A 217,320-nucleotide genomic window follows, 5' to 3' on the forward strand; every position below is an offset into this window, starting at 1 on the left:
CACTCATACTACACTTTCACGCCCCACAGCGGACGCACCACAGCCACACCACACCGCGACCGCCACCCAGGGGCCATTACACCACACCCGAAGAGCAACCGCGCTCCATCGGGGCGTACCGCTATGCTTAAACGCCAGCAGTAACTACCTCGAGTCGCGCCAAGGTGGCAGAGTCCGGCCGAACGCAGCGGCCTGCAGAGCCGCCCACCGCCGGTTCAAATCCGGCCCTTGGCTTTTACCTACGATCTGTCCTCGCGAGCGATGGCTCTCGCCGGTCGACCGTTGCCCTTCGCCGGTTCGGACCACGCGATAACTTCTGAAACGTATTCGACTCCGTTTGTCGTTTCGAGTACCCGTTCTCCGGCTCGGACGAGCAGTACGAACGCTCGATTCTCGATACCGCGGGAAGACGGCGCTCGATGCTGGGCTCGAGAACTTAGTAACCGTTATACGACGCGCGGACTACGCCTCACACATGCAATTTCGAGCAGGGGCCATCTATACCGTCCTGTTCCTGGTCGTCGCTGCGGGCGCGTACGGCGTGATCGCGACCGCGGAGTCTCCAGAAGTGACGATCGACGAGGCGGACGCCGACCACCAACTCGAGGTCGGCGACGATTTTACGGTGAACGACCGCACGTACAACGTCTCCGAGCTGACCGCTGAGGGCGGCACGCTCGAGTTCGTCAACGACTCTGCGATCCTCGAGGCCGAGTGGAGCGATGGTGACACGGTCCAACTCGAGGAGGAAGGGACCGAGTACACGGTGATGATAAACCAGCCCGACGAGGCTGAAGACGAGGAGAACGAAACCGAAGAAAACGGCGAGGAAGCCGAGAACGGTGAGGAAGCCGAGAACGGTGAGGAAGCCGAGAACGGCGAGGAAGCCGAGAACGGCGAGGAAGCCGAGAACGGTGAGGAAGCCGAGAACGGCGAGGAAGCCGAGAACGGTGAGGAAGCCGAGAACGGCGAGGAAGCTGAGGACGACACCGAGTCCCCGGAGGACGAGGAAGCTCAGCCTGAATCGTTCACCCTCATCGAGGATTACGACGAGGACGAGTATCAGGTCGAGGAGTTCGAGGATGGCCAGTACGTCATCGTCGACGATGGCGACGACGAACTCACTGCGATCCCGATCCAGGACTTCGACGAGATCGACGGCCAGACCTACGAGGTCGGTGACTCGATCGAATTCTTCGATGCCGAAAGCGAGGAGGTCGTCGAAGGTGAAGTGACCGACCTCTCGGCTGAAACGGTCACCATCGAGTACGAGGGCGAGGAGATCACCGAGCACGACCTCGAGAGCGGCCAGACCGTGACGATCGACGGCGAGGAGTTCGGCGTCTACATCCCGTCGGAGGGACAAGCGTACCTGACCGAAGATGTCGACAGCTTCGAGCAGCAACATGCGGATGTCGAGGAGTACAACGAGCAGATCCACGGCCTCTGGTGGGTTGTCGTGCTGTCGCTGGTAACGGTGTCTCTGATCGCCGGACTGGCGTTCATGCCGGTTCGGGGCTAATCGCGGCCAGTAGTCGAATTTTATCGCTGGCGTCTCGGTTCGAGCGGACGCTCTCTGTCTCTCGAGCCGTCGCTTTTAGTGTCTGTGGGCCGGGCGTGACCGTGAACCCCGCTCAGAATCGCTTGCTTCGTTGCGCTTTCTGGTCCCTTTCAAATCGTTGGTCGCTTCGCTCGTCACGTTCGTTCCTCGCAGAGGCGGGCCGGGCGCGATTTGAACACACGGTCGGACGTGCTCACTCCGTTGCGCGCGACCTCCCTGCGTTCAAATCCCACCGGTTCCGATGCTCGCCGCTCGCGAATGTGCTCGCGGCGAGAAGCGGGCCGGGCGCGATTTGAACACGCGACCGTCTGGTTAAAAGCCAGACGCTCTGCCGGACTGAGCTACCGGCCCTGTACTACCATCTTTTGGGGAGTCGCGGTTAAACGTTTCTTTCTTCAGCGGTGTTTTAGTGGCGTCACTCGAGAGTACGCCTATGACACAGCCGAAACCGGGTGATTCCCTGGACGAGGAACTGCGCTTGTTCGTCGAGCAACTCTGTCGATTCGAAACGACGGCCGGTGCGGAGGCCGAGGCACAGGCGTGGATTCGTGAACGCCTCGAGTCGTTCGGCTTCGAGACCTACGAGTGGGAGGCCGATCCGGAGTTGCTGGCTGGCCATCCATCGTTTCCGGACGATCCGGCGGAAATCGATGCGGCCGACCGGCCGAGCGTGGGGGGTGTCCTCGAGTTCGGCGACCCCGCGGCCGGGCCGACGCTCGTGTTGAACGGTCACGTCGACGTGGTGCCGGCGGGCCGTGGCTGGAGCGGCGACCCGTTCGAGCCTCGCTGGGACGAGGCGAACGACCGCGTGACGGCTCGCGGCGTGGCAGACATGAAGTCGGGGCTGGCCGCGTGCGTGTTCGCGGCCCGGCAGGTCGCGGCGGGCGACCGCGACCTCGACGGACGGCTGGTCGTCGAGAGCGTTGCGGGTGAGGAAGAGGGCGGGATCGGTGCGGCCGCCGCGGCGCTGTCGAACCCGTACCCCTTCGAGCGAGACGCGGCGATCGTCGCCGAACCGACCTCGCTCCGACCCGTGACGGCGACGGAAGGCAGTGTGATGAAACGGCTTCGACTCGAGGGACGGGCGGCCCACGCGGCGACCCGCTGGCGCGGCGAGTCGGTTCTTCCGCACTTCGAGCGGATCCGACGGGCGTTTCTGGATCTCGAGGCCGAGCGCGCGAAGCGGGTCACCCACCCGCTGTACGAGGAGTTCCCGAACCCCTGGCCGGTAAATTTCGGCACCGTCGAGGCGGGACGGTGGGCCTCGTCGGTACCGGACGAACTCGTCGCGGAGATCCGGATCGGGGTTGCGCCCGGCGAATCCGTCGAGTCGGTCGAACGGGAGTTCCAACAGCGCCTCGAAACGGTCGTCGCAGCGGACGAGTGGCTCGAGGCCCATCCGCCGACGTTCGAGCGGTTTTCGATCCAGTTCGAGGCGGCCGAAACCGATCCCGACGCGCCGGTCGTCCGGGCGGTCCAGCGAGCGATGGCGGCGACGGGTCTCGAGAGAACGACACCGAAAGGAGCGACCTACGGTGCGGACAGCCGTCACTACGTGGCAGCGGGCATTCCAACAGTGGTGTTCGGCCCGGGCGATATCGAGCAGGCGCACTTCCCCGACGAGTCGATCGACTGGAAAGAGGTACGTACGGCTCGCGAGGGGCTGGCTCGAGCCGCAGAAACGTTCCTCTCCCGGCCGTAGTCGGCGTTACTCGAAGTACTCCGCGAGCGCGTCGGCGACGATTTCGCCAGGCTCGAGGCCTTCGAGCGAGGCTTCCCGTCGCAGGTCGCGGTAGGCCGCCTGTGGGAGGGTGATTTCGAACTGTCCGAGTCTGATACCTTGCTCAGCGAGTGCGTCCTCGATCGGAATGCCGTCGTTGACGGCGCTTGCGGTCCGCTGAACTTCCCGGACGGTGAGATCGTTGTCGATCGTTGCCCACGCGAGCAGGAGTCGCATCGTTCCGCCGACGCGAGCGATGTGCTTTGCGGCGGAGGGGGCGATGTGGCCGAGCGCGACCTGTCGGCGTACCGATCGCGGCAGATCGTGAACGCGCGCCCACTTTCGGATGAAAGAGACGGTGACCTCCTCGGCGGGTTCGCCGTCGGCGCTGTGACTCGCGCGCTCGGCTGCGGCTTTGTAGGAGCCCTCGCCGCGGACGAGCGCCGCACAGGCGGCCGCACCGCGGAGCATGTAGAGGTTGTCGTCGACGGTGCCGCCGGCGAACTGGCGGACGATCTCGGCCGCCTCGGCGAGACTCTCCGGGTCCGACGGATCGAACTGGACCGCATCCCTGGCGTGGCGCCCGGTAACCGACTCGTCACCCCGGATAACCGGTGCGCCGACGGGAGACTCGCGGTCCGTCGGGATCGGGCGATCCCGACCGGTTCCGTCTCGAGTACGGCCGTCGGGAGACTCCTCAGTCATTGTGCGTAATAGGGTGGTCGACGGCAAAAACCCTCTCGTGCGGTGCGGGCGCTTCGCGTCACCGCCGTCACTCCTCGCGATGCTCGGCCAGGTGTTCCCAGATTTCGGTACAGCCGGCGCCGGCCTCGACCTCTCTAAGGTGGGCGTCGTCGCGTTCGTCCTCGCCGCTGTGATCGGGGACGGACTCTGGAGTCTCCGTCATCGGTCGCGTTCCTCCGTGTACAGTTCGGGGGCGACGTCCGCCGAGACGTGCTGGCGTGCGCCGAGTCGGGTCCGTTTCGCGTCGGTCATGAATCTACTCTCCCTTTCGCTGAGAGCCGCATAAGCGACGCTACGGGAGCAAACCCTACCCGGGCTCGAGCCTCCCGGAATCGGTTGCCGCTACCTCCGATGCACCGCGTGGCTCGAATCAACTCCCGTCGTTCGATTTCTCCGGTCGGGGGCGTCTCGAGGCCGGTAACGATTGCACGGGCCGACGGAGGGAGGCCGTCCCAGGCCGAAGCGAGGCCATGGTAATCGCACTGCGAACGCTCGACGACGGGGCGTGGATCAGCGTCGACGACAGTCGAGAGGTAGGCGTCAGCGACGTCTGGACGCTCTCTCGGGGCGACTTCTGTGCGTGTGCGCCCGCACACGTTCTGCTCGAGGGTTTCACCGACGTCGGCGTCGACGGCTCGACGGTCGTCGCCGGAACGATCGGGCAGTGTCTCGACTGCGGGAAACGGGAGACGATCGACCGCTTACCGGTCGGCCGGATCGTCGACGGCGAGTTCAGCCCGTACGGGCCGTACAACGTCCAGTCGACGCTCGAGGGGTCGGTCTGATCGTTGCTCGATCCGGGCCGGCAAATACGGCCGGGAGGACCGAGAGGTGGGGAGAACTGACGCGACGCGCGGCGGTTTATGGGTGTCGTCCGTAGCGGCGGACAAGAATGCCAAGCGACGTCGAGCAGTGGAAGGACGAACTCTACGGCACCGATATCCGGGCCGAGATCGAACGCATCGCCGACGCCGGCTGGGAGTCGATCCCCGACGACGAGAAAGACGCCTGGTTCGAGCGGTTCAAGTGGTACGGACTGTACCACCAGCGCGCCGGCCAGGAGAGCTACTTCATGATGCGGATCGGCCCGCCGAACGGGGTCCTCGAGCCGGGACAGCTCCGCGAGATCGGCGAGATCGCGCGGGAGTTCTCGACCGGTCCCGCGGAAAACCCCGAGTTCGGCAACGGCTGGATCGACGTGACGACCAGGCAAGCGATCCAGCTGCACTGGATTCGTCTCGAGGAGGTCCCCGAGATCTTTGAGCGCCTCGAGTCCGTCGGCCTCTCGACGGTTCAGGCTTGCGGGGACTCCTGGCGCAACATCGTCGGCTGTCCGGTCGCCGGCAAGGACAGACACGAGCACGTCGACGCGCTCTCGCTGGCCCACGACCTTCACGATCGGTTCAAGCGAAACGACGCGCACTCGAACCTGCCCCGGAAGTGGAAGGTGTCGGTGACGGGCTGTGACGAGGGCTGCGGCCAGGGCGACATCAACGACCTGGCGTTCGAACCGGCCGAGAAGGAGGTAGACGGCGAGACGGTAACTGGCTACAACGTCCGCGTCGGCGGCGGCCTGGCTCGGAACGAGCCACGCTTCGCCCGGAACATCGACGTCTTCGTCACCCCCGAGCGAGCGGTCGACGTCGCCGCCGGCATCTCGGCGCTGTTCCGGGACCACGGCGACCGGGAGAACCGCTACAACGCCCGGATCAAGTTCCTCGTCGACGAGTGGGGTCCCGAGAAAGTTCGGCGGGTGCTTCAGGAGGAGTACGTCGAGTTCGAACTCGAGACCGCCGGTGAGGACCTCCGATCGGCGTACAGCTACAACGCGGGCGAGGCCGACGGCAAGCACGATCACGTCGGCGTCCACGAGCAGGCCGACGGGAACGACTACGTCGGGCTGAACGTCCTCGTCGGCCGGATCGGCGCCGAGGAAACCCTCGAGATCGCCGACCTGGCCGAGGAGTACGGCTCCGGCGAGGTGCGCCTCACCCAGCGCCAGAATATTATCCTGACCGACGTTCCCGAGGAGGCTGTCGATGACCTGCTCGCCCACGACGTTTTCGACCGGTACAGCCCCGACCCCCATCCGTTCCAGCGCGGTTCGATCGCCTGCACCGGCACCGAGTTCTGTTCACTCTCGATCGTGGAGACGAAGAACCGCCAGGTGCGCTTCTCGCGCTGGCTGGTCGAGAACGTCTCCCTCCCCGAGGGCGTCGAGGACTTCCACATCCACCTCTCGGGCTGTACCGCCTCCTGTGCCCAGCCTCAGATCGCCGACGTCTCGCTGCGCGGGATGAAGACGCGCAAGAACGGCGAGCCGGTCGAGGCGCTCGACATCGGCCTCGGCGGCGGCCTCGGCGAGAACCCGCAGTTCGCCTCCTGGGTGACAGAACGGGTCCCGGTCGACGAGGTTCCGGGAGCGATCAAGAATCTGCTCGAGAACTTCGTGGCCGAACGATCGGGCACAGAGAGCTTTCGAGAGTTCGTCGCCGCCCGCGACGACGAGGAACTGGCCGCGCTAATCGAACCCGAGGAGACGAGCTACGAGGACCCGTTCATGCACAACACGAAACGGACTTGGTACCCCTACGCCGAGGAGGACGACCTCGAGGCCAGTCCGGCACCCGCCCGGGCCGACGGCACCCGCCCGGGCCGACGGCACCCCGATCACGTCGGATGACTGAGCGCGATTCGAAGCCGCCGAAACGGCGCGTTCGGAAGCCGCGGCGCTCAAGTATCTCCGTGGCCTGCCTCGAGCAATGACAGACCGACTGTTGCGCGTCAACGCGTACACGACCCTCGATCTCGTCGACGCCGTCGCGACGGGTCACGAGTTCGAGGAGCGTGCCGAGGGTGTACTCAACGCGACCGCCGACCGAGAGGACCCCGATTGCGTTCGCCTCCAGTGCGAACTCGACAACATGACCGAAACGAACCTGCCCGCCCACATGGAGGAGTTCCAGCTCACGCCGACGCAGGCCCGGATGCTCGCGGCCGACCTGCAGAAACACGCGGACAGAGTCGACGACGAACTCGAGTAGCGACTCGCATCGCCGTCACGTCCCCCGATTACGCGAGTGCCTGCCGTCGCAGGCCAACCCTGTTTGTCGGTGTCTGGTGAAGCGGGCGACGGTGGAACCGATGAGCACAGACACGATTCAGGATCTGTTCGAGCACGGCGTCGAAGACATCTATCACGCGGAGCACGAACTCCTCGAAGCCCTCGAGACGCTCGAGGAACACACCGACCGCGAGGAGATCGCCCAGGCGTTCGCCGAGCACCGCGAGGAAACGCAGGGGCACATCGACCGACTCGAAGAGGTGTTCGACCTGTTCGGCGAGCCACCCGAGAAAGAGGAGTGCGAGGGGATCAAAGGGTTGATCGAAGAGTACGAAGGTTTCCTCGAGAGCGACCCCGACCAGGACGTCCTCGACTACCACAACATGGCTGCCGCCGAGAAGACCGAACACTACGAGATCGCCGCCTACGGCAACCTCATTCCGCTGGCGGATCAGTTGGGGCTGGACGAGGCGGCCGATCTGCTCGAGGAGAACCTGCGCGAAGAACAGGACGCCCTCGACGAGTTGAAGTCGCTCACCGAGGAGTTCGATATCGGCGCGATTCCGGCCGAGTAGGGGGTGTTGGGGCCGTTAGCGGTTCTCGTCCGCCGGCCGGAGTTCGAACTCGCGGCCGGTGACGTCGACCCGATGGCCGGCGTACTCGAAGGAGATCGAAACGGGGTGACCGTCGCCGCTCACGGCAATGCGGTCGAGTGCTTCCGGATTGATCGTATCGTACAGCGTCGGGAGATCGGTAACGGCTCTCCCGGACCGATCCGCGATCTCGAGAACGATCGCGGTGCTGAGCGAGGCGTGTTCGTAGCCGCCGTCCGTTCTTTTCAATCGTTGTCGTGTCACTGCTGGTCGTGCCTGGGCCATGATCGAGCTGTGTGCCGTCGGGCCCGTCCCGACGGGATACTGTCAGTATCCGTCTCGATCGCCTAAGCGCACTGCCTATACTCATTAGTCGCCCGCGGAGATGCACTCGCCCGCCGTCGCCTCGAACAGCGAGTCGACCAGTTTCTGTTCTGCGCGTCGCAGGTGCTGGCTGAAGGTCGGCTGGGAGATGCCGAGGGCCGTCGCACACTCCGCTGCCGTACTCTCGCGGGGCCAGTCGAAGTAGCCGCTCGCGCTGGCCGTCCGGAGCGCGCGTCGCTGTTTGTCGGTCAGCGAGTCCAGGAGCGCCGGCCCGTCGGCCGCGGCGATGCCGGGTAGCCGCCCGCTGGCAGTGCGCTTCGCTGAGAGCTCCGCAGCCGGGTGACGCTCGAGGAAGGTGTCGATCACGTCGCTCGCGTCGGCGTGGACCGGAACGTCGGCGAGGACGGTCGCGACGCCGTCGACCGCGACGGCGGACCGGATGGCGGCCTCCGTGTCGGCGAGCGTCGCTGCGACGCACGGGCCCGTAACGACGACCTGGTAGAAATCGCCCTGGGCCGTCGTCCTGAGCGGACGGACGCTCTCGACGTGGGGGTCGGCCCTGAACGCCTCGAGGACGGCGTCTTGCGGCGCACCGGTCGCCGTGAAGTACTCGAGGAGGGTGTCGTCCGATCGGTGGATGACCTCCTCGCCGCGGATCGTACACCCCGCAGCGTCGGAGGCGGTGATGAACGCACAGGGGCCGTCGCGAAGTTTGAACTCGAGTTCGACTGGAGAGGTCACTTCGAGGGGTAGGTTTCGAGCCCGTGAAGCCGTTCTCCCGTCACTATCAGGGTCGTTCCGTTCTCGAATCGAGCGGCGCGGTTCGGAGGGAACTGGCTCGTGGGTCAGTAACAGTCGATTAACTGGTCAACTCTCGTGGAGGAACGGTAACGTATACCACGCTGGCTGTTGACAGACTGAACTGATCGACGATGGCAGACGTAGAGGCGAAAACGGCTCGAGCCGAGTGGGGTTCCCGGTTCGGTTTCCTGATGGCAATGATCGGCGCCATGGTTGGCGCGGGGAACATCTGGCGGTTCCCGTACGTGATGGGCGACAACGGTGGCGGGGCGTTCATCGTTGCGTTTTTCGTCCTCCTGATGCTGCTCGCAGTTCCGGGACTGATGGCCGAGGTCGCACTCGGGCGCTACACGAACAAGGGCGTCATCGGCGCGTTCCGCGACGTCGTCGGACCCGGCGGGCTGGTCGGATTAGGTGTCGTCGTCTTGCTGGTGAACATCGCGCTGATGTCGTACTACTCCTCGGTGATCGGCTGGACCCTCTACTACGCGGTCCACTCGCTGCTGTTTACGTTCACTCAGCCCGGTTTCGAGGCCGAACCGTTCATGAGCGCCATGTTCGCGAACTCGGCGCTCGTCATCGGCCTGCACACGGTGGTGATGGGAAGTATTGCGGCGGTTCTCATCCTGGGTATCCGACGGGGTGTCGAACGCGTCGTCGTCTACGCGGTGCCCGCGCTGGTGATCGCGCTCGTCATCATGACGATACGCGGCCTCACCCTGCCGGGAGCGACCGACGGCCTCGCGTTCGCGTTCACGGTCGAGTGGGAGTTCCTCGGCTACAGCGACACCTGGATCGCCGCGCTCGGGCAGGCACTGTTCTCGACCGGCCTCGGCTGGGGGATCGCCCTTACCGTCGGGAGCTACCTCCGGGAGTACGACGACGTCCCCCTCGGTGGCGGCGTCTTCACCGCCATCGGCGAGTCGAGCATCGGCGTCCTCGCGGCGCTCGCGATCTTCCCGATCGTCTTCGCGGTCGGCGTCGCTCCTGACGAGGGGCCGGCGCTCACGTTCATCTCGCTCGTGCAGGTGTTCCCCGAGATCCCCCTCGGTGGAATCGTCGCGATCATGTTCTTCGGCGGCTTCTTCCTCGCGGCGTACACCTCGGGGCTGCTCATCACCGAGGTGAGCGTGACGACGGTCGCCGAGGAGACGCGACTCGATCGCACGCAGACGGTTCTCGCGGTCTGTGGCGGCATCTGGCTGCTCGGACTGCCCAGCGCCTACTCCGTCGATATCCTCGACTTCCTCGACGTCATCTTCGCCAACTGGGGGCTGCCGCTGGCGACGCTCGCGATCATCGGCATCATCGGCTGGGTGCTCGGCCCCGAGCGGCTTCGCCTGCTCGCGGTCAACCAGAACGCGGGGATCTACGTCGGGAAGTGGTGGAACCCCGTGATCAAGTTCGTCATCCCCGCCGTAATGATCTTCATCATGGCGTACTTCGCCGTCGAGAACTTCGGCAGCCCCGAGATGATCGGCGGTATGCTCGTCATCGTGCTGTTCCCGATCATCGGCTACGCGATCATGTCGATCGTCGAGGGCCGCGGCGGCCGCCCGGAGACGGCCGAAGTGCCGGGGGGTGACGACTGATGGCGCTCACCGGCGAAGTGATCGCCGTGCTCTCGTTCACGCTGCTCGCCTTCTGGGGCGTCGCAGGCTGGGCGCTCGTTCGAACGCTGCGCCAGGAAGGGCGCAAGGTCGAGATCCTCAGACACCAGGACCGGATGGACACCTACTCGCCGAAGGCGCTCGAGGATCTCCGCGAGTGGATCGAGGAGAACCCCGACGACCCGCTGGCCGACGAGGCGCGCGCTCGCTACAACGAGTGTGTGACCGTTCTCGAGACGACCGACCGCCACTACTACGACTGGTCCGACGAGGAGATCGCTCGACTCGAGCCCCTGTAGCGTCTGTGCCCCCTCTGTACTGTCGTCAGTTCCGGGGCTCGCGACCCGTTCTGTGGTCCGCCGGGAAACAGGGACAGCCGACAGTATCGGTATACGAACCGACGCATATCGCTTTTATATCTCAGCGTGCTAGTCGTGTACGTGACCTCGCCTGCAGCGGAGCCGGGTGACGAACTCACTATCCGGCGGACCGAACGTGCCGACCTGCTGGCGATCATGCGGATAGAGGACGCCTCGTTTCCCCAGCCCTGGCCCTACGAGGCGTTCGAACAGTTCCTCGCCGAGCCCGGATTTCTGGTCGCGACCGAACCGACGGGCCAGATTGCGGGCTACGTCGTCGCCGACCTGAACTCGAGCTACGGTCGAAACATCGGCCACATAAAGGACATCGCAGTCCACCCCGGGCGGCGAGGGCGCGGTATCGGGTCGGCGCTGCTCGGCCGCACCCTGGAGATTCTCGCCAGTCGCGGGGCACACTCGGTAAAACTCGAGGTCCGCCGGTCGAACGACGCCGCACAGCGGCTCTACCGCGAGTTCGGATTCGACTCGCTGCGGCGGATTCCGGGCTACTACGACGACGGTGAGGACGCCCTCGTCATGATTCGGGCGGTGCGGTGATCCGGGCTCACTCCTCGAGGATCTCGAGCGCCGCGCTAGCCGCCGTCGGCGCGACCGTTCCTGACTCCGGCTCCCACTCGACGAGCCTCTCGTCGGCGAGCGCGGGCAGGTGGACGTGCGTGAGGTCGACTCGAAGCTCCTCGCGGGACGCCCCGTTGTCGAGTCGCTTCGAGACGGCGTCGACGAACTCGTCGCGCTCGAGCGGGCCGCCGGTTTCGGTGAGCACTGTCAGCACGCGTCGACGTTCGGCGGCCGCGAGCGTGCGGAACAGCCGCGGCGGGACCGATCGACCGGCGATCGCCTCGTCTGGTGTGTCGCCCATAGGTGGGTAAGTGGCCTGTGCGGTGAACGGGCTCGGCCTGCGTCCGCAGCCGCTTTTTCCGTGGCCGGACGTGGCCGTTTTACCGCTGGCCTCCGTAACGGCGCCCATGGGATACGCCTGCCCGGTCTGTGACGCCGAACAGGCCGACGCGGTCCACCTCGCGAACCACCTCGCGATCACCGCCTCGCTCGGCCGCACGGATCACGAGGAGTGGCTCGCGGAGTACGCGCCGGAGTGGTCCGACCAGGGACCCGAGGAGCTCGCAGACACCGTCCGCGAGTACGCCCTCGAGACCGAGACACCGGAGTTCGCGACTGAGGGCGGCGGCGCCCCCTCGCTCGAGACCGAGATCGCCAGACAGAGCCGCCACGGCGGTCGCGGCTCGATGACCGAGGAGACCGCCCGCGTTCTCGAGGAAGCACAGGAACTCACCCGGAAGCGCCGGGAGGGCGACGCCGACGGGAACGAAAACGCGTAACTGCCCGCCGACCGAGGAGCCGAGTATGCACACGGTGGGAGCGTTCGCACCCGATTCGATCGACGACGCCCGCGAGCGGTACGATTCGGTCGCGACGGCGGCCAGTACTGTCGTCCGCGAGACGGCGCGCGCGATGGAGTTCGACCGCGCGGAGTACGGCGACCGGGTATCCGACGACGTCGTCGACACCGCACACGACGCCCTCTTTGCGAGCCTGCTCGAGGTCCACGTCGGCACGCGCGAGGAGTACGAACGCTGGCTCGAGGGCTACGACGGCGAGGTGACCGCGGTCGGCAACGAGAACGTCGACAGCGTCGTCTGGCACGCGGGTCCCGACGGCGAGGCAGTGGCCGCGACGTTTCACGAGAAGGAGGACGCCGCCGTCGCGACCCTCCGCCGACAGGCGTTCGGGCGGCTCTACCGAGAGTCGCTGTAGGACGACGGTGCGGCTTCGGCGGCCCCCGCTGCCCACACGAAACGCGTATGCGCCCCCGGTCCCGAGTTCTAGCCGATGCGAACGCGGTACCTGCTGATCCTGCTCGTCCCCCTCGTCGTCCTGCTCGCGTTAGGAGCGCTGCCCTCGCTGCTCGGCGGCGGCGACACCCACTACGTCGTCGCCCACGAGGTCGATGACGTAGACGGGGACACCGAAACGATCGCCGCGGAGAACATCTCGGAGAACCGGTTCCCGTACACGACTCAGGCGCTCGAGGAGGGCGCCTCCGACTCCTACGAGGAGGGCCGGTTCGGGTTCAAGGAGTCGTTCACGCACACGCCGTTCGACGAGTTCAGCGAGTTCCAGATCTGGAACGCCGACGCCGTCGAGAGCGACACGGTCTGGATCGAGAAAGACGGTAGCTACTACCGTCTCGAACTCACAGAGTCGTCCGAAACAGATGAGTGACGACGGCTCCGAGGGGTGGCCGATCCGCGACTCGGTCACCGAGTACGAAACCGACTGGTACGACGGCGGCTACGACCTGGTCGAACAACCCGATGGAAGCGAGAAGCGTTACTACTGGGCCGAACTGCCACCGGCGGTCGTGATCGTCGCCCGCACCGACGACGAGGTGATCTTCGTCGAGCAGTACCGGCCCGCGATCCGCGAAACCCACCTCGAACTCCCCGCGGGGATCGTCGAGGACGGCGAGTCCTACACCGAGGCCGCCGCGCGCGAACTCGAGGAGGAAACCGGCCTTATCCCCTCGAGCCTCGCCGTACTCCAGGAGTACTGGGTCGCGACCGGAGTGCTCCGTCACGAGCGGGCGATCGTCTACGCCGACGGCCTCGAACCGGGCGAGCGCGACCTCGACGGCAACGAGTTCATCGAGGTCCGGCCGGTGCCGGTCGAAGACGCACTCGAGCGCGCCCGGGAGGGGCCGGCCAACGACGCGACGATCGACGGCCTGTTGCTGGCGAAGGAGGACGGCCTGCTGTAAGGGGGCAGGCGTCGCGCAGTCCCGATGTTCTTATTCGCCTCGCGTCCCAACCTCGCGCCCATGGACGGCGAGATATCCACCGACGACGTCTCCGACCTCCTCGAGTCGGGCGCCGACGTCCGGATCGTCGATATTCGCGACTCGATGAGCTTCGAGCGGGGACACATTCCCGACAGTGAAAACGTCCCGTTCAACGAACTCCCCGCCCGGATCGAGGAGTTCGAGGACGCAGACCGGGTCGTCACGGTCTGTCCGCACGGAAAGGCGAGCGTCCAGGCCGCCCGTCTCATCGGCTCCTACGAGGGGGCGGCCGACGCCACCGTCGAGAGCATGGCCGGCGGGCTGGACGAGTGGGCGGAGACGTACGAACTGGCCTCGAGCGACGGCGAAACCGAGTCGACGGACGGGCCGGACGCGCCGTTCTGACGTCTGCGCTAGAGCACCGGTCCGTGGTCCGCACGCCGATCGCGAGTGCTGGGGCGGGTTTCGATCATAAAAATAGTCGGTGGCGAGAACTCGCCGTGTGGAGGCGATCTCAGATCATCGGATCAGGCGACGTTGAAGCCGCGGTCTCGGAGGAAATCCTCGATGCGGCCGGTGTGGTTGCCCTGGAGTTCGATGTGGCTGTCCTCGACGGTACCGCCACAGGCGAACTTCGATTTCAGGTCCGACGAAAGGCTGTCGAGATCGACGTCCTTCGGGTCGAATCCTTCGATGATCGTTACCTCCTTACCGTATCTGCGCTCGTCAATGCGGATGGTGAGTTGCTGCTGACCCTTTGCGACGTCTTCACAGACGCAGAGTTCTTGGGGCAGCCCGCACGTCGAGCAGACTTCCGACATTACGTCCGATGGTACGAAATGGGCATATTAAACACTATCGGGACCCTCAGGCTGGCCGTCGATTTATTTTAAGACAGGCTACTGCCACCGTCGACCGACGAGCGGGAGCCGTCGACGGACCATACTGTTGACCGCCTCGACCGCCTCCTCTGCCTCCTCGCGATCGACGCCAGCGCCGTACTCGGCGCGTTCGTACAGTTCGCCGACGCGAACCGCACGGTCGTCGAGCGATCGGTAGGCCGATAGCGCCGAGAGATACTGGCGAACCGACTCCGAGCGACGCCGCGGCCGGTACTCCCGGGCCAGCAGGATCTCGAGTCTGCGGTAGGCCCGTTCGGTGTCGGCCGCGGGCTCCCCGCGGAATCCGTGCCAGTAGAGCCGCCCCTCGCGTTTCGCGCGGGCGGTCAGCCCGGTTCGGTGGGCACCCGCGGCGAGTCCGACGAGCAGCGCGAGTCCGATCGCGACGTCGGCGGGCGTCACCGACTCCTCGTCGTCGCCGTCCTCGCCCTCGGTTTCGTTGTCAGGCGTGAAGTTGCCGACGGAGCCGGGATCCTCGATCCCGGGGATGTCCTGGGGCGTGTTGATCGGCGAGGTGTTCGCTCCGCCGTTGGGTTCACCGCCCACGCTGCCGTTCTCGGTCTCGTTGGTCTCACCGTTCTCCGTCTCGTTGCCGGGATCTTCTCCGGGGTCGCTCTCGCCGTCGTCCTCCTCGAGGCCGCTCGGCGGAACGTCCTCGCTGCCGTCTACGTCGACGTCCGCTTCGCCGTCCTCGCGGGCCTCTTCGAGGCGCTCTTCGTGGACGTTATCGCGGTCGCCGGAGGTCGGCTCGAAGGTGACCCAGCCGTGCTCGGGGAAGTACACCTCGACCCATGCGTGGGCGTTGAGTCCGCGGACGACCCACTCGTTGTCGTCGACCTGCTGGCCACTCGAGAAGCCGACGGCGTAGCGCGCGGGCACGTCTTCAGCCCGCAACATCTGGACCATCGTCGTCGCGAAGTAGACGCAGTAGCCCTCGTCCATCTCGAGGAGGAACCCTTCGGCGACGTTGCCACCCGGGTGTTCGACATCGAGCGAGTATCCCTTCGAGGAGCGCAGGTGGCTCTCGATGGCGTCGGCCTTGTCGTAGGGGTTGTCGGCGTCGGCGACGATCGCCGCCGTCTCGGCTTCGAACTCACTCGAGGTGCCCTCGGGCGTCTGGAGATAGTGATCGGTCACCTCCTCGGGGTAGTCGGTTCCCGCCTCGCGCAACGCCTCGGAATCGCGCTCGACGACGGCGCTCTCGACGTTGTAGACGTCACCCTCCATCAGCGGCGTACTCGGCCGGATCTGGCCGTGCATGCTCACCTCCGTGTGGTCTGCAGCGTCGCCCTCGACGGCGACCGGATGGGGTGCTGCGGGCATTACGTTCAGGTCATCCTGAACGTAGATCGTCTGGCGGTTGGTTTCGTACTCGCCCGGCGGCCGCTCGAGCCCGCCGTCGTACGGCGTATCGTGGCCGGACCGGATCCACTCGTCGCCGGTAAACCGGTCGTAAACGCCGGTTCGCCAGTAGGTCTCTTCCTCCGCGGTGGCGGTAAAGCGGACCTCCGGTGAGAGATCGACCTGGCCGCTGATCCCCGACTGATCGGGGGCGCTGGTGATCGTGCCCTCGAGCGTCCCGTCGGTCTCCTCACCCTCGATCAGGTGAGTCGGGTTGCTCGCCCCGCCGGGAACCAGCGTCACCGACATCGAGAGGACGATCATCAGCGCGAACAGGATCGCGAGCAGGTCGACCTGGACGATCGAGCCGCCGCGGCGCTCGAGCTCGCCGAAGCCGACGGCGGCGACGGCGCCGACGGTGCCCAGCAGCGTGATGCCGACGCTCGAATCGCCGGTGAGCACGAGAAAGAGCAGCGCACTGCCGCCGGCGACGACGCTCAGCGTGTACCGCCCTCGGAGGGCGAGATACCACGAGAGAAAGACCGGAGCCGGAGCGAAGCCGAGTGTCCAGACGCCGGCTTCGACCATCCGCAACAGCGGCAGGCCGGTCGCCAGGGCGATCGTATCCGACAGCAGTTTGTCGGCCGCCGAGAAGACGACGAGGGCTCCCGCACCGGTGGTGTTGAAGTAGTACGCGAAGCCGACCGCCCCCGCGGCGATTGCGAGCGCCGTCGCGGTTCGCGGCGTGATCGTGTGTGCGAGCACCGTCGCCGCGACGAGCATCGTGAGAACGATCAGAAGCAGCGACCGGGTGCCGCCGACGACGCTGGTCACGTCCTGGAGCACGCTCACGTACGCTGCCGTCAGGACGAGCACGCCCAGCAGCGCCAGCAGCCGGAACGTGTCGGTCCCGATGACGCCGTCGACGGTCGTCGACACCGTTCGGTCCCGGACGGGGGTGCTCACGCGCCCACCTCCGACCGCGGCGGCGATTTCTCCTCCCTGTCGGCCTCTTTCGAGCGACCGGCGGCCGCGGGCTTCGGCGAACTCGAGCCGTACAGCCGCTCGAACGGAATCTCGTACTCGTCGACGCAGACGACGACGCCGTTCGCGTCGGCCTGGACCAGGATGTCGGCCTGGCGTCGCGTCCGGTCGTCGACCTCGCCCGCACGGGCGACCGCAAGCAGCGCCAGCAGATCGTGGTGGTGGCGCTGTCCCGTATCGGGAGCCCTGGCGCCCTCGGAGACGCTCACACCGACGGCGATGTCGAGTTCGAGCAGATAGGTGGCGATGCTGGCGACGGCCGCGGCCATCTCGTCCGCCTTCCCCGGAATGCACTCGGCGGCGATCTCGGCGTTTCCGACGGCGTCGTCGGCGATGAACTCCTTGACGACGAGTTCGCCGTCGGCCCGTTTGGCCGCCGACTTCCAGTGGATGTCCCGCAGGGAGTCGCCGCGGGCGTACTCCCGGAGGTGATCGAACTCCTCGCGGTCGGCGTCGCGGACCGCGTCGGCCAGCAACTGGAGGTCGTGTCGTGCTCCTCCGTGGAGATCGTACACTCGCGGGTAGACGAGCACGGAACTGGTTCTGCCGTAGCTAAAGCGCGTCTCCGCGAGTCCGAGCAGGTCGCCGACGGCGACCGAGAGCGGGCCGACCTCGCGTTCGCCCCGGGACTCGAGGCGAACGTCGTACTCGTAGGGTTCGCCGTCGTGGAGCGTCGTTTCGCCGACGTTCCCGCCGTCGAGAGCGGAGAGGCCGTCGCCGACCGCGTCGCGAACGACCGCGGCGGTCGGACCGGCGACCCGCGGGCTGAGGCCGACGGTGCGGGTTTCGCCGATGAACCCGCCCTCGAGCGGGCGCCGATCGATCCGCGGCTTCTCGGCCCGGTAGACGGTGACGAACGCCGCGAGTAACACGACGATCAGCGGGGCGACCACGGCGTTCAACGACCGCGAACCGTACACCGCGCCCATCAGGAGACAGAACGCGACGACGCCGACGACGCCCCATCCCCGTCTGGTCAGTCGCATCTCAGTCCACTCCCACGCGTTCCAGAGCGTCCTCGACGACGGCGGCGCCGTCCTGGTCGCGGCCGCTCGAGGAGGTCTTGATCCGGTGGCTCAGGACGACCGGGGCCTCGGCCTGGACGTCGTCGGGGATGACGTACTCGCGGCCGTCGAGAACCGCCCGCGCCTGGGCCGCCCGCAGGAGGGCGATCGTGCCGCGGGGACTCGCGCCGATGGTCGCGTTCTCGCGGGTGTAGCCGACCAGTCTGGTGGCGTACTCGCGAACCGGCTCCTTGACCAACACCTGCGTGACCGTCTCTCGGGCGCAGACGAGCGTCTCGAGGTCCGTCACCGGCTCGAGATCCTCGATCGGGTGGTGGCCGACGGTTCGCTCGAGCATCTCGGACTCCTCGGCGGGCTCGGGGTAGCCGAGTTCGAGTTTCTTCATGAACCGGTCGACCTCGGCGAACGGAAGCTCGTAGGTGCGGTTCGGTTCGACCGCGTTCTGGGTCGCGATCACCGTAAAGGGGTTCGGCAGCGCTCTGGTCGTCCCGTCGACGGTGACCTGCTGTTCTTCCATCGCCTCGAGCAGCGCCGACTGGGTCTTCGGCGGCGCGCGGTTGATCTCGTCGCCGAGCACCATGTTGGCGAAGACGGGACCGGGCTGGAACTCGAACTCGCGGCTCTTCTGGTTGAAGACGTTCACGCCGGTGATGTCGGAGGGGAGCAGGTCGGGCGTGAACTGCACTCGCCGGAACGTGCAGTCGACCGAGGTGGCGATCGATCGGGCGAGCATCGTCTTGCCGACGCCCGGGACGTCGTCGAGCAGAACGTGTCCGCGCGCGAGAATCGCCGTCACGACGTGTTCGATCTCGTCGTCGTGACCGACGATCACCTCGCCGACGTTCCGTTCGACCTCCGCAGAGAGCGCTGCCACGTCGTCGACCGAAAGCGGCTCGACCGGCGGGGAACGGTCCTCTCGTCTCGTCTGTGATGTCGGATTGGCGTCGGTCATTGATGAAATTGCGTGACGCCAGTGCAGCGGAACGTTCTCAGCACACGTCTCATTAGTATGCCATCAGGGACTGATTGACATATGTTTTGTGTCGTCCCCGCCGAACATCGGCGCCTGTGTCCGGTCTCGCACTCGAGCGCCCGCAATAGAAATCCTGCAACGTCGAACCGGTTATATCTCACACTGCCGGCAATCAGCGATACGGGAACCAGCGGCGCCGCTCGACGGATGGCCATCGGAAAATCGGTGTCTGCAGTCGAACCTGCTATAGCCGTTCGACGTTCGTCGCGCGCGGGCCCTTGTCGGCCTGCTCGATGTCGAACTCCACCTCCTGGCCCTCCTCGAGGTCGGGACCGCCGACGTCTTCCATGTGGAAGAACACGTCGTCGTCCGCGTCGTCTGTCTCAATGAATCCGTAGCCGCCCGTGTCGTTGAAGAACGCAACCGTACCTTTCGCCATTGCATCCGTACAGAGTCCCGACTGGGCTATAAATGTTCGGGAGGGGTCGGTACAGCGAGCCGGTCGTTCGGCGAGTTTCGGCTCACCAGTCCACACAATCGGGACAGACGACGCCGCTCTCGCGCATCCAGACCCGTTCCGCGGCGTCGCCACACTCCGCGCAGACGTACTCGCCCCAGCCGTAGGTCGGGGACGCGGGGACGACCGCCTCGTCGGAGTCGGTCTCGTCGTGCTCTTCGCCGACTTCCGCCGCCGGTGGCTCCTCGGTCAGGAACTCCTCGAGCGTCGCGTCCTCGCTCACGCCCGGGGCTACGGTCGGCTCGCTGAAGACCGTTTTCCTCCCGCTCGACCGGCACGGCCAAGTACTCGGGGTGACAACCCCCGCGTATGGAACCCGTCCCGCTGAACGTCATCGTGGACAACATCATCGAGATGAACGAGTACTTCTCCGACATCGCGATGGGCGACGGCCTCGCGCCGCTGCTCGTCGCCGTCGGCACGATTCTCATCGTATTCTCCCTCGGCGTCTTCGGCTATCTCACGCTCGGTGCGGCGACGAGTCTCGTCTCCCTCGAGTAATCTTCCTTTCTCCCACGCGAACCGCCTACTCGAGCGCCGCGAGCGCCTCGCCCGCCCGCTCGATCGCGTCCTCGAGGTCCGGCCCCAGCGGCGAGCCGACGACGATGCCGTCGACGTGGTCGGCCATCGCCGCGAACCGCTCCGTAACCGTCTCGGTCGTGCCGGCGACGGCGAAGGCGTCGATCATCTCCGGTGTCACCCGGTCGAACGCCTCACCGAGCTCTCCCCCTTCGATCGCCTCGCTCACCGCCCCAGCGGCCTCGCGGTCGATGTCGTGACGCTCGAGCACCGGCTCTGCGGCCCCGCCGGCGATAAAGGCGACCGGCGGACGGGCGGCCTCGCGGGCGGCCGCTTCGTCGTCGGCGACGCTCACGCTCGCGAACGCCAGCGCGTCGAAGGGGCCGCGGTCATCGGGGCGCTCGCCCAGTCCCTCCGCCACTTGCTCGGCGGCCCACTCGAGGTCGTCGGGGTGGGCGGCGTTGACCAGCACCCCGTCGGCGTGTTTCGCGCTCATCCGGAGCATGTGCGGTCCCTGGGCGCCGACGTACACCGGGATCTCGGTCGGCTCCATGTTGAGCGAGGCGTCTCTTGCGCGGAACGTCCCGTCGTGATTGACAGTCTCGCCCGCCCAGAGCTCGCGGGCGACCGAGAAGGACTCGAGCACCCGGCGGAGCGGCCGATCGTGCTCGATCCCCAGGTTCGCGAGCGCGGAGCGGTCGCCCGCCCCGATTCCGAGAACGGCACGCCCGTCGCTCACCTCGTCGATTGTGGCGGTGCGACTCGCGAGCGTCACCGGGTGGCTCTCGTAGGGGTTGACGATCCCCGGTCCCAGTCGAATGTCGTCGGTCGCGTCGGCCATCCGCGAGAGGGTGACGAACGGGTCGCGGTTGAAGTAGTGGCTGCTGGCGAAGGCGACGTCGTAGCCGACGTGCTCGGCGCGGGCAGCCAGCGCCGCGAGTCGGTCGGGTGGGTGTTCGGGGGTGAGTTCGACCCCCCATGTGAACGAGTCCGACGCCGTCATGGCTCGTACTCCCACTCCCTGAGGGCGTGGCGGACGAAGTCGGTCTCGACCTCCCGGAACAGCTCCTCGCTGCCCTCGAGGTCGCCGAAGCGCCAGTCGCGGACGACCACTGCGGGCGTGCCGTCGGCCCCCTCGCCGGTCACGAGGTTCGCGGCGGAGGCGAGTTCGTCGACCACCGACTGGACGGTGACGCCGAGTTCGCGACCGTCGCGGTCGTGTTCGCCCCGCCAGTCCCGGCTCGCGGGCATCCCTCCCCAGCCGAGGGCGACTCCGCGCTGGCCGTGGCGAAACGGCCGCCCGCAGGTGTCGGTGACGATCACGGCGACGTCCTCGTAGCCGTGGGCGGCGAGCCCGCTCCGGATCCGTTCGGCGCTCTCGGTCGGCCGCGTCGGCAACAGCAGCAGGTCGTGGTCGGGGACGTTCGAGCGGTCGATCCCCGCGTTCACGCAGACGTGGCCGAACCGCGTCTCGGTGAGCAGGAACGGGGCGTCCATCAGGAGTTCGGTGCTCTCCTCGAGTACCGCCTGGGCGAACCGCGGGTCCTTCTCGTCGTCGGTGAGTTCCTCGAGCCGGGTTGCGATCTCTCGGGCGCGCGGACTCGCCGGGAAGTCGGCCAGATCGAACGCCCTGTCCTCCGCCTTCGAGACGACCGTGCTCGCGACGGTCAGGACGTCGCCGTCTTCGAGATCCGCCCGGGCCGCGATCAGCGCGGCGAGGTCGTCGCCGGGGCGGATCTCCGGGAGGTCCGCCACTGCGTGTAGCTCCATACTCGAGAGTCGGCCAGCGGGGTCAAAAGCGCACCGTCACCGGCGATCCCGCCGGTCCGAAAACGATTCCCGCCTCTCGGTCGTCGTCTCGAGCATGGACGAGTCGGGAGCGGACTCGAGTGCGACCGAGGCGGACGGGGACGATGAGACGCACGTCGTCACTGCCTTTCTCCGGAATCGCGGCGAGGTGCTCCTGTTGCGCCGGAGCGACGCCGTCGGAAGCTACGCCGGGCGGTGGGGCGGCGTCTCCGGCTTCGCCGAGGGGGAGCCGGACGAGCAGATCCGCCGGGAGATCGAAGAGGAGACGGGGCTCGCAAATGCGGTCTCGCTCGTCCGCTCGAGTCGAGCCGTCCGCGTGAGCGATCCCGACCTCGAGCGCGAGTGGGTCGTCCACCCATATCTGTTCGACTGCGACTCCCGCGAGGTCGACCTCAGCGAGGAACACGACACCCTCGAGTGGGTCCCGCCGTCGGCGATGCTCACGGAGTACGACACCGTCCCGAGGCTCTGGGAGGCCTACGAGCGCGTCGCGCCGACGGTGCGGTCGATCGCCGCCGATGACGAACACGGGGCCGCATATCTGTCGGTACGGGCGCTCGAGGTCATTCGCGACCGGGCGGGGCTGCTGGTTGCCGAACGAGAGAGCCACGACCCCGACGCCGAGGCGGGAGCGGTCGACGAGGAGTGGGACGAACTCACCGCCCTCGCGGGTCGGCTGCTCGAGGCTCGGCCGTCGATGGCGGTCCTCCGAAACCGGGTCAACCGGGCGATGGCAACCGCCGGAGGGGATGAAAGAGGCGATACGAATCCGGACGCGGCGGCCGTCATCGAGTCGACCGTCTCGGGAATCGAGCGAGCGCTCGAGGCCGACGAAACCGCGGCCAGCGAAGCAGCGAAGCGACTCTCGGGAACCGCCATGACGCTCTCGCGGTCGGGAACGGTGCTCGAGGCGCTCCGAGCGAGCGACCTCTCCCGGCTGTACGTCGCCGAATCTCGGCCCGGTCGCGAGGGCGTGGACGTGGCCGAGACGCTTGCCGACGGCCTTCCCGTCACGCTGCACACCGACGCGGCGGCGGCCCACTTGCTCGCCCGGGAAGAGATCGACCGGGTCGTCATCGGCGCGGATACCGTCCTCCCGGAGGGCTCGGTGGTGAACAAGGCCGGGAGCCGCGGGCTGGCGGTCGCGGCCGCCCGCGAGGGGATTCCGGTGTCGGTTGTCACCGCGACCGACAAAGTCTCCGCCCGCGAGGAGTACAGCCTCGAGTCGGGCTCGAGAACGGCGGTGTACGACGGCGACGCACCCGTCGACGTCGCGAACCCCACTTTCGACGTGACGCCCGCCGACTGCGTCTCGGCGGTCGTTACCGAGCGCGGCCCGCTCGAGTCGGCGGACGTCGAGGGGGTCGCCGACGAGTTGCGGGACCTCGAGCGCTGGCGGGAGCGCTGAAACGACAGACGGAAACCGCCCGCGGCCGTACCCCGGAGCGGGCGGCGGTGACGAGCAGTTACCCCCACTGAGCCCCTTGTGACGAGGCTTTTTCCCGAGCCGCCCTTCTGCCGGGGCGAAGGTTCAACACCGACTCCTGCGTAGCGCCAGCCATGAAGCAGACGATCCAGCGCCTCGGCGTTCACGACTCCGTCTCGGCGGTGTTCCCGCCGGCCGAACTCGCCGACTCGCTCACCGATCTGCCGGTCGGCGTGGACGTGATCTCCGACGACGAAATCGACGCCTGCGACGCCGTCGTCACCCTCGCACACCGCGATGCGTTCGCCGAGCTCGCGTGGGTTCACTCGATCCAGGCGGGGATCGACCGGTTCCCGCTCGAGACGTTCGACGAGCGGGGCGTCGTTCTGACCAACAGCACGGGGATCCACGACCGGACCGTCGGCGAGACGGTCGCGGGCTACCTGCTCGCCTTCTCCCGGCGCCTGCACCGCCACGGCGCGAACCAGCAGGAGCGCCGGTGGGAGCGGCCGGCCTGGGACGAGGCGTTCACGCTCCCCGGCACCACCGCCTGCGTTGTCGGCACCGGAACCCTCGGCCGGGGCGTCGCAGAGGTGGTCGGCGCTCTCGGCGTCCGGATGGTCGGCGTTCGCCGCTCGGCGGAGGCGGTGCCGGGTTTCGAGGACGTGTACGCGACCGAGGACCTCGAGACGGCTCTCGAAGACGCCGAGTTCGTCGTCTCGACGCTGCCGTTGACCGACGAGACCCACCACTTCTTCGACGCCGCGACGTTCGACGCCATGCGCGACGACGCCTCCTTCGTCAACGTCGGCCGTGGGGGACTCGTCGACGAAGCCGCGCTGATCGACGCCCTCGAGACCGGGCAACTCGCGGGGGCAGCGCTGGACGTCTTCGAGACCGAACCGCTGCCCGAGGAGTCGCCGCTGTGGGGGATGGACGAGGTGATCGTCACGCCCCACTGCGCGGCCTACACCCGCGACTACTACCGCGACGTGGGCGAGATCGTCCGCGAGAACGTGAGTCGGCTCGAGGTCGGCGACGAACTTCATAACCGGGTCGTCTGAGAACGGAACAGTCGGTAGCGCCGGTGCCGGGAGCTGATTCGGCGGTTCGACAGGTCGATCTGCACGACCGATACGTTCCTGAACGTCGCGGCCATCCCTTCGCTATGGTCACGATCCGGTCCGCTCGAGCCGACGACGGCGACGACCTCGTCTCCGTTCACGTCGCAGCGATCCGCGAACTGGGAGCGGCGGCCTACGACGCCGAGCAAGTCGACGCCTGGGCGGCGGGGATGAACCCCGAGGGCTACCCGACCGACGACCCCGACGCGCACTTCGTCGTCGCGACGCGAGACGACCGCATTGCCGGCTTCGGCCACCTCCAGCGTGACGAGCGCGAGGTGCAGGCCGTCTACGTCCACCCCGACCACGCCGGCCGGGGCGTCGGTCGCGCCCTTCTCAGGCACCTCGAGGAGACGGCCCGCGAGGCGAGCCTCGAGGGGCTCACCCTCGTCGCCTCGAAGAACGCCGTTGGCTTCTACGAGCACCACGGCTGGCGGCGGCTCGAGGCGGTCGACCACGAGTCGACCGGCGGGGTGGTACTCGAATGTGTGCGGATGGAGCGGACCCTCGAGTAGGGGATCGAGAAGCCTCCGCCACCGCTACCGGCGGGCTCTTCCGCTACCGGTTCCTTGTCCTCGGTCGGCGAAATACCGATGGTTATTCCCGATATGTCACCGAACCTTAGCTCGACGGACGCAGACCGACCTGGGCGGTCGACGGACGTCGCGCGCCGCCGGCTGCTCGACCGCCGCCGGTTTCTCATGGCCTCCGGTGCCCTCGCCGGCGTCGCCATCGCCGGCCGCGGCGTCTCCTCGAGCGGCGGCACCGACGGCTCACCGGAGCCATACGCGGCGGACGCGGAGGAGCCGTTCCAGGAACGCTATCCAGGGCTGCGAGTGCTCGAGTACGAGCCCGAAAACGCCGAGGCGGTCTCCCGCGAGACGTTCGCGACCGCCCGCACGCAACGCACCGAACACTACGTCCGCAACCACTACCCGACGCCGGCGATCGACGCCGAGGCGTGGTCGATCGAACTTCGGGGACTCGGCCTCGATGACCCCGTCACCTTCGAGATGGCGGCGCTCCGTGAGGCGTTCCCGACGGAGTCCGTCGCCCATACGATGCAGTGTGCGGGCAACGGCCGCGCGGCCTTCGAACCCGCGGTCGACGGTATACAGTGGACGACCGGGGCCGTCGGCACCACTGTCTGGACCGGCACCCCGCTGTCGGCGGTGCTCGAGGACGCCGGGGTGGACACCTCGGAGGGCACCTGGCTCATGGTCGCCGGGGGCGAACATCCCGACGGCGAGGACGTCTACGCTCGCTCGATCCCGATGGAGAAGGTCCTCGAGGACTGTCTCCTCGCCTACGAGATGAACGGCGAGCCGTTGACGCCGGATCACGGCTCCCCCGTTCGGCTCGTCGTCCCCGGCTGGTTCGGCAACAACTGCGTGAAGTGGGTCGCCGAGATGGCGGTGCTCGAGAAGATGCACGGCGGCGAGGCGTGGGCGGACTACGTCGAGTGGCAACACGATTCGTACCGGATGCTCGCGGCGGGCCAGGAACCCGACGAACGCGAGTCGATCACGGAGTTCGACACGCAGGCGCAGATGGACGCCGAAGCGGCCGGCGAACTCGAGTACGCGCCCTACCTCTACGACCAGTTCGTGAAGTCGCTCATCGGCTACCCTGGCGAGAACGCGACGGTCTCACCGCGGGAGGGTGACGGTCGGATCGAGGTCGTCGGCGTCGCCTGGGCGGGCGACGACCGGGTCGAGCGCGTCGAGGTGTCGACCGACGGCGGCGAGACGTGGGCCGACGCCGAGTTCTTCGGCGAGGATCTCGGCCCCTACGGCTGGCGGCAGTTCCGCTACTGCTGGGACCCGACATCGGGGGAGTACACGCTCGTCTCTCGGGCGACCGACGAACACGGCCGGAGCCAGCCACGCGAGGTCGCCCACGCCGAGGGCGGACTACTCACGCTCGAGGATGACCGGTTCCCGTGGAATCAGGACGGCTACGGCAACAACGCCTACCTGTACCACGGCGTCGACGTGACGGTCCTCGAGGACTGTTAGTGCGGGCGTTCCCCCCGGTCAATCGTCGGTGGAGGAGACGGGGACGGCGTCGGGGGCCGCCTCGGCTTCGAACAGCGCGAGGAAGATCACCCCCGCGAAGACCATGAACCCCGCGGCGAGCCAGAAGCCGCCGAGGAAGGAGACGTGGTCGAACATGAATCCGACCGCAAGCGGCCCGACGATCGCGCCGACCTGCCAGGAGACGGATCTGAGCGAGAGGCTCCCGGCGACGGAGTCGTAGTACTCTCCCTCCCTGACGAACAGCGACATGCTCGTCGGCAGCCGCAGACTGTCCGCGAGTCCCAGGATCCCGTACGCAACGAACAGGAGGAAGAACGCCGGGACGAGCGTGACCTCCCGCCCGCCCCCGGCGAGGGTGACCGGATCGAGCACCAGGGATGCGTACGCGGCGGCCGGAATCAGCGCGGTGCCGAGCGCGTAGCTGACCGTGCCGCCGAAGATGAACCACTCCTCGCCTCCCACGCGATCGGAGAACTCGCCGACGTACCCCTGGGCGATCCCCTTCGTTAGCTTCCCGCCGGCGAGGATGCCGCCGATGAGAAGCGCGTTCATGCCGAACTCGGTCCGGGCGTAGATCGGGAGGAAGATGATCACCGCCATCTTGCCGAAGCTAAAGGAGAACCGGAAGACGACGAGCGCCATGATCACTCGCCGTTTGAGCAACCGGAGGAGCGTCTCGACGCCCGTCGATTCGTCCGGGTCGGCGCGGGTACCGGGATCGTCTCGGACGAAGGTGTAGACCGCCACGGTCGACAGGAACGTGAGTCCGATCAACACCGCGTAGGTCGTCCCGAACCCGTAGACGAAGAGGAGGGCGCCGCCGACGATATCGCCGAGGAGGCTCGCGATCGACCGCACCTGGTTGTACGTGCCGATCCACATGCCGCGACCGTCGTCGGGCGCGATTTCGCCGACGACGGCGACGCCCGTCACCCAGAGCATGATCGAGCCGACGGCCTGGAACCCGCGAAGGAAGATCACCTGTTCGATGCTCTGGACGAAGGTGAGCCCGAGCAGCAACAGCATGTTGAGGACGAGTCCGAGCAACAGGTACCGTTTCGAGTTGCCGAGGTCGATCTTGCGGCCGAGCGGGAGCACCAGCACCAGCCGGACGGCGGCGTAGGCGGTGCCGAACAGGCCGGCGACGGTTCCCGACGCGTTAAAGAGGTCCGCGTAGAGGGCGAGCGCAATGATGATCGTCGCGAACGCCATGCCGCTGACGAACCGCACTGAGGCTAACGCGACGAACTCGAGGTTGCGAAAGAGTGCGAGCGGACTCCGCCCGCCGTCGGTCGTCGGATCCGAGTCGGTCATCGAGGCCGTACCAGGGGCTCCGTGAGTGAGGGTTGTTAAACGAGGGTTCGCGGTTCATTTAACCGGGAGTCCGGCGCTGCACGCGACGGGGAGAGAGCTCGACGCCGTGACGGGGGCACCCGGACACGTCACTCGCTCTTCGTCCGCTCCTCGCGCACCTCGAGCAGCCTCAACTCGATCTCGACCGGGATTCCGGCGAGTTCGTGGTTGAAGTCGACGGTCGCGGCGTCGCCGTCGACGGCGGTGATCCAGCCGGTTCGTCCGTCGTCGGTTTCGACCGGCGTCTCGGGCTCGAGCGGTCCGTCTGTCGTCTCGAACTCCGTGAGCGGAATCTCGACGACCAGCGACTCGTCGTGTTCGCCGAAGGCGTCTTCGGGCTCGAGTCGCGCCGTCGTCTCGACCGGTAACTCATCGGGGTCGGCCTCGAGATCCCGCAGCATTCGATCGACGCCGGGGACGACGTCGCTCTCGCCGACGCGGATCTGGACGGGTTTGTAGTCGCGGTTGTCGTGGTAGATCCCCGCCTCCATCGCGCGGTCGACGTCGGTCGTATCGAACGGCTCGCCCGTCTCGTCGCCGTCGACGAGTCGGCCGGTGTAGTGACAGATCGCGATCGTTCCGGGTTCGACCATACCCGAGACGACCACGGACGGATTCAAGAAGCCACTGCCGGCGGCGTGACGAGACGGGCGGGTAAACACGGAGAGGTTCGAGCGGCCGGGCGTACACGGAAGACTCGAGCGGCCGGGCGCACGGCTCGAGCACCGCGAGAGCCGTGTAACCCGGGGAAAGGCTGGCTTCTTTCTGAACCTTACCGTAAGCGACCGTAGGGAGCGAGCGGACCGACGACCGATGTGAGCGACCGAAGGGAGCGAACGGAAGGAGGAGTGCTTTTGGTCCAGCTTTTGCCGAGGGACGTCCGGTCGCGTGAGCGCGACCGCGACAGACCGCAGCGCAAAAGGTGGCTTAGAAAAATTTGAACAGATCGTCCCGCTGCTGATCGTGGAGGTGCGTCCGGACCGCTTCGTTCAGCGACCCGATCTGGCCGCGCTTGGCGGTGATCGGCGCGATGGTGTCCTGCCACTGCTTCCAGGGCGGGTAGAGCCCGAGTCGGTCACAGAGCTCGTCGAGTCGCTCGTCGCGGTCGTCGACCTTGTCCATCTTGTTGACCGCGACGACCGTCGGAATCTCGAGTTCCTGCAGGAAGTGGAACATCTCGACGTCGTAGGGAATCGAGTCGGGGCCGGAGTGGCGGTCGATGATGTCGACGACGCTCTTGCCGTCGACGACGACGACGCCGACGAGGATCTGTCCGGCGTGTTCCTCGAGATACTGGACGATGTCGGTCTTGATCTGCTCCTGGCGGTCGCGGTCGACGCCGCTCATGAAGCCGAAGCCGGGGAGGTCGGTGATGACGAAGTCCTCGGCGGCCCAGTCGTAGTGGTTCGGACTGCGGGTCACACCGGGTTTGCCGCCGGTGTCGAAGCTGTGACCGGTGAGCTCGCGCATGAGCGTCGACTTGCCGACGTTCGAGCGACCGACGAGGACGACCTCGCTCTCGCGATCCGGGCGGGTATCGAACATGGTCGAACAGTACGCGTGGGCGATGTAATAAGGTCGACGAGGTCCTCGAGCGACGACGGGACGAAAGCCGGCAAAAACGGTACTGTATGTTAATACCACACACTTTTCCGAACGTTCGTTCAGGAATGGGAACCAATCACACGGATCTGTACACGAACATATAAAGTCTTATTACCATTTTCCTCAACTAGTCGTGTATGGATCCGTCCTTAACCCGCCGGAAGTTCGGTGCTGGATTGCTGACAGTAGCCTCCATCGCGGTTGCAGGGTGTACTGGCGACGATGGCGATGACGATGACGCCACCGACGACGCCGGGAACGAGACCGACGACGACGCCGGGAACGAGACCGACGACGCCAACGGCGCCGACGATGCTAACGGTGCCGACGACGAGGAAGAAGACCAGCAGACGCTGACGATCCTCCTCGAGAACGAAGACGGCGAGTCGATCTCGACGGGCGTGATCATCTCGGTGTACAACGAAGACGAAAACCGGACCTGGGAGCTCAGCGGCCCCGACATTCAGGAGGGAGCAGCCGAGACGGATCTCCGTGGTTCGATCGAGGCAACCACCTACGAGGTCTCCGCGGAACCCCAGGCACCGAACGACTTCGAACCCGTCGAGGGCGAAGAGGTCACCGTCGACGAAGACGGCGGCGAGCTCACGCTCACCCTCGAGGGTGCCCAGACCGACGAAGAACTCGACGACGGCGACGACGAGTAAGCCGCTCGACCACGCATCCCGCTGCTGTCTTTTTGACCCGCCATCGTAACCACTGACAGTGTACACCTGCTCACGACCCAGGGGCCGGTACTGGCGGAAACTCGCCAGTGCTGGCCGCCTCGCTGTGAGCAGTGTGTAACCCGTTGCAGTTGTTGCTATCGTCGCGATGTCGTCTCGGTGTCGGCTTCCCTGCAGTTATAACGGTGGCCGTCTTCGGTTCCGTCAGTGCGGCTCGTACAGCTGATGATTCCGACGGGGGCTCGTGAGACGATCCTCGAGACGCTCGAGGATCAGGAAATCGACTACGTCGTTACCGACGAGACGAGCGGGCGGGAGTACACGGGGGTCGTCTACTTCCCCCTGCCAGCGGCGGCCGTCGAATCGGTTCTCGACTCGCTTCACGAGGGGGGGATCGAGGAGGACGCCTACACCGTCGTCGTCGACGCGGAGACGGTGATCTCGCGGAAGTTCGACGCGCTGAAAGAGCAGTACGACAACGGTGACGTCGAATCCGATCGGATCTCGAGACAGGAGCTTCAGGCGGAGGCGGAGTCGCTGACGCCGACGTTCGGCATCTACACGACGATGACGGTCGTCAGTGCGATCGTCGCGACCGCCGGTCTGTTGCTCGACTCGCCTGCGGTCGTCGTCGGCTCGATGGTGATCGCACCGCTGATCGGCCCGGCCCTGGGGGCGAGCGTCGGCTCGGTGATCGACGACGAGGAGCTGTTCGTCGAGAGCATGAAGTACCAGCTGTTCGGGGTGGTGATCGCGATCGCCGCAGCGGCGGTGTTCGCCTGGACCGTCAGGATGACGAACATCGTTCCACCCGGATTAAACATCGCCGAGGTCGACGAAATATCAGAACGCCTCGCACCGGACTTGCTCTCGCTCGCTGTCGCCCTCGGCGCGGGCGTCGCCGGGATCGTGAGCATCTCGACGGGAATCTCGGTCGCCCTGGTCGGCGTGATGATCGCCGCGGCGCTCATCCCGCCGGCTGCCGCGGCAGGGATCGCCATCGCCTGGGGCGCGCCGTCCGCTGCCATCGGCTCGACGGCGCTCGTCTTCGTCAACGTGCTCTCGGTGAACCTCGCCGGACTGTTGACGCTGTGGTACGCCGGCTACCGCCCCGAGAACCTGTTCGAACTCGGCCCGACCCAGGAGCGCGTTCGAAAGCGGGTCGTCGGTCTCGCCCTGATCGTGCTGCTCTTTTCGGTGTTGCTCGGCGGGATCACCTACAACTCCTACGTGAACGCCTCCTTCGAGGAGGACGCGCGGGAGGAGGCACAGCTCGTCCTCGAGGACGAGGCCTACGACGACTACGTCTTCCTCTCGCTCGAGACCCAGATGGACGACGACTATCCGCTGCGAGGGCCGGAGCGGGTGGTCGTCACCATCGGCGGCCCGCCCGGTGAGATCGATCAGGAGCTCGCCGACGCCTTACACGCGCGTATCGCGCAGGACGGCTACGAGGACGTCACGGTCGAGATTCGGTACGTCAACATGGTCGAACGTTAACGCCGGCTCCTGCCGGCCGTGTTACTCGATCGGCAGCCCGGGACGCTACCCCTCGAAGGGGAGTTCGGGCTCGTAATCGATCGCCTCGACCGCCGCCTCGAGCACTTTCTCGACGTTCTCGCCGGTTTCGACGCTCATCTCGTAGTCGGCGTCGACCTCGGCCGTCCAGCGCTCGCGGCGGTCGATCTTGTTCGCGACAGTGAACACGGGTTCGTCTTCGAACTGCGCCTCGATGGCGTCGCGAAGCTCGAGCTGTGACTCGAGCGGGTAGCCACACTCGCCGCTCGGATCGAGCAGGACGAGCACGCAGTCGCCCAGATGCTCGAGGGCGCTGACGGCCTGTGATTCGATCTCGTTTCGTTCCTCGGGCTTGCGGTCGAGCAGTCCCGGCGTGTCGACGATCTGGTAGCGGATGTGGTCGTGTTCGAAGTGGCCGAGGCCGATCCCCTTCGTCGTGAACGGGTAGGAGGCGGTCTCTCCGCGGGCGTTGGTGACGTCGTTGACGAACGACGACTTGCCGACGTTGGGGTAGCCGGCGACGACGATCGTCGGCTCCTCGGGGTCGATCTCCGGCAGGTCTCGCAGGTCGTTTCGGGACTGGTTGATGTACAGCAGTTCGTCGTCGATCTGTTCGACGATGTCCGCGAGTCGGGCGAACGCCTGCTTGCGGTGTTTGCGGGCGGTGTCGACGTCCGTCTTGCGCAGTCGCGGCTGGTACTCCTCGTGGATCTCGCGGGCCTTGCGGCTGGCCCACATCACCTCGGAGAGGCTCTGTCGGAGCCTGTCGACGTCGACGATCGCGTCCGCGAGCTCGTAGTAGAAGGGGTGGACGTCGTCCTCGTACTCGAAGTCGGGCCACGCCGTGACGACGTTCTCGAGATTATCGGAGATGATGTTCGCCGCCGTCTGCAGCATCGACTGCTGGGCGTCGAGGCCCCACTGGGCGTTGCCTGCCCGCGCCGCCCGCGAGAACGCCTTGTCGATCAGCTCTTCCGACGTGGGCGTGGTCGGAAGGTCTTCGAAAATCATGGCTGCGGGTAGGGTACCGGATCATAAAAGACCACGCTTTGTCACCGGGGGCGCCAACAGTTCTCGTGACGCCCCCGAGCACTCCGTCTCGAATCCGCGGGGCTCCGAACAGCCCCATAATAAGTGGTCGTCCCGTACGTGGAGTGTACTTTTAGCGATCCGTGTCGTTCGACTGCGTATGACAAACTGGCGCGCTGTCGGTATCGGCTTCGTGGCGGCGTTGGTGATCAGCATCTTCGGCATCGCCCTGCCGGGACTGGGCCAGCTCACCGCCGGTCTCGTCGGCGGCTTTCTGGCGGGCGCACTCGCGGGTGGAGGACTCATCAGCGGCGCCTGGCACGGCCTGCTCGCCGGGGCGCTCGGCGGGATCATCGGCGGTCTGATCCTCGCTGTCGCCGTCGGCATCGTCGGCCTTTCGCTCGGCCCCATCGGCCCGCTCGCCGGGCTCGGTGTGTTCGCGATCGCCGTCGTCATCGCGATGCTCATGGCCGTAGAGAGCGCGATCGCCGGCGCTGTCGGCGGGCTTATCAATCCCTGAGCGGTGCAGCTATCGGCGCGCCTCGAGCTCCTCGCGGAGGTCCTCGAGATCCAGCCCCTTCATCGAGAGCAGGACGAGCAGGTGATAGACGATGTCGGCGCTCTCGTGGGCGATCTCCTCGTGGTCGTCGTCTTTCGCGGCGAGGACGAGTTCGGTCGTCTCCTCGCCGAGTTTCTCGAGGACGGCGTTCTCCCCTTTTTCGTGGGTGAACAGCGAAGCGGTGTAGGAGTCCTCGGGCAGCATCTCTTTGCGGTCTTCGATCACGTCGAAGAGGGCGGCGAGCGTCTCATCGGCGTGTGGCTCGTGGGTCTGGTCGGTGTTCGTCATCTACAGTTCACTCGGGACGTCACGGATGTCTTCTAGCTCGTCGAACTTCTCGCTGTCGTCTCGGCCGCTCTCGAACACCGATTCGGTGACCTCGATCGGGGCGTTCGTCCGGGCCGCTAGCGCGAGCGAGTCGCTCGGGCGGGCGTCGATCACGACCGAATCCCGCGGCGTCTCGACGTGGAGGTCGGCGATGTAGGTGCCGCCCTCGGCGGTCTCTTCGATCTCGCTGACGACCACGCGGTCGATCCGGCCGCCGAGTTCCTCCATCACGTCGAGCAGGAGGTCGTGCGTCATCGGCCGTCCGATGTCCTCGGCCTCGAGGCCCTGGGCGATGCTCGTCGCCTCCTGAAAGCCGATGAAGATCGGCACGACGTCGTCCTCCCCGTCGACGGAGAGAACGAGTACCGGCACCGGTCCCTGTGGGGTGCCCGCCACGCGCACCGAATCGATGGCTGCGTTCATACGCCGACTCATGCGAGCGAGTGAGAAAAGTCTGTACACTGCGAGGTCATCGCACGCCGAATCCGGTTCCGTCACCGAACGCAGCCGGTCGCCCAGGCTCCGTTACTCGAGAGCGGCCGGTTCGGTTCCCGGTGTCTCCGGGGCGAACAAGGCCAGTTCGTGCAGGCGGCTGTCGTCGGTGAGTTCCGGGTGGAACGACGTCGCGACGATCGGCCCGTCGCGGACGGCGACCGGGCGGCCCTCGACTGACGCGAGGATTTCGGCGTCGCCGACCGAGTCGATCACCGGCGCACGGATGAACACCGCGGGGAACGGCTGCTCGAGACCGTCGATCTGGAGGAGCGCCTCGAAGCTATCCTTCTGGCGACCGAAGGCGTTGCGCTCGACGGTGACGTCGATCAGGTCCAGGGTGTCGACGCGGTCGTCTCCGGCGTCGCCGGCGGCGACGATCAGTCCTGCACAGGTCGCGAGGAGGGGTTTTCCCGCGTCCACGTGCTCGCGGATCTCCGGGGCGATACCGTCCTCGTGGAGCAGCCGCGAGATGGTCGTCGACTCGCCGCCGGGCACCGCGAGCAGATCGCAGTCCGGAACGATCCCCGACTCGCGTATCTCGCGCACCTCGAGCTCTCGGCCCTGGTCCGTTGCCGCGCGTTCGATCGCGGCGACGTGCTCCGCGACGTTCCCCTGGACGGCGATGACGCCCGCAACCAGTGTCATGTGTCGGGGTATGTAGGGCGACAGGAAAAAGTTCGCGACGCATCGCTGCGGGTGGCAGCCCGTTGAATTGCGCGAGAGAAACCCGTGGCTGTCGGTGCCCGATACCGAGACCGTTCGGCGGCGGGATTATGAGACGAACGTCAGTAACTGAACGAGCAGTCCCATCAGAACGCCGAACGCGATGACCGTCTTCGGGTCGATACGGATCGCATTCGAGTCCTCGGCGTCGAAGTACCGGACGAGTCCGGCACTGGACATCAGCCCGCCGGTGTTCTGTCCTTTGTCCATACCCGCCCTTGTGTTGCCCTCGAACTAAAGCTTTCGACGAAAGTCGATTCTCGAACCGCCCGCGCGTCGATCCCGACCGGCAGCCTCGGCTCCGGACTGGCGGCAAACGGACACGGGTGGGAAACCCTTATGCGCGACCGGCGGAAACTATCGATGAACGGCATGACTGTTACGCTCAAGGACTTCTATGCGGACTGGTGTGGCCCCTGTAAGACCCAGGATCCGATCCTCGAGGAACTCGAGGAGGACTGGGAGGGCAGGTTCAGCGTCGAGAAGGTAAACGTCGACGAACAGCAGGATATCGCCAACGAGTACCAGGTGCGGTCGCTGCCGACGCTGATTATCGAGAACGACGACGGCGTCGTCGAGCGCTTCGTCGGCGTCACCCAGCGGGAGGACTTAGAGGACGCCCTCGAGTCCGCCGGCGCGTAGCGGGATCGCCCGCTCACTGCAGACGCGAATCCGGCGCGGTCCCCCTCCGTTCTGCGAAGCGAACCCTTGGTCATTCAAGCCAGCAGCATCACATTCTGAAGGACTGGAATAACCGTTTTATTTCTCGATTCGGTAGATGGTGGTATCCGCATATGAGCGAACGACGCAATGACGCCGTTCGCGATAGTCCAGAACCCGAACACAGATCATCCCCGCAGGGATCCAGGCAAGCGTCGACGACGACCAGCCCGACCGGTGAAGCGAAGGCGACGGTCCTCGTCGTCGAGGACAGACGCTCGCTCGCCGACGCCTACATCTACTGGTTCGGCGACCGGTTCGTCGTCCGAACGGCGACGTCGGGTGCCGACGCCCTCGAGCAGTTCGACGACACCGTCGATGTCGTCCTCCTCGATCGGGGACTTCCCGACGTGAGCGGCGGCGAGGTGTTGTGCACGCTCAGAGAGAACGGGAGCGACTGCGCCGTCATCGTCGTCTCCGCTCACGAACAAAACGAGGCGTTCCGCTCCCTCGAGTACGACCACTACTTCGAGAAACCGATCTCCGATCCCGGTGCCGTGATCGACGCGGTGGAGTCGGCGGCCGAGAGCCACGCCGAGGGCGACTGAGTCGACGACCCGGTCGGGTCGTTGGCGGTCGGGTCGTTGATACAGAAAGGCCCGAATTTATGTATTTCCACTGAATAACGGAGAGGCATGGCCGACTCGCGTTTCGGTGAGCGTCCCCTCGAGGCGATCTACGAACGGACGCTCGACTCGTTACCGATCAACGTCGCGATTCTGGACACGTCCGGCGAGATCGTCCAGACGAATCGCTCCTGGCGTGAGTTCGGTCGCGACAACGATATCGCGATTCAGGCGAGCACCGTCGGGGTGAACTATCTCGAGGTCTGTGACGCCACCGACGACGAGTACGCAACGCAGGCGGCCGCTGGCATCCGTCGAGTGATCGCGGAGGACGAGGAACTGTTTACGTTCGAGTACCCGTGTCACGCGCCCGACGAGAAACGCTGGTTCCTCATGCGCAGTTCCTCCTTCGAGAGCATGGGCGACCGCTTCGTCGTCGTCGCCCACATCAACATCACCGAGCGAAAGCAGGCCGAACTCGACGCCCAGGCCCGGGCGGACGAACTCGAGGAGAAACGCCAGAACCTGATGACGCTCAACCGGGTCATCCGCCACGACATCAGAAACGAGATGGACGTCATCATCCGCTGGGGAGACATCTTAGAGATGGAACTCGAGGAGGAGAACCCCGGCCTCGACTACATGGTGACGGCAGCCGACGAGACGGTCCGACTGACCGAAACGATCGGCAACCTCGTTACGGAGGTCAACTCCTCGGACGATCTGCCGCTCGAGCCGATCCCGCTCCGGCCGATCCTCGAGAGCGAAGCCGAGAAGGCGCGGGCGAAAAACCCCGCACTCACCGTCACCGGGATCGAGGACGTGCCCGCCGAACTCGCCGTCGAAGCCGACGAGATGCTCTCGTCGGTATTCGTCAATCTGTTCAACAACGCCGTCTCTCACTCCGACCGTGACGAACCCACCGTCGAGGTGGCGTATACGCGAGATCGCGGGGAAGTGACGGTGACCATCGAAGACGACGGGCCGGGGATCTCCGACGAACGAAAAGAGCGCGTGTTCGGGCGCGGCGAGAAGGGGATCGAAAGCGACGGCACCGGACTCGGACTGTACCTCGTCGAGACGACGGTCCAGCGATACGACGGCACCATCTCAGTCGAAGACGCCGAGCCGCGAGGAGCGCGCTTTCGCGTGACGATTCCCGAAGCGTTCCAGTGAGTCAGGCTCCCGACGGCTCGCCACCGTCGACGACGCGGGTGAGCGTCTCGAGGACCTCGTCGTAGTTGTTTCCAGTTTTGAGCAGGTAGGCGTCGTACTCGATCGAGGGAGCGTCCTCGGCGGAACGACTGCCCGACACCAGCACGATTCGCGGATCGAATCCGTCGGCCCGGGCGCTCGTGACGAGGTCTTCGCCGTTGATATCGGGCATGTTCCGGTCGACGAGCAGAACGTCGACGTCCTCGTCGATCAGGGACAGTCCCTCGGACCCGGAGTAGGCGGTGATCGTCTCGTACTCCGTTTCCAGGTCGATAATAGTCGAGTACGCGTCCGCAAGCGCTTGCTTGTCGTCGATTACCAACACCGTGACACCGTCGCTCATCTACAACTGGTTGCGACCAGCCGACGCTAAATCTTCTGCTTTCGTGTTCAGTGGAACGTCACGCCGACGTCGTGCAGGTCGTCGTTGTATCGGGCGATGTTGATGACCAGCGGCGTGACGCTCTCGACCTCGGCAGCGTTCGCGATCGGGCCGGCATCGAGGGCGCGCAGCCCCTCGATCCCCTCCGCAAGCAGTCGGACGGTTTCTTTTGCGTCCGAGTCGTCGCCGACCAGGAGGGTGTCGAGTTCGAGGTCGACGTCGAGGTTCGCGAGTCGGTCGGCCGCGAGGTTCTGGAAGGCGCCGATCACGGGGACGCCGTCGGGGGCGCGCTGATCGACCAGCGCGGTGACGCTCCCCGCCGACGGCGGGTGGTAGTGGAGGCCGTCCTCGTCGCCTTTCATACCGACAGCGGGGGTGACGAGGATCGTTTCCTCGTCGAGTTTCTCGGAAATTGCCTCGACGGTGTCGCCGACGTGATACGGCGGGACGGCGAGGACGACGACGTCGGCCCGGTCCGCGGCCATCTCGTTGGTGAAGCCCTTGACCGTCCGCTCGAGGCCGCGGCTGTCGAGTTCCGTCTCGTACTCCTCGGCCATCGTCCGGGCCTTCTCGGGGTCCCGGGAGCCGATCAGGATCTCGTGGTTCGTATCGAACGCCCAGCGCAGCGCGAGTCCCTGCCCGATGTCGCCGGTGCCGCCGATTAGTGCAATTCGCATACCCGTACCTGCGGACGGGGGGAGAATAAATGGGGTGGAACGCGGTGGTATCGGCCGCCGGCTGCTGTCTCTTCCGTCGTCGCCGCGACCGTCAGTAGTCGCCCTGATTCGCGTAGATTCGCTCGTGGCTGTGCGTGTAGATCTCGAGGAGGTTCCCCCAGGGATCCTTGCAGTAGGTCATCCGGTACTCCTGATCCGGAAACAGCTTCCAGATCTCGGTGTGGTGCTCGCCGCCCGAATCGTCGATCTCCTCGGCCAGCGCCTCGATTTCGGGATCGATCACGCAGATATGGAAGTAGCCGGACTCTCTGGGATCGGGATCGTTCTCGCCGCGGTCCGCGTCGAACTCGAACAGTTCGAAGCCGAGCTGGTTGCCCGTCGCCATGTGACCGATTCTGACGGTGTCGAACTCGCCGAGGACGTCCGCACAGAGCCGCCCGATGTGCTCGTCGCCGTGGTCGATCTCGAGCGGCCCCATCACCGGCTCGAATCCGAGAACGTCCTCGTACCACTCCATCGCCGCGTCGATATCAGGGACCGTGATGCCGACGTGTGCCATTCCGCGCGGATAGTCGTGCATACGATCTCGTCCAACGGCTTCGGATAAGGGAGTTGAGCCTGCAGCGACACCAGCCCATTTATGCCTCCCGGGTGGGTAGCACCGGCGATGACCTCCCTGCGCGTCATCGCGAGAGTCGGCGCGTTCACGGTCGGCGTTCCGGTCGTCCTCGCCGCCGTCGTTCCGTTCGTGCTGGCGCAGATGACGCTCTCGCCGCTCGGCCTCGACGAGCTACTGTTCGGGAGCGCGTTTCCGGTGTCGGTCATCGGTGCACTCCTGATGGGACTCGGCGTGGTCTGGTATACGCTCGCGTTGACCGCGCTGGTCGCCGCCGGTGCGAGCGCGCCGATTCCGATCGTCGGCCGACGGCTGCTGGTCGTCGAGGGGGTTTTCGCCCACCTCCGGAACCCGATGCTCGTCGGCATCGTCTGCTACGTCCTCGGGGCGGGACTCTGGCTCGACTCGACGGCGGTCGTCGGCTACGCGGGCCTGCTCTGGACGGCCTTCTTCCTGCTCGTCAACGGCTTCGAGGAGAAACGACTCGAGCGAACGTACGGCGATCGCTACAGTCAGTACTGTGCGCACGTCCCGCGGTGGATTCCTCGGCTCCGGCCGTACGAGGAGGCGGCGGCCTCCTCGTCGACAGAGGGCTCGAACGCGGGCGAGTACTCCCGGTCGGACTGAGCCACCGATGTCACGGGGCGTCGTCGTCCTCCGGGTTCATCGCCGCCCCGAGATCGCCGCCGTAGGCGTCCCGTTCGCTCACCTCCCGGAGCCGCTGCTCGATCCGGTGGGACAGCTCCTCACGGCGACTCTCGTCGACGTCTTCGAGTCCGCGGAGTCGCTCGCGGGCGTCCCGGAGCACCTCGAGCGCCGCGTCGGTTTCGAGTTCACTCGCCCGCTCGAGGTCGGCCTCGATCGACTCGAGCGTCGGTTCGGTCATACACTCCCTTCGTCGCCCGGGCGTATTACCGTTGAGCCTGTGCTGTCAATGCGGCCGGGTAGCGCGGACGCGGAACGTGCGGACAGGAACACACAACTTGGCGCGATTCCTCTACCGACGTAATGTCCGAGCCGACCGTCATCGCCCACCGCGGCTACGCGGGTGTTGTTCCCGAGAACACCGTCGCCGCGGCCGAGTTCGCCGCCACCCGTGGCGAAACCGGGATGCTCGAGATCGACGTCCAGCCCGCCGCCTGCGGAACGCCGGTCGTCTTCCACGACGACCGCCTCGACGGCGACCGCGACGGCCGTCCCGTGACCGACGGCGAGGGACTGGTTCGAGAGACCGCTCTCGAGACGCTCTCGGAGCTGAGCGTCCTCGAGAGCGGGGAGCCGGTGCCGACGCTCGAGGCGTTCTTCGAGGCGCTCCCCGACTCCGTGGGCGTCAACGTCGAACTCAAGAGTCCGGGCGCGACCGGCCTCCGTCCCGGCGAGGCGCTTCCCGAGGCCGACCGCGCCGACCGGCGGACGGTGTGGGCACCGTTTCTCGAGCGCGTCGTCGCGACCTGCGACGCCTTCGGCGGCGAGATCCTCTTCTCGTCGTTCTGTGAGGGTGCAATCGCGGCCGCCCGCGAGGTCGCCCCCGAGTATCCCGCCGCGCCACTCTGCTACCACGATCTCGAGGCGGGTCTCGAGGTGGCCCGCCGCCACGACTGCGAGGCGATCCACCCGCCGCGAAACGCGATCACTGGAACGGCGCTCGTCGGCGATCCCTACGGCAACGTACCGGCCGGCCAGCCGGAGATCGACCTGCTCGAGATCGCCCACGGTGAGGGTCGCGCGGTGAACGTCTGGACGATCGACACCTGGGTGCAGTTCGACCAACTCGCGGCGGCGGGGGTCGACGGGATCGTCGTCGAGTACCCCGGATTGGGGCGAGTGTCTGGGTAGGTTCCCGAAACTACAATCGATCTTTTACCTGGCAACGGAGCTATACGTCGGGGTAGCTAACGCGTTGCCATGAACCGTCGCCAGTTTCTCCTCGGGGCTGCGGTCGGACTCGGCGGTGGCTACCTCGGGTGGAACCGGTATCGCTTCCCGTCGACGCCGGCCGGTGTCTCCGTCCGCACGCGCTATTTCGAGCGAGACGTGCTCGCTCCGGACGCCACAGACACGGGCGGACTCCCCTCGCAGGCGGTCTCTCACACCCGTTTCGCGGACGTGGAAACCGCGACCGGCGAACTCGCGGATCTCGAGGCGGTCGTCGAGTTCCTCGACGAAACCGAGTTCGACGACTCGTACGTCGTTCTCGTCCAGACCGGAATGCAGTCAGAACCCGACCTCGAACTGAAATCGATCGCGCGAATCGACGGTGGGATTCGACTCGAGGTCGGCGTCGATGCGCCGCTGCTCGGCGTCGACGACGATCTCGCGACGCACTCGCTGCTCGTCAGGATCACCGACGAGGAAGCCGGCGTCCCGAAAACTATCGACGTCGATATCGACGGCTACGTCTGATACGGTCTGCTGTAACGATTTACCGGCGCAATCGCAGGTCGGCTCACGGCCGCGCCGGAAATGACGTACAGTAGTCCGTATGACTCTGCTCACTCTCGTCGCGGGAGGTCCTCGGTCGCCGGCCCCTCGAGCAGCGTCCCGTCGGGGTCGAACCGCGAGCCGTGACAGGGACAGTCCCAGGTGCACTCGGCGTCGTTCCAGTCGACCAGACAGTAGGTGTGGGTACAGACCGCCGACACCGTGTGGAGGTCGCCGTCGTCGTCGCGGGCGGCCGCGATGGGGTGGGTGCCCTCGCGGAACACCCGCCCCTCGCCGGGGTCGAGCGACTCGAGGTCCGGTCCCAGCAGAGTCCGAAGCCAGTCTGTGGCGAACTGGCTCGCGGCGTCGGCGTTCTCGGTGACGGTCTTCGAGAACGAGGTCTTCGGCGTGAACCGCAGCGGGTCGAACAGCTCGAGTTCCGGGCGGTCGGTGCCGGCGATTTTATCGGCGAGCAGCCGGCCCGCTGCGGTGCCGTTGGTCATCCCCCAGCCCCGAAAGCCGGTGGCGACGTAGACGTTCTCGGCGCCGGGGCCGGCGCGGCCGACGAAGGGCACCCTGTCGGCCGTCCGGTAGTCCTGGGTCGACCACCGGTAGTCGATCGAGGCGACGGGAAAGCGCTCGCGCGCCCAGCGGGCGAGCCGGCGGTAGCGCTCCTTCGTCGAGCCGCCCTGTCCTGTCTTGTGGTTCTCGCCGCCGACCAGGAGGAGGGTACCGTTCTCGTCGCGGTGGGTTCGCACCGAGCGGTAGGGATCGCCCGGGCGGTAGTACATCCCCTCCGGCGGGTCGCCGTCGAGACGAACCCCCAGGACGTAGGAGCGTTTCGGGTACATCCGGGTGAAGTAACCCGCCCGATCGAGGATCGGAAAGCCGGTCGCGAGCACGACGTGATCCGCCTGCACCCCGCCGTCTTCGGTCCGCACGCGACAGGGTGTCCCGCCGGAAACGTCGGTGACTCGCGTGTGTTCGTAGATTCGCGCCCCCTCGTCCTCGTACAGTTCCTCCGCAACGGCGAGCAGGTACTTTCGGGGGTGAAACCAGGCCTGGTCGTCGAACCGGACGGCCGCGCTCGCTCGCTCGAACGGGGGGACGGAGCGAACGAGCGAGGCCTCGAGGCCCGCCCGCTGTGCCGCGTCGGCCTCGCGTTCGATCTCGTCGGGGCTGTCGCTGTAGAGGTAGGAGGGCTGGCGCTCGAACCCGCAATCGATCTCCAGATCCTCGATTCGCCGCTCGACTTCGTCGATCGAGGCCTCGTTCACCTCGGCGTACCACTGCGCTTCCCGGACGCCGAACTCCCGTCGCAGGTGGTCGTAACACAGCCCGTGCTGGCTCGTCAGCTTCGCCGTCGTCTTCCCGGTAACGCCTGCGGCGACCCGGTCGCGCTCGAGGACGGCCACCGTTTTTCCGCGCTCGCGCAACTGGATCGCCGTCGAGAGGCCGGCGATCCCCGCGCCCACGACGGCGACGTCGACGCCGAGCGTCTCCTCGAGTGCGGGGTAGCCCGCGTCGGGCGTCGTCGCGAGCCACGGCGACGTCGGCTCGCCCGGCAGGTCGTCACCGCTTCGGGTGAATTCGTCGCGCATGTGTCGTGATAGCGAGCTACACCGATGGCGACTAAAAAACGGGCGGGCGCACTCGCCGGGTGGCCGGTATCGCCCTCACCGTCGAAACCTCCGCTACTTCGCGAGCAGTGCCGGCAGGTCGTTCACCGACTCGAGGACCGCCGCGGCTCCTTCGGCGTCGTACTTTCGACGCCCCTCCTCGCCGGTTAGTCCGCCCGTCAGCACGCCGATCCCGCGGTACTCGCGGTCCGGGTCTGCTTCCGCCGCGTTGACCGCCGTTCGCACGTCGTCCAGCGTGTCGCCGACGAACGCGACGGTCTCCGCGCCGAACCGCTCGGCGAGGGTCGTGAGCGCCCGCGGGTGTGGCTTCCCCTCTTCCCAGTCGTCCATCGTGAAGCGGTGCTCGACGGCGATCGCGTCGCCGAGGCCGACCCGCTCGAGGGCGATCTCCGCCTCCGGCTCCGGGCGTCCGGTCAGCACGCCCACGTCGTAGTTCTCGGTGAGTCGCTCGACGGTTTCGGCCTCGAGGATCACCGGCTCGTCGTGGATGAATCCCCGCGTCTCGAGGTCGGGCTCGCCGCCCTCGAGCCCGCGGTAGAGGTCGGCGCCGAGGTACAACTGCTGGAAGACGTCCCGGAGCGCCTCGCGATCCCATCGGTTACGAATCCGCTGGAGCGCCTGGGCGCCGAGTTCCTCGCGGACGACGGCCTGGGCGGCCTCGAGCCCGCCGCCTTTCGCGGCGATCTCGTCCGTGAACAGCTCGATCGAGCCGCGGTAGCCCTCGCCCGTTGCGAGCACGTAGAGGGCGGCGGCGTAAGTGAGCTCCCAGTCGTTGTTGAACCCGCCTGCGTCTTTGAACCGCTGGATGTCTTCGCGGCGGATCGTCCGGTCGTGCAAGCGCTCGACGGACTCGAGGATCGCACGCCGGTAGGAGTCGGCGACGTCCACGAGCACTCCGTCGATGTCGAGAACTACGGCGTCGACGTTCATACGCGGGATACGGTACCACCGGGAGTAAAGTCCGCCGGGTTCTCTCGCGGGATGGTGACGGCGCGGCTCCCGGCCGGCGCTCACGGCGCGGCGACGTACAGCGTCTCCCCCGGAAGGGTTTCGCGGCGAACCGGCACCGCCGGTTGATCTCCGCCGAGGGTGGTAAACAGGAAGTCGGCGTCGACGCGTCCGGCGACCTCGAGCGCCGGCCGGTGAAGCTCCGGCGGAAGGTTCCGTGCGAAGAGGGCGTCGGCGCCCTCGTAGTGCTCGAGGGCCGGTTCGACAACGTCGTCGACGACGAACCGGACTCCATCGGGAACGTCGCGGGGGTGAACGTCTGTTGCGGTGACGGAAACCCCGCGTTTCGTCAGCGCCGCCGCGACCTCGGGCCGTCGTCCGATACCGATCTCGACGACCCGTTCGTACCCCTCCAGATAATCACAGATTGCCTCGAGTGTCCGACGAGAGTGCCCCACGGCGGGACGTTTATGCCGGGGGCCGGCATAGAGGTTGCTATGCTCGTCGATATCGTACCGGTCGGCAACGTCCCCGCAGAGGTCAAGCGGGCGGGCTCCGCCGCGTTGCGATCGGTGTACGACTGTGACGTCGTCGTCAACGACTCACAGTCGATCCCCAGCGGTGCGTACGATTCCGGGCGCAACCAGTACTGCGCCGAGACGTTCATCCAGCTCGCAGAGCGCGTCGGCCGAGGCGACAAGAACATCGCGATCACCCCTCACGATCTGTTCTACCGCCGGCGAAACTACGTGTTCGGACTCGCGTACCTCGACGGCAGCGGCAGCGTCGTTTCGACCTATCGGCTCCAGACCTCCTCCGATGGGGGGTTCTCGAACAAGAGCGCCGCGGACATCTTCGAGGACCGCGTGCGCAAGGAAATCGTCCACGAGATCGGCCACACCTACGGCCTAGAGCACTGCGACAACCAGCGCTGCGTGATGAACTTCTCGCCGACGGTTCGCGAGGTCGACATCAAAGAGGAGAACCTCTGTGGGAGCTGCCAGCGTCACGTGAGTTGAGCGCTCGAGACCGTTTCAGTGCGTCCCCCCGCCGTCGCCTTGTCCGCGGCGGCGGCAACCACTTAATGCCGGGACACCGTACCTCCAGACGACCGGACGTGACCCGGACAGCTACCAGTCGACCACGAGCAGTCGGCCAGCAGCGACGCCCTCGCTCGCGCCGGTGGCGCCCGGCGGTGGTTCCGTGACCGACCGGGACGACGACGCCGGCGATATCGAAATCGAGATCGAACGCGAGGAGTCGAGGCCCCGCCGCTGGCAACGAACCGACGAGCGCCGCGGCGACGCCGACCGGAGCGGGGGCTCACTCGAGCCAGCCGACGACCCTGCCGAGCGACTCGGCGACGAACTCGGTCGGGTCCACCTCCGGACGACGCCCGAAGGGTACGTCGAGGGCCGGGTCACGGATCTCGAGTCCCTCGACGCGACGACGGTTCGGCTCACGGTCGAACTGCCACACGGCGAGCGGGAAGCGTTCGACCTCGAGAAGCCGATTCCGTGGTCCGAGGAGTTCCTGCTCGCACGGATCGTCGAGGACGTCGGCTACGAGGCCGCCTCGATCGGCCACCTGGTCGATGAGCCCATCTACCTCGTTCGCACCGACATCGGCGAGGAGGCCGAGCGATCGCGGGACTGGTGGTCGCTCTCCGTTCGAACCGCCGGAAACGCGATGCTCGCGTCGCTGAGCGACTCCCTTCGCCTCGAGGACGACCGCGCCCCCGAGTGGCGCCTGGTCGACCCGCTCGAGCGGGTCGACGAGTCCTCGTCGGGGCTTTCGAGGGAGTCCGTTCGGCCGATCGCCGTCGGCGCGGTCCTCCTTGGTTCGATCGCCGCGGTCGTCGGCGCGGCCGTCGGGGCCGCCGGCGATCCGGCGGTTTCGGCGACCGCGTTCGGTTTCGCGCTACCGGGACTGAGTCTGGTGGTCGGCGGACTCCTCGCGCTGGCTCACACGACGGAGTGAATCGAGATGTCTCGCCGCGACGAACACGTCCGCATGTCGGCTCATCCGTCCGCGTGTCGGCTCACCCCTGCCTTCGCGCGCACCGACGGCAGCGCCGCTCACTTCCCGCTCTCGAGGTCGGCCGCCACCGCGAGAAACGGCGAGAGGTCGTCGATAGCCGCCAACGGTTCTACCGTTCTCTCCCCGCGGCGGACCGCGACGAAGCCGTGGTCCTCGAGTCTGGGAATCTGGACATGATGGAGATCCGCGTGGACTTGCGCCAGAAGCTTCGACGACGGGTCCCCCGACGCTGCCTCTCGGGCGGCGACGTCGAACGCGAGATCGGCGACGGCAACCGGTCCTGACGCCCGTTCCAGGTCGGCAAGCACCTGTCGTCGGCGGGAGGAACTGAGGACGGCAAACACCTCGTCGAGAGGGCGGTCGATCGTGATCGAACCTTCGGAGACGCGCCTGACACCGGGTAGCGTGGGAACGGTCGTTTGTCCGTCGCTGTCCACGCCGATAACGTGATCGAGCGCCGAGGCGAACGACGCGATCGTCAACTCGTCGGCGTCGTCGTCGAGAACGAAGTAGCCGGTTGCCCCCGCTGTGCGGAGTCGCTCTCGGAGGCCGCGAACGAAGCCGACCGCCGCCTCGAGGTCCGTAGACGAGCGGAGTTCACAGAGTGAGTCGACGTACACGACGGGCGATCCTCCCGAGTCGTCGTGGTGCCGCTCCTCGAGGATGGTGTCGAGAACGGCGGAGAGCGACGACAGGTCGTCTCGCTGCTCGACGGCGTGAACGGACGGGCCGACCGAGTGACACCGTTTCGAACCCGGTGCGACGGTCGCCGTCGACCGCGTAGTTTCGCCGACGACGACGAGCGTCGCGTCCGCCGGCCACGGGCCGACAGCGCCGACCCAGTCGTCGACGAACCGTTCGGCGGGCCGATCGTGCGAGACGACGAGAAGCGGGTCCCCTACAGTACCGCAACCAAACAGCGACTCGAGACACGTCGATCGGTTCGTTTGTGATCGAAGCGCGTGGACGAGAGCGGTCCGTCGGCCGCTCTCGGGCGAGAGCACGTCCCTGCTCATCGGAGTTCCCCTGTCATAATATGATCGTTCGATCGATAATGATCTCTTTCGGTAATCGCCGACAATGGTAATAAAAGTATATCTCGTGAGGTGAACTGTCCCGAACGATAGTTGGTCTGCGTGTCACGTCCCTGCGTCGCTGCTTCCGTTCGGTGTCTCTCCTGCGGTACTCACGGCTTACTCTCGCGTAGGGTGTGGATGTCAAAGGGCCGCCGCTGTGACGTCTGGGTCGTTCGACGGCTCGCCGTCCGTGGTAGCGACCCCCCGACGGCGAACATCTCTCGAACGTGACACTACAATTATGACCGCGCGAACGATAACCACGTATCTGGCATCGCACCCGAGAGCGAGCGGCGTTCTGTTCGCCGCGGTGTTGTTGCTGTTGACGGCGGGAACGGCGGCGGCCGGAATGGCCTCCGCGTATCACGGGCCGTGACGGCGTCCGTCGCACCCGCGACCGTTCAGGCGAGCGCGTCAGGTTCCCAGACGAGTCGCCCGTCGAGCCGAAGCGCCGTCCGGTAGCGCTCGAGAAGCGTCACGAGTTCGGGCTCCGACAACTGGACCGTTAGTATCGTTCCCGGGGCGAGGTAGTGCTCGTCGGCGTCTTCGACGAACGGATGGGCGGTGGTCCCCATTCCGCCCTCTCGAGGGAGATACGTCCGAATCGAGACCTCGTACCGGTCGCCGTCCCGACGAACTGAACAGAGCGTCGGAAGGCCACTTTGCTCCTGGAAGACGTCCGCCGTTCCGTCGCCGACGACGACGTACCGGGCGCCGATCAGACAGTCGCGGCGGGCGATCGCGAGCGCCGCTCGGAGCGGAAACCCGAGTTCCAGCAGGCGCGCCATCGAGTACCCCATCCGCATCGCGCTGCTGTCGACGACTTCGTCGATAGTGACGACGCCCCCGACGCTCCCCGCGTCGATCAGTGCCCGTCCCTGTTCGTAGGACCGACACGCGTTCAACAGAAACGCGTCCACGCCGACCGTCTCGAGGGCGGTCGCGTCGAGCGCTCCGTCGCGACACCGGAACCCCTCCTCGTCGACGTGGCCCACGTAGTGAAGGAAGTCGAGATCCGACTCCAGCACCGCGTGAAGCGCCGCCATCGAGGTATCGGCGTACACGGTTACCTCGAAGGGGACGTCGGCGTGCGCGTCGTACGCGCTGCTCGTGACCGCCGCCTCTTCATCCATCGACCGGTCGACGGCGCGGTCGTTGCACACCACGGCGACCTCGATCGGGCCGTCCGATCCGGCGGAGAGCCGGTTGCGGTACGCGCCGACGAACCCCTTCGTCGCGCCGACCGGGATCCCCTCGCCGAACCACGTTCGCTCGAGTGACGTCGTCGTCGGAAGCTCGAACAGCGGCGGTGGAGCCGTGTCGCCCCCCAACTCCGCCGCCGTCGCTCGAGCACTCTCCGATCCGCTCGGCGCGTCGCCGGACGGCCCCCAGTGCGCGCGAACGAGGCTGAGATCGTTGACGACGTACGGGAGCGCCACGATCCGCTCGGCCGTCGGTTCGACGAAGGTGGTGTGTTGCCAGCGCGGAACGACGTGTTCGACCCGTTCGTACGGAACGGAGAGGTACGCCTCGAGTTGTCGGGAAAGCGGCCGGTCGTACAGCGCCCCGAAGTCCAGATCGATGTCGGCCTCGACGGCTCGCCGCTCGGCCAGCGCGAGTTGGTGTGGCCCCTCCGAGCGGGTCAGACAGTCCATGACGAACACCTGCTTTAACGTCCGTTCGATCGCCCGCTCGAACGCGCGGCCCGGGTCCGCGGGGAGATCGCGAACGACCCCCCGATCGGTATCGATCCGCGGAGACGCGGCCGTCTCGAGGGTCGCACCCAGATAGTACGCGAGTGGCGCAGCGGCGTACGCGGCCGAGAGCGTCGGCGGAACGGCGATTCTGACACCGGTGTCAGGCGCCGTCGCGTCGGCCGGAACGGACAGCTGGTCACCGAGTTCGATCGCCGGCGGGTGGCCGCGCAGCGTCGGAAACGACCGCTCGCACGTCGTCGTCTTCAGCGCGGAGCCGAGCGCCGACAGCGCGACGAGAACGTCGTCGAGATCGCGCGTCGTCGTGATCGTCGTCGCCGGCCGGGTGTGATACGAGCGCGCGCCGAGTGCGACCTCGGTGCGCTCGTCGAACTCGAGACGTAGCCGATCGGACTCCGCGACCAGCTGACCCCCGCCGCTCGAGCGCACGTATAGCTTCATCGGCGCGCTCAGCTCGACCGTTCGGGTCGCATCCGGTAGCTCCAGCGCCGCCTCGTGCCGGACGGTGGCCACGACCGCTCCGTTCGCGTCCCGAACTCGAGCGGTGGTGATTCCCTCGAACACGAGTTCGTCCACGGAGACGCGACTTGCACGGTCGACGGGTGCGGCGAACGCCGACGCCGACGCCGGTGTCGGATCCACGGGAGTTCCGGTCCGAACGCGACAGCGGCGGCGCTCTATCGGGTCGACTACCTCGAGACCCGATCCGTCATCCGCGACGCCGAAGGTGATCGTCATCGAACGTCACCCCGGTGAGGACGAGCCCAGTCCATACATTCACGACTAGTGATGGGCGTCTCCCTCAAGAAGATGGTTACAGCCGAGTGACAGAACGGTTCGCTACGGCGCGTAGTAGTACTCGCCCTCGCGCTTCTGCTCGCTGTCGAGTTGGGAGTCGGGCTTGTTGATCCGTGGACGGGAGGTCCGCTCGTCCCGCCGGAACGTGATCTCGAGGTTCGAGAGGAAGTCGTTCATCCCGTCGCGCATCGACTGGGGTGTGCCTGCACGACCGTGGACTGCAGGCTCGCCGTCGAACACCATGAGTCGGTCGGCCAGCAGGTCGATCATGTAGATGTCGTGGTCGATCACGAGCACCGTCGCGTCCTGCTGTTCGGCGTAGCGGCGGATGGCGCGGGTGGCCTGCACCCGCTGTTCGACGTCCAGGTGGGCCGACGGCTCGTCGAGCAAGTAGAGATCCGCCGAATCGGAGAGGCAGGCCGCGATGGCGACCCGCTGGCGCTCCCCACCGGAGAGGTCGGAGAGGTTCTGCTCCATGATGCGCTCTAACTGGAGCGGCCCCGCAATCTCGGTGTTCCAGTACGAAGAGCCGAACTGGTCCGTGATCGACGCGAGGAAGGCGTCGACGCGCATCTGCTGGTCGATGGTGACGTACTGGGGTTTGTACGAAATCTCGAGGTCCAGATCGGCGTCTCCAGCATCCGGTTCGAGATCGCCGGTCAGCAGCCTCGCGAAGGTGGACTTCCCGATCCCGTTGGGGCCGACGATACCCAGCACCTCGTTCTTGCGGATCTCGCCGCCCTCGATTTCGAGGCTGAACTCGCCGTCGCCGTAGCTCTTGGTGAGGTCGGGGTACTCGACGAGCGTTTCGCCGCGGTCGACCGCCCGCGGGGCGTGCTCTTCGAACTGGATCGGGTTCGGCCGGATCCGCATGTTCTCGTTCTCGAGGTAGCCCTTGAGGTACTCGTTGATGCCGTTACGGACGGACTTGGGGGCCGTGATGACACCGTAGGCGCCGGGTTCTCCGTAGGCGACGTGGAGGGTGTCGGCGAGTAAGTCAAGCACCGCCAGGTCGTGTTCGACGACCAGCATCGACTTCCCCTGCTCTTCGGCGAGATCGCGGATCAGCCGGGCCGCCGTGACTCGCTGGCCGATGTCCAGATAGGGGGTAATCTCGTCCAGGAAGTAGAAGTCCGTGTCACGGGCGAGGGTGGCAGCGAGGGCGACCCGCTGGAGCTCCCCGCCGGAGAGGTTGTCGATCTCCTGGTCCATCACGGGACCGATCGAGAGCCGCTCGACCAGCGACTCGAGCGCGCCGCGTTCGTTCGTCCGCTCGAGCAGTTCGCGGGTGTTGCCGTCGAACTGCTCGGGAATCTGGTCGACGTACTGGGGCTTTCTGGCGACCGTCACGGCCCCCTCGCGCACGTCGGAGATGTAGTTCTGTATCTCGGTGCCGCGGTAGGCCTCCTCGACTGCGTCCCACCCCGGCGGGTCCGCAAAGCGGCCGAGGTTGGGCTCGAGTTCACCGGCCAGGATGCGAACCGCGGTGGTCTTCCCGATCCCGTTCGGTCCGAGGATACCCGTCACTTTCCCCTCCTGGGGGGCCGGCAGTCCGTACAGCGAGAACGCGTTCTCGCCGTAGCGGTGGGCGGGGTCCTCGGTGAGTTCCTGGGGGAGGTTGATGATCTCGATGGCGTCGAAGGGACACTTCTCGACGCAGATCCCGCAGGTTTCGCCCAGACAGATCTCCTCGGAGATCCGCACCTGATCGGGCTGGCCCTCCGCGGTCTCCTCGCCGCGGAGGGTGATACACTCCTTGCCCGTTCGATTCGGCGGGCAGTAGTTCTTGCACTCGTAGTTACACCGGTCGGGCTGGCAGCGGTCCAGATCCACGACGGCGATGCTGTCGTCCGCCATCGGTTACGCCCCCGCCTGGGAGGTGAGCAAGATTCCCCACGTCACGAACCACAGCGAGAAGGTCATGAACGTCAGAAACAGGTAGTGCTTGATGCCGAACTCGTCTTCGGTGTACAGCCCCGAGTTCTTGATGACGAGAATCTCGAGGGCGATCACTGCGAAGACGATCAGGTAGGCGGTCGTCTCTCGAGCGGCCGCGTCGAACGTCGCCGCGTCCGCGGTCAGCATCGAGGAGACGAACGCGGTGCCGACCCCGAGGAGGGCGGCGAGCGCGGTCACGCCGATCGAGCGGACGTGCTCGTGTCGGTCGCTGATCGTATTGGTCGCCATAGTCGGGTGTCTGTTATGAGTGGGCAAAAGGGGTTCGCATTGATTGAGCTAACTTAGAAGAGTGGAGATCGACGTTCATTTGAAGACAGATACGGCTCTATACTTTTTCTGAATCTTATTCGACCTTCTATGGGATTCGTAGAAGCCGGAGAACGTATCAACTACAGTCCAAACTACCGTTTGCAATGCTGATTCTGTCCTTGTTACCTTCTAGATTTCCTTTGCAGGTCTCTCTTTCAGAGCCATCGGACTCACGAACGATGACTTCAACAGTGACTGGTCTCGTATTATCGACGTCTATAATTTCAGTTCTCGTATTTCCTGCCGGTACCGCTTCAAAAGATTGTGACCCAACGGATGCTTCATCTTCATCCATTATGTTAATATTTATGTCATATGTCCCTGTGGTTTCGAACGTAGTTTCTATCTCTTGGATATTCCCGCTTGCCTCTGCCTCAAACTGTTCAAAACTACTTGAACTTCCTGGCTCGGTCGTTCCTCCATCTTCACAATCAAAAATGAGCGTCATTTCAGCATTTTCGATCGTCACATAACTATCTGAAGCATGCTCAATATTCACAGTCAATATTACTATATCGTTATTTCCTGGGCCGCAATCTACTTCGATACTTTCTGCATCACTTATGACAATGTCTCCACTGACTGATACTCCTTGATCACCTCCAAAGCTAACTTCTGCTCTATCGTTTACCGAAATCGTATACTCGACTTCCAAATCCTGATCCAAGTTATTTTCTATAGTTGCCACTTCGACAAATTCATTATTCGGTAATTCATCAAAATCCTGCTCTACTAGAGCCACAAATGCTTGATCGTTTTCGGCAACAGAAACAGACACTCCGCGGTCGCTTGCTACGGTGGAAAATCCAAATGTCGGGCCTAACAGTATAACTACTCCAAACAAAACCAGTGCAATTGCAATACTTGTTATTTTCCTTGACATCAACTATGGGGGCTGTTCCATCTTTCCAAGACGCATCTGCCGGTTCTGTACTACGTGGATTACTGCTGATACTGCAAACAGCGTAACAACGATACCCATCCATCCCAACTCTGGGACCGTTTTTACAGGGATCCAACTGATCCAAAGCCCTCCTATTACAACGAACCCAAGAGCAGAAAGTCCGAGGTAGTACACACCCCACGGAATCGAATCCCCCGGAACCACGTCTAGATAGACCTCAAGCTCGTCCGCATCTTCCGTCAACTCGATCGTCCGGTTGTCGAAAACCACCATCCCCGCACGCTCGAGCGTCGGCAGATGTGTCTGCTGCAAAGAAGTGTACACGCGCTTGCGCTCCGCGGAGGTCAACTCCTGAACCTCTTTGTCGAGCTCCCACGCGGCGACGTGTTCGGCCAGATCCCCCAGCGTCACGGCCTCGTCCTCGCGCTTGCAGTAGTGAATCGCGTACCGGCGACGGTGGTTACTGAGAAGATCAAAAATTTCCCCCCGCCGCGATCGGCTCTCGCTTGTCGTTGCCATTCGAGAGATAGTCCTGAAAGAGAATACGAATCGGTGATACATAATCTTTATCGCCGCCGTGTGGTGTCTCATGACACGATAGACGGTGTTTCAGGCGTTTCTTGACGGGTCGGACCGTTCATCGAGGCGTTCAGGGCGGGCTTGAACGACGGTATGGCCGACCGTTCAGACGTTCTGGCAACATAATACAAAGGGGGTGACGTTCTTTTACTCGAGTAAGAGACACCCGGTAACCATCGCATACGGTTGCCGGCGTGGATCGTACGGAGACCATACCAATGAGAATGAACAGACGCAATGTGTTGCTCGGACTGGGAACGATCGTCGCTGGCGGCGGAGCTGCGCTCGGGACGGGTGCGTTTAGTAGCGTAGAAGCTCAAAGAGACGTCGACATTGAGACGACCGGTGACGGCAATGCACTACTTGGCCTCCAGATCAGCGGTGAACTCCAAGGGAGTAACGGCGACCAGATTCAATTCGAGACGAGTCAGCTCAACAAGAACGCCGTGACAAGGTTCGAGGACGCTCTCACGATCACGAACGACGGCACAAACTCGGTCGATATCGCGATCGAAGACGACCAAGGAACCGACTTAGTCGACGCTCCGGAGCCGATGTACTTCGAATTCGACGGGGGGGAGACGCCGATTTCCGGCAACAGCGGTACCCTGGACGTCACCATTGGGTTCGATCTCCGTGACAACGACGAGAACTTTCCCGAGTACGTAGTCATCGAAGCGACCGCGGTCGAGGAGTCGTAGGAGTCCGGAACAATACGAACTCGCCGTGAGCTGCCGATCGCTCGCATTAGACTTGGGCGTTTCTGATCAATCAGCAGTGCTATCTGCACAATCGAAAAGGATAATTTCGAGGGCCGCGCTCGCCGTCGGTATTGTCCTCTGTACGCTGTCCGCGCCGGTTCTTTTAGCGACGGCTGTCGCCGAGAACGAGGTGTACGACGACGCGGTGGTCCTCGAGCCCCATTCCGGCCCCAACGGCGAGTACGCCACCACCGAAAACGGCGACCTCGAGCTCAAACTCGACCGCCTCAACGACGACGCCGTAACCACGGCGGACGACGTGTTCACGGTCACCGCGACCGGCGACAGTATCGAACGGATCTGGCTCTCACACGACGTCCCCGGCCTCACCCTCTACGACGAATCCGGAACGCCAGTAGACGGCTCGAGCCCGCTCGAGCCCACCCCCGGCGAACCGATCTCGATCGGGGTCGCGGTCGACACCCACCTCGTCTCAGACGCGCGCGAGGAGATCACGTTCACGGTCGAGTACGCTGATGACGAGCGCGACGACGACCGAGTGAAGGAGAAAGTGACTCTCGAGCCCGTTTCGGTCGACTTCTCCGACACAGAACTCGAGGCCGGCGGCACTCTCTCGGTGACCGCGACCTACGAGAACACCGGCGAGCGGACCGCGACGGCGCGGCCCGAACTCACCGTCGACGGCGTGGTGGTCGACCGAATGGCTGTGGTGGTCGGCCCCGGCGAAACCGAGCGCGTCACTTTCGAGCGGCAGATGGACTTCGCGGGCAGCTACGAGGTGGGGATCGGCAATCACACCGAGACGGTGACGGTGGCGGAGCCGACCGACGGCGCGAACGTCACGGTCGAGGACGCGGCTCTCGAGTCCGAGACCATCCGCCCCGGCGAGTCGGTCGTGGCGACGGCGACGTTCGAGAACCACGGCGACGAGCCGGGGGAGGTCCTCGTGGAGCTCTCGATCGGCGGGGTGGTCCTCGAGACGCAGGCGCTCTCGCTCGAGCCGGGCGAGGAGCGGACGGTGATCCTCGAGCGCCCGCTCGCGGGGGAAGGAACGTACCAGGTGGCGATCAGCGGGCTCGAGGCCGGGGAAGTACGGGTCAGCGACCCGCTGCTGTCGGCCGGGAGCCGCGAACTGATGAGTTCGACAGCAGTGGCGGTCGCGCCGCCGGCGATGCTCACGCTGCTGTTCGCCGTGGGTGTCGCCCGCCGGCGGTGATCCTGCTGGCGACGAGTCCGCGCGGATGGCGGCGAGAACGGCCACAAGATTTAGACTGGTTGGCGACCCAGAACGGACGAAACGGTCCCGTGGGTGGGGTACTCGGCTCGAGATCGACCGATTCACGGTCGACGGGTCGGATCGAACTGCAGGGGAACCAGCATCGATGACTGAGACGGGGACTTCCGGATGACGACCCGCACGATACTCGAGCGAGCGGGTGCTGTCCTCCTCGCGGTCGTAATCCTCTCGTTGCTGCTGGGCCAACTCCTCGGTCAGCCGATTCTGCTCGGCTACGTCGCCACGGGGAGCATGGAGCCGACGATGGACGCCGGCGACGGCTTCATCGCGGTTCCGAGCGCCGTCGCCGGCGACGTCGGCGAGGGTGACGTCGTCGTCTTCGACGCACAGGAACTCCACGACGGCGGGCTCACGACCCATCGCATCGTCGGTGAAACCGACGAGGGGTACGTCACGCACGGCGACGCGAACCCGTTCACCGATCAGGACGGCGGCGAGCCACCGGTAACGGACGGCCAGATCGTCGCTATCGCGTTGCAGGTAAACGGCGAGGTCGTGACGATCCCGCACCTCGGAACGGCGCTTATGGGCGTCCAGGGCGGTGTCGAAACGGCCGTCGGCTCGGTTTCGACTGCAGCCGGAATGACGACCGCCCTCGAGGGCGACAACCTGGGAGCGCTGCTGGTCGGCGTCGGCGTCGCGCTGCTCGGTATCGGCGCGCTGCTGGATCGGTCGGGAGGGGCGTCGCGCCACCCGCGCAGGCCGACCTCGAGGCGGAACGTACTCGCCTTTCGCACCGCGCTCGTCGCCGTCCTGCTCGTCCTCGTGACGCTCGCGACCGCGGCGATGGTCGTTCCCGCGGGCGTCTACGAGTACGAACTCGTCGCCACGGACAGTCCCACGGACGACCCCCAGGTCGTCGCCCCCGGCGAAACGACCGAACTCGAGCACGCCATCGACAACGCCGGCTTCGTCCCGGTCGTCGCGGTCCTCGAGCCGGCCAGCGGTGGCGTCGCGGTCGATCCGAGCCACGTCACCGTCGCCAGTCGCGGGACGGGGGCGGCGGCGGTGACGCTTTCAGCACCGGACTCGAGCGGGGAGACGGTTCGTCACGTCGAGGAGTCGCGGTATCTGCTCGTGTTACCGCCGTCGGTGCTCTCGTGGCTACACGGACTGCACCCGTTGGTCGCGATCGGTGCGGTGAACGGGGTGCTGGTCGGCATCGTTACTGGCGTTCTCGCTACCCTTTTCGGAACGGGTGACCTCCGGCTTCGACACACTGGCTCTCACGTCCCGTGGTCGACGCGACTCGAGCGAAAACTGCGGCAGTGGCGCCCATGATGGCGGAATCAACCAGTACTGTTATGATTGATAAACGTATTGTCTTAGCGAAACTGATGAGCGGACTCGCAAGCGACGTGTGGAACGATGGGGGCCGGCACCGACCTCGACGGGACGGGGCGGTGGGCGGATTCGACTGCCGGAGCGTGGTTCGCTCGTGATCGAGAGCTCGCGTCTCGACTTGCTGCTCGCGAACCACGGCCGGACGGTGTTGATCGTCCTGGTCGCGATCGGCGTCCTCGCAGTCGTCGGTGCCGGGTGGGTCGCCGCGACGCCCGAGACGACGACCGTTCCGGAGGAGGTCGGCGACGAGGTAACCACGGAGACGCAGACGAGCGCGATCGTCGTCCAGGACGGTCTCTGGGAGGAGGGAACCGAACTCGAGGACAACGCCGTCTACCTGTTGAACGATACGCCCGTCCTGACCGTCTCCCCGGAGACGACCGTCCCCGCCGAGAACGCGACCGTCACCCACGAACTCGAGGTTCGCCTCGAGGCGACCCGGGGCGGCGAGGTGTTCTGGGAGGAAGCGGCGACAGTCGACCGTCAGCAGGTGGCGGTCGAAGGCGGGACGGCGACCGCCGAGATGGACGTCGACGTCGAATCGGTCATCGAGCGCAAACACGACGTCGAGCGCGACCTCGACGGCGTCGGCTCGGTCGACCTCTCGCTCGCGTTGCTCGTCGAGTACGAAAGCGACGAGTACGACGGCGAACTCGCCGCGACGACGCCGCTCGAGACGACCGGCGAGGCCTACTGGCTCGAGGATCAGGCCCTCGCCGACTCGCAGTCGCACACCGAAACCGTCCACACTGAGGTGACTGAGGGTCCGGACGTTTCGACCATTGCGCTCCTGCTGGTCGTCGCGGTTTCCGCGTTCGGCGCGGCGGCGGCCGTCCACGGCCGGTCGGACGTCGACCCCGAGCAGGCACGGCAGTCGGTCCACAAACGGCGGTATGCGGAGTGGATCTCGAACGGCACGATACCGATGTGGATCGGCGACCATCAGGTCGAACTCGATAGCCTGGAGGACGTCGTCGACGTCGCGATCGATTCGGGTGAACGAGTCGTTCACGACCGCCGACGCGGGCTATTCGCGGTCGTCAACGACGAGGTGGTGTACTACTTCAGCGAGCGCGGGGCCTGGGAGGAGACGGCCTGGCCGTCGATCGAGATCGGCGGGCAGTCTGACGGACCGGGCGACGGCGGTTCGACGGCCGACGCCGGATCGGACGACGAGTCCCCGGAGACGCTCCCCGATCCGGACGATCCCAACGCCTGGGAGAAAATCTGATCGGCCACCCGGCTTGCGGCGCTCTCGTTTCATCGTTTGGATCCGCCAATTTCGAGCGAGAGCGGCTGTCTGACTGACTGGTCAATACGTGCCCTGGTCTTCCTGTATGGGGTCTGTAAGGCCAATATTCTGCTCATTTTTGCGTGGATCTTATTGCCCGCATGTCGGCTCGTAAGGCTCAACTTTTATACTGCTGGGGATTTTCGATTCGTAACATGGTAGAGACTGATGGGGAGGAGATTTCGGACCTGCCACCGAGCGCGAAACTCGTATTCAAAGTGCTCGAGTACGACGGTCCGCTCACACAGAAACAGATCGTCGAGGAGTCGATGCTGTCGGCCCGAACGGTTCGGTACGCCCTCGAACGCCTCGGCGAGATCGGGATCGTTGACGAGAACATCTACTTTGCGGACGCGAGACAGAGTCTGTACCGGATCGAGGAACCGATGACGGCGGACGGCAGCGGCGTCGAGGAGTCAGCGAGCAAGGACGCCTGCTGTGCGGAGTGACGAAGAGAACGGCACAGTTATTTTTTGCGGACCTCGAGTCGCCGTATGGACACGGAGTCGATTCCTCGCTGGGGCTGGTTGCTGATCGGACTGGTCCTCGCCTCGATCGTTGCGAACCTGCTCAACTGGCTCGTACTGTTTCCGCTGGGACTACCGGATGCGTATCAGGTCGTGACGATCATCGCCGCAATGTCGCCCGTTCTCATCTACATCGGGTTCTGGTACGACGAGGACCGCCAGGAGTACTGGGAGCGGTCGCGCCAGCACATCGCGGCCGACGTAACGTTCGTCCTCCTCGGGGCGATTCTCGGCGCCTCGATGGCGCTGCTGGCCGTCGCCGACGCCGACTTGCCGTCGATCGTCACCGACATGATCGCGATGGTCGCCGGCTTTCTCCTCTCGTGGGGGTTGTTCTGGTGGCGAAACACCGACATGTTCGGCGCCTCGGCGACAGAAAACTAGTCCCGACCCGCGCCTGTCGACGGTCGGTTCGACTCGAGGCTCGGACCTTGAAGGCGCACTGTTCCGCTCGAGTCCGCTTCGCTCACCACCCGTCACCGAACCTGCACCAGACGGTGGCTCGCTGACCTCCCCGGGTTCGTTCAGGGGCCGCTGTTCGCGTTTCTGGGGCGGTTTCGCCGCCTCTCTCACGGGACGTCTTCTCAGGAGGGGACGACCGTCACCGTGTCCTTTCGGTCGATCGCTCGCTCTAGCTCGTCGGCGATGGCACTCCCTCTCGAAACCTGAATCTCTCCTCCGCGGCTCACGGTGGCCGTAAAGAGGTAGTCGCCCGCCGCCTGCACCTCGACGGTTTCGCCGTGGTGGCTGTCGAGGGGGATCACGATGTGTCGCGAGGTGATCTCCGGGGTGACGACCTGGCCCGTCGGCTGGCCGCCGCCCGACTGGGCCGAGGCGCCGCCGCTCGTCCCGTGGTGTGGGTTCTCGTCGTGGGTGCGGACGTCGATGTCGATCCCCAGGCGGTTCTCGACGTCGGTGATCCGGCCCCCGCCCTTGCCGATCACGCTCGAGATGTCGTCCTCGTCGACGTAAACCACCGCGCGGTTCTGGCTTTTGAGTTCGACGTCGACGTAGCCGTGGGCGATCGAGCGGATCTCGCGTTCGATCTCGGTCTTGGCGATGCGGTCGACGCCGGACTCGCTTCCGGGACCGCCCTCCTCGTCTTTCAGCGGGACGGTGACGACCTGGCGGTTGAACGTGTAGATCTCGTACTCGGGCACGCCGGTTTCGAACTCGGTGACCTGGATCACCGGCCGGGCCAGGTCTTCCTCGGTGAGCCCCGCGGGCACCTTGACCTCCGTTTTCACGTCGTAGACCTTCGCCACCTCCCCGGCGTCGATGTAGATGACGGTGTCGACCACCTGGGGGATCATCCCGAGTTCGACGCGACCGACCAGCCGCTGGAGGGCGTCGATCGGACGGGTCGCGTGGACGACGCCGATCATGCCGACGCCGGCCAGGCGCATGTCGGCGAACACCTCGAAGTCGTCGGTCTTTCTGACCTCGTCGTAGATGGTGTAATCGGGGCGGACCATCAACAGTGCGTCCGCGGTTTTCTCCATCTGGCCGCCCAGCTCCGTGTACTGGGTGATCTCCGGCCCGACCTGGAGGTCTCGCGGTTTCTCCATCGTCTTGACGGCGTACTCGTGGTCGTTCAGGTAGCGCGCGACCGCCTGGGCGAAGGTCGACTTCCCCGCCCCTGGCGAGCCCGAAATCAGGACGCCGCGCTGGCGCTCGAGCAGCCGCTCTTTGAGTTCGTCGGCGTGCTCGTAGTCCTCCATGTCGGTCTGGGCGATCGGCCTGACGGCGGTGATCTCGATCCCGTCCGAGAAGGGGGGTCGCGCGATGGCGATCCGGTAATCTCTGAACTGGACGATCTTCATCCCGGGCTCGGAGAGTTCGATGAAGCCGCCCGTGGCCTCCTTGGCGCCGTCGACGACCTCGCGAGCCAGTTCGTCGACCTCCGCCTCGGAGAGGGGCTCCTCGGCGATTTCCTCGTAGCGCATATCGCCGAGTTCGCCCCGCTTGGCCATCGGGACCGTGTCCGTCTTCAGGTGGACGCTCATCGTCAGCTCGTCGAAGTAGTCCTCGAGCGCGAGCGCGCCAACCTCCCGAACCTCCGGTGAGACGTACTCGACGTCGAGACCCTTCGCCTGGGCGACCTCCGCCTGGACGATGTCGCTCGTGAGGAACGTGGCCCCGAGCTCCTCCGCCACATCCCGAATGAGGGCGTCGATCTCGCCTTCGGCGGCGTGACCGCGCTCGATGGCGTCGGGACGCTCGCCGACGTACTCGAGGGAGATGGCGCCCTCGTCGGCGAGGTCCGCGAGCCGCTTGAGCTCCGAGAGGCCGTCCCAGCCGCTGTCGTGGCCGTCGTTGGCCTGTGCTTCGAGCTCTGCGACGACCGCTTCGGGAACCGAAACCGTCGCTCCCTCGAACTGCCCGTCTTCGATCGCAGCCGCGACGCGGCCGTCGATGACCACGCTCGTATCCGGCACGACGTTCATGCCCGATGATTCGATAGGGGCGGGTATAAGGCTGCGGTAGTCACGTGCAACTGTGGGGGCGGGTATAAGGCTGCGGTAGTCACGTGCAACTGTGCCCACCGGATTCGGCCACTGTTGTTATTTACTGTCCGCCGGTAGCAGGCTGGTAGATGGACGAATCTGGGTTCGACGACGGTGACGGGCTGACGATTCTCTCACGGCGCGAACTCGCCGAACGGATTCGCCAGCGGACGACCGACCTCGAGAACGTGATGAACACGATGGCCGACGTGCTGTTGAAACTCGGCCCCGACGGCGAGATTCGGATGGTCAACGCGGCGGCCGAGGACCTACTCGGCTACAGCCGGGACGACCTCGTGGGGAAGCCGATCGATTACGTCCTCGCCGAGGGCGACTGCAACACCGACCTCTCGACGATGCTCACCTCGGGGACGCTCTTCGAACTTCTGTTGCGGGAGGGCCGCGTCACCGACCTCGAGAGCTACCTGGTGACCGCCGACGGCGAGGAGCTTCCGACGAGCCTGTCGGCGTCGGTCCTCCGCGGGGAGGGGGGGACGGTCGACGGTATCGTCTGCGTTGCGACGGACATCAGCGAACGCACGGAAGCCGAGGAGTGGGCGACGTTTCTCCACTCGCTGTTGCGTCACGACCTCGGAAACAAGCTCACGATCACCGACGGCTACCTCGAGTTGTTGTCGGAGTCCGACCTCGACGACAGCCAGCGAGAGTACCTGTCTTACGCCCACAACGGGGTCAAAGAGGCGATGGATCTCGTCGAGAACGTTCGCACGCTGCGCCGGCTGAACGACGCGGAGACACACCGTCCGGTGGAACTTTCGACCGTCGTCACCGCGAGCGTCGACCGTCACGCGGACCTCGCGGAGCAACGGGAGTTCCACGTCGAGGCCGCGGTCGACGCCGAGACGCGAGTCGTCGGCGGGCCGTTGCTCACCGAACTGTTCGCGAACCTCCTCGAGAACGCGCTGGTCCACTCGAACGGGTCGGTCGTCCGTCTCTCCGTGGTCGACGACGACGGGATGATCGCGGTCGCAGTCGACGACGACGGCGACGGGATTCCGGGCGATCGGCGAACCCGGATTCTCGAGCGAGGTGAGGCGGCGACCGACAGCGGCGGAACGGGACTCGGGACCTACCTCGCGGCGCGGATCGCCGAGAGCTACGGCGGCCGTCTCGAGGTCGGCGACTCGCCGCTCGGCGGGGCTCGGTTTACGGTCTTTCTCGAGCGCCCGGCGTAGCCGGCCACCCCGCGTTCGAGCGCCCGCGTCAGTTCGACTCGATCCGCGGTTGTTCGAGCGTCTCGAGACGTTCGTCGAACAGCCGTTCGTAGAGCGTCGCTCCGGCGGCCGCCGCGAGCGTCCGACCGGCCTCGAACTGCGTTCGTGCGGCCGACGCGGCGCCGCGTTCGACGGCGATGAACCCCAGCTCCCGACGCGTCCGAAGCGTCATTTCCGTCGAGCGCGGCTCGGGCTCTTCGAGAACCGCCTCGAGCGCTCTCCGTGCGGCGTCGAACTCGCCGCGGGCGCGGTGGGCTGCGCCGCGGGTGACGGTCGTCTGGAGGCGGCCGACCCGGTAGCTCGGCGGGAGTTCGGCCTCGACGCTGCGGGCCTGTTCGAGCGCGTCGTCCGGGCGGCCGGCCCGCACCAGGGTTTCGCCGAGCTGCCAGCGGTGTTCGGCGAGCTGTCGGTCGTTCCCGGCCCCTTCGGCACGCCCCAGCGCGTGTCGCTGGATCTCGAGGGCTTCCTCGAGCGCCCCGCGCTCGCGTCGGATCACACCGAGGTCGCGTTCGCCCGCGATGGCCCACTGTTTGAACTCCCGTGCCCGGGCGATCTCGAGAGCCTCTCGGATCGCGCGTTCGGCGGGATCGAACGCCGCTCGAAGCCACAGAAGGGAGCCGCGGGTGAGCAGTTGCTGGACGAGGAGGTACTGCTGGTCGTGCTCGCGGGTCCACTCGAGGCCTCGATCGATTTCCTCGACTGCGGCGTCGAGTGTTCCGACAGCCCCCGCGATGATCCCCGCGTTCGTTGCGGCGAACGCCGCGTACTCCTGGTTGTCGACGCGGTCGGCCAGCGACCGGACTCGCTCGCAGTAGCCGCGCGCTTCGTCCCACTCGCCGCGAAACTGCGCGAACGCGCCGAGGTTGTTGAGCGCGAGAAACGCCGGCCGAACGTTTCCGGTCGCCTCGGCCAACTCGTGACAGCGTTCGAGAGTAGCGGTCGCGCCATCGTAGGCTCCGGCCGCCTCGTACGTGATCGCGAGGTCGTTCAGACACCGCGCGAGTTCGCGATCGTCACCGGCTTCCTCGAGCAAATCGACGCCGCGCTCGAGGCTTTCGACGGCACGCGATACCGCTCCGCGGCGCTGGTAGCAGGTGCCGAGGTTCTGGTAGGCCCGCCCCAGTAACAGCGGGTCGTCGATCCGGGCGGCGAGGGTTCGCTGGGTCCGAAAGCCGTCGATAGCCGCCTCGAGTCGACCGCGTTTCATCTGCGAGCCGGCCAGATAGTCCTGGAGCCAGCACCGCTCGCTCGTCACGGTCTCGTTTCCGACGGCCAGTCCCGCCGTCGCGTAGCGTTCGGTGGCGTCGTATTCGCCGCGTTCGAAGCGCATTCGGGCCTGGTACCGGTAGGTCCGCCGAACCCGTTCGGGCTCGGTCGTCTGCTCTCGAACGAACCGGAACCGCCTGTCCGCCGCCTCGTACTCGCCGCGGGTGTAGTAGATGTCCCCGAGCGCCTCCAGTGTCTCGAGGACGACCGTTTCGCGGTCCGTCGCCCTGGCGAGCGCCAGCGCATCCTCGTAGCGTTCGATCGCCGTGTCGTAGGCGTAGACGCCTCTGGCAGCCTCGCCTGCGGCCAGCAGGTGATCGAGAGCCAGTGCGTCCTCACCGCCCCGCCGCGCGTGGTGGGCGACCGAAGCGTGTGGCTGTGTCGTCGTTCCCTCGTCTATCGCGGTGGCGATCTGCCGGTGCAGTCGTCGCCGTCGGGATCGATCGATCCCCTCGTAGACGGTCGAGCGAAGCCCCTCGCTTACGAACCGGACGGTATCACCCTCGCGGCGCCAGACGTCTCCCTCGACCAGGACGGCGACGTGCTCGCGAAGCTGTGGCTCGGACCGGTCGCTCGTCGCAGCCAGAACGGCGATGGGAACGTGGTCACCGAGGACGGCACCCCGTTCGAGAACGGCCCATGTGTCCGAATCCAGATACTCGAGCCGGCGGCGGAGCGTCGTTCGAACCGCCTCGGGAAGGTCGATCTCCTCGCAGTCGTTCGGATAGCTGTCGTGGTCGGGATCGAGCGTTCCCGCCTCGAGCAGCGCCGTCACCGTCTCGATGGCGAACAGCGGATTCCCGCCAGTCCGCTCGATGACGGCATCGATGAACGACGCGGGAACGCCGCGGCGGCCGACGTGTCGCTCGATGAGATCGGTGACGGCCGGTCGCTCGAGGGGGCCGAGTTCGATTCGGGTGACGCCGTCGAGCAGGGCCGTCAACCGGTCGTCGGTTCGAAGCGGCGTCGACCGACAGCTCCAGACCACGTAGACCGGCGCGGTTTCGAGCCGATCGCGAACGTAGGCCAGTAGCTCGAGGGTGGCGGCGTCGGCCCACTGCAGGTCCTCGAGGACGAGGAGGTGCGGGCGCGCCGCGGCGCGCTCTCGCAGCCAGGCGATGGTCTCGGAAAACAGGGCCGTGATCTGGGTTTCGTACATCTCGGCCGTGCTGGGGGCGGGTCGGTCGGTGTCGAACGGCATCGGTCCGGCGGAACGCCCGTCGGCGGCCTCGTCGAACGCCTCTCTGAGTGGCTGGTACGGTATTCCCCCCTCTCGCCGGCAGCGCCCGACCAGGACGTCGACGTCGGTCGAACGCGCCTCGGCGAGCAGTCGGTCGACGAGCGCCGTCTTTCCAATACCGGCTTCTCCGGTGATCGCGGCGACTCGTGTCCGGCCCGTTCGAACCGTCGAGAACAGGTCAGTCAGTCGCTCCAGTTCGTCCCCTCGACCGACGAACGCGGGCTCGAGCGCTCCCTCGAGATAGAGGTCGCCGTCGGGCGAGCGCATCGACAGGGCGTCGACCACCGAGAGATCGTAGCGCTCCGGCAGCGCTCCCAGACGGTGGTCCCGCCGACTCCCGTCGACGTGGACCCGGATGGGTTCGTCGATAGCCCGGTCATGAAGCTCGGTCGCTCGCCGCCGCCCGACGTCGGTCAGATGGTACACCGTCCGGTCGCCAGCCAGCCCATCGACCGACGCCGTCGACGTCTCGAGGTATCCGTCGTGTTCGAGCGCCGTCAGCGCGGAGAGCAACGAGACGCGGACGGCCATCGACTCGCCCAGTCTGAGCACCGACGCGATCCCGACGCTCGTTCGATCGTAGTTGCGATCCGTCGGGCACTCCCGAAGGTGCAGAAGAACGAGGTCGTCGATACACCAGTCGGACATCGCTTGTAATTCTCGCTGACTCACATAAGGTTGTAGGGGATCGTCGTCCGCCTCGGCAGGCGGTTCCCTGGATCGTCAACGTCGCCCGCTCGGAACGGCCTGCCGGTGTCGATGCATCCAACTCGGTGGGGGCCGAACTCGGCTCCATATGACCGTCCTGAATCTCGCGCGCGACCTCGTCGCGATTCCGAGTCACGACGACGAGACGGCGGCCGGCGACGCCCTCGAGGCGTGGCTGCGCCGCGAAACGACGGCGGCGGTGAGCCGCGACGCCGTCGGCAACGTGATCGCCCGCAAGGGCTCCGGTCCGCAACTGGCGCTCGTCGGCCACCACGACGTGGTGCCGCCGGACCCCACTCAGATCGATGACGAGGAATACGTCATCGAGGAGCGCGACGGCCGCCTGTACGGGCGTGGCGCGGCCGACATGAAGGGGGCAGTCGCGGCTGCCGCAGTCGCCTTCCGGGACAGCGAGGTGCCGCGCGCCTCGAGCAGCGAGGCAGGGTCCGGCGACGCCGAGCCCGCGGGCGAACTCGTCTTCGCGAGTTTCGTCGGCGAGGAGATCGGCGGGGTCGGCGCCCGCCACGCCATCGAGAACGGCTTCGCTCCCGAGCACGCCATCGTCGCCGAGGGTTCGACGAACTACTCCGGTCCCGGCGTGACGGACGTCGTCGTCGCCCACCGGGGTCGCCGCGGCAGTACGATCACCGCCCGCGGGACGGCCTGCCACGCCAGCGAGCCCGAAGCCGGCGAGAACGCCATCTACCGGGCGACCGAGGCCATCGACGAGGTGCGGGGACTCGAGGTGCCGACCGTCGAGGTGCTGGGAGAACCGCTCTCCGGGAGCGTCGTCGTCACCGAGATCGAGGGGGGATCGGCGATCAACGTCGTCCCCGATCGCTGTACGATCACCGTCGACGAGCGAACCGTCCCCGGCGAACGCGCGGACCTCCAGCGGGTCGAATCGATCGACGGCGTCGAGTGGCAGGTCGACCAGGACCTGCCTCCGATGCGGTGTGACGACGAGGCGTTCGCCACGGCGGTGCTCGAGGCGGCCGACGCCGCCCAGTCGGGGACGCCCCAACACGTGACGAAACCCCACGCGACCGACGCCGGCTGGCTCGCCCAGGCGGGGACGGCGTGCGTGATCTGTGGCGCCTCGGAACCCGGCGAAGCGCACACGAAAACCGAGAGCGTCTCGATCGAAGTGCTCGAGCGCTGCGAACGGATCTATCGGCGGACGGCGGAGAGCTGGCTGGGGTAGCCGGTCGCTGCTGTGGGACGACGATCCGAGCCGCCGGTTTGCGGTCGGTCAGTGGTTTGCAGTCGGTCAGTCAGTCGCGCGCACGTCGTCGCTCCCACACTCCGGACAGGATTCCTGTGGCGTGTAGAACCCCTCGCCGCAGTCCGCACAGACGTGGGTCGCGTCGTCTTCGGCCGCTCGCTGGGCCTCCTGTTTGAACTCCTCGACCTTTCTGCCGACCGTTTCGAAAAATCCCATCGTACCGTATGCTACGGTCTTGCACGCAATAGTTCTGTCCCGTTCGTCGCCGGTAAATCCCGTCTCAGACGCCGGGGACGCCGGCGGCCTCGAACCCGGTGACGTTCGCGAGCGCGAGGACGTAGAGGACGACGAGCACCGACAGCCAGGCGACGACGGTGATCGTGAGCGCCTCGACCCAGCCGCCGGGGTAGCGGGCGTTGATCACCGCCAGATACGCGATGAACACCAGGAGCGGCCCCAGCAGCGGGATCCATCCGAGGAAGAAACCGACGACCGCCCAGACGATCGCGCCGATGAGGGCGGTGCCGATCGCGTAGGTGTAATCTTCGACGCCGACGACGAACTTGGCACCGAGGAAGATGCCGAGCGCGCCGATGAGCAGGCTCACGACGAAGACGACGAGTGAGGCAACGACCATTGTATCCTGACGTTCACTGATGCTGATAAACAGTTCGTTGCTTGCATTCTCCGAACCGCCAGTCCCGACGGCTGCGATCTCTTGGGGCCCCGTCGTGGGTCCCACGTCCCCAGTGCGACGGCCGGAACCACGACGTTGATAGGCCCCCCTCATGTACTTCGGATCGATGTCTACGGAACAGGCCGCCACGGAGGGGGACGCCTACGAGCAACTTCTCGAGCGCGTCGAGCGCATCTCGAACGTCGGCAACGCCGCCGGAATCCTGCGCTGGGACCAGGAGGTCGTCATGCCAGAGGACGGGACGCCCGCGCGTGCGAAACAGCTTTCGACGCTGTCGTCGCTCAGCCACGAACTGCTGACCGCCGACGAGACGGGTGCGCTGCTCGAGGAGCTCGAATCCGGAGAGCTCACACAGGAGCAAACCGCCGTCGTCCGCGAGATCCGACGCCAGTACGATCGGGCGACGAGCGTCCCGGGGGAGCTCGTCGAGGAGATCTCGGAGACGACCGCCAACGCCCACCCTACCTGGATGGAGGCGAGAGAAGAAGACGACTGGGAGACGTTCGCGCCGACCCTCGAGAAACTCGTCGAACTCAAACGCGAGTACGCCGAGCACATCGACCCCGACGCGGATCCCTACGCGGTGCTCTTTGCCGACTACGAACCGTACCTCGACCTCGAGACGGCCGATCGGGTGCTCGAGCGCCTGCGAGACGAACTCGTCCCGCTGATCGAGGCGATCGACGAGAGTGACGCGGACCTCGCCACCGACGCCTTCTCGGGCACCTTCGACGACGACGACCAGGAGGCGCTCGCGCGGGACGTCCTCGACGCGCTCGGCTACGACTGGGGCCGGGGGCGCCTGGACACCGCTCCCCACCCCTTCTCCTCGGGGACGCAGTTCGACGCCCGGGTGACGACCCGCTTCGACGAGTCCGACTTGCTGGGGTCGATCACGTCGACCATCCACGAGTTCGGCCACGCCAACTACACCCTGGGGCTCCCCGACGAGCACTACGGCACGCCGTTGGGGGAGTCCCGCGACCTCACCGTCCACGAATCGCAGTCCCGGCTCTGGGAGAACCACGTCGGCCGCTCACGGCCGTTCTGGGAGTTTTTCCTCCCGACGGCTCGCGAGCAGTTCTCGGAACTCGAGGACGTCTCCCCCGCGGAAGCCTTCGAGGCCGCGAACCAGGTGTACGACGACAATCTCATCCGCGTGGAGGCGGACGAACTCACCTACCACCTCCACATCGTGATCCGCTTCGAGATCGAGCGCGACCTGATCAGCGGCGACCTCGACGTCGAGGACGTCCCGGAGGTCTGGAACGACAAGTACGAGGAGTACCTCGGGGTCCGTCCCGAGACAGACGCGGAGGGTGCACTCCAGGATATCCACTGGAGTCACGGCTCCTTCGGCTACTTCCCAACGTACTCGCTGGGCTCCGTGCTGGCGGCGCAGCTGTACGACGCGGCCGAAGAGGACCTCGGCGACCTCGACGACCGCACCCGCGAAGGCGAGTTCGACGATCTCAACGGTTGGCTGCGCGAACACGTCCACGCTTACGGCAAGCTGTACACCACGCCCGACCTCGTCGAGGAGGCTACCGGCGAGTCCTACACGGCCGACTACTTCCTCGAGTACGCGAAATCGAAGTACGGCGAGCTGTACGACCTCGAGTAACCGCCGCCGATTCGACGGTTCGTCACCCCCTTTTCGCGCCCCGGACTGACCCACTCGAGCGCCGGCACCCGAACCTTCATTATCGTTCCAGTTTCGAATCGATGTATGGCAACCGTTGACGAAACCGACACCGGGCCGGTCGACGCCTACGAGGAGCTGACCGACCGCTACGAACAGATCGTCTACCTCGGTCACGCGGGGATGGTGCTGGGGTGGGACCAGCAGGTGATGATGCCCGAAGGCGGTTCACCCGCCCGCGCGAAGCAGTCCGCCGCGCTCTCCTCTGCGCGCCACGACCTGCTGACTGACGACGAGATCGGCGAGCTGCTCGAGGAGCTGGAATCGACGGAGCTCACCGACGAGCGGGCCGCGGTCGTCCGCGAGATCCGCCGGAGTTACGAGCGGGCGGTGAACGTACCGCCGGAACTCGTCTCGGAACTCTCCGAACACCAGTCCGAGAGCCAGCAGACGTGGAAGGAGGCGAAGGGCGAGGACGACTTCGACGCCTTCGCGCCCTCTCTCGAGCGCCTTCGTGCCCTCCAGACCGAGCGCGCCGGCCACATCGAACCGGACGCCAACCCCTACGAGGTGATGTTCGAGGACCGCGAGCCTCACCTCCCGCTTGCAACCGTCGAGGGGATCTTCGACGACCTCCGCGAACACCTCGTGCCGCTGATCGACGACATTCGCGAGAGCGGGGACGAGCTTCCGTCGCCCTTTACCGGCAGCTACGACGAGGACGACCAGCGCGCGCTCTGTGAGGAGGCCGTCGATCTCCTGGGGTACGACCGCGAGCACGGCCGCCTCGACACCGCACCCCACCCGTTCATGTCCGGCACGCAGTACGACGCCCGGATCACCACCCGGTTCAAAGAGGAGGACCCGATCGACGCGCTGACGGCGACGATCCACGAGTTCGGCCACGCGAGCTACCAGCTCGGGCTGCGAAAGGACGAGTACGGCTCGCCGCTGGGCGAGTCGCTCTCGAGCGGCGTCCACGAATCCCAGTCCCGATTCTGGGAGAACCACGTCGGACGCACGAAGCCGTTCTGGGAGTTCTTCCTGCCGACGATGAAGGAGCACTTCCCGCGACTCGAGGACGTCACCGTCGACGAGGCCTACGCGGCGGTCAACCGGATCTACCCCGAGAACCTCATCCGGGTGGAAGCGGACGAACTCACCTACCACCTCCACATCATCCTCCGGTGTGAGATCGATCGCGCGTTCGTCGAGGGCGACCTCGAGGTGTCGGAGATCCCCGACGTCTGGAACGGGAAGATGGAGGACTACCTCGGCGTCGTTCCCGAGACCGACGCGGAGGGCGCCCTGCAGGACATCCACTGGTCGTACAACTTCGCCGCCTTCCAGCACTACACCGTCGGCAGCGTGCTGGCGGCCCAGCTCGACGCCGCGATGCGCGAGGATCTCGAGGCGGACGTCGACGACCTCATCCGGCAGGGTGAGTTCGCGCCGCTTCGCGAGTGGATGGAAGAGAACGTCCACCGCCACGGCCAGCGCTATCCCACCGAGGAGTTAGTCGAGGTCGCCACCGGCGAGCCGCTGACGGCGGAGTACTTCCTCGAGTACGTCGACGAGAAGTTCGGCGACCTCTACGGGCTGTAGCGGGGCCGCTCGCGCGACCGACAGTTATCGTTCAGCCGCCAGCCGGTTCCACTCCGATTCGCTGACACGGTGTGGCCCCCCTGAAAACGGGACTGGATGTGCCGGGGGTAGGCTCACCCCTCGAGGGGCTGTACCCGACTGCATGAAATTCTCGATTCCGAAGCTGCCGGGCGTCTACTACGACAGTGACGCCGAGTCGACCGCGATTACGATCGCGTTGACCGCGGCGGGCCGCAAAGCGCCCAAGCCACACGGCTACGCGCTCCAGGCCGTCCCGTACCTGTGGTCGTTCGACGTCGACCTCCGGGAGGTGCCGCCGGACCACCCGTTCCAGTACCTTCACCCGGAGGGCGCCCGCAGCATCGACCAGCTCTCGCGGAGCCAGCTCGAGGCCGACCTCGGCGCAGACGCCGATCGGCTGATGCGGTTCCTCTGGGAAGTCAGCGAGGAAACCGAACGGTCGCTCGGGCGTGCCCTCGGCCGCAGGGAAACCGAGGAGGGGATCGTTATCGAGATCGAATCGGGCGACGAACCGCTCGAGGAGGCGTCCGACCCGGAGCCCGCCGATCTCGAGATCGGTGACGAGGTCGAGGAGCTCGAGAGCGACAAGGGGGTCGACGAGTTCGGCGTAGACGGTCGAACGGACACACTCGATGACGCGGGTCGTTCCGAGGAGTTCGACGATGTTGACGGGCCTGCCGACGCGGACGAGGACGACGAAACCGGCGGACCCGGCGACGTACACGACCGTCCCTGAGCGACGGCGCCGTTTTTGTCGCTGGCACTCTAACGACCAGCCATGCGAACCGTCACGACGCTGCCCTCGGCGACCGAACTCGTCGCCGCGCTCGGGATCGAGCCCGTCGGCGTCTCCCACGAGTGCGATTACCCGCCGGGCGTCGCGGACCTCCCCGCCGTTACTCGCTCGCGGGTCGACGCGAGCGCCGAGAGCGCCGAGATCGACCGACAGGTGCTCGAGGCGGCCGCCGACGAGGGCGTCTACGACGTGAAAACGGCCCTCCTCGAGCGACTCGAGCCGGAGCTGGTCGTCACCCAGGGAATGTGTGACGTCTGTGCGGTCGACGAGATCGTGATCGAGCGCGCCCTCGACGAGATCGACGCCGATCCGCGGCTGCTCACGACCGATCCCCACACCGTTTCGGACGTGCTCGAGGACCTCGAGCGAATCGGGCGGGCGACGGACCGCGAGGGGCGCGCTCGAGAGGTTCGGGAGGAGCTCGAGGCTCGAATCGACGCGATCCGCGATCGGACGGCCGACGTCGACGCCGAAGACCGTCCCAGCGTGGCGATCTTCGACTGGACCGATCCCGTCATGCTGGCGGGCCACTGGACGGCCGAACTCGTCTCCTGGGCCGGCGGGGAGTACGGGCTGGCCGACCCCGGCGAGCGCTCCCGTCCCCGCGAGTGGGCCGAAATCTGCGAGTACGACCCCGAGGTCGTGATCGTCGCGCCCTGCGGGTTCGGCCTCGAGCAAACGGCCGAAAACCTGTCGGATCTCACCGAGCGGGCGGGGTGGGAGGCGCTCACCGCCGTCCGCGAGGGTCGCGTCTGGGCGATGGACGGCCACCACTACCTCAACCGGCCGGGGCCGCGCCTCGTGGACACCCTCGAGGCACTCGCCGGAATCGTCAGCCCGGACCGGTTCGACGCGCCGCCGCCGGCGGTCGCGGTTCCGCTCGCCGACCTCGAGCGGGCGGGTAGCGAGCCGCGACCGGCCTCGAGTACGCGGTCCGACGGCGCGTGAGCGACGCTTCGCCCCGGCTGGCGCTCCCTCGTTCGATCCGCGAGGAGATCGTCGGACTGGCTCGGGCGGGGGCTCCGGAAGAGGTCTGTGGGATCCTCGGCGGCGAGTTCGCTTCCGCAGAGAGCCGCGTCACGTCGGCGTACCCCGCCGAAAACGTCGCCGAGACGCCCGAGAGTCGGTATCGGATCGATCCCGAGCAGCAGCTCGAACTGTTCGAGCGACTCGAGGGACGCGGCGAGGGGATCGTCGGCTTCTACCACTCCCACCCGCGGGGGCCGCCGGGACCGTCGGAAACCGATACCCAGGCGGCGGCGTGGCCCGATCGATCGTACGTGATCGTCTCGCTGTCGGCGTTGGCGGACGAAACGCCGCCGCTCGTCCGGTCCTGGCGCTGGCGAGAGGAGCGGGGCGAGTTCGAACGCGAATCGGTCGTCCTCGGGTGAGCCGGATCAGCGGACGACGTCGATCACGCGGTTACGCGGTACCCACATCTCCTCGCCCTCCTCGATCATCACCCAACCGTCGTGGATCTCGACGGTGACGTTTCTGATCTTGCGCTCTTTCGTTTCGATCGTGGCGTTCTCGAGAGTCGCGAGCGGAGCCATCGAATCGCCGATTCGAACCACGGGCGTATCGGTGTTCTGATGCGAGCTCTGCACCCGTCGCGGGGGTGATCAGTCGGCCGAGATCGAGCAGGTTTCCTCGTAGGAAACGTCTCGAACGGAGTCGATCGCGGGGTCGTCGCCGCAGACGGGACAGGCCGGATTCTGCCGGATCTCGACCGTCTCGAAGGTCATCCCCATCGCGTCGTACATGAGGAGTCGCCCCTCGAGCGAGTCGCCGGCCTCGAGCAGCAGTTTGACGACTTCCGTCGCCTGAACGCAGCCGACGGTACCCGGGAGGACGCCGAGGACGCCGGTCGTCGCACAGTCCGGCACTGTTCCGGGTTCGGGCGCTTCGGGGAAGAGACAGCGGTAGCAGGGGCCGTTCGGTTCGCGGCTCCCGTCTAACCCGCCGTTCTCGAACGTCGTCACCTGTCCTTCGAAGCGGTAGATGGCGCCGTGGGAGAGCGGCGTGCCGGTGAGCACGCAGTGGTCGTTGAGCAGGTACCGGGTGGCGAAGTTGTCGCTGGCGTCGAGGACGACGTCGTAGTCCGCGACCAGCTCTTCGACGGTGTCGGGCGTGAGCCGGGTTTCGTACGTCTCGACGTCGACGTCGGGGTTGAGTCGGCGGACGTAGTCGGCGGCGCTGTCGACTTTCGCCCGGCCGACGTCGTCGTCGCCGTGGACGATCTGGCGCTGGAGGTTCGAGCGCTCGACGACGTCGTCGTCGACGATTCCCACGCCGACGCCCGCCGCCGCGAGATACTGGATCGCGGGCGAGCCCAGACCGCCGGCGCCGACGACCAGCACCCGCCCCTCGAGCAGCCGTTTCTGTCCCTCCGGACCGACCTCGTCCATAATGACGTGTCTCGAGTAGCGGTCGAGTTGCGTCGCATCGAGGCGCAGGTCGCTCATACGCGTCCGTTCGTGCGTGAGTGAGAAAAGTTCGCGGGTCGGGCGGGAAACGAGTCGGTCACCGTGGATGTGGCAGCGGCTGTCAAGACCCAACACTTTATTACCGTGGTGTGCCATAGCACACCTATGGCATCCTCACCCAACGGTGCCGGCGACGAGGAGTTCGACCAGTTCCTGGCGGACCGCGGCCACACAGTAGAGCAACCAGGGTGGGATCGAAACTATAACAAAAAGCAGTGTCCGGACTGTGGCGGCCTCCACGACACCGCGGCGGCGTCGTGTAACGTCTGTGGGTGGGATCCACGGTAGCTCTCACCCGAACCCGGGCCGTCGTGTCGATACGACTATTATTCATTATTTCTAACTAGGCGGCAGAGAGTTCAATGCCGACCTGTCAGAACTGCGGTGGCTTCGTAACGGAGGCGTACGTCCGCGTGTTTGCACCGTCCGGTATCGACGACCCTCGGGTCTGTCCGGCCTGTCCGGACAAGATTCGAGACGGCGCCGAGGTCAGGACGGCCAGATCGAATCGGGGGTAACCACGTCCGCATCTTTTCCGACACGAAACCCACGTCACTTATGCGTATCGCGTCCCTGAACAGGGATAATGGCTACCACGGAGACGCAGGTTACCCGGCTATTCGGTGGGCCGGGAAGCGGTAAGACGACGGCGCTTCTCGACCACGTCGAAGACATTCTCGACCAGGAAGACGTCACGTTCCGGGACATTCTCGTCGTCTCGTACACGCGAGCAGCGGCCCAGGAGATCCGAGAGCGCCTCGCCGACCGAATAGACGAGAGCCCGCGTGCCCTGCAGGGCAACGTCTGTACGATGCACGCCAAGGCGTACGATCTGCTGGATCTCTCTCGCGGCGACGTCATCGGTGAGAAGGACAAAGAGGAGTTCTGCGACGAGTTCGGCCTCGAGTTCGAAGACGAGTACAGCGGCGCGGGTCGACGCACCGCCCGATCGACGACGATCGGGAACAAGGTGATCGCGACCAGCCAGTGGCTCCAGCGAACGAACCGCGAAGTCGCCGACTGGTACGACGTCCCCTTCCAGTGGAACGACGAGGAGGTCCGCCTCCCGCCCGAAATTGACCCCAACGCCCAGGAGGGGAACAAGTACACGCCGACCTGGCCGAGCGACGACGATCGAATCGATGTCCCCGAGGCCATTCGAGGGTGGCGCGCCTACAAGGGTCGCGAGGGGAAGATCGGCTTCGCGGACATGCTCGAGCGGGTCAAACAGCGCTCGCTGCTCCCGAGCGTCGACTACCTGGTGATCGACGAGTTTCAGGACATCACGACCCTGCAGTACGACGTCTATCAGGAGTGGAAACCCCACATGGAGCAGGTCCTCATCGCGGGCGACGACGACCAGGTCGTCTACTCCTGGCAGGGCGCCGATCCCCGACTCCTGCTCGACGAGCAGGTCGACGAGGACATCATCCTCCCCAACTCCTACCGACTCCCCTCGAACGTGCTGAACGCGGTCAACCAGGAGATCCGCCACATCGACGAGCGCCAGGACAAAGACCTCAAGCCGCGCAAGGAAGGCGGGGCGGTCGAGGCTTACTCCGGGCCGTCGATGCTCGATCTCGTCCGGATGGTCCGTCGCACGCTCGTCGAGGACGACGGAACGATCATGCTCCTGTTCCGGGCGCGCTACCAGATGTTCCAGTTCATCGACGAGTTCATCACCGAGGGGGTGCCGTTCACCGCGCTCACCGACCAGCGGATGTGGACCGACCGCCTCACCCAGTACGTCCGGGCCGTCGAGGCGATCGACGAGGGCGAGGACGTCGACGGGTTGCAGGCCCGCAGACTCGCGGATATGCTCATGGAGTCCGCCTTCGGCACCAACGAGCGAAACGACCTCTTCGACACCATCGACGACCGCAAGGAAGAGGCCGACGTCGACGACCTGGAGGAACTCACGATCCCTGCCGACGTGATCCGCGACCACGCGCCGTTCATGCCCGGCCCGGCGTCGGCGTCGGACATGGTTCGGAAGGTGACGAACTTCCAGAAAAAGACCATCCAGGCCTACTTCGCCATCGGCGAGTACGCGGGCATGGAAACCGACCGCGTCCGCGTCGGGACCATCCACTCCGCGAAGGGTCGCGAGGCCGACCACGTCTTCGTTGCCACCGACCTCACTGAGAAGGTCGTCGAGCAGATGGTCGCCACGGTCGACGACCCGACCGACGTCGAGGGCTGTGAGGAGTTCACCAAGACGACCTCGCCGGTTCCCGTCCTCACCGACAACGAGCGCCGGGTCTTCTACGTCGGCATGTCCCGCGCCCGCGAACGGCTCGTCCTCCTCGAGAACGTCGTCGACGGGGCACCTACGCTTCCGATCGACGTCCTGCTCCACAACCGCCGGACTGAGGACACCCTGGAGGAACTGCTCGAGCAAGCCCAGGCACCCCAGCCGGTCGAGCCCGAGCCCGAAGCCGGAGCGCCGTGACCGGTCGGCGAGACCACCTCCAGCGCTCGCTTCGAGACGCCTTCGAGGCCCGCGACGCCGACCTGTTCGTCCACGTCGGCCCCGGACTCGAGCCGACGATCCGCTACTGTCTCTCGAATCCCCCGAATCGCCTCGAAGAAGCGTACTACGCCGTCGCGTTCGACGGCGACCGCTGGCACGTCCGCTCGACCGAAACGGCGACGCTCCACGACTCGTCGCACCCGATAGAGCGGCTGCTCCAGGACCTGAACGAGGAACGGCTGGGAACCGCGCTGACGCCGCGCACGATCCCCCACGACGCGGCGCTCTACCTCGAAAATGCGGGTCTTTCGCTCTCATCGACGGGCGCTCTCGAGCGGGCGCGGACATCGAAAACCGAGGGAGAGTTCGGCCGACTCGAGGCCGCCCAGACCGCGGCGGCGGCGGGAATCCGTCGAGCGGCGGCTACCCTCGTCGACGCCGAGCGGACGGCCGGTGGGTCGCTGGCGGTCGGTGGCGAGGCGCTGACCCTGGGCCGGCTTCGGCGCGAACTCGAGGCCGGCATCGTCGCTGCAGACGGGATTCCGACCGGCTCGACGCGGATCGCGGCTGGACGCGGTTCTGACGGCCAACCCACCGGCGAGACGCCGCTGGGGACGGGACAGCCGATCGTCCTCGAGACGACCGCTCGCGAACCCGGGGGCTACCACGGATACGTCGCAAGAACGGTCGTCGTCGACGGCGAGGGCGGCCCCGAGCGCCGCGCGCACGTCGCGCTCACGAACGCGCTGCGGTCGGCCCGCTCGCTGCTGACCGCGGAGGCGGCCGCTGTGGGAACCGTCGAGGCCGACCTCGAGGCCGAAATCCGGGCGTTCGGCTTCGACGAGGGCATCTCGACCCGCGCCGCGGGAATCGGCCTCGAGCCGGCCGAGCGGCCGGTCGGCGGGGAGTCGATCGAGTCGGGACGTGTGTTCCGACTCGATGTCGCCGTCGACGCTCCTGACCACGAAATCCGCCTCGCGGACGTGTTCGCGTGCGGGCCGGCGGTTGACGAGGAGGGTTCGGAGACAGGAGACGGGCCACGAGAACGCCCGCGCCGGCTGGGGGGGCTTTCGCGGTCGCTTGAGCCCACAGCGCTGGTCGATTAGTCGGTCTTCTCTTCCGGCTCCTTGCTCGAGGTTCCGGTGACGCGTTTGACCAGCAGTCCCGGAACGTCCGTCGGCAGCGTCAGATACCGCTGGACGAGCACGAGCGCGACGGCGAGTCCGATCAGTGCTCCGCCGATAAGCGTCTCGCCGCGGACGAGCGCAATCTCGAGGCCCGCCAGCGCCGCGGGAATCGCGAATACGAGGACGCCCCCGAGTTTGATCGTGTCGATGATGCCTGCCATTGCTGGAGAGTCGGCCCACGACGAGAAAAACGCGGTGGCTCGCCGTCCCGAATCTGGAACGCGTTTCGGCATCGGAACGTCTTTGCGTTCGACGGCCCGACCCTCGAGTATGTTTACGGGGATCGTCGAGGAGACGGGCGAGATCGTCGGCAGATCGCAGACCGAGGACGGGTTGCGCCTCCGAATCGGGGCGGACGAGGTCGCACGCGGACTCGAGCACGGCCAGAGCATCAGCGTCAGTGGCGTCTGTCTCACCGTCGAGCGGTTCGAAGAAGGGGCGTGGTTCGAAGTGTTTCTCGCCACCGAGACCGTCGAGCGGACCTACCTCGGGAAACTCTCGGAGGGCGAGGCGGTCAACCTCGAGCGAGCGATGCCCGCCGACGGCCGCTTCGACGGTCACGTCGTCCAGGGCCACGTCGACGCAGTGGCGACGGTGAGCGGGGTCGAGTCGGTTGAAGAGAACGAGGCGTCGCGCGCCTCGGAACAACCGACCGGCGATGATCCGGGAGGTGACTGGTTCTTCGAGTTCGAACTCCCCGAAGGGTACGACCGCTACGTGGTCGAGAAGGGGTCGATCACGCTCGACGGGATCAGTCTCACGGTGGCCGATCTCGAGGAGGGCCGTGAAACCGCCGAAACGGGGCGGGTGACCGTCGCGATCATCCCGACGACCTACGAGCTGACGACGCTCTCCGAAAAGGAGCCCGGCGATCCGGTCCACCTCGAGGTCGACGTGCTCGCGAAGTACGTCGAGCGGTTGCTCGAAGCCCACGCGCCATCTGTCCCGTCGGCAGATTGATACGAGTCGGGAGAGACGACTGCGCTGTGACAGATCATTCGACAGACTCGAGGCCCGCTGCCGTGGTCGATCACCAGCTAGACGCGTACAACGACGGCGATCTCGATCGGTTCGTCGACTCATTTGCACCCGACGCCGTGATCGCACCGTTGGGCGGTTCCGAGCCGGTTGCGGCCGGACGCGAGGCGATTCGTGACGAGTACGGAGCGCTGTTCGAGGAGTATCCGTCGCTTCGCTGCGAGGTCGAATCTCGAATTACGGTCGGCGAGACGGTCGTGCTCCACGAACGGGTCCTGATCGACGACGAGCAGACGACCGAAACGATCGGGATCTACCGGGTCGAGGGCGGCCACATCGTCCGGCTCTGGCTGGCAGACGCGTAGCCACGAAACCCGACGTCAGCGCTGTGACGGCTCGAACTCGGTTCGTTCGGGCGCGAGATCGGCGTTCTCGGCGTCGGTTCTGACCGCGCGGTAGGTCCGGCGGTAGCGCGTGATCTTCCGGTAGAGATAGTAGCCGATCGCAAGGTCGAAGGCGATGACGTAGCCGACGAAGGCGACGTCGCCGCTGATGGGGTAGGTCGCCGCCAGATACGTGGGCGCGATCCCGACGGTGAGGTTGTAGGTGCCGTGGATCACCGAGGCGATGAGCAGTCCCTTGACGATCAGCGGGCCCGCGTACTGCGGGTTGAACTTCGCCAACCCCAGGTAGTAGCCGGCGATCGCCGAGTAGATGACGTGTCCCGGTCCCGCGAGCGCGCGAGCGGTCGTAATACCGGTTGCAGCGGCCAGCAGACTCGTCCCCGAATCGATCTCCGCGACGTGACGGGCGATGTACAGCACGTTCTCGATCGCTGCGAACCCGAGACCGGCGACGGCACCGTAGACCGCGCCGTCGATGACGGCGTCGAACGACTCGCTCCGGTAGGCGAAGACGCGAACCGCGAGGAGCTTCACGGTCTCTTCGACCGGACCGACGATCAGGTAGAAAAACAGCGCCGCACCGACGAGGGTGGCCGTCTCGAACGCCATCCGGCCGATATCGTTGAACACCGCCGCGAACGTCGCGAACAGCATGGCGAGCAGAAACGTGGACACGAGCAGCCTCACCGGTTCGTTCGTCGTGATATCGGCGTACCAGATGTAGCCCGCAAGCAACAGCGCGGGAACGATCGAGAGGCCGAAGAAGAGGCTGATCACCGGATCTTCGGCGACGATGAGCGCCGGCGAGACCAGCAACAGCAGCGTTATCATCAACGCGACGAGCAGCACGATAACGTGCAGCCCGGCGTTGATACCCCAGTAGAGCCCGTAGGCGAATCGGTCGACGGCCGTCCGCGGCTCCCACGTCGAGACGTCGTACAGGTCAGCCGACTCTTCGGCTGATCGTTCGATCGGATCGCGCCGGCGTGACATACGCCCCTTACACCTTCCACTTTAGAAATAGGTTCGGCGGTGACGCGGCCCCCAGTCCTAGTATGGTATTAAATATCACTACATGTTTAAGGGGGGAAGTTAAGACCTCACAGTTTCCAGTCCGGGGTAAGCGATGTACAGTTCAAGCCGCGGTATCCTCTATTCGGCCCCGCCGTCCGCCGACGACGAGGAGCGAACGGAGACGAACCGAACAGCCAAACGAACAGAAACCCGACCCGACCCGACTCTCGAGGACCCGACGCCAGAAGAGCCGACCGTCGACGACACCACGCCCACCGATTCTCGGGCGAACTGGACCGGTTCGGTCCCCGCCGACGACTGATCTCCGAACTCGGAATCCACAAAGGGATCGCACGCCAAGAGGCCGTATGCACTTCGATCAGCGTACCCAGCAGGCGCTTCGCGACCAGGGGCTCTCTCTCGAGGAACTGAAGACGGCCTCGGCGGCCGTCGTCGAGGCCGTTTCCGCGGACGCCGCGGCCCTCGAGTCGTTCTTCGACGACCACGATACGGTCTACTCCGATATGGCGATGGCCCACTCGAGCAGCGAGTTTCCCGAACACGCCGTCGAGTCCGCCGACATCACGACCCACGGCGGGGAGATGCGCGGGTGGCTCCGCTTCGATAGCTGGGGCGTGTACGTCGAGGACGGCCGCGTGCTCAGCGAGGGGTACGTCGAACTCACGCTGGGGCCGACGATCCACGACCGAGTTCGCTTTGCGGCCGACCGGGAGACGCTTCGATGACCGGGGACGACGCTCCGACGACCGCACCGGACGACTCGGCGCCCGCGGTGCGGGTTCGTGGCATCTACACGACGGCGCTCACGCACCTCCTTCGCGAACGGGGATTCGAGATCGTCCAGGCCTCCGAGCCGATCCGCGACCGGTTCGACGCCGCGTTTCCCGCCGACCCCGCTGCGGTCGCCGTCGAGACGACGCGAGACCGGCTGGGTGTCGCCGTCTCCGGCGAACCTGATGCGGTCGATGCGGTCGCGAGCGAACTCGAGAGCCTCGCCCTCGACGCGTTTCGCTGGGAGGCGGAGGTCCCGAAGAGAGCGGTCTTCGACGGCGAGGTGCTCGAGGCCGGCGGCGGCAGCGGTGCGGTCGTCGATCTGGGCGAGGGCCGGCGCGGTTATCTCAGGTACGACGACGCCGACGGCTACGTCGATGCCGGAAACCGCTACCGCGTACAGGTCCACGACCCGGCGCCGCCGTGGGACGACGACCGGCCGCTGGTCGTCCCGGAACTCGAGGTCGGCGGCGGACTCGTGACCCTCTCTCGTGCCCGCAGCGGCGTCTCGGCTGCCATCTCGGGCGACCGCGGGGCCGAACTCGTCGGCATGACCGACCTGCTCTCGGTCGACGTTCCGGAAGGGTGGGGCGTTCGCTGGCAACGCGCCGCTCGCGACGCCGATCTCGAGGCGATGGGCGACGCGCTCGAGCGGGCGAGCGACCGGGCGCGGGCGCTCGAGGACGAACTCGATGGCGCTGACGACCCCGTCGATGGCGCTGACGACCCCGACGAGCCGGGCCGGCTCACAGCGCCGGCGGCGACGGCGTGGCTCTGGTTCGGCCGCGAGTCCCGGTTCGCCCTCGACGACCAGCGGCGGGCGGTCGAGACGACGATTCCCGGCCACCACCGGACAAAGGCCGCCGACCGGGCCGCGAGCGCGGCGGTCGACTTCGCGGAGGCCGTCGTCGACCCGACCGCCGACGGGGACGACCGCGAGTTCCCGTTCACCGCCGTCGCCCGCCAGTTCGGCCCCCAGCGCGGTGATCGGATCGCGCTCGGCCACGGGAAACCCGACGGCCGCCTCATCACGCTGGGCCGCGGCGAGCTTACGGAGTGGGACGGCGAGGGGAACGTCACCCTCGAGCGCTCCATGCGCGGCGGGGGCACGTACGACGCCCTCGACATCCCAAAAGAAGACGGCGACGTGGCGGTGACGAAGCTCCGCGAGGGCCGGTGGTGGTACCCCACTACGTACCGCGATTCGTCGGGTGAAGCGAAGGGGACCTACGTCAACGTCTGCACGCCGGTCGAGCTGTTCCCCGACTGCGCCCGCTACGTCGACCTCTACGTCGACGTGATTCGGCGGCCCGACGGCTCGGTCGAGATCGTCGACGAGGCGGAACTCGAGGCAGCCGTTGCCGACGGGCTGGTATCGGAGAAACTCGCGGAGAAGGCTCGAGGGGTAGCGAACGCGGTCGAGCGGGCGCTGTCGTAGGCAACCGTCGCGCGTGTCGTAGCGACCGTCGGCGAGTCGGTGTCAGACGGTCGCAGGGATCGTCTTCCTGAACCGCTCCGGATCGTCGTGGAAGCAGTCGCCGACGACCACGGCGTCCGCGCCGGCCTCGAGCACCTCGGTCGCTTTTTCGGCGCTGTCGATGCCGCCGCCGTAGAATAGCGTCGTGTCCTCGAGGTAGGTCGCCGCCGCCTCGACGTCGGCCGTCCCGCCGTAGGTGCCGGAGTACTCGATGTAGAAGATCGGAAAGCCGTAGAACGATTCCGTGGCCAGGGCCGCGCCGGCGACCTGCTCGGGGGTGTAGCGCTCCTCGACGCCCGAGACGGTCGCCGCCCGCGATTCGAGGTGCTGGACGACGTACCCCTCTCCCACCAGCTTCTCGGCGATCTCGGCGACGACTTCCTCGCCCTTCGAGGCGATCACGTCGCCGACGAGCGGCAGGCTCGAGCCGAGCAGGTCGTCGGGCTTCTTCCCGACTTCCGTGAAGAGGTCGACGTGCTTGCCGACGAAGTGGTCCCGATCGCCGTTGTAGACGGCGGGCACAGAGAGGCGGTCGACCGCGTCGATCGTTTCCCGCGAGACGTGGTCCGGGTGGTAGGGCTCCTGGAACACCGGCAGTTCGGGGAACGAATCGTCGATCGCCCGCACCGCCTCGAGCGTGTTCGCCGCGGTCACGCCGTCGGAGCCGCCGACGAGGATCAGGTCGGTCCCCTCGAGCACCTCGAGGCCGGACGGCAGCGGCTTCGCCGGATCGACCTTCGTTACGTGTGAAATTTCCTCCCACGGGGATTGCATACAGCGCAGTCTGTTCTATCAGCTACATAAGTCTACCCTCGCGGCGCCGTCAGGATCGGTCGAGGGGGGAGCCGGCGCGAGCCGTCGCGGCGAGCAGGTCCGTCAGTCCCCGCGGTGACCGCCTCTCCGCGCCGTCGTCCCCATCGTAGGACGACGTGTCGAGCGCGAACAGCGGGTCGGACCGGCCCTCGAGGCCCATGTACGACACCGTCGTCGACCCGCGTATCGAGACGGCGTCGCCGAAGTGATCGCGTATCAGTGCGCTGTAGTGGTCGGCGCTTCTGGCCGGGTCGAGATCGGTGTCGGTGTCGGGCAGTGCGACTGAGCCGGGCGGTTCGTAGAACACCGTGTTGGACTTTGCCGCGAGGGTTCGAAACATGTCGGCGGCGGCCTCCCGGCCGTAGTTGCGGACCCAGTGGTGGTGAACGGTGAAAAACAGCGTCACGTCGTGAGGCGGAAGGTCCTCGATCGTGTCCGGCGTGAGCGTCCAGTTCATAAACGAGAGGCGCTCTTTCGTCCCGAACTGCCGGCGGGCGTCCTCCAGATGCGTCTCATCCATATCGAGGCCGGTGGCAACCAACCCGTAGTCGGCGGCTCTCGCCGTGAGGTACCCCTCCGCGCAACCGATGTCGATCAGCGTGGTGTCGTCCGCTTCGAGGTGGGACTCGACGAACGCCCACCGCTCCGCGTTGTCGGTTCGGCGCCGCTGGTACTCGGCGGTTCGCGCGGCAGCGAGTCGCACCCTCCCAAAGTCCTTCACGCCGCGAGTCACCTCGGAGACGCCGCCGCGCCGGTACAGCTCGACGGCCCGGGCCGCGAGGCGGACCGGGTTGGATTCGCTCATCTCCCCACCTCCGGAGCGGTCCGGTGAGACGGCGGTGGGCCGCTCCCGATGGGGGTCGCGGGAGCGGGCGGTACGGTGCGTCCGGGTTCGTCTCGCCTCGTCGGGCGGTGTCGGCGGTCGGGCGCCATCGGGATACGCACCACGACGACGATTATCAAACACGGGGGACGGACACCCTCGCCGAACTGCGTCCCGGCGGCTCAGTCCGCGGCGAGCTTGTCCAGCCCCGCCGCCTCGATGTCCGCGCCGTCGACCGACGATCGCAGGCTGTCCATTCCGTCGTCGCGGTCGATGTCGAAGCCGTTGGCGTACAGTTCGGCGACTCGAGTCAGCTCCTCGTCGGAGAGCTTGGGAACGTCGCTCGCGCCAGCCCACTCGTCGATGTCGGCTTTCGTTCGGAATGTGGGGGTGACTGAGGCGACCGGTTCGTGGGATAGCAGCCAGGCGATGGACGCCTGTCCCATCGTTCGCTCACCGCTGCGCTCGAGGAAACGCAGCGCCTCGAGTTTCTCCCAGCCCGTCTCGTACCACTCGTCGGGGCGGAAGCCGCGGTGGTCGCCCGCGTCGAGTTCGGTCTCCGGGGTGACCTGCTCGTTCAGAATCCCCGAGGAGTGTGGCACGCGGGGGATGAGGCTCGTACTCGAGCCCGTTCGACCGATCGTCTCGAGGAAGTGGTTCCCGACCTCCTGCTCCAAGACGTTCCACACCAGCTGGAGGGAGTCGAACTCCTCCTCGATGGCGAGGTCGCCCTCCGCGAGCCAGCCGATGGAGGGACCGAGCGCGAGCCCGCGGGCGCGGATCAGCCCCTCCTCCTCGAGTTCGTCGAGGAGCTCCAGTACGTCCGGAGTGATCTCCTCGACGTTCGCGTTGTGGAGTTGGAGGACGTCGATGGTGTCGACGTCGAGGCGCTCTGTGCTCTTCTCGACGGCCTCCCGCAGATAGTCGGGGTCCATCTCCTTCGGCAGTTCGCCGTGGCCCGCCTGCGGATTGTTGTAGAAGTCGTAGCCGACCTTGGTGGCGATCGTGACCTCGTCGCGGACCTCGGCGAGGGCCTGGCCGATGAGCTCCTCGCTGCGGCCGTGGCCGTAGACGTCACCGGTATCGAAGTAGGTGATTCCCTGATCGACGGCGTACTGGATCATCTCGAGGGCGTCGTCCTCCGAGCGGTCCCCCCACCAGTCGGTGCCGACGACCCACGCGCCGAAGCCGACCTCGCTGACCTCGACGTCGGAGTCACCGAGTTGCTGGTACTGCATGCTCGAGGCTTGGGAGCGAGGTGACTTAGGGCGTGCGGAACGTTCCCGAAAGGTGGGAACCGGCCGGTTCTGCCCCGCGACCGAACCTGAGCCGCCGCTCGTGATCTCGCCAGCATTAATACGAACACTGACACAACCGCGGTATGGACCGTTCCCTCCACGATCGACTCGATCGGCTCGAGACGCGACTCCGCCACATTACGCTCTTGCTCGGAGCGCTTCTCGCGGTGGCGCTCGTACAACTGCTGGCTCCGGTGTTGCTGCTGGCGCCGCTTCAGATGCTGCTCCTCCTCGGTCTTGCCTGTCTGATCGTCGCACTCGCCCGCCGGAGCACGGGCGATCTTGACGCCCGCTCCCCGCGCTGACTCGACGAGATTGCCCGTCAGTTGCCGGCCTGATGGTTATTCACCAGATCGTGGTCGTTCGGTGCGTATGAGTCAGTGTGCTGTCTGCGGCACGGAACTCGAGAGCGGCGAGGGAGAGACGATCGAGAGTGACGGCGAGTCGGCGGAGATCTGCGGGGCGACGGAGTGTCGTCGCTCGTTCGAACAGAACCCACACCAGTACGCGTAGGTTACCACCGCCGTTGGCGGCGATTCTGGCAAACGGAACGCACAACCGAACGCCTATGCACTCCGACGAAGTAACGTCGGCATATGACCAAGCGGTACGTCTCGCTGCCCGAGGACGCCGAGTCGGGAATGCGTGCGTTCGTTGAGGAGGTCGACCAGCGACTCAGGAGCGACGAGGACACGTGTTCGGTCGTCGAGGACGTCCTGATCGACCTCTCGGGCGACCGGGAAGCCTACGAGCGGTGGCAGTCCGGGGCGTCCGTTTCGCCCGCCGAGCGGGTGCGATTGCAGAGCTACGATCCGTGCAACACCACCCTCGAGAGCGAGTACTACGCCGAAAAAGACGAGGAGCGCTTTCGACGATCGAAACACCTCCAGTGGCTCTGGCGGCAGTTCGACAGCCTGCCGATCGCCGACAACGTCGAGTTCGCGCTGCGCTTTCGGGCGATGCTCGCCGACCACCTCTTCGAGGAGTGCGGGGAGAACTGCCGCTTCTTCAAGGGAGTTACGTTCACCTACGGCCACAACATCGTCGTCGGCGACAACACGGTCGTCCACGACGGCGTCCACCTGGACGACCGCGGGAAGCTAACGATCGGCGACCGGGTATCGATCTCCGACGGCGTCCACGTCTACAGCCACGACCACGACGTCGTCGACCAGACCGAGGTTCGCAACTACCACACGATCGTCGAGGACGACGTCCGCCTCACCTACGACTCGATGATCCGGGCGGGCAACCGGATCGGCGAGAACGCCATCGTCGGTGCCCGAGCGATCGTGCAGAACGACGTTCCGGCCCACCACATCGTCGTCGGCATGCCGGCCCAGAGCGTGAAGATCAAACCGGGCTGGGAGGAGGTCGCGACCCCGCTCGAGGAGGCCGGCGAGAACCGCCAGGAAGAACGTCACCTCGCCTACGAACTCGACGACGACCTCGAGGTGTTCGACGAGTTCGGCCGCGACCTGTCTCCGCGCCGGTAGCCCCGCCACGTCCCGCCCCGCCCGGCATCGTTCTCGGCGTCGTGACCGTCTCAGATCCCGATACTCCGGGGAATAACCAAGTGCGCTGAGACCGTATCTCACACCGATGGAGCTCTGGGGCTGGCTCATCGGATACGTGGTGTTGTTTGCCCTTCTCCACCTGGTGCTGTACTACATGTACGTCCGCCGTGAGGACGGCGACGGCACGCCGGCCCCGTCGCTCACCGAACACAATCACTTCGGTTCGCCATCGTCGGGATCGGAGCCGTACATCGGCCCCCACGAAGAGTCCGAGGAGGACGACCGGGCCGAACTCGAGTCGACACTCGAGTTCGACGGGGAGACGATCCGGTGTGTCCACTGCGGGGCTCGAAACGAGGCCGATCAGACGTTCACGTACTGCTGGAACTGTATCTCCTCGCTGCGACAGTGATCGACTACGCCGGCGAGTCAGGGCGACAGCGCCGTCTCGAGGGCGTCGAGGTGGTCGATGCCGACGACGGCGACGACTGACCCGTCCGTGCGGGCCGCCTCCAGACGGTCGATCATACACTGCTCTCTGGCTTCGTCGCGATAGGCGACCGTGCTGGCGTCGGCTCCCGACAGCAGCGCCTGGACGCCGGCGACGTGTGCGCGTTCGTGCGCGGCCTGTTGCTCAGGCGAGTCACCGTGGTCGCAGTCGTACTCGATCGGATCGTCGTAGGCGACGGTCATCGACGTCGCGTGGGTGAGCGTCGCCGCGAGCCGGCAGGTGACGGCAGTTCGCGTCGCACTCCCGAAACTCGAGAGAAGCCGTCGGGCGGTCGACGGCGCGACCCGATCACCGACGAGTCTGGCGAGCAGTTGCCGCAGGAACGACCAGCTCGGCGCATCGATTCCGCGGACGTCGGCGTCGCCGACCGCCCGAATCGCCGCGCTCATCTCGCCGCCAAAGCGCGGGACAGTCGCCCGGTCGCGGGCGTACATCCGGTACAGCGGGACGGCAGCCGGCGGCAACTCGAGGGCGAGTACGTCCGGCGGCGCAGTTTCGAGGACGCGTTCGACGCGGGCGATACTGGCGGGGTGGTCGTGGACGACGCCGAGGAGGGTTACGTCGCCACCATCGCCGACGATCCGGCGACAGAACTGCTCGGTAATACGGGGATCGCCGAACGACGCGGCGAACGACACTGGTTCGTCGTTCATTGAGTTGTGTGCCACTACGTTACTGCCATCATAACCCTTCTGTTTCACTGGGACAGTCTATACGTACGTCTGATCGCGCCGGTCGGGAACTGCTGTTCCGAGACAATCACTGGTTACCCTCGCTGAAACCAAAGAAACCGTGGATAGTCGCTGCTGAAACTGGAGAAACTGCCAATGAGGTCGCAAAACGATTTCGCCGGTTTATGCCCGGTCTGACCGCACTCCCGTCACGTGTCCGGCGCCGAAACTCGCTCGGGCGGCCCCCACACTCGAGAAACACGACTCGCTCGGGCGGTCCACGAAACACTTTCGAACGTACCGATGACTGACACGACACTCACCGAAGCCGACGAGGGAAAACGCGTGCTGAACGTGGACGGAACGACCGTCGGCCGGCTCGTCGAGGTGTCGGACGGCCGTGGCTACGTTCTGCCCGATCCGAGTTTCCTCGAGACGATCCAGACGAAACTCGGCTGGGGAGACGTCACTGTCGATGCCCATCCACTGGACGAAGGGAGTATCGAGGAGATTACGGACAACGCGGTTCGGCTCCGGGGAACGCTCTGAGCCGCCCGGTTAGATCCGGCCGCCGGTCGGCCACGAGAGCTGACCACGGTTGAACACCCGACGGATGAACTCTCTGAATTCGCCGAACAGGTACGGCTGATCCGGGTTCGATTGGCGCTGACCGTAGCGAGCGCCCGCCTCGCGGAGGGTGAGCACCTCGAGACCGAGGTCGTCGACCCACTGGAGGGTCTCGTGGATGCGCTCTTCGGTCACCTCCTCTTTGAACGTGTGCGCGCCGATCACGCCCAGCCCGTCTCGTTGTGCGACCTCCTCGAGGTCGGCCCGAACCTGCCCGGGCGTGGTGAACTCGATGAAGTAATCCCGGTTGGTCTCGAGGGGGGCGTAGTCGTCCGGATCGTTGTACATCGAGCCGGGGTTGGCGTTGGCGTTGGCGTCGTAGTAGTCGCCGAGGAACTCGAGGGTCCACTCGTCACAGCTATCGTACGGACAGAGGATGCCGTCGACGTCGAAGCCGTAGGACTCGAGTTCGCGTTTCGACTCGAAGAGAAACTCCCGCATACGGTCTTCCGGATAGCGCTCGACGGTCTCCTCGGCCCGGAACGACTCTCCGAGCGAGGCGTCGAGGTCGATATAGCGGCCGATATCGTCGCTGCCGTAGCCGGTGACGGTCCGACGGACGGTGGTGTCCCCGTCGGTGACCTCGAGGTCCTTCCCGCGGAAGTAGCCGTGGCGGTTGTGCTCGACGTAGATCCGGTCGTCCCCGGGGGTCGCGTCCCGAGTCAGTTCGAAGGTCCCGAGAGCGGTGTGTTCGGTGGTGTGCGAGAGGATCTCCCAGCCGGCCTCTTCGAGTTCGCGGAGGTGCTCGAGGTCCATCCAGTCCGTGCCCATGAAGTCCTCGCGACCGATCCACTCGGTGACGATGCCGGTGCTGGCGGGGGCGTCGAACGCCTGGTGGGCGGGAAACGCCTGGGTGTAATCTTCGATCGGGCCGTCGTCGTAGACGAAGACGACTGCGCCGGCGTCCGCCGCCGTGGCGCCGACGGCTGGAAGTGTCAGCGTAGCCCCCCCTGCACCGACCGTTTTGAGGACGTGTCGGCGTGATGTGTTTTCCTCCATTACTGTCTCTGCCAATGTTATTTGAGAACAGTATTTATTTATCACTACAGTAATCGTTTGTTGGCGTCGACGTAACGCTCGTTTGGGAGCTGCTTAACTCGCCGCCGTGACGGCCACTACCACCGACGGAACAGCCCGGAGTAGAGCCGGGACGGCCAGGTGACGGTATCGGACCGGCCGCCGAACCAGCGCCAGCCGGTGAAAGGGTTCCGCGACGGCGTGAGGTCAGGGTTCGGATCGAGCTGCGGGTTCGGGACCGGCCCCGGCGTGGAACCACGCCCCATTCCGCCGAAGCGGGCGGCGGCCTCGCGGAGGGTGAGCACCTCGAGGCCGAGGTCGTCGACCCACTGGAGGGTCTCGTAGATGCGCTCTTCGGTCACCTCCTCTTTGAACGTGTGCGCGCCGATCACGCCCAGCCCGCCTCGTTGTGCGACTTCCTCGAGGTCCGCTCGAACCGCTTCCGGGGTCGTAAACTCGATGAAGTAATCCCGGTTGGTCTCGAGGGGGGCGTAGTCGTCCGGATCGTTGTACATCGAGCCGGGGTTGGCGTTGGCGTTGGCGTCGTAGTAGTCACCGAGGAACTCGAGGGTCCACTCGTCGCAGCTATCGTACGGACAGAGGATGCCGTCGACGTCGAAGCCGTAGGACTCGAGTTCGCGTTTCGATTCGAAGAGAAACTCCCGCATATGGTCTTCCGGATAGCGCTCGACGGTCTCCTCGGCCCGGAACGACTCGTCCAGGGATTCATCGAATTCGATGTAGTGTCCGTACTCGCCGTCGTTCCCGTAGTCGGTAACGGTCCGACGGACGGTGGTGTCCCCGTCGGTGACCTCGAGGTCCTTCCCGCGGAAGTAGCCGTGGCGGTTGTGCTCGACGTAGATCCGGTCGTCACCGGACGCGGCGTCTCTGGTGAGTTCGAACGTTCCCAGCGCTGTGTGTTCGGTGGTGTGTGAGAGGATCTCCCAGCCGGCCTCTTCGAGTTCGTGGAGGTGCTCGAGGTCCATCCAGTCCGTCCCCATGAAGTCCTCGCGACCGATCCACTCGGTGACGATGCCGGTGCTGGCGGGGGCGTCGAACGCCTGGTGGGCGGGAAACGCCTGGGTGTAATCTTCGATCGGGCCGTCGTCGTAGACGAAGACGACGACTCCGTCGCTTCGAGTCGTGCTCGCGCCCGCACTGCCCGCGATCGGTATCGTCGCTGCGGCGGTAGCGACCCCGGCGGTCGCGAGAAACCTGCGACGTGTCGAACGGCGTGTCATCTCAATCGAGATGATAGTCAACGCAGCGCGACTGTAGCCATTGACCTGTCCAAATCCTAGCTATAAGTTCACGACCGGATAAGAATATAGTATATTTATAAATAACGTACAGAAACGTCGCTCCTTGCCCGTCGCCCTCTCCATTGATTCACCCGCGTGGCACACCTGACGGCGAGTTCGGCCGGCGGCCACCGGTCCCGTCTACGGCTCAGGCACGCTGGGCGAGGTCGGTGTCGTCGACCGCACGGACGATCCGTTCTCGCTCGCGTTTCGCTTCCTCCCAGTCGTCGACCAGCTGTCGGCCCGTCTCCAGGAGCTCCTCGTTGTCCAGGGTTTCGTTCTCGTCTCCCGGCAACGCGTGGAGGTTCTCGCTGCCATCCGCCTTTCTGGTGTACTTCCAGTTCTCTCCCCGAACCGACGTGATCGGGTCCCGGTTCCGGGTGACGACCCAGGGCTCCGTGAGGTCCCGGTAGTCGCCGCCCTCGCTCAGCGTTTCGACGAGCTCCGGTAGCCGACGCAGGGAGAACAGCTCCGAGACGGTGTCGTTCGGCCCGTTGCCGACGACCAACGGCACCTGGACGAGCTCCTCGTGTGGGTACCAGCCGTGGCCGTAGCGGTCGTGTTCGCCAAACAGTTCGCCGTGATCGGAGTGGAAGACGACCAGTGGGTCCTCGTCGTCGCCCTCGAGATCACCCATGAGTTGCTCGAGGAAGGCGTCCGTGTGCCGGACGGTATCCTCGTAGGCGGTGAGCAGCGCCGAGCGCATCCGGTCGTCGAGCAGTTCGGGTCGACCACCGTACAGCCACATGTTGGCGAGGTAGGTCATCAGCTTCGACTGCGAGCGGTAGCCGTCGCCGGCGATGTACGGCAGGTGAGGGTCCACCAGGAACACCCACAGGAAGTACGGCTCGTCGGCGTCTTCGATCCACGCCGTGACGTCGTCGTAGAACGTCTCCCAGGACATGAACATGTCCTGGCCCTGCCACCAGTTTAGCGCCTGTACGGCCGTGTTCCGGATTGTATCGTCCGGCCGCCCCTCCTCGATGAGCCCCTTCGACAGGTCCTCGTCCATGAAGTCCTCGAAATGATCGAAGCCGGATTTGAACCCAAAGTGCCGGGAGGTCCAGGGATTCGTCGTGAAGCCGGCTGTTTCGTAGCCGGCGTCTTTCATTCGTTCGGGCAACGTTCGCCGAGAACGGAGGTGCGCCTGAATGTGCTCTCGCATCTGGGACTTCGTGTTCTCCGTCGTCTCTGCTCGCTCGACGGCGTGCTCGCCCGTCATGAACGTCGTCGCCGACTCGTGGGTCGCCGGCCCGGTCGCGATCGCGTTCTCGAAGGCGAGGCCCTCCTCGGCCATCTTCTCGAGCGTCGGCATAACCCCCTGCTTTCCGCCAGCATAGCCGCAGTAATCGAGTCGCAGACTGTCGACAGTAAGCAGTATGACGCTTTCTTGCTCGCTCATCGTTATCCGATCGCTCCATCGTGGCGTACCGTCAATGTTGGTGTTCGATGAATCCGGTTCCCGATTTTACCCACCAGATAATAACGTGCTCTCCACCGAAACGCGGCAAGCGATCACGCATGTCTTCACAGCAGGATGTCACGCCGGCACACGACCAGGAGAACGCCGTCACGATCCCGCCGGAACTTCTCTCGCGCGTTGAGTCCCGACTCTCGCGAACCGACTTCGATACCGCCGACGAATACATCGCGTTCGTGCTCGAGGAGGTGCTGGCCGCCGTCGAGGCCGAAACCGAAGACGACACCTACGAGGCCGAGGCGCAGGAAGAAGTCGAGAAGCGCCTCGAGTCGCTCGGCTATCTCGACAGCTGAGGTCGTCTCTGCCGTCCGGACGCTGTTCTCGTCCGTCTGTCGAGACAGCGACCATCGAGTCCACACCGTTTTCGTCGCGACAATCGCCAGACCCGTCTCCGAGCGGAAGTCGTAGCCGCGGCGCTCGAGCCGTTCGCCAGACCGACCGGGACGAACCCGATGGCGAGACGGTCCGGGCTGCGCCCTCACTCCGCTCGAGCGTTCCGGGCGTGCGACTCGCGTGCTTCGACTGCCCGCTGGCGCAGTCGCTCGTCACGTTCGTTCCTCGCGATATGCGCCGACCGGGAGTCGAACCCGGGCTATGAGCTTGGGAAGCTCATGTCCTGCCACTGGACCACCGGCGCTCACTGCGTTCGCACCGAGGATCCCAACTCCAGCGGAGTTGCTCACCACCGGCGCACTTCGCACCCACTCTTCTGGCTGCCGAAACTTGAACGTAGCGCTCCGACTCGGCTACTCCCTGGAAACCGGACGAACGTCCACGTTTTCGCCGCTGGGGGAGCCTATTTGACCGCACCCGTTCTAGTGGCCGCCAATGCTCGACCTGCGTTTTTCGGCGGCGGAACTCGACTTGCAGCGCGAACACATCACCGACTTCATTCGCGACCGGACGGATGCCGCGGGGGCCGACGGTGCCGTTCTCGGCCTTTCCGGCGGAATCGACAGCACCCTCGTCGCCCATCTCGCCGTCGAGGCGCTCGGCCCCGAGAACGTCCACGGGCTCGTTCTCCCCGCTCGCGTCAGCGGCGAGGCGAACATGGGAGACGCCGAACGCGTCGCACGCAGCCTCGAGATGCCGTTCGACGTGATCGAGATCGAACCCGTGATCGACTCGCTGCTCGAGGCCTACCCCGAAGCCGAGGGCGACCACCTCGCGGTCGGGAACGCCCGTGCGCGGGTGCGTGGCGTGCTCAATTATCTCGTTGCTAACCACGAGAACCGACTCGTGTTAGGAACGGGCAACCGCAGCGAGGCCGCCGTCGGCTACTTCACGAAGTACGGCGACGGCGCCGTCGACTGCCACCCGATCGGGAACCTGTACAAACAACAGGTTCGCCAGCTCGCCCGACACGTCGGCGTTCCCGACGACCTCGTCGAGAAGACGCCGACGGCGGAGCTCTGGGACGACCAGACCGACGAAACGGAGATGGGAATGGACTACGATACGTTGGATTCGATTCTCGTGACCCACATCGACGGCCCGCTCTCGGTCGCGGCCACCTGCCGGCTGCTCGAGGTCGACGAGGAAACCGTCGCGGCCGTCCGCGGAATGTACGAGTCGAGCGCTCACAAACGCGAATCGCCGCCGGCGCCGGAACCGCTCTCGTGATCCGGCTTTAGCTCTCCTCGAGTCGTCGCTCCAGGGTATTGATGCGGGACTCGAGCGCTTCGATGTCCTCGCGGCCGTTTTGCAGCCGCTCGGTGACGAGGTAGAGCAGTCCGCCAATCGCGCCGAGAACTACCGGGACCGTCATCAGAAGTACGAGTAGCGTTTCCATCCCACCGGGGAATCCTGGGAGAGGCATACCGTTACCTATAATGTCGATCTATATATCTTTTCTGGTGATATATCTCGCGTCTACATCTCGGGCTGCTACTCGTGCAGTGCAGCGACGTCGTCGGCGTGGGCCACGACCAGTTCGGCGAACGCCTCGGCCTCGAGTCGTTCCTGGCTCTCCCGGTCTCGATCGTCGCGCAGCCGGCGTTTCAACACCGCGAGAGCGTCGGGTGCGTTTTTGGCGATCTCCTCGGCGACCTGCCGCGGATCGTCGACTATTCGCGAGACCAGTCCCATCCGCAACGCCTCCTCGGCGTCGACGACCCGTCCGGAGAGGGCGAACTCGAGGGCGTCCCCCTCCCCGAGCACCCGCGGAAGCCGGACGGTGCCGCCCCAGGCACCGAACAGGCCGAACGTCACGCCCGGCTCGCCGAACGTCGACCGCGGCGTCGCCACGCGGACGTCACACGCCAGCGCGAGTTCGAGACCGCCGCCACGAGCCGCGCCGTCGATGCCGGCGACGACGGTCCCCGGATACGTCTCGAGCGCCCGTGCGACCCGCTGTCCCCGCCGCGCGAACGCCGCCGCGCCATCGGCGTCCAGGCTGGCGACCTCGTCCAGATCCGCGCCCGCACAGAAGGCGGTCCCGGTTCCCTCGAGCAGGAGGACGGGTTCGGTCGCCACGTCGATAGCCGCCTCGAGTTCCTCGAGCCCCGCGGTCGTAAGCGCGTTTCTGGTCTCCGGCCGGTTGATCGTCACCGTCCGGATTTCGCCTCGCGTCTCCCGTTCGATCATGTCTCGAGTGCTTTCGGCGTTTCCAAAGGTCTTTGGCTACCCCGCCGTAAGCCTCCATTGATGGACAGGGCCGACTGCTGTCGGCGTGCCGCCCGCGACGCCGTCGCGGACGTCGACCCGCCGCACCTACACGACGTCATTGCAGCCACCCTCGACGGCGCCTCGATGGCTCCCGGCGTTCTCGTCCTCGAGAGTGCGGCGGCCGTCGGTGCTGACACCGAGACTGACACCGCTCTCGACCCCGACGATCGGCCGGATAGCAATCTCGAGGGGATCGCCCACCACGCAGCGGGCGTCCAGCTCATCTACGAGGGGCTGCGTCTGACGCGGACGCTCTCGCACGACGAGCCCTGGGACGGCGACGAGACGGCGGCTGACGCCGACCTCGAAATCCTCGCCGCCGACATCCTGGTCGCCCGCGGATTCTATCTGCTGGCTCGAACCGACGCCGCCGGCAAGGCCGTCCGAACCGTCCAGGCGTTCGGCCGGGACCAGACCCTCCGCGAACAACCGGACGCGGATTCGATCGCGCTCGATTCGAACCTGGAGCGGGACGTCCTCGAACTCGCCGTCCTCACCGGCACTGCCGCGGTGGACTCGACGCCGACGCCCGACCTCATCGCTACGGCGAACGAGATTGCCGACGCCGTCGGCACCGGTTTTCCGCCCGCGGGGGAGTGCGTGCCCGCACTCGAGCCGATCGACAGGAGCACGCCGCCCGGTAAGGGCGCCCCGACCGATACGGCGACCTCGGCGACGGACCCGTAGGGCGCCACGACACACCGGCTCACGCGCTGGCGGGAATCGAAACCCATAAAGACAACTCGCGGCAATCACAGCATGCGTGCCTGGGTAGCTTAGCGGTAAAGCGCGTCCTTGGTAAGGACGAGAGCCCGGGTTCAAATCCCGGCCTAGGCTTTCTGCGTTTTCTCGAGTCGACAGCGGAATCACCGCCACGCTTCGCTCGCTGCCCGATTTTTCGCGCCTGCTGGTCTACCCCGTTCGAGTCGCCGCTGTGTAGCGACCGGCCGACACCCATCAAAAAAGGAATGTATATATCGCTTACCGGTCTGCCTATGGTAGTGAACACCAGTGTCAGTCTCTAAAAAAGTGCGACTCTTCCGGGAGCGGCCGGGGCTCGCCGGCTACTACGTCGTGGCCGGCGCCATCGTCGCGGTGTTCGGCGCACTGTGGCTGTACGAAGGCTACTACCTGTTTACGGGCTGGTTCCCGTCGCTGTTCGACGAGATCACGCCGATCAACGGCGTGGCCGCCGGCGCGTTCATGACTCTCATGCTCGCCTGTGCGCTCGCGTCGCTCGTTCGACCGACCGCCGCGGTCGGCCCGTCGACGGTGCTCGTTCTCGGTGGGGGGCTGCTCGGGGCGACGATGCCGCTGGCCTACGTGCTCGAGGCCCCGCTCGTCGGTTTCGGGATTTTTCTGATCGCGGCAGTGCTCCTCGGAACGTTCGTGCGGCTGCACCCGGCCGGTGAGGACGTCCTCCCTCCCGGACTGCTGGTGGTCAGCTATCCGGCGGCCGGATTGACCGCCCTGCTCGCGGTCCCGTTTCTCTGGCTCGCCGCCGACTACCAGTGGCTGCAGATCACGCTCTCCGACGAGGTCGCCCAGCGCTGGTTCTACGGCGGCCTCGCGATGTACCTGCTCGTGATCGTCTCGCTGAGCGCGCTGGCGAGCGTCGACCGGTCGATCCGGCCGTTCGCCGGCGGGGCGGCGATCTTCCTGGCCGGCGTGTTCGGGCTGGTGTCCGTCGTCTATCCGTCGGAGCTACACAGCCTCGGGACGCTCGGCGGCGGGCTGGTGCTCGCATGGTGTGTCGCCTTCGGGGTCGCCGTCTACCGAGGTTGAACTCGAGGTCCTCCAGTGTCGTTGAAAGTCAGTGCAGACCGGCCACGATCATCGGCGGCCAGCTTCGTCACCGGAGTCGAGGCCGGCCGCTTAGCTGTGGCCGGACGTAACCCGTTTTACCGCCTACTACACCGCGGTTTCGAATAGCAAGCACAGTGGCTACCCGGACACAGAACGTGTCTGTGACCATGGGAGACAACGAGTACGAACTCGAGGAGGACATCGGCGAGGCGACGATCGTCTACGAGAGTCCAGACGGCGAAACCACGGAACGAACGGTGCCGAACGAACAGATCGCCTATTTCCAGGACCACTGGATCATCAAGACCGGAACCGACGATCAGGGCCGCGACATCGTCCGGCGGATTCCCGCCCAGCGCGTGTACCACGTCGAACGGACGGTCGACGAGTTCGCGGAGGAGGTCAAAACGCTGCTGGACCGGGTCGAGTCCGTCGCGAACCGCATCCAGACCAAGATTCCGGTTGGCGGCGGGAGTACCGAGAGCCGCGAGGAGCCCCACCACATCGATATCTCGACCGACGAATCGAGCGACTCCGAATAGACTCGAGGCCTCACTGACGCGCCCGCAGAACCGCGATACCGCCGAGTGCGAGAATCGCGACCAGGACGCCGAATCCGGGCGAGCGGTCGCTTTCAGAAGCCGACGAAGTGTCGCCGTCGTCCTGCATCTGTTCGCCGTCCTGACCGTCGTCAGCTGCGCCGTCGTCCCCCTCCGTTCCATGGTCGGCGGCCGTATCGTCCGTCTCATCGGTGGTGTCGTCAGTACCGTTCGTGTCGGGGTAGGCATCGTCGGGCGGATCGAGCTGGAGGACGACCACGGCCTGGCCGTGCGAGCCGTCGGGGTGATAGGTCCAGCCGCCGGCCTCCTCGTAGGGGACCGCGTCCTCGATCGGATCGACGTCCGTATCCCACGCCTCGTGAGTCTGCTGGACGTAGCCGACGACCTCGATCCAGTCGGCGTACTCGCCGTCGATTTCGACCTCGCCGTACTCGACGGTGCCGTCCTCGGGTATCCCGTGGATCTCGATGCAGTGGGAGTCGAGGTAGCCGTCACCCTGCGGAAGGTCGTCGGTCGTCCCGAACTGATCGGAGTCGAGCGGCCGATCGTAGTGCTCTGTCAACGGGAACTCGACGACCATCGGGTCCGCGTCGGGGTGCCACTCGAGACTCTCGCCGGTCGGTACCGTCGCCGTCGTTCCGGGGACGCTCTCGCCGACGACGTGCTCACCCTCCTCGTTCAACAGGGTGACGCAGATCTTCCCGGAACCGTCCCCGAGGTACGGGCTCCGGTAGCGGTCGCGCGGATTGATGTAGCTGACCCAGTTTCCGTCGGGGTCCGCTGCCTCGAAGTAGGTGTCACCCTCCTCTGGGACCGGCTCCACGTACTCGTCCTCGATCGTTACGTTTCGGTCGCCGGGATCGCTCGTGGTCGCGTGGGCGGACGGCCCGTCGGGAACGCTCGCCGCTGTAGTCCCCGTGAGGGCTCCCGTTGCAGCGATACTGGCGAGGACGAGTACGAGCGCGCCGGCGACCGCGAGATACGTCTCTGGTTCGTGTCTCCTGAACATAGTTGTCTCTCGATGGCCGTCCGAGAACTGCCCCAGGCCCGTCGGGTCGCTGGAATCCGTCTCGCGCCGGCGGAATCCACCGTCGTGTGACGGCCACGTATACGATCCGATGATTGTAACGTATGTAGATATGTGCCGACTACCGGGCGGTAACTGTGACCTACGGGTCGGCGAACCCGACGTTCACGGGTGCCGGTAGTACCGCATCCACAGTAACAGTCAGCGCTTCGGCGAAACCGCTATCGCCCCTCCGGCGTGAGTGCCCCGTATGGCAATCGGTCGTATCACGGCGATTCACCTCGCGTCGGAACAGGGTGCCCCGGTCGACGCCGTCGACAGCGCCAGGGCGGTCGCCGGCCGCGGTCTCGAGGGCGACCGCTACTTCCTCGAGGAGGGGACGTTTACCGACCGGGACGGGAGCGACGTGACCCTGATCGAAGCCGAAACCCTCGAGCGCGTCAGCCAGGACTACGACCTCGCCCTCGGCGGCGGTAGCCACCGCCGGAACGTGACGACGGCGGGGGTCGCGCTCAACCACCTGGTTGACCGCAAGTTCCGCCTCGGGGAGGCCCGCTGTCTCGGGACCGAACTCTGCGAACCCTGTTCGTACCTCGAGTCCCACCTCGAGAAACGCGGAGTCCGCGAGGCGCTTGTCCACCGCGGCGGACTGCGAGCGCGCATCCTCGAGAGCGGGACGGTCGCGGTCGGCGACTCGGTAGAGGGCTGCTGAGCGCGTTCGAGATAGCAGCGACGGCGTTGATCCGCCCGTAAGGCGAAACACATAGTTCGATCCGGCCCCGACCCCGGATCATGAACGAACCCGGCGTCGAGGTGTTGATGGACCAGGAGACCATCGCCCGCCGCGTCGACTCCGGACGGATGCCGGCGTGGGTCGTCGACCACTACGAGACGTTCACGGCGGGGCTTCTCGGCGGCCGAGACGGCAGCCCGTTTCCCTGTTACTTCGGCGCTGAGTCAGTTCGAAACGGCGACCCGCTCTACACCTGCTGTTCGTCGATGACCGAGAAGGACGCCCTGTTTTCGCTCGGGGAAACGCTCCTCGAGTACCTCGACACCTACCGGGACCACCGCGAGCAGGCCTCGCTGGTCACCTTCTTCAAACCGCCCGAACAGCCGCTCTCGGAAGCCGAGTACCACGAGGCGCTCTGGCACGTCCTCCAGGTCCTCCACGCCCACGACCCCGAACCCTGGCCCGCGGAGATCCCGACCGATCCCGACGACGAACGCTGGGAGTTCTGCTTCGGCGGCGAACCCATGTTTCCGACGTGTCGGGCGCCGTTCTACGACACCCGCAAGAGCCGATACTGCCCGGTCGGTCTCGAGATCACCTTCCAGCCCCGGACGCTGTTCGAGGGGATCACCGCGGATACCGAGGCCGGACAACACGCACGCGAAACCATCCAGAATCGGCTCGAGGCGTACGACGGCGTCTGTCCCCACGCCGATCTGGGCGACTGGGGCGTCGAGGGCGACCGCGAGTGGCCCCAGTACATGCTCTCTTCGGATCCCGAACAGGCACCGGATCGCTGCCCGATGCGGGTTTCCCGGAGCCACCCGAAGGGACCGGTCGTGATCGGCGACTGATCGCCTGCGCCCGAATCGGGCGTGAGACGGTCACCGGAGGGCGGGTCAGTCGTCGAGTTGCGCCTGCTCGAACGGTCGTGGAGGGAGTCGCAACTCGTCGAGCGACGGCAGGTGCTTGATGTTGTACACGACCTTCAGATCGTCCACGATCGGTGCGCCGACGCAGGAGAGCCTTATCCCCCGGTCGGTCATCTCCGGCGGGAGAACGTGGTTGACCGGCGTCGTCAACTCGCCCTCGACGACCGCGACCGCGCAGTTCGCACACGCGCCGCCGCGACAGGCGAACGGCCAGGAGAATCCACACCGCTCGGCAGCCTCGAGCAGGGTCTCCCCCGGCTCGACGGCCAGTCGACCGTAGTCCACCGGGTCGAACTCCTCCTCGGCAGCCTTCTCGAATAGGTCGTCGTCCTCGAGCCGCCAGCCGTAGTCGTCGAACGCCTCGTAGTTCAGGTACTCGACGCGCGCGATCGACTCCGGTTCGGGCTCGTCGGCCACGCGGCTCTCGGCGCGGAGCGCAGCCGTCTCTCCCGACGCGAGCTGTTCGTAGGCCGCCTGAACCAGCTGGAACTCCGCCGCCGAGCCACCGTGGTCCGGGTGGGCCTCCTTCACTCGCCGCCTGTACGCGCGTTCGATCTCCGCCTCGTCCGCATCAGAGTCGATATGTAGAACGTCGAACGGGGACTCCACAGCTACTGCTAGCGAAGTCAGCCTAATAACGTTCTCCCCGTCTCACAGCGGTTGCAGCTTTCCGAGCGTAGCGGTTCACCGCTCGCCGGCCTGGCGGAACTTGACCTACGGTCGCTCCAACTCCCGATCCACACCGCAGTCGTAGATGGGTGGCGGCATGAGCAATTAGACACCTCTGACCGGAGTCACGAACACGCCAGTGACTCGGCGCCGGCCTCGAGACGCTTCCTGTTCGGGGGTGGCGGGCCTGTCGGGGTGCGTGACGATCATCAGTGAAACGACAATGTCGTTCAGATACGTGGTCGGCGCAACTGTGGCGGGTGTCCTCGAATAAGTGGCTTAGCTGACGCGTGCGCCGACGATGAGCGGGTCGTCTTGGGAATGCCGGACAGGAGCCGCCCGGGTTCGCCCCGCTTTTGCAGATACTCGCTCGACGGCACCGCTCGAGCCAGGTAGCGCGCGGTAACGAACCCAGTCCAGTTTCTGCGGGATATTTGGCGGTCGAACCGCGAGTATCGATCGATGGTCGTCACGGACGAATTGGTTCTCGTGTTCACTGCGGGACTCGTCACTGGACTCGCAACCGGGCTCGGTGTGCTCCCGTTCTTTCTCGTTCGTGAGATTACGGATCGATGGCTGGTCGTGCTGTGGGGGCTGGCAGCCGGTGTCCTGCTCACTGCGTCGACGGGCGGCCTGCTCGCCGAGGGAGTGGCCAACGGAAAATGGACTCACGTACTCGGCGGCTGTCTTGCGGGTGCCATGTTCGTGTTCGTCGCCGATCACGTGATCGCGGAGTGGGAGTTCCCTGCCCACCAGCCGTCGACAGTCGATTCTCGGACGGTCGCGTTAGCGATCGGTGTCCTGACGCTGCACAGCGTTCCGGAGGGGATCGCCGTCGGGGTTGCGTTTGCCGACCTCGGCCACGAGACGGCGGTCGTCCTCGGCGACGTCCCGGTATCGACACTGGTCGTCTACATGACGCTCGCGATTTCGATAATCAACGTCCCCGAGGGGCTGGCAATTGCGATTCCGCTCATCGCCTACGGGATGGATCGGTGGAAAGTGGTCGGCTGGGCGGTCCTCTCTGGTCTTCCCCAACCTCTCGGCGCCGTGGCCGCTTACCAACTGGCCGCCAGCGTCGAGACGCTCTTGCCAGTGAGTTTCGGGTTCGCTGCCGGTGCCCTTCTCTACCTCGTGTTCGCAGAGTACATTCCCGCGGGAATGGCCGCCGGAGCCGACCTGCCACGCTGGGGACGCCCCTACTTCGTCGGCGGTATCACCATCGGGCTCGTCGGTATGTTCACACTCCTCCTCGTGATCGAGTGAGAACGCAGACGAACAGCCCGGACGTATCGGGTTAACACACCCCGCCGAACGTGCTGCGTCGGAGCGCCAGCTGCGTTCCCTCCGTTCGGCGTCACCACTCCGGGCGGTTGCGAAGTAGTCGCGGAGCCGGTCCTGAGGGCCGCCGGCGTCGCCATCGGTGTCTCGAGGCATAGACGGGATATGGGCCTACGCGGACCGATTCCGATTTCCGTGAGGTTGGATCGGGAGAAGCGTTCCTTCCGAGCGTGGGGTGGACCCCGGTCGTCGCACACCTATCGGCTTTTGACCTCGTAGGGGCGATGCGATGATCAGGATACCCGAATGTACAGTGCAGTGGGGAGTCGCCCGAGGTGTCGAAACGGGTTCTCACCGCGCTCGTAGTTGTTGACTCTCGAGGGATTCGCCCGACGGGCTGGACTCCGTGTAAGAGAATCATGAATTCGGTCGCGCTCGACTGCCGCGGTGTGATACACGGGGCAGCGCCGGCTGTTGGATCCGGAGCGAGTCGCAGAATAGCGGGCGCGACGGAACCGTGAACTCCGCCAGAGAACCTGCGCTTCGCGCAGAACCTCGGTCTACGTCAAATCCCGCTTGCCGTTTTCACGGCTCACTGCCGTTCACCGGAAAACGGGCGCGACGGGATTGTGAACCACGGTCGTTCCGCTTCGCTCCACTCCCTGATTCAAATCCCACGCGGTTCGCTATTCGCTCCTCACGTCCGTTCGTCGCAGAATAGCGGGCGCGACGGGATTTGAACCCGCGACATCTTGGTCCGGAACCAAGAACTCTGTCCACTGAGCTACACGCCCTCGAGTCTTCCTTACGCGAACAGCGGTATAACGGTTGTGACCCGCATCCGGCCTCGAAAACAGCCGTTACTCAGTCCTCGGCGCTCCCGACACCCGCAGCGGGTTCGGGGTCGTCGATATACGCCTCCTTCCAGGTGCCGCGGGTGAACCACGCCACGCCGACGATCGCCCCGAGGACGTTGCCGAGCGCCATCCCGACCCAGACGCCGGTCGCTCCCCAGTCGGCGACGAACACGAGATAACCGACGCTCGCGACCCGGCCGACCCAGAGCGTGAGCATCGAGATCACCATCGCGGTCTTCGTGTTGCCGGCGCCGCGGAACGCGCCCAGGATCACCTGGGAGACGCCGATGAAGGCGAACTCCACCGAGCGGATGCGGACGTACTCGACGCCGTAGGCGATCGTCGCCGGGGCATCGGGAACGTCCCCGAGGAAGGCGCTCACGATCGGTTCGGTGAACACCGCGGCGATCACCGCGACCACCAGCATCACGCCGGCGCCCGTCGAGGCGGCGAGCCAGACCGCCCGCGCCGCCCGGTCGCTGCGGTCCGCGCCGAGGTTCTGGCCGACCATCGTGTCAATCGCCCGGCCTAACCCCATCGCGGGCAGGAAGACGAGCGAGATGAGCCGGTTGCCGAGTCCGTAGGCGGCGACGACCGGCGGCGAGAACGTGACGATCATTGCGGTCAGCGTGATCATCGCCATCGCGCTCGTGGTCTGTTCGACCGTGCTCGGGAGACCCAGGCGGACGATATCCTCGATGAACTCGAGGTCGGGCCGGAGGTGTTCGACGGTGACCGCCGGCCCGTGGGCGGTTCCGAACAGCACCCAGATCCCGAGCGCCGTCGCGGCGCCGCGGGCGACGATGGTCGCGAGCGCGGCCCCCTCGATCCCCCAGCCGGTAAAGCCCGTCGCGGCGAACAGCGAGGCCTCGAGTCCCCGGAGTCCGAGCCAGCCGAACAGCGGGTTCTCGGCGAAGCCGAAGATGAAGAAGGGATCGAGGAGGACGTTGATCACGACGGAGACGACCATCACGAGCATCGGCGTTCGGGTGTCGCCGTACCCGCGCATCAGCGCCGAGAAGACGAAGAAGCCGAACATCAACGGGATGCCGAGGAAGATGATCTCCATGTAGTCGGCCGCCAGCGGGATCACCGTGGCGGCGGTGTCGGCGTCGCTCGGCAGGAGTTCGAGGGCCGGTCGGGTGTAGAAGTAGCCCCCGATGCCGATAACGACCGAGAGCGCGGCGACGAACGAGAGGGTCTGACCGGCGACCAGCCCGGCCGACTGATCTCCCTTCGCGCCGGTGTACTGGGCGACGAGGATCGCTCCTGCGGTGGTGAAGCCGCCGGCGACGGCGATCAGCAGGAAGATCAGCGGGAAGGCGAGGCTGATCGCGCCCACGGCCTCTGCCGAGAGCCGGCCCAGATACAGCGTGTCGACGACGTTGTAGGTGACCTGCAGCAACTGGATGACGACGATCGGCCAGGCGAGGTGAAACAGCGGCCGGACGAGACTCCCCTCGGTGATCGAGTCTCGAGGGTTATCGTCTGCTTCGCCGCGACCGGGTGGGTCGTCGGGTGACGACTCGAGGTCGCCGCTGGCGGGCTCCTCACTCGAGTCGCGGGGCTCGTCGCTCACTGGGTCGTTCGAAGCGAGGGCGGAAAATCAACGTTGTGATACGATCCGCACGAACCCGGATTACGGCGTCTCGCTGGTTTCGATGGAGAACTCGCCGCGGGGGTAGGCGACGCAGGTGAGCACGTAGCCGTCGCCCATCTCGTTTTCGTCGAGCATCTGCTGGTCGTCGTGCTCGACGAGTTCGTTCGCGTCGCCGGAGATTTTGCCACCGCAGGAGACGCACTGGCCCTGTCGGCAGGCGTAGGGGAGGTCCCAGCCCTCGTCCTCGCCGGCGTCGAGCAGCGGTTCGTTGTTCGCGACCTCGATCGTCGCGCCCTCCTTGACGAACTCGATCTCGTAGTGTTCGATCTCGTCTTCGGGGATGTCGCCGGGACCCGCGGCGGCACCGCCGTCCCCGTCTTCGCCCTCCTCAAGTTCGCCGCCGGCTTCCCCGCCGCCGACCGCGACGGCGCCGCCGCCGCCGATGGCGCGGTTCATCGGTTCGGGGAAGTCGGTCTCGGGCACGGTGCTGGCGCGGTGCTCGAGGACCTCCTGTGTGATGTCCTCGCGGGGGGTCCAGGGCGTCCCCTTGAGATAGTGGAGGGCCACGGCCCCCAGGGTCATCACGAGTCCGAGAATGAGCCCCATCTGGCTGTAGTCCATATGCGAGGGATTTGGGTGTGGTGGTTTAACTGTATTGCCTTTCGGTCGTCGTGCGGGTCGCGGCTGTGGGAGTCGATCGCGCCGTCGGGGCGGTCACAGCAGGCCGACCAGCGGGATGACGCCGAACCAGACGATGTAGCTCAGCGACGCCACCATTAGCACGTCGATTCGCCCCGGCGCCTCGAGGTCGAGTCGCGTCCGCAACAGCCAGACGATCACCAGCGCGTGCGGGATTCCGAGGTAGATCGCCGGCCCGTAGGCGTCGACGATTCCCAGGAGCTGCCAGAGGCTCCCGACGGCGGCGGCGAGCAGAGCGGTCCCGGCGGCGACCGCGGCCGCGCCGCCGACCCCGAACCGGACCGCGAGCGTCTTCTTGCCGGCGGCGCGGTCGGCGGCGTAGTCGGGGACGCCCGCCAGCGTGATCGAGGGGAGAATCGAGAGCAAGAACGGGAGACCGAGCAGCCACGGCTCCGCCTCGAGCAAGCCGCCGCCGAGGAAGAGGTAGCCACAGAGCAACACGCCGATGCTGTGGGTGATCGCAACGTCGAACTCCCCGAGGGTTCGGTAGGCCAGCTTCAGCGGCGGAAGCGTGTAGCCGAGTGCGAGCACCGACAGGACCACTATCGCACCTGCCATCGCCGGCAGCGAACCGGCCCCTATCGCGAGAACACCAGCCCCGAACGCACCCGCGAGCCCCAGCGCGATGCCGATTCCCCGCCTGAGGTCCCCGAACGAGAGGTCACCCTCGACCAGCACTCGAGAGCCGCCCGTAAACGGCCCCGCGAACGTGTTCTGCCGGTCGGTCTCGTAGTCGGCGTACTCGTTGCTCAACACGGTGGCAGCCTCGAGACAGAACAGGAACGCGAACCCCAGCCAGTAGACGGCCGAGGTGAACACTCCCGAGCCGGCGGCGGCGAGCGCCCCGACGGTGTAGGCGATCCACGCCATCGGGTAGAACTGCAGGCGGAGGGCACCGATCCAGGTCGTCGCTCGATCCACCACCCGCTGTCGGTCGGACCACGGGCCGCTCTCGAGGCGCCGGCCCAGCTCTTCGGCCCGCTCGAGCCACCCCTCGCGCTCCTCGGGCGTCGAGTCCTCGACGGGCCCGAACTCGGTGACGCGCGTGGTTTCGATTCCCGCGTACCCCAGGGTGCCGCGCTTGATCGCGTTGGTTCCCGGCTGACGGTAGATCCACTGGTACACCCACGGCGGCATGTCCATCGTCACGACCAGCTCCGCCGTCTTCTCCGACAGCAGCTTCTCGTGGCCCGCGCCCTCGCCCTCCTCGTACATCGAGAAGGCGAAGCCCGGACGAAACAACCGGTCGAAAAACCCCTTCAACACGGCGGGCATCGTCGCCCACCAGTTCGGGTAGACGAAGACGAGGTGGTCGGCCCACTCGAGGTCCCGCTCGGCCGCCGCGAGATCCGGCTCGAGGGCCTGGTCGCTCGGACACTCGGCGTGGACGTCGCGGTCGAACTCGCACTCCCCGAGCGCGAGTTCCCGAACCTCGAGGCCGGCCTCGCGTGCGCCTTCGGCGTACGCTTCCGCCAGCCCACCACACAGGCTGTCGGTGCGGGGGTGGCCCAGGATGACCAGTACGTTCACGTCCGCCGAATCTTCGTTCTCACGCTTCGGTGTTCCGACTCGTCGTCGCCCGCTTCCGGACGCCGACGCCTCGAGGAGCCGGCGCGATCACTCCCGCCGCGGGACCTCGTGGCGACCGAAGCCGTAGCGCAGTCGGTTGGCGAGTCGCCGCGAGAACCGGCCGTCGTCCGCCCGCGAGCCGAACCGTTCGGAAAGCGCCGTGTAGATCAGCGGCACCGGCACCTCCTGCTCGAGCCCCTCCTGGACCGTCCAGGTGCCCGTCGAGCCCCCTTCGATCCGATCCGCGACATCCCCGAGGTCGCTCCCCTCCTCGCGGAACGCCTCCTCGCAGAGTTCGAGCAGCCACGACCGGATCACCGCGCCGTTGTTCCAGACGCCCGCAACGGCCTCGAGATCTAGGTCGTACCGGCCCTCGTGGAGCAGTTCGAACCCTTCCCCGTAGGCCTGCATCAGCGCGTACTCGACGCCGTTGTGGACCATCTTGACGTAGTGGCCCGACCCCGACTCGCCCATGTTGGCGTGGCCGTCGGGGCCGGTGGCGACCGCGTCGAACGCGGGAGTCAACTCGTCGTAGGCGTCCTCGGGACCGCCGACCATCAGCGAGAAGCCCAGTTCCGCACCCGCAGGCCCGCCGGAGGTCCCGCAGTCGAGGTAGGCCGCGGGGCAGGACTCGGCGCGGCGAACGGTGTCTTGGAAGTAGGAGTTGCCGCCGTCGACGACCACGTCATCGCCGTCGAGGTGGGCCTCGAGTTCCTCGAGCGTCGCGTCGACCGGCGCGCCCGCGGGGACCATCAGCCAGATGCGTTTCTCCTCGCCCAGTCGGTCCGCCAGATCGGCGATCGATTCCGCCGGCTCGGCCCCCGCGTCGGCAGCCGTGGCGACCGCCTCGGCCTCGAGGTCGAAGGCGACGACCTCGTGGCCCGCCTCGAGCACCCGCCGCGTCACGATCTGTCCCATCCGTCCGAGTCCGATGACGCCCAGTCTCATGCGCGGAGATGCGGCGGGGGGTGAGGTAGTGGTTGTGGTTCGACGCGTCCGATCGGTCGTCGTGATTCTCGCCATCGGCGGCCTCGAGGGAGAAGATATTTATCAGATTGATTATAATCGAATCAGCCATAGCAGCGGATGTCGGGTTCCACAGGAGCGTCGCTCGAGCGCACGGATCGCCAAGCGACCGCCACGCGACTCCGATCTCTCCTCCGTTCGCGGCTCGGGATCGATCCGCGGGCGCTCGCCGCGTTTCGCATCGCCCTGGGACTGCTGGTCCTGGCGGATCTGGCGGTCTACCGCGTGCCGGGGCTCCGCACGTTCTACACCGATGCGGGGGTTTTCCCGCGCTCGGTCCACGCTGAACTGTTTCCCTCGCTCGCGTCGCTTTCGATCCACGCCCTCTCCGGGTCGGCGTGGGCTCAGGCGTTCCTGTTCGCCCTCGCCGCGGTCGTCGCCTGCTGTCTGCTCGTGGGGTATCGAACCCGGCTCGCGACGGCCGTCTCGTTCGTCCTGCTCGCCTCGCTGCACGCCCGGAACCCCTACGTGCTCAACGGCGGCGATACGATCCTGCTGTCGTTTCTGTTTCTCGGACTCTTTCTTCCACTCGGCGCCCGGTGGTCGCTCGATGCCACTCGGCGCGGACGTCCCCGCAGCGAGACCGTTCTGGCCGTCAGCGGGGCGGCGACGCTGCTGTACTTCGTCGTCATCTACGCGACGAACGCGATCTTCAAGTTCCAGAGCGAGGCGTGGATGGACGGCACCGCAGTCCGGCAGATCTTCCACCTCAAGGCTCACATCGTCCTCCTCGGCCCGTTCCTCGCAGACCTCCCGCCGCTGCTCGTCGCGATAAACTGGCTCTGGATCGCCCTCCTCGCCGCGTCGCCGCTCCTCCTCGTGCTCACGGGTCGACTCCGGATCGCCCTCGCCGCCGCGTTCGTCGCCGCCCACCTCGGGATGGCGGTGACGATGCGGCTCGGGCTGTTTCCGTTCGTCATGACGGCCGGCCTGCTGTTGTTCCTCCCGCCGCGAGTCTGGAACCGAGTCGAAACCGCCGCCCTCGAGCGCGCGCCAGCGTCGCTCGCTGGCCGACTCCCCGATCCGACCGCGCTCCCGGGACCAGCCGCGTCTGTCTCTCTCCCACCGGGGGTTCGGCGACTGGGTCGACGGCTGGGGTCGGTCGTTGTCGCCTGCTTTCTCGTCGCGGTACTGCTCTGGCAGGCGGCCGTGATCGGGGTCGTCGACTCGCCGGATTCGCTCGAGGTCGCCCCCGACGAGTACAGCTGGGCGATGTTCGCCCCGAACCCGCCGGACGCGAACCGCTGGTACGTCGCCGAGGCGACCGGCCCCGCGGACTCGACCGACGTGCTCCGTGGCGGGGCGGTCGACCGTGGGCCGCCGCCGGACGCCGCGGACGCCTACCCGACGGTGCTCTGGCATCGCTATCTCACGGAGATGCGGTACGCGGACGAGACGCGCTACGAACCGTTAGCGGCGTCTCTCTGTGAGAGCGCCCCTGAGGGAACTGCGCAACTGACCGTCTACTACCTCGAACAGCCGGTCGGGCCCGACGGTCCGCTGGGGGAGCCGGTCGCCCACGAACGGATCGAGCACCGGTGTGCGGAGTCGTAGTCGCCGACCCACAGCGAGGGCTACTCACCGATAGCACCACGTTACATCTGCAGCGGCCGACACGCGCTCGAGTTACTGGAGTGGCTCCTGGACCCGCGCCCAGCCGATCGCGTCGACGACGACGACGCGGTCGTCGTAGCGAACGTAGACGCCGTTGTAGGTGCCGTCGTCGTCGTCGTGGTAGGGGAGCGACCGTCGAACCACGTCGACGACGTCCCACGCACCGTCGCGCTCGAGGGTCACGTGTTCCCACTCCTCGCGCGCGTCGTTGCGAATCGCCCGGTCGATCGCCCGTCGCGCGCCCGGAATCGTCCGGAGGCGGTCGCTCGAGGCGTCAACGACGGTCGCGTTCTGGGGTATCTCTTCGACGATTCGGGCGCCGATGTCGGCGCTCGAGCGCGCACTCACGTCGCGTGCACGCCCGGACTGGAGGGCGTATCCGGCTGCAGCCGCGGTTCCCACCACGAGCAGCGAGACGGCCACGTCCTTGCCCCTGATCACCATGCCTTCACGTTACAGTAATCGGCTAAGTATCTTTCCCGACAATATTCAATTCTGAGAACTTCGGTGCGGTACAATGTGCGCCTGCGAATATGTTGGTGCATTCCAGACAATCGGTCGCTCAGAGCAGTCCCGCGGCGTTCGTAGTGATCAGCCCGGCGACGACGAGTAGCCCGATCGCGACGACCGCCGCCGCCCGGAACATCGGCAACGCGTCGTGTGCAGGTTCGCGGAGTTTCTTCCCGTTGAGTCCGGACTCGAACCGGCTCGCGCCGATCTCGACCAGCGCGGCCAGTGCGAGCCAGAGAACGACCATGAACACGACGAGCTGGCCGTTCGGCGACGTGAACAGATCCGGACCGGTGCCGCCGCCGATGCTGTAGCCCGTGCCGGCCAGGTGACCACCGGTCAGCAACAGGACGACGGCGCTCACCCGAGATATCGTGGTCAGTTTGCTCGAGAGCGTCTCGAGGGGTTTCGTCGTGTTGAACGCGCCGTCCCGGGCGAGCGGCAGCACGACCAGAGCGACGTAGACCACGCTACCGGCCCAGAGGGCCGCAAACACCAGATGTGTGGTGCGTGCGACGACGTGGGTCAGGTGCTCGAGCATACGAGCCACGTCGAAGACGGCCGGTATCAGCCTTGCGACTCGCTCCAGCGGCGAACCGGGCACGCTCGTGACAGGACCGATACAGGGTTTTGTCTCGAGGGAGAACGACCGGCTATGGTCCTCCGATCGCCCGCCGTCGCCGCCGTGTGGCCCCGCGCCGTCCGTTCGACCCGAGCGGTGAGCACTCGATGAGCAGGGACCGATTCACCGCCCGACTTCCCGGGTCGACTGCGGTGAGCCGTCGCGTCGCACGCGGGGAGCTTCACCGCACCGTTCGCTCGATCGTCGAAACGCCGCGCGAGGCGATCGCGACACTCCTGTTGGTGACGATGGCGACGGTGTTCACCGCCGGCGGAAGTGTCGGCGCGTACGTCCTGGGTCGGCGCATTCGGGCGGACCCGACGATCGTCGAGCCCTCGATGCTCTCGGTCGGCCGCGGAATCGTCGGGCTCCTCTGGGTGGTACTCACCGTCGTCGTCTCCGTTCGAACGTTCGCCAAAATCGCCGACCTCGAACCCGCCCCACTGCTGCTTTCGACGGTCCCGATCCGTGATCTCGTCTCCGGAAAGCTGCTCGCCGAAGCGCTCACCCTCTGTTGCTGGCTCGCCGTCCCTCTCCTCTGCGTCGGTGGCGCGTTCGCGGTCGGGGCGGCGTCGCCGGGCGTGCTCGTCGCACTCGCGCTCGTCGGACCGCTCGTGGTGAGTCTCGCCGTTCCCGCGGGCTTCGTTCTCGGCGTGGCGATCAGACACCTCGCGACTCGCTACGAGCCGATCGTCCGGATCAAAACGCCGCTCGCGATCGGGTTGGCGGTCGCCTACGTCGGCGTTTTCGTCACCGGACGGGTCGACTCGGTGTTCGCCGCCCTCTACGGTCCGCTCCAGTACTGGCCAGTAAGCTGGCTCGCCGATCTCCTGGTCCTCGCCGCTCCCGGCTTCGCGCCGACGCCGGCCGTCGCCGCCACGGGTCTCGGATTCTCCCTCGCGTTCCTCGCGGCCACGCTCGCAGTCGCACCCCGAGTCGCAGCCTACCACTGGCTCTCGGACCGACCGCGGTCGACGACCGACGACGCCGTTGGAACGAGCGCCTCGAGACTCGAGCGACTGCTCGCACCCGTTACCGGCCGTCGGACCCGCAGCGTCGCGATCACGGTCTGGCGACGAACCGTCCGCTCGCCCGTTCGACTGGTATTTCTGCTCTACCCGGCATTTTTTGCGATCGAACCCGCCCGCCAGACGCTCGCGTCGCTCCAGGCGACCGGCACCGTGCCGGCGTGGGTGCCGCCGCTGGTGCTCGCCTACGTCGTCTGGGCGGCCGGGATGGCGTTCACGCTGAACCCACTCGGCGAGCAGGGGGCGACGCTGCCGACGACGCTGTCGGTGCCGGCGGCCGCTCGAGCGGTCGTCCGAGGGCGACTTCTCGTGGCTGTCGTCGCCGTTCTGCCGCCCGCACTGGTCCTCGTGGGCCTCGCAGCCGGGTTCAGCCCGCTTTCGACGGCCGACGTCGCCGGGGTGCTCCTCGCGACCGTCGTCGGGGTCGTCGCCGCCCCCGCGCTGGCGACGGGGGTCGGCGTCGCCTTTCCCCGCTTCGGACACGTTTCCGTGACCCGCAACCGGTCGGTGGTCGTCCCGAGCAAGACCGCTGCTGCGCTCTACTCCCTCGCCGTTCTCGTCCTCGCCGCCGCGCTGTCGGTGCTGAGCTACGAGCCGGCGCTGGCACCGCTCGCCGCCGCGCTCTCGTGGCTCACCGGCCTCGTCGGACTGCCGGCGGTCGACGCCAGCGCGGTCCGACTCGTCGGCTGGCTCGCGTTCCTGCCGCTCGCGCTCGCGCCGCTCCTCTCTTACCGGTACGCCGTCTCCCGGATCGGGGGCTACACGCTCGAGTAGCCTACTCGAGCCACGCGGGCGCCCACTCGGCGATCCGCCGCCGGAACAGCGCGTAGCCGACCGAGAGGGCGAGCCCACCGAGAATCACCGCGACGAGGGATCCTTCGAACACGATCAGGGCAGGGGCGGCGAGAACGACGGCGAGGACCGCGTCCTCGGGGGCGCCGTCGTAGCGGATCCAGCGTCTGGGGCGAATCCACCTGCCACGAAGGTGGTCGTAGACGGCCCGTTCGGTGGGGTTCCGCCAGGGGTCCATCTCGAGGCCCCCGCCGAGCGCGTCGCCCGCGGCGTGGAGCCACGCCGCGACCAGGAACGCCGCGAGGGCGACAGTCGCACTCGAGGCGACCGCCAGGGCGACGCCGATACCGAGAACGGCCGGAAGCATGCCGAGGACGGGAAAGTGTAGCGTCCGGCGGTGGCCGGCGACGAGGTCGACGTCGGGGGCGATCCCGCCGAGGAGCGCGCCGACGGCGAGCGGCGTGGCGTACTCGGGTGCGACGTACGCGAGCGGGGCGACGACCGCGAGGCCGGCGAACGCGTGGGTCGTCGCCATCATGAATTGGCTTACGCAGGCGAGAAGGAAAACGGTACGCGAACCGGCCGATCTCGAGTGGAACACGACTCACCGTGTCAGTGCCGAGAAGCCGTCGGCGAGTGGCGGCGATCAGTGACGACCGACGACGGCGGCGAGGGCACCGCCACCGCCGCCGAAGACGAGCGGGTAGACGACGCCGGCGAGCAACACCGCAGTGATCGGGTCCGGGGCGACCGTTCCGTCGCCGATCGCGTAGCCGAAGACGACGACGCCGAGGGCGGCGAGCGGCAGGTAGCCGAGGACGACGAGAGCGCCCTCGAGGCCGGCGCTCTCGAGTGCGTCGCCCCTCGAGTACGACGCGATGACGAACCCCGCCCCGAGCAGCGCAAGCGGCGGGAGCAGGTACAGAAGCGCGAGCCATCCGCCATCGGCGCTCGCGACGAAGTTCTCCGTTCGCGTGCCGCCCAGCGCCGGGAGTTCGGTGGCGACGAAGTGGGCGTTGTAGAATAGCCAGCCGACCGCCTGCCAGGAGGGAATCGGCTCGCCGCCGAACAGCGCGGTGACGAAATTGAACGTCTCGAGTCGGTCGTCGACGGCGCCGCGTTGGCTGACGTAGGTAACGAGGTAGCCGAGCACGTAGGCGGCGACGCCCGCTATCGCGCCGACGCCGGCTGTCCGTCGGTCGGTTCTGGAGGACATACGCGTCCTCTTTCAAGGAATCCGATAAGTAGCTGTTGACTCGCCGCTCTCCCGCGGCGGCCGAGAGCGGATTAGACGCCGGGGACGCCGACCGCGCCGAACTCGGTGAGGCCGACGGCCGCGAGCGCGTACAGCGCGATCAGCACCGTCACCCACGCGACGAGGGCGATCATCGCGGCGGCGGTCCACCCCGCCGGGTAGCGGAGGTTGATAATCGCGATGTACGCGAGCAGGGCGAGCAGGGGCCCCAGCAGCGGGATCCACCCGACGAAGAAGCCGACGATTGCCCACACGATCGCCCCGAGTAACGCGGTGACGATCGCGTGATCGTAGTCGCCGGCGCCGACGATCACGCGCGCACCGACGTAGATGCCGACTGCACCGATGAGCAAGCTGACCAGGAACACGACGAGTGATGCGACGACCATACGCCAGGTCCGCCGACCAGCCAAAATAGTCTCGTGCTTGCACGTTCCGTATAGGCGGAGAGTAACTCGGAATTACGTACGACTCGAGATCGCGTCGCACTGGCGACCCCCGCGCTCGAGCGCCCGGGACAACGCCTCCGAGTGCTGATCTCAGTCCAGGTTCTCGCCCTGGTAGCTCCCGTCGTAGACCTCCTCGTGGTCGGCGTCGGCGAACACCAACTGAGCGATTCTGGCGCCGCGCTCGAGTTCGATGTCGTGGTGGACCTGCAACAGCCCCTCGCCGCGACCCTCGTAGCCAGCGTCCCAGACGGCGGTGTTGAGCATACAGGAGTTACGCATGAGCGACGATCGGGGGTAGACGAAGCCGACGTGGTCCTCCGGAATCACGATCCGCTCGCGGTAGCGGGCGATGTACGCACCCTCCGGAAGATAGTAGGTGTCGGGGGCTTTCCGATCGAGTTGCTCGAGCGGGCGGGCGATCCGGTCGCCGATCTCCTTCTCGTCGGCGGTGATGCGGCCGGGCTCGAGCTGGTCGAAGACGACGTCGAGGGTGAGGTCGACGCCGTTGGGCTGGATCTGGTCGTCCGTGGTCGGCGAGACGTGGTCGGCGACGAAGGCGCCGGAACGGTACATGCTTCGAGAAGACCGTGGGACCGAGAAAAACGTATCGCGTTCGAGCGGTCCGGCGACGTCGCTCACGCTTCGCGACCTGGGTGGCCGAACGCCGGCTCGAGGCCGGTGCCCGTCTGTTCGACTACCGCGCAAAACTTGCGCGAAAACGTCCGTTCCGGGCGAAATGTACATGGTCTTCCCCGACAGAACACGCTGGATTTATCACTCGGGGCGGCCGATATTCGGGGTGCTATGGGACAAACGCTTACCGAGAAAATCCTCGACGACCACCTCGTCGAGGGCGAACTCGAGACCGGTGAGGAGATCGGGATCGAGATCGACCAGGTACTGACACAGGACACGACCGGGACGATGGTCTGGCTCCAGTTCGAGGCGATGGGACTGGACGAGGTCCAGACCGAGGTCGCCGCCCAGTACTGCGACCACCAGACCTACCAGTTCGACTTCAAGAACACCGACGACCACCGCTTCCTGCGCTCTGCTGCCGGCACCTACGGCGCTCACTTCTCTCGCCCCGGCAACGGTATCTGTCACAACGTCCACCGCGAGAACTTCGCCGCGCCCGGCAAGACGCTGCTGGGTTCGGACAGCCACACCCCGACGCCCGGCGGCCTCGGCCAGCTCGCCATCGGCGCGGGCGGGATCGACGTCACCGTCGCGATGGGCGGCGCCCCCTACTACATCGAGATGCCCGAAGTCGTCGAAGTGCGGCTGGAAGGCGAACTTCCCGAGTGGGCCACCGCCAAGGACGTCATCCTCGAGATGCTGCGTCGCCTGAGCGTGAAGGGCGGCGTCGGCAAGATCCTCGAGTACACCGGCCCCGGTGCAGAGACGCTTACGGCACCGGAGCGGATGACGATCACCAATATGGGCACTGAACTCGGCGCGACCACCTCGATCTTCGGCACCGACGATCAGACCGAGGACTACCTCGATCGCGTCGGCCGCGGCGACGAGTACGTCGAGCTCCAGCCCGACGACGACGCCGAGTACGACGACCAGATCGTCGTCGATCTCGGAGAGCTCGAGCCGCTGATCGCCAAACCCTCGATGCCGGACAACGTCGTCCCCGTCAGCGAGGTCGAAGGCGAGTCCGTCGAGCAGGTCATCGTCGGCTCCTGTACGAACGGCGGCTACGAGGACATCCTGCCGGTCGCGAAGATGCTCGAGGGGCGTGAAACCTCGATGGAGACCGAGACGATCGTCGCACCCGGCTCCAAACAGGCCTCCGAGATGCTCGCCCGCGAGGGCTGGGTCGCCGAGATGATGGCCGCCGGCGTCAATTTCTCCGAGGCGACCTGCGGCGCCTGTATCGGGATCGGCCACGTGCCCGCCTCCGATTCGGTCTCGCTGCGCACATTCAACCGCAACTTCGAGGGTCGCTCGGGCATCGAGGACGACAACGTCTACCTCTGCTCGCCGGAGGTCGCCGCCGCCGCGGCGCTCAAAGGCGAAATCATCGATCCGCGGAATCTCGCCGAGGAACTCGGCGACCTCGAGGACCCCGGCGTCGAACTCCCCGAGGAGTACACCGGGTCGAAGACCGACCTCATCAGCCCCGAGGAGGCCGTCGACGACGAACTGATCAAGGGCCCGAACATCGGCGACGTGCCGCTGCGCGACGGCATCGATTCCGAGATGCAGGGTGAGGCCCTGCTCAAGATGAAAGACAACATCACGACCGACCACATCATCCCCGCGACCCAGGACATCCTGATGTACCGGTCGAACGTTCCGAAACTGAGTGAGTTCACCCTCAGCCGCGTCGACGAGACGTTCGCCGAGCGCGCGCTGGAAGCCGACGGCGGCTTCCTCGTCGCCGGCGAGAACTACGGCCAGGGCTCGAGCCGCGAGCACGCCGCGCTCTGTCCGATGTACCTCGGGATCGAGGGCGTTCTCGCCCAGAGCTTCGCCCGGATCCACCGCGCGAACCTCTTCAACTTCGGGATCGTCCCGCTGACGATCGACGAGGAGGCCTACGAGAACATCGATCAGGGCGACGAGATCGAGATCGTCGACGACGTTCGCGAGGCCGTCACGAGCGGCCAGGAGGAGTTCACCGTCCGCATCAACGACGACTACGAGATCACGGCCCAGCTCAAGGCCTCCGAGCGCGAGCGCGATATCCTCGCCGCCGGCGGCAAACTCTCCTGGACGAAAGACCAGGCCGAGGACTCCGGCGCCGCGACCGCCGACGACTGACCGCGTTCGTCCCCACCGTTTTTTCGCGTCTCGCCCCCGAGAGCCGTCGTCTCGAGCGCTGCGTCTTCCCCGCTCGCCGGCTCCACGGTCGCGACGCCTCCCGCCGAGTATCGACAGCATCCGCAGCCGTGGCACCTTGGAATCGTGATACGTCACGACCCCGTGGGCCAACCGTCAAACGTCCGCGCAACCTATACCCGTTATGAGCGTCATCGTCGAGTTCTCGGTTCCGACGGACGAATTCCTGTTCGGCTCCACGCTGACGGCGAACGGCGACGTTTCGATCTCGCTAGAGGAGATCGTTCCGACGAATTCAGCGATGATTCCGTACTTCTGGGCGACGGGCGACGACCTCGAGGCGTTCGAAGAGCGGGCGCTCTCCGACCCACATATCGACGCGATAACGCAGTTCGACCGGATCGAGGACAGCGCACTCTATCGCGTCGACTGGCACAACGACGGCGTCGGCCTGCTCGAGGCGCTCGTCGAGACCAGTGCGGTCGTCCTCGAGGCGTACAGCGACGACGACACGGACGCCAGTCAGTGGAACTTCCGGGTGCGGTTTCCGTCCCACGATCTCCTGGGACAGTTCTACAACGTCTGTACCGACCACGGAATCTCGATCCGCGTCGGCCGCGTCTACACGCTCACCGAGGCATCGCGGGCCGGCCGGGCGTTCGAACTGACGCCGGATCAGCGGGAGGCGCTCGTCCTCGCCGTCCGGAAGGGGTACTTCAAAGTCCCGCGGGAGACGGATCTCTCCGAAATCGCTGCTGAGCTTGGAATTTCCCAGCAGGCGACCTCAAAGCGGATCAAGCGGGGTGCGGACAAGGTGCTTCGAACGTCGCTACTCTCGCCGGCCGACTACCGATAACTCCCCCGAATCGACTCGAGTAGCCGTTCTCGCCACGAATTGCTGTCGGAATCCGAATGAGTTTCGCAAATAAACCCGTTGTTATGACCACCACAGGTTGCAACTGTCCAGCGGTCCGACGCAGTTTCAATGGCGGGTCCACCACACACCACCGCGTTCGACGTGCTAGCACACTCGACGCGCCAGCACATCGTCCGACTCCTGTACGAGTGCGATGCGAACGCCATCGCAGTCGACGCACTCGCCGACCGTCTCTCGTCGGACCCGAATCCGACGGATCGCTCGCTATCGGCCTCGAAGCTCGAGATCGAACTCCACCACGTTCACCTGCCCAAACTCGAGAGTGCGGGCGCACTCGAGTACGATCACGACGACGGACGAATCGTGGTTCGCGATGTCGACGCGATCCACCGCGTACTCGCTGCCGTCACTCGATCCGACCCGGCGGTCGAACACTGTGGCTGAGTTGTCGAACCGGCGACATCGGGCGGCACAGGGCGCGGTGAAGCGGTTTGCGGCGTCGACTAGGCGGTGAACCGATCGAGGGCGAACATCCCGATCTCGAGGTCGGTGTCACCCTCGAGCGCCAGGTCGGCGAGGGCCTCGCCGATCACGCTGGCGAACTTGAAGCCGTGTCCCGAGAAGCCGGCGCCGACGGCGACCTGTGGCTGGTCTGGTAGCGTGTCGACGACAAAGTGCTCGTCGGGCGTGTTCGTAAAGAGGCAGGTCTGCAGTCGCATCGTCGGCCCCGCCCCCGTCGGGAAGTAGCGCTCGGCGAACGCCCGAAGCACGCGTTCGTCCTCCTGGGTCGGCTCGCGGTTCATCGTCTCCGGATCGACGACCTCCTCACGGTGGTGGTACCTGCCGAACTTGAAGCCGGGAACCTCGAAGACGGGAAAACCGTAGAACCGTCCCTCGGGAACCTGCAGGTTCCAGACGGGGTGGGTCTCGGGGGTGAACCGTGCGGGTTCCGTCGGCTGGAGCCACGCCAACACCTGCCGCTCGGGTACCAGCACGTCCGCGAGTTCGGGGACGAATCTCCCCGTCCAGGCGCCCGCGGTGACCACCAGCGAGTCGGCCTCGTAGCTCCCCCGATCGGTTTCGACCCGGACGCCATCGCCGGTTTCCGACCACTCGAGGACCCGCTCTCGCGCCCGGATCGTCGCCCCCCGCTCGTGGGCGCGTTCGACGTGGGCGACGATACACTGCTCGGGGACGAGAAAGCCCCCCTCGGGCTGGTAGATCCCCTCGTAGGCTTCGGGGAGGTCGTAGCCCGGAAACCGCTCGCCGATCTCGGTCGCGGTCAGGCGCTCGTACTCGAGGTCGTGTTCCACGCACGACCGCTCGGAGCCCTCGACGAGCGGGTCGTCGGCCGGCCCCGCGTCGACCGATCCCGTCCGGTACAGCAGGCGGCGGTCGTGGGCGGCCTCGAGGTCGTCCCACCGCTCGTAGGCCCGCCGCAACAGTGGAACGTAGCTCGGGTGCTCGTAGTACGCCAGGCGGATGATCCGCGTGATGCCGTGGGAGGAGCCGTAGGCGTGGGGGACGTCGTAGCGCTCGAGGCCGAGCACGTCGACCCCGCGGTCGGCGAGTTCGGCGACCGTCGCGCTCCCCATCCCGCCGATGCCGACGACGATGACGTCGTACCGGTCGGTCATAGCGGGCGCTACGCCGACCGGCGGCAAAGCGTTACCTCACGGATCGCGTTCGCGCTCCGCCCGCTCGCGCAGCCGCCGTTTCTGTCGGCGCTCGCTCACGTGATCGAGGCCGTCCGCCAGTTCGTCGCGCACGTCCGCCTCGAAGGCGGCGACGTCCTCGAGAAACGCCTCCGAGAACTCCTCGACGAGTTCGAACGTCCACTGGTCGCTGATCGCGCCCGCGGGGAGGTGGTCGTCGCGCAGGTCGTCGGCCCACTCCTCGTGACCCGCCTCGCGGAGGCGGTCTTCCGCGTCGGCCATCCGGTCCATCGCGTGACCGAGTTCGTGGTGGAACGAGAGCAGGTCGCCGTACGCCCGGTAAACGTACTCGATACCGACCTGGAGGTCGTGGAGCGCGTCCGCTTCGGCGTCGCTCAGCTCGAAATCCTCGGAGTCAGCCGTCATATGCGCTCGACGACGGCCACGATCATAGGCGTTCGTGGCGTCGGCGGACCACCCGTCGTCGGTGGTCGAGTCCGCGTCGAGATTCACTCCGTCGGAGCGAAGACAACGGTGTTTATACGGCTCCGTAACCAATCGATACCACTATGGGACCCGTTCGTCTCGACCGTGTTCTGAGTCGTGCCCGTCACGCCGCGATCGGCGCCGCCGTCGGTGCCGCCGCCGGTGGCCTCTTCAGCCGCAACGCCGCCAGCACTGGCGCCGCCCTCGGCGCCATGGTCGGCGCAACGATCGGCGAGAAGCGAGTCGACACTCGCTCGCGCGTCGGACAGGCGCTCGAGGACCGCCGAACCGAATAGAACCGTCTCGAGCTCTTTCCGATTCGTTCCCGGCTCCGTCCCGCGTCGAGCAGCGCCGCCCCCCTCCTTCACTCGAGATCTTCAACGCGAACCGCGTCCCGGTTCACGGTCACTCGACACCCGTTGAACCGGAACGTAACGGAACGCTCCTCGACGGCACCGCCGCCGTTCGGACCGTCGATCGTTCCATCCAGGTGCTCGGGATCGATCACGTCGTACAGCGGATCCAGGTCGAGGACGGGCGTGTCTGTCAGCGTCGAGACGGCACGGACGACGGCCCCGCTGGGGCGCTCGCTCGAGTCGATTTCGTAGACGATGCTCTCACTCCGTGTCGGGTCGTCGGTCTCCGTTGCGTCGTCGATGTCGTTGTCGGTCATTGTCTGGATGGGAGTTCGCTTCGAAAGTCGGTGCTCTGGTAATCGAGGTGGTCCAGTCGTGGTCCCAGCAGTTCGCGCACGAGGACGACCAGGGGGTTGTCGACACCGTCGCCGACGAGTGCCGTCTCCTCGGGCGGGTCCTCTCCGGTCGGCGGCTCCTCGAGGACGGACAGCATCACCGCCCGTCGGTCCGCGAGGACGAGCCGGCCTACTCGCGGATACGCCGGCGTGTTCAGCCAGTCGAGCTGGGGTTCCCAGACGGTCGCCCCTGGGAGCCCCTCTCGACAGCGCTCGCGAACGGTTTCGTTCTGCGAGCCGATGTAGATTTCCACGCCGCGGTCGAGTGCCGTTTCGCCGTGACGGACGCACTCGTCTTCGAGGAGGTCGGTGCTGACGTAGATCGTGAACAGCTCCTCTTCGGCCTCGCCGGCCAGCTTCCGTGCGTACTCGAACGCCGACTCGAGCCCCTCGATCACGCCGATATCGCCCTCGTCGTCCAAGTGATCGTCCGCGATCTGTGTTAGCAGCCCCTCGAGATCCCGCTCGTCCCGCCAGTCCACGGTGGACGCTGGTGATGGGTTCCGGCTGACGCGGTTCGCGTCCGGGTCGTACTCGATCAGATCGGACTCGGCTAACTTCGGGAGTCGCTTGTGATGGAGTTCGATGTGTACCCGCTCGAGTTTTTCGTCGTAGGTCGTCGAGTTGACCATCGTCACGTCGCGGGCCACGAGTCGGTCTGCCAGTTCCGTCACGTGGAGCGTACCCGCCTCGTCGAGGATGTCGCGGATGGCGCGGTTGCGGGCATCGCAGTACAGTTGTAGTTGGGTTTCGGTGCGCGGGTCGAGATCCATTGCTGTTCTGGAAAAGAACGTTTCGCGGTTAGTTAACGGTTCTGGGCGAGCGTGCTGTCACTTCCCGATTCTCGACGAGTCCGTCGACAGTCGTGATCAGCACGTCACTTCTAAAGGGGGATGCTCTCAGTGTCCCGTCCTCCGTCGGTCGTTCGCCTCGCCCGTTCCGTCGGCGCATCGTCTCTTCCTCTCGACCGGTCTCCGAACGGGACGCCTCGCGAGCGACGATGGCCTCAGTTCCGGAGCGTAATCGTTTCGCCGAGGTCCGGTGCGGTTGCATCGACCCCCTCCTCTCGAAGTTCTCCCGCGAACTCCCCACAGCGGTCGCCGTGGACGACCGCCACCGTCGAATCGCGGTAGGACTCGAGAAACGCCAGTAATCCGCGTCGGTCGGCGTGCGCCGAAAAATCGTACGCCTCGACCTGGGCGCTGACCGGCATCACCCGGCCGTCGATCTCGGCGCTGCCGGTCTCGAGGAGCTCTCGACCGGGGGTGCCCTCGACCTGGTAGCCCGTCAGGGCGATCTTGTTCACCGGCCGGTCGCGGATCTCGGGAATGTACGTCATCGCGGGGCCGCCGTGAAGCATCCCGCTGGTCGTGACGATGACGGTGTTCTGTTCGGCAATCCGCTTTCGCTGGCCGTCCCGGCCGTCGACAAACCGGGCGTTGCCCTTCGCCCGCCGCAGCAGCTCGGGGTCGCGCAGGAACTCGCGGTTGCGCGGGCGCAAGAACAGTTCGGTGACGCGTTTGCCCATCCCGTCGACGTAACACTCGAGGTCGTACCGCTCGCAGAGGCAGAGCATCTCCTGGGTGCGGCCGATGGCGAAGGCGGGGACGACGACGGTGCCGCCCTCCCAGAGGGTCGTTTTCACGCTCTCGGCGAACTCCCGCTCGATCTCCGCGCGGGGCCGGCGGGTCGTATCGGCGTAGGTGCTCTCACAGATCACGACATCGGCGTCGGGACGGGCCGTCGTTCCGGCGACGAGTGCCTGGTCCTCGGTGTGGAAGTCGCCCGTGTACAGGAGCCGGGTGTCGCCGTCGTCGACGAGGACGTGGGCGCTGCCCGGGATGTGGCCCGCGTCGAAGAACGTCACCTCGTAACCCGCGGCGGTGAACGTCTCGTCGTAGGCGTGGGTTTCGGAGACCTGCGTGAGGCGGGCGAGTTCTGCCTCGGTGAACGGACAGTTGTACGTTCCGCCGCGTCGTCGAAGACGCCGCGAGCCTCGTCTCGCTCCGCTCGACGAGACGCCGTGGAGGTTCAGGGTGTCCCGCGCGAGTACCATCGCGAGGTCGCGCGTCGGCGGCGTCCAGTGGACCGGCGGCCGGGCGTCGCCCGACAACAGGGTCGGCAGCGAGCCGACGTGGTCGAGGTGGCCGTGGCTGACCACCACGGCGTCGGGGTTGACGTCGCCCACCGGGAACTGCGGCGGGTTTCCGGAATCCATCCCGAAATCCAGCAGCAGCGAGTCGTCGATCAGGACCGCGCTGCGACCGATCTCGCCGGCCCCGCCGCAGAACTCGAGGTTCATCGTTCTCGGCTTCGTCTCGAGACGGTTCCGTTCATCGGTTCGATCCGCGGCGGTCGGCCAGTCCGAGCAGGTAGACGTCGAGCAGGCAGACGAGGACGACCGCGAGCGGGACCGCCACGTCGGCGTAGCTCACCGATTCGAACTGGAGTGCCGTCACGACGAACGGCGAACCGGGGTCGAACGCGCCTGACAGCGAGCGCGCGCTCAGAAAGCCGAGCGCGAGCACGTACAGGAGAAACCAGATCGCCCCGCGCTTCCAGTAGCCCAGATAACAGTGGCCAGCGCCGGCGACCAGTGCCGACAGCGGGTAGGCGGGCCACAGCGGACGCGTCGACTCGCTCATCCGTTCTCCTCCTGTCGAACTGCAATGACGGATGCGTACTTGAGTCGTGCGATCGTCGTGCGGTCGAGCGTCGTGTCCGTCGCCGCGGTTTCGAGATCCGCGAGCGCCGCTCGAGCGCGGTCGGCGCCGGCCCGACAGAGCGCGACCGAAAGCGACCGGTCGGACGGCGTGAGCGCCGCTGAGACGGCCGCGCTAACCGCGGACGACGCGGCGGGGCCGGGCTCGAGTTCGTCGAGGCTGCCGTTTTCGGACATCTCAATCACCGGGGGTCGGGGTGGGAGCGTCGTCGGTGACGACGTTCTCGGTCCAGGTCCCGCGGAGGAACCAGGCGGCGGTTGTGATCGCCGAGAGGACGTAGGAGAGGGCGATGGCGTACCAGACGCCGTGGACGCCCATGTCGAAGTAGATGATCCCGACGGCAGCGACGGGGATGCGGAACACCCACAGCTCCTGGATCGAGAGCACCATCGCGGCCCGCGTCGAGCCGCTGCCCCGGAGTCCGCCCAGCAGCATCTGGAACACCCCCAGGAAGACGTAGGAGGGGCCGGCGATCAGGATGAAGGCGGCCCCGTACTCGACCACCTGACTCGAGTCCTCGCCCTCGATGAAGAAGGCGGTGATCTCGTGGGCGAGCGGGTAGGCGACGGCGACGACGACGGCGAAGACGGCCACGATGACGATCGAGCTGAGTTTGACCGCCCGCCTGGCCCGGTCGACCTGCTCGGCCCCCAAGTTCTGACCGACGACGGTTTCGGTGCCGCGGGCCAGCCCCAGCGCCGGCAGGAACATCAGCGAGGAGAGCCGGTTGACGATCCCGTATGCGGCGACGGCCTCGGTGCCGGCGAGGGCGATCAGCGCGGTGAGGACGGTGATTCCGAACGCCCGAAAGCCCTGTTCGGTCGCCACCGGTGCGCCGATGTCGAGGATCTTCCCGACGGTCTCGCGTTTGAGCCACAGATCGGAGAGCGAGGGTTCGAGACCCACCCGGCCGGAAAAGAGCAGGTACATCCCGGTGATCGCAGCCACGCCGCGGGAGAAGACGGTCGCGATGGCGGCGCCCTCGACGCCGTAGCCGTCGAAGCCGGTCGCGGCGTACAGCGAGGTCTCGAGGCTCGTCGCGCCGATCCAGGCGAAGACGGGGTTCTCGCTGAAGCCGAGGATCAGGAACGGATCGAGGACGACGTTCAGCAGGACGCTGATCCCCATCAGGTACAGCGGGGTTCGGGTATCGCCCCAGCCCCTCGAGAGGGCGTCGAAGATGAAAAACCAGAACATGAAGCTCACGCCGAGGAAGACGATTCTGGTGTAGGAGACGGCGTAGACGTAGGCGTCCGAACCGGGTTCGGCGCCGACCAGCCGGATCATCCACGGCGAGAGCACGTAGCCGGCGGCGGCGAACGCGAGCGCCACGAGCGTGACGAACGAGAGCGTCTGACCCGCGACGTGGTGGGACTGGGTAAAATCCTTCGCGCCCTTGTACTGGGAGACGAGCACCGTACCGGCGACGGTCAGCCCGCCGCCGACGCTGACCATCAGGAAGACGATCGCCCAGGAGTACGAGAGCGCGGCGACCGCGTCGCTGCCCAGGCGACCGACCCAGTAGGTGTCGGCGAGGTTGTAGCCCACCTGGAGCATCTGCGAGAGGACGATGGGTGCCGACAGCACCATCAGCGGGGTGAACAGTTCGCCGTCGGTAACGTTGACCGAGCGATCGGTCTTCTCGCTCATTCGGTGACGTCACCGTCCGGCTCTGCCGCTGCGGACGCCCCCTCACCGTCGGTCGCCCGCTCTCCCCCGTCGTCGGCAGCGGTTTCCTCTCGATCGCTCCCGTCGGCCGGCTCGAGGTCGCGGGGGAGCGTCGTCTCGCCGACCAGCAGGTCGTCGATGATCTCGGCGGTCGCGGCCGAACGGACCTGCTCGAGGTAGGCGTCGCGGTCGATCGTGAGTTGGCGGATGCGGGCACCGTCGAAGGCGGCGATCAGCAGCGCGGCCATCTCGGTCGTCTCGTGGTCGCGAAAGTCGCCGGCTTCGATTCCCGCCTCGAGAATCTCCTCGAGGGTTCCGCGGAGTCGGTCGTCGCTCTTTCGAAGCTGTTCGCGGTAGCGCTCGTTGTACGGCGCCTGGGTCCGCAGCTCGAGCATCGCGGTGTGAAACGAGGTGCGTTCGGCGTCGTCGGGGCTGTAGAGGAACCAGTCGACGAACGTCGCCAGCCGCTCGACCGGCGGGCGGTCGCGACTCTCCTCGACGCGCTCGTCGAACCGCTCTAAGAGGTACTCGATGAAGTCGGCGACGAGGTCCTCCTTGGAGTCGTAGTGGTAGAACAGGAGGGATTTGCTCTTCTCGGTACGGTCGGCGATGTTCTGTGCGGTGAGATCCGTGTAGCCGTGCTCACAGAGCGCCTCGTACGTGGCGGTCATAATCGATTCGCGAGTATCGGGATCGGTCACTAACTGACTAGTTAGTCAGGGGGTTCAAAAGGTGTTTCGCTTCGAAACTCTTTCTGCAGTTTGTGAGATCACAACACGACACAGACGGCGATCTCGAGGGGGTCGCGTCTCCTGGCTACCGGCGATACCGCTGTACGCCGAAGCGCTCGTAGCCGCCGAAGGCGAGCTCGAGCGAGCTCATCCACCAGTTCCACCGATCTGCCGGTTCGCCGTCGGGGGCGTCGGCGAGTTCCTCGAGGACGACCCCGTTCGTCAACTCGCTTCCGATATCGTCGGCGTACCGCCCCGAATCGTCGAGGTCGGCCGCCTGGCGTGCGACGACGCGGGCCTGGCCGTCGGTTCCGCCGAAGGATTCGCGGAGGCGCGCCTCGAGTGATTCAGGTTCGATGCTCACGAGCGGACGTAGGCGATGACACTACTTGAGTCGCGGGGACCCGGTCGTCCTCGCTGGTGGCGATCCACCGTAGCGGCCGCTACTATGACCCGCTCGAGACGGAGTTGACGCAGACGCCCGCGCTGCCCTCCCGCCCAAAGGGATCTGTTCAGGTGCGGGTCCGACGGTGATCGGAAACCGAACAACGGTGCTCTCGCTCGGCGATGAGGATTCGAGGCCGAATTCGGGTCCCTCGCTGCGCACAGTCCCAAACACCGTGGCCGGGAGTTCGCGTCCGTCACACGGTGACGGACCGAACGACTCCACGGGAGAGCACACTCTCCCGAGCATCGCGGAAGCTTCGCTTCCGCTCAGCGGGGAAGGGCAGGCGTCTCCAGCATTCCGACCACGAGCGAGGCCGCGCCGAGCGAGTGGCGTTTGTTTGGTCGAGATTTTTTGCCGGGGGTCGAGCGATCGACGGCCGTCGATCGCGACGCCCTCGGTAAAAAAGGTCGATCGACGTATTTTTGACCGCCGACCGTTTTTTCCCGCCCATGGCAAGTTTCACTATCGTCGTAGGCGACCCCGATTCGGGGGCCTCACACCAGCTCGAGGCGGAAGAGCAGGACGCGAACCGGTTCATCGGCAAATCGATCGGCGACGACGTCGACGGCAGCGCGGTCGGTCTCGACGGCTACACGCTCGAGATCACCGGCGGCTCCGACGACGCCGGCCGCCCGCTCAACGCCACCGTCGCCGGCGCGAACCTCCAGCAGGTCCTGATGAAGGAGCGCCAGACGGGTTACAAGCCCCAGCGCGACGGCGAGCGCCGCCGCATCACGGTCCGCGGTCGCGAAATTTCCGACACCACCGCCCAGATCAACACCTCGATCACCGCCCGCGGCGACAGCTCCGTCGAGGAGCTGCTCGGCGAGGACGACGAGTAACACGCCTCCCTTCATGGCAGATCGCGTTTCGAGCGACCACCCGTCGGTCCACACCGTTCGGGCGACGCTCACGGAAACCACCACGGGGTACAAACTCGAGATTCCCGCCGAGGACCGCGAGCGGTTCGACGTCGACGAGGTCGTCCGCGTCGTCCTCGGGAGCGAGGAGCTGTACGCCCGCGTCGAACGGGCGCTGACCGGCGAGGAGCTCTCGATCCCGGGTGTCTACGAGACGCCCGCTGTGGCCCGCGATCCGCGCGAGGGCGTCGACCGACTGTCGACGTGGGTGTCCGAGCAGGGCGTCCGCGCGGGAGGCTCGGTCCTCGTCGACGTCGTCGTCTCGGGATTTCTCTACGGACTTCGGAAACCGGGGGAGTCGGCGGTCTACACCGCCCGGGAGCCGCCGTCGGACAGCCTGGCGTCGATTGCCGAGGGGCTCGACGAGTAGTAGGGGTGTGACTATGTGGCGTGGTTGCCAGGTTGGCTCACAGCGTTTATCCCTTTCCGGATACTTTCTCTACACCAATGACGCGCCACACTCGGGAAAAAACACGCACCGCGGACGCGAAACAACGGACTGACGACGAGAAAGGGGTGACGCGCTGTCCCGAGTGTCAGTCGAGTACGATCACCAGGAGCGCCGACGGCAGCGAACTCAGCTGTGAGGACTGCGGACTGATTCTCGAGGAGGACACCATCGACCACGGGCCGGAGTGGCGCGCGTTCAACCACGCCGAACGCCAGAGCAAGTCCCGCGTGGGCGCGCCGACGACCCAGACGATGCACGACAAGGGGCTGACGACCACCATCGACTGGAAGAACAAGGACGCCTACGGGCGATCGATCTCCTCGGACAAGCGCAGCCAGATGCGCCGACTGCGCAAGTGGCAAGAGCGCATCCGGACCAAGGACGCGGGCGAGCGAAACCTGCAGTTCGCCCTTTCGGAGACCGACCGGATGGCGAGCGCGCTGGGCGTCCCCCGGTCGGTCCGGGAGGTGGCGTCGGTGCTCTACCGGCGCGCGCTCGAGGAGGACCTCATCCGCGGTCGCTCGATTGAGGGCGTCGCGACCAGCACCCTCTATGCGGCCTGCCGGATGGAGGGCATTCCCCGGAGTCTCGAGGAGGTGTCGGCCGTCTCGCGGGTCGACCGCAAGGAGATCGGGCGCACCTACCGCTACATCGCCCAGGAACTCAGCCTCGAGATGGAGCCCGTCGACCCGAAGAAGTACGTGCCCCGCTTTTGTTCGGAACTCGACCTCCCCGAGGAGGTCCAGTCGAAAGCCAACGAGATCATCGACGTGACGACCGAGCAGGGACTGCTCTCGGGGAAGTCGCCGACCGGCTACGCCGCGGCGGCGATCTACGCCGGCTCGCTGCTGTGTAACGAGAAGAAGACTCAGCGCGAGGTCGCCGACGTCGCGCAGGTCACCGAGGTCACGATCCGAAACCGCTACCAGGAGCAGATCGAGGCGATGGGCGTCTACAACTGAGAGCGGTCGGTCGTCGGAGCGGTTTCTTTCTCGAGGTGGCTACCGCGTGCTCTCGAGCGACGGCAACGGGAGGCCGTCGTCCGCGTCCTCGTCGGTGCTGCCGTCATCGCTGTCGTCTGTACCGTCATCGTCTGCGTCACCGCCGCTTGCCGCGTCATCGCCGTCTGCCGCGTCGTCCCCGCGGTCGTCGTCATCGTCCGCATCTCGATCAGTATTCTCCCGGTCGTTTCCGTCGCTGCCATCGTCCACCGCGGCGTCGTCACCGGCTTCCGTCCCGTCCCGATCCGAGTGCAGCCCCTCCTCGAAGACGTCCGTCTCGAGGCGTTCCTCGTACGTTAGCTCGTCCAGCGGAACGGTGATTGCCTCGCCCGTCGGAAGCTCGAGGACCGCGTAGAACTCGATCCGGAGTTCGGTGACCTGGTGGCCGTGGATCTCCTCGTCGAGGTGGGTCACCCACCACTCGTCGAGGGTAGTAGCGTCGATCGCGGTGGTCGCCTCGACTGACTCGGTCGCCCCGCCGGCGATCACGTGCTCCCCGTGGGTCGCCCCCTCCCCGACGTCGACGTCGTTCATCGTAATCTCGTAGCCGAGTTCGGTGATCGCGTACGGCTCGGTGTTCGGGTTGTGGACGACGAACGTCGTCTCGATCGGCGTCTCGGACTCGCTGACCTCGCCCCACTCGCCGGTGGTTTCGTTGATGTAGAGGACCGGATCGTCGACCAGCGGCTGGTTTGCGTTTACGGGCCGCGTTTCGGTCGAGTTGAACTCGCCGATGACGTCCGTCTCGAGGTCGTATTCGTGGGTCACGTCGCTCTCCCGGTTCAGCCGGTCGGAGCGCACCGTGGCGTCGACGGTCACCGTCGTCCGCTCGCCCCGGTCGACGTGGCTCACCCACCACGCCGGGATCGCCTCGTTGTCCAGTTCGGTCGAAAGCGGCACCCTCGAGGTTCCGGCCCCGACCGAGACGTCGCTGGCTTCGCCCTCGGCCATCTCGACGTCGTTCATCGCGAGTCGGTAGGAGACGGAGACGTCCTCGCTGCTCACACCGACCGGATTCGGGTTCGACACCACGAGATCAGTCTCGACGGTGGTCGTCTCGTCGGTGACCTCGCCGAACGTGTTCTCGAGCCCTTCTATCGCCGGTACGCCGAGAACGCCGACCGCGAACGCGCCGCCGAGGAGGCCGATCAGGAGCACCACCACGGTCGCGCCCGTCTTCAGTTTCGAGCCGAAGAGAAGCGCTCGAAGCCTGGCCATACCTGCACTGTTCGTGCAGCTCGTATAGCTGTTCTGCCACGTTCAACTCGAGTGACAATCACCGTGACGGGGAGTTCGGTTCGCCGCGTCGGTACGCGGGGGACGGCCCGAGGCGTCGTCCGGCGACGGAAGGGACGGACTACTCCGCGGTCGTGACGGTCAGCCACTCGATAACAATAGCCGACTCGAGACAACCGCGAGGCGATGACAGTAACCGCTTCACGACTGTTCGACCGGGCCAGGCTGACGGCCAGACGCGTCCCCCACGTCCGCCGGTTCGCCTGGCGAGGTGGTCAACTCGCCCATCACGCGTTCCCGACGATCAGGCGACGGGCCGGGTCGGTGATCGGGGTGACCGACTCGCCCACCGCTCGAGGCTCGCCGGAATCCGTCCACGGCGGGGAGACGACCCCGATCTACCCCTATCCCGAGACGCCCGACGAACCGCTGGCGCTCGAGCCGGCTCCGGGGATCATCAATCCGGTGTTGACCGCGGGCGACGTCACCGACTACGGCGCGGTCGACTTCGTGGCGGACCCGTTTCTCTACGTGACGGCCGCGGGGGAGTGGCACATGTTCTTCGAGGTGTTCAACCAGTCCGCGACGCCGGATGCGGTGATCGGCCACGCGACGAGTCCGGACGGCGGGCGCCGCTGGGAGTACCAGGGCGTCGTGTTGAACACCGGCGAACACCTCTCCTTCCCGTACGTGTTCGAGTGGGAGGGGACCCACTACATGGTTCCCGAGGAGGGCGGCCCCGAGGGGACGACAGTCACCCTCTACGAGGCGGTCGAGTTTCCGACACGGTGGGAGCCCGTTGCGACGCCGGTCTCGAGCGACCACGGCACCGACGACACCGTCGTCTTCCGGTGGAACGATCGCTGGTGGGCGATCGTCGGCGACTCCGTCTACGCCAACCGGCTCCACGTTTACTACAGCGACTCGCTCGTGGCCGACGACTGGACGCCTCACGAGGGCAACCCCGTCGTCGACCGTCGCCCGTCCGCGACGCGGCCGGCCGGCCGCCCCATCGTGCGGGACGACCGAATCCTCGTCTTCTACCAGGACTGCGCCGAGCGCTACGGCGGCGCGGTGCGGGCGTTCGAGATAACCGAGCTCTCGCCGACGACGTACACGGACCGAGAGGCACTCGAGCAGCCGCTTCTCTCCGGGACCGGCGACCGTTTCGGCTGGAACTCCGGAGCGATGCACCACGTCGATCCGTGGTACACGGGGGCCGGCTGGCTGTGCGCCGTCGACGGTAACGTCGGCTTCGGTCAGAGCGTCCTCTCGGATCAACACTGGGCGATCGGACTGTACGTCTCCGCCGACCGGTAGCCGCCGGCGGCGGTCGAATGGCCATCTACGCGCCGACGACTCTCCTTTTCGATCCTGGAGATGTGAGCCGACCCGAGCTCGGTTCTCAGTTTAGTGCCGGGCTCGAGACGCGGCCTCGATGGCCGTCCTCGAGGGGATCGTCGCCGACTACGGCGGCACACACGCGCTCTAAGCGACTCGCCTGCTCGCGCCAGGTGAACTGCTGCGCTCGCTCGCGCCCCCGTTTCCCCATCTCCGCTCGCCGCCCTGGAGCGGAGAGCAGAAGGTCGAGCTTGTCCGCGAGATCGATCGGATCGCCGACGGCGGCGAGCAGTCCGTTGTCACCGTTGTCGACGTACGTCCGGATCCCCTCGAGATCGGTCGTGACGACGGGGGTTCCACACGCCATCGCCTCGACGTTGACCATTCCGAAGCTCTCGGCGTGCGTCGGGAGACAGAACACGTCCGCGGCCCGGTAGTACTGCGGCAAGTCGACGTGCGGGACCTCTCCCTCGATGGTGACGCGGTCCTCCAGGCCCATCTCCCGACACGCCGTCTCGACGCGGTCGGTCTCCCCCGTCCCGACCAGGCGAAGCTGCACCGGCTTCTCGAGGGTTCGAACGGCGGCTAGCAGGTCGAAAATCCCCTTCGATTCGACCAGCCGACCGACGAACAGGATCGTCGGCTCGTCGCTCGAGAACGCCCGGTCCCCCTCCGGGTGGAAGCGGTCGGCGTCGACGCCGGGGTAGACCACCTCATCGACCTCGTAGCCGAACTGTTCACTGATCCGGCGGGCGGTGTCGTCGGCGTTGGCGAGGACGCACTCCGTTCCGGAGAACCGCTCGCGAAGCGTCGCCCCGACGCCGACGTTCTCGAGGCTGTGGTACTCGTACACCGTCGGCGGCTCGACCAGCCGGGAGAGGAGCAGATCGTCGAGAAACTGGAACGTCAGGAGGACGTCCACGTGCTCGTCGATGTGCTCGACGATGCCGTTACGAGCCGCCCAGAGCGCCATCCAGAGCTTACTGCGGTCCTGGCGACCGAGGGGCGTCACCCCGTCGACGACCGGCGGGATCTGATCGGCAAACGACGGCGTTTCGACGAGGGCCACGTCGGCCTCGCCGAGCAGCTCGGTGGTCTCCCCCTCCTGCGTGTAGACGTAGACGTCGTTCGTCGCCGCGAGCTCTGCGGCCATCTGCTGGATGTACACCGCGATGCCGCCGGCGTGACGAGTGCCGACGGCGTCGTGGTACAGCCCGATGTTCATACGCGCTCCTATGAATTATTCCACGTTTGTTATCTCCCAGTTACCCCGCTCCGTGTCCGTCGCTACCGGTCGTTCACTGCCGGCTACCGGCGAACTCGCTCGGACGAGGGGTGCTAGCGGTCAGCGGCCCCCTTTTGCGCCGGCAGAGCCGACTCGAGAGCCGACACGGCTCCGGCTAGCGGCCGGTACGTCGCACATAACAATCCGCGCGTTTCGGCTGTGAAACACCAGTGAAGGCTCTCCGTCTCCCCCACCCGTCTCTCGCGCCCGCCCGCTCCCGCCGGGACGCGGTCGCCCGTCCGGCGCCGGGCCGTCGTGATCGCGCATCGCTCGAGTGGACGCGCCGGCGATCGACGCCGTCACGCACGTCTGGTGGCCATGGACACCGTTGAGCGGATCGTCGAGGGGTTCAAGGCGGCGCTCGGCGCCCGTCTGGTCACGGCGATCGCCAACGGGCTGCTCATGCTCGTACTCGCCCGCTGGCTGCTCTCCCCCGACGAGTACGGCCTCCTGTTTCTGCTGCTCGCGATCGTCTCGGTCGCCCAGCTGGGCGCTGACCTCGGCATCGGTCGGTCGGCGGCGCGCTACGTCGCAGAGCACAAGGAGACCGATAGCGGTTCCGTCCCCTTCCTGCTGCGGACCTCGCTCACCTACCGGCTCGTCCTCTTCGCGCTCGTCGCCACGATCCTCGTCGGCGCCAGCGAACTCATCGCGACCGTCCTCGAGACGCCCGAGCTCACCTCGCTGCTCGTCCTGGGGGCCGTCTACCTCGGCTTCAATTCGATGTACTCCTACACGACGACGCTCTTTCAGGGGTTCAACCGCGTCCGGCTGAGCTCGGCCCTGACGGTGATAAACAGCCTCGGTCGGCTGGTGTTCGTGATCGGGCTCACCGCACTCGGCTTCGGCGTCGTGGGTGCCGTCTTCGGCTACGTCGTCGGCGGTCTGCTGGCGACGATCGTCGGCCTCTGGCTGCTCTACACCCGCTTTTACACGACGTTCGAGGACACCGGCGGTAGCCGCTCGCTTCGCAACCGTCTGCTGAAGTACAGCGTGCCGCTGACGGCCTCCCACAGCGCGAACATCCTCGACAAACAGATCGACACGGTGCTGGTCGCCTTCTTCCTCAACCCGATCGCCGTCAGCTACTACGTCCTCGGCAAGCAGATCACCGAGTTCGTACTCGTCCCCGCCGGCTCGCTCGGCTTCTCCGTGTCGCCGACATACGGCGAGCAGAAAGCCACCGACGAACTCGCTCGAGCCGCCCGGATCTACGAGAACACCCTCCAGTGCGTCCTCGTGCTGTACGTCCCCGCGGCCGTCGGCATGATCCTCGTCGCCGAGCCGGCGGTCACGCTGGTGTTCGGCGCCGACTACGCCGGTGCCGCGCCGGTGTTACAGGTCCTCGGCGTGTTCGTCGTCTTCGCTGCGATCACCGACGTGACGACCCAGAGCCTCGACTACCTCGGACGAGCGACGTCGCGGGCGATCGCAAAGGGTGGCACCTCCATCGCCAACGTGGGGCTCAACGTCGCGCTGATCCCGCTCTACGGCGTCACCGGCGCCGCTATCGCGACCGTCGTCACCTTCGGGATCTACACGCTCGTCAACGTCTACGTGATGCACCTCGAACTCTCGCTCGATCTCCGTCGAATTCTCCGGGTCGCCGGCCTCACCACGGGGATCTCCGTGGGGATGGGGCTCGCAGTGCTGTTCGCGGTTCCGTACGCCTCGAACCTGTTCGCGCTCGCGGGCGTGATCGCCCTCGGCATCGCGGTCTGGGGGATTCTCGTCGTCGCCAGCGGCGTCGTCGACGTTCGGGAGACGCTGGCGCTGCTCCAGTGAGCCGGCTCAGTCGCTGACTCTCCCGCCCAGATAGCCGCCGAGGGCGCCGGGAGCCGAACACAGCGGCCCGACGAAGAACACGAACGCCGCGACGAAGAGGAGCGAACTGCCGACGAACAGGTCGATCCCGAGCGGCCCGTCGGTCAGATGGGCGCCAGTGACGTACGCGTACGACGTGACGGCAGCGGCGTACCCGACCGCGAACAGGGGCGCACCGAACAGCCCCGCGAGCGCACCGTCGATCCAGCCGTCGTCCGCCTTCGTCGTCACGATGCCGGCGACGATCCCGCCGGCGAGCCCGGTGGCGACGAGCGGCGCACCGATCTCTCCCTGGAGGACGGTCACGACGACGACCATCGCGGCCACCTGTGCGCTCGCTCCCACCAGCACGAGCTTCCATCGGATCATCACCGGGCACCCCGGTTTCGCTCGCGGTCATCGATTCGTGCCGACGCCCGCGAACCCGTATCGGATGCCATCGGTAGCATCTGTATACGTTATAGATGATATCCGATAAATCTTCCTCGAATTACACGTTTCGAACCGAAAACTGTCGGTGACCGAACCACCTCGAGAACGCGAGCGACGCGGGTCGTCTCGACGCGCTCGAGGCAGGAAGCGGGGTCGGTGGATTCGACTACGCCAGGTGACGAAGGTAGAACGACCGGCCCGCCTCGATCGGCTTCCAGAGCGGACTACAGCCCCGCTCCCAGTAGACGTTCGGGACGAGGTCACCGCCGAACCCTTCCTTGTAGCGGAAGACGCCGCTCTCGAAGTTCGCGCCCGAGCCGCCGAAATCGTAGCTCTCGTAGCCGTTCTCGATCGCCCACCGGAGCACGTAATCGTACAGGATCTCCGAGGCGTGGTCCTCGAAGTACTCGGGCGGGACCGCGGCGAGAAAGCCGTGTACCGACGACTGCTCGTCGTCGAGGAGCTCGAGAAACCCGCCGGCGTACTCGCCGTCGACGTACAGCGAGAGCAACAGCACTCGCGACTCCATCGTCCGGAGGTGCTCGAAGAACTCGAGCGGGAACGTCTCGCCCTCGAGTCGTTCCGTGTGCTCCTCGTAGACGCGGTAGAACCGCTCGATGCTCTCGGCGGTGAGCTCCTCCTCGACGATCTCGTGGTCGACCTTCCGACCGCGCCGGATATCCTTCCGGCGACTCTTGCTCATCCCGGCCAGGATCGTCTCGTAGTCGCGGGTGAGATCGAGGACGAACCGGCCACCCATCCGGGTTGGCCGGTAGCCGGCGGACTCGAGGTGGGCGTTGTACCGCAGGTAGTTCGGGTTACAGACGCGAATCTCGTGGGCGACCGTTCGACCCCGGCAGAGACGCGGCACCGTGTCCGTGACGAGCGAGAGCGATTTCTTGACGTCGGTGGTAAACAGCGGTCCGCCGAAACCCGGGTGCGTCGATACCAGCCGTCGAAACGGTGTTCCCTCCATGCCGACGACGAAGTTCGGCACCACGCCGATCGGATTGCCGTCCTTGGTGAGGACGAGGTGTTTCGGGTCGAGTCCGATCCCGGCTTCGATCGCCTCGAGCCACTCGTGGCGGTGGAAGACGCTGCCCCGACTCGAACGATCGACGACCGCGTTCCACCGGTCGCGTTCGATTCCACGGATCGTCTCGAGGACGGTCATCCCGTGGCCCGACTGCGTCTCCCGGACAGTCCGGACCTGCTCCGTGGCGATCGGCTCGTGAGACAACTCCCCGATCGTCGCAGTTTGTTGTGACATTGACTGTAACGGAGACAGGAGAGTGTGGGAATAAAGTATTCACAGAGTACGTGAGGGTATCGGGTTCCTACCGGTCGCGTTCGTGGAATACCGGTGCGACGCCCGCGATATGTGGGCTGGATGCAGGGCTCTCGAGGGGCGCGGTATCGATCGAAAACGAAGGTCCGAGGACGGGAGTTGAACCACGTATCTCCCCGTACCGGGGCGATCTTGACATTAGACCACCTCGGACGCGCAGTCGCCGCGGGTCGTTCCCCGGCAATTACCTGTTGGACGGGATGAATAAAGTGTCCGCCGGTCAGTCTCAGCCACTGAGAGGTCGTCGGGCGTAGTGACTCGAGGTCGGCTTCGACCGCGGTGCTCGCGTCGGCGGGAAACAGCCTTATCGCCGGCGTCCGAATCGACTGGCAATGAGCGGATCATCACCGGCCGCCGACGCCGGGCGACCGGCGGCCAGCGACCGGACGGGGCTCGCACCGGTCTGCGAGCGGGAGGAGGCGTGAGCATGCGCGTCACGCTCCTGGGAACCGGCGACACGACCGGCACCCCGACGGTCGGCTGTTCCTGTGAAACCTGCGAGGCGGCCCGGGAGCGGGGCGTCGAGCGCACGCGCTTTTCGGTCCACGTCGAGAACGAGCGCACCGGCGAGTCGCTGCTGATCGACGCCAGCCCTGACTTCCGGTACCAGTTCCTCCGCGACGAACCACCGCTGCCGGAGGCGGCGATCATTACGCACGTCCACTTCGACCACCTCGACGGCCTCGGCAACGCGTTCCGTGTCTTCGACGAACTCGAGGTGTACGCCGCCGACGAGATCGACCCGAAAACGGGCGAGAGCGTCGCCGATACCGTCACCTCGGATTACTACTACCTCGATGCGGTGACGGTTCGCCCGACGCCGCCGCTCGAGCCCGCCCGAATCTGCGGGTTCGACGTCACCCTCGTTCCGGTCGATCACCCGCCGCTCGTCTGTTACGGGCTCGCGATCGAGGATCCCGAAACGGGCGCGAAGCTGTCGCTCTCGGGCGATACGAGCTACGACGTTCCCGACCGGTCGCGCGAGGTGCTGGCCGACCCGGACCTCTTCCTGGCCGATGCCATCGTCCCCGCGAGCCTCGCGGAGTACCACCCGATCGGCGGCCGCCACGAGAACGACGAGGGCGTCCCCCGCACCTTCGGCACGAAACACATGACTCGCGAGGGCGCCCTCGCGCTGGCCGACGAACTGAACGCGACCCGGACGCGGCTGGTTCACGCCGCTCACTTCTACCCCGTCGAGGAGGCGTTCGAGGAGCCGCTGGCGGTCGACGGCGAAACGTATACGCTGTAGGTCGGCGGGACGCCGCGGGTCAGGAAAACCGGTCGAGTCCCGACTGGCGGCGGCGCTTTCCGTCGGGGTCGGCGAGCCACGGCGTGTGTCGTTGGCGTTCGGCCTCGAGATCCACGTCGACGGATTCCGCTGGCTCGTGGCCGCCGCAGGCGGGCCCACACTCCGACGCTGGGTCGACGATCCGCTCCTTCCAGGAGCAAAAGGGGACCGTTGCGTCAGCATCGACGGCCGACTCGCAGGCGCCGCACTCCGGGAACTCGTAGGTACGCCACCCCTTCCCGTATGCTCGTTCGGCCAGTCGGCGGCGGGCGCGGGCTTTCCGGGCGCTCGAGACGACCGCGATCTCGGTTCGACCGGGCCGGTATTCGAGGGGTTCGATGCCGGGTCCGGCGACCGAGAGGGGCGCCGGCTCCCGCAGGACCTCGATCTCGGTCACCGATTCACCCTCGCGGTGGACTCGCCAGACGCCGACCTCGTCGGGAATGCGATTGAGGTGGGCGCGGGTGACGTAGCTCTCGGTCGCGAGGATCGCCTCGTCGACGAGACCGAGGCTGACGTCGGTTCGGAGCTGGGACTCGAGGTCGCCCGGCCGCCCCAGGTCGGGCTTGTTCTCGATCCCCGTAATCGAGCCGTACCAGTCGGGGTAGCGGGCGACCTGGCGGACGTACTCCCGACCGTTTCGCGGCTGGGATTCGAAAAACCCGATCTCCGCGGCGCGCTCGGTGGCCCGTCGGGCGCGGTCGGGGTGGCAGTCGAAGGCGTCCTTCCAGTAGCGAAATCGGCCGGGGCCGACAGCCGACTCGATCGCGGCGTCGGGAATCGACTCGCCGCTCAACTGCAGCCGCTCGTCGAACTCGGGACCCGGCTCGACGCAGACGACGTCGAGGATCCGCCCGCCGGGGTTCGCGACGCTGCCGCCGAGCTGGCGGGCGACGATACCCTCCCGTCGCTGCTCGAGAACCCCACACAGCGCGAGTTCGAAGGCGAACTCAGACACGATCGAAGGTAGCGCCGGCGGGAAGAAAAGGTCGCCGTTCGATACCCAACCAGGGAGCAGTACTGGTGCGCTGAGCGATCGTTGAACACGAGTACCACGCCACTACTCACACCATCGGTTGTATGAGCCTCGAGGAGAACGCGCTCGAGGAGACGTCGACAGGCTACCTCGAGGCGGTCGAACCGTGCCCCTGACGGCGACGAGTCCTCGGTAACGCGGTCGTGGAGCCGGCGGCAGAAAACGAGTGGTGCTTCGGGGTTACCGCCGAGTGAGCCGCGTATCCGGTCGCACGGGTCGTGCATCACGGCGGCGGCGTCGGCTCTGTCGGTTGGTGAACCTGGCGCGGGCGCGGCGGACGGCCACAGTTACACCGACGGGAATGCCGACGGCGATCACGAAGCCGACGAGCAGCGCGACGGGAACGGCGAGGGGGTGTCCGATCCCCAGGCCCGTGGCTGCCACGTACGCGCCCGCAAGCGCCAGCGACAAGACAACCATCGTGGCGACGGCGATCACTCCCTCCTCGAGGTAGCTCCCCGTGGGGTCGATTCGAACCGTCGGCGGGTGAGTAGGTTGCTGCATGGGTTCTCAGGTGAACGGAGGCTCCCGACGGGGATAAACATAATCTGAAAAACATTTCAGTAACCGATTTTACTGAAGATCGGTTCAGTACGCCCACGTCGGCGGGTTGGCCGCGTATCGTTACCTATCCGAAAACTGGAAGGTGGGTCGCTCAGACGCTGTGTGTCTCGAGTACTGCGAGCGATTCGTCCATCCGCACGCGGAGTTCGTCGCCCGCGAGCGGGATGGTGACCTCGAGACGGATCGGATCGTGCTCGAGAACGGTCGTGTACTGATCGGAGACGCACCAGGGGAGCGTCCAGTAGGGGCGTTCGTCCAGGTGGACGCCGCGCTCGCGGTGGAAGCTGACGACCGCGGAGTGATCGAGGAGGCGCAGACCCACGGCAGAACAGAGGCTGTGACCGCACTGGACGCAGTCGTGGTCGACGCGGACCGAGACGCCGAGACAGCACTCGCCCTCCTCGACCAGGCGGGTCTCCATCCGGCCGCTGCACTCGGGGCAGACGCCGTCGGCGGCCAGACAGTGGAGGTGACGAACCCGCTGGTCGAAGGCGTCGGCGATCTCCTCGGCGGTGCGGTCGTTCAGCCCGCCCGGCGGGAACGAGTACTCGCCGTGGCGCTGGCCGCAGTCCGCACACTCGATGGTGAGGTGTTCGTCCGCGTAGGTCGCCTGGAGGGGGCCGCCGCAGCCGACGCAGCCGCCCTGGACGGGAAACGGCTCGAGCGTGGGGTGCTCGTTGAACGAGCCCGCGATCACCGAGCGGACGACCTTCTCGCCGGCGTGCTTGAAGTCGTAGCCCCCCTCCCGCTGGGTCACGAAGTGCCCGGTCAGCTTCTGAAGGTGGTAGTTGAACTGTGCCGAATCGCGCATCCCGACCTCGCGACGGAGTTCGGAGAACGCCACGGGACGCTCCTCGGCGGCCCACAGCGCCTCGAGGATCGCCAGTCGCGTCTCGTTGCCGATCAGCGCGAACGCCTCCGCCGGATCGAGACAGTCGGTGCACTCGAGGATAGTGGAGTCGCTCGAGGCGTCGGATCTGCTCATACGAACATCCAGTACGTCAGGTGGCTAAAACGTTCGCTCAAACCGATTTCTGTAACCGATGTGACCGATCGGCGTCGGCGGTCCTGTCGAACCGTCTCGACCCGTGAAACCTCCCCGCCGGCACTGACGGTCGTGACCTCCGAAACGCCCCCAGAACAGTAGGTTTATCAAGCGCACGGCGGAACCTCTATTCAAGATTACTCACCGCTTATGGCAGGAAATCGACAACCGGAGGTGAACATCGGACTCGTCGGCCACGTCGACCACGGCAAGACGACACTGGTGCAGGCGCTCAGTGGGTCGTGGACGGACCAGCACTCTGAGGAGATGAAACGCGGCATCTCCATCCGGCTGGGGTATGCGGACGCGACGTTCCGTCGCTGTCCCGGCGTGGACGAGCCCGAATGTTACACCGTAGAGGAGGAGTGTCCGGACGGGAGCGAAAGCGAGCCCGTTCGGACCGTCTCGTTCGTCGACGCCCCGGGTCACGAGACCCTGATGGCGACGATGCTCTCGGGTGCGGCGCTGATGGACGGCGCAGTGCTCGTGGTGTCGGCCTCGGAGTCGGTGCCACAGCCCCAGACCGAAGAGCACCTGATGGCGCTCGACCTCATCGGCATCGAGAACATCGTCATCGCCCAGAACAAAGTCGACCTCGTCAGCCCGGACCGGGCGCGGGAGAACTACGAGGAGATCCAGGAGTTCGTCGCCGGGACCGTCGCCGAAGACGCGCCCGTCGTTCCCATCAGCGCGGGTCAGAACGTCAACATCGATCTCCTGATGGCGGCGATCGAGGACGAGATTCCGACGCCCGAGCGCGATCCGGACACGGACCCGCGGATGCACGTCGCCCGGAGCTTCGACATCAACAAGCCGGGAACGACCTACGAGAACCTCACCGGCGGGGTGCTCGGCGGGAGCCTCATCCAGGGTCAGCTCTCGGTCGACGACGAACTCGAGGTCCGTCCCGGCCGCCAGGTCGAGGAGGGCGGCCAGTCCGAGTACGTTCCGATCGAGACGACCGTCCGCTCGCTGCAGGCCGGCAGCGAGAACGTCGACACCGTCACGCCCGGCGGCCTAATCGGCGTCGGCACCGGACTCGACCCTGCGCTGACGAAGGGTGACGCCCTCGCCGGCCGGGTCGCCGGCCCGCCAGGTTCGCTTCCCCCAACGTGGGAGGCGTTTACGATGGAGGTCGACCTGCTAGAGCGCATCGTCGGTGCGGAGGGCGGCGAGACGGTCGACGAGATTAGCACCGGCGAGCCGCTGATGATGACCGTCGGCACGTCGACGACCGTCGGCGCGGTCACCAGCGCGCGCGAGGGCGAGTGTGAGGTGAAACTCAAACGCCCGGTCTGTGCCGAACCCGGCGCGAAGATCGCGGTCAACCGCCGCATCGGTGCGCGCTGGCGACTGATCGGGCTCGGAACGCTCACCGAATAGATGACGACGCGGGTCGCCCTCGATACGAGCGCGCTCATGATGCCGGTCGAACTCGACGTGCGGCTGTTCGACGAACTCGAGCGGCTCCTCGGCGGTGCACCGCGCGCACCGGAATCGTCTCGCGGTGACGAACCGCGATCCGGCGCGTTCGAAGCGATCACGCCCCGTCCGGTCGTCGACGAGCTTCGACGGCTCGCTGACGGCGGCGGGAACGAGGGGACCGCAGCCGCGGTCGGCCACGAGCTGGCGACCGATCGCTGTCTCGTGGTCGAGACGGACGAATCGTACGCAGACGACGCCCTGGTCGAACTCGCTCGCGCGGGCGAGACCGACTACGTCGTCACGAACGACCGCCCGCTCGGCGACCGGGTACGCGACGCGAACGTACCGGTAATTGCATTACGCGGGAGAAACAAGTTGACGATCACTCAACCATAGATGTACAAACGGGTCAGACTAAAGGATACGGTGGAAGTGCCCCCAAAGGAGCTCGGCGACGTCTCGCCGCTGCTCGTGAAGCGACTGCTCCAGGACAAACTCGAGGGACGGATGGACGAGGAGGTGGGAAGCGTCGTCTCCGTCACCGATGTCCACGATATCGGTGAGGGGACGGTCCTGCCGAACCGGCCGGGCGTCTACTACGAGGCGGAGTTCGATGCGGTGACGTTCGATCCGGAGATGCAGGAGGTCGTCGACGGCACTGTCGTCGAGGTCGTCGAATTCGGCGCCTTCGTCGGCATCGGCCCCGTCGACGGACTGCTGCACGTCTCCCAGATCTCCGACGAGTATCTTGCCTTCGACGGCGAGAACCAGCAGCTCGCCTCGAACGAGTCCAACCGCACGCTCGGCGTCGACGACGCCGTCCGCGCGCGAATCGTCACCAAGAGCATCGACGAGCGCAACCCGCGGGACTCGAAGATCGGGCTCACGGCGAAACAACCAGGTCTCGGCAAACACCAGTGGCTCGAGGACGAGCGCCGAAAGCGCGAAGCCACGGCGGGTGAGTGACGATGGCAAGCAATCGCCTCGTCTGTCGGGAGTGCCACCGGGTGAACGATCCCGACAACGACACCTGTGACTCCTGTAACTCCTCGTCGCTGACCGAAGACTGGGCCGGCTACGTCGTCATCGCCCACCCAGAGAACAGCGAGATCGCCACCGAGATGCAGGTGACCGAGCCGGGCGCGTACGCGCTCAAAGTCCGCTGACGTGGCTCGAGACTCCGTGCCCGACCGCACCGGGGACGACCAGCCGCTGCTTTCTCTCCCCGACGAGCTCCGCCACGAACTCAAGGAGCCGATGGGGCCGATCGAGACCGACGCCGAGACGCTGCTCGAGTCCGTCGCGGGGCCGCTGATCGCCGTCGGCGACGTCGTTACTTACCACTTTCTCGAGGCCGGCCGCGAGCCGGACGTCGCGCTCGTCGACGGCCGCACCAAGCGAACGAGGGTGGACGAAGAGATCGAACGCGCGGTGACAGATGGGGTGAACCTCGAGGTGAACAACCCGCCGGCCGAGTTGACCGAGGCGCTGCTGGTGGCGCTCCGGGAAGCCATAGAGCGCGACGATCCCACCACGATCCTCGTCGACGGCGAGGAGGACCTCGCGGTCCTCCCCGCGATCGTCGCCGCACCCGAGGGTGCGAGCGTGGTTTACGGCCAGCCCGACGAGGGGATGGTCCACGTCGTCGTCACCGACGAGGTGCGCGCGGAGGTGCGGGCGCTGCTCGAGCGCTTCGACGGTGATTTCGAGCGCGCGATGGATCTGCTCGTGGACGAGTAGGTCGCCCCGATCGGTTCCGGCCGATTCTGCGTTCGCTCCACGGGGCGGTCTCCGACGATGGTTTGTACCGTCGGTGCAAGCCCGTAGCGCGGGCCACGTTCCGTGTCAGTTACCCGTCTGGCCGCCCCCGCTATTTAGGCCGGCCTAAATCAACGAGCTTTTCAACTATTAGGTGAGCCTAAAAGGTATGCGACCGAGAGCACCGACGAGACGCCGGGTGCTAGCCTCGAGTGCGGCACTCGCTGGCGCCCTGGCTGGCTGTGTGAGCGGTACCGACCGCGAGGGGGAGACGAACCCCGAAGACACCGAGAACGGCTCCGACACTGACGACCCCGACGCCGTTGAGTCCGAAAACGACGACGACGGATCGTACACCGTTTCGATGGTACCGGTCGGTGACACGGCGTTCGAGGCGGTGCCCGAGCGGTGGCTCGCCTACGAGAGCGACTACGCGGACATGGGCGTCGCCCTCGGCGTCGGCGACGGCCTGCAGGCGGTCGGCGAACCCGATCGGTTCCACACGTTCTACTACGACGAACTCGAGGTTCCGTACCCCGAGGAACCGACGCCGCTGTGGAACGACGGCGTCGACAGGGAGCTGTTCTACGAACTCGACGTCGACGTCCACCTCGTCGACCCGAACTGGCTCGAGCACAACGCCTCGTTCGGCCTCGAGGCGAGCGACGTCGAAGAACTCGGGGAAGAGGTGGCGCCGTTCGTCGGTAACACGATCTTCCGACGGACCGACGAGTGGCACGACTACGAGTACTACACGCTGTACGAGGCGTTCGAGAAGGTGGCCGAAGTGTTCGATCGCACCGACCGGTACGAGGCGTTCGCCGACCTCCACGAGGAGTTCCTCGCGGACGTGGAGTCGTCGCTCCCCGCCGACTCCGAGCGGCCGAACGGCCTTCTGGCGTGGGAGGGTGCGGACGAACCCGAGGCGTTCTACCCGGCGCTGCTCGGCGACGAGGGTGCGAGCACGAAACACTTCCGCGACCTCGGCGTCAGCGACGCGCTCGCCGAGACCGGTATCGAGGGGCTGAGCACGAGCGATCGGGGGACGATCGACTACGAGACGATGCTCGAGGTCGACCCCGACGCTATCTTCCTGCGCGGCCACGAGGACAAGAGCCGTGCGGAGTTCGAAGAGACCGTCCTCGCGTACATGCGCGACCACGCGGTCGCGAGCGACCTCGCCGCGGTGAAAAACGAGCGGGTCTTCCGCGGCGGCCCGGTCTACCAGGGTCCGATCTACAACCTGTTCGTCACCGAACGCACCGCGCGCGAACTCTACTCCGACCGGTTCGAGGACGAACTGTTCGATCGCGAGCGCGTCGCCGAAATCGCCACGGACGGCGCGTGAGCATGTTCGATGGGCTGTCGGGCGGCCGGGGACCCACCGTCGGCCGGGAATCGGGGCGATTCGCCTGGGTCGACTCGAGTCTCGCCGGCCTCGCGCTCGCGAGCGTCGGCGTCGTCCTCGTCTCATTGGTCGTCCAGGTGAGTTTCGGAACGTACACGATGACGATCGGCGAGGCGTGGTACGCCGTCCTCGACGCCGACGTCTGGTACGACGAGCGGGTGTTGCTGTCGTTCCTGCTCGGCGAGGAGTTCATGCGGACGGTGTTGTTCGTCCCCGAGAGCTACCGGCTGCCGAACCTGGCGACGCAGACGAACATCGTCTGGAACATCCGCCTCCCGCGGGTGCTCGCTGGCGTCTTCGTCGGGATGAACCTCGCCGTCTCGGGTGCCATCTTCCAGGCGGTCACCCGGAACGAACTCGCGAGTCCGTACATCCTCGGGGTTTCCTCGGGTGCGGGACTGGCGATCCTGCTGACGCTCGTCGTCTTCTCCGGGATGGCGGCGCTGTTGCCCGTGACGGCGGCCCTCGGCGGCGCCGCCGCGTTCGTCGTCGTCTACGCCATCGCCTGGAAGGGCGGAACGAGTCCCGTCAGACTCGTCCTCGCCGGGGTGATCGTCGCCACCATCTGCACCTCGCTGCAGACCGCGCTCTACCTCTTCGCCGAGGACATCTCGACCGTCCAGTCCGCCGTCGCGTGGACCACCGGCTCGCTCACCGGCGCCGACTGGGGCAGCGTCCGGCTCGTCTTCCCGTGGACCGTCCTCGCGATGGCGCTCGCGCTCGCGGGCTCGAGGCAGCTGAACGTTCTGCTGCTGGGCGAGCGGACAGCGGGAGCCCTCGGAATGTCCGTCGAACGGGTCCGGTTCGGCCTCTCGGCGGTGGCGATCCTCGCCGCCGCGGCCTCGATCGCGGTGGCCGGCGTCGTCGGTTTCGTCGGTCTCATCGTCCCGCACGTCGTCCGGACGATCGTCGGCAGCGACTACCGGCGGCTGCTGGTCGGCTGCCTGTTCGCCGGCCCCGCGCTACTCGTCGCGGCCGACGTCGGCGCTCGCCTCGGGATGCAGGTCCTGTTCGACAGCCCCAACCAGCTCCCGGTCGGGATCCTCACCGGACTCATCGGCGGGCCGTACTTCCTCTATCTCATGCGAAAACGACAACAGCTGGGTGAGCTATGACCGACCGCTCGAGCCGATTCCGACAGAAATCATCGACCGACGACCGCCCTGACCGCTCGACCGACGAGCCAGCCCCGGCCCCCGCCACGGACGGGCCGATCGAGGGTGCGGAACCGACCCCCGACGCCGATGACGCGAGCCAGCTCGTGGGGGAATCCCTCGAGATCGGCTACCCGACGACCGAGGAGCCGGTCGCGGACGTCGATCGGATCGACCTCCCCGCCGGCGAGATGACGGCGCTGGTCGGCCCCAACGGCAGCGGGAAGTCGACGCTGTTGAAGGCGCTGGCGCGCCAGCTCGAGCCCGAAACGGGGACGATCTACCTCGACGGCAGCGACGTCGAGACGTTCGGAAACAAGGCGTTCGCCCGCCGGGTCGGCCTGCTCTCCCAAGAGCACGAGTCGCCGGGCAGCCTCGGCGTCGAGGAGCTGATCTACTACGGCCGCTACCCCCACCGCGGCTTCTTCGACGCGGTCGACGCCGACGACCGCGCGGCCGTCGAGCGCGCCATCGACCTCGCGGGGGTCGACCACCTCCGTGACGAGGACGTGAGCAACCTGAGCGGCGGTCAGAAACAGCTCGTCTGGATCGCGATGGTGCTCGCCCAGGAGACCGACGTCCTCCTGCTCGACGAGCCGACGACCTACCTCGACCTCCACCACCAACTGCGCGTGCTCGAGGTGCTCGAGACGCTCAACGCCGAGTCCAGCGTCACCGTCGGCATCGTCCTCCACGACGTCGGCCAGGCCGCCCGCTACGCGGACAACCTGATCGCGCTCAAAGACGGCGAGGTCTACGACTGGGGGCCGCCGGGCGAGGTCGTCACCGAGGCGCTGCTCGAGGACGTCTTCGGCGTCGTCGCCACGGTCGGCTTCGACGCGGATGGGCCGATCGTTCGGCCCCGCCATCCGATCGACGAGGGTTCACGATGAACGGTTAGACCGCTTATGTATATTTCGTGAGTAACCGCAGCGATGCGCACTCGAGAGTTTCTTACTTCCCGAGCGAGACGGGGGTGTATGCACGATTTCGTCGTCGTGGGCGTCGGTCCCGCCGGGGCGCGCTTCTCACGACGGGCGGCCGAAGCCGGCTACGACGTGCTCGCCCTCGAGCAGGGCGAGATCGGCCAGCCACTGGCCTGTTCGGGCCACGTCAGCACGGACATCTGGGAGTATACGGGCGAGGGTGCCCGCGAGGAGCTGTTCCAGAACGAGGTGTACGGCGCACGGTTTCACGTCGGCGGTCCCCACAAGAACGGTGATGGCGAGCGCGACACCTACCCGTTCTACAAGCGCGAGGTCGTCTCGAACGTCATTGACCGCGTGGGCCTCGACAAACACCTCGCGGAACTCGCCCGCGAGGCGGGCGCGGATGTCCGCGACGAACACACCGTCACCGAGGTGGTAGAGCACCGCGACCGCGTCGAGGTTACCGCGAAGGGACCCGACGGCACCGAAACCCACGAGGCGAAGATGGTTGCGGGGTGTGACGGCCCGCGCTCGAGGACCCGCGCCGCGCTCTCGCTTCCGGACCCCGGGGAACTGCTCCACGGGGTGCTCGCCTTCTCCGAGGAACCCGACGACCAGGACTTCGTCGACGTCCACCTCACCGCGCCCCGCTTTTTCGCCTGGCGCATCCCACGCCACGAGGCCGGCGTCGAGTACGGGCTGGCGGCCCCGCCGGGCGTCCACGTGAACAGACACTTCGAGGAGTTGATCGACGGCTACGAGATCGAGGTCTCCCACCGCTGCTCGGGCGCGATTCCGATCGGCCCCCCGGATCGGATAACGAGCCGGCGCGGCTTTCTGATCGGCGACGCGGCCGCCCAGACGAAGCCGTTCACCGGCGGGGGCATCCTCTACGGGATGGCCTGCGCCGACCACGCCGTGCGCGAGATCGACCCCGACCGCCCGACGACGCTCGCAGCCTACGAGCACGCCTGGCGCGACGATCTCGCGCGCGAGATCGAACTCGGCCACTGGCTGCGCCGGGCGTACTCGCTGCCCGAACCCGTTCAACGAGTCGGGCTGCGGGCCGCCTCGGGCGAGATCGGCGTCCACATGGACCGGCCCACGTCGGCGCTTTCCCTCGAGCACCTGAAGGCGATGCTCTCTCGGTCGTAGCCGTCTCAGTCGGCTTTCCCGACGGTCCCGCAGGCGACCCATTTCGGCGCGACGATCTCCTCGCCCTCGATCGCGTTCGGGTCGAGCAGCAGGATCGTGTCGTCGGGCATCCCCTCGTCCGTCTGTACCGGATGGCCGATCGCCTCCTCGAGGTCGTCTCTTCCCTCGAGTTCCTCGCCCTCGAGCACCTGATCGACGTTCGTTGGCGACAGGAAGAACACGAGGTCGGCCGGATCCGGCGGCTGTTCGGAGAGCGCGCCGAGCAGGTCCGTCAGCGTCTCGACCTCGAGAGTGTCGTACGACCGGACCGTCACCCGATCGGTGTCCGACCCCGGCGCTTCCTTGGACTGGGTGCGAATGTGCGTGACGAGTTCGTCGAAGTCCGTACTCGAGTCCATACCTCCACTCGCCACCGTCTGCGACCTTTACGCTGTGCCCGGCCAGTTCTTGGTCTCGAGATTTTACGGAGGCGACCGGCGGATAATGGCAACTGCTTTGCAAAGTGCGCTCTGCAAACGTACCTTTTTACTGCGGGTCCTCGCTCCCTACGGTCGCTCGAACCGCTTGCAAAAATCTACGCTAAAAAGGCCGCTCGCTCCCGCTGGTCGCTCGCGGGTGCAGCGCTTGGTGCTCTTCCGCAGCGTTACCTGCACCGCCTGTACTGACCATCCATTCCACGTCTCGATTTACGTGCCAAAACGACACCGATCGCGACCCGTTCAGACCGAACGTAGACGTGGTTAGGGATACTGCGGCAGTCTCGCCGACCGGTCGGTGCCCTCCACGAACGGCAGGTCCGTCCGCTGTGCCGGTACCTCTTCCCCGCTGACGCGAACCGTCACCTCCTCAGCCTCGAGTCCGTACTCCACGACCGCGAGCGCGATGGGCGTCTCGAGCAGCGGGCTCTCCTCTGCGCGCGTGACCTCGCCGACGGCCGAGTCGCCGGCGAAGACGGCTGCACCTGGTTCTGGAGCCGCGCCCTCTGACTCCCCGTTCTCGAGCGTGAGCCCCACGAGCCGCCGGCTCGGCTGGCCCCGGTTCTCGACCCGGGAGACGACCTCCTGGCCGACGTAACATCCCTTCTCGAAGTCGAGCGCGTTGCGGAGACCGAGGACGTTCGGAATCCGGCCCTCGAGTTCGGTTTCGAACAGGGGGGAACCGGCCTCGAGGGTGAGCGTATCCCAGGTGCGGTAGCCGAAGTGAGCGGCGTTGAGGCCGTGGTTCAGCAGGGTGTCGTAGACGGCCTCCGCGTCGGCGGCGGCGCAGACGACCTCGTAGCTCTCCTCGCCGGCCAGCGCGTCGGTGCGGATGACGCTCACGCCCTCGTCGCCCATGGTGCCGCGGACGAACGAGAACCGCCGGTCGGGCGAGGCGGCCTTATTGAGGACGCTCGCGATCTTCTCGGTCGCCTTCGGCCCGTGGATTCCGAAGATAGCGAACTCGTCGGTCGCGACGCGGATCTCGACGTCCTGGATGAACACCTTCTCGGACCAGTCGGCGGCGAGGTCGTCGGCACGGTCCGGCGGCGTGAACAGCAACAGCCGTTCGTCGGCGTTGTAGACGTAGAGTTCGGTCTCGATTCGGCCCTGCGGGTCGAGGACGAGGGCGTAACAGCCCTCGCCGTCCTCGCCGGGAACGCGGTTCGAGACCACGTTGTCGACGTACTCCACCCGGTCGTCGCCTTCCACGACGATCACGCCGTAGGCACACTCGAGCAACCCCACCCCGTTTCGAACCGCGCGGTGGGCGCGCTCGGGCCGCCCGTAGTGTTCGACGACCGTTCGGCCGGCGCGCTCGCCGAACGTCGCGCCGTGATCTGCGTGCAGCGACTCGATGACGCTCATGGATGGTTCGAGGTGTGGGAAGGTGACAGGCGTTTCGATGTCCGTGATCCGAACTGGCTCACTGGCTGCCGTGCGTGACGAGCCTCAGAACGGGATTCGCTTTCGAATCCACTCTCTCAGCGACTCGTCGTCCTCCGGGACCGGTTCGTCGGGAACGACGCGATCCGCGGGTTTGATCACTGTCTCGCTCGTCTCCGCTTCGACGATGATGAGATCGTCCGCTTTGAGCGTCGCGAGGGCGTCCTCGAGTTCGTCGATATCGACCTCGACGGCCGCCCGCAGTTCGAACACGGTCATCCCGTCGTCGACGCGGTTAACGAGCGCATCGAGTACCGCCACCTCCGTCGGCTCCCGGCTTCGGTACTCTCGCTTCGCTCTCATTCGGGTACGTATTCGACGAGCCATGATTTGACGTTTGTCGTTCCCGCTCGCCGCCGGTTGCGGTACGTTTTTTATGCCGTGGATTGGTACGATGGGACAATGGTCCTGCGATGTTCGCTGCTCGGACACGACTACGGCGAGGCCGAGGTCGAACGCGAGCGCGAAGAACGGGGCAGTGAGGTCGTCGTGACCGTCACGGAGTACGAGGAGTGTTCGCGCTGTGGTGATCGCCACCTCATCAGCGAGAACACCGAGGTGACCAGCCTCTCCTCCGGGACGGCCGCGAGCACACCCGCAGCACCCGCTACCGACGCCGAAACAGCACCCGAACCAGCCACCGAGACGACTGCAGAGGCGGCGTCGCCGGCCGACACCGCCGCAGAGCCGCCGGTCGATGACACTCCCGACGCGACTCCCGCCCCCGAGGAGGAAGACGACCTCGAGCTTCCGACCGACGAGAACGGCGAGCCGATCACCGACGACGGGGAGATTCTCGAGGAAACCGCTGAACCCGACGGCGACCGGAACCACGGCGAGTGGCCCGACTCCGAGGACGTCGGTCCGCCGGTCGGCGCCGACGACGAACCGGCCGCCTGGCCAGACGAGGGGCCAACGGCCGACGACGGATCGACGGTCGACGACGAGCCGACGGCCGACGATGAGACGTACGAACCCGCCCCGGAGGAGGGTGCCGAACTGCTCGACTCGAGTTCCGACACCGCGTTCGTCGACGCCGAAACCCCCGACGGGGAGACGGAATCCGAAGGCGGCCATCCCGCGTCGTCGGAACCGGACACCGGCATCGCGAGCGCCCGCTCTGCACCGCTGCCCGGCGAGTCCGATTCCAGAGACGGCGTGCCGACCGAATTCTTCTGTCCGCAGTGTTCGTTTCTCGCACCCGGTGACCGGGGATCGCTTCGTCCGGGCGACATCTGTCCGGAGTGTCGAAGGGGGTACCTGGGCGAGCGCGAGCGCCAGTCGCTGCGGTAACGTCACCCGGTCGATACTATCTCGCGGCTGAGACACCTCGCCCCACGGGACTCTCTCGCTCTCACCGACCGTCAGCTATGAAAAGAGGTAAACACTCCCCCGTGTATTCTGGAGCCATGAAGGAGTACAAGATGCGCCGTGGTGAGCACCTCGAGGACCGAATCCCCGACATGGAAGCCACCGTCGAAGACTACTTCGGGTCGATCAGCGGCACCGAGGAGTACAAGGGAAGTGACCTGTTCGTCATCGACGAACCCGACAACCCCGTCTTCGAGCGCATCGTCGTCGGTGCCGTCGAGTACTCCGGCAAGAAGGACAAACTCGCCGTCGACTTCGTCGAGCGCGATCCCACCGAACTCGGCCCCAACGAGCTCGAGGCCGCCGGCGACGCCGTCTCCGCGAAAAACGAGTTCCTGCTCGAGGCGACCGCCCGCGACGCCAAATCCCGCCGCGACTCGCTCAAGCGGGCGGTCGAGGACGACCCGGACCACGATTTATAGGCACCCACCTTTTGCGCTGCACTCGTACCGCGCCAGCGCCAGCAATACTGGCGCTGGCGCGTGACGTTCGGCAAAAGCTGGACCAAAATCACTCCTCCCTCCGCTACAGTCGCTCAGCGAGCGCCTTCCGCATCGGTCGTCGGCCCGCTCGCAGCCGACGGCTGCTCGCGGTACAATTCGGTGAGCGGCCTGCCCTTCCCCGGGTCGAGCGGGTCGGCGCAAATTGCGCCGACCCGCTCTCCCGGCCATGGACCGTCGGTCGGTTATTGATTACCGGTTCTCGCGCCGGCGGTGTACCGAAATGACACCCGCACCGGGATCCCCGTAGCGGAGGTCGACGATATCGCCGACGTCGATGTCGTTGAAGTCATCGCGGACGAGGACCGCCTCCCGACAGTCGCCCTTGCCTCGAGTCCCCGCGTCACAGCCCCGGATCCTGTAGCTGACGTCCGCGTCTATCGACCGGAGTTCGCCGTCGAGTTCGTCCGAGACCTCGAGGGGGTCGTCGGCCGCAAATTCGTCGAACGGCTCGTGGACCTCGCCGTCGAAGTACGGCCTGTCGCCGTCGTAGCGCTGGCGGACGAGCGTCTCACTCGAGTCGCCGCTCCCGACGATCACGCGTTTTTCGGCGATCTCGTCTCGCTCGGCGAGCCCGACCCAGGTGGCACAGCCCGCGAGCAGAATCGTCGGGACGGAAGCGAGGAACGCGCGTCTGTTCACCGTCTAGAGTCCGAACCGGGAGCTTCGAGTACTTTTCCCTCGGGACCGGACGAAACCCCTAAGACCGATTCCTCGAAACTCTCGAACGAACCAATGGATCTCTCGACGTTTCTCGCGGCGACGCTGATCGCTCACATCGGGTTTGCGATCTGCGTAACAATCCACGCGGCCGTCACCGACCGTGACGCCGGCAACTGGCCGTTCATCACGCTCGCAGTCGGCCTCGCCGGCGTCGCAGGCTACTTGTTTTACGATCCGGGCGAGTCGGGGCCGCTCTGAGAAGAGCCGCGGCGGATTAGGCGAGGAACACGTGTCGCGGCCGATCGGCGAGAACGTCTCGGCCCCACTCGACGGTCTCGGAGAACGCGTCGCTGCGGAAGAACGCCATCGCGTCCTCGCGGGAGTCCCAGCGGCTGGCGATGAACGTGTCGTTCTCGTCCTCGCGGTTGACGAGCAGCGTCGTCTTCCGGTGGCCGTCCATTCCCTCGAGCGCCTCACCGACCTCCTCGAAGGTGCCGACGAAGTCCTCGCGGTAGTCGGGTTTGATGGTGTAGAACATCCCCATCGTTCCCCAGGAGTCGTCCTCGTCATCCCCCGCTTGCCGGACGATATCCGGGAGGTCGGCGAGGAAGCCCGCAGCTGTGGTCGCCGCCCGCTCGGTTTCCCAGAGACTGACGACGGCGGTTTCGTCGCCGTCGCCCTCGCTTCCGTAGACGGCCGTCTTCACGTGGCTGTCGTAGTGGTCGAAGTTCGTCCGCAGGCCGTCGACCTCCTCGAACAGTTCGTCGGGGTCGGCCGCGGAGTAGAGCACGACCGCGTGGCCGTCCTCGCCGTGGGGTTTCCCGCCGTAGACGCCCATCTCCTCGAGTTCGCCGCGGATGCCGTCGCCGTCGTCTCCGCCGGCTTCCTCGTCATCGCCACCGTGTGCGTGATCGTGGTGGCCGCTCGAGTCACCGTGTGGATGCCCATCCGACGTTTCATCGGCGTGTGGGTGGCCGCTGCCGTGACCGCCGTGCGGGCCGTTGGCGGCCTCCTTCGGGACCTGTTCGCCAGCGAGGTACGCCCCGAGGTTCTCGGGGGCGAACCGGCGGCCGAAGAGGAACCGGCCGAACTCGCCGAAGCGCGAACTCGAGGGATCGAAGCGCATCTCGTACAGCAGTTCCTTGATGTCGGTGGGGTCGTCGGCGAAGAGGGTGATCCCCCACTCGTAGTCGTCCAGGCCGACGCTGCCCGAGATGATCTGGGTGACCCGGCCGGCGTACCCCTTGCCGATCTCGCCGTGGCCGGACATGTACTCGGATCGCTCCTCGAAGGAGAGATCGTACCAGTTGTGCTCGTCGCCGCGGCGTTTGTCCATCGGGTAGAAGCTGACGTACTCCGAGTCGGGGATCTCGGGTTTCAACCGGGACTCGATGTAGCGAGCCATCCCCGTGTCCTCGACCTCCGACTCGTCGTCGAAGTAGTCCTCGGACATGTAGCCCGAGACCTCCGTCACCGAGAGATACGAGTCGACGCGTTCGGTGAACTCGGCGAGGGCGGTGTGTTCGAACCGGCGCTCGAGCACGTCGAGATCCTCGAGCGACGGCCGGAGATGCAGGACCAGCAGATCCGCCTTGTGGCCCAGCACGGCGAACGTCGCCGAACCGCCTTCGTCGGCGTCCGCGAGTCGTTCGCAGGCGCCGAGATAGTCGACACCGTCTTCGATCGCCCGCGACCGGCGGCGCTCGGGAGCGTCCCGCCAGGCGTCCCAGTCGACTGTGCGGAAGTCGTGGAGCACGTACCAGCCTTCCTCGGTCTGTGGGGGTCTGCGTCTGTCCATAGACGCGGGTTCGGCCGGAGCGGTGAATAAGGAACGGTTTTCCCTCGTCGGACGGCGGCGGGATTCAGGCGAATCGACAGATTTCGGTCGTCTCGGGTCGCGACATGGCATCACGGAGCGTGCGGGCGACCGAAACCCTTTATGTACGCCCGTTTGAATCACGACTACCATGCGGAAAAGTGGGCCGCCGAAAGGACTCATCGCCTATCTCGTCCTCGAGTTGTTAGAAGAGAAGCCGCGCTACGGGTACGAGATCTTAAAGGAGATCCGTGACATCAGTGGTGGCCACTGGGAACCGTCGTACGGCTCCGTCTACCCCATCCTCTACAAGTTCGAGGAGAAGGGTTGGGCCGAACGGATCGAACGCGAGGACGAACCCGATCGGAAGTACTTCGAACTCACTGACGCCGGCGCCGAGGAACTCGCCGAACGACGCGAATCCGGCGCCGAGAAGGCCCACGACTTCGCCGACGTTATTCTGGGGTTCTTTCACGTCTACGCCGCCTTCTCGACCGACGAGCGCTTCGAGATCCCGGACCTCGAGGGCGAGTGGCAGTTCAACGAGGAGTTCAGCGCCTGGATCGTCGAACAGCTGATCCGCCACCACGACTACTACTTCGACACCGAGTTCGAGCGCATCGAGGAGACGCCCGAGGAGTTCTACAGCCGCCACGGCCTCGAGTACGAGGGCTGACCTTCCGTCCGGTTAGTACGGGCTATCACGTCGGCCCCGAAGCGACGACAACCCTCTCGCGGTCGCCGGGAACAAGTTACTGTAGACCGTCTCAGCCCGCGAGCAACTGCGGACCGAACAGCATCAACAGGAAACTCGCGAGCATCGCCAGTCCGACCGAAGTCGTCACGGTCCGGACCATGCCGCGGGTGGCGTCGATGGGGAGCCTCGAGACGACCGCCTCCGTACTCGTCCGGAGGATGTGGCCCCCGTCGAGCGGGAACGCGGGGATGCAGTTGAAGAAGCCCAGTTGGACGTTGATCCAGCCAGTCCAGAACAGCAGGTTCGCGAGCAAGAAGACGACCGGTTCGCCGAGAACGCCCAGCGACCCCTGCACCTCGTAGAAGTTCTGTATCCCGCCGGTAAAGCCGGCGAAGTTGAACGGAAGCAGGCCGATGACGGCGATAATCGGCAGGAAGAGCACGAGGCCGATCTTCCCGAGGTAGGTGTCCGTTACTGCCCCGAACTGGCCGTCGCCCTCGCCGCCGAGGATGACGAGGTACTCCTCTGCGGGGTAGAGCTGAACGCCGATGTCGGCGATCGAGAAGCCGGAGACACCGGAGCTGCCGAGGATGCCGAGGTAGCCGGTGCCGGTCTGGGGGTGCTCGCCCAGCGTGACCTGGTACTCGACGCGCTCGCCGTCGAGGTAGCCGGCGACGGTCACCTCCTCGTCGGGGCTCGAGGCCTGCAACTGGCTCTCGAGGTCTCCCCACGACTGGATGCGCTCGCCGTCGTACTCGGTGATGACGAGCGTCTCACCCGCCGGTGCACCCGCCTCAGAGAGCGGGCCGTCCTCGACGTCGACGGCGGCACCGATCGGCACTTCAGTGGTGGCCTGTTCGCCGTCAGCGCGCTCGAGGGTGAGTTCGACGACCTCCTCGTCGCCGACGGCGTCGAAGAAACCGCGCTCGGTCGCCACCGACTGGCCGTCGACGGCGACGATCGAGTCGCCGACGGCGACGCCCGAGGGTCCATCTTCGATCGCCGCCCGGACGACCGCGGAGCGCTGGAACGTGATCTCGTCGTCACCGTTGCGCTCGACGGTCACCTCCTCGCCGTCGGTGGCCTCGAGGCGCTCGCTCAGGTCGTCGTTGTCCTCGACGGGCGTGCCGTCGATGGCGGTGATCCGATCGTTGGGTTCGAGGCCGGCGTCCGCGGCGGGCGAGTCCGGAGCGACGCCGCCGACGGCCGCGCCGGGGGCGAGCGTGATCGCGCCGGCGATGGGGCCGAACAGCAGCGCGAACGCGATCAGCGTGACGACGAAATTGAACGTCACTCCCGCGGCGAACATTCGGGTCTGGGCGCCCCTCGAGGCCTTCTTGTTGCTCTCCTGGTCGGGCTCGACGAACGCGCCGATCGGAAGCAACGCGAGCATGGCGACCCCCATCGATTCGATCTCGATGTCCTCGACGCGACAGAGCAGACCGTGACCGCCCTCGTGGACGACCAGCCCGACGAGCAGGCCGAAGACGATTCCCGGAGTGGCCGACAGCGGGAGAAAATCGTTGACGCCGGGGATGACAAGCACGTTCCGGGGCTGCTGGACCGTCGAGGGCTGCGGTGTCGAGAGGGCGGCGTACGCCGACACCAGGAGGAAGACGAACATGCTCCCCATCACGACGATGGCGATGCCGACGCCCATGTTCGCCCAGGCGCGCCAGAACCGCTTCGGGCGGGACAGCGAGTCCAGGAACGCCTTACCACGCTTCGTGTGGATCGTCAGGATCGGCCCCTGCGTGCCGACGTAGCTCGGGAGGAAGCCGTTGTTGCGGAGCGTGACGATTACGAGCCAGTAAGCGACGATTCCGACGAGGATCCAGGTGAGCGTACTCGACGCGAAGGCGTCGACGAACGCGGGGGTGACTGAGACGGGGGACCCATACTCCATTACTCTCTCTTCGGTCGGGCGCTCTCAAAGGGCTTTTGTCTGGGGTGGTCGACTCCGAACCGCCCGATGACACGGGTTTCGGGGTCGACGCCTTACTGCTCGCGACGCAGGCGAGCGACGACGAACTCCCGGTCGACCTTCGCGAGGAACGGGCCGAGCTTTGGCCCCTGGCTCTCGTCGAAAAACAGCCGGTAGCCCGCGCCGAAGAAGTCGCCGATGTCGACGTCGTGGCGCTTTGCGGCCTCGTAGATCTCGCCCTGGATCTCCTCGGGGCCGTGGCCCGCCTCGATGAACGCCGCGAGGTCGGCCAGCGCCGCCTCCGTCGGTTCGTCGAACTCGTGGTCGGGTATCTCCGCTCGCTTGAGTTCGTAGTCGAACTCGTTTTCGGTCCGTCTGGCCCAGTTGCGGGCGCGTTCGACCCGCTCGAGGGCGCCCTCGATCGCCCACTCCGGTGCGCCCTCCGGAACGTGGCCCTCTCGCCGGGCGATCTCCTCGCGCAGAGCCGGGTCGTCGGTCATCCCCAGCACCGCAGCGAAGGTGTAGGGCAGGCGGATGCGTTCCTGCCTCGGTTCCTCCACGACCAACGGATAGACGCGCTCGGCGAACGCCTTTTCGTCCTCGCTCGCCTCCACCTCGCCGAAGTAGATCGCCTCGAAGCGGTCGAACTCGTCGACCAGCAGGTCGAGGCGCTCGACGCTGAAGTCCCGCGCTTTCGCGGGGTCCTTCGCGAAGAAGTACCGGAGTACCTCGGGCTCGAGCAACTCGAGCACCTCCGAGACGAGGATCACGTTCCCCTCGGAGGACGAGAACGGTTCGCCGTCCAGGGTGAACCACTCGTAGACCATCGGCACCGGCGGCTCGATGCCGAGGACGTTGCGGGCGACGTCCTGGCCGCTCGGCCAGGAGCCCTCGGCGTGGTCCTTACCGAAGGGTTCGAAGTCGACGCCCAGCACCTGCCATTGGCCGGGCCACTCGAACCGCCAGGGCATCTTTCCGTCGCGGAAGGTGGCGGTCCCCTCGTGGCCGCAGCCGTCGATGGTCCTGTCGCCGGCCTCCATGTCGGTACAGCGGTAGTCGACGGTTTCGGCCTCGAGATCGATTCCCGTAATCGTCTCGGTGACCTTGCCACACTCCGCACAGATCGGGTTGAACGGGACGTACTGCTCGTCGACCTTGTCCTGGTACTTCGAGAGGACCTCGCGGGCGGTCTCCCGGTTCTCGAGGACGTGTCTCGTCACCGGATCCAGATCGCCGCTCTCGTACAGTTCCGTGGTCGAGACGAGGTCGATGGGCACCTCGAGGGCGTCGGCGCTGTCCTGGATGATCTGCGAGAAGTGATCGCCGTAGGAGTCACAGCAGCCGAAGGGATCGGGGATGTCGGTGTACGGCGAGCCGAGATTGCGCCCGAGCGCGCCCGCGTTGACCTCGCCCAGATCGACGAGGGTGCCCTCGAGGTCACACAGCGTGCGGGGTAGTTTACGGAGCGGATCGCGGTCGTCGGCGGTGAACACCTGCCGGACCTCGTGGCCGCGCTCGCGCAACACTTCGGCGACGTAGTAGCCGCGCATGATCTCGTTCATGTTCCCCAGGTGAGGAACCCCGGAGGGCGAGATGCCGCCCTTGATGACGATGGGTTCCTCGGGGTCGCGCGCTTCGACGCGATCCGCAACCTCGTCGGCCCAGAAGACGTGGTGGCCACCCTCCCCGGACTCTCGTTCTGCCTGGAGCGTGTACGGACTCTCTGCGTCCGCGTTCCCGTTCGCTTCGCCGTCGCCCGCGGTTTCCTCAGTGCTCATCGCTGGCCCAGTAGGTCGGCTCGGCGCCGACGTCCTCCGGTACGACGTCCGTTCCCTCGTGGTCGCCGTGGCGAACCGCGCGGGCGATGCGATCGGGGTCGGTGCCGTCGAGGACGATGGTTCGCATTCCCGAGCGCTCGATGATCTTCGCCGCCAGCAGGTCGACGGGTGCGGAGGCGCCGGCGTTCATCTCGAGGCCCGCGATAACGTCGACGAGTTCGGTCGCCGAGAGATCGTCGTACTTCGTCGCGTCCTCGGTCTCGTTGGGGTCGTCGCTGTAGACGCCGGGGACGCTCGTGGCGTAGACGAGCAGGTCGGCGTTGACGTACTCCGCGAGGGCGGCGCCGACGGCGTCGGTGGTCTGTGCGGGGGCGACGCCACCCATCACGCAGACGTCACCCTGCCGGAGCGCGTCACCGGCGGTTTCGTAGTCTCGGACGGGCGCAGTCACCGCGTCCTCGCCCAGCGCGGCGATGAGCAGGCGGGCGTTGAGGCGCGTGACGTCGATTCCGATCTGATCGAGTTCGATCTCGTTTGCGCCGAGGTCGCGAGCGGCACCGATGTAGTCGCGGGCGACGCCGCCGCCCCCCACGACGGCACCGACGCGACAGCCATCCGAAACGAGATCTTCGACGACGGCGGCGTGTGATTCGACCCGATGCGAACCCGGTTCGGGGACGAGCACACTCCCACCGATGGAGACGACCACTTTCATGCTACCGCGGTCTAACCGGGTTGCAATCTTAAGGGTTGCCAACGCCGATTCCGGCGGCGACCGCGGCGATAGCTACAAACCTCGAGCCGACCACGTTCCAGCTATGTACGTACTCGGCGTCCTCGACAGGGGTGTAGACGACGACGGCCTCGAGCGCACCGTCGGCCAGTTCGTCGATCGACTCTCGGCACGCGGGCGCGTCGGCGTCGTCCGCTACGACGCAACGATCGCCGACGGGCGAGCGGCGCTTCGCGACGACGGGATGACACCCGGCGGCGACGTCACCTACGATCTCGGCGTCGACGGCGACTGGACCGCCTGCGGGACCGGCATCTCGGTCACCGACGCGCTGGCGGATCTCGCCGTCGACTGCTCGTTCGCGGTCGTCGTCGGCGTTCCCTCGCTTCGCTACCCCGCCGTCGCGGTCGGCCCCGAGACCGACGCCGGGAACGCCCACGTTCTCGCGACTGCCGCCGACCCCGCGGATCTCGACTACGACGCGGTCGTCGACGCCCTCCTCGAGACTGAACCCTACGAGACGCTCGAGTCGCTGGTCGCCAGGGTGAAAGCGTCACCCGACGCAGATCGGTCGGGTGCGATCGCGACGTTCACGGGCCGCGTACGAGCGAAGGACGCGGCCGACGACGCGCGCACGGAGTACCTCGAGTTCGAGAAGTACGAGGGAGTCGCCGACGAGCGGATGGCGGCGTTGAAAGCGGACCTCGAGGCCCGAGACGGCGTTTACGCGGTGGAACTCCACCACCGGACCGGCGTCGTGCGCGACGGCGAGGACATCGTGTTCGTCGTCGTCCTGGCCGGCCACCGCGAAGAGGCGTTTCGGACGGTCGAGGACGGCATTAACCGGCTGAAGGACGAGGTACCGCTGTTCAAAAAAGAGGTGACGGTTGACGAGGAGTTCTGGGTCCACCAGCAGTCCTGACACGTTTCTTTTCGTTTATCTCTAATGGCATGGGCTTGGAACATAGAGTCGGCGTGGTACGTCGACGGCTCATGGGCGCGAGATGTGGGCTTCTCTAGTTACGGCCTTAGATTCGATTTTAAAACTTCTACGGAGATATGGACCCCTCGTAAAGGGTTGGGTAAATCGAGATAAAACGTCGGATAGATCTCCCGTTCTTGAAGACAATCGAAAAACTCCAAAGCATCCTTCCTTTATAACATATCCCGGCTGATAGGGGTAGTTGTCGATGAGCACGACAGCCCAACCCTCCACGGAAAGCAAAGAACGCCGCCTCAAGCGCTACCTGCGCAACCGCGTCGACGACGGTGAGCTCTACTTCAAAGGTAAGTTCATCGCCGACGATGTCGGACTCTCCCCCAAAGAAATCGGCGCGCTCATGGTCAAACTCTCCGAGTCCGCGACCGATCTCGAGATCGAGAAGTGGTCGTACACGAGCGCGACAACCTGGCGCGTCGACCACGCCTAACCCTGTCGCCATCGACGACACTCCACTCAACTCCACGTCGCAGTCGACGCCACGTCGGTGCGTGCTCCCCTTCACGCATCCGGGAGGCGTCTCGATACTGTGCCGGCGCGTACCCCCCACGCCACCCGGCACGTTCCCCGATTCTCACTTCGACTCGAGCCACGGCAGTCGATTTATACCGCCCGGTACCGAACCACCGATGATGGATGATGCGGAGCGGTCGACCCGCTCGAGCGACGGCGGTTCCCGGAATACGGGAGCTGTGGACACTGATGGCCCTCCTCGCGACCTGATCGAGTCGGTCTTCGCCGTCTACGAGACCCGTACCGACGGCGAGCAACTGCTGTACTACGGCGACCCGCGTCGCTCCCCGGAGGCGATGATGCACGAACTCTGGCCGGCGTTTCGCGAGGCCGGCTACGAGGTAGAACTCACCGCCCAACGGGGCGAGTACGTCCTCGTCGCGGAACCGATCGACGTCGGCGTCGACGGAATCCCCTGGACCAACGTCGTCCTGTTTCTGGCGACGGTGGCCTCGACGCTGTTCGCCGGTGCCCAGTGGTACTACGTCAACCCGCTCGAGGACCCCACCGGTGCCGTCCTCGAAGCGTGGCCGTTTACGGTGGCAATTCTCGGCGTGCTGGGCGTCCACGAGATGGGCCACTACGTGATGAGCCGCTATCACAAGGTGGACGCCTCGTTGCCGTACTTCCTGCCGGTGCCGACGCTGATCGGGACGATGGGCGCGGTGATCAAGATGAAAGGTCGGATGCCCGACCGGAAGGCGCTGTTCGACATCGGCGTCGCGGGGCCGCTCGCGGGGCTGGTCGCGACCGTCGTCGTCACGGTAATCGGCCTCCACATGCAGCCGGTGACCGCGCCGCCGGGGCTCGTCGACAGCCCCGATTCGATCCAGATCCGGCTGGGGTATCCGCCGCTGCTCGAGTTCCTCGCTGCCGTCGTCGATCAGCCGCTGTACCGCGACGACCCCGCGACGGCGGTCAACCCGGTCGTCATCGGCGGCTGGGTCGGGATGTTCATCACGTTTCTCAACCTGATCCCCGTCGGACAGCTCGACGGCGGCCACATCCTCCGGGCGATGGCCGGCGACCGCCAGGAGACGGTGGCCGCCCTCGTTCCCGGCGTCCTCTTCGGCCTGGCGGCGTATCTCTACTACGTCGGCGGCGAGAGCGGTAACTCGGTGTTCATCTGGGTGTTCTGGGGGCTGTTCGCGGCGCTCATCGCAGCCGTCGGTCCCGCACGGCCCGTCAACGACGACCGGCTGGGGACCGGTCGGTTCCTTCTCGGACTCGTCACGTTCGCGCTCGGAATCCTCTGTTTCATGCCGGTTCCGATCGCAATCGTCGGCTAACTCCGAGGTCCCGGCTCGCCGGGATCAGGAGTCACCGTGAGTATACCCGCGATCCGCGAGCGCCTCGCCGTCGAGCGTCACACCGTCTTCGACTACCTCGCCGAGCACCGCAAGCGGCTCCGAAACCGCTCCGCGTGCGGCTTCGAGCGCCGATTCGGGGATCGTACAGACGAGTTCGAAGTCCTCACCGAACGTCAGTGCCCGCTCGAGCGCCCGCTTCTCGTCGGCGAGTTTCGAGAGCGACTCGGCGACCGGCACCCGCTCTGCTCGGATGGCGAACCCGCAGCCACTCGCCTCCGAAAGCTGGTGGAGCGACCGGGCGAGTCCGTCGCTCGAGTCCATCATCGCGCTCGCGTGGGGGGCCAGCGCTCGACCGGCTGTCACGCGTGGCTCGAACCGAAACAGTTCGTTCGCCCGCTCTCGAGCGGCCTCGTCGCCGGTTTCGCTGGCGTGTTCGAACAGCTCGAGGGCTGCTGCGCTCCGGCCGAGCGTGCCCGTGACGCAGACGCGGTCGCCGACGCGAGCGCCCGAGCGGTGGACCGGGTCGTCGACGCGACCGAGCGCCGTCGAGGCGACGGTGAACTCGTCGTGACCGTCCAGGTCTCCCCCGACGTAGCGCGAACCGACGCGCTCGCAGACGTCCCGGGCGCCACGAACGAACGCCAGCAGTTCGTCCTCGTCGAACTCGGGGGCCGCGTAGGCGGCGACGGCGGCGGTCGCCTCGGCACCCATCGCGGCGACATCCGAGAGGGAGGCGCCGACCGACCGCCAGCCGGCCGTATAGCGGCTCGTTCCGACCGGAAAGTCGGTCCGCTCGTGGAGCATGTCGATCGTAACCACGAGGCCGTCGATGACGGCCGCATCGTCGCCAACCGGCTCGAGTTCGCTCGAAAGCAGCGCCAGGGCGGCGCGTTCGTCCATACTCATCCTCTCGAGTCGAGGGCGAAAAGCGAACCGGTCGTCGTGCTGTCCGGGCAGACGGCGCCACGCCCGCGAGTGGACAACGATGGCCTTAAATGCCGCCGAAGGGAACCAACCGCCAATGGCTACGATGTACGACGTTCCGGCGGACGCCCTCATCGAGGCGCTCGCTGACGACTTCGAGGACCGACTCGAGGAGCCCGACTGGGCACAGTTCACCAAGACCGGTGTCGACCGCGAACTCCCACCCGAACAGGAGAACTTCTGGGCGATCCGTGCGGCAAGTCTGCTGCGCAAGGTCGCCGACACCGGCCCCGTCGGTGTGAGCCGGCTGGCAACCGAGTACGGCGGCGGTAAGAGCGGTTCGACCCGCTACCAGTCCGTCCCCGACCGCCGGGCCGACGGCTCGCGAAACGTCATCCGGACCATCCTCCAGCAGCTCGAGGAAGAGGACCTCGTCGAGACTGCAGAGGGTGAGGGACGACGTATCACCGCCGAGGGGCGCAGCCTTCTCGACGAAACCGCCGGCAACGTTCTCGAAGAGCTCGACCGCCCGGAACTCGAGCGCTACGCCTAAGACGTTTTTTCGACGTTCGCGGTCGTATTCGCGGTTTCTGCACCGAGCGAGGGCACGGTCCGTAATCATTTTCCCCTGGCACAGACAACACTGATTCATGAGCGACGCTCCCGACGAGGACGAACTGGAGGAACTGCGCCGGAAGAAGATGGAACAGCTCCAGGATCAGGCCGGCCAGCAACAGAACGAGGAGGCCCAGGAAGCGGCCAAACAGCAGGCCGACGCCCAGAAACAGGCGATCCTTCGACAGTACCTCACCGACGACGCCAGAAAGCGGCTCAATACGGTCAAAATGAGCAAACAGCAGTTCGGCGAGCAGGTCGAACGTCAGGTCGTCGCGCTGGCCCAGAGCGGCCGCATTCAGGGGAAGATCGACGACGCACAGATGAAGAGTCTTCTCAAAGAGCTCCAGCCCGAAAAGAAGAGCTTCGACATTCAGCGCCGGTGATGCGGCTGGGACTGCTGTACAGCGGTGGGAAAGATTCGACGCTCGCAGCGTTGCTGCTCGACGAGTTCTACGACGTCACGCTCGTTACGGCCCACTTCGGGATCACCGACGACTGGAAACACGCCCGTGAGACCGCCGAAACGGCCGGCTTCGACTTCGAACGGCTCGCACTCGACCCCGAGGTCGCCGCCGAGGCCACCGAACGGATCCGCGAGGACGGCTTTCCCCGCAACGGGATTCAGCTGGTCCACCAGCACGCCCTCGAGACGGTCGCCGCAAACGGGTTCGACGCCGTCGCCGACGGCACCCGCCGGGACGACCGGGTGCCGACGGTGTCTCGAGCCCAGGCTCAGAGCCTCGAGGACCGACACGGCGTCAACTACATCGCGCCGCTGTCGGGCTTCGGGCGAAACGCGGTCGACCGCCTCGTCGACGCCACACTCGACGTTACCGCCGGCCCGAGCGAGGAGATCACCCGCGCCGACTACGAGGCGGAGCTTCGGGCACGGATTGCTGCCGAGGACGGTGAGCGCGCGGTCGCCGAACTGTTTCCGGACCACGAACAGACACGCGTAACCGACGTCCGCTGAGTCACGCGTTCGACCGTTTCCTCGAGTTCCAGTACGCGTTGTCTCGACCGCGATCTATTTTGACGGGTTCGTGATAGTCGGCAGTAATGAACGGGTTTCTCCAGCGGCGAGTGCTCGCGTCGTTCGGCCTCGGTGCTGTTCTCGCCGGGTTTTTCGTCGTGGCTTTGCTGTCGGCTGACGGCGTCGTAGGCCGATTCGTCGCGAGCGTTCTCGGTGGTCTGTCACTGACCTGCGTCGCGCTTGGTTTCTACTACGTCAATCACGATCGGGTGTTCTCGGACGGGGTCCGTGACAGTGCCCGTCGACTGGTGCGGGGGTGGGCCGGATTCTACTTCCTCGTCGAGGGGATCACCGCCGCGATACCGCTTACTGACTCCGGTGGCTGGCACTGGCTCAGCGGCGCGTTCGTTCTCGCCGGCTTCACGCTTTTGCGGGCGTTTCACCCCGACTACGAGGAGGCAGACGAGCTGCGTCCCGGCGCCGGAAGACGGCTGCTCGGACTCGGGAGCGCAGCCTGCGTGTACGCCGCCGGCGTTGCGCTGGTCGAAGGGTGGGTTCACCCCGGGTTCGTGCCCGGCGTTGTGGCAACCGCCCTCGGCATCGCTCTCTGGCTCTCGGGGCTGTCGATCGCGGTCGCCACGCTCGTGCGAACGCACCGGCGGCTGACGGCCGACGCGGGCGAGGAGTCCGAAGACCGGAATCGGTACGCTCCCGTCTCAGAGACGGAAACGTCACTCGAGTAGTTCGTTTTCACTATCACGATCGCGTGGTAGCGGTAAATACTCCTATTCGACGGGCTCCGACACACTTATACCGACTGTTTGTTGTAGAACCGCTATGGCTCTTCCGAACGTTCTTCTTGTTATTCTGGATAGCGTGCGGGCGAAGAATACCAGCCTTCACGACCATCCGCGGGACACGACCCCCGCCCTCGAGTCGCTCGCAGAGGAGGCGACGGTGTACGAGCAGGCGCGCGCTCCCAGCATTCACAGTATCGCCAGTCACGTCAGCATCTTCTCGGGATACCACGTCGAAGAGCACAACGTCGTCGAGCACGAGTCCCAGCACGATCCTGCGACGAGTATCTGGACCGAACTCGCCGAGGAGTTCGACTATTCGACCGGACTGTTCACGCCGAACGCGGTGATTACGATGGCGTCGAATCTCGACGATCAGTTCGATACGACCGTCGGACCGAGTCGGTACCGCCGCTTTCAGTCGGGGCTCGATCCGATGGAGATCGACGGGGAGGTAACTCCTCGACGCTACCTCCAGGAGTCGCTCAACCACCCCCACCCGCTCCGCTCGATTCTCAACGGGCTCGAACACCGGTTCACGCCGGGGTCGTCTCACGATCCGGAGCGCGAGAGCGGCGAACGGTACATCCAGCACTTCTTCGACTGGCAGGAACGCCAGTCCGGCCAGTGGGCTGCGTGTCTCAACCTGATGGACGCGCACTATCCGTACCGCGCCCTCCCGGAGTTTCATATGCTGGACGACGACGAACTCCGCGCCGTTCACGACCGGTTTCAGGACATCCCCGCACACCACCTGCTTACGAACGGTGACTGGTGGGCGCTCGAGGCGCTCGAGTACCTGTACGACGAGTGTATCCGCCAGGCGGACGCCGCGGTGGAGGAGCTGTTCAGCACGCTGGCACAGGGGGGCGCGCTCGACGATACCCTCGTCGTGGTCACGAGCGACCACGGCGAGGCGTTCGGTGAGTACAGCCAGGTGTCGCCGGGAATCCGGCTGTCGGATCACAGCTGGGGTATTCACGAGTGCCAGACGCACGTTCCGTTGCTCGTCAAGGAGCCGGGACAGACGGCGGGCGAACGTGTCGACGAGGTCGCCTCGCTGGTGGAGTTCCCCAACGTCGTCCGGTCGGTGCTCCGGGCGGAATCCGACGCGTCGTTCGTTCCCGAAAAGGAAACGGTTCTCGCGTCGACCTACCGGGTTCCCGAACCCGGAGATATACTCCCCGAAAACGTCGACAAAGAGGACTACATCGGTGCGTGGCGGGCAGTTTACCGGAACGACGGGGACTCGGTTCTAAAGCACACCAGCCACGCCGACGACGAGGCAACCGTCGAAATCCTCGACGCCCAGCGCTCGATCGTCCGCGAACCGAACGCTCACGGCGTCGTCTCACAGGCCTTCGACGAACTCTCCGACGTCGGTGCGAATCTCGGGATGGGTGACACGACTGAAGACGTCGAAGAGCGGCTCGAATCGCTGGGTTACCTTCGGTGAGCACGCTCGAGTACAATGCCCGATGGGAGTAACCCGGTAGAGACGGCCGAAGAAGAGGTCACGGAACACGCCGACGGGGAAAGCTCGCTGGACATCGTCAGCGACGGCGCACTCATCTTCGCGGTCGGAAAAGGGATAAGCACGGTCGCCAACTTCGCTCTCCAGTTGCTCATCACGCGGACACTGGGAGCCGCAGCCTACGGCGTGTTCGCCTACGCCCAGACCATCACTTCGATCGCGGGCGTGTTCGCCCGGTTCGGGACAACCGAATCGATAATGAAGTTCGTCCCGGAGTTCGAGGACGATCGGCGAACGCAGGGGAAGTTCATCGGCACCGCCGCGTTCACGGCGATCGTCGGAAGTCTGCTCGTGGCGACGACGCTCTTTCTTACCGCGGAGACGATCAACGACTACACTCTCCAGAACCCGCTGTTCGCCGCGATTCTCAAGATATTTTCCGTCTTCCTGCCGCTACAGGTCCTGACACAGGTCGTCGCGAACGTGTTCCGGGCGTACGAAAACGCCCAGTATCACATCGGGATTGTCGACGTTCTCGTCCCGGTACTGAACGTGACCTCGGTCGGTGTCGCTCTCGCCGTCGGTGCCTCGATCGTCGGTGTCAGTGGGGCTGTCGCGTTTGCCGCCGGACTCGCGCTGGTCGTCGCCGTCACGATCTTCTTCCGAAAGATCACCGTTTCACTGACGCTTCTCAGGGATCGCGACGAACTCTTTCGGTTCTACAACTACTCGGTTCCGCTCACGCTGACGGCGGCGGGTGCACTTCTGTACACCCAGGTCGACCGACTGATGGTGGGGTTTTTCCTCGGTGACGTCGAGGTCGCGGTGTACGCGATCGCCATCTCGATCGCGACGGTCCTCGGGTTGCCGCTTACGGGTCTGAACCAGCTCTTCCCGCCGGTCGCGTCGAAACTGCACGCCCGCGAGAGCCGCGACGAACTCCAGACGATGTTCAGCACGGTGACGCGGTGGAGCTTCTCGTTGAGCCTCCTTCCCGCAGTCGTCATCTTCGTCTTTCGCGAGGAGGTGCTCGGCATCTTCGGTCCGGAGTTCGTCGCCGGGACCGCCGTTCTCTCGCTGTTCGTCCTCGCACAGCTCACCCGAAACGCGGTCGGACCGAGCGGCTACATGCTCATGATGACCGACCACCAGTACGTCGTGATGATCAACCGATGGATCCTGGGAACGCTCAACGTCGTCGCGAACTACATCCTCATCCTCGAGTACGGGTTCATCGGCGCCGCCATCGCCTCGGCGACGACGCTCGCGTTCGTCAACTGTCTGCGTCTCATCGAAATTTGGGTTCTCGAGCGCTACCAGCCGTACTCGCTGGCGTACCTGAAGCCGATCGCTGCGGCGACCGTAACGCTATTCGGGCTGTCGCTGCTGCGAACGTCCCTGCTTCCCCAGGAGCTGCCACCGGTCGCGCTCGCAGTGATCGGTGGAGCGATCGGCTGTCTTGTCTACGTCGGAATTATGCTCGTGCTCGGCCTCGAAGAGGAGGACTATCGGCTGTACGAGCGGCTGACGAGTTGAACGGCGACGGCGATCGAATTCGGTCGCCGAAATCGAACGGAGCATAGAAGTGCGACGTGACCCAATGGGGGCCCATGTACGACCGGATCAAGGGCTTTCGCGACTTCTACCCCGGCGAGATGGCCGCGCGGCGGGCCACAGTCGATACGCTGGAGGACACCGCCCGAAGCTACGGCTTCCGCGAAATCGGCACCCCCGCCCTGGAGCGAGCGGAGATGTGGACGGACAAGAGCGGCGACGACATCGTCGAGGAGCTGTACGCCTTCGAGGACAAAGGCGGCCGCCACGTTACCCTCACTCCCGAGCTCACCCCCACAGTCGCACGGATGGTCGTCGCCAAACAGCAGGCGCTCTCGAAGCCGATCAAGTGGTTCTCGACCCGACCGTTCTGGCGCTACGAGCAGGTCCAGCAGGGCCGCCAGCGCGAGTTCTACCAAACCAACGTCGACATCTTCGGCTCTTCGGAACCCGAGGCCGACGCCGAAATCCTGGCGTGGGCGGCCGACGCGCTCACCAATCTGGGCCTCACCGGCGAACACTTCGAGTTCCGGGTCTCCCACCGCGACCTCCTGGGGGGCGTCCTCGAGAGCTACGACGCCGACGTCGACACCGAGGCCGCGATCCGGGCCGTCGACAAATCCGAGAAGCTCGAGACCGCGGAGTACCACGGCCTGCTGACCGACGCGGGACTCTCCGCCGACCAGGCGGCCGAGTTCGACGACCTGATCGCGACCGGCGACCTCGAGGCCGTCGAGGCGTTCGCCGACACCGAGCGAGTCACGGCGGCCGTCGAGAACCTCGAGAACGTCCTCGCCGCCGCGGAGGACTTCGGCGCGCGGGAGTACTGTACGATCTCACTCGAGACCGCTCGCGGGCTCGACTACTACACCGGTATCGTCTTCGAGTGCTTCGATTCGACCGGCGAGGTCTCCCGGTCGATCTTTGGCGGCGGCCGCTACGACGACCTCATCGAGAGCTACGGCGGCCAGCCCACGCCCGCGGTGGGCGTCGCGCCGGGGTACGCCACCCTCTCGCTACTGTGCCAGCGGGCGGACGTCTGGCCCGAAGAGGCCGTGACGACCGACTACTACGTGCTCTCGGTCGGCGACACGCGGGCGGAGGCCGCGCGGATCACCCGCGAGTTGCGCGAACGCGGCCACGTCGTCGAGACGGATGTCGCCGGACGCTCCTTCGGCGCCCAGCTCGAGTACGCCGACTCGATCAACGCCGAGACGACGGTGATCGTCGGCGAACGCGACCTCGAGAACGACGAGGTGACGATAAAGGAGATGGAAAGCGGCGAGCAGGTCCAGGTGCCGGTGTCCGAGTTCCCCGGCGACGCCGAGCAGCCGACCTCCGACGACTTCGACGAGTAACGCGGGACCGTGGAACGCGGGTCCTTTTTATAAGGCGCTGTGGTAGCGCCCGTATGGCAACGATCGCCGACTTTCGCCTTCCACTCGTCGAGTTCCCCCTTGGCATGGCGATCGAGGCGGAGCCCTCCGTCCGCATCGAACTCGAGCGGATCGTCCCGACCGAGGAGGGCGTTCTCCCGTTCTTCTGGGTCCGGAACTGCCACGATTTCGAGGCGTTCGAGCGACGACTCCTCGAGCGGGCGGCGGTGCTATCGCTCGAACTGATCTCGGAGGCCGCCGACGATCACCTTTACCGGGCGCAGTGGAACAGCGAGGTCGAGGGGTTCGTCCGCGGCATCACCCGCATCGGCGCGACGATCCTCAACGGACGCGGCACGGTCGACGGCTGGCGGTTCGAACTCCGGTTCGGCGAGCGCGAGCAGGCCCGCTCGTTCCAGCGCTACTGCCACGAACACGACGTTCCGGTCGAACTCAACCGGATCTATACGCCCAGCGAAACTGCACTCGATGACGGCTATCCGCTGACCGACAACCAGCGGGAGACGATCCGGCTCGCGTACGACCGGGGCTACTTCGAGGAGCCACAGGGCGTGACCCAGACCGAACTCGCGACGGAGTTCGGCGTGAGTCAGCGTGCGATCTCCCGGCGTATCCGCCGTGGCCTCTCGCGGCTGGTCGGTAGCACGGTCGCCGCCGACCTCGACCCCCCGTGATTGCCAGCGGATACGCCGGCGGCATCGTTTGAATCCGTTCTATGTAGACGCGCTACCGTCACATGATCCGCTCTCATACAGTATGTACGTTTATGACGAACTCCCCCTCTCGAGTTTCGTGGAAGTGCAACCAGGTGTTTGGTCCCCTCCTCAGGGTGGTGCGCTGATGGCCGATAGCGGCAACGGAGGCGAACGGGAGAGCCCGCGGCCCCCGTTCGATGGCGGCGAGGAACCGTCCGAACTCACGCCGGACGCTGGCCCGGAGCGACCATCCCAGCCGAAGGCCGCTACCGAACAGTTAGACGACGCTGACTCGGCAGATGACGACAGGTACGAAACCCGGTACGATCCGGGCCGCGACGACTCGCTGATCTGCGTGGTCGTCGACGCTGTCGCGACGGTTGCGGACTGTGATCCGCTCGAGGTCGAACCGCTGTACGACCGCGTCGACCCCGAAGCGCTCGAATCGCTGTTCGCGCCGTCCCGTTCCGCCGGGGTGCGAGCGGGATCCGTCTCGTTCCCGGTCCACGACCACGTCGTGACCGTCGTCGACGGCGACCGCGTCCGAGTCGAACCGGGCGAGTGGAACGGTCGCCACGCGCAACGTTAACCGGCGAGCGACCGTACGACCGACGATGGGAGACTCCCGCCCGAACGTCCTGCTCGTGCTCACCGATCAGGAACGGTACGACTGCACCGCACCCGACGGGCCGCCCGTCGAGACGCCGGCGTTCGATCGACTCTCGAGTGCGGGGATGCGCTTTACGGCCGCCTCCACCCCGATCAGCATCTGTACGAGCGCGCGGGCGTCGCTGCTGACCGGGCAGTTTCCCCACAATCACGGGATGTTGAACAACTGCCACGAGGAGGACGCGATCCAGGCGAACCTCCCGCCGGGGCTGCCGACCTTTTCGGAACGTCTGGCCGACGCCGGCTACGACCTCACCTACACCGGCAAGTGGCACGTCGGCCGCGACCAGGTCCCCGAGGACTTCGGCTTCGAGTACCTCGGCGGCAGCGACAAGCACCACGACGACATCGACACCGCCTTTCGCGAGTACCGCGAGGAACTGGGCGAACCGGTGGAGGCGGACCTCGAGAACGCGATCTACACCCACGACGACCCCGAGGAGGGAACGCTCGTCGCCGCGAAAACCCCCGTTAGCGTCGAGGCGACACGGGCGTACTTCCTCGCAGAACGGACGATCGACGCCCTCGAGGCTCACGCCGAGGGCGACCGCCCTGACCCCGAGACGCCCTTTTTCCACCGGGCGGACTTCTACGGCCCGCACCACCCCTACGTCGTCCCCGAGCCCTACGCCTCGATGTACGACCCCGCCGAAATCGAGCCCTGGGAGACGTACGCCGAAACCTACGACGGCAAGCCGGCGGTCCACGAGCAGTTCCTCTCCTACCGCGGGGTGGCCGACTTCGACTGGGACACCTGGGCCGAGGCCGTCGCGAAGTACTGGGGGTTCGTCAGCCTGATCGACGACCAGTTCGGCCAGATCCTCGAGGCCCTCGAGGAACTCGGCCTCGCCGACGAAACCGCGGTCGTCCACGCCTCGGATCACGGCGACTTCACCGGGAGTCACCGCCAGTTCAACAAGGGGCCGCTGATGTACGATGAGACCTACCACATCCCCTTGCAGGTTCGCTGGCCGGGCGTCGTCGAGCCCGGAACGACCTGCGACGCCCCCGTCCACCTCCACGACCTCGCGCCGACGTTCCTCGAGATGGCCGACGTCTCGATCCCGGACTCCGTCGACGCGCGGAGCCTGGTTCCGCTGCTCGAGGGGGGCAGCCCGGAGGAGTGGCCCGACTCGACGTTCGCCCAGTACCACGGCGAGGAGTTCGGCCTCTACAGCCAGCGGATGGTCCGCACCGAGCGGTACAAGTTCGTCTACAACGGCCCGGATATCAACGAACTGTACGACCTCGAGGCCGATCCCGCCGAACTCCACAACCTGATCGACCACCCCGAGTACGAGGGGATTCGCCGCGAGATGGCCGACCGGCTGGTGGCGTGGATGAACGACACCGACGATCCGAACCGGAAGTGGGTGCCGAAGACGCTCGAGTGAGTCTCCACGAACTTCCTCGTCCGCAGGCTCGTTTCCTCGCCCGTAGGTCGTCAGACCACGCGCTCGAGTCGGCGACCGTTGACCGGACCTGTCGTTGCACCTGATCGACAGCCGGCCGTGAAAAAGGACTAAGAACGGATCTAGTGTACGACAGGTGCTATGACGGCAGTCAAAGTAATTCGCGTAATGGGAACGTCGGAAGAATCGTGGGAAGAAGCGGCTCACGAAGCGTTCCGCGAGGCCAGTCAGACGGTCGACGACATTTCGGGAATCAGGGTCGAAAACTGGACCGCAAACGTCGAGGACGGCGAAATAACCGAGTACAAGGCGACGACCGAAATCGCGTTTCCCGTTCAGCACTGATCCGGACCCCGTGGAGTCGGATCGATCGTTTCGAGCACTGAACGAGTCTACGGCGGCCGACCCTACAGATACCCGAGATCCGCCAATCGCTCCTTCGTCGAGTCGCGCATCGACACCGTCTCCGCGCCGTCGGCGGCCTCGAGCCCCTCGAACTGCCCCTCCAGCCTGGCCGCCAGTTCGGCCGCCCGATCGGGTTCCTCGCTCGAGACGTCGACCCGTTCCCGGGGATCGGTCACGAGGCGGTGGAGCCGTTCGAAGCCGTCGTCGCCGACGACGTACTTGTACTCGTCCGTGCGGATCGCGCGGAGCCGGCGGTCGAACGCCCGGACCCGGTCGGGAATCTCGCCGAAGCGCGCCTCGAGGCGCTCGATCGAGGGCTGCGGGGAGACGTACTCGGCGAAGACGGCGTCCCGTGACTCGGCCGTCGAACCCGGACACAGCGACCGGCCGTGGCTCTGTGCGGCGAGTTCGTGGTCGCTGACGCCGGCCGCCTCGAGTAGCGTGTCGGGGAGGTCGAGCAACTGGGCGAGGTCGTTCCGTCGGCCGCCGCCGGTAAACGGGCCGCCGTGGAGCACCAGCGGCACGTGGAGGAGGGTGTCGTACAGGTTGTACTGGTGGCCGAAGAAGCCGTGTTCGCCGACGTGTTCGCCGTGGTCGCCACAGACCACCAGCAGGGTGTCCTCCCACTCGCCGGCGTCCTCGAGGGCGACTCGCAGGCGCTTTATCTGGTCGTCGACGTAGGCGAGCTCGGCCTGGTACAGGCCCCGGAGGAGCGCGAACTCCCGGTCGGTGACCTCGTAGTCGCCGACGTCGTACGCACGGGGGTCCTGGCGGATCGAGATTGCCTCCTCGTAGCTCGCGCCCTCGGGGAGGAACCGGTCTGCATACGCCTGTGGTGGATCGTACTGGACGTGGGGTTCGATGTAGTTACAGAACAGGAAAAACGGCCGCTCACTGGTGCGAGCCGTGAGCCAGTCGCGCACCCAGCCGGTCGTCCGGTCGGCGCCGTCGTCGCCCGCCGGCTGGAGGAGTTCGCTGTAGAGGACGTTGGCCGCGTTGACCACGGGGTTTCCGTCGAACAGCCGGTCGCGGGCGGCCTCGAGCTTCTCCCGTAAATCCTCGCCCCGGACGACGGTTCCCATGTCGGTGTCAGACTGGATGTACTGCCAACCCCGTCGCAGTTCATCGAATCCGCGGTCGAACCCGAACTCCTCGGTGATCCAGGTGTTGTTCGAGACGCCGACGGTTTCGTAGCCGGCGTCGGCGAACGCCTCCGGCAGCGTCCGCAGGGAGTCGTTCAGAAAGGTGTGGCCGCCGTGGGTGCCGTGTTCGGTGGGGTAGGTGCCGGTGAAGATCGATGCGTGAGAGGGGAGCGTCCAGGGTGCGGTCGCGAACGCGCGGTCGAACGCCGTCCCTTCGTCGGCGAGGGCGGTGAGCGTCGGCATCGTCCGCCGATCGACGCTCGTCGCCCGTGCCGTATCGAGGACGACGAACACCACGTTCCGCACGGTATCATGGGGGTCGGGATCACGCTCGGTTGTCTCCGTCATAGCCCCACATCCACCGTTCGTGGGGAAGGCCACACCCCCGGAGTATGCAGGCCGTACAGGGGGTCGGAGAGTCCGTCACAAATTCGAACTCGAGCGGTGTGGCGCTCGAGGAAACAGCGAACGGTATAACACCCGTCACCGCCTGCGTCGAAACGATGCCCCGGCGCGCGTTTCGGATCGCCTACGACGGCTCGAGCTACTACGGCTACCAGCGCCAGCCCGACGTCCCCACCGTCGAGGACGCGATCTTCGACGCCCTCCGTCGACTCGAGGTACTCGCTCCGGACGCCCACCGCCCCGTCGGGTACGCCGCGGCGGGCCGAACCGACGCCGGCGTCTCCGCACTCGCCCAGACCATCGGCCTCGAGGCCCCCGACTGGCTCACCCCGCGGGCGCTGAACGCCGAACTCCCCGCCGAAATCCGCGCGTGGGCGGCGGCCGACGCCCCCGACGACTTTCACGCGACCCACCACGCACTGCGTCGGGAGTACGTCTACCACCTCTACGCGCCACGTACGGGGACGAAACCGGCTGCCGCCGAAGCCGGTCCCGTCGACGACGACCGTTTTCGTGAAGCCCTCGAGGCGCTCTCCGGCCCCCACGACTTTCACAACCTCACGCCGGACGACCGCAACACCGAGCGAGAGCCGAGTCTCGAGGCGGCCCGCGACGGCGACTACCTCGTCGTCACCGTTTCGGCACCGGGCTTTTCGCGCGAACTCGTTCGCCGACTCGTCTCGCTGGCTCGGGACGTCGGCGCGGGCGCGGAACCGCCCGCGAAGATCGACCGCGTCCTCGAGTCCGACCCGCTGCCGGGCCACGAGGGGGTCGCCCCGGCGCCCCCGGAGCCGCTCGTTCTGGCGCACGTCGAGTATCCGGACCCCGCGTTTCGCGTCGACGAGGCGGCCGCCGCAAGCGCGCGCGAGGTGTTCGAGGAGCGTCGACTCGAGCGGGCGACCGGGGCTCGAGTCGCCGGACAGCTCCGAGACGGGGTTCGGTGAGTCGGTCGTCTCAAACAGATCAATTTCGGAATGTTTTCGGCGACCCCTCGAGTTCGTCCGGTATGGTCGAGACGAACACGTTCTGGGACGCCGCGGCGCTCATGACCGGCGGCGCGATCGCGGCCGCAACGCCGTGGCTCGTCGCCGGACTCCTGTACGACAGCTACGGCCTCGAGGGTGCTATCGTCGGGGTTGTAATCGGGCTGCTCGGCGTCCTCCTCGGCTTTCGATACGTTTCGGAGGGAATCTCGCTGGTCGTTGCCGAAACCCTCGCCGACGAACTCGAGGGGCGGTAACAGCGTTTTTGTAGGCTGACTGCACAGTCGTCGCCATGGAACTCTCTCCGGAGGAGTACGGCACCTACTGGCGGGCGTCGGCTCGCATCGCCGCGGGGTTGCTCGTGGTCCTCGGCGGTTACCGACTCGCTACGCCGATGATCGCCCACCCCGAACCGGCCGCGACGGGGTTCGGACTCCTCTTTTTCGTGGGACTCACGCTGGCGGGAACCTTTCTCGCGACGCTCGGGGTCGCTCGAGTCGTTCGGGCCGCCGTCGCCGCAGAAAATCGGCGATGATCTCCCGTGATCCGCACCGAACTACCCGGAACAGAGTCTGCGAATAGAGTGTTGACACAAGATATTTAGGACCTGTCGAGATATTGATTATATGAACCGCCGCCCACTCCTTGCGTCTCTCGCAGGTCTGTGCTCGCTTCTCGGGAGCGGGTGTACCGCTTCCTCTACTCGGGAGCATGCAACCGAGGGAGACGACGCCAATCCAATTGACGCTGAACCTGCGGACCTCCTGCTCGAACGTGAGGAGTTACCGGGAGACGACTGGAATCTCGATAAGGAAGAGGAGTTTGAGACGGAGGTACGGCGGTATTTCAGACGAGATGACGAATGGATCGGCGTTGGCGTCGAAATATTTGAATCCGTTGAAGACGCGAAAGACTCGATGGACTCGGATAAAGAATATCACAAGCAAGCTGAAAACGAGATCGAACCACACCGCGTTGGCTCTAACGGCTTCATTAGAACCGACATGTACCCCACAGTCGTGTTTCGTGATGCGAACGTCGAGGGGTTTGCGTTACACAGAAACGTCGCCGAGGGCGATGACGATGAAGAGATTGCGTTTCGCACAGCAGTAGAACTGCACGAAAAGTGGCGCTGAGAGGACGAGAGAGTACCGCGCTTCTTTACACTGGACTAACATGTAATTTACTTTGACAGAGTATTTCGCATTCCGCGTTGATCGCCCCTCGGTTCGTACCACAGTCGCGCCTCGTCTTTCACAGCGTCGTCTCCGATACTGGGCTCTTCCGTGGCTCGTTACTCCCAGGCCTCAGGCCAGATCTCAGAGGCCCGCATTCCCGGCTCGTAATCCTGTTCCTCGAACGCCTCGCGCAGTTCGTCGCCGTCGATCCGCGGGACGTCGCGCCCGCTTAGCTCTCGGACCAGCAGCGCGGTGAGCATCGCGTGCTCGCGCAGGTTTCGGGGGTCGACCTTGTCTCGAGTGTCCGCCGCCGTGTGTCCCCAGCCGCGGCCGCGCTCGCCGCCCGCCGGGGGTTCGCTGTGGAGTTGCAGCGACGGGACACCCTCCCGGAGGAACGGCCAGTGGTCGCTGAAGGGGTGGGGGTCGAGTTCGTGGACCACCGGCTGGCCGAACTCCTGGGTCACCTCGCTCGCCAGCGTCTCGAGTTCGCCGGCGCTGTGGCTGTACGCCTGCAGGTTCCGGAACCGCCCCGCGCCGTCGACGTTGACCACGGCGCGGACGGACTCGAGGTCGCTCTCCGCGGCGAGCGCGGCGGCACCCATCAGACCGACCTCCTCGCAGCCGACGCCGGCGACCCGGACCCGGCACTCGAGGTCGTCCTCGACCGCCGAAAGAATCGCGGCGGCCCCGGCCACCGTGGCGATTCCGCAGCCGTTGTCCAGCGCACCTTCGGCGATGTCGTGGCCGTCGTAGTGCGCGAGGACGACGATTTCGTCGGCGGTGTCGGGGCCGAGGCTCCCGACGACGTTCTGGCTCGAGCCCGCTTCCGTCGTCGCGTCGACGCGCAGGCGGGCGCGGCCGCCCTGTTCGGCGTACTCGGTGAGCCAGTCGTGGGTTTCGGCGCTGACGCCGACGCCGGGCATCGCGGCCTCCCCGTCGAACTTCAGCGAGCCCGTGGGTGGAAGCTGCCCGGGGACGTGGTTCGCGAAGACGAACGCCTCCGCGCCCGCCGCGGCGGCGTGGCCGAACTTCTCCATCCGGTGGACGAACCGCTGGCCTGGCGGCGTCGTGGTGCTCGCGACGACGATCGCTCCCCGCACCGCCTCGCCCGCCTCTTCGATCTCTTCGGGGGTGCCGTAGCCGACGTCGACCAGCGGCCCCTCCACGTCGCCCGCGGCGCTGTAGGGGAGCGCGATCGCCTCGAAGGAGCGTTCGACGGGTTCGGTGACGGCGAACTCGGTGGTGCCGCGCTCCCAGTGGCTCATCGAGAACTCCTCGAGCGTCGGCTCCCGTACCCCCGCGTCGGCGAACGCTTCCCGGACGAACTCTGCGGCCCGGCGCTCGCCCGGCGAGCCGCCCATCCGGCTCTCGAGCTGGGTCAGTTCGGTGAGCAGGTCCCAGGCTCGGTCGTCGTGCCATGCGGCCCCGAGCGCGCGCTCGAGGGTCTCCCCGCCGCCAGTCGTCTCCGTAGACTCGTGCATGTCTCACCCTCACACGGCGGGGAGAAAAGCGCTCAGGTCTGCCCGCATCGCGCCGGTTCGGCAACCTTTACCAGCTACGTTCCGAAACGGCGGCTATGAGTTCCGTTCCGGACCGCTCCGAGATTGACGAACAGTACACCTGGGATCTCGAGAGCATCTACGCGACCGACGAGGACTGGGAGGCCGCCTACGAGGAGACCACAGAGCGGATCGAGGACCTCGCTGCCTACGAGGGCCAGGCGACGGACGACGGCGAGACGCTGCTGACGATCCTCGAGTTGCGCGACCAGCTGATGCGCGAGGTGTCGATGGTCGCCTCCTACGCCCGGATGCGAAGCGACGAGGACACGACGAACCAGGAGTACCAGGCGATGAGCGCCCGCGCGCAGTCGCTCGCGGCGGACGCCCAGTCGGCGGCCTCCTTCATCGATCCCGAACTCCAGACGCTGACCCGCGGGGAGTTCGACGAGATGGTCGAGGAGGCGCCGGATCTCGAGCTGTACGACCACTACGTCGACGACGTATTGCGGATGAAACCTCACACCCGCTCGGCGGAGGTCGAGGCGCTGCTCGCGGATCTGGGCGAAGTCACGGGGGCAACCGGCGACGTCTACAACATGCTCTCGAACGCGGACATGACGTTCCCCACTGTCGAGGACCCCGACGGAGAGCCCGTCGAGATCACCCAGAGCAACCTCACGAACCTGCTCAAGCGCACCGACCGCGAGTTCCGCCAGCGGGTCTACGAGGGCTACTTCGACGAGTGGGAGTCGATGCGCAACACGGTCGCCTCGACGTACAAGAACAGCGTCAAGGCCGACGTGAAGCTGGCTCAGGCGCGCAACTACGATACCGCCCGCGAGGCCGCCCTCGACGGCCCGAACGTGCCGGTGTCAGTCTACGATACCCTCGTCGAGAGCGTCAACGATAACCTCGAGCACCTCCACACGCACGCCGAACTCAAGCGGGACGCCCTCGGCGTCGACGAACTCGAGATGTGGGACCTCTACATGCCGCTGACCGGCGACGAGGGCCCCGAGATCGAGTACGACGACGCCGCCAAGTACGTCGTCGAGGCCGTCGCCCCGCTGGGCGAGGAGTACCAGTCCCGCGTCGCGGAGGGCCTCGAGTCGCGGTGGGTCGACGTCTACGAGAACGAGGGCAAGCGCGCCGGCGCGTACTCCGGGGGCACCTACGACACCCAGCCGTTCATCCTGATGAACTACCAGGACGACGTCTCCTCGATGTACACGCTGGCTCACGAACTCGGCCACTCGATGCACTCCGAACTCGCGACGGAGAGCCAGCCGTACGTCTACTCCGGCTACGAGATCTTCGTCGCCGAGGTCGCCAGCACCGTCAACGAGGCGCTGCTGACGAACCACCTCCTCGAGACCGTCGAAGAGCCCGCCCTCCGTAAGGCGGTGCTCAACGAGTTCGCCGAGCGCGTGCGCTCGACGCTCTACCGCCAGACGCTGTTCGCGGAGTTCGAGCACGAGGCGCACGAACTCGAGGAGGCGGGCGAGCCGCTCACCGCCGACCGTCTCGACGAACTCTACCACGATCTGAAGTCGGCCTACTACGAGCCGGCGAACGCCGACGATCGGATCGCCCGCGAATGGATGCGCATCCCGCACTTCTATCGGGCCTTCTACGTCTACCAGTACGCGACCGGCATCTCCGCTGCGCTCGCCATCTCCGAGGACGTCCTCGCAAACGGCGCCGATGCTGCGGAGGACTACCTGGAGTTCCTGCGCCGGGGCTCGCGAGAGTACCCCCTCGAGTTGCTCCGGATCGCCGGCATCGACATGAGCACCTCGGCGCCGATCGACCGCGCGCTCGCGACCTACGGCGACCGTCTCGAAGAGCTCGAGGCGCTGCTGGGGTAGCCCTCTTTTTTGCTGTACGGCCACTCTGCATCGGGTAACTGCCCGTTACAGGGGTGACGATAGAGACGACCGCAACCCAAAGGCACATTTATCGTGGACATCTAATCGGCGTACAGCAGATGTCTCGAAGCCCGTCTCTTCCCGACCGGCCCCGCCGTGAGATCGATCCGGATCTCACGGGTGAACAGCGGCTCGAGGCGTTACGTGATCACTTCTCGGACATCACTGACGTTCACACGCAGCTCTCACAGCAACTCGAGTCCGCCCGGGAACGCCGCACACGCCTCCAGGAGAAAGTCGACCGTATCGAGCGAGAAAACGAGTGCCTCAAGAGTTCCTCGCTGTACATCGCGACCGTCGAGGACATGATCGACGGCGAGGTCATCGTCAAACAACACGGCAACAACCAGGAGGTCCTCACGGAGGTCTCCCCGCGGATGGCCGACCGTCTCGACGCGGGCGACCGCGTCGCGGTCAACGACTCCTTCGGCATCCAGAAGTTGCTCACCGCCGAGACCGACGCTCGCGCGCAGACGATGGAGATCACCGAGCGCCCGCAGGTCGACTACACCGACATCGGCGGCATCGACGAGCAGGTCCGCGAGGTCCGCGAGGCCGTCGAACAGCCCCTAGCCCAGCCCGAACTGTTCGAAGACGTCGGTATCGAACCCCCGAGCGGCGTGTTGCTCTACGGGCCGCCCGGAACCGGCAAGACGATGCTGGCCAAGGCCGTCGCCAACCAGACCGACGCCACCTTCATCAAGATGGCCGGCTCGGAACTCGTCCGTAAGTTCATCGGCGAGGGCTCCCGACTGGTGCGGGATCTCTTCGAGATGGCCCGTGAGCGCGAACCCGCCATCATCTTCATCGACGAGATCGACGCCATCGCGGCCACGCGAACGGAGTCGAAAACCAGCGGGGACGCCGAGGTCCAGCGAACGATGATGCAACTCCTGAGCGAGATGGACGGCTTCGAAGCCCGCGGCGAGATCCGCATCATCGCCGCCACGAACCGTTTCGACATGCTCGACCGGGCCATCCTCCGACCCGGCCGGTTCGACCGCCTCATCGAGGTGCCCGAACCCGACCGCGACGGCCGCGAGCAGATCTTCCAGATCCACACCCGCGGGATGAGCGTCGACGACGCTGTCAGCTTCGACGCCCTGGCCGACGAAACCGACGGCTACTCCGGCGCCGAAATCGAGAGCGTCACTACCGAAGCGGGGATGTTCGCCATCCGCAACGACCGCACGACGGTCGAGCAGACGGACTTCGAGAACGCCTTAGAGAAGATCGAGGACGACGACGGCAACGACGTCGTCTCCTCGGCGGGCTACTTCTACCAGTAACTCCCGGCTGCGATCTCGCGGCCAGTACGATTATGCGGCGGGAGACGCGCCCATCGAGTATGGGATATCACGTCGTCGATCCCGATGACATCGAACCGATGGCGGCCAACGGTCGCGAATGCCGCTCGATCAGCGACGCCGTGGCGTTCGAAAACGTCGGCGTGAACGTGTTCGACGCACCACCGGGAGCGCAGATTCCGCTCATGTACCACGCCCACGAGGATCAGGAGGAGGCGTTCTTCGTCTCGAGCGGGGCGATCCGCGTCGAAACTCCGGACGAAACGTTCGCCGTCGACGAGGGTCAGTTCTTCGCGGTCGAACCCGGAAATCCACACCGGGCGTTCGTTCCGGAGGGCGCAGACGAGAGCGCGACGGTGCTCGCGGTCGGCGCGCCGCGCGTCGACGACGTCTCCCGGTACGAGCCGTAGCTCGAGCCCCGGCCGGTGGACGAGCTACGTCTCTACCCGAGAACGCACTCTCGGTGTAGCACCCATTTCGCGAGTGCCCGTTCGAAGACGTTCTCGGGAAGTTCGGTGACCCAGTCGGAATCCTCGATCGGCTCTCCGTCCTCGGTGCCCGTTACCGATCGAAAATAGAGGGATCGGTGGAGCCTCACCGCCCAGCCGTGCCGACGCTCTCGAGTCGAGTCGGCTCAGTGATCGTGGTCGTGTGAGTGGTCGTGGCTGTGACCGCCGTCGCTGGCCTTCCCGAGGTCGCCGCCCGCGACCAGCGCGTCGTGGTCGCCCTCGATCATGTCCATGTTCTTCAGGTTGTCCCGCTCCTCGAAGTCGGCAACGGCCTCGAGCAGGTCGTCCTGGGTCAGGACGCGCCTATTTTCGGTGAGCGCCTCGAGCACTGCCTCCCGCATGACCATCCGGAGGTCGCTGCCGGTGAGCCCTTCGGTGGCCTCGGCGATGGCGTAGGGGTCGAACTCGTCGATGTCCATCGCGCGGGTGATCACCTCGAGGATGTCCGCGCGCATCCCCGAGTCGGGTTTGGGGAAGTTGACGATCTCGTCGAACCGCCGCCAGGCGGCGGCGTCTAGCTGATCGGGGTGGTTGGTCGCGCCGATCAGGAGCACGTCGTCCTGGATCAGCGAGATGTTGTCGACGGCCTTGAGCAGCGTGTTCACCGCGCGCTTGAGCGCGGCGTGCTCGTCGCTCCGGCGCGTTTTGGCGACGAAGTCGAACTCGTCGATGAAGAGGATACACGGCGAGAGTCGCTTCGCGACCTCGAACGTCTTGTCGACGTTCTTGGCGGTTTCGCCTAGATACTGGGAGGTGATCATCGACAGTTTGACCTCGACGAACGGGAGGTCCATGTCCCGTGCCAGCGCCTGGGCCGTGGACGTCTTCCCGGTCCCCGGCGGGCCGACGAACAGCAGTTTGCCGATCTCGCGCAGGCCGATCTGGGCGAGGTAGTCGCGGTGTTCGATCGCCTTCGCGATCTTCTCGATCTCGGCCTCCTGGCCCGGCGTCAGCACGATATCGTCGAGCGAGATGTCGACCTCCTCGGGAGCGCGCACGTCGACCAGGTCGAGCATCTCCTCGTCGTCCTCGCCGTCGAAGTACTCCTCGAGCAGGCCGTCGATCCAGACCCGGTCGGCCTGGATGGGGCGGTTGCGCTCCCTGGCTTCCTCGTAGTCGACGCCCACGCCCTCGCGGTCCTCGAAGTGTTTCGCGAGTGTCGGATTCTCGAGCAGCCGCTCGTCGCCGGCGCGCTCGAGGAACCATCGCTCGGCCAGCTCCTGCTGGGTAAGCGAGATGGTTCCGGAGAACTCGTCCCTGTCGGTGAACATGAGCTCCGAGACGGCGTTCCACGGGCGATCGACGCCCGTCGCCGCCCGCGCCGTCGAGTTCGTCGCCGACAGCGGCCGGTGGATTCCACCGCGGTGGCGCCGCCTGCGGGAGCCACCGCTCTGGCCGTCGTCACCGCTCTGGCCGTCGTCACCGCTCTCGTCGCCGTCGTCGTCGCTCGAGGCGCCGGTCCAGAAGACCCGTCGAACGGTCGGCGGAAGGTCGTTTTCGTCCAGCGATCGATCGTCCGAATAGACGCTCGTCGTGAGCAGGAACTCCACGACGTCGAGCGCCGAGTTACTCATTCTTCGAATGTAGCAACTGCTCGGCCTTAATCCCGTCGTCCCACCGGACGTGTGCGAGTTCGTCACCCGGCGGCGTTCATCCGCGGTTCGCTACCCGCTCGAGCGGTCGAACCGGCGCAATCATTTTCCGCCGGCGGTACCCAGAGGGGGTATGAACGTGTTGCTGGGACTCGGCGGCAGCGACGAGTCGATGAAGGCGCTCCGCCGAACGATCGATCGGACGCGCGAGGCGGGCGACGATCTCACCGTCGCCGTTATCGAGAAACCCGAGGCCGATCGCACACCGGAGGAGATGGCCCACCAGGCGGAGAAACTCCTCTCGGAGGCCGGGATCGATGCCGAGGTGACACAGCTCGCGGGCGACCCCGGCAGCGCGCTAGTCGACTTCGCAGAGGGCGGGCAGTTCGACCAACTCGTGATCGGCGGGGGAACCGAAAGCCCGATGGGGAAGATCCGACTCGGGGGGATCACCGAGTTCGTCCTGTTGAACGCGACGACGACCGTCAAGCTGATCCGATAACCATGCCCGGAACGCGCGTCTACCCCGACGAGTGCTCGGGGCCGTTTCCGGCACCGCCGATCGGCTTCGAGGACGCAGAGGGTCGGTCGATCGAGATCGAAGTGCTCGCGGACTCCCAGGCTACGGGCGCCGGCGATCTCGCCGGGATGTACGTCCAGTTCGACCCCGCCGACCGCGCACAGGGAATTCCACCGACCGGCGAGGGGCGCATCCGGGAGTGGCTCGAGCCCATTCTGGCCGACGGGGTCAACGTCGTCGCCCGCGACGAAGCGTCCGGAACCGTCGTCGGCCACGCGACCCTGGTTCCGGACACCGACGACCCCGCGTCGGTCGAGGACCTGGGCGAGATCGAGTGGGAACTCGCGATCTTCGTCCTCCAGGCCTACCAGCAGGCCGGCATCGGTACCCAGCTCCTCGAGACGCTGCTCGGCCACGCCAGCGACCGGGGCATCGAGCACGTCTGGCTCACCGTCGAGCGCTGGAACGGTCCCGCGATCGCCCTCTACGAGCGGGTCGGCTTCGAGATCTCCGGCGCCGAGAGCTTCGAACAGGAGATGTCGATCCGACTCGAGTAGGCGGATCGAGCCGTCGACACCGGCCAGTCGAACTTGCAGGGTACGAGGTGTCGCGTACTGCCCCGTACCCGAGAACCTCGGTAGCTGTCCGCCGTTTTGTGTCAAGATCTATCACACCCGGGCACGAAGGGGGAATCGAGCGTCCGCCGGCCTCGAAGCAGAGGAGAGCTGCGACTCGTCGCGTTCGGTGTTTCCCGGTCGATGTGGGCCTCGAGCACACGATTCCGTGAGTACAATGACCAACGATACACAGCCAGCCGACCACGGTGAGGTCACCAGGCGGCAGCAGGAAACCTGGTCGACGGGCGATTTCAACGAGATCGCCCGGCAGAACGTCGTCATGGCGGAGGCGCTTTGCGACGCCGTCGATCCGCACCCGGGCGAACGCGTACTGGACGTGGCCTGCGGGAGCGGCACTGCGGCGCTCGTCGCGGCGAGACGATACTGCGACGTGGCGGGGCTCGACTACGTGCCGGCGCTGATCGAGCGCGCCGAGATGCGAGCGAGCGCCGTCGGCTTCGACATCGACTTTCGCGTCGGCGATGCCCAGGACCTGCCGTTTCCCGACGACAGCTTCGACGCCGTCCTCTCGGTGTACGGGGTGCAGTTCGCACCCGACCAGGAGCGGGCGGCGAGCGAACTGCAGCGGGTTTGCAAGCCCGGCGGCACGATCGGTCTGGCGAGTCCGGTCCCCGATGGCTGGAGCGGGGACTGGTTCGCCGCACACGCCCGGTACGTTCCCCCGCCGCCCGGCGTCGAATCGCCCCTTCGATGGGGGACGGAGGACGGACTCGAGGCGTTACTCGGCTCGGAGAATCGGGCGCTCGAGAGCGAACGCCGGACGGCGCTCCAGTACTATCGGTCGGTCGACCACGCAGTCGAGGTGTTCACCACCCACTTCGGCCCGACGATCACAGCGCTGGAAACACTCGATTCGGCCGAAACGGAGCGCCTCCTGGACGATCTCAGGGAGGTGTTCAGCCGGTACAACCGCGCGACCGACGGAACTGCGGTCGTCGAGAATCAGTACCTCCAGACCCTCGCAGCCGGCCAGTAGCCGGTTTCGGCGAAAGCGTCCGTTCAGGCGTCTCCGTCCGTGTCGACGGTTTCGCCGGGCCGCTGTCGGTACATCGCCAGATAGATCGACACCACCGCGCAGACGATACCGAGATAGAAGAGTAGGCTGAACGTCGAGTCCGCACCGACGGGCGAGACGCCCGTCTCGAGCGCTCCCAGGAACCCCACCAGCACCAGGGCGATGGCGCTGAACCGCAACACTGTGGGGAGATCGAACAGCTGGGCTTTCAGCGCCCGCACCACCTCGTCCTCGGAGTCACTCGCGTCGTCGGCCGTCATTTCTCGACCCGCACCCCTCGCGGACTCATACCGACAACACCGGCTGGCTCGCATAGGAGAGGACGTACTCGGCGGCCTTCTCGAGCACCTCGGCGGTCGGGTCGGTCATCGGTTCGCGCGGGATGACGATGAAGTCCGCGCCGGCGGTGTCGGCGGCGTCGAGGACGACGCTGCCGGGGTGGCGGGTCTTTCGTTGCGGGGAGAAGCCGTGGGCGACGGCCGTCGAGAGCGGGACGTCGTAGTCGTCGGCAAGCGCCGCGACGTCGTCGAGGAACTGTTTCGAGCTTTCGGCGACCTCGTCTTCGTCGACGGTGCCGGCGTTCATCCCTTCGATGATGCCGCGGCCGAGGACGAACAGCACGTGCAACGAGGCGTCGTAGCGGTCTGCGACGGTGACGGCGTACTCGGCGGCGACGGCGGACTCTTCGCTTCCGTCGACCGGGGCGAGAACGGTATCGACGGAGTCACTGGCGTCCATAGGGGGTGATGTGCGGGCGGACGTGAAAAATCCACCCCCCGATGGTGCACTCGAGGCCCTTTCAGCGCCGGCTTCGAAACCGACCCGGCGGTGCGGGCCCCGGCTTCCGGATCCGTGAGAATTTATACCCCCACGCGGTCAATTCAGCGCATGTTCGATACGATCGTCGTCGCGACCGACGGCTCCCAGAGCGTCCGCCGGGCGATCGACGTCGCACTCGACCTGGCCGCCCGGTTCGACGCCGACGTCCACGCGCTCTCGGTCGTCGACGCCGGCGAAGTCGACGCCTCGCCCGAACAGCTCCGCGAGGAACTGCGCGTCGCCCTCGAGACCCACGCCGACGCCGCCCTCGCCACCGTCGAGGACCGGGCGGGTCCCGGTATCACGACGGCCGTCCGGGAGGGCCGCCCCGCGCCCGAAATCTGTGAGTACGCCCGCGAACACGGCGCCGACCTGATCGTCACCGGCACTCGCGGCCGCCACGGCGAGAACCGCCTCCTGCTCGGCAGCGTCGCCGAACGGGTCGTTCGCACGTCGCCGGTTCCCGTCCTGACGGTTCGCCAACTGCAGACGGACGAGAGCGCCGCGGCGGTCTGAATCCCGGCGTTCGACCGGCGGTTACTTGCCGGCGCGCTACGCAGGAAGGGTATGTACGAGGATCTCATCTCGAGTACCGACCTTCCGGTCGCCCGCAAGTCCGTTCTGCCGGGGACCGGCTTCTTCCTGCCCGATACGGTCGAGGAGGATCTCGAAGATCAGGAAGCGGCGGCGGCCCTCGAGGGCGCCGAGGCCGCCGTCGTCGCCGACACCGACGCCGACGGACTGGCCTGCGTCGCGTTGCTCCGCGAGGCGTACGACGACGTGCGGGCCGTTCCCAAGCCCAGCGAAGGCGACACCGAGGAGGTCGCCTCCGCCGATGACGACGGCGAGGACGCGGCGCTCGAGGACCCCGAGCCGACCCCGCACCGTGTCGCGTTGCTCCCCGCGAGCCCGCACGACCTCGAGGACGCCATCGAGCGCGTTGCCGAGTTCGGCGAGGACGGAATCGATCTCTACGTCTGTGATCTCTGTCCCGACCGCTTTTCGTACGTCGAGGACGAACTCGCGGCCGCGCTCGAGGTCGCCGACTCCGTCGCGTGGTACGACCACCACCAGTGGGACGACGACGTCGCCGCGGCGGTCCGCGAGGCGGGCGTCGACCTCGTCGTCGGCGACTCGGACGAGGAGTGCACTGCGGACGTCGTCTACCGCTCGCTCGAGTACGAGTTCGACGACAAGTATGGCGACCTCGCCGCGGTCACCCGCGACCACGACCTCTGGCTGCGCGAAGATCCCCGTAGCGACGACCTCGCGGATTACGCCTACTGGACCGACCCCGCCGAGTACGTCGAAGTCGTCCGCGAGTACGGCGCGGACCTCCCGGAGTGGGTCGAGGCGTTCCTCGAGGAGCGCCGGATCGAGAAGAACGCGCTGATCGAGCAGGCGGTGTCGCGGGCGGAGCTTCGCGACGTCGGCGAGTACACCGTCGGGATCACCTACGGGCGCTGTTCGCAGAACGAGGTCGCCGAAGCGATGCGCGAGCAGGGGGCCGACGCCTCCGTGGTCGTCAAACCCGCCGGCAGCGCCTCCATTCGCGGCACCGACGAATTCGACCGCTGTCACGAAGTCGCGGGGCTGGTCAACGGCGGCGGCCACCCCAAGGCCGCGGGCTGTAAACCCGACATCTACGACGATATGCTCGACTACGCCCACCACTGGACCACCCGCGGCGCGGTGACGAAGCAGGTGATCCTCGAGGCGTTCCAGACGGTGGTCGCGGAGCCGGCGAGCGAAAACGACGACGCAGCGTAGCCCCGCTCGCATCGGAGTTATCCGCGGATACCATCTTCACCGCCGTCAGCGGCGGACTCTCTCGCTGTGTACCGATCGAAAACAGGAACCGATCCTCCCGAAGCGAACCGCGACCGCTCAGTCGTCCTCGCTGGACTCGAGTTCGACCGTGATCTCTTCGTCCTGACGGAGGCTCATCTCGACGGTTTCGGACTCGTGGTCGGTTTCGGTGGGAGTCACGTTCAGCGTCACCGTACTCTCGCCGAGAGTGGTGATCGTCGTCGAGCCGTTGACCCCTGTCACCTCGAACGTGTCGTTCTGCTCGGCGTAGATGGGCTGGCTGATACCCTCGATATCGACGCCCTCGATCGGCTCGCCGTCCTCGTCGACGACGGTCACGGTGATGTCGTACTCCGGCGGAATGGGGTTGACCTCGAACAGTTCGGGAACCGGCTCGATTTCGTCGTCGCTGTAGTCCCGGTGTTCGACCTGGCCCTCGGTCGACTCGTAGCCGCCGCCGCTTATCTCCACGTCGTACGTGCCGTAGGGCACGTCGACGGACGCCATCCCGCCGCTGTCGGCCTCGGTGGTGAACGTGATCGGCTCGCCGTCCTCGCCTGGCTCCTCGCGTTCGCCTTCGATCACGGCGCCCTCAGCTCCGCCGCCCCACTGGGACTCAAGCACCTCGAACTCGAGTTCGCCCGTTTCCTCGCCCTCGGACTCGAGCGTGACCGTCACCTCGAGTTCGCCGTCGTGGCTGTGCTCGAACGTCGTCGCGTTGTACGCCTCGTGGTCGAGGTCGACCGTGTACTCGTTCTCGTAGATGACGTCGGTGTACTGGCCGTCCTCGTCGGTTTCGCCCTCGAACACGAGCGGGATGTCCGCCTCGTGTTCCTCGCCCAGACCGTAGACGTCGACGCCCTCGATCGGCTCGTCGTCCTCGTCGACGACGGTGAGCGTCAGCAGCGACTGATCGGGTTCGGTCGGCTCGTCGTCGGCCTCGTCGCTCTGGTCACCATCGCCAGCTCCGTCATCACCATTGCCGTCGTCACTTCCGTCGCCAGCGCTATCCGAACCGGAGCTATCATCGCTGTCAGCTCCGTCGTCACTTGCGGCTCCGTCATTGCCGCTTTCGGACCCGCTATCGTCGCCTGCGGCCCCGCCGTCATCACTCACGCTATCGTCCGAATCGTCGTCCGTGTCGTCGGTGTTGTTTATGACGATGGCCGAATCGTCGTCGGCATCATCGCCGGTATCGTTTGCTGTCCCATCGTCAGAATCGTTCGCTGTCTCACCGTCAGTATCGTCCGTCTCGTCCTCCTCGCTCGAGTCGTTTGCAGTGTCGTCGGCTTGCGGAGTTTCCTCGAGTTCGCCGCCTTCCTCTTCGACGCTGTTATCTGGGCCACCCAGATCGTCTGCACACCCTGCAACCGCCACTAACGCAACGACTCCGAACAGCAGGAGTAATCGCCGTGTACGCGGGGACATGCACGGAACAACGGTGAACGGTGGGTTAGGGATTTATACATATTTCTGACCTACTCACGTTGTGAGACGTCGGCTCGAGCGCGGCGACTACCGAAACGAGACCGTCGCGCTACCGTCGTGCAAGCGCCCGCATCACGAGCTGAAGGACGTGGACGAACACGCCGGCCACGGCGATGTAGACGCCGATCGTCTGGAGGGCGACGGAGGCGTTTCTGTGGTCGCGGACCTTCCAGATCTCCCACCCGAGTCGGAGCATGAAACCGAGGAAGATGAACAAAAAGCCGACGAACAAAACCGGGGTAAAGAACGTCCCGATTGCGATCGCGACGATCCCGCCGACGAACGAATAGTTCGCGAACCGTCCCCAGTGTTCGAAGGTGATCGATCGGGCGTAGACGTACCCCGAAATCAGGGCAGTGAGCAGGGCGACCACGATCGCGGTCACGCCGAGGATGAACGGCTGGCTCTCCCGCGTCGCAAACGAGAGCACTCCCGCGCCGAAGATTCCGAACGCGAGCTGGAGGATCACCATGCCGACGAAGGCGATGCCCATGTCGCCGGTCTCGACGCCGCGTTCGGCGATCAGTTCGCCGGCCATGATCGCCGCACCGTAGATCAGAACGCCGACGATCGGAAACGCGAACAGGTAGCTGTTGACCGTCGCGAGCGGCGTGACGACGAAGACGTACATCAGCGCGACGTTGATCGCCATCAGGGCACTCGCGCCGCCGATCACCTTCGCCTCGCGACTCGAGAGGCCGAATCCACGTCCGGTCTCCTGTGGGGTCTCGAAGGAACTCATTGGGCTGGGCTACCCCACAGAGGGGGAAAAACCTGCTTGTCGGTCGAGCGCGGCGAGAGCGCGGACCGCGTTCGCGGTCAGGACTCGAGTCGGGCCGCGAAGAACGTCCACGGCTGCTCCTCGTCGTCCAGGTCGTCGAGGTCGACGTCGCTCGGGTCCGACTCGAGTTCCTCGGGGATTCCCCACCGGTCCTCGACGGTGAACCCCGCCTCCAGCAACTGCTCGTGGGTCGTCTCCGCACCGGCGATGTTCCACTGCATTCGGACGCCGGTATCGAGCCAGTCGGGATTCTCGCCGCACCACTCGTTCGTTCCCTCACAGACCAGAAGGCGTCCGCCAGGCTTCACCACGCGAGCGAACTCGTCGATCACCGCCCGGTGGCCCTCGAGGGGGACGTGTATCAGCGACCAGGAGGCGACGACCGCGTCGAACGCGCCGTCCTCGAACGGGAGCGACGTCATGTCGCCCTGAGCGAGTTCGGCCCTGGGTGCGCTCTCCGTCGCCAGCCGGAGCTGTTCGCCCGAGAAATCGAGACCGACCGCGGTCGCTGTCGACTTCGACAGCCCTGTCAGCACCGGGGCTCCCTGTCCACAGCCCGCATCGAGAACGCGGGCTGTTTCGGGAACCGACTCGAGAAACCGTTCGAGAACCGCGACGCCGGGACCGCCTCCCGATCGGTGTTCGGCGTAGCTCGCTGCAATCTCGTCGTACGCCCGGCGGACGCCGTCTTTGTCGACCATCGAGATGTCTACGGCGCAGAACGAACTCGTCGACCATCAGCGTTGTGTCCGTGTGACAGGTTCTAGCGCTCAGTCACGACCCACCGATCCGAGTAGGCCGTTCCGCAGGTACACTGGGCGTAGGCGTGGATCACGTCGCCCTCCTCGTAGATGCCGCCCACCTCCTCGTTCTGCTCTTCGGCGAACGCGAAGACGAACTGTACCTCGTGGTCGCCCGCCTCGTCCGCGTCGGGGCAGGTGCCGCCGGTGAGATCCCCGTCGATCTCGCCCTCGCGTTGCATCGCCGACCCGGCGAACTGCATCGCTTCGGTCCCCGTCGCCACCTCGAAGGCGTTGCGCCCGCTCTCGCCGTCGACGACCATCAACACGCCGCCGTCCACGCGCTCGCCGAAGCGCTCGAGGCGGTCGTCCTCGACGAAGGAGTCCGCCAGATAGAGTCCAACGTCGTCGGGTCGCTCCCCCGCACGAAACTCCGCCAGTACGTCGCTCATGGCCCGCGGTTGGCTCTCGAGGCGGAAAAAGGACGCGAAGCGCGCGACGCGGTTTCGCTCGTCTCGCCAACCGACGCGGGTGCCGAACGAGCGACGTCGCAACGACTATGGCCCACCCACCTGATCTGTCACGTGAACGTGAACGCGGAGCACTCGGCACCTCCCGGTCGACCGATGCGACCTCACCGCCGCACATGACCTATCGCAGCCTCCTCGTCACCCGCTGGTCACGACGGGACCGCCTCGCCGTCGTGGTCGTCGCCCTCGCGGTTGCTCTGCTCGTCGGCGCAACCCTCCTCGCGGTGACCGCGGGCGACCAGACGCGATCGCTCGCGGCCGACTTCGAGACGAACGCGACCGTCGCCGAGTACGACTCCCTCGAGCAGGCCCACGCCGTAGCCGGGGAGAACGCGACGGTGCTCCCGCTCGCCGAGGCGAAGGCGCCCGACGGTTCGACGCATACAGTCGTCGGTGTTCCCGAAACGACCACCGACGGCACCGCTCTTCCGGGCCACCGAGAGGGTGCCGTCGGCCCGACGACCGGGGACGAACTGTGGCACCTCGAGGGAACCGACGGGACGACGTCAGTGATGGTTTCACCCGGCGTCTCGAGCGGTTCCGTGCCGGACACGTGGGTGCGGACGACGCCGGAGACGATCGACGCGGTCGGTCCGACGGCTGCCCTCGTCGTCGAACCAGCGAGCGAGGACGCCGTCGGGGACACCGGAACCCCGCTCGTGGGCGCGCTCGCCTTCTTCGCCGGGGGGACGGAGTCGGTGATCGACCTCCTCTGGGTCGGTGTCGCCGCCGCGGGCGTCGTCGTCGGCGTCACGATCTCGAGCGTCGTCCGGACGACGATCCGCGAGCGGGCACGAACGATCCAGGTGATCAGGGCGACCGGGGGGCCGCCGCGGCGGGTTCGGCTGCTGTTCGCGATTCGTGGGGGTGTTCTCGCCGGTGCGGGGGTCGCCCTCGGCTACGCGCTCGGCGTCGTCGTGCCGAACGTCGCGGTCAACCTGGCGATCCTGTTCGGACTGCCGACGACGCTGTCGGTTCGCGTAACCGGGGAGGCGGCGCTGTTGCTCGCCGCGATGCTCGCGGTTCTCGTCGCCATCGGCGTCGCGAGCGGCTATCTCGCCGGTCGGCGGGCGACGACCGTTTCGCCGGCACGCGTCGGCGAGACGCAGTCGCGCGGTCGCTCGAGAGGCTCCGGGCTCTACGCGCGCGTTCGCGGATTGCTCGCACCGTCGTTGCTCGAGGGGCGAACCGTCGTTCCGGCCGCGGCGACGCTGTCGGTGTTCGCTGTCATCGTCCTGTTGGTCGGCTCGCTCGCGGCCGTCGGCGCCGCGTTAACGACCGACGAGACGACGATCACCGAACCCGGATCGCCGCATCCGGTCGAGAGCTCCGTTCCGGAGAGTTACGCCGGCGCCGTCGACGAGGACACCGCGGCGAGCCCGGAGATCCTGCTGTTCGCCAGCCACGACGGCGAGTCCTATCTCGCCCGCGGCGTCGAGTTCGACTCGTTCGCGGCGGTTACGAACGCGACGCTCGTCGAGGGGCAGCCGCCCGAAAACCGCTCTGACGCGGTCGTCGGTGTTTCTCTCGCCGAGACGCTCGATCTCGAGCCCGGCGACGAACTCGTCGTTGGCGGCAGCACCGAGGCGGCGTTTAGCCGGGTCGAAGTGGTCGGCGTCTCGGAGACAGGCACGCTCGAGGATCACCAGCTACTCGTCTCGCTGTCGACCGCTCGTCACCTCTCGACGGTCGGTGCCGGCGAGGTCAACCTGATCCGGACGAACGCCTCCGTTCCGGACACAGACACCGGAGAGCTCTCGGCGGTGCTGGTCGAGGCGGACGTTCCGGACCACGTCGAACCCGGCGAGCCGGTTCCCGTTTCGGTCACCCTCTGGAACCCCGCCGACGAACCCGCTGAGCGGACGATTCGAACGACGGTCGACGGCGAAGCGGTCGAACACACGCTCCCGGTCGAACCGGGGGCGCGAACCACGGAGACGATCGAGCTTCCGGGCCTTGAGTCCGGCGAGTACGAAATCGGCGTCGAGTCGTTCACCCGGACGACGACGGTGGCGTCGGAGCCGCCCCTCGAGTTCGCCGCGCTCGCCGAGACGGCCCCGCCGGGGGAGACGACCCGGGTCGCGCTGGTCGACGCCACGGGCGAACCGGTCGAGAACGCGACCGTGACGAGCGGTGCGGAGGCGGCGACGACCGACGCGGACGGATACGCCTGGCTCGCGCTTCCCGAGGAGACGGGAACTGCAAACGTCACTGCTCGGGTCGGGGATCGCGAACTCATCGAAGCCGTGACGATCTCTGCGGACGCGGACCCGACGCTGCTCGCGCAGACGCGCCTCGAGCCGAGCACGCCGGGGATCCACAGCAGGCCCACGTTCGTGGTCGAACTCACCAATCCGTGGGACCGGCCGATCGAGGAACGCATCGAACTATCGGGGCCGGAGACGAGTACGGCTGAGACGGTGACGCTCGCCGCCGGCGAGACGACGCAGGTGCAGACCACACTGCCCCAGCGGCCGCCGGGGGAGTACGGCGTGACGGTCCGTTCGGACGGCAGCACGATCGCGACCCACGAGTACGACGTCGCGGGCGACGACCGACTGACAGGGGCGCTGGCGGCGAGCGGTCACTACGACGACGGCGGCGGCGTCGGAACGGCGATCGAGTACGCGGTCGGCAACCTTTACGTGCTCCTCGCGGCGCTTGCCGGTCTCGCCTCGCTAACCGCCATCGGTGCGATCAGCGCCGTCCTCACGCGAGGGGTCCGGGGTCGGCGGCGCTCGCTCGGAATCTACCGGGCGACCGGCGCGACGCCTCGACGGATCATCGGACTGGTGCTCGCGGACGCCCTCCGGATCGGTCTCGCGGCCTCGGTGCTCGCGCTCGTCCTCGCGACGGCGATCCTCGAGGCACTGTCCGTCGCGGGTCGGCTCACCGTCTTCGGAATCGCCCTCGAGCCGCGACCGGCGCCCGCCCTCGCAGTCGGAATCGTCGTCGGTGGGGTTGCCCTTACGATCGTTAGCGCGCTCGTCGCGACACGCTCGCTCGTTCGGGAGTCGCCGGCCGCCCTGTTCGAACCCGCAGAGCGCGCCGCCGGGACGGAGCCGCGGCGAACCGCCGGCGACCGGTCGGAGAGCGAGACTTAACATCCGGGACGCACAACCGGGAAGTCATGACACCGCCGGTACTCGAGGCGACCGATCTCTCCGTGCGCCGCGGCGAGCGGAGCGTTCTCGAGGGCGTTTCGCTGTCAGTTCCGGCCGGCTCGCGCACCCTGATCCGGGGTGCCAGCGGCGCCGGCAAGTCGACGCTGTTCTCGGTGCTGGGATTGCTCGAAGCGCCCGAGGAGGGCCGCATCGTGATCGACGGGACCGACGCGAGTTCGCTGTCGGAGCGCAAGCGGGCGCGGCTGCGACGGGACGAACTCGGCTTCGTCTTCCAGGACTTCAAGCTCGTCCCCGATCTCTCGGCGTGGGAGAACGCCCGGCTCCCCCAGACCCACGCCCGAGACGGCGACGAGGACTGGCTCGAGGAACTGTTCGACACCCTCGAGATCGGCGGACTCGCCGACCGGTATCCGGCGACGATAAGCGGCGGGGAAAAACAGCGCGTCGCCATCGCGCGGGCGCTCGCCAACCGACCGACCGTGATCCTGGCCGACGAGCCGACGGGACAACTCGACCCGGCGACCACCGACCGGGTGATCTCCCTGCTCCGCTCGGTCCAGGAGGGGACCGACGTCGCTCTCGTCGCGATCAGCCACGATCCCGCACTCGAGCCAGCGTTCGAACGCACGTTCACGCTCGCCCACGGCCGCCTCGAGCGTGACGACGCCGACTCCGCTCGTCCCCCCTCCAGCCCCGCGTCGGCGACCGATCGGTGATGTGGGGGTGATCTGCGGCCAGTTCGCCGGAGACGCACGGCCGATCCGGGTGCCAGCCGACTCGCGTGTCAAGTGCGCTGGCTTTAGGTACTCCCGGCGACCACCTCGAACCGATGACCCGGCGGCGGATGCGGTTCGTCCACGGCCAACTCGCCTGGATGCTAGCGACGGTGTTGCTCCTCTCGCTGCTGGGTTCCCTTTCGTACGAACTGTTCTTCGTGCTCTCGTTAATCGGGCTGCTCGTCGTGACGGAGCTGACAGCCCCCATCGCGGTGACACCCACCTGGCGGCGCCGGCTGACGTGGCTCATCGCCATCGGGCTCGTCGGCTTCGCCGTCGTCGTCGTCAGGCGCATCCTCGAGATTCTGCCGCCGGAGGTGCTGCCGTGGTGATCGCGGTCGGCCCCGCTCGGACAACGGCCGCCGGAGGTGTCCGTCCGTGACCCTCCGCGACTGGCTCACCCACCGCGAGGGAGTCGACTGGCCGCGAGCCTTCCTCGTCGCGCTGGCGATCACGACCGTCCTCGCGCTGGGCGCCGTCGCCGCCACCTCCTCGAGCGCGTTCGGCCTCTACAACCCCGCCTGGGACGGCTCGACGGAGTTCCGCGAGGGGCTCGAGAACGACCCCGACACCGCGATCGAGGTCGTTCGCGACACCGACCGCTACGAGGGAGCCGACGCCGCGAACACGACCGCGTTCGTCATCGCGCCCGAGGAGCCCTACGAGCCCGCCGACTCGGAGCGCGTCCGCGAGTTCGTCGAGCGCGGCGGCACGCTCGTCGTCCTCGAGAACTTCGGCGACGGCGGTAACCAGCTACTCACGGCCGTCGGGGCACAGGCCCGGACCGACGGCGGGCTGTTGCGCGACGACCGACACTACTACCGCGGGCCGGCGATGCCGGTCGCGACCGGCGTCGAGAACCACACGCGAACCGAGGGTGTCGACCAGCTCACGCTGAACTACGCGACGGCCGTCGAACCGGAGAGCGCGACCGTGCTCGTCTCGACCAGCGATTACGCCTCCCTCGGCGACACCGACACCGACCTCTCGGAAATCGACGACCTCACGGCGTACCCGGTGGCGACGACCGAACCCGTCGGCGACGGCGAGGTGGTCGTCGTCGGCGACCCGAGCATCGCGGTCAACGCCATGATCGACCAGCCCGATAACCGGCCGTTCCTCGAGAACCTCGCGGCTGACCGCGTCCTCTTCGATCTCTCACACGCCGGCGAGGTCCCCCCGCTGGCGGCGGCAACGCTGACGCTGCGGGAACTCCCGCTCCTGCAGGTCCTCCTCGGCGGCGGCGGCATCGGAGTCCTGGCGACCCTCTCGCGGCGACGGCTCCGGCCCCTCGAGTGGCTTCCCGCGGCGATCCGCCACCGGATCTCGGATCGAGCCGCGACCGACGGCCCCGGCATGAGCGAGGACGACCGGCGGGCGTTCGTCCGCCGCCGCCACCCCGAGTGGGACGACGACCGGGTCGAGCGCGTGATAGCAGCGCTTAACCGCCCCGGTGTGAAACGACGTGACGACGAATGAGCAGGAACGATGCCGCGGGCGAGCCGTCGACCGCCCCGAGTGCGATGTACGAGACGATCCGCCGGGAAACCGGTCAGGTGCTGGTCGGCAACGAGACGGCGATCGAACGACTCACGATCGCGCTGTTGACCCGTGGGCACGTTCTGCTCGAGGGCGTCCCCGGCGTCGCGAAGACGACGATCGCGACGCTGTTCGCCCGCGCGAGCGGGCTCTCACACCGTCGCATCCAGATGACGCCGGACATCCTCCCGGCCGATATCACCGGCACCCACGTCTACCGCGAGAACGTCGGGGAGTTCGAACTCACGCGCGGGCCGGTGTTCACCAACCTGATCATCGCCGACGAGATTAACCGCGCGACGCCGAAGACACAGGCCGCCCTGCTCGAGGCGATGCAGGAGCGCCAGGTTACTATCGAGGGCGAGACGCTCGCCCTTCCGAAGCCGTTCATGGTCGTCGCGACTCAGAACCCCATCGAAATGGAGGGTGTGTTCGAACTTCCCGAGGCACAGCGCGACCGCTTTCAGCTCAAGCTCACCATCGACCTTCCCGACCGGGCGGTCGAGCGCGAACTGCTCGAGCGCTTCGACACCGACCCCGGCCTCGGCCCACAGCGGGTCGACCGGGTTGTCTCTGCCGACGAATTGCGGGCGGCTCGCGAGGCGGTTACCGACGTCTACGTCGCCGAGCCGGTCAGGGAGTACATACTCGACATCGTCGAGGCGAGCCGAAGGCATCCGGACGTCACCCACGGAGCCTCTCCGCGGGCGACGCTCGCCTTCCTCCAGACGACGAAGGCGCGGGCGGCGATCCACGGCCGCGAGTACGTGATCCCGGACGACGTCAAGGCGGTCGCACGGCCGATTCTGATCCACCGGCTCGTGTTGAGCACCGACGCCGAACTCAGCGACGTTACTCCGGCGGCCGTCGTCGAGGACCTCCTCGAGGGGGTCGAGCCGCCGGGGGCCGAGGAGGCGGCCATCACGCCCGCGGAGGGCGGGGACGCCGCGTAGCCGGCGGATTTCGGCCGTCGTCTCTCGCACAGAGCCGTCCCTCGACGCTACCGTTCTCGGCGCTATCGTTTCTCCCAGCGACAGGTAACGAGCCAGTCCGCCCGGTCGTAGCCGCGGTCGACCGTGACCTCGACCGGGCGCTCGAGCCCCGTCGCGAACCCGACGGCGAGAAACGACGCGACCGGGTGGTCGAAGCGATCGACGGGGCCGAAGGCGCTGTCGGAGACGGCCACCGTGACCCGGTCGTCCTCGACGTCGGGCTCGGCTCGCCCGACGATTTCGAGGCCGTCGGTGAGCCCGTCTCGGAGCTGGGTCGCGAGCCCGGCCGGCGTCTCGGCGAGCGGGCCACCCAGGCTGCGTTCGAACTCGGCGAACAGCTCGCCGCCGCTCGCCTCGAGCACGAGCCCCCGGTGGTCGTCGTCGACGACGATGGGACCGGCGTGGTCGTCGTCCGGCGGCGTCGCGCCGGCGTAGCGCGGGACGAACAGCGACGCCGGGCCGTCGGCTCGCGGAACGTAGACCCGGTCGTCAGCGAGGCCGAGTTCGGCGGCGATCGCGCCCTCGTTTTCGGCCAGCGCGGCGTAGACGCGCTCGCCGACGTCCGCCGCGACGACCCGTCCGGGGGTGAGATAGTAGGTGAGTACCGCGCCGAACAGACCGGTCGCGGCGAGTGCGAACAGCACCTCCCGGCCGTCGGGGAACAGCAAACCGCCGGCGGCGGCGAGGACGCCGAGTCCCGCTAGCCCGTAGGCGGTGTGTCGGTATCGGGCTTGCTTCGCGCGGGCGTACTCGGCCCGCAGGCGTCGGTTCTCGGCCTCGAGTAGCTCGACGGTTGCGGCGAGTTCGAGGCGGTCCGTGTCGTCGCTGTCGGCCGTGGCCCGGTCGTCGGGGGTGTCGAAATCTGGTGTACTCATAGCTCCTCGGAGGTTGTCTCGCCAGTTATCGTCGCGTCGTCGGTCACCAGCCCCAGTCGGACCAGTTCGTATCGGTGGAGGCCGTACGCCAGAATCGCGATCGCGCCCAGCAGGACCGCGCCGGCGAGCCAGAGCGGCGCGTCTCGAGCGAGCGACCAGGCCAGTCCGCCGAGTCCGAGCGCGCTCGCGAGCGTGACCGCGGCGAATCGGGCCGGCTCCGGCGTTTCCAGTGCGGGTGCGAGCACGAGCGCCAGAAAACCCGCGGCCACGAGCCCGACCGAGACGGGGTCGATCCCCTCGGGGAACGCGGCCGGGAGCAGCACGAACCCGCTCGCGATCGCGTAGGGCGTTCCGAGGACGTGCCAGGCGGCGAGCGTGACGACCCCGACGAGTGCGCCGAGGGGGCCGCCGACGACCGCGAGTACGACGAGGAGGGCAAATCCGGCGATCAGGTCGGGCCACCCGCGTCCGTCTCGGACGTCGATCAGCACCGAGTCCCGATGCCACCGGTCGGCCGCCCCGTCGATCGCCTCGAGCGGTTCGGAACGTTGCGTCCTACTCGCCTCGCTCCCGGACGTCCGCTCACTCACCGCCGACCACCTCTGTCCGTGGCCGCTCGCGACCGCCGGTGAGCACCGTCGCCAGTCGGTCGCCCGGCCCCACCTCGAGGGCGGTGACCCGCGGCAGCCGACTCAGCTCGCGTCGGAGTTCCTCGAAGGCGAGGTATTCGTCGTAGGCGGCCTCGAGCGCCCCCAGCCCTCCCGGTTCGTACAGCACCGACGGGGCGAGCAAGACGAGCACCGAGCCGCCGCTGGCGCGCGCCACCTCGATGGTTTCGCGAAGCTCCGTCGGGTTCGAATCGTCGGTACACAGCACCGTCCAGACGCCCGATTGCCCCCGCGCGAGCGTGGTTCGGACGGCGCCGTACAGCGGCTCCGTCCCGGTGCGCTCGCGGTAGCTCCGGTGGTGCTCGTAGAACGGTCGCAGGGTTTCGGCGAAGGCGTCGGTTTCTCCCTCGAGATCGGCCAGCGAACGTCGGATCGCCGACGGCGACGGCTGGCGATGTTTCCCGGCCTGCCGCGATGGCGGCTCCGCCTCGTCGTCGGCCTCGAGATCCAGGAGCTGTCGGCGAACACTGGTGTAGCGGTCCGGCGACGTCGACGGCTCGAGTCGGCTCGTCACCCCGCCGTCGCCGACGGTGAGCAGGCCGATCGGATCGCCGAGGTTCCGGGCGGTGCCGGCGATCGAGAGGGCGACCTTCCGGAGGTACTCGAGTTTCGTCTCCCCCGAGAGCCCCGTCGCGAGCGGGCTGCGGTGGTCGACGACCAGTAGCGTCCGGCGGTCGGTATCCGGGTCGCGCTCGCGGACGTGTGGCGACCCCAGCCGGGCCGTCGCCTTCCAGTCGATCCGATCGGCGGTGTCGCCGGGAACGTACTCGCGGACCTCGGCGGGGTTGATTCCGGAGCCGAGGCGGCCGCCGTCGTGTTCGCCGTAGGCAACCGCCAGGCGGTCGCCACCGGCGCCGACGTGGAGTTCCCGCGGGCTTCGGGGTTCGACCGTGACCGCGGGTTCCGTGCCGACGGGAAGCTGTTCGCCGAAGAAGCCGTCGGTCGCGTGAAGGGTCGCGGAGTCGAACTGGTGGGTTCCCGCGACGGGCCACCGGACGTCGACCGTCCGGTCGCTGCCGGTTTCGCCGGGGGCGACCGTCAGGACCGACTCCTCGGCGACCGTCGCCGTCGGGAGTCCGGCCTCGAGTGCGAGCGCGAGGCGGGACGGGGTCTCGAGGGTCGCCGAGAGGGTGACCGGGACCGTCGCGTCGGTCCGCACGCCGGTCTGGGCGGGGGTCTGCGTGACCGACAGCCCGTCGACCGTCCGGCCGACGGCCCGGACGAACAGGTACTGGCGGCCGAGAAGCCACGCGCCAAGCAGCGCCGCACCCGCGAACGGAAGCGGCCGAGCGAGGACGACGCCGAGGCCCACGAGCAGGGCGATGAGGCCCACGACCGCCCACAGCCGGCGCGTGACGTACATACACGCGAGATTCATCGGCGCCCTGTTGAAGCTACTGGTTGGCGACCGAGAGTGAGTGCCGAGAGAACAGGTTTTTGCTCCGGTAGCCGAATCACCGTGGTGTGTACCGCTCCGGTGGATTCGCGGTCGCGCTCGTCGCGCTCTGCTGTCTGCTCTCGGTCGCCGCCGCCACGGGAGCCATCGCTGCGCCGAGCGAGAATCCCACCGAACTCGGCGTCAGCGGCCAACTTTCGGTGACGCTCACGAACGACGAGGACAACGACACGCCGCGCCACGAGAACCCCGACGAGTACGGGGAGGACGGCGATCTCGAGGGGATGGAAGGGTGGCTCGCCGAGCAGCTCTCGAGCCAGCTCGGCGACAGCGCGATCGAACTCAGCCAGGGAGAGTACGACCTCGCCCGCGAACACCTCGGCGACGATTACAACGACCGCCTCGGTCAGTACGTCGACGTTGCGGGCGAGACGGAGGGCGACGGCCAGGGGGACTCCTTCGAGGAGACTCGCGAGGAGCAAGAGCAGCTCACGGACGACGTCGAGGAGTACCGCGAAACCAGAGACGAGTACGAGCAGGCCCGCGACGAGGGCGACGGCGAGCGCGCCCGCGAACTCGCACGGGAGCTCGAGGAGCTCTCCCAGCGGATCAACGACTCGAGTGCGACCGTCCGGGAGAACTACGACGAGATCAGCTCGGAGACGGGTGCCGACCTCTCGGAGCCCGACCGCGCCGTCGAGGAGACCAACGCCGAGGTCCAGTCGGAGCAAGAAACCGTCCGCGACGAGCAGTTCGTCGAGACGGAACTCGTCCTCGAGCCCGAGTCGGAGACGATCTCGTTTCTCGACCCGCTCGTCGCTGGCGGCGAGGTCCGGACGGCCGACGGCTCGACGCTCGCGAACGACGACCTCGCGTTCGCGATCGAGAACGACACCGCGCTGGCGGAGACCGACGGCCAGGGTGGGTTCACCCTCGAGTATCGGCCCACCGACCTCTCGCTCGAAACCGCCGAACTGACGGTCCGGTACGTCCCCGACCGGCAGTCGGTGTACCTGGGCAGCGAGACGACGGTCCCGGTCACCGTCGAGCAGGTCGAGCCCCAGATAACCGGGGTCGAAGCGCCTGAGACAGCGGGCTACGGCGACGAGATGCAGATCGGCGGGAACCTCGCGGTCGATGGCACCCCCGTCGACGGCGTTCCGCTCGAGGTCAGGATCGACGGCGAACGGCTCGGCACGATAAACGCCTCCGACGGAGCCGTTTCGGGGACCGTGACGATGCCGGCGACGGTGCCGGACGGCGAGCGCGAGCTAACGGTCGAACTCCCTTACGAGGACCGCACGCTGGCGTCAGCCAGCGAAACGACACCCGTGACGGTCCGGGAGACGGAGTCGTCGCTCGCGATCGAGGCGAGCTACGAGGGTGAGGACGCGGTCGCCGTCGAGGGAACGCTCGAAACCGCTGCCGGCGACGGCGTCGGTGACGAACCGGTCCAGCTCTCTCTCAACGGGACGCCGATCGGAACCGTGACGACCGGGCCGGACGGCACCTTCGGCGGCGTCGTCACGGTCTCCGAGGGCGTCGAGGGAGACGTCTCGATCGGTGCCGCCTACGACGGGTCGGGGTCGAACGTCGCGTCGGCGGAGGCGGAAACGATGGCATCGCTTCCGACCGAACCCGGACCCCGCTGGGCGCTGCCGCTGCCCGCGTGGCTCCTGGGGCTCGGGAGCGTGGCCGTCCTCGCCGCAGTTGCCGCCGGTATCTGGTCGATCCGCCGGCGTCGAAACCGCGGCTCGGAGCCGGCTCGGCAGCCGACCGTGGCCGATCCGGGTGGCGACGACGCGGCGGCCGACCGACCCGCCGTGGCGGACGCCGAATCGACGGCTCGAGCGCTCCTCGAGCGAGCGAGCGATCAGCTGTCGGCCGGCCGTCCCGACGCGGCCGTCCGGAGCGGCTACGCCGCCGTTCGCCGCGTCCTCCAGTCGCGAACCGACGCCGGCGGGCTCACCCACTGGGAGTTCTACCGGCGGCTCACGCTCGAGGACGACGAGGACGGGGCGCTTCGAACCGTCACCGAAGGGTACGAACGCGCCACCTTCGACCGAACGGGGCTCACGGAGGGTGAGGCGACAGGCGTCCTCGAGCGAGCGCGGCGACTGTGCGGGCTCGAGGAGAGTGGTCAGTCGGGTCCGGCCGACGACTGACCGCGTGTCGCTTCCCGGCGCCTGAAACGTTCCCTGCCGACCGACTGACTTTTACGGACGACCTTACAACAACGTGGTGAATGGGTTCCAACCGGTCGCTGTGGCTGTTACTCCCGCGTCAGCTTCGGACGCTGCCAGCGGACCTCGCCGCCATGATCGGGCTCACGCTGCTGGTGAACGTGGCGGTGTTCGCCCCCGTGATACGGGAGACGCCGCTTCGAATCCCGCTCGGGCTCGCGTTCGTGCTGTTCGTTCCGGGCTACGTGTTCGTCGCCGCGCTGTTTCCGGAGGCTGGCGACCCGCCGGCGGCTCCCGACGACGTGATCAAGGGCGACTCTCCCGACGATTCGTTCTGGGGTGGCGCCGATCGCTCCGGGATCGACGGCATCGAGCGCGTCGCGCTCGCGTTCGGGCTGAGCATCGCGATCGTTCCGCTGATCGGCCTCGCGCTCAACTTCACGCCGTGGGGGATCCGGCTCGTCCCGATCATGGTCGCCGTCAGCGGCTTCACGCTGATCGCGGCCGCGGTCGCCGCCGTCCGGCGGTGGCAGCTCCCCGCCGAGGATCGGTTTTCCGTCCCGTACCGCCAGTGGTACGCGACCGGGCGTCGAGAGCTGCTCGAGCCCGACACTCGCGCCGACGCGGCGCTCAACGTCCTGCTGGTCGCCGCGATCCTGCTGGCCGTCGGCAGCGTCGCGTATGCGGTCGCGGTCCCGCCGCAGGGCGAGCAGTTCTCGGCGGTGTACATCCTGACCGAGGACGACGACGGCGACCTCGTCGCCGCGGACTACCCCGAGGAACTCGTCGCCGGCGAGAGCGCAGACATCGTCCTGGGCGTCGACAACCACGAACACCGAACCGTCGACTACACGGTGGTGATGGTCGAACAGCAGGTCGAAACCGTCGGCAACGAGACCGTCGTGGCCGAACAGAACGAACTCGAGCGGTTCGAAACCAGACTGGCGCACAACGAAAGCTGGCACCACGACCACGAGATCGAGCCGACGATGACCGGCGAGGACGTCCGCATCGTCTGGCTGCTCTACCCCGACGAGGTGCCCGACGAGCCGTCGATGGAGTCGACCGAGTACTCCGTCCACCTCTGGATCGACGTCGAGGACGGCGAGGCGGAGGCCCAGCAGCGGGCGACGGTCGATCCGGCGCCGGGGCCTCGAGCGACTGCCGGGTGAGCCAGGAGACCCGACTCGCGTCACTCCCCGGGTGCGGGTTGCACGCAGAAGCCGTTCCCTTCGGGGTCCCGCATGACCGTCCACGTCTCGGTGTCGGGGCCGGTCGTCTCCGTCTTCGTCTCGACGACCGTCGCTCCCAGTTTGGTTAGCCGCTCGACTTCGACCTCGCGGTCCTCGGCGGCGAGATCGAGGTGAATCGGGATGTGTTCCGGCGACGAGCGCGGCATCTTCTTGAAGTACAGCCGTGGCCCCTCACCCGTCGGATCGACGGCCGCCGCGGCCGCGTTGGGATCGCCGCCTCCGGCCTCGATGGCCTCGAGGAGCCCCGGCGGGGCCGCCTGTCGCTCGTATCCCACGGCTGCCGTCCAGAACGCCGCGAGGGAATCGGGATCGTCGCACGCGAACGTGATGTTGCCGATGGACGCCATGACTACCTACGGTTCGACGTCGGACCAGATAGTACCACCTCGTCACCGCCGTTTCCGTACTGATCCCTGACACCGGGTTCGTTCCGGAACCCGGGCTCGACAATAAAAGACCGTTTTCGCCGATGGTATACTGTCGGTCCGAAACAGTAAGGAGACTGGGTTCCCGTCACTGTGGTGTGACTGATCTATCTGCCGTCGTTCTCGCAGCGGGGGAGGGACGACGACTCAGGCCGCTAACGAGCCACCGACCGAAGCCGATGCTGCCGGCCGCGACGAAACCGATCCTCGAGCACGTCCTGGACACACTCATCGACGCCGGGGTCACGGACATCACGGTCGTCGTCGGCTACGGACGGACTCGTGTCCAGTCGTACTTCGGGCCAACGTACCGGAACGTCCCCCTCCGGTACGTCGGACAGACGACCCAGCTCGGCACCGGCCACGCGCTGCTGGCGGCCGAATCGGATCTCGAGGGTCCCGTCCTCGTCGTCAACGGGGATCAGCTGATCGACGAGCGGATCGTCACCGACGTGATCGACGCACACGACGACGCGGCGGCCGCGACGCTCGGGCTGATCCAGCGCGGCTCCGTCGAGGGGTACGGCGGCGTCATCCTCGAGGACGGCCGCGTGACCGAACTCGTCGAGCGCCCGCGGGACGACCGCAACTATCGGCTGAACGCCGGCGTCTACGCCTTCGAGCCGATCGTCTTCGACGCGATCAGGGCCGCCGAGCCCCGCGCGGGCGAGCACTCGCTAGTCGACGGTATCACCGAACTGGTCGCCTCGGACCACGACGTGCGGGGCGTCGTCTCAGAAGGGCTCTGGGCGGACGCGACCTATCCGTGGGACCTCCTCGACGTCTCGTTTCGGCTCCTGGATTCGGCTCCCGAGGCGGGTGGCGTCGCCTCGAGCGTCGATTCGCGGGCGACGATCCACGAGTCGGCGGAGATCCGCGACCCGGTCGTGATCGACGCCGACTGCGAGATCGGTCCCGGGGCGGTCGTCGGCCCCTACACTTGCCTCGGCGAGAACGTCACCGTCGGCTCGAACGCCGTCGTCGAGCGCAGCGTCGTCGACGCCGACACGCGGATCGGCCCGCAGGCGACGCTGCTGGAGTGCGTCACCGGCGTCGGCGTCGAGGTTGGCGCGGCGACGACGGTGCCGGGCGGGCCGGGTGACGTCCGCGTCGGCGACCGCGTCTTCGAGACGGAACAGCTGGGCGCCCTGCTCGCCGATCACGTCCGGGATAACGGCGGCGTCACCTACGTCCCCGGAACGGTCGTCGGCTCGAACTCCGTCGTCGAGGCGGGCGCGACGGTCCGTGGTACCCTCTCGGAGAGCACGGAGGTGCGGTCCTGATGTGTGGGATCATCGGCTACACGGGCGGCGGAAACGACGTCCTCGACGTCCTGATGACGGGGCTCTCGGGTCTCGAGTACCGGGGCTACGACTCGGCGGGGATCGCCCTCGCCAACGGCCAGCTGGAGGTCTACAAGCGCCAGGGCGAGCTCTCGGCGCTCGAGAGTGCACTCCCCGAGCGCGGGCTTCGAGCGGACGCCGGCATCGGCCACACCCGCTGGAGCACACACGGGCCGCCGGCCGACGTCAATGCCCATCCGCATACGGGACCGGGCGGGGAGGTCGCGGTGGTCCACAACGGGATCATCGAGAACTACCAGGCGCTCAGAGACGAACTCGCCGCCGACGGCCACGAGTTCGAAAGCGACACCGACACCGAGGTCGTCCCGCACCTGATCGAGCGCGAACTCGCGGCGGGGGCGGACAGGGAGACCGCCTTCCGGGAGGCGATCGGCCGCCTCGAGGGAAGTTACGCCGTCGCCGCCGTCTTCACCGATTCGGAGACGGTGTACGCCGCACGTCACGAGTCGCCGCTCGTGCTGGGGCTCGGCGAGGGGGGCCACTATCTCGCCAGTGACGTCCCGGCCTTCATCGAGTACACCGACCGGGTGATCTACCTCGAGGACGGGGAGTTCGCTCGCCTCGACGCCGAGGAGATCGTCGTCACCGACGCCGACGGCACGGTCGTCGAAACGTCGATCGAGACGATCGAGTGGGATCCGGAGGACGCCGGCAAGAGCGGGTACGACCACTACATGCTCAAGGAGATCCACGAACAGCCCGACGCGATCCGCAAGTGTCTCCGCGAGCGCGTCGAGGAGATGACCCGATCGATCACCGTCGAGGAGCTGGCCGACCTCGAGCCCCCGGCGGCGGTGCAGTTCGTCGCCTGTGGCACCTCCTACCACGCGGCGCTGTACGGCGCGCGGCTGCTCCGCGAGCGCGGGATCCCCGCTCAGACGTTCCTCGCGAGCGAGTACGACACCGACGAGATCCCGGTCCCGCCGGAGACGCTCGTCGTCGGGGTCACCCAGAGCGGGGAGACCGCGGACACGATGAGCGCCCTTCGCGGGGCCAACCGCGCGGGGGCGACGACGCTCGCGCTGACGAACGTGATCGGGAGTTCCGCGGCGCGGGAGTGTGATCACGTGATGTACATCCGCGCCGGGCCGGAGATCGGCGTCGCCGCCACCAAAACGTTCGCCACCCAGCAGGTCGCCCTCGCCATGCTCTCGAGCGTCCTCACCGGCCGCCCCTCTCAGGCGTTCGTCGAGGGGCTCCGGAACCTGCCGAATCAGGTCCGGACGATCCTCGACGAGTCGAGTGCCCGCGAGATCGCCGACACCTACGAGCGCGCCGACGCCTACTTCTTCATCGGCCGGGGGTACAACGAACCGGTCGCCTACGAGGGGGCGCTGAAGATGAAGGAGATCACGTACAAACACGCCGAGGGGTTCGCGGCAGGAGAGCTCAAACACGGGCCGCTGGCGCTCGTGACCGACCGAACTCCGGTGTTCGCGATGGTCACGCAGGGGTCGAAACCCCAGAAGACCCTCGGCAACGTCAAGGAAGTCGAGGCACGTGACGCCCCGGTCGTCGCCGTCACCGACTCGCGAGAACTGGTCGAACCCTACGCCGACTTCGTGATGGACGTGCCCGAAACCCACCCGGCGTTCACGCCGATCCTGGCGAACGTTCAGCTCCAACTGGTCTCCTACTGGGTGGCCAACCGGCTGGGTCGATCGATCGACAAGCCGCGAAATCTCGCCAAGAGCGTTACCGTCGAGTGAGGGTCCGAAGCTTCATGTCGCATCAGTCACAATAGGTCGGTATGACCTCGCTGCTTCGCTTCGTCGGACTCGCCGTACTGGGGCTGCTCGTCCTGTGGGTCGCGTTCCAGGTCGTCTTTGGGATCGTCAGCTTCATCGTCTCGGTGGTCATGACGCTGGCGATCCTCGCGGTCGTCGGCTACATCGCCTACCTGGCGCTCGCGCGGTTCAGCTAGCGGGACGACTCAGTCGGCGCGGGCATCTCGAGTCGCGGACGACTCACGCTGATTTCGCGTGAGTGACCGCTCCGAACAGTTCAAACACCAGAGCACGCCGCTGGCGGTCATGAATTTTCGCTCACCGCAGTCCGAACACCGCCCATCGGGGTATCGCATTGGTCGACTACTATTCCACATACACATAAATTCTAGTCAATGGTGATTTTCCACCGACATTAGTATATGAAAATCACTCCGCTCTTGAGGCTGCCACCGGTCGAACCGCAAGCCCTTACGCCTCCCACCTCCGAGGGCGAGTATGAGCACGATCCGAGTCATCTGGGGGTCGGCGACTGCGCCGACAGAGATGGCCGCCTACGACGCCGCGCTCGCCGACGCGGGCGTCGAGAACTACAACCTCGTGGCGGTCTCGTCGGTGATCCCTGCCGACACCCCTGTCGAAGCGGTCGGCACCGCACCCGATCTGGGGCCGGCGGGTGACCGGTTGACGGTGGTCGAGGCTCGAGCCACCACCGCCGGACCGGGCCGCGTGAGCGCCGCCCTGGGCTGGTCGCAGTCGGTCGACGGGGGGCCTGGGCTGTTCTACGAGGTGGCGGGCGAAACGGACGGCGAGGACGTCGAGCGGCGGGTCCGGGAGGGGCTCGCCGCCGGTCAGGAGCTTCGAGACTGGGAGTTCGGCGGTTCGCAGGTGCGCGTCGAGAGCGCGACGGCCGAGACGGGGACGTACACGACGGCGGTCGTGCTGGCCGTCTACGGGGAGAGCGAGCCGATTTTGTGATAGCGCTCTCCAGCCGACCCGTGGTGTCTCCGTCCGGCAGCGGGTCCGGCCATCGGCGTCCTCACCGTCGCCCGCTCGAGCCTCGAGTCGAGTGGTCGGACCTCACTGTTCGTGCGAGCCGCTTCCGTCGGTACCGCCGTCGATAGGGGTAGTTTTGGACGGCGAGGACGCGTGATTTCGGTCGGCAGGCTGTGCGACCGGATCGTCCTCGCCGTAGACGCGGGCGAGCGACGAGAAACACAGCGCGACAGCTGTCACAACGATCAGTCCGCCCTCGAGAACGAGTACGGTACGGGCTCCGAGCAGTTCAACAAGCGGGCCGGCAGCGACGATCGCAAGCGGTGGACTTGCCAGCGCGAGCGTCTTGATAACCGCGAACACCCGCCCGCGGTGGTCGTCGGGAACGATCGTATGCATCAGCGTCCGCCCCGGCACCTGTATCGCGGCGATACCCGCTCCGAAAACCGCCATACAGGCTGCGGCGACCGCGATCGAGAGAACGCCGCCAGTGAGCAGCGCCGTTCCGACCAGTGCAAGTCCGCTTACCGCCAGCCCACCGATCATGAACGGCCCGCGATACCGGAGCACGACCCTGGGCGAAGTACCCACGATAATCGACCCGATGATCGTCCCGACGAACACAGCCCCGTATACGAACCCGAACGAAGCACTTCCGCCGGTCAGCTCCGTCTCGAGAAAGAACGGAAGCACGATCGCGATGGGGCCCATCGCGAGACCTGCAGCCATCGACAGTGCAACGATCGAGCGAACGATTGGCGTGCGGATGATGAATCGAATTCCCTCGATCGCTTCGTGACGTAGCTGTGTTCCTCGGGCCGTCTCCGTCGCCGACCGCCGTGGAACCCCTGCGTGTACAGGAATTCGCATCAGACAGGCCGCCGCGATGAGAAAGCTCACTGCGTTGAGCGCAAACGCGCCGGTCGTCCCGATGACGGCGATCAGTGCACCGCCGAGAACGTAGCTGGTTCGTGCGGCGCTGGTCGTTAGCGCGAGCAGGCTATTGGCGGCGTCGAGCTCGGCGTCTTCGACGAGCCGTGGAATCACGGCGCTCCGTGTGGGTGTGACAAACGCGGCCATTGCACCCTCGAGGACGGCCGCAGCGACGACGACCGGGACGAGCCACTCGCCGGGGCCGACGACGGCGACGACCGGGATCGCGGCGACCGCGCCGAACCTGACGAGATCGGCCGCGATCATGATCCTGATCCGGTTCCAGCGGTCGACGAGCGTCCCGGCCGGAATCGAGAGCACGAGATCGGGGACCAGTGCCGCGATGGCGACGACCGAGACGAGTAGCGGATCGCCGGAGACCTCGTAGGCGAGCCAGATGACTGCGATCGAATGGATGCTCGAGCCGATACTCGAGACGAGCGTTGCGGCCCACAGCGACGCGAACCGGCTGTTGGCAAGCGGTGCTCGCAACCCCGCGCTCATCGCCGTCCCATCGGCTCCGTTCCGGTGATCGTCTCGAGGTGGTCGGCTTGCTGGACCGCCGCTGCGAGCGTGTCGTTGACGATCGGTTTCTCCGCTACACGCGGAACGTAGAGCGTCTGCACGGCAGTGACCTCCTCGGCCATCGACTCGAACTCCGATAGCCGGAAACTGATCCGTTCGGACTCGGTGAACGGATACGTCGCCGTCTGCAGGAGGTGAACCTCGTGATCCGGCGGGTAGAACCGCTCGAGATACTTGCGGATTCTAGTAAACCGTTCCGGCTGATGAGACGCCTGCGAGTACCGCAACGTTTCGACGATGCCGATCTGCCAGATCATCGCCGGTACTCTCGGCTCGAGGTCGTACTCGTACAGCAGGAGATCCGTCGCCTCGAACATCTGTAGCCCGTCGGCCGCCGGATCGAGCGCGAAATCCGCGTACAGACAGTCCATCGAGGAGACGCCAGGACGTTGTTCAACGGTAAGTCCTCGCTCCTGTGCCCGTTCGACGACCCACCGACTCGGCGAAACGAAGACGAACGGATGGCCGTACAACGCTAACGTGACGGGCTCGTCGCTTTCTTCGGCAGCCTCGAGAACGCGCTCTGCCATCGCTTCGTAGATATGCTGGCGAAGCGCTCCCTCGTCGTAGGCCTCCTGTAAATCGATCACCTCGACGTCGAACTGCTCGAGATGGCGACTCATGAGTTCCGGCTGATGATCGATCAGATACACGGCCGACGACGATTCGAACGCCAGTTCGGCTTCGCGCGTCAGCTGGCGCGTACCAACCATTCCAGTTCCAACGATGTATATGTCACATATATTCTGTGTCATGTGTATCAAATATTAGGGACGGGGGCAGTCGTGGCTTATAGAACTGCCACGACTACAACGATCGGTTCCTTCTCGGCTCGGAACACCTGCGTCGCTTCGTTCTCGTCGCCGTTCGCGAGTGCGTCCGCCATCTCTTCGTCGAGCCCGTACTCGTCAGCGACGAGACCGGGCTCCGAACGAAGTCGTGAGAGAAACGATTCGTCGGTCATCGAGCGATCGACCAGTTGGGTTGCTGTCGTTGCCGACATGGCATTCACACCCATTCGTGACAGCAATATAAACATTATTGTTGTAGTGAATGTTAAACTTCAAGTACGATGGCGGCGGTTGAGCGGCGAACGTCTCGCTGGAATACTCGCTGCGGCTGTCGCCAATCGCCTTCGCAGAGCCGGCGTAACCGGGCCGGTTCGATCACTGCCAGAAGGCGAACGCTTTTCACTCGAGCCATCGATGGAACCGGTACGCATTCTATGAACGGAAACACGCCGTATGGGGGGTTGCCCGGAGTAACACAGGCCGGTCAGCGGACGGCGGCGGACGTTCCCGAGCTCTCGGGGGAGCAAAAACGGACGCTGCACCGCGACGTCTCTCGTATCGCTGCCCGGACCCGCGAATACCTGCCCGACGAGTATATCGTCGACGCTGACGTCTCGAGCGGGGTTAGCGGCCCGCAGGTCACCGTCGCGGTTCAGCCGCCGATCGGTCACCCGGTCAGCGCGGGCTTCTCGCCCGACGTCGAGGAGTCGCTCGAGGAGTACATCGACGCCGACGAGCGCGCCGAGGTCGCCCGCGGACTCGCCGCGAGCGCCGCCCTGCAGGTGAAACAGGCGGTCGGCGACGGCGTGACGCCGACGGCGCGGTAGTCAGGTTTCCTTCTCGGTCCGCTTCACCCACCTCGAGCGCGTCTCCCGTGTGGTCGGCGAGGCGGTAGCGCAATCGGGGTGAGCGAAACTGGCTGTCGTCTCGACGAGCCCAGTGAACTGCTACTTCCCCCAGAACGGATCGCGCTTCCGCAGTTTCTCGACGTACATGTTCAGTGCCTCGCGCTCGTCGACGGGGATTTCCTCGGCGAGTTCCTGCTCGAGTATCTTCGCGTGCTTCTCGGGAATTTCGATCCAGAGTTCGTCGTCTTCCTCGATCTGGCGCCCGACGGTGGGGCCGTCGATGGCGACGGAGACGCGGTTGCCCGCGCGGGCCTCGTCGACGTCCTCGCCTTGCTCCTGGATGCCCTTGATCTGGCCGACGCGGTTTGGCTCGTTGCCGTCGAACTTCGCGACGAAGGCGTTGTTCTGGACGGTGCCGGAGTTGACCTCGACGCCGACGACGGCGGGGTCGTTCTGGCGGAAGGTGTGATCCGGCAGGATACGGAAGCGCGCGGGTCGGGTGATGTTCTCGAGGATGGTGTCCTGCTGGGCGCGCTCGAGTTCCTCGATGTGCTCCTCGTACTCCTCGATCAGCTGGTAGATGACCTCGTCGGTGTACAGTTTGACCTCGTCGATCTCCGCACGCTGTTTGGCGTCGGCGAGCACGTCGACGTTGAATCCCAGGATCGCGCGCTCCTTGGGGTCGTCGGCGGTCGAGGCCACCGAGATGTCCCGCGGGGCGATGTCGCCGACCTCCGCGCGGACGATGGGGACTTCGGCTTCCTCCAGGGCGTCGGCCATCGCCTCGAGGCTGCCCAGGGTGTCGGCTTTGACGACGACGCCCTCCTCCGTGGTGTCGACGGCGATGTTCGCGAGTTCGGACTCGACCTCGTCGACGACCTCCTCGACGGGCTGATCGCGGACGACGCGGACCGGCGCCCCGGCCATCGCGTCCTCGAGATCCGGGGCGGCGATCTTGATTCCGGTCGCCGCCGAGACGGCGTCGACCTTCTCGAACCGGCTCTCGGTCCGAATTTCGGCGAGCGGGCGGGGCTGGAGCAGCGCCCGGACGTCGGTGACGATCGGGTCGTTCTTCGCGCCGACGACGATCGTGTCGTCAGTCCGGATGGTGCCGTCGTAGAGGACGGTGTCGATGGTCGTCCCGAACCCTTTCTCCTCTTTGACCTCGAGGACGGTGCCGATACCGGGGCCGGAGACGTCGATCTCCATCTCCTCTTTCATGTAGCGCTGGGAGAGCCCCATCATCACCGCGAGCAGGTCGGGGACCCCTTCGCCGGTCATCGCCGACACGGGGACGACGCCGACGTTGCGCTGGAAGTTCTGGACCCGCCAGTAGAGGTCGGCGGAGAACTCCTGGTCGCTCAGGTTGCCGATAATCTCGTAGAGGCTCTCGTCGAGTCGGGAGGTAACGCGGTCGGACTGGGACTCGTAGGTCTTCGTGATCGGAGCGTCCTCGGTCGGGTTCCAGCCGGGGACGGTGTCGATCTTGTTCGCGGCGACGATGAAGGGCGTCTGGGAGCGTTTGAGGATGTCCAGCGCCTCGAGGGTCTGGGGCTGGAAACCGTCGTTGACGTCCACCACCAGAATCGCGATGTCCGCGAGCGCCCCGCCGCGGGAACGAAGGGTCGTAAACGAGTGGTGACCCGGCGTGTCGATGAACAGCAGGCCGGGCAGGTCGAAGTCGTCGGGGTCGACGAGTTCGCCCGCGATACTCGAGATGACGTCGAGCGGCACTGCGGTGGCGCCGATGTGCTGGGTGATGGCGCCTGCTTCGCCCTCGATCACCGCGGAGCCGCGGATCTTGTCGAGGAGACTGGTCTTGCCGTGGTCGACGTGTCCGAGGACGGCGACGATCGGCGTTCTGAGGGATGTATTGTCGCGCGTGTTCGTGTCCGTGTCCGACATGGTAAACCACCCGAGAAGGTCTTACCTGAAACGTCCGGTGCGCGGTAGTTAAACCCATCGTCACGGCGCCCGTGCGATCGCCGTCCATCTGCCGACCGGCGGAACACCGCTCGAGCGTCGTCCCGTCGGTGTCTCCCCCGCGGCCGACACGTTCCCCGGTGAAGATTTTACCACGGGCCCTGAATCGGGGTCGTGACTGGTGGCTGACCCGAATCTTAATACATAGTCACTACAAACCCACTCCTATGAGCGATATACTCGCTGAAAATCTCTCGGGGAAGTCCGTCATGGGTTCCGACGGCATGGAACTGGGAATGCTCTACAACATCACGATAGATCTGAAATCCGGCAAACTCCACGACCTCGTCGTCGAACCGAACGAGGAGACGGCCTCCCGGTCGGTCGACTTCCCGACCGACGAAGAAAACCGCGTTCTCGTCCCCGTTAGCCGCGTGCTGGCGGTGAAAGACTACATCGTTATCGACCGCTAACGGCATGTACGTTCTCGACTCCTCGGCTTTTATCCACGACTTTCACACGACAGAACAGACGGCCACGATTCCGCTCGTCCGCGAGGAACTCGTCGACGAGAGCGCCTACCGCTACGACGCGATGGAGGGCTCGGGGATGCACGTCCACATCCCCAACGGCGACACCACCGAGAAGGTCCGCCGCGCCGCGAAGGAATCGGGCGACCTCGAGGAACTGTCCGACACCGACATCCGCCTCATCGCGGCGGCGTTCGAACTCGACGCCACGCTCGCCACCGACGACTACGCGATGCAGAACGTCGCCGAGCGCATCCAGGTCGACGTCGAGGTGATCGCCCGCGAGGGGATCACAGAACAGCGCGAGTGGATCTTCCAGTGTCAGGGCTGTGGCCGCGAGTTCGACGAGGAGAAAGATCGCTGTCCGATCTGTGGCTCCGGAATGACGCGGAAGAACCCCTCGTGACGTCCTCCCTGTAACGGACGTTCTCCTCGAGGACCGCCGCCGTTCACGTGAACTGAACGTACAGCGACGCGAACTGAATCGCGTTGAACAGGCCGTGGACGACCGCTGGCACGAGCAGGTTCTCGGTCCGTTCGTAGATGAGCCCGAGCACGATCGAGAGTCCGAAGACGACGGCGAGGCTGGCCATGACCTCGCCGCCGCCGCCGGTCGCGTAGGCGGGGAGATGGACCGCAGCGAAGATGACGCTGCCCACGAGGACGGCGCCGTAGCGCGTAAAGCGCCGGTAGAGCGATTTCTGGATGATGTTGCGGTACAGCAGCTCCTCGAACGGACCGATAACCAGGATTGACGCCGGGATGAGTACCAGGAGAATTTCCGGGTTCTCCGCCGCCGCCTCGGTCGTTCCGTGACTCGAGCTCTCGACGCCGGCCGACTGCATCAGCCAGGAGATCCCGATCAGTGCGCCGAAGAGAACGACGATGCCGCCGACGGTCCAGACGAGATCTCGCACGGTCGGCCAGCGCAGGTCGATAAAGGAGCGGCCTCGGTCGGTCAGTCGGAGGTAGGCGGCGGCGACGCCGGCAGTTCCAACTGCCATGCCGAACTGCATCACCACGATCAGCTGCGACTGGGTCGGCTCGCCGACGAGGAGCCACACCGGCACCATCGTAAGCTCCGCGACCAGCTGGGCCGCGAACAGCGCTATCGCTCCGAGAACGGTGAGCGCCCCGGCGAGGGCACCGCGCTCGAGTAGCCCCCGTCCGCCCACGTTACCGTAGTCGGCGACGGCGAGGCCGACCGTCGCCGCCGCGGCGAGGAAGGCGAGGAGTGTCGTCGGTAGATCCGGCACCGCCGGCAGCGGGATCACACCCGGTACACCCTGGTTGACCGCGTACCCGGAGAGCAAGACGACGCCGACGCTCGCAGCCGCAGCGATCGGCGCGGCCGTCCGGCGGGCCAGGCGGCCGTGACGGCGGAGGAAGAACGCGCCGAAGGCGACCAGTGAAAGCGCGGCCGCGAGCCAGACCACTGGGTCGCCTCCGCCCACGCGGAGCGGCGCGAGCGCGCCGACCATCGCGAAGGTGGCGAACACGGTGCCGGCCGCGGGGACGGGTTCGAAGACGAGCGGCCGCTCGTCCGACGCTGCTGTCTCGCTCATAGTCGTTCGTTCGTGTCTGCGCTCATAGGGGTACCGCTCTCGGCGCTCTCATCGCTCGACCCGCAGCGACGTCTTCTCGGCGACCGCCTCGGCTTCTGCGAACTCTCCCCCGCCGAGCAGCCCGCGGGTTGCCTTCTTCGCCCACTCGACGGCCGGCTGCGTGAACGTCTCGACGCCGTACAGCTCGCCGGCGAGCACGCAGGCGGCCTCCATCCCGTACAGCAGGCCGCCGAGTTCGTACTCGTCGACGCGCTCGAGTTCGATCCGGACGCTCGGTCGGCCCGCGGCGGCGAGACTCGCCTCGGTCGCCTCGAACTCGGCCTCGAGAAGCTCGCCGAGACTCGCGTCACCGAGGTAGGCGAGTTCGTCGACCGCCGTCGCGGGAATCTCGCGGTCGGTCCGCTCGCGGGGCGCGACGAAGGTGACGAGCTTGTCGCGGGGACCCGCGCGGTAGAGCTGGAGCTGGGAGTGCTGGTCGGTCGCTCCGAGCGCGCGCACCGGCGTCTGGCCCAGCTCCTCCTTCCCCAGGCTCTCGGCCCACAGCTGGGCGAACCACTCGGCGTACGTTTCGAGCGACTCGGCGTACGGCATCATCGCGTTCACGCTCGCCCCGCGCCCGTCCAGCGCGTACGTGGTCGCGCCGTAGGCGTAGGCCGGACACTCGAACAGCGAGCCCGAAAGCGTCTCGGCCTCGGCGGCGGCACCCTCGAGCAGCGCCTCGAGATCGTGACCGCAGACCGACGCGGCGACCATCCCCACCGCGGAGAGCGCCGAGAAGCGACCCGGCACGCCGTCGGGCACCCGAACCGAGGGAAGGTCGTGGCGGTCGGCGAGCGCCCGCAGCGGGCCGGAGTCGCCGGTCGTGACGACGGTTCGGTCGGTCCAGTCGACACCACGATCCTCTAACGCCTCGCGCACCACGAGGAAGTTCGCGAGCGTCTCCGCCGTCGTGCCGGAGCGGGAGACGACGTTGATCGCCGCGTCCTCGAGCGGCAGGTCGTCCAGCCGAGCCGACACCCAGGCGGGGTCGACGTTGTCGAGGTACACCGTTTCGGTTCCGTCGCCCTCGAGCGCGTTCGTGATCGTCGCCGCGCCCAGGGCGCTGCCGCCGATGCCGACCGTGATCAGCGCCTCGGCGTCGGCGACCGGTTCGGTCGCTCGCCGGATCTCCTCGGGATCGGTTCGCTCGGGGAGATTCAACGCCG

At 66.4% G+C, this 217,320-nt stretch carries 239 protein-coding genes and 5 tRNA genes (1 of these 244 only partly in view); 133 read left to right on the plus strand and 111 right to left on the minus strand.

Annotated elements, in window-relative coordinates:
- Positions 1-158 precede the first annotated feature (158 nt).
- A tRNA-Cys gene (locus AC6I6S_RS09825) sits at positions 159-234 on the plus strand.
- A gap of 241 nt (positions 235-475) precedes the next feature.
- Positions 476-1,522, plus strand: coding sequence for a DUF8231 family protein (locus tag AC6I6S_RS09830; protein WP_497949809.1), 1,047 nt, complete (start codon positions 476-478; stop codon positions 1,520-1,522).
- 316 nt (positions 1,523-1,838) lie between these two features.
- Here the strand turns inward: AC6I6S_RS09830 and AC6I6S_RS09835 are convergent.
- Positions 1,839-1,912, minus strand: a tRNA-Lys gene (locus tag AC6I6S_RS09835).
- An 82-nt stretch (positions 1,913-1,994) separates the two neighbouring features.
- On the opposite strand from AC6I6S_RS09835, the gene AC6I6S_RS09840 reads away from it, so the two are divergent.
- Entirely contained in the window at positions 1,995-3,263 is a 1,269-nt protein-coding gene (locus AC6I6S_RS09840) for an ArgE/DapE family deacylase (RefSeq protein ID WP_497949811.1), read from the plus strand.
- Positions 3,264-3,269: 6 nt separating this feature from the next.
- On the opposite strand, the gene AC6I6S_RS09845 is transcribed toward AC6I6S_RS09840, so the two are convergent.
- Together AC6I6S_RS09845 and AC6I6S_RS09850 are read right to left on the minus strand one after the other, a co-directional pair.
- Positions 3,270-3,986 carry a DUF7119 family protein gene (locus AC6I6S_RS09845; RefSeq protein ID WP_497949812.1) on the minus strand — a complete coding sequence of 239 codons (717 nt, stop codon included), beginning with the start codon at positions 3,984-3,986 and terminating at the stop codon, positions 3,270-3,272.
- A gap of 67 nt (positions 3,987-4,053) precedes the next feature.
- Positions 4,054-4,188, minus strand: coding sequence for a DUF8595 family protein (locus tag AC6I6S_RS09850; protein WP_497949814.1), 135 nt, complete (start codon positions 4,186-4,188; stop codon positions 4,054-4,056).
- A 307-nt stretch (positions 4,189-4,495) separates the two neighbouring features.
- Here AC6I6S_RS09850 and AC6I6S_RS09855 point away from each other — a divergent pair, with 307 nt between their 5' ends.
- The 4 genes from AC6I6S_RS09855 to AC6I6S_RS09870 all read left to right on the plus strand — a co-directional run bounded on the left by AC6I6S_RS09855 (position 4,496) and on the right by AC6I6S_RS09870 (position 7,664).
- Positions 4,496-4,810: a DUF8134 family protein gene (locus AC6I6S_RS09855; RefSeq protein WP_497949815.1), complete on the plus strand. Its 315-nt coding sequence runs from the start codon at positions 4,496-4,498 to the stop codon at positions 4,808-4,810.
- A 107-nt stretch (positions 4,811-4,917) separates the two neighbouring features.
- On the plus strand, positions 4,918-6,708 hold the full coding sequence (locus AC6I6S_RS09860; protein ID WP_497949816.1) for a nitrite/sulfite reductase: 1,791 nt from the start codon (positions 4,918-4,920) through the stop codon (positions 6,706-6,708).
- A 79-nt stretch (positions 6,709-6,787) separates the two neighbouring features.
- Positions 6,788-7,069 (plus strand): DUF6360 family protein, encoded by a 282-nt coding sequence (locus AC6I6S_RS09865; RefSeq protein WP_497949818.1) that lies wholly within the window; start codon positions 6,788-6,790, stop codon positions 7,067-7,069.
- 100 nt (positions 7,070-7,169) lie between these two features.
- A complete protein-coding gene (locus AC6I6S_RS09870; RefSeq protein ID WP_497949820.1) occupies positions 7,170-7,664 on the plus strand; it encodes a DUF892 family protein in 495 nt (164 codons plus the stop codon).
- Positions 7,665-7,679: 15 nt separating this feature from the next.
- Here the strand turns inward: AC6I6S_RS09870 and AC6I6S_RS09875 are convergent, their stop codons facing one another.
- Together AC6I6S_RS09875 and AC6I6S_RS09880 are read right to left on the minus strand one after the other, a co-directional pair.
- On the minus strand, positions 7,680-7,931 hold the full coding sequence (locus AC6I6S_RS09875) for a HalOD1 output domain-containing protein (RefSeq protein WP_497949821.1): 252 nt from the start codon (positions 7,929-7,931) through the stop codon (positions 7,680-7,682).
- 120 nt (positions 7,932-8,051) lie between these two features.
- Positions 8,052-8,747: a helix-turn-helix domain-containing protein gene (locus tag AC6I6S_RS09880; RefSeq protein WP_497949822.1), complete on the minus strand. Its 696-nt coding sequence runs from the start codon at positions 8,745-8,747 to the stop codon at positions 8,052-8,054.
- A gap of 191 nt (positions 8,748-8,938) precedes the next feature.
- On the opposite strand from AC6I6S_RS09880, the gene AC6I6S_RS09885 reads away from it, so the two are divergent.
- The 3 genes from AC6I6S_RS09885 (at position 8,939) to rimI (ending at position 11,334) form a co-directional block, all read left to right on the plus strand.
- Complete coding sequence (locus AC6I6S_RS09885) at positions 8,939-10,399, plus strand: sodium-dependent transporter (protein WP_497949823.1); 1,461 nt, start codon at positions 8,939-8,941, stop codon at positions 10,397-10,399.
- Positions 10,399-10,716: a DUF8026 family protein gene (locus tag AC6I6S_RS09890; RefSeq protein ID WP_497949825.1), complete on the plus strand. Its 318-nt coding sequence runs from the start codon at positions 10,399-10,401 to the stop codon at positions 10,714-10,716. The genes AC6I6S_RS09885 and AC6I6S_RS09890 overlap by 1 nt, the downstream gene beginning before the upstream one ends.
- A 141-nt stretch (positions 10,717-10,857) precedes the next feature.
- Entirely contained in the window at positions 10,858-11,334 is a 477-nt protein-coding gene (rimI, locus tag AC6I6S_RS09895; RefSeq protein ID WP_497949826.1) for a ribosomal protein S18-alanine N-acetyltransferase, read from the plus strand.
- Between the two features lie 7 nt (positions 11,335-11,341).
- Here rimI and AC6I6S_RS09900 read toward each other — a convergent pair whose 3' ends face one another.
- Positions 11,342-11,656, minus strand: coding sequence for a DUF7344 domain-containing protein (locus AC6I6S_RS09900; RefSeq protein WP_497949827.1), 315 nt, complete (start codon positions 11,654-11,656; stop codon positions 11,342-11,344).
- 106 nt (positions 11,657-11,762) lie between these two features.
- On the opposite strand from AC6I6S_RS09900, the gene AC6I6S_RS09905 reads away from it, so the two are divergent.
- The 5 genes from AC6I6S_RS09905 (at position 11,763) to AC6I6S_RS09925 (ending at position 13,999) form a co-directional block, all read left to right on the plus strand.
- Positions 11,763-12,134 carry a DUF5810 domain-containing protein gene (locus tag AC6I6S_RS09905; protein WP_497949828.1) on the plus strand — a complete coding sequence of 124 codons (372 nt, stop codon included), beginning with the start codon at positions 11,763-11,765 and terminating at the stop codon, positions 12,132-12,134.
- Positions 12,135-12,159: 25 nt separating this feature from the next.
- Entirely contained in the window at positions 12,160-12,570 is a 411-nt protein-coding gene (locus AC6I6S_RS09910; RefSeq protein ID WP_497949830.1) for a DUF5809 family protein, read from the plus strand.
- A gap of 75 nt (positions 12,571-12,645) precedes the next feature.
- Positions 12,646-13,038: a hypothetical protein gene (locus tag AC6I6S_RS09915; protein WP_497949831.1), complete on the plus strand. Its 393-nt coding sequence runs from the start codon at positions 12,646-12,648 to the stop codon at positions 13,036-13,038.
- Positions 13,031-13,573, plus strand: a complete 543-nt coding sequence (locus AC6I6S_RS09920; protein WP_497949832.1) for an NUDIX hydrolase — start codon at positions 13,031-13,033, stop codon at positions 13,571-13,573. The genes AC6I6S_RS09915 and AC6I6S_RS09920 overlap by 8 nt, the downstream gene beginning before the upstream one ends.
- A 60-nt stretch (positions 13,574-13,633) precedes the next feature.
- A complete protein-coding gene (locus AC6I6S_RS09925) occupies positions 13,634-13,999 on the plus strand; it encodes a rhodanese-like domain-containing protein (protein ID WP_497949833.1) in 366 nt (121 codons plus the stop codon).
- A gap of 122 nt (positions 14,000-14,121) precedes the next feature.
- Here the strand turns inward: AC6I6S_RS09925 and yciH are convergent, their stop codons facing one another.
- The 6 genes from yciH to AC6I6S_RS09955 all read right to left on the minus strand — a co-directional run bounded on the left by yciH (position 14,122) and on the right by AC6I6S_RS09955 (position 19,616).
- Positions 14,122-14,415 (minus strand): stress response translation initiation inhibitor YciH, encoded by a 294-nt coding sequence (yciH, locus tag AC6I6S_RS09930; RefSeq protein ID WP_497949835.1) that lies wholly within the window; start codon positions 14,413-14,415, stop codon positions 14,122-14,124.
- Positions 14,416-14,493: 78 nt separating this feature from the next.
- Positions 14,494-16,800, minus strand: coding sequence for a transglutaminase TgpA family protein (locus tag AC6I6S_RS09935; protein WP_497949836.1), 2,307 nt, complete (start codon positions 16,798-16,800; stop codon positions 14,494-14,496).
- On the minus strand, positions 16,797-17,864 hold the full coding sequence (locus AC6I6S_RS09940) for a DUF58 domain-containing protein (RefSeq protein WP_497949838.1): 1,068 nt from the start codon (positions 17,862-17,864) through the stop codon (positions 16,797-16,799). The genes AC6I6S_RS09935 and AC6I6S_RS09940 overlap by 4 nt, the downstream gene beginning before the upstream one ends.
- Position 17,865: 1 nt before the next feature.
- Positions 17,866-18,855, minus strand: coding sequence for an AAA family ATPase (locus AC6I6S_RS09945; protein WP_497949839.1), 990 nt, complete (start codon positions 18,853-18,855; stop codon positions 17,866-17,868).
- Positions 18,856-19,120: 265 nt separating this feature from the next.
- Positions 19,121-19,315 carry a cold-shock protein gene (locus AC6I6S_RS09950; protein WP_207591961.1) on the minus strand — a complete coding sequence of 65 codons (195 nt, stop codon included), beginning with the start codon at positions 19,313-19,315 and terminating at the stop codon, positions 19,121-19,123.
- 82 nt (positions 19,316-19,397) lie between these two features.
- A complete protein-coding gene (locus AC6I6S_RS09955) occupies positions 19,398-19,616 on the minus strand; it encodes a DUF7573 domain-containing protein (protein ID WP_497949841.1) in 219 nt (72 codons plus the stop codon).
- Positions 19,617-19,702: 86 nt separating this feature from the next.
- Here AC6I6S_RS09955 and AC6I6S_RS09960 point away from each other — a divergent pair, with 86 nt between their 5' ends.
- Positions 19,703-19,894, plus strand: a complete 192-nt coding sequence (locus AC6I6S_RS09960) for a DUF8024 family protein (protein WP_497949842.1) — start codon at positions 19,703-19,705, stop codon at positions 19,892-19,894.
- A gap of 25 nt (positions 19,895-19,919) precedes the next feature.
- On the opposite strand, the gene AC6I6S_RS09965 is transcribed toward AC6I6S_RS09960, so the two are convergent.
- Both AC6I6S_RS09965 and AC6I6S_RS09970 read right to left on the minus strand, forming a co-directional pair.
- Positions 19,920-20,915, minus strand: a complete 996-nt coding sequence (locus tag AC6I6S_RS09965) for a 5,10-methylenetetrahydromethanopterin reductase (RefSeq protein WP_497949843.1) — start codon at positions 20,913-20,915, stop codon at positions 19,920-19,922.
- Positions 20,912-21,682 (minus strand): coenzyme F420-0:L-glutamate ligase, encoded by a 771-nt coding sequence (locus tag AC6I6S_RS09970; protein ID WP_497949844.1) that lies wholly within the window; start codon positions 21,680-21,682, stop codon positions 20,912-20,914. The genes AC6I6S_RS09965 and AC6I6S_RS09970 overlap by 4 nt, the downstream gene beginning before the upstream one ends.
- A gap of 94 nt (positions 21,683-21,776) precedes the next feature.
- On the opposite strand from AC6I6S_RS09970, the gene AC6I6S_RS09975 reads away from it, so the two are divergent.
- From AC6I6S_RS09975 to AC6I6S_RS09990, 4 genes are all read left to right on the plus strand, one after another.
- Positions 21,777-23,129, plus strand: coding sequence for an eIF2B alpha/beta/delta subunit family protein (locus tag AC6I6S_RS09975; protein ID WP_497949846.1), 1,353 nt, complete (start codon positions 21,777-21,779; stop codon positions 23,127-23,129).
- A 152-nt stretch (positions 23,130-23,281) separates the two neighbouring features.
- Positions 23,282-24,211: a D-2-hydroxyacid dehydrogenase gene (gene ddh / locus AC6I6S_RS09980; RefSeq protein WP_497949848.1), complete on the plus strand. Its 930-nt coding sequence runs from the start codon at positions 23,282-23,284 to the stop codon at positions 24,209-24,211.
- Positions 24,212-24,315: 104 nt separating this feature from the next.
- Positions 24,316-24,786, plus strand: coding sequence for a GNAT family N-acetyltransferase (locus tag AC6I6S_RS09985; protein WP_497949849.1), 471 nt, complete (start codon positions 24,316-24,318; stop codon positions 24,784-24,786).
- A 93-nt stretch (positions 24,787-24,879) separates the two neighbouring features.
- A complete protein-coding gene (locus tag AC6I6S_RS09990) occupies positions 24,880-26,289 on the plus strand; it encodes a sulfite oxidase (RefSeq protein ID WP_497949850.1) in 1,410 nt (469 codons plus the stop codon).
- Positions 26,290-26,307: 18 nt separating this feature from the next.
- Here the strand turns inward: AC6I6S_RS09990 and AC6I6S_RS09995 are convergent, their stop codons facing one another.
- From AC6I6S_RS09995 to engB, 3 genes are all read right to left on the minus strand, one after another.
- Entirely contained in the window at positions 26,308-27,624 is a 1,317-nt protein-coding gene (locus AC6I6S_RS09995; RefSeq protein ID WP_497949851.1) for an MFS transporter, read from the minus strand.
- Between the two features lie 128 nt (positions 27,625-27,752).
- Entirely contained in the window at positions 27,753-28,256 is a 504-nt protein-coding gene (locus AC6I6S_RS10000) for an FKBP-type peptidyl-prolyl cis-trans isomerase (protein WP_497949853.1), read from the minus strand.
- Positions 28,257-28,590: 334 nt separating this feature from the next.
- Entirely contained in the window at positions 28,591-29,208 is a 618-nt protein-coding gene (gene engB, locus AC6I6S_RS10005) for a GTP-binding protein EngB (RefSeq protein ID WP_497949854.1), read from the minus strand.
- 197 nt (positions 29,209-29,405) lie between these two features.
- Here engB and AC6I6S_RS10010 point away from each other — a divergent pair, with 197 nt between their 5' ends.
- Positions 29,406-29,933, plus strand: coding sequence for an S-layer protein (locus AC6I6S_RS10010; RefSeq protein ID WP_497949855.1), 528 nt, complete (start codon positions 29,406-29,408; stop codon positions 29,931-29,933).
- A gap of 225 nt (positions 29,934-30,158) precedes the next feature.
- Positions 30,159-31,451 (plus strand): TIGR00341 family protein, encoded by a 1,293-nt coding sequence (locus AC6I6S_RS10015; protein ID WP_497949856.1) that lies wholly within the window; start codon positions 30,159-30,161, stop codon positions 31,449-31,451.
- A 45-nt stretch (positions 31,452-31,496) separates the two neighbouring features.
- On the opposite strand, the gene AC6I6S_RS10020 is transcribed toward AC6I6S_RS10015, so the two are convergent.
- Positions 31,497-32,480, minus strand: a complete 984-nt coding sequence (locus tag AC6I6S_RS10020) for an NOG1 family protein (RefSeq protein ID WP_497949858.1) — start codon at positions 32,478-32,480, stop codon at positions 31,497-31,499.
- A gap of 178 nt (positions 32,481-32,658) precedes the next feature.
- Between AC6I6S_RS10020 and AC6I6S_RS10025 the strand changes: the two genes are divergently transcribed.
- Positions 32,659-33,018 (plus strand): DUF5518 domain-containing protein, encoded by a 360-nt coding sequence (locus tag AC6I6S_RS10025; protein WP_497949859.1) that lies wholly within the window; start codon positions 32,659-32,661, stop codon positions 33,016-33,018.
- A 9-nt stretch (positions 33,019-33,027) separates the two neighbouring features.
- On the opposite strand, the gene hisE is transcribed toward AC6I6S_RS10025, so the two are convergent.
- The 4 genes from hisE to AC6I6S_RS10045 all read right to left on the minus strand — a co-directional run bounded on the left by hisE (position 33,028) and on the right by AC6I6S_RS10045 (position 34,812).
- Positions 33,028-33,345 (minus strand): phosphoribosyl-ATP diphosphatase, encoded by a 318-nt coding sequence (hisE, locus tag AC6I6S_RS10030; protein WP_497949860.1) that lies wholly within the window; start codon positions 33,343-33,345, stop codon positions 33,028-33,030.
- Positions 33,346-33,807, minus strand: coding sequence for a bifunctional nuclease family protein (locus AC6I6S_RS10035; protein ID WP_497949861.1), 462 nt, complete (start codon positions 33,805-33,807; stop codon positions 33,346-33,348). It abuts the gene before it with no gap.
- 102 nt (positions 33,808-33,909) lie between these two features.
- A complete protein-coding gene (pdxT, locus tag AC6I6S_RS10040) occupies positions 33,910-34,524 on the minus strand; it encodes a pyridoxal 5'-phosphate synthase glutaminase subunit PdxT (RefSeq protein WP_497949863.1) in 615 nt (204 codons plus the stop codon).
- 126 nt (positions 34,525-34,650) lie between these two features.
- The gene (locus AC6I6S_RS10045) at positions 34,651-34,812 is read right to left on the minus strand and encodes a preprotein translocase subunit Sec61beta (protein ID WP_497949864.1); all 162 of its coding nucleotides are present in this window, start codon (positions 34,810-34,812) and stop codon (positions 34,651-34,653) included.
- Between the two features lie 162 nt (positions 34,813-34,974).
- On the opposite strand from AC6I6S_RS10045, the gene trxA reads away from it, so the two are divergent.
- The 3 genes from trxA to AC6I6S_RS10060 all read left to right on the plus strand — a co-directional run bounded on the left by trxA (position 34,975) and on the right by AC6I6S_RS10060 (position 37,064).
- Entirely contained in the window at positions 34,975-35,244 is a 270-nt protein-coding gene (gene trxA, locus AC6I6S_RS10050; RefSeq protein ID WP_497951463.1) for a thioredoxin, read from the plus strand.
- A gap of 152 nt (positions 35,245-35,396) precedes the next feature.
- On the plus strand, positions 35,397-35,870 hold the full coding sequence (locus AC6I6S_RS10055) for a response regulator transcription factor (RefSeq protein ID WP_497949865.1): 474 nt from the start codon (positions 35,397-35,399) through the stop codon (positions 35,868-35,870).
- 87 nt (positions 35,871-35,957) lie between these two features.
- A complete protein-coding gene (locus AC6I6S_RS10060) occupies positions 35,958-37,064 on the plus strand; it encodes a PAS domain-containing sensor histidine kinase (RefSeq protein ID WP_497949866.1) in 1,107 nt (368 codons plus the stop codon).
- 1 nt (position 37,065) lies between these two features.
- Here the strand turns inward: AC6I6S_RS10060 and AC6I6S_RS10065 are convergent, their stop codons facing one another.
- The 3 genes from AC6I6S_RS10065 to AC6I6S_RS10075 all read right to left on the minus strand — a co-directional run bounded on the left by AC6I6S_RS10065 (position 37,066) and on the right by AC6I6S_RS10075 (position 38,742).
- Positions 37,066-37,446, minus strand: a complete 381-nt coding sequence (locus tag AC6I6S_RS10065; protein ID WP_497949868.1) for a response regulator — start codon at positions 37,444-37,446, stop codon at positions 37,066-37,068.
- A 47-nt stretch (positions 37,447-37,493) separates the two neighbouring features.
- Entirely contained in the window at positions 37,494-38,162 is a 669-nt protein-coding gene (npdG, locus tag AC6I6S_RS10070) for an NADPH-dependent F420 reductase (protein ID WP_497949869.1), read from the minus strand.
- Between the two features lie 91 nt (positions 38,163-38,253).
- Positions 38,254-38,742, minus strand: coding sequence for a VOC family protein (locus tag AC6I6S_RS10075; RefSeq protein WP_497949870.1), 489 nt, complete (start codon positions 38,740-38,742; stop codon positions 38,254-38,256).
- Positions 38,743-38,829: 87 nt separating this feature from the next.
- Between AC6I6S_RS10075 and AC6I6S_RS10080 the strand changes: the two genes are divergently transcribed.
- Positions 38,830-39,405: a methyltransferase family protein gene (locus tag AC6I6S_RS10080; protein ID WP_497949871.1), complete on the plus strand. Its 576-nt coding sequence runs from the start codon at positions 38,830-38,832 to the stop codon at positions 39,403-39,405.
- Between the two features lie 10 nt (positions 39,406-39,415).
- Here the strand turns inward: AC6I6S_RS10080 and AC6I6S_RS10085 are convergent, their stop codons facing one another.
- Positions 39,416-39,664, minus strand: a complete 249-nt coding sequence (locus AC6I6S_RS10085; RefSeq protein WP_497949873.1) for a hypothetical protein — start codon at positions 39,662-39,664, stop codon at positions 39,416-39,418.
- Between the two features lie 122 nt (positions 39,665-39,786).
- Between AC6I6S_RS10085 and AC6I6S_RS10090 the strand changes: the two genes are divergently transcribed.
- Positions 39,787-40,614 carry a glycerophosphodiester phosphodiesterase gene (locus tag AC6I6S_RS10090; protein ID WP_497949875.1) on the plus strand — a complete coding sequence of 276 codons (828 nt, stop codon included), beginning with the start codon at positions 39,787-39,789 and terminating at the stop codon, positions 40,612-40,614.
- 69 nt (positions 40,615-40,683) lie between these two features.
- The gene (locus AC6I6S_RS10095) at positions 40,684-41,181 is read left to right on the plus strand and encodes a hypothetical protein (protein ID WP_497949876.1); all 498 of its coding nucleotides are present in this window, start codon (positions 40,684-40,686) and stop codon (positions 41,179-41,181) included.
- A gap of 89 nt (positions 41,182-41,270) precedes the next feature.
- Here the strand turns inward: AC6I6S_RS10095 and AC6I6S_RS10100 are convergent, their stop codons facing one another.
- The 3 genes from AC6I6S_RS10100 to AC6I6S_RS10110 form a co-directional block, all read right to left on the minus strand.
- Positions 41,271-42,800 carry an FAD-dependent oxidoreductase gene (locus AC6I6S_RS10100; protein WP_497949877.1) on the minus strand — a complete coding sequence of 510 codons (1,530 nt, stop codon included), beginning with the start codon at positions 42,798-42,800 and terminating at the stop codon, positions 41,271-41,273.
- Positions 42,801-42,893: 93 nt separating this feature from the next.
- Positions 42,894-43,769, minus strand: a complete 876-nt coding sequence (locus AC6I6S_RS10105; protein ID WP_497949878.1) for a TIGR01548 family HAD-type hydrolase — start codon at positions 43,767-43,769, stop codon at positions 42,894-42,896.
- Between the two features lie 80 nt (positions 43,770-43,849).
- Positions 43,850-44,245, minus strand: coding sequence for a UPF0146 family protein (locus AC6I6S_RS10110; RefSeq protein WP_497949880.1), 396 nt, complete (start codon positions 44,243-44,245; stop codon positions 43,850-43,852).
- A 39-nt stretch (positions 44,246-44,284) separates the two neighbouring features.
- Between AC6I6S_RS10110 and AC6I6S_RS10115 the strand changes: the two genes are divergently transcribed.
- Positions 44,285-44,806 carry an archaemetzincin family Zn-dependent metalloprotease gene (locus AC6I6S_RS10115; RefSeq protein ID WP_497949881.1) on the plus strand — a complete coding sequence of 174 codons (522 nt, stop codon included), beginning with the start codon at positions 44,285-44,287 and terminating at the stop codon, positions 44,804-44,806.
- Positions 44,807-44,990: 184 nt separating this feature from the next.
- Positions 44,991-45,767 carry a hypothetical protein gene (locus tag AC6I6S_RS10120; RefSeq protein WP_497949882.1) on the plus strand — a complete coding sequence of 259 codons (777 nt, stop codon included), beginning with the start codon at positions 44,991-44,993 and terminating at the stop codon, positions 45,765-45,767.
- A gap of 98 nt (positions 45,768-45,865) precedes the next feature.
- On the opposite strand, the gene AC6I6S_RS10125 is transcribed toward AC6I6S_RS10120, so the two are convergent.
- Positions 45,866-46,843, minus strand: a complete 978-nt coding sequence (locus AC6I6S_RS10125) for a DUF7504 family protein (protein ID WP_497949883.1) — start codon at positions 46,841-46,843, stop codon at positions 45,866-45,868.
- A 301-nt stretch (positions 46,844-47,144) separates the two neighbouring features.
- Between AC6I6S_RS10125 and AC6I6S_RS10130 the strand changes: the two genes are divergently transcribed.
- Entirely contained in the window at positions 47,145-47,279 is a 135-nt protein-coding gene (locus AC6I6S_RS10130; RefSeq protein ID WP_497949885.1) for a DUF7503 family protein, read from the plus strand.
- 25 nt (positions 47,280-47,304) lie between these two features.
- On the opposite strand, the gene AC6I6S_RS10135 is transcribed toward AC6I6S_RS10130, so the two are convergent.
- The 5 genes from AC6I6S_RS10135 to AC6I6S_RS10155 form a co-directional block, all read right to left on the minus strand.
- Positions 47,305-49,356 (minus strand): hypothetical protein, encoded by a 2,052-nt coding sequence (locus AC6I6S_RS10135; protein WP_497949886.1) that lies wholly within the window; start codon positions 49,354-49,356, stop codon positions 47,305-47,307.
- A gap of 102 nt (positions 49,357-49,458) precedes the next feature.
- Positions 49,459-51,273 carry a ribosome biogenesis/translation initiation ATPase RLI gene (locus tag AC6I6S_RS10140; protein ID WP_497949887.1) on the minus strand — a complete coding sequence of 605 codons (1,815 nt, stop codon included), beginning with the start codon at positions 51,271-51,273 and terminating at the stop codon, positions 49,459-49,461.
- A 3-nt stretch (positions 51,274-51,276) separates the two neighbouring features.
- Entirely contained in the window at positions 51,277-51,603 is a 327-nt protein-coding gene (locus AC6I6S_RS10145) for an EMC6-like membrane protein (protein WP_497949889.1), read from the minus strand.
- Positions 51,604-51,760: 157 nt separating this feature from the next.
- A complete protein-coding gene (locus tag AC6I6S_RS10150; protein WP_497949890.1) occupies positions 51,761-52,567 on the minus strand; it encodes a hypothetical protein in 807 nt (268 codons plus the stop codon).
- 3 nt (positions 52,568-52,570) lie between these two features.
- Positions 52,571-53,107, minus strand: coding sequence for a DUF7344 domain-containing protein (locus AC6I6S_RS10155; protein ID WP_497949891.1), 537 nt, complete (start codon positions 53,105-53,107; stop codon positions 52,571-52,573).
- Positions 53,108-53,361: 254 nt separating this feature from the next.
- Here AC6I6S_RS10155 and AC6I6S_RS10160 point away from each other — a divergent pair, with 254 nt between their 5' ends.
- The 6 genes from AC6I6S_RS10160 (at position 53,362) to AC6I6S_RS10185 (ending at position 58,732) form a co-directional block, all read left to right on the plus strand.
- Entirely contained in the window at positions 53,362-53,868 is a 507-nt protein-coding gene (locus AC6I6S_RS10160) for a hypothetical protein (RefSeq protein WP_497949893.1), read from the plus strand.
- A 190-nt stretch (positions 53,869-54,058) separates the two neighbouring features.
- Positions 54,059-55,105, plus strand: a complete 1,047-nt coding sequence (locus AC6I6S_RS10165) for a COG1361 family protein (RefSeq protein ID WP_497949894.1) — start codon at positions 54,059-54,061, stop codon at positions 55,103-55,105.
- Positions 55,106-55,294: 189 nt separating this feature from the next.
- The gene (locus AC6I6S_RS10170; RefSeq protein ID WP_497949895.1) at positions 55,295-56,467 is read left to right on the plus strand and encodes a signal peptidase I; all 1,173 of its coding nucleotides are present in this window, start codon (positions 55,295-55,297) and stop codon (positions 56,465-56,467) included.
- Positions 56,468-56,624: 157 nt separating this feature from the next.
- Positions 56,625-57,761: a DUF5305 domain-containing protein gene (locus tag AC6I6S_RS10175; protein ID WP_497949897.1), complete on the plus strand. Its 1,137-nt coding sequence runs from the start codon at positions 56,625-56,627 to the stop codon at positions 57,759-57,761.
- A 215-nt stretch (positions 57,762-57,976) separates the two neighbouring features.
- Positions 57,977-58,270 (plus strand): winged helix-turn-helix transcriptional regulator, encoded by a 294-nt coding sequence (locus AC6I6S_RS10180; RefSeq protein ID WP_497949898.1) that lies wholly within the window; start codon positions 57,977-57,979, stop codon positions 58,268-58,270.
- Between the two features lie 45 nt (positions 58,271-58,315).
- Entirely contained in the window at positions 58,316-58,732 is a 417-nt protein-coding gene (locus tag AC6I6S_RS10185; RefSeq protein ID WP_497949900.1) for a hypothetical protein, read from the plus strand.
- Positions 58,733-58,932: 200 nt separating this feature from the next.
- Here the strand turns inward: AC6I6S_RS10185 and AC6I6S_RS10190 are convergent, their stop codons facing one another.
- Positions 58,933-60,795 carry a PINc/VapC family ATPase gene (locus AC6I6S_RS10190; protein WP_497949901.1) on the minus strand — a complete coding sequence of 621 codons (1,863 nt, stop codon included), beginning with the start codon at positions 60,793-60,795 and terminating at the stop codon, positions 58,933-58,935.
- Between the two features lie 149 nt (positions 60,796-60,944).
- Here AC6I6S_RS10190 and AC6I6S_RS10195 point away from each other — a divergent pair, with 149 nt between their 5' ends.
- Complete coding sequence (locus AC6I6S_RS10195) at positions 60,945-62,051, plus strand: PAS domain-containing sensor histidine kinase (RefSeq protein ID WP_497949902.1); 1,107 nt, start codon at positions 60,945-60,947, stop codon at positions 62,049-62,051.
- Positions 62,052-62,079: 28 nt separating this feature from the next.
- On the opposite strand, the gene AC6I6S_RS10200 is transcribed toward AC6I6S_RS10195, so the two are convergent.
- Positions 62,080-65,244: an ATP-binding protein gene (locus AC6I6S_RS10200; RefSeq protein ID WP_497949904.1), complete on the minus strand. Its 3,165-nt coding sequence runs from the start codon at positions 65,242-65,244 to the stop codon at positions 62,080-62,082.
- 148 nt (positions 65,245-65,392) lie between these two features.
- Between AC6I6S_RS10200 and AC6I6S_RS10205 the strand changes: the two genes are divergently transcribed.
- On the plus strand, positions 65,393-66,508 hold the full coding sequence (locus AC6I6S_RS10205; protein WP_497949905.1) for a M20 family metallopeptidase: 1,116 nt from the start codon (positions 65,393-65,395) through the stop codon (positions 66,506-66,508).
- A 66-nt stretch (positions 66,509-66,574) separates the two neighbouring features.
- Here AC6I6S_RS10205 and AC6I6S_RS10210 read toward each other — a convergent pair whose 3' ends face one another.
- Together AC6I6S_RS10210 and AC6I6S_RS10215 are read right to left on the minus strand one after the other, a co-directional pair.
- Positions 66,575-66,745 (minus strand): zinc ribbon domain-containing protein, encoded by a 171-nt coding sequence (locus AC6I6S_RS10210; RefSeq protein WP_497949907.1) that lies wholly within the window; start codon positions 66,743-66,745, stop codon positions 66,575-66,577.
- Between the two features lie 64 nt (positions 66,746-66,809).
- The gene (locus AC6I6S_RS10215; RefSeq protein ID WP_497949908.1) at positions 66,810-67,166 is read right to left on the minus strand and encodes a hypothetical protein; all 357 of its coding nucleotides are present in this window, start codon (positions 67,164-67,166) and stop codon (positions 66,810-66,812) included.
- 166 nt (positions 67,167-67,332) lie between these two features.
- Between AC6I6S_RS10215 and AC6I6S_RS10220 the strand changes: the two genes are divergently transcribed.
- The 5 genes from AC6I6S_RS10220 to AC6I6S_RS10240 all read left to right on the plus strand — a co-directional run bounded on the left by AC6I6S_RS10220 (position 67,333) and on the right by AC6I6S_RS10240 (position 72,681).
- Positions 67,333-68,850, plus strand: a complete 1,518-nt coding sequence (locus AC6I6S_RS10220) for a carboxypeptidase M32 (RefSeq protein WP_497949910.1) — start codon at positions 67,333-67,335, stop codon at positions 68,848-68,850.
- 105 nt (positions 68,851-68,955) lie between these two features.
- The gene (locus AC6I6S_RS10225; protein ID WP_497949911.1) at positions 68,956-70,473 is read left to right on the plus strand and encodes a carboxypeptidase M32; all 1,518 of its coding nucleotides are present in this window, start codon (positions 68,956-68,958) and stop codon (positions 70,471-70,473) included.
- A gap of 142 nt (positions 70,474-70,615) precedes the next feature.
- Positions 70,616-71,230, plus strand: coding sequence for a hypothetical protein (locus tag AC6I6S_RS10230; protein ID WP_497949913.1), 615 nt, complete (start codon positions 70,616-70,618; stop codon positions 71,228-71,230).
- Positions 71,231-71,272: 42 nt separating this feature from the next.
- The gene (locus tag AC6I6S_RS10235; RefSeq protein ID WP_497949914.1) at positions 71,273-72,238 is read left to right on the plus strand and encodes an ABC transporter substrate-binding protein; all 966 of its coding nucleotides are present in this window, start codon (positions 71,273-71,275) and stop codon (positions 72,236-72,238) included.
- A complete protein-coding gene (locus AC6I6S_RS10240) occupies positions 72,235-72,681 on the plus strand; it encodes a desampylase (RefSeq protein WP_497949915.1) in 447 nt (148 codons plus the stop codon). Before AC6I6S_RS10235 ends, AC6I6S_RS10240 begins: the two co-directional genes overlap by 4 nt.
- Positions 72,682-72,687: 6 nt before the next feature.
- On the opposite strand, the gene AC6I6S_RS10245 is transcribed toward AC6I6S_RS10240, so the two are convergent.
- Positions 72,688-72,843 (minus strand): hypothetical protein, encoded by a 156-nt coding sequence (locus AC6I6S_RS10245; RefSeq protein WP_497949917.1) that lies wholly within the window; start codon positions 72,841-72,843, stop codon positions 72,688-72,690.
- A 69-nt stretch (positions 72,844-72,912) separates the two neighbouring features.
- Entirely contained in the window at positions 72,913-73,755 is an 843-nt protein-coding gene (ubaA, locus tag AC6I6S_RS10250) for an SAMP-activating enzyme E1 (protein ID WP_497949918.1), read from the minus strand.
- A 126-nt stretch (positions 73,756-73,881) separates the two neighbouring features.
- Between ubaA and AC6I6S_RS10255 the strand changes: the two genes are divergently transcribed.
- The 4 genes from AC6I6S_RS10255 to AC6I6S_RS10270 all read left to right on the plus strand — a co-directional run bounded on the left by AC6I6S_RS10255 (position 73,882) and on the right by AC6I6S_RS10270 (position 77,355).
- Entirely contained in the window at positions 73,882-74,064 is a 183-nt protein-coding gene (locus AC6I6S_RS10255) for an HVO_0416 family zinc finger protein (RefSeq protein ID WP_497949920.1), read from the plus strand.
- A 74-nt stretch (positions 74,065-74,138) separates the two neighbouring features.
- Positions 74,139-74,294, plus strand: a complete 156-nt coding sequence (locus AC6I6S_RS10260; protein ID WP_497949921.1) for a DUF7563 family protein — start codon at positions 74,139-74,141, stop codon at positions 74,292-74,294.
- A gap of 68 nt (positions 74,295-74,362) precedes the next feature.
- Positions 74,363-76,228: a UvrD-helicase domain-containing protein gene (locus tag AC6I6S_RS10265; RefSeq protein WP_497949923.1), complete on the plus strand. Its 1,866-nt coding sequence runs from the start codon at positions 74,363-74,365 to the stop codon at positions 76,226-76,228.
- Positions 76,225-77,355 carry a M24 family metallopeptidase gene (locus AC6I6S_RS10270; protein WP_497949924.1) on the plus strand — a complete coding sequence of 377 codons (1,131 nt, stop codon included), beginning with the start codon at positions 76,225-76,227 and terminating at the stop codon, positions 77,353-77,355. The genes AC6I6S_RS10265 and AC6I6S_RS10270 overlap by 4 nt, the downstream gene beginning before the upstream one ends.
- On the opposite strand, the gene AC6I6S_RS10275 is transcribed toward AC6I6S_RS10270, so the two are convergent.
- Positions 77,352-77,597, minus strand: coding sequence for a DUF7533 family protein (locus tag AC6I6S_RS10275; RefSeq protein WP_497949925.1), 246 nt, complete (start codon positions 77,595-77,597; stop codon positions 77,352-77,354). The two genes, AC6I6S_RS10270 and AC6I6S_RS10275, sit on opposite strands and share 4 nt — an antisense overlap.
- Positions 77,598-77,706: 109 nt before the next feature.
- Here AC6I6S_RS10275 and AC6I6S_RS10280 point away from each other — a divergent pair, with 109 nt between their 5' ends.
- A complete protein-coding gene (locus AC6I6S_RS10280) occupies positions 77,707-78,396 on the plus strand; it encodes a riboflavin synthase (RefSeq protein ID WP_497949927.1) in 690 nt (229 codons plus the stop codon).
- 26 nt (positions 78,397-78,422) lie between these two features.
- A complete protein-coding gene (locus AC6I6S_RS10285; RefSeq protein WP_497949928.1) occupies positions 78,423-78,779 on the plus strand; it encodes a nuclear transport factor 2 family protein in 357 nt (118 codons plus the stop codon).
- Between the two features lie 15 nt (positions 78,780-78,794).
- On the opposite strand, the gene AC6I6S_RS10290 is transcribed toward AC6I6S_RS10285, so the two are convergent.
- Positions 78,795-79,811: a PrsW family intramembrane metalloprotease gene (locus AC6I6S_RS10290; protein WP_497949929.1), complete on the minus strand. Its 1,017-nt coding sequence runs from the start codon at positions 79,809-79,811 to the stop codon at positions 78,795-78,797.
- Between the two features lie 133 nt (positions 79,812-79,944).
- On the opposite strand from AC6I6S_RS10290, the gene AC6I6S_RS10295 reads away from it, so the two are divergent.
- The 3 genes from AC6I6S_RS10295 to AC6I6S_RS10305 are packed head-to-tail and all read left to right on the plus strand — an operon-like array spanning position 79,945 to position 82,062.
- Positions 79,945-80,154: a hypothetical protein gene (locus AC6I6S_RS10295; RefSeq protein ID WP_497949931.1), complete on the plus strand. Its 210-nt coding sequence runs from the start codon at positions 79,945-79,947 to the stop codon at positions 80,152-80,154.
- Between the two features lie 46 nt (positions 80,155-80,200).
- Positions 80,201-80,578, plus strand: a complete 378-nt coding sequence (locus AC6I6S_RS10300; RefSeq protein ID WP_497949932.1) for a DUF7532 family protein — start codon at positions 80,201-80,203, stop codon at positions 80,576-80,578.
- The gene (locus AC6I6S_RS10305) at positions 80,575-82,062 is read left to right on the plus strand and encodes a ribonuclease FAU-1 family protein (RefSeq protein WP_497949933.1); all 1,488 of its coding nucleotides are present in this window, start codon (positions 80,575-80,577) and stop codon (positions 82,060-82,062) included. Before AC6I6S_RS10300 ends, AC6I6S_RS10305 begins: the two co-directional genes overlap by 4 nt.
- Positions 82,063-82,104: 42 nt before the next feature.
- On the opposite strand, the gene AC6I6S_RS10310 is transcribed toward AC6I6S_RS10305, so the two are convergent.
- From AC6I6S_RS10310 to AC6I6S_RS10320, 3 genes are all read right to left on the minus strand, one after another.
- Positions 82,105-82,875, minus strand: a complete 771-nt coding sequence (locus AC6I6S_RS10310) for a geranylgeranylglyceryl/heptaprenylglyceryl phosphate synthase (RefSeq protein ID WP_497949935.1) — start codon at positions 82,873-82,875, stop codon at positions 82,105-82,107.
- 49 nt (positions 82,876-82,924) lie between these two features.
- A complete protein-coding gene (locus tag AC6I6S_RS10315) occupies positions 82,925-83,719 on the minus strand; it encodes a class I SAM-dependent methyltransferase (protein WP_497949936.1) in 795 nt (264 codons plus the stop codon).
- 200 nt (positions 83,720-83,919) lie between these two features.
- Entirely contained in the window at positions 83,920-84,975 is a 1,056-nt protein-coding gene (locus AC6I6S_RS10320) for an aldo/keto reductase (RefSeq protein WP_497949937.1), read from the minus strand.
- Positions 84,976-85,118: 143 nt separating this feature from the next.
- On the opposite strand from AC6I6S_RS10320, the gene AC6I6S_RS10325 reads away from it, so the two are divergent.
- From AC6I6S_RS10325 to AC6I6S_RS10340, 4 genes are all read left to right on the plus strand, one after another.
- Positions 85,119-85,340, plus strand: coding sequence for a hypothetical protein (locus AC6I6S_RS10325; protein WP_497949939.1), 222 nt, complete (start codon positions 85,119-85,121; stop codon positions 85,338-85,340).
- Between the two features lie 67 nt (positions 85,341-85,407).
- The gene (locus tag AC6I6S_RS10330) at positions 85,408-85,548 is read left to right on the plus strand and encodes a YHS domain-containing protein (RefSeq protein WP_497949940.1); all 141 of its coding nucleotides are present in this window, start codon (positions 85,408-85,410) and stop codon (positions 85,546-85,548) included.
- Between the two features lie 83 nt (positions 85,549-85,631).
- A complete protein-coding gene (locus tag AC6I6S_RS10335) occupies positions 85,632-86,531 on the plus strand; it encodes an acyltransferase (RefSeq protein WP_497949941.1) in 900 nt (299 codons plus the stop codon).
- A 106-nt stretch (positions 86,532-86,637) separates the two neighbouring features.
- On the plus strand, positions 86,638-86,964 hold the full coding sequence (locus AC6I6S_RS10340; protein WP_497949943.1) for a DUF7577 domain-containing protein: 327 nt from the start codon (positions 86,638-86,640) through the stop codon (positions 86,962-86,964).
- A gap of 17 nt (positions 86,965-86,981) precedes the next feature.
- Here AC6I6S_RS10340 and AC6I6S_RS10345 read toward each other — a convergent pair whose 3' ends face one another.
- Complete coding sequence (locus AC6I6S_RS10345) at positions 86,982-87,716, minus strand: hypothetical protein (protein WP_497949944.1); 735 nt, start codon at positions 87,714-87,716, stop codon at positions 86,982-86,984.
- A 321-nt stretch (positions 87,717-88,037) separates the two neighbouring features.
- Here AC6I6S_RS10345 and AC6I6S_RS10350 point away from each other — a divergent pair, with 321 nt between their 5' ends.
- Positions 88,038-88,283: a DUF8593 domain-containing protein gene (locus AC6I6S_RS10350; protein WP_497949945.1), complete on the plus strand. Its 246-nt coding sequence runs from the start codon at positions 88,038-88,040 to the stop codon at positions 88,281-88,283.
- A gap of 9 nt (positions 88,284-88,292) precedes the next feature.
- Here the strand turns inward: AC6I6S_RS10350 and AC6I6S_RS10355 are convergent, their stop codons facing one another.
- From AC6I6S_RS10355 to AC6I6S_RS10365, 3 genes are all read right to left on the minus strand, one after another.
- The gene (locus AC6I6S_RS10355) at positions 88,293-89,360 is read right to left on the minus strand and encodes a polysaccharide deacetylase family protein (RefSeq protein ID WP_497949947.1); all 1,068 of its coding nucleotides are present in this window, start codon (positions 89,358-89,360) and stop codon (positions 88,293-88,295) included.
- Positions 89,361-89,476: 116 nt separating this feature from the next.
- Complete coding sequence (locus tag AC6I6S_RS10360) at positions 89,477-90,619, minus strand: polysaccharide deacetylase family protein (RefSeq protein WP_497949948.1); 1,143 nt, start codon at positions 90,617-90,619, stop codon at positions 89,477-89,479.
- A gap of 208 nt (positions 90,620-90,827) precedes the next feature.
- Positions 90,828-92,081, minus strand: coding sequence for a sulfatase (locus AC6I6S_RS10365; protein ID WP_497949949.1), 1,254 nt, complete (start codon positions 92,079-92,081; stop codon positions 90,828-90,830).
- A 119-nt stretch (positions 92,082-92,200) separates the two neighbouring features.
- Here AC6I6S_RS10365 and AC6I6S_RS10370 point away from each other — a divergent pair, with 119 nt between their 5' ends.
- Complete coding sequence (locus AC6I6S_RS10370; RefSeq protein WP_497949951.1) at positions 92,201-92,452, plus strand: hypothetical protein; 252 nt, start codon at positions 92,201-92,203, stop codon at positions 92,450-92,452.
- A gap of 273 nt (positions 92,453-92,725) precedes the next feature.
- On the opposite strand, the gene AC6I6S_RS10375 is transcribed toward AC6I6S_RS10370, so the two are convergent.
- Positions 92,726-92,796, minus strand: a tRNA-Gly gene (locus AC6I6S_RS10375).
- 191 nt (positions 92,797-92,987) lie between these two features.
- Here AC6I6S_RS10375 and AC6I6S_RS10380 point away from each other — a divergent pair.
- Positions 92,988-93,782: an NAD+ synthase gene (locus tag AC6I6S_RS10380; protein WP_497949952.1), complete on the plus strand. Its 795-nt coding sequence runs from the start codon at positions 92,988-92,990 to the stop codon at positions 93,780-93,782.
- Between the two features lie 7 nt (positions 93,783-93,789).
- On the opposite strand, the gene AC6I6S_RS10385 is transcribed toward AC6I6S_RS10380, so the two are convergent.
- Positions 93,790-93,978, minus strand: coding sequence for a hypothetical protein (locus AC6I6S_RS10385; RefSeq protein WP_497949953.1), 189 nt, complete (start codon positions 93,976-93,978; stop codon positions 93,790-93,792).
- 68 nt (positions 93,979-94,046) lie between these two features.
- Positions 94,047-94,745, minus strand: coding sequence for an enoyl-CoA hydratase/isomerase family protein (locus AC6I6S_RS10390; protein ID WP_497949954.1), 699 nt, complete (start codon positions 94,743-94,745; stop codon positions 94,047-94,049).
- A gap of 60 nt (positions 94,746-94,805) precedes the next feature.
- Between AC6I6S_RS10390 and AC6I6S_RS10395 the strand changes: the two genes are divergently transcribed.
- The 4 genes from AC6I6S_RS10395 (at position 94,806) to AC6I6S_RS10410 (ending at position 97,174) form a co-directional block, all read left to right on the plus strand.
- Positions 94,806-95,513 carry a DUF7114 family protein gene (locus AC6I6S_RS10395; RefSeq protein WP_497949956.1) on the plus strand — a complete coding sequence of 236 codons (708 nt, stop codon included), beginning with the start codon at positions 94,806-94,808 and terminating at the stop codon, positions 95,511-95,513.
- 78 nt (positions 95,514-95,591) lie between these two features.
- A tRNA-Thr gene (locus AC6I6S_RS10400) sits at positions 95,592-95,663 on the plus strand.
- 174 nt (positions 95,664-95,837) lie between these two features.
- Positions 95,838-96,611 (plus strand): hypothetical protein, encoded by a 774-nt coding sequence (locus AC6I6S_RS10405; protein ID WP_497949957.1) that lies wholly within the window; start codon positions 95,838-95,840, stop codon positions 96,609-96,611.
- A gap of 188 nt (positions 96,612-96,799) precedes the next feature.
- On the plus strand, positions 96,800-97,174 hold the full coding sequence (locus tag AC6I6S_RS10410) for a hypothetical protein (protein WP_497949959.1): 375 nt from the start codon (positions 96,800-96,802) through the stop codon (positions 97,172-97,174).
- A gap of 10 nt (positions 97,175-97,184) precedes the next feature.
- Here AC6I6S_RS10410 and AC6I6S_RS10415 read toward each other — a convergent pair whose 3' ends face one another.
- On the minus strand, positions 97,185-98,201 hold the full coding sequence (locus tag AC6I6S_RS10415; RefSeq protein WP_497949960.1) for a PGF-CTERM sorting domain-containing protein: 1,017 nt from the start codon (positions 98,199-98,201) through the stop codon (positions 97,185-97,187).
- Between the two features lie 268 nt (positions 98,202-98,469).
- Between AC6I6S_RS10415 and AC6I6S_RS10420 the strand changes: the two genes are divergently transcribed.
- Positions 98,470-98,931, plus strand: a complete 462-nt coding sequence (locus AC6I6S_RS10420) for an MOSC domain-containing protein (RefSeq protein WP_497949961.1) — start codon at positions 98,470-98,472, stop codon at positions 98,929-98,931.
- A gap of 80 nt (positions 98,932-99,011) precedes the next feature.
- The gene (locus AC6I6S_RS10425; protein ID WP_497949963.1) at positions 99,012-99,806 is read left to right on the plus strand and encodes a YqcI/YcgG family protein; all 795 of its coding nucleotides are present in this window, start codon (positions 99,012-99,014) and stop codon (positions 99,804-99,806) included.
- Positions 99,807-99,851: 45 nt separating this feature from the next.
- Here the strand turns inward: AC6I6S_RS10425 and fer are convergent, their stop codons facing one another.
- Positions 99,852-100,493 carry a ferredoxin Fer gene (gene fer / locus AC6I6S_RS10430; RefSeq protein WP_497949964.1) on the minus strand — a complete coding sequence of 214 codons (642 nt, stop codon included), beginning with the start codon at positions 100,491-100,493 and terminating at the stop codon, positions 99,852-99,854.
- Positions 100,494-101,015: 522 nt separating this feature from the next.
- Between fer and AC6I6S_RS10435 the strand changes: the two genes are divergently transcribed.
- A complete protein-coding gene (locus AC6I6S_RS10435; RefSeq protein ID WP_497949966.1) occupies positions 101,016-101,819 on the plus strand; it encodes a ZIP family metal transporter in 804 nt (267 codons plus the stop codon).
- 736 nt (positions 101,820-102,555) lie between these two features.
- On the opposite strand, the gene AC6I6S_RS10440 is transcribed toward AC6I6S_RS10435, so the two are convergent.
- The 5 genes from AC6I6S_RS10440 to gnd all read right to left on the minus strand — a co-directional run bounded on the left by AC6I6S_RS10440 (position 102,556) and on the right by gnd (position 107,507).
- A tRNA-Arg gene (locus AC6I6S_RS10440) sits at positions 102,556-102,628 on the minus strand.
- A gap of 70 nt (positions 102,629-102,698) precedes the next feature.
- Positions 102,699-104,270 carry an MATE family efflux transporter gene (locus tag AC6I6S_RS10445; RefSeq protein WP_497949967.1) on the minus strand — a complete coding sequence of 524 codons (1,572 nt, stop codon included), beginning with the start codon at positions 104,268-104,270 and terminating at the stop codon, positions 102,699-102,701.
- A 60-nt stretch (positions 104,271-104,330) separates the two neighbouring features.
- Complete coding sequence (locus AC6I6S_RS10450; protein ID WP_497949968.1) at positions 104,331-104,912, minus strand: 2Fe-2S iron-sulfur cluster-binding protein; 582 nt, start codon at positions 104,910-104,912, stop codon at positions 104,331-104,333.
- A 93-nt stretch (positions 104,913-105,005) separates the two neighbouring features.
- A complete protein-coding gene (locus AC6I6S_RS10455) occupies positions 105,006-106,520 on the minus strand; it encodes an NAD(P)H-dependent oxidoreductase (protein ID WP_497949970.1) in 1,515 nt (504 codons plus the stop codon).
- Positions 106,521-106,607: 87 nt separating this feature from the next.
- The gene (gnd, locus tag AC6I6S_RS10460) at positions 106,608-107,507 is read right to left on the minus strand and encodes a phosphogluconate dehydrogenase (NAD(+)-dependent, decarboxylating) (protein WP_497949971.1); all 900 of its coding nucleotides are present in this window, start codon (positions 107,505-107,507) and stop codon (positions 106,608-106,610) included.
- A gap of 138 nt (positions 107,508-107,645) precedes the next feature.
- Between gnd and AC6I6S_RS10465 the strand changes: the two genes are divergently transcribed.
- The gene (locus AC6I6S_RS10465) at positions 107,646-109,139 is read left to right on the plus strand and encodes an HTTM domain-containing protein (protein WP_497949972.1); all 1,494 of its coding nucleotides are present in this window, start codon (positions 107,646-107,648) and stop codon (positions 109,137-109,139) included.
- A gap of 72 nt (positions 109,140-109,211) precedes the next feature.
- On the opposite strand, the gene AC6I6S_RS10470 is transcribed toward AC6I6S_RS10465, so the two are convergent.
- Together AC6I6S_RS10470 and AC6I6S_RS10475 are read right to left on the minus strand one after the other, a co-directional pair.
- A complete protein-coding gene (locus tag AC6I6S_RS10470; RefSeq protein ID WP_497949974.1) occupies positions 109,212-109,643 on the minus strand; it encodes a hypothetical protein in 432 nt (143 codons plus the stop codon).
- A gap of 118 nt (positions 109,644-109,761) precedes the next feature.
- Positions 109,762-110,250, minus strand: coding sequence for a copper resistance protein CopD (locus AC6I6S_RS10475; protein WP_497949975.1), 489 nt, complete (start codon positions 110,248-110,250; stop codon positions 109,762-109,764).
- A gap of 188 nt (positions 110,251-110,438) precedes the next feature.
- On the opposite strand from AC6I6S_RS10475, the gene AC6I6S_RS10480 reads away from it, so the two are divergent.
- Positions 110,439-112,133 carry a hypothetical protein gene (locus AC6I6S_RS10480; RefSeq protein WP_497949976.1) on the plus strand — a complete coding sequence of 565 codons (1,695 nt, stop codon included), beginning with the start codon at positions 110,439-110,441 and terminating at the stop codon, positions 112,131-112,133.
- Between the two features lies 1 nt (position 112,134).
- Here AC6I6S_RS10480 and AC6I6S_RS10485 read toward each other — a convergent pair whose 3' ends face one another.
- The 4 genes from AC6I6S_RS10485 to AC6I6S_RS10500 all read right to left on the minus strand — a co-directional run bounded on the left by AC6I6S_RS10485 (position 112,135) and on the right by AC6I6S_RS10500 (position 114,428).
- Complete coding sequence (locus tag AC6I6S_RS10485; protein ID WP_497951465.1) at positions 112,135-112,686, minus strand: metal-dependent hydrolase; 552 nt, start codon at positions 112,684-112,686, stop codon at positions 112,135-112,137.
- Positions 112,687-112,797: 111 nt separating this feature from the next.
- Positions 112,798-113,367: a DUF7978 family protein gene (locus tag AC6I6S_RS10490; protein ID WP_497949978.1), complete on the minus strand. Its 570-nt coding sequence runs from the start codon at positions 113,365-113,367 to the stop codon at positions 112,798-112,800.
- 71 nt (positions 113,368-113,438) lie between these two features.
- The gene (locus AC6I6S_RS10495) at positions 113,439-113,795 is read right to left on the minus strand and encodes a hypothetical protein (protein ID WP_497949979.1); all 357 of its coding nucleotides are present in this window, start codon (positions 113,793-113,795) and stop codon (positions 113,439-113,441) included.
- A gap of 150 nt (positions 113,796-113,945) precedes the next feature.
- Positions 113,946-114,428 (minus strand): deoxyuridine 5'-triphosphate nucleotidohydrolase, encoded by a 483-nt coding sequence (locus AC6I6S_RS10500; RefSeq protein ID WP_497949980.1) that lies wholly within the window; start codon positions 114,426-114,428, stop codon positions 113,946-113,948.
- 231 nt (positions 114,429-114,659) lie between these two features.
- On the opposite strand from AC6I6S_RS10500, the gene AC6I6S_RS10505 reads away from it, so the two are divergent.
- The 3 genes from AC6I6S_RS10505 (at position 114,660) to AC6I6S_RS10515 (ending at position 117,969) form a co-directional block, all read left to right on the plus strand.
- Entirely contained in the window at positions 114,660-116,630 is a 1,971-nt protein-coding gene (locus tag AC6I6S_RS10505) for an aconitate hydratase (RefSeq protein WP_497949982.1), read from the plus strand.
- Positions 116,631-116,832: 202 nt separating this feature from the next.
- Positions 116,833-117,504 carry a helix-turn-helix domain-containing protein gene (locus AC6I6S_RS10510; RefSeq protein WP_497949983.1) on the plus strand — a complete coding sequence of 224 codons (672 nt, stop codon included), beginning with the start codon at positions 116,833-116,835 and terminating at the stop codon, positions 117,502-117,504.
- Positions 117,505-117,633: 129 nt separating this feature from the next.
- Complete coding sequence (locus AC6I6S_RS10515; protein WP_497949985.1) at positions 117,634-117,969, plus strand: DUF7344 domain-containing protein; 336 nt, start codon at positions 117,634-117,636, stop codon at positions 117,967-117,969.
- Between the two features lie 59 nt (positions 117,970-118,028).
- Here AC6I6S_RS10515 and solA read toward each other — a convergent pair whose 3' ends face one another.
- Both solA and AC6I6S_RS10525 read right to left on the minus strand, forming a co-directional pair.
- Positions 118,029-119,162 (minus strand): N-methyl-L-tryptophan oxidase, encoded by a 1,134-nt coding sequence (gene solA, locus AC6I6S_RS10520; RefSeq protein WP_497949986.1) that lies wholly within the window; start codon positions 119,160-119,162, stop codon positions 118,029-118,031.
- A 36-nt stretch (positions 119,163-119,198) separates the two neighbouring features.
- Complete coding sequence (locus AC6I6S_RS10525; RefSeq protein ID WP_497949988.1) at positions 119,199-119,606, minus strand: hypothetical protein; 408 nt, start codon at positions 119,604-119,606, stop codon at positions 119,199-119,201.
- Positions 119,607-119,749: 143 nt separating this feature from the next.
- Between AC6I6S_RS10525 and AC6I6S_RS10530 the strand changes: the two genes are divergently transcribed.
- On the plus strand, positions 119,750-119,962 hold the full coding sequence (locus AC6I6S_RS10530) for a glycine zipper 2TM domain-containing protein (RefSeq protein ID WP_497949989.1): 213 nt from the start codon (positions 119,750-119,752) through the stop codon (positions 119,960-119,962).
- Positions 119,963-120,030: 68 nt separating this feature from the next.
- Here the strand turns inward: AC6I6S_RS10530 and AC6I6S_RS10535 are convergent, their stop codons facing one another.
- The 8 genes from AC6I6S_RS10535 to AC6I6S_RS10570 form a co-directional block, all read right to left on the minus strand.
- Positions 120,031-120,339 (minus strand): HalOD1 output domain-containing protein, encoded by a 309-nt coding sequence (locus tag AC6I6S_RS10535; RefSeq protein ID WP_497949990.1) that lies wholly within the window; start codon positions 120,337-120,339, stop codon positions 120,031-120,033.
- Complete coding sequence (locus tag AC6I6S_RS10540) at positions 120,336-121,190, minus strand: DUF7344 domain-containing protein (RefSeq protein WP_497949992.1); 855 nt, start codon at positions 121,188-121,190, stop codon at positions 120,336-120,338. Before AC6I6S_RS10540 ends, AC6I6S_RS10535 begins: the two co-directional genes overlap by 4 nt.
- Before the next feature lie 233 nt (positions 121,191-121,423).
- Positions 121,424-122,719, minus strand: coding sequence for an MBL fold metallo-hydrolase (locus AC6I6S_RS10545; RefSeq protein ID WP_497949993.1), 1,296 nt, complete (start codon positions 122,717-122,719; stop codon positions 121,424-121,426).
- A gap of 31 nt (positions 122,720-122,750) precedes the next feature.
- Positions 122,751-123,062, minus strand: coding sequence for a hypothetical protein (locus tag AC6I6S_RS10550; protein ID WP_497949995.1), 312 nt, complete (start codon positions 123,060-123,062; stop codon positions 122,751-122,753).
- Complete coding sequence (locus AC6I6S_RS10555) at positions 123,059-123,316, minus strand: hypothetical protein (RefSeq protein WP_497949996.1); 258 nt, start codon at positions 123,314-123,316, stop codon at positions 123,059-123,061. Before AC6I6S_RS10555 ends, AC6I6S_RS10550 begins: the two co-directional genes overlap by 4 nt.
- 1 nt (position 123,317) lies before the next feature.
- Entirely contained in the window at positions 123,318-124,790 is a 1,473-nt protein-coding gene (locus tag AC6I6S_RS10560; protein WP_497949997.1) for an MATE family efflux transporter, read from the minus strand.
- Entirely contained in the window at positions 124,787-125,509 is a 723-nt protein-coding gene (locus AC6I6S_RS10565; RefSeq protein ID WP_497949999.1) for a TetR/AcrR family transcriptional regulator, read from the minus strand. Before AC6I6S_RS10565 ends, AC6I6S_RS10560 begins: the two co-directional genes overlap by 4 nt.
- Before the next feature lie 115 nt (positions 125,510-125,624).
- The gene (locus tag AC6I6S_RS10570) at positions 125,625-125,903 is read right to left on the minus strand and encodes a WNWW family protein (protein WP_497950000.1); all 279 of its coding nucleotides are present in this window, start codon (positions 125,901-125,903) and stop codon (positions 125,625-125,627) included.
- Between the two features lie 533 nt (positions 125,904-126,436).
- On the opposite strand from AC6I6S_RS10570, the gene AC6I6S_RS10575 reads away from it, so the two are divergent.
- From AC6I6S_RS10575 to AC6I6S_RS10585, 3 genes are all read left to right on the plus strand, one after another.
- Positions 126,437-126,829, plus strand: coding sequence for a 30S ribosomal protein S6e (locus tag AC6I6S_RS10575; protein WP_497950001.1), 393 nt, complete (start codon positions 126,437-126,439; stop codon positions 126,827-126,829).
- A gap of 13 nt (positions 126,830-126,842) precedes the next feature.
- Entirely contained in the window at positions 126,843-127,277 is a 435-nt protein-coding gene (locus tag AC6I6S_RS10580; protein WP_497950002.1) for a DUF7112 family protein, read from the plus strand.
- Between the two features lie 77 nt (positions 127,278-127,354).
- On the plus strand, positions 127,355-128,320 hold the full coding sequence (locus AC6I6S_RS10585) for a transcription initiation factor IIB (RefSeq protein ID WP_497950004.1): 966 nt from the start codon (positions 127,355-127,357) through the stop codon (positions 128,318-128,320).
- 39 nt (positions 128,321-128,359) lie between these two features.
- On the opposite strand, the gene AC6I6S_RS10590 is transcribed toward AC6I6S_RS10585, so the two are convergent.
- Positions 128,360-129,577 (minus strand): LEA/WHy family protein, encoded by a 1,218-nt coding sequence (locus AC6I6S_RS10590; protein WP_497950005.1) that lies wholly within the window; start codon positions 129,575-129,577, stop codon positions 128,360-128,362.
- A 204-nt stretch (positions 129,578-129,781) separates the two neighbouring features.
- On the opposite strand from AC6I6S_RS10590, the gene AC6I6S_RS10595 reads away from it, so the two are divergent.
- Positions 129,782-130,915 carry a glucosamine inositolphosphorylceramide transferase family protein gene (locus tag AC6I6S_RS10595; RefSeq protein ID WP_497950006.1) on the plus strand — a complete coding sequence of 378 codons (1,134 nt, stop codon included), beginning with the start codon at positions 129,782-129,784 and terminating at the stop codon, positions 130,913-130,915.
- A gap of 85 nt (positions 130,916-131,000) precedes the next feature.
- On the opposite strand, the gene AC6I6S_RS10600 is transcribed toward AC6I6S_RS10595, so the two are convergent.
- The gene (locus AC6I6S_RS10600; RefSeq protein ID WP_497950007.1) at positions 131,001-132,161 is read right to left on the minus strand and encodes a glycosyltransferase family 4 protein; all 1,161 of its coding nucleotides are present in this window, start codon (positions 132,159-132,161) and stop codon (positions 131,001-131,003) included.
- A 378-nt stretch (positions 132,162-132,539) separates the two neighbouring features.
- Here AC6I6S_RS10600 and AC6I6S_RS10605 point away from each other — a divergent pair, with 378 nt between their 5' ends.
- Positions 132,540-134,006 (plus strand): flippase, encoded by a 1,467-nt coding sequence (locus tag AC6I6S_RS10605; RefSeq protein WP_497950009.1) that lies wholly within the window; start codon positions 132,540-132,542, stop codon positions 134,004-134,006.
- Positions 134,007-134,012: 6 nt separating this feature from the next.
- On the opposite strand, the gene AC6I6S_RS10610 is transcribed toward AC6I6S_RS10605, so the two are convergent.
- Both AC6I6S_RS10610 and AC6I6S_RS10615 read right to left on the minus strand, forming a co-directional pair.
- Positions 134,013-134,414, minus strand: coding sequence for a hypothetical protein (locus tag AC6I6S_RS10610; RefSeq protein ID WP_497950010.1), 402 nt, complete (start codon positions 134,412-134,414; stop codon positions 134,013-134,015).
- A 229-nt stretch (positions 134,415-134,643) separates the two neighbouring features.
- On the minus strand, positions 134,644-135,747 hold the full coding sequence (locus tag AC6I6S_RS10615; RefSeq protein ID WP_497950011.1) for a lipid II:glycine glycyltransferase FemX: 1,104 nt from the start codon (positions 135,745-135,747) through the stop codon (positions 134,644-134,646).
- Positions 135,748-136,252: 505 nt separating this feature from the next.
- On the opposite strand from AC6I6S_RS10615, the gene AC6I6S_RS10620 reads away from it, so the two are divergent.
- On the plus strand, positions 136,253-137,077 hold the full coding sequence (locus AC6I6S_RS10620; RefSeq protein WP_497950013.1) for an MBL fold metallo-hydrolase: 825 nt from the start codon (positions 136,253-136,255) through the stop codon (positions 137,075-137,077).
- A gap of 19 nt (positions 137,078-137,096) precedes the next feature.
- On the opposite strand, the gene AC6I6S_RS10625 is transcribed toward AC6I6S_RS10620, so the two are convergent.
- From AC6I6S_RS10625 to AC6I6S_RS10635, 3 genes are all read right to left on the minus strand, one after another.
- Positions 137,097-138,074, minus strand: coding sequence for a DUF5787 family protein (locus AC6I6S_RS10625; protein WP_497950014.1), 978 nt, complete (start codon positions 138,072-138,074; stop codon positions 137,097-137,099).
- A gap of 258 nt (positions 138,075-138,332) precedes the next feature.
- Complete coding sequence (locus tag AC6I6S_RS10630) at positions 138,333-138,656, minus strand: hypothetical protein (RefSeq protein ID WP_497950015.1); 324 nt, start codon at positions 138,654-138,656, stop codon at positions 138,333-138,335.
- A 151-nt stretch (positions 138,657-138,807) separates the two neighbouring features.
- The gene (locus AC6I6S_RS10635; protein WP_497950017.1) at positions 138,808-139,701 is read right to left on the minus strand and encodes a DUF7351 domain-containing protein; all 894 of its coding nucleotides are present in this window, start codon (positions 139,699-139,701) and stop codon (positions 138,808-138,810) included.
- A 210-nt stretch (positions 139,702-139,911) separates the two neighbouring features.
- On the opposite strand from AC6I6S_RS10635, the gene AC6I6S_RS10640 reads away from it, so the two are divergent.
- From AC6I6S_RS10640 to AC6I6S_RS10680, 9 genes are all read left to right on the plus strand, one after another.
- On the plus strand, positions 139,912-141,144 hold the full coding sequence (locus AC6I6S_RS10640) for a translation initiation factor IF-2 subunit gamma (RefSeq protein ID WP_497950018.1): 1,233 nt from the start codon (positions 139,912-139,914) through the stop codon (positions 141,142-141,144).
- Positions 141,145-141,582, plus strand: coding sequence for a type II toxin-antitoxin system VapC family toxin (locus tag AC6I6S_RS10645; RefSeq protein WP_497950020.1), 438 nt, complete (start codon positions 141,145-141,147; stop codon positions 141,580-141,582).
- Positions 141,583-142,152, plus strand: coding sequence for a DNA-directed RNA polymerase (locus tag AC6I6S_RS10650; protein WP_497950021.1), 570 nt, complete (start codon positions 141,583-141,585; stop codon positions 142,150-142,152). It abuts the gene before it with no gap.
- A 2-nt stretch (positions 142,153-142,154) separates the two neighbouring features.
- Positions 142,155-142,352: a transcription elongation factor subunit Spt4 gene (spt4, locus tag AC6I6S_RS10655; protein WP_497950022.1), complete on the plus strand. Its 198-nt coding sequence runs from the start codon at positions 142,155-142,157 to the stop codon at positions 142,350-142,352.
- 1 nt (position 142,353) lies between these two features.
- Entirely contained in the window at positions 142,354-142,926 is a 573-nt protein-coding gene (locus AC6I6S_RS10660) for a GTP-dependent dephospho-CoA kinase family protein (RefSeq protein WP_497950024.1), read from the plus strand.
- A gap of 187 nt (positions 142,927-143,113) precedes the next feature.
- On the plus strand, positions 143,114-144,292 hold the full coding sequence (locus AC6I6S_RS10665; protein ID WP_497950025.1) for an ABC transporter substrate-binding protein: 1,179 nt from the start codon (positions 143,114-143,116) through the stop codon (positions 144,290-144,292).
- A 2-nt stretch (positions 144,293-144,294) separates the two neighbouring features.
- The gene (locus tag AC6I6S_RS10670; RefSeq protein ID WP_497951467.1) at positions 144,295-145,467 is read left to right on the plus strand and encodes a FecCD family ABC transporter permease; all 1,173 of its coding nucleotides are present in this window, start codon (positions 144,295-144,297) and stop codon (positions 145,465-145,467) included.
- A complete protein-coding gene (locus AC6I6S_RS10675) occupies positions 145,464-146,399 on the plus strand; it encodes an ABC transporter ATP-binding protein (RefSeq protein WP_497950026.1) in 936 nt (311 codons plus the stop codon). Before AC6I6S_RS10670 ends, AC6I6S_RS10675 begins: the two co-directional genes overlap by 4 nt.
- An 87-nt stretch (positions 146,400-146,486) precedes the next feature.
- Positions 146,487-147,590, plus strand: coding sequence for a geranylgeranyl reductase family protein (locus tag AC6I6S_RS10680; protein WP_497950028.1), 1,104 nt, complete (start codon positions 146,487-146,489; stop codon positions 147,588-147,590).
- A gap of 5 nt (positions 147,591-147,595) precedes the next feature.
- Here AC6I6S_RS10680 and AC6I6S_RS10685 read toward each other — a convergent pair whose 3' ends face one another.
- The 3 genes from AC6I6S_RS10685 to AC6I6S_RS10695 all read right to left on the minus strand — a co-directional run bounded on the left by AC6I6S_RS10685 (position 147,596) and on the right by AC6I6S_RS10695 (position 149,815).
- Positions 147,596-147,988, minus strand: a complete 393-nt coding sequence (locus AC6I6S_RS10685; RefSeq protein WP_497950029.1) for a hypothetical protein — start codon at positions 147,986-147,988, stop codon at positions 147,596-147,598.
- A 342-nt stretch (positions 147,989-148,330) separates the two neighbouring features.
- Positions 148,331-149,434, minus strand: coding sequence for a CAF17-like 4Fe-4S cluster assembly/insertion protein YgfZ (ygfZ, locus tag AC6I6S_RS10690; protein ID WP_497950031.1), 1,104 nt, complete (start codon positions 149,432-149,434; stop codon positions 148,331-148,333).
- 84 nt (positions 149,435-149,518) lie between these two features.
- Complete coding sequence (locus AC6I6S_RS10695; RefSeq protein WP_497950033.1) at positions 149,519-149,815, minus strand: DUF6432 family protein; 297 nt, start codon at positions 149,813-149,815, stop codon at positions 149,519-149,521.
- A gap of 99 nt (positions 149,816-149,914) precedes the next feature.
- Between AC6I6S_RS10695 and AC6I6S_RS10700 the strand changes: the two genes are divergently transcribed.
- Together AC6I6S_RS10700 and AC6I6S_RS10705 are read left to right on the plus strand one after the other, a co-directional pair.
- Positions 149,915-150,805 carry a DUF7093 family protein gene (locus tag AC6I6S_RS10700; RefSeq protein WP_497950034.1) on the plus strand — a complete coding sequence of 297 codons (891 nt, stop codon included), beginning with the start codon at positions 149,915-149,917 and terminating at the stop codon, positions 150,803-150,805.
- Between the two features lie 116 nt (positions 150,806-150,921).
- A complete protein-coding gene (locus AC6I6S_RS10705) occupies positions 150,922-151,305 on the plus strand; it encodes a DUF5611 family protein (protein WP_497950036.1) in 384 nt (127 codons plus the stop codon).
- 270 nt (positions 151,306-151,575) lie between these two features.
- Here AC6I6S_RS10705 and AC6I6S_RS10710 read toward each other — a convergent pair whose 3' ends face one another.
- Positions 151,576-152,025: a hypothetical protein gene (locus AC6I6S_RS10710; protein WP_497950037.1), complete on the minus strand. Its 450-nt coding sequence runs from the start codon at positions 152,023-152,025 to the stop codon at positions 151,576-151,578.
- Between the two features lie 93 nt (positions 152,026-152,118).
- On the opposite strand from AC6I6S_RS10710, the gene AC6I6S_RS10715 reads away from it, so the two are divergent.
- Complete coding sequence (locus tag AC6I6S_RS10715; RefSeq protein ID WP_497950038.1) at positions 152,119-152,304, plus strand: hypothetical protein; 186 nt, start codon at positions 152,119-152,121, stop codon at positions 152,302-152,304.
- Positions 152,305-152,320: 16 nt separating this feature from the next.
- Here the strand turns inward: AC6I6S_RS10715 and AC6I6S_RS10720 are convergent, their stop codons facing one another.
- Positions 152,321-153,844, minus strand: coding sequence for a heme-binding protein (locus tag AC6I6S_RS10720; protein ID WP_497950039.1), 1,524 nt, complete (start codon positions 153,842-153,844; stop codon positions 152,321-152,323).
- A gap of 169 nt (positions 153,845-154,013) precedes the next feature.
- Between AC6I6S_RS10720 and AC6I6S_RS10725 the strand changes: the two genes are divergently transcribed.
- Positions 154,014-154,538 carry a PadR family transcriptional regulator gene (locus AC6I6S_RS10725; protein ID WP_497950041.1) on the plus strand — a complete coding sequence of 175 codons (525 nt, stop codon included), beginning with the start codon at positions 154,014-154,016 and terminating at the stop codon, positions 154,536-154,538.
- Between the two features lie 91 nt (positions 154,539-154,629).
- Here AC6I6S_RS10725 and AC6I6S_RS10730 read toward each other — a convergent pair whose 3' ends face one another.
- The 3 genes from AC6I6S_RS10730 to pyrH form a co-directional block, all read right to left on the minus strand.
- Positions 154,630-156,465, minus strand: coding sequence for a site-2 protease family protein (locus AC6I6S_RS10730; protein ID WP_497950042.1), 1,836 nt, complete (start codon positions 156,463-156,465; stop codon positions 154,630-154,632).
- 92 nt (positions 156,466-156,557) lie between these two features.
- Positions 156,558-158,261 carry a lysine--tRNA ligase gene (gene lysS / locus AC6I6S_RS10735; protein WP_497950043.1) on the minus strand — a complete coding sequence of 568 codons (1,704 nt, stop codon included), beginning with the start codon at positions 158,259-158,261 and terminating at the stop codon, positions 156,558-156,560.
- Positions 158,251-158,976, minus strand: coding sequence for a UMP kinase (gene pyrH, locus AC6I6S_RS10740; RefSeq protein WP_497950045.1), 726 nt, complete (start codon positions 158,974-158,976; stop codon positions 158,251-158,253). Before pyrH ends, lysS begins: the two co-directional genes overlap by 11 nt.
- 103 nt (positions 158,977-159,079) lie before the next feature.
- Here pyrH and AC6I6S_RS10745 point away from each other — a divergent pair, with 103 nt between their 5' ends.
- From AC6I6S_RS10745 to AC6I6S_RS10755, 3 genes are all read left to right on the plus strand, one after another.
- A complete protein-coding gene (locus tag AC6I6S_RS10745; RefSeq protein ID WP_497951469.1) occupies positions 159,080-159,916 on the plus strand; it encodes a molybdopterin synthase in 837 nt (278 codons plus the stop codon).
- 268 nt (positions 159,917-160,184) lie between these two features.
- Positions 160,185-160,424: a DUF7123 family protein gene (locus AC6I6S_RS10750; protein WP_497950046.1), complete on the plus strand. Its 240-nt coding sequence runs from the start codon at positions 160,185-160,187 to the stop codon at positions 160,422-160,424.
- A gap of 202 nt (positions 160,425-160,626) precedes the next feature.
- Positions 160,627-161,796, plus strand: coding sequence for a site-2 protease family protein (locus AC6I6S_RS10755; protein WP_497950047.1), 1,170 nt, complete (start codon positions 160,627-160,629; stop codon positions 161,794-161,796).
- A gap of 24 nt (positions 161,797-161,820) precedes the next feature.
- On the opposite strand, the gene thiL is transcribed toward AC6I6S_RS10755, so the two are convergent.
- Positions 161,821-162,717, minus strand: coding sequence for a thiamine-phosphate kinase (gene thiL, locus AC6I6S_RS10760; protein WP_497950048.1), 897 nt, complete (start codon positions 162,715-162,717; stop codon positions 161,821-161,823).
- 121 nt (positions 162,718-162,838) lie between these two features.
- Here thiL and AC6I6S_RS10765 point away from each other — a divergent pair, with 121 nt between their 5' ends.
- The 11 genes from AC6I6S_RS10765 to AC6I6S_RS10815 all read left to right on the plus strand — a co-directional run bounded on the left by AC6I6S_RS10765 (position 162,839) and on the right by AC6I6S_RS10815 (position 172,675).
- Positions 162,839-163,294 (plus strand): 30S ribosomal protein S19e, encoded by a 456-nt coding sequence (locus AC6I6S_RS10765; RefSeq protein ID WP_497950050.1) that lies wholly within the window; start codon positions 162,839-162,841, stop codon positions 163,292-163,294.
- A 97-nt stretch (positions 163,295-163,391) separates the two neighbouring features.
- Complete coding sequence (locus tag AC6I6S_RS10770; RefSeq protein WP_497950051.1) at positions 163,392-163,742, plus strand: DNA-binding protein; 351 nt, start codon at positions 163,392-163,394, stop codon at positions 163,740-163,742.
- Complete coding sequence (locus AC6I6S_RS10775; protein ID WP_497951470.1) at positions 163,742-164,332, plus strand: DUF7411 family protein; 591 nt, start codon at positions 163,742-163,744, stop codon at positions 164,330-164,332. Before AC6I6S_RS10770 ends, AC6I6S_RS10775 begins: the two co-directional genes overlap by 1 nt.
- 86 nt (positions 164,333-164,418) lie before the next feature.
- On the plus strand, positions 164,419-165,075 hold the full coding sequence (locus tag AC6I6S_RS10780) for a hypothetical protein (protein ID WP_497950052.1): 657 nt from the start codon (positions 164,419-164,421) through the stop codon (positions 165,073-165,075).
- A 94-nt stretch (positions 165,076-165,169) separates the two neighbouring features.
- Complete coding sequence (locus tag AC6I6S_RS10785; RefSeq protein ID WP_497950053.1) at positions 165,170-166,585, plus strand: sulfatase-like hydrolase/transferase; 1,416 nt, start codon at positions 165,170-165,172, stop codon at positions 166,583-166,585.
- A gap of 15 nt (positions 166,586-166,600) precedes the next feature.
- Positions 166,601-168,139 carry a flippase gene (locus AC6I6S_RS10790; RefSeq protein ID WP_497950055.1) on the plus strand — a complete coding sequence of 513 codons (1,539 nt, stop codon included), beginning with the start codon at positions 166,601-166,603 and terminating at the stop codon, positions 168,137-168,139.
- A gap of 74 nt (positions 168,140-168,213) precedes the next feature.
- The gene (gene hisS / locus AC6I6S_RS10795; RefSeq protein WP_497950056.1) at positions 168,214-169,515 is read left to right on the plus strand and encodes a histidine--tRNA ligase; all 1,302 of its coding nucleotides are present in this window, start codon (positions 168,214-168,216) and stop codon (positions 169,513-169,515) included.
- A 53-nt stretch (positions 169,516-169,568) separates the two neighbouring features.
- Positions 169,569-170,228, plus strand: coding sequence for a helix-turn-helix domain-containing protein (locus AC6I6S_RS10800; protein ID WP_497950057.1), 660 nt, complete (start codon positions 169,569-169,571; stop codon positions 170,226-170,228).
- Positions 170,229-170,394: 166 nt separating this feature from the next.
- On the plus strand, positions 170,395-170,838 hold the full coding sequence (locus AC6I6S_RS10805; protein ID WP_497950058.1) for a HalOD1 output domain-containing protein: 444 nt from the start codon (positions 170,395-170,397) through the stop codon (positions 170,836-170,838).
- A 25-nt stretch (positions 170,839-170,863) separates the two neighbouring features.
- The gene (locus AC6I6S_RS10810; RefSeq protein ID WP_497950060.1) at positions 170,864-172,312 is read left to right on the plus strand and encodes a sulfatase family protein; all 1,449 of its coding nucleotides are present in this window, start codon (positions 170,864-170,866) and stop codon (positions 172,310-172,312) included.
- Between the two features lie 159 nt (positions 172,313-172,471).
- Complete coding sequence (locus AC6I6S_RS10815; protein ID WP_497950061.1) at positions 172,472-172,675, plus strand: dodecin family protein; 204 nt, start codon at positions 172,472-172,474, stop codon at positions 172,673-172,675.
- 62 nt (positions 172,676-172,737) lie between these two features.
- Here the strand turns inward: AC6I6S_RS10815 and AC6I6S_RS10820 are convergent, their stop codons facing one another.
- Complete coding sequence (locus AC6I6S_RS10820) at positions 172,738-174,225, minus strand: sulfatase (protein WP_497950062.1); 1,488 nt, start codon at positions 174,223-174,225, stop codon at positions 172,738-172,740.
- A gap of 155 nt (positions 174,226-174,380) precedes the next feature.
- Between AC6I6S_RS10820 and truA the strand changes: the two genes are divergently transcribed.
- The 4 genes from truA to AC6I6S_RS10840 all read left to right on the plus strand — a co-directional run bounded on the left by truA (position 174,381) and on the right by AC6I6S_RS10840 (position 176,401).
- Positions 174,381-175,226 carry a tRNA pseudouridine(38-40) synthase TruA gene (gene truA, locus AC6I6S_RS10825; RefSeq protein WP_497950064.1) on the plus strand — a complete coding sequence of 282 codons (846 nt, stop codon included), beginning with the start codon at positions 174,381-174,383 and terminating at the stop codon, positions 175,224-175,226.
- A 62-nt stretch (positions 175,227-175,288) separates the two neighbouring features.
- Entirely contained in the window at positions 175,289-175,522 is a 234-nt protein-coding gene (locus AC6I6S_RS10830; protein ID WP_497950065.1) for a hypothetical protein, read from the plus strand.
- A gap of 35 nt (positions 175,523-175,557) precedes the next feature.
- On the plus strand, positions 175,558-175,800 hold the full coding sequence (locus tag AC6I6S_RS10835; protein WP_497950067.1) for a hypothetical protein: 243 nt from the start codon (positions 175,558-175,560) through the stop codon (positions 175,798-175,800).
- A 91-nt stretch (positions 175,801-175,891) separates the two neighbouring features.
- Positions 175,892-176,401: a hypothetical protein gene (locus AC6I6S_RS10840; RefSeq protein WP_497950068.1), complete on the plus strand. Its 510-nt coding sequence runs from the start codon at positions 175,892-175,894 to the stop codon at positions 176,399-176,401.
- A 158-nt stretch (positions 176,402-176,559) separates the two neighbouring features.
- Here the strand turns inward: AC6I6S_RS10840 and AC6I6S_RS10845 are convergent, their stop codons facing one another.
- Positions 176,560-177,924, minus strand: a complete 1,365-nt coding sequence (locus AC6I6S_RS10845; protein WP_497950069.1) for a M28 family peptidase — start codon at positions 177,922-177,924, stop codon at positions 176,560-176,562.
- A gap of 95 nt (positions 177,925-178,019) precedes the next feature.
- Between AC6I6S_RS10845 and pepF the strand changes: the two genes are divergently transcribed.
- From pepF to AC6I6S_RS10860, 3 genes are all read left to right on the plus strand, one after another.
- Entirely contained in the window at positions 178,020-179,813 is a 1,794-nt protein-coding gene (pepF, locus tag AC6I6S_RS10850) for an oligoendopeptidase F (protein ID WP_497950070.1), read from the plus strand.
- Between the two features lie 119 nt (positions 179,814-179,932).
- Positions 179,933-181,162 carry a proteasome-activating nucleotidase Pan2 gene (gene pan2, locus AC6I6S_RS10855; RefSeq protein WP_497950071.1) on the plus strand — a complete coding sequence of 410 codons (1,230 nt, stop codon included), beginning with the start codon at positions 179,933-179,935 and terminating at the stop codon, positions 181,160-181,162.
- Between the two features lie 59 nt (positions 181,163-181,221).
- Entirely contained in the window at positions 181,222-181,590 is a 369-nt protein-coding gene (locus tag AC6I6S_RS10860; RefSeq protein ID WP_497950073.1) for a cupin domain-containing protein, read from the plus strand.
- Positions 181,591-181,814: 224 nt separating this feature from the next.
- Here AC6I6S_RS10860 and AC6I6S_RS10865 read toward each other — a convergent pair whose 3' ends face one another.
- Positions 181,815-183,263, minus strand: coding sequence for an ATP-binding protein (locus AC6I6S_RS10865; protein WP_497950074.1), 1,449 nt, complete (start codon positions 183,261-183,263; stop codon positions 181,815-181,817).
- A 151-nt stretch (positions 183,264-183,414) separates the two neighbouring features.
- On the opposite strand from AC6I6S_RS10865, the gene AC6I6S_RS10870 reads away from it, so the two are divergent.
- From AC6I6S_RS10870 to AC6I6S_RS10880, 3 genes are all read left to right on the plus strand, one after another.
- Positions 183,415-183,783: a universal stress protein gene (locus AC6I6S_RS10870; protein ID WP_497950076.1), complete on the plus strand. Its 369-nt coding sequence runs from the start codon at positions 183,415-183,417 to the stop codon at positions 183,781-183,783.
- 2 nt (positions 183,784-183,785) lie between these two features.
- Positions 183,786-184,358, plus strand: coding sequence for a GNAT family N-acetyltransferase (locus tag AC6I6S_RS10875; protein WP_497950077.1), 573 nt, complete (start codon positions 183,786-183,788; stop codon positions 184,356-184,358).
- A 235-nt stretch (positions 184,359-184,593) separates the two neighbouring features.
- Positions 184,594-185,415, plus strand: a complete 822-nt coding sequence (locus AC6I6S_RS10880; protein ID WP_497950079.1) for a class I SAM-dependent methyltransferase — start codon at positions 184,594-184,596, stop codon at positions 185,413-185,415.
- A 23-nt stretch (positions 185,416-185,438) separates the two neighbouring features.
- Here AC6I6S_RS10880 and AC6I6S_RS10885 read toward each other — a convergent pair whose 3' ends face one another.
- Positions 185,439-185,714 carry a hypothetical protein gene (locus AC6I6S_RS10885; RefSeq protein ID WP_497950080.1) on the minus strand — a complete coding sequence of 92 codons (276 nt, stop codon included), beginning with the start codon at positions 185,712-185,714 and terminating at the stop codon, positions 185,439-185,441.
- 25 nt (positions 185,715-185,739) lie between these two features.
- Positions 185,740-186,192 carry a universal stress protein gene (locus AC6I6S_RS10890; RefSeq protein ID WP_497950081.1) on the minus strand — a complete coding sequence of 151 codons (453 nt, stop codon included), beginning with the start codon at positions 186,190-186,192 and terminating at the stop codon, positions 185,740-185,742.
- 150 nt (positions 186,193-186,342) lie between these two features.
- On the opposite strand from AC6I6S_RS10890, the gene AC6I6S_RS10895 reads away from it, so the two are divergent.
- Positions 186,343-186,789 (plus strand): universal stress protein, encoded by a 447-nt coding sequence (locus tag AC6I6S_RS10895; protein ID WP_497950083.1) that lies wholly within the window; start codon positions 186,343-186,345, stop codon positions 186,787-186,789.
- Between the two features lie 51 nt (positions 186,790-186,840).
- Positions 186,841-188,043: a DHH family phosphoesterase gene (locus tag AC6I6S_RS10900; RefSeq protein WP_497950084.1), complete on the plus strand. Its 1,203-nt coding sequence runs from the start codon at positions 186,841-186,843 to the stop codon at positions 188,041-188,043.
- Between the two features lie 117 nt (positions 188,044-188,160).
- Here the strand turns inward: AC6I6S_RS10900 and AC6I6S_RS10905 are convergent, their stop codons facing one another.
- From AC6I6S_RS10905 to AC6I6S_RS10920, 4 genes are all read right to left on the minus strand, one after another.
- A complete protein-coding gene (locus AC6I6S_RS10905) occupies positions 188,161-189,510 on the minus strand; it encodes a hypothetical protein (RefSeq protein WP_497950085.1) in 1,350 nt (449 codons plus the stop codon).
- Between the two features lie 109 nt (positions 189,511-189,619).
- Positions 189,620-190,312 (minus strand): hypothetical protein, encoded by a 693-nt coding sequence (locus tag AC6I6S_RS10910; RefSeq protein ID WP_497950086.1) that lies wholly within the window; start codon positions 190,310-190,312, stop codon positions 189,620-189,622.
- A gap of 77 nt (positions 190,313-190,389) precedes the next feature.
- A complete protein-coding gene (locus AC6I6S_RS10915; protein WP_497950087.1) occupies positions 190,390-191,052 on the minus strand; it encodes a class I SAM-dependent methyltransferase in 663 nt (220 codons plus the stop codon).
- 62 nt (positions 191,053-191,114) lie between these two features.
- Complete coding sequence (locus AC6I6S_RS10920; protein WP_497950089.1) at positions 191,115-191,543, minus strand: DUF5807 family protein; 429 nt, start codon at positions 191,541-191,543, stop codon at positions 191,115-191,117.
- Positions 191,544-191,737: 194 nt separating this feature from the next.
- On the opposite strand from AC6I6S_RS10920, the gene AC6I6S_RS10925 reads away from it, so the two are divergent.
- From AC6I6S_RS10925 to AC6I6S_RS10945, 5 genes are all read left to right on the plus strand, one after another.
- On the plus strand, positions 191,738-194,725 hold the full coding sequence (locus AC6I6S_RS10925) for an ABC transporter permease (RefSeq protein ID WP_497950090.1): 2,988 nt from the start codon (positions 191,738-191,740) through the stop codon (positions 194,723-194,725).
- A gap of 26 nt (positions 194,726-194,751) precedes the next feature.
- Positions 194,752-195,462, plus strand: a complete 711-nt coding sequence (locus AC6I6S_RS10930; protein ID WP_497950091.1) for an ABC transporter ATP-binding protein — start codon at positions 194,752-194,754, stop codon at positions 195,460-195,462.
- Between the two features lie 128 nt (positions 195,463-195,590).
- Positions 195,591-195,854 carry a DUF8044 family membrane protein gene (locus tag AC6I6S_RS10935; protein ID WP_497951472.1) on the plus strand — a complete coding sequence of 88 codons (264 nt, stop codon included), beginning with the start codon at positions 195,591-195,593 and terminating at the stop codon, positions 195,852-195,854.
- A gap of 46 nt (positions 195,855-195,900) precedes the next feature.
- Positions 195,901-197,001: a DUF4350 domain-containing protein gene (locus AC6I6S_RS10940; protein WP_497950093.1), complete on the plus strand. Its 1,101-nt coding sequence runs from the start codon at positions 195,901-195,903 to the stop codon at positions 196,999-197,001.
- On the plus strand, positions 196,998-198,014 hold the full coding sequence (locus tag AC6I6S_RS10945) for an AAA family ATPase (protein WP_497950094.1): 1,017 nt from the start codon (positions 196,998-197,000) through the stop codon (positions 198,012-198,014). The genes AC6I6S_RS10940 and AC6I6S_RS10945 overlap by 4 nt, the downstream gene beginning before the upstream one ends.
- A gap of 62 nt (positions 198,015-198,076) precedes the next feature.
- Here AC6I6S_RS10945 and AC6I6S_RS10950 read toward each other — a convergent pair whose 3' ends face one another.
- Genes AC6I6S_RS10950 through AC6I6S_RS10960 form a run of 3 tightly spaced genes read right to left on the minus strand, consistent with a single transcriptional unit; the run spans position 198,077 to position 200,959 of the window.
- Positions 198,077-198,928 carry a DUF7982 domain-containing protein gene (locus tag AC6I6S_RS10950; RefSeq protein WP_497950095.1) on the minus strand — a complete coding sequence of 284 codons (852 nt, stop codon included), beginning with the start codon at positions 198,926-198,928 and terminating at the stop codon, positions 198,077-198,079.
- A complete protein-coding gene (locus tag AC6I6S_RS10955) occupies positions 198,925-199,518 on the minus strand; it encodes a DUF8163 family membrane protein (RefSeq protein ID WP_497950097.1) in 594 nt (197 codons plus the stop codon). The genes AC6I6S_RS10950 and AC6I6S_RS10955 overlap by 4 nt, the downstream gene beginning before the upstream one ends.
- Positions 199,511-200,959: a DUF58 domain-containing protein gene (locus AC6I6S_RS10960; RefSeq protein WP_497950098.1), complete on the minus strand. Its 1,449-nt coding sequence runs from the start codon at positions 200,957-200,959 to the stop codon at positions 199,511-199,513. The genes AC6I6S_RS10955 and AC6I6S_RS10960 overlap by 8 nt, the downstream gene beginning before the upstream one ends.
- A gap of 101 nt (positions 200,960-201,060) precedes the next feature.
- Between AC6I6S_RS10960 and AC6I6S_RS10965 the strand changes: the two genes are divergently transcribed.
- Both AC6I6S_RS10965 and AC6I6S_RS10970 read left to right on the plus strand, forming a co-directional pair.
- The gene (locus AC6I6S_RS10965) at positions 201,061-203,157 is read left to right on the plus strand and encodes a hypothetical protein (protein WP_497950099.1); all 2,097 of its coding nucleotides are present in this window, start codon (positions 201,061-201,063) and stop codon (positions 203,155-203,157) included.
- An 80-nt stretch (positions 203,158-203,237) separates the two neighbouring features.
- Positions 203,238-204,347, plus strand: a complete 1,110-nt coding sequence (locus AC6I6S_RS10970) for a DUF8471 domain-containing protein (protein ID WP_497950101.1) — start codon at positions 203,238-203,240, stop codon at positions 204,345-204,347.
- Positions 204,348-204,367: 20 nt separating this feature from the next.
- On the opposite strand, the gene AC6I6S_RS10975 is transcribed toward AC6I6S_RS10970, so the two are convergent.
- Positions 204,368-204,775 carry a VOC family protein gene (locus tag AC6I6S_RS10975; RefSeq protein ID WP_497950102.1) on the minus strand — a complete coding sequence of 136 codons (408 nt, stop codon included), beginning with the start codon at positions 204,773-204,775 and terminating at the stop codon, positions 204,368-204,370.
- Between the two features lie 176 nt (positions 204,776-204,951).
- Between AC6I6S_RS10975 and AC6I6S_RS10980 the strand changes: the two genes are divergently transcribed.
- From AC6I6S_RS10980 to AC6I6S_RS10995, 4 genes are all read left to right on the plus strand, one after another.
- Positions 204,952-206,136, plus strand: coding sequence for a sugar phosphate nucleotidyltransferase (locus AC6I6S_RS10980; RefSeq protein ID WP_497950103.1), 1,185 nt, complete (start codon positions 204,952-204,954; stop codon positions 206,134-206,136).
- Positions 206,136-207,926: a glutamine--fructose-6-phosphate transaminase (isomerizing) gene (gene glmS / locus AC6I6S_RS10985; protein ID WP_497950104.1), complete on the plus strand. Its 1,791-nt coding sequence runs from the start codon at positions 206,136-206,138 to the stop codon at positions 207,924-207,926. The genes AC6I6S_RS10980 and glmS overlap by 1 nt, the downstream gene beginning before the upstream one ends.
- A 41-nt stretch (positions 207,927-207,967) precedes the next feature.
- The gene (locus tag AC6I6S_RS10990; RefSeq protein WP_497950106.1) at positions 207,968-208,141 is read left to right on the plus strand and encodes a hypothetical protein; all 174 of its coding nucleotides are present in this window, start codon (positions 207,968-207,970) and stop codon (positions 208,139-208,141) included.
- A gap of 301 nt (positions 208,142-208,442) precedes the next feature.
- Positions 208,443-208,922 (plus strand): pyruvoyl-dependent arginine decarboxylase, encoded by a 480-nt coding sequence (locus AC6I6S_RS10995; RefSeq protein ID WP_497950108.1) that lies wholly within the window; start codon positions 208,443-208,445, stop codon positions 208,920-208,922.
- A gap of 102 nt (positions 208,923-209,024) precedes the next feature.
- Here the strand turns inward: AC6I6S_RS10995 and AC6I6S_RS11000 are convergent, their stop codons facing one another.
- The 3 genes from AC6I6S_RS11000 to AC6I6S_RS11010 are packed head-to-tail and all read right to left on the minus strand — an operon-like array spanning position 209,025 to position 211,461.
- A complete protein-coding gene (locus AC6I6S_RS11000) occupies positions 209,025-210,377 on the minus strand; it encodes an MFS transporter (protein ID WP_497950110.1) in 1,353 nt (450 codons plus the stop codon).
- Positions 210,374-211,213, minus strand: a complete 840-nt coding sequence (locus AC6I6S_RS11005) for an SAM-dependent methyltransferase (protein ID WP_497950112.1) — start codon at positions 211,211-211,213, stop codon at positions 210,374-210,376. The genes AC6I6S_RS11000 and AC6I6S_RS11005 overlap by 4 nt, the downstream gene beginning before the upstream one ends.
- A 35-nt stretch (positions 211,214-211,248) precedes the next feature.
- A complete protein-coding gene (locus tag AC6I6S_RS11010) occupies positions 211,249-211,461 on the minus strand; it encodes a hypothetical protein (RefSeq protein WP_497950114.1) in 213 nt (70 codons plus the stop codon).
- 222 nt (positions 211,462-211,683) lie between these two features.
- Here AC6I6S_RS11010 and AC6I6S_RS11015 point away from each other — a divergent pair, with 222 nt between their 5' ends.
- Positions 211,684-212,076, plus strand: coding sequence for a DUF5811 family protein (locus AC6I6S_RS11015; RefSeq protein ID WP_497950115.1), 393 nt, complete (start codon positions 211,684-211,686; stop codon positions 212,074-212,076).
- A 120-nt stretch (positions 212,077-212,196) separates the two neighbouring features.
- Here AC6I6S_RS11015 and infB read toward each other — a convergent pair whose 3' ends face one another.
- Positions 212,197-214,002 (minus strand): translation initiation factor IF-2, encoded by a 1,806-nt coding sequence (gene infB, locus AC6I6S_RS11020; protein WP_497950116.1) that lies wholly within the window; start codon positions 214,000-214,002, stop codon positions 212,197-212,199.
- Between the two features lie 245 nt (positions 214,003-214,247).
- Here infB and AC6I6S_RS11025 point away from each other — a divergent pair, with 245 nt between their 5' ends.
- The gene (locus AC6I6S_RS11025; RefSeq protein WP_497950118.1) at positions 214,248-214,493 is read left to right on the plus strand and encodes a PRC-barrel domain-containing protein; all 246 of its coding nucleotides are present in this window, start codon (positions 214,248-214,250) and stop codon (positions 214,491-214,493) included.
- Between the two features lie 4 nt (positions 214,494-214,497).
- Entirely contained in the window at positions 214,498-214,956 is a 459-nt protein-coding gene (locus AC6I6S_RS11030; RefSeq protein WP_497950119.1) for an NOB1 family endonuclease, read from the plus strand.
- A 43-nt stretch (positions 214,957-214,999) separates the two neighbouring features.
- Here AC6I6S_RS11030 and AC6I6S_RS11035 read toward each other — a convergent pair whose 3' ends face one another.
- Positions 215,000-216,115 carry a CPBP family intramembrane glutamic endopeptidase gene (locus AC6I6S_RS11035; RefSeq protein ID WP_497950120.1) on the minus strand — a complete coding sequence of 372 codons (1,116 nt, stop codon included), beginning with the start codon at positions 216,113-216,115 and terminating at the stop codon, positions 215,000-215,002.
- A 48-nt stretch (positions 216,116-216,163) separates the two neighbouring features.
- On the minus strand, positions 216,164-217,320 hold the 3' portion of the coding sequence (locus AC6I6S_RS11040) for a phosphoglucose isomerase-related protein (RefSeq protein ID WP_497950121.1). The gene runs 142 nt beyond the window's last position; 1,157 of the gene's 1,299 nt are visible here — the last part of the coding sequence; the start codon falls outside the window, past its right edge; it ends in the stop codon at positions 216,164-216,166.

Source organism: Natrononativus sp. DTA114 (assembly GCF_059736515.1).

Coding starts and splice junctions, on each gene's coding strand:
- AC6I6S_RS09830 (WP_497949809.1), top strand. CDS start 476: ATGCAATTTCGAGCAGGGGCCATCTATACCGTCCTGTTCCTGGTCGTC.
- AC6I6S_RS09840 (WP_497949811.1), top strand. CDS start 1,995: ATGACACAGCCGAAACCGGGTGATTCCCTGGACGAGGAACTGCGCTTG.
- AC6I6S_RS09845 (WP_497949812.1), bottom strand. CDS start 3,986: ATGACTGAGGAGTCTCCCGACGGCCGTACTCGAGACGGAACCGGTCGG.
- AC6I6S_RS09850 (WP_497949814.1), bottom strand. CDS start 4,188: ATGACGGAGACTCCAGAGTCCGTCCCCGATCACAGCGGCGAGGACGAA.
- AC6I6S_RS09855 (WP_497949815.1), top strand. CDS start 4,496: ATGGTAATCGCACTGCGAACGCTCGACGACGGGGCGTGGATCAGCGTC.
- AC6I6S_RS09860 (WP_497949816.1), top strand. CDS start 4,918: ATGCCAAGCGACGTCGAGCAGTGGAAGGACGAACTCTACGGCACCGAT.
- AC6I6S_RS09865 (WP_497949818.1), top strand. CDS start 6,788: ATGACAGACCGACTGTTGCGCGTCAACGCGTACACGACCCTCGATCTC.
- AC6I6S_RS09870 (WP_497949820.1), top strand. CDS start 7,170: ATGAGCACAGACACGATTCAGGATCTGTTCGAGCACGGCGTCGAAGAC.
- AC6I6S_RS09885 (WP_497949823.1), top strand. CDS start 8,939: ATGGCAGACGTAGAGGCGAAAACGGCTCGAGCCGAGTGGGGTTCCCGG.
- AC6I6S_RS09890 (WP_497949825.1), top strand. CDS start 10,399: ATGGCGCTCACCGGCGAAGTGATCGCCGTGCTCTCGTTCACGCTGCTC.
- AC6I6S_RS09900 (WP_497949827.1), bottom strand. CDS start 11,656: ATGGGCGACACACCAGACGAGGCGATCGCCGGTCGATCGGTCCCGCCG.
- AC6I6S_RS09905 (WP_497949828.1), top strand. CDS start 11,763: ATGGGATACGCCTGCCCGGTCTGTGACGCCGAACAGGCCGACGCGGTC.
- AC6I6S_RS09910 (WP_497949830.1), top strand. CDS start 12,160: ATGCACACGGTGGGAGCGTTCGCACCCGATTCGATCGACGACGCCCGC.
- AC6I6S_RS09915 (WP_497949831.1), top strand. CDS start 12,646: ATGCGAACGCGGTACCTGCTGATCCTGCTCGTCCCCCTCGTCGTCCTG.
- AC6I6S_RS09920 (WP_497949832.1), top strand. CDS start 13,031: ATGAGTGACGACGGCTCCGAGGGGTGGCCGATCCGCGACTCGGTCACC.
- AC6I6S_RS09925 (WP_497949833.1), top strand. CDS start 13,634: ATGGACGGCGAGATATCCACCGACGACGTCTCCGACCTCCTCGAGTCG.
- yciH (WP_497949835.1), bottom strand. CDS start 14,415: ATGTCGGAAGTCTGCTCGACGTGCGGGCTGCCCCAAGAACTCTGCGTC.
- AC6I6S_RS09940 (WP_497949838.1), bottom strand. CDS start 17,864: ATGCGACTGACCAGACGGGGATGGGGCGTCGTCGGCGTCGTCGCGTTC.
- AC6I6S_RS09945 (WP_497949839.1), bottom strand. CDS start 18,855: ATGACCGACGCCAATCCGACATCACAGACGAGACGAGAGGACCGTTCC.
- AC6I6S_RS09950 (WP_207591961.1), bottom strand. CDS start 19,315: ATGGCGAAAGGTACGGTTGCGTTCTTCAACGACACGGGCGGCTACGGA.
- AC6I6S_RS09960 (WP_497949842.1), top strand. CDS start 19,703: ATGGAACCCGTCCCGCTGAACGTCATCGTGGACAACATCATCGAGATG.
- AC6I6S_RS09965 (WP_497949843.1), bottom strand. CDS start 20,915: ATGACGGCGTCGGACTCGTTCACATGGGGGGTCGAACTCACCCCCGAA.
- AC6I6S_RS09970 (WP_497949844.1), bottom strand. CDS start 21,682: ATGGAGCTACACGCAGTGGCGGACCTCCCGGAGATCCGCCCCGGCGAC.
- AC6I6S_RS09975 (WP_497949846.1), top strand. CDS start 21,777: ATGGACGAGTCGGGAGCGGACTCGAGTGCGACCGAGGCGGACGGGGAC.
- ddh (WP_497949848.1), top strand. CDS start 23,282: ATGAAGCAGACGATCCAGCGCCTCGGCGTTCACGACTCCGTCTCGGCG.
- AC6I6S_RS09985 (WP_497949849.1), top strand. CDS start 24,316: ATGGTCACGATCCGGTCCGCTCGAGCCGACGACGGCGACGACCTCGTC.
- AC6I6S_RS09990 (WP_497949850.1), top strand. CDS start 24,880: ATGTCACCGAACCTTAGCTCGACGGACGCAGACCGACCTGGGCGGTCG.
- AC6I6S_RS09995 (WP_497949851.1), bottom strand. CDS start 27,624: ATGACCGACTCGGATCCGACGACCGACGGCGGGCGGAGTCCGCTCGCA.
- AC6I6S_RS10000 (WP_497949853.1), bottom strand. CDS start 28,256: ATGGTCGAACCCGGAACGATCGCGATCTGTCACTACACCGGCCGACTC.
- engB (WP_497949854.1), bottom strand. CDS start 29,208: ATGTTCGATACCCGCCCGGATCGCGAGAGCGAGGTCGTCCTCGTCGGT.
- AC6I6S_RS10010 (WP_497949855.1), top strand. CDS start 29,406: ATGGATCCGTCCTTAACCCGCCGGAAGTTCGGTGCTGGATTGCTGACA.
- AC6I6S_RS10020 (WP_497949858.1), bottom strand. CDS start 32,480: ATGATTTTCGAAGACCTTCCGACCACGCCCACGTCGGAAGAGCTGATC.
- AC6I6S_RS10025 (WP_497949859.1), top strand. CDS start 32,659: ATGACAAACTGGCGCGCTGTCGGTATCGGCTTCGTGGCGGCGTTGGTG.
- hisE (WP_497949860.1), bottom strand. CDS start 33,345: ATGACGAACACCGACCAGACCCACGAGCCACACGCCGATGAGACGCTC.
- AC6I6S_RS10035 (WP_497949861.1), bottom strand. CDS start 33,807: ATGAACGCAGCCATCGATTCGGTGCGCGTGGCGGGCACCCCACAGGGA.
- pdxT (WP_497949863.1), bottom strand. CDS start 34,524: ATGACACTGGTTGCGGGCGTCATCGCCGTCCAGGGGAACGTCGCGGAG.
- AC6I6S_RS10045 (WP_497949864.1), bottom strand. CDS start 34,812: ATGGACAAAGGACAGAACACCGGCGGGCTGATGTCCAGTGCCGGACTC.
- trxA (WP_497951463.1), top strand. CDS start 34,975: ATGACTGTTACGCTCAAGGACTTCTATGCGGACTGGTGTGGCCCCTGT.
- AC6I6S_RS10055 (WP_497949865.1), top strand. CDS start 35,397: ATGAGCGAACGACGCAATGACGCCGTTCGCGATAGTCCAGAACCCGAA.
- AC6I6S_RS10060 (WP_497949866.1), top strand. CDS start 35,958: ATGGCCGACTCGCGTTTCGGTGAGCGTCCCCTCGAGGCGATCTACGAA.
- AC6I6S_RS10065 (WP_497949868.1), bottom strand. CDS start 37,446: ATGAGCGACGGTGTCACGGTGTTGGTAATCGACGACAAGCAAGCGCTT.
- npdG (WP_497949869.1), bottom strand. CDS start 38,162: ATGCGAATTGCACTAATCGGCGGCACCGGCGACATCGGGCAGGGACTC.
- AC6I6S_RS10075 (WP_497949870.1), bottom strand. CDS start 38,742: ATGCACGACTATCCGCGCGGAATGGCACACGTCGGCATCACGGTCCCT.
- AC6I6S_RS10080 (WP_497949871.1), top strand. CDS start 38,830: ATGACCTCCCTGCGCGTCATCGCGAGAGTCGGCGCGTTCACGGTCGGC.
- AC6I6S_RS10085 (WP_497949873.1), bottom strand. CDS start 39,664: ATGACCGAACCGACGCTCGAGTCGATCGAGGCCGACCTCGAGCGGGCG.
- AC6I6S_RS10090 (WP_497949875.1), top strand. CDS start 39,787: ATGTCCGAGCCGACCGTCATCGCCCACCGCGGCTACGCGGGTGTTGTT.
- AC6I6S_RS10095 (WP_497949876.1), top strand. CDS start 40,684: ATGAACCGTCGCCAGTTTCTCCTCGGGGCTGCGGTCGGACTCGGCGGT.
- AC6I6S_RS10100 (WP_497949877.1), bottom strand. CDS start 42,800: ATGCGCGACGAATTCACCCGAAGCGGTGACGACCTGCCGGGCGAGCCG.
- AC6I6S_RS10105 (WP_497949878.1), bottom strand. CDS start 43,769: ATGAACGTCGACGCCGTAGTTCTCGACATCGACGGAGTGCTCGTGGAC.
- AC6I6S_RS10115 (WP_497949881.1), top strand. CDS start 44,285: ATGCTCGTCGATATCGTACCGGTCGGCAACGTCCCCGCAGAGGTCAAG.
- AC6I6S_RS10125 (WP_497949883.1), bottom strand. CDS start 46,843: ATGAGCAGGGACGTGCTCTCGCCCGAGAGCGGCCGACGGACCGCTCTC.
- AC6I6S_RS10130 (WP_497949885.1), top strand. CDS start 47,145: ATGACCGCGCGAACGATAACCACGTATCTGGCATCGCACCCGAGAGCG.
- AC6I6S_RS10135 (WP_497949886.1), bottom strand. CDS start 49,356: ATGACGATCACCTTCGGCGTCGCGGATGACGGATCGGGTCTCGAGGTA.
- AC6I6S_RS10140 (WP_497949887.1), bottom strand. CDS start 51,273: ATGGCGGACGACAGCATCGCCGTCGTGGATCTGGACCGCTGCCAGCCC.
- AC6I6S_RS10145 (WP_497949889.1), bottom strand. CDS start 51,603: ATGGCGACCAATACGATCAGCGACCGACACGAGCACGTCCGCTCGATC.
- AC6I6S_RS10150 (WP_497949890.1), bottom strand. CDS start 52,567: ATGTCAAGGAAAATAACAAGTATTGCAATTGCACTGGTTTTGTTTGGA.
- AC6I6S_RS10155 (WP_497949891.1), bottom strand. CDS start 53,107: ATGGCAACGACAAGCGAGAGCCGATCGCGGCGGGGGGAAATTTTTGAT.
- AC6I6S_RS10170 (WP_497949895.1), top strand. CDS start 55,295: ATGACGACCCGCACGATACTCGAGCGAGCGGGTGCTGTCCTCCTCGCG.
- AC6I6S_RS10180 (WP_497949898.1), top strand. CDS start 57,977: ATGGTAGAGACTGATGGGGAGGAGATTTCGGACCTGCCACCGAGCGCG.
- AC6I6S_RS10185 (WP_497949900.1), top strand. CDS start 58,316: ATGGACACGGAGTCGATTCCTCGCTGGGGCTGGTTGCTGATCGGACTG.
- AC6I6S_RS10190 (WP_497949901.1), bottom strand. CDS start 60,795: ATGAACGTCGTGCCGGATACGAGCGTGGTCATCGACGGCCGCGTCGCG.
- AC6I6S_RS10195 (WP_497949902.1), top strand. CDS start 60,945: ATGGACGAATCTGGGTTCGACGACGGTGACGGGCTGACGATTCTCTCA.
- AC6I6S_RS10200 (WP_497949904.1), bottom strand. CDS start 65,244: ATGTCCGACTGGTGTATCGACGACCTCGTTCTTCTGCACCTTCGGGAG.
- AC6I6S_RS10205 (WP_497949905.1), top strand. CDS start 65,393: ATGACCGTCCTGAATCTCGCGCGCGACCTCGTCGCGATTCCGAGTCAC.
- AC6I6S_RS10210 (WP_497949907.1), bottom strand. CDS start 66,745: ATGGGATTTTTCGAAACGGTCGGCAGAAAGGTCGAGGAGTTCAAACAG.
- AC6I6S_RS10215 (WP_497949908.1), bottom strand. CDS start 67,166: ATGGTCGTTGCCTCACTCGTCGTCTTCGTCGTGAGCCTGCTCATCGGC.
- AC6I6S_RS10220 (WP_497949910.1), top strand. CDS start 67,333: ATGTCTACGGAACAGGCCGCCACGGAGGGGGACGCCTACGAGCAACTT.
- AC6I6S_RS10225 (WP_497949911.1), top strand. CDS start 68,956: ATGGCAACCGTTGACGAAACCGACACCGGGCCGGTCGACGCCTACGAG.
- AC6I6S_RS10230 (WP_497949913.1), top strand. CDS start 70,616: ATGAAATTCTCGATTCCGAAGCTGCCGGGCGTCTACTACGACAGTGAC.
- AC6I6S_RS10235 (WP_497949914.1), top strand. CDS start 71,273: ATGCGAACCGTCACGACGCTGCCCTCGGCGACCGAACTCGTCGCCGCG.
- AC6I6S_RS10245 (WP_497949917.1), bottom strand. CDS start 72,843: ATGGCTCCGCTCGCGACTCTCGAGAACGCCACGATCGAAACGAAAGAG.
- ubaA (WP_497949918.1), bottom strand. CDS start 73,755: ATGAGCGACCTGCGCCTCGATGCGACGCAACTCGACCGCTACTCGAGA.
- AC6I6S_RS10255 (WP_497949920.1), top strand. CDS start 73,882: ATGGCATCCTCACCCAACGGTGCCGGCGACGAGGAGTTCGACCAGTTC.
- AC6I6S_RS10260 (WP_497949921.1), top strand. CDS start 74,139: ATGCCGACCTGTCAGAACTGCGGTGGCTTCGTAACGGAGGCGTACGTC.
- AC6I6S_RS10265 (WP_497949923.1), top strand. CDS start 74,363: ATGGCTACCACGGAGACGCAGGTTACCCGGCTATTCGGTGGGCCGGGA.
- AC6I6S_RS10275 (WP_497949925.1), bottom strand. CDS start 77,597: ATGGCAGGCATCATCGACACGATCAAACTCGGGGGCGTCCTCGTATTC.
- AC6I6S_RS10280 (WP_497949927.1), top strand. CDS start 77,707: ATGTTTACGGGGATCGTCGAGGAGACGGGCGAGATCGTCGGCAGATCG.
- AC6I6S_RS10290 (WP_497949929.1), bottom strand. CDS start 79,811: ATGTCACGCCGGCGCGATCCGATCGAACGATCAGCCGAAGAGTCGGCT.
- AC6I6S_RS10295 (WP_497949931.1), top strand. CDS start 79,945: ATGTACAGTTCAAGCCGCGGTATCCTCTATTCGGCCCCGCCGTCCGCC.
- AC6I6S_RS10300 (WP_497949932.1), top strand. CDS start 80,201: ATGCACTTCGATCAGCGTACCCAGCAGGCGCTTCGCGACCAGGGGCTC.
- AC6I6S_RS10305 (WP_497949933.1), top strand. CDS start 80,575: ATGACCGGGGACGACGCTCCGACGACCGCACCGGACGACTCGGCGCCC.
- AC6I6S_RS10310 (WP_497949935.1), bottom strand. CDS start 82,875: ATGCAATCCCCGTGGGAGGAAATTTCACACGTAACGAAGGTCGATCCG.
- AC6I6S_RS10315 (WP_497949936.1), bottom strand. CDS start 83,719: ATGAGCGAATCCAACCCGGTCCGCCTCGCGGCCCGGGCCGTCGAGCTG.
- AC6I6S_RS10320 (WP_497949937.1), bottom strand. CDS start 84,975: ATGCAGTACCAGCAACTCGGTGACTCCGACGTCGAGGTCAGCGAGGTC.
- AC6I6S_RS10325 (WP_497949939.1), top strand. CDS start 85,119: ATGGACCGTTCCCTCCACGATCGACTCGATCGGCTCGAGACGCGACTC.
- AC6I6S_RS10330 (WP_497949940.1), top strand. CDS start 85,408: ATGAGTCAGTGTGCTGTCTGCGGCACGGAACTCGAGAGCGGCGAGGGA.
- AC6I6S_RS10335 (WP_497949941.1), top strand. CDS start 85,632: ATGACCAAGCGGTACGTCTCGCTGCCCGAGGACGCCGAGTCGGGAATG.
- AC6I6S_RS10340 (WP_497949943.1), top strand. CDS start 86,638: ATGGAGCTCTGGGGCTGGCTCATCGGATACGTGGTGTTGTTTGCCCTT.
- AC6I6S_RS10345 (WP_497949944.1), bottom strand. CDS start 87,716: ATGAACGACGAACCAGTGTCGTTCGCCGCGTCGTTCGGCGATCCCCGT.
- AC6I6S_RS10350 (WP_497949945.1), top strand. CDS start 88,038: ATGACTGACACGACACTCACCGAAGCCGACGAGGGAAAACGCGTGCTG.
- AC6I6S_RS10355 (WP_497949947.1), bottom strand. CDS start 89,360: ATGGAGGAAAACACATCACGCCGACACGTCCTCAAAACGGTCGGTGCA.
- AC6I6S_RS10360 (WP_497949948.1), bottom strand. CDS start 90,619: ATGACACGCCGTTCGACACGTCGCAGGTTTCTCGCGACCGCCGGGGTC.
- AC6I6S_RS10365 (WP_497949949.1), bottom strand. CDS start 92,081: ATGAGCGAGCAAGAAAGCGTCATACTGCTTACTGTCGACAGTCTGCGA.
- AC6I6S_RS10370 (WP_497949951.1), top strand. CDS start 92,201: ATGTCTTCACAGCAGGATGTCACGCCGGCACACGACCAGGAGAACGCC.
- AC6I6S_RS10380 (WP_497949952.1), top strand. CDS start 92,988: ATGCTCGACCTGCGTTTTTCGGCGGCGGAACTCGACTTGCAGCGCGAA.
- AC6I6S_RS10385 (WP_497949953.1), bottom strand. CDS start 93,978: ATGCCTCTCCCAGGATTCCCCGGTGGGATGGAAACGCTACTCGTACTT.
- AC6I6S_RS10390 (WP_497949954.1), bottom strand. CDS start 94,745: ATGATCGAACGGGAGACGCGAGGCGAAATCCGGACGGTGACGATCAAC.
- AC6I6S_RS10395 (WP_497949956.1), top strand. CDS start 94,806: ATGGACAGGGCCGACTGCTGTCGGCGTGCCGCCCGCGACGCCGTCGCG.
- AC6I6S_RS10410 (WP_497949959.1), top strand. CDS start 96,800: ATGGGAGACAACGAGTACGAACTCGAGGAGGACATCGGCGAGGCGACG.
- AC6I6S_RS10415 (WP_497949960.1), bottom strand. CDS start 98,201: ATGTTCAGGAGACACGAACCAGAGACGTATCTCGCGGTCGCCGGCGCG.
- AC6I6S_RS10420 (WP_497949961.1), top strand. CDS start 98,470: ATGGCAATCGGTCGTATCACGGCGATTCACCTCGCGTCGGAACAGGGT.
- AC6I6S_RS10425 (WP_497949963.1), top strand. CDS start 99,012: ATGAACGAACCCGGCGTCGAGGTGTTGATGGACCAGGAGACCATCGCC.
- AC6I6S_RS10435 (WP_497949966.1), top strand. CDS start 101,016: ATGGTCGTCACGGACGAATTGGTTCTCGTGTTCACTGCGGGACTCGTC.
- AC6I6S_RS10450 (WP_497949968.1), bottom strand. CDS start 104,912: ATGGACTACAGCCAGATGGGGCTCATTCTCGGACTCGTGATGACCCTG.
- gnd (WP_497949971.1), bottom strand. CDS start 107,507: ATGAGACTGGGCGTCATCGGACTCGGACGGATGGGACAGATCGTGACG.
- AC6I6S_RS10465 (WP_497949972.1), top strand. CDS start 107,646: ATGTCGGGTTCCACAGGAGCGTCGCTCGAGCGCACGGATCGCCAAGCG.
- AC6I6S_RS10470 (WP_497949974.1), bottom strand. CDS start 109,643: ATGGTGATCAGGGGCAAGGACGTGGCCGTCTCGCTGCTCGTGGTGGGA.
- AC6I6S_RS10475 (WP_497949975.1), bottom strand. CDS start 110,250: ATGCTCGAGCACCTGACCCACGTCGTCGCACGCACCACACATCTGGTG.
- AC6I6S_RS10480 (WP_497949976.1), top strand. CDS start 110,439: ATGAGCAGGGACCGATTCACCGCCCGACTTCCCGGGTCGACTGCGGTG.
- AC6I6S_RS10485 (WP_497951465.1), bottom strand. CDS start 112,686: ATGGCGACGACCCACGCGTTCGCCGGCCTCGCGGTCGTCGCCCCGCTC.
- AC6I6S_RS10490 (WP_497949978.1), bottom strand. CDS start 113,367: ATGTCCTCCAGAACCGACCGACGGACAGCCGGCGTCGGCGCGATAGCG.
- AC6I6S_RS10495 (WP_497949979.1), bottom strand. CDS start 113,795: ATGGTCGTCGCATCACTCGTCGTGTTCCTGGTCAGCTTGCTCATCGGT.
- AC6I6S_RS10500 (WP_497949980.1), bottom strand. CDS start 114,428: ATGTACCGTTCCGGCGCCTTCGTCGCCGACCACGTCTCGCCGACCACG.
- AC6I6S_RS10505 (WP_497949982.1), top strand. CDS start 114,660: ATGGGACAAACGCTTACCGAGAAAATCCTCGACGACCACCTCGTCGAG.
- AC6I6S_RS10510 (WP_497949983.1), top strand. CDS start 116,833: ATGAGCGTCATCGTCGAGTTCTCGGTTCCGACGGACGAATTCCTGTTC.
- AC6I6S_RS10515 (WP_497949985.1), top strand. CDS start 117,634: ATGGCGGGTCCACCACACACCACCGCGTTCGACGTGCTAGCACACTCG.
- solA (WP_497949986.1), bottom strand. CDS start 119,162: ATGACCGACCGGTACGACGTCATCGTCGTCGGCATCGGCGGGATGGGG.
- AC6I6S_RS10525 (WP_497949988.1), bottom strand. CDS start 119,606: ATGACGGCTGACTCCGAGGATTTCGAGCTGAGCGACGCCGAAGCGGAC.
- AC6I6S_RS10530 (WP_497949989.1), top strand. CDS start 119,750: ATGGGACCCGTTCGTCTCGACCGTGTTCTGAGTCGTGCCCGTCACGCC.
- AC6I6S_RS10535 (WP_497949990.1), bottom strand. CDS start 120,339: ATGACCGACAACGACATCGACGACGCAACGGAGACCGACGACCCGACA.
- AC6I6S_RS10540 (WP_497949992.1), bottom strand. CDS start 121,190: ATGGATCTCGACCCGCGCACCGAAACCCAACTACAACTGTACTGCGAT.
- AC6I6S_RS10545 (WP_497949993.1), bottom strand. CDS start 122,719: ATGAACCTCGAGTTCTGCGGCGGGGCCGGCGAGATCGGTCGCAGCGCG.
- AC6I6S_RS10550 (WP_497949995.1), bottom strand. CDS start 123,062: ATGAGCGAGTCGACGCGTCCGCTGTGGCCCGCCTACCCGCTGTCGGCA.
- AC6I6S_RS10555 (WP_497949996.1), bottom strand. CDS start 123,316: ATGTCCGAAAACGGCAGCCTCGACGAACTCGAGCCCGGCCCCGCCGCG.
- AC6I6S_RS10560 (WP_497949997.1), bottom strand. CDS start 124,790: ATGAGCGAGAAGACCGATCGCTCGGTCAACGTTACCGACGGCGAACTG.
- AC6I6S_RS10575 (WP_497950001.1), top strand. CDS start 126,437: ATGGCAAGTTTCACTATCGTCGTAGGCGACCCCGATTCGGGGGCCTCA.
- AC6I6S_RS10580 (WP_497950002.1), top strand. CDS start 126,843: ATGGCAGATCGCGTTTCGAGCGACCACCCGTCGGTCCACACCGTTCGG.
- AC6I6S_RS10585 (WP_497950004.1), top strand. CDS start 127,355: ATGACGCGCCACACTCGGGAAAAAACACGCACCGCGGACGCGAAACAA.
- AC6I6S_RS10590 (WP_497950005.1), bottom strand. CDS start 129,577: ATGGCCAGGCTTCGAGCGCTTCTCTTCGGCTCGAAACTGAAGACGGGC.
- AC6I6S_RS10595 (WP_497950006.1), top strand. CDS start 129,782: ATGACAGTAACCGCTTCACGACTGTTCGACCGGGCCAGGCTGACGGCC.
- AC6I6S_RS10600 (WP_497950007.1), bottom strand. CDS start 132,161: ATGAACATCGGGCTGTACCACGACGCCGTCGGCACTCGTCACGCCGGC.
- AC6I6S_RS10605 (WP_497950009.1), top strand. CDS start 132,540: ATGGACACCGTTGAGCGGATCGTCGAGGGGTTCAAGGCGGCGCTCGGC.
- AC6I6S_RS10610 (WP_497950010.1), bottom strand. CDS start 134,414: ATGATCCGATGGAAGCTCGTGCTGGTGGGAGCGAGCGCACAGGTGGCC.
- AC6I6S_RS10615 (WP_497950011.1), bottom strand. CDS start 135,747: ATGTCACAACAAACTGCGACGATCGGGGAGTTGTCTCACGAGCCGATC.
- AC6I6S_RS10620 (WP_497950013.1), top strand. CDS start 136,253: ATGCGCGTCACGCTCCTGGGAACCGGCGACACGACCGGCACCCCGACG.
- AC6I6S_RS10630 (WP_497950015.1), bottom strand. CDS start 138,656: ATGCAGCAACCTACTCACCCGCCGACGGTTCGAATCGACCCCACGGGG.
- AC6I6S_RS10635 (WP_497950017.1), bottom strand. CDS start 139,701: ATGAGCAGATCCGACGCCTCGAGCGACTCCACTATCCTCGAGTGCACC.
- AC6I6S_RS10640 (WP_497950018.1), top strand. CDS start 139,912: ATGGCAGGAAATCGACAACCGGAGGTGAACATCGGACTCGTCGGCCAC.
- AC6I6S_RS10645 (WP_497950020.1), top strand. CDS start 141,145: ATGACGACGCGGGTCGCCCTCGATACGAGCGCGCTCATGATGCCGGTC.
- AC6I6S_RS10650 (WP_497950021.1), top strand. CDS start 141,583: ATGTACAAACGGGTCAGACTAAAGGATACGGTGGAAGTGCCCCCAAAG.
- spt4 (WP_497950022.1), top strand. CDS start 142,155: ATGGCAAGCAATCGCCTCGTCTGTCGGGAGTGCCACCGGGTGAACGAT.
- AC6I6S_RS10665 (WP_497950025.1), top strand. CDS start 143,114: ATGCGACCGAGAGCACCGACGAGACGCCGGGTGCTAGCCTCGAGTGCG.
- AC6I6S_RS10670 (WP_497951467.1), top strand. CDS start 144,295: ATGTTCGATGGGCTGTCGGGCGGCCGGGGACCCACCGTCGGCCGGGAA.
- AC6I6S_RS10675 (WP_497950026.1), top strand. CDS start 145,464: ATGACCGACCGCTCGAGCCGATTCCGACAGAAATCATCGACCGACGAC.
- AC6I6S_RS10680 (WP_497950028.1), top strand. CDS start 146,487: ATGCACGATTTCGTCGTCGTGGGCGTCGGTCCCGCCGGGGCGCGCTTC.
- AC6I6S_RS10685 (WP_497950029.1), bottom strand. CDS start 147,988: ATGGACTCGAGTACGGACTTCGACGAACTCGTCACGCACATTCGCACC.
- ygfZ (WP_497950031.1), bottom strand. CDS start 149,434: ATGAGCGTCATCGAGTCGCTGCACGCAGATCACGGCGCGACGTTCGGC.
- AC6I6S_RS10695 (WP_497950033.1), bottom strand. CDS start 149,815: ATGAGAGCGAAGCGAGAGTACCGAAGCCGGGAGCCGACGGAGGTGGCG.
- AC6I6S_RS10700 (WP_497950034.1), top strand. CDS start 149,915: ATGGTCCTGCGATGTTCGCTGCTCGGACACGACTACGGCGAGGCCGAG.
- AC6I6S_RS10705 (WP_497950036.1), top strand. CDS start 150,922: ATGAAGGAGTACAAGATGCGCCGTGGTGAGCACCTCGAGGACCGAATC.
- AC6I6S_RS10715 (WP_497950038.1), top strand. CDS start 152,119: ATGGATCTCTCGACGTTTCTCGCGGCGACGCTGATCGCTCACATCGGG.
- AC6I6S_RS10720 (WP_497950039.1), bottom strand. CDS start 153,844: ATGGACAGACGCAGACCCCCACAGACCGAGGAAGGCTGGTACGTGCTC.
- AC6I6S_RS10725 (WP_497950041.1), top strand. CDS start 154,014: ATGCGGAAAAGTGGGCCGCCGAAAGGACTCATCGCCTATCTCGTCCTC.
- AC6I6S_RS10730 (WP_497950042.1), bottom strand. CDS start 156,465: ATGGAGTATGGGTCCCCCGTCTCAGTCACCCCCGCGTTCGTCGACGCC.
- lysS (WP_497950043.1), bottom strand. CDS start 158,261: ATGAGCACTGAGGAAACCGCGGGCGACGGCGAAGCGAACGGGAACGCG.
- pyrH (WP_497950045.1), bottom strand. CDS start 158,976: ATGAAAGTGGTCGTCTCCATCGGTGGGAGTGTGCTCGTCCCCGAACCG.
- AC6I6S_RS10745 (WP_497951469.1), top strand. CDS start 159,080: ATGTACGTACTCGGCGTCCTCGACAGGGGTGTAGACGACGACGGCCTC.
- AC6I6S_RS10750 (WP_497950046.1), top strand. CDS start 160,185: ATGAGCACGACAGCCCAACCCTCCACGGAAAGCAAAGAACGCCGCCTC.
- AC6I6S_RS10755 (WP_497950047.1), top strand. CDS start 160,627: ATGGATGATGCGGAGCGGTCGACCCGCTCGAGCGACGGCGGTTCCCGG.
- thiL (WP_497950048.1), bottom strand. CDS start 162,717: ATGGACGAACGCGCCGCCCTGGCGCTGCTTTCGAGCGAACTCGAGCCG.
- AC6I6S_RS10765 (WP_497950050.1), top strand. CDS start 162,839: ATGGCTACGATGTACGACGTTCCGGCGGACGCCCTCATCGAGGCGCTC.
- AC6I6S_RS10770 (WP_497950051.1), top strand. CDS start 163,392: ATGAGCGACGCTCCCGACGAGGACGAACTGGAGGAACTGCGCCGGAAG.
- AC6I6S_RS10775 (WP_497951470.1), top strand. CDS start 163,742: ATGCGGCTGGGACTGCTGTACAGCGGTGGGAAAGATTCGACGCTCGCA.
- AC6I6S_RS10780 (WP_497950052.1), top strand. CDS start 164,419: ATGAACGGGTTTCTCCAGCGGCGAGTGCTCGCGTCGTTCGGCCTCGGT.
- AC6I6S_RS10785 (WP_497950053.1), top strand. CDS start 165,170: ATGGCTCTTCCGAACGTTCTTCTTGTTATTCTGGATAGCGTGCGGGCG.
- AC6I6S_RS10790 (WP_497950055.1), top strand. CDS start 166,601: ATGCCCGATGGGAGTAACCCGGTAGAGACGGCCGAAGAAGAGGTCACG.
- hisS (WP_497950056.1), top strand. CDS start 168,214: ATGTACGACCGGATCAAGGGCTTTCGCGACTTCTACCCCGGCGAGATG.
- AC6I6S_RS10800 (WP_497950057.1), top strand. CDS start 169,569: ATGGCAACGATCGCCGACTTTCGCCTTCCACTCGTCGAGTTCCCCCTT.
- AC6I6S_RS10805 (WP_497950058.1), top strand. CDS start 170,395: ATGGCCGATAGCGGCAACGGAGGCGAACGGGAGAGCCCGCGGCCCCCG.
- AC6I6S_RS10810 (WP_497950060.1), top strand. CDS start 170,864: ATGGGAGACTCCCGCCCGAACGTCCTGCTCGTGCTCACCGATCAGGAA.
- AC6I6S_RS10815 (WP_497950061.1), top strand. CDS start 172,472: ATGACGGCAGTCAAAGTAATTCGCGTAATGGGAACGTCGGAAGAATCG.
- AC6I6S_RS10820 (WP_497950062.1), bottom strand. CDS start 174,225: ATGACGGAGACAACCGAGCGTGATCCCGACCCCCATGATACCGTGCGG.
- truA (WP_497950064.1), top strand. CDS start 174,381: ATGCCCCGGCGCGCGTTTCGGATCGCCTACGACGGCTCGAGCTACTAC.
- AC6I6S_RS10830 (WP_497950065.1), top strand. CDS start 175,289: ATGGTCGAGACGAACACGTTCTGGGACGCCGCGGCGCTCATGACCGGC.
- AC6I6S_RS10835 (WP_497950067.1), top strand. CDS start 175,558: ATGGAACTCTCTCCGGAGGAGTACGGCACCTACTGGCGGGCGTCGGCT.
- AC6I6S_RS10840 (WP_497950068.1), top strand. CDS start 175,892: ATGAACCGCCGCCCACTCCTTGCGTCTCTCGCAGGTCTGTGCTCGCTT.
- AC6I6S_RS10845 (WP_497950069.1), bottom strand. CDS start 177,924: ATGCACGAGTCTACGGAGACGACTGGCGGCGGGGAGACCCTCGAGCGC.
- pepF (WP_497950070.1), top strand. CDS start 178,020: ATGAGTTCCGTTCCGGACCGCTCCGAGATTGACGAACAGTACACCTGG.
- pan2 (WP_497950071.1), top strand. CDS start 179,933: ATGTCTCGAAGCCCGTCTCTTCCCGACCGGCCCCGCCGTGAGATCGAT.
- AC6I6S_RS10860 (WP_497950073.1), top strand. CDS start 181,222: ATGGGATATCACGTCGTCGATCCCGATGACATCGAACCGATGGCGGCC.
- AC6I6S_RS10865 (WP_497950074.1), bottom strand. CDS start 183,263: ATGAGTAACTCGGCGCTCGACGTCGTGGAGTTCCTGCTCACGACGAGC.
- AC6I6S_RS10870 (WP_497950076.1), top strand. CDS start 183,415: ATGAACGTGTTGCTGGGACTCGGCGGCAGCGACGAGTCGATGAAGGCG.
- AC6I6S_RS10875 (WP_497950077.1), top strand. CDS start 183,786: ATGCCCGGAACGCGCGTCTACCCCGACGAGTGCTCGGGGCCGTTTCCG.
- AC6I6S_RS10880 (WP_497950079.1), top strand. CDS start 184,594: ATGACCAACGATACACAGCCAGCCGACCACGGTGAGGTCACCAGGCGG.
- AC6I6S_RS10885 (WP_497950080.1), bottom strand. CDS start 185,714: ATGACGGCCGACGACGCGAGTGACTCCGAGGACGAGGTGGTGCGGGCG.
- AC6I6S_RS10890 (WP_497950081.1), bottom strand. CDS start 186,192: ATGGACGCCAGTGACTCCGTCGATACCGTTCTCGCCCCGGTCGACGGA.
- AC6I6S_RS10895 (WP_497950083.1), top strand. CDS start 186,343: ATGTTCGATACGATCGTCGTCGCGACCGACGGCTCCCAGAGCGTCCGC.
- AC6I6S_RS10900 (WP_497950084.1), top strand. CDS start 186,841: ATGTACGAGGATCTCATCTCGAGTACCGACCTTCCGGTCGCCCGCAAG.
- AC6I6S_RS10905 (WP_497950085.1), bottom strand. CDS start 189,510: ATGTCCCCGCGTACACGGCGATTACTCCTGCTGTTCGGAGTCGTTGCG.
- AC6I6S_RS10910 (WP_497950086.1), bottom strand. CDS start 190,312: ATGAGTTCCTTCGAGACCCCACAGGAGACCGGACGTGGATTCGGCCTC.
- AC6I6S_RS10915 (WP_497950087.1), bottom strand. CDS start 191,052: ATGGTCGACAAAGACGGCGTCCGCCGGGCGTACGACGAGATTGCAGCG.
- AC6I6S_RS10920 (WP_497950089.1), bottom strand. CDS start 191,543: ATGAGCGACGTACTGGCGGAGTTTCGTGCGGGGGAGCGACCCGACGAC.
- AC6I6S_RS10925 (WP_497950090.1), top strand. CDS start 191,738: ATGACCTATCGCAGCCTCCTCGTCACCCGCTGGTCACGACGGGACCGC.
- AC6I6S_RS10930 (WP_497950091.1), top strand. CDS start 194,752: ATGACACCGCCGGTACTCGAGGCGACCGATCTCTCCGTGCGCCGCGGC.
- AC6I6S_RS10935 (WP_497951472.1), top strand. CDS start 195,591: ATGCGGTTCGTCCACGGCCAACTCGCCTGGATGCTAGCGACGGTGTTG.
- AC6I6S_RS10945 (WP_497950094.1), top strand. CDS start 196,998: ATGAGCAGGAACGATGCCGCGGGCGAGCCGTCGACCGCCCCGAGTGCG.
- AC6I6S_RS10950 (WP_497950095.1), bottom strand. CDS start 198,928: ATGAGTACACCAGATTTCGACACCCCCGACGACCGGGCCACGGCCGAC.
- AC6I6S_RS10960 (WP_497950098.1), bottom strand. CDS start 200,959: ATGTACGTCACGCGCCGGCTGTGGGCGGTCGTGGGCCTCATCGCCCTG.
- AC6I6S_RS10970 (WP_497950101.1), top strand. CDS start 203,238: ATGGGTTCCAACCGGTCGCTGTGGCTGTTACTCCCGCGTCAGCTTCGG.
- AC6I6S_RS10975 (WP_497950102.1), bottom strand. CDS start 204,775: ATGGCGTCCATCGGCAACATCACGTTCGCGTGCGACGATCCCGATTCC.
- glmS (WP_497950104.1), top strand. CDS start 206,136: ATGTGTGGGATCATCGGCTACACGGGCGGCGGAAACGACGTCCTCGAC.
- AC6I6S_RS10990 (WP_497950106.1), top strand. CDS start 207,968: ATGACCTCGCTGCTTCGCTTCGTCGGACTCGCCGTACTGGGGCTGCTC.
- AC6I6S_RS10995 (WP_497950108.1), top strand. CDS start 208,443: ATGAGCACGATCCGAGTCATCTGGGGGTCGGCGACTGCGCCGACAGAG.
- AC6I6S_RS11000 (WP_497950110.1), bottom strand. CDS start 210,377: ATGAGCGCGGGGTTGCGAGCACCGCTTGCCAACAGCCGGTTCGCGTCG.
- AC6I6S_RS11005 (WP_497950112.1), bottom strand. CDS start 211,213: ATGACACAGAATATATGTGACATATACATCGTTGGAACTGGAATGGTT.
- AC6I6S_RS11010 (WP_497950114.1), bottom strand. CDS start 211,461: ATGTCGGCAACGACAGCAACCCAACTGGTCGATCGCTCGATGACCGAC.
- AC6I6S_RS11015 (WP_497950115.1), top strand. CDS start 211,684: ATGAACGGAAACACGCCGTATGGGGGGTTGCCCGGAGTAACACAGGCC.
- infB (WP_497950116.1), bottom strand. CDS start 214,002: ATGTCGGACACGGACACGAACACGCGCGACAATACATCCCTCAGAACG.
- AC6I6S_RS11025 (WP_497950118.1), top strand. CDS start 214,248: ATGAGCGATATACTCGCTGAAAATCTCTCGGGGAAGTCCGTCATGGGT.
- AC6I6S_RS11030 (WP_497950119.1), top strand. CDS start 214,498: ATGTACGTTCTCGACTCCTCGGCTTTTATCCACGACTTTCACACGACA.
- AC6I6S_RS11035 (WP_497950120.1), bottom strand. CDS start 216,115: ATGAGCGAGACAGCAGCGTCGGACGAGCGGCCGCTCGTCTTCGAACCC.